Origin of the sequence: Methylophilus rhizosphaerae (genome assembly GCF_900100975.1) — a bacterium.
Classification (GTDB): domain Bacteria; phylum Pseudomonadota; class Gammaproteobacteria; order Burkholderiales; family Methylophilaceae; genus Methylophilus; species Methylophilus rhizosphaerae.
The window spans coordinates 461,144-655,748 of record NZ_FNFX01000002.1 but is presented as its reverse complement, the minus strand read 5'-3'; the positions used below and the strand labels follow the sequence as shown (position 1 = coordinate 655,748).

171 protein-coding genes, 1 rRNA gene and 1 riboswitch (1 of these 173 only partly in view) are annotated in these 194,605 nt (G+C 52.5%); of the genes, 101 read left to right on the top strand and 71 right to left on the bottom strand.

What is annotated here, in order from left to right; translation table 11 throughout:
• Positions 1–233: 233 nt before the first annotated feature.
• The 4 genes from rrf (at position 234) to BLP53_RS06720 (ending at position 3,591) form a co-directional block, all read left to right on the top strand.
• Positions 234–347, top strand: a 5S ribosomal RNA gene (rrf, locus tag BLP53_RS06735).
• Positions 348–474: 127 nt separating this feature from the next.
• On the top strand, positions 475–1,254 hold the full coding sequence (ispD, locus tag BLP53_RS06730) for a 2-C-methyl-D-erythritol 4-phosphate cytidylyltransferase (protein ID WP_342670204.1): 780 nt from the start codon (positions 475–477) through the stop codon (positions 1,252–1,254).
• Positions 1,255–1,274: 20 nt separating this feature from the next.
• A complete protein-coding gene (gene ispF / locus BLP53_RS06725) occupies positions 1,275–1,760 on the top strand; it encodes a 2-C-methyl-D-erythritol 2,4-cyclodiphosphate synthase (protein ID WP_091471368.1) in 486 nt (161 codons plus the stop codon).
• Positions 1,761–1,767: 7 nt separating this feature from the next.
• Positions 1,768–3,591 carry an ABC transporter ATP-binding protein gene (locus tag BLP53_RS06720; protein ID WP_176755234.1) on the top strand — a complete coding sequence of 608 codons (1,824 nt, stop codon included), beginning with the start codon at positions 1,768–1,770 and terminating at the stop codon, positions 3,589–3,591.
• A 71-nt stretch (positions 3,592–3,662) separates the two neighbouring features.
• Here the strand turns inward: BLP53_RS06720 and BLP53_RS06715 are convergent, their stop codons facing one another.
• Complete coding sequence (locus BLP53_RS06715) at positions 3,663–4,730, bottom strand: alpha/beta hydrolase (RefSeq protein ID WP_245652680.1); 1,068 nt, start codon at positions 4,728–4,730, stop codon at positions 3,663–3,665.
• Positions 4,731–4,996: 266 nt separating this feature from the next.
• Between BLP53_RS06715 and BLP53_RS06710 the strand changes: the two genes are divergently transcribed.
• The 3 genes from BLP53_RS06710 to BLP53_RS06700 all read left to right on the top strand — a co-directional run bounded on the left by BLP53_RS06710 (position 4,997) and on the right by BLP53_RS06700 (position 7,254).
• Positions 4,997–5,992 carry an EpsD family peptidyl-prolyl cis-trans isomerase gene (locus BLP53_RS06710; protein WP_091471366.1) on the top strand — a complete coding sequence of 332 codons (996 nt, stop codon included), beginning with the start codon at positions 4,997–4,999 and terminating at the stop codon, positions 5,990–5,992.
• Between the two features lie 175 nt (positions 5,993–6,167).
• Positions 6,168–6,239, top strand: a complete 72-nt coding sequence (gene pqqA, locus BLP53_RS13870) for a pyrroloquinoline quinone precursor peptide PqqA (RefSeq protein ID WP_081624291.1) — start codon at positions 6,168–6,170, stop codon at positions 6,237–6,239.
• Between the two features lie 97 nt (positions 6,240–6,336).
• Entirely contained in the window at positions 6,337–7,254 is a 918-nt protein-coding gene (locus BLP53_RS06700) for a sulfite exporter TauE/SafE family protein (RefSeq protein ID WP_245652678.1), read from the top strand.
• Between the two features lie 65 nt (positions 7,255–7,319).
• Here the strand turns inward: BLP53_RS06700 and pqqA (BLP53_RS06695) are convergent, their stop codons facing one another.
• Positions 7,320–7,391 (bottom strand): pyrroloquinoline quinone precursor peptide PqqA, encoded by a 72-nt coding sequence (gene pqqA / locus BLP53_RS06695; RefSeq protein ID WP_081624291.1) that lies wholly within the window; start codon positions 7,389–7,391, stop codon positions 7,320–7,322.
• Between the two features lie 300 nt (positions 7,392–7,691).
• On the opposite strand from pqqA (BLP53_RS06695), the gene BLP53_RS06690 reads away from it, so the two are divergent.
• From BLP53_RS06690 to BLP53_RS06675, 4 genes are all read left to right on the top strand, one after another.
• Complete coding sequence (locus tag BLP53_RS06690) at positions 7,692–9,320, top strand: SulP family inorganic anion transporter (protein WP_091471364.1); 1,629 nt, start codon at positions 7,692–7,694, stop codon at positions 9,318–9,320.
• Between the two features lie 92 nt (positions 9,321–9,412).
• The gene (locus BLP53_RS06685; protein ID WP_091471363.1) at positions 9,413–11,044 is read left to right on the top strand and encodes an alpha-D-glucose phosphate-specific phosphoglucomutase; all 1,632 of its coding nucleotides are present in this window, start codon (positions 9,413–9,415) and stop codon (positions 11,042–11,044) included.
• Positions 11,045–11,069: 25 nt separating this feature from the next.
• Positions 11,070–12,623, top strand: a complete 1,554-nt coding sequence (locus BLP53_RS06680) for a M48 family metalloprotease (RefSeq protein WP_091471421.1) — start codon at positions 11,070–11,072, stop codon at positions 12,621–12,623.
• Positions 12,624–12,687: 64 nt separating this feature from the next.
• Positions 12,688–13,035, top strand: a complete 348-nt coding sequence (locus BLP53_RS06675; RefSeq protein WP_245652676.1) for a putative quinol monooxygenase — start codon at positions 12,688–12,690, stop codon at positions 13,033–13,035.
• On the opposite strand, the gene BLP53_RS06670 is transcribed toward BLP53_RS06675, so the two are convergent.
• Genes BLP53_RS06670 through iscX form a run of 3 tightly spaced genes read right to left on the bottom strand, consistent with a single transcriptional unit; the run spans position 13,032 to position 15,180 of the window.
• A complete protein-coding gene (locus BLP53_RS06670; protein WP_091471361.1) occupies positions 13,032–13,571 on the bottom strand; it encodes a retropepsin-like aspartic protease family protein in 540 nt (179 codons plus the stop codon). The genes BLP53_RS06675 and BLP53_RS06670 overlap by 4 nt on opposite strands.
• 10 nt (positions 13,572–13,581) lie before the next feature.
• Complete coding sequence (locus BLP53_RS06665) at positions 13,582–14,985, bottom strand: phosphomannomutase/phosphoglucomutase (RefSeq protein WP_091471360.1); 1,404 nt, start codon at positions 14,983–14,985, stop codon at positions 13,582–13,584.
• Positions 14,986–15,180 carry a Fe-S cluster assembly protein IscX gene (gene iscX / locus BLP53_RS06660; RefSeq protein ID WP_091471420.1) on the bottom strand — a complete coding sequence of 65 codons (195 nt, stop codon included), beginning with the start codon at positions 15,178–15,180 and terminating at the stop codon, positions 14,986–14,988. It abuts the gene before it with no gap.
• Between the two features lie 149 nt (positions 15,181–15,329).
• Here iscX and BLP53_RS06655 point away from each other — a divergent pair, with 149 nt between their 5' ends.
• The 4 genes from BLP53_RS06655 to BLP53_RS06640 all read left to right on the top strand — a co-directional run bounded on the left by BLP53_RS06655 (position 15,330) and on the right by BLP53_RS06640 (position 19,839).
• Positions 15,330–17,354: an AsmA family protein gene (locus BLP53_RS06655; protein WP_245652674.1), complete on the top strand. Its 2,025-nt coding sequence runs from the start codon at positions 15,330–15,332 to the stop codon at positions 17,352–17,354.
• 356 nt (positions 17,355–17,710) lie between these two features.
• Positions 17,711–18,958 (top strand): serine hydroxymethyltransferase, encoded by a 1,248-nt coding sequence (glyA, locus tag BLP53_RS06650; protein WP_091471358.1) that lies wholly within the window; start codon positions 17,711–17,713, stop codon positions 18,956–18,958.
• 21 nt (positions 18,959–18,979) lie between these two features.
• Complete coding sequence (nrdR, locus tag BLP53_RS06645; protein WP_091471357.1) at positions 18,980–19,444, top strand: transcriptional regulator NrdR; 465 nt, start codon at positions 18,980–18,982, stop codon at positions 19,442–19,444.
• Positions 19,445–19,461: 17 nt separating this feature from the next.
• The gene (locus tag BLP53_RS06640; protein ID WP_091471356.1) at positions 19,462–19,839 is read left to right on the top strand and encodes a hypothetical protein; all 378 of its coding nucleotides are present in this window, start codon (positions 19,462–19,464) and stop codon (positions 19,837–19,839) included.
• 18 nt (positions 19,840–19,857) lie between these two features.
• Here the strand turns inward: BLP53_RS06640 and BLP53_RS06635 are convergent, their stop codons facing one another.
• Together BLP53_RS06635 and BLP53_RS06630 are read right to left on the bottom strand one after the other, a co-directional pair.
• Positions 19,858–20,997 (bottom strand): phosphoserine transaminase, encoded by a 1,140-nt coding sequence (locus BLP53_RS06635; RefSeq protein ID WP_245652672.1) that lies wholly within the window; start codon positions 20,995–20,997, stop codon positions 19,858–19,860.
• Positions 20,997–22,631: an ATP-grasp domain-containing protein gene (locus tag BLP53_RS06630; RefSeq protein WP_091471354.1), complete on the bottom strand. Its 1,635-nt coding sequence runs from the start codon at positions 22,629–22,631 to the stop codon at positions 20,997–20,999. Before BLP53_RS06630 ends, BLP53_RS06635 begins: the two co-directional genes overlap by 1 nt.
• A 209-nt stretch (positions 22,632–22,840) precedes the next feature.
• Between BLP53_RS06630 and ribD the strand changes: the two genes are divergently transcribed.
• The 4 genes from ribD (at position 22,841) to BLP53_RS06610 (ending at position 26,728) form a co-directional block, all read left to right on the top strand.
• Positions 22,841–23,929, top strand: a complete 1,089-nt coding sequence (gene ribD / locus BLP53_RS06625) for a bifunctional diaminohydroxyphosphoribosylaminopyrimidine deaminase/5-amino-6-(5-phosphoribosylamino)uracil reductase RibD (RefSeq protein WP_091471419.1) — start codon at positions 22,841–22,843, stop codon at positions 23,927–23,929.
• Positions 23,930–23,934: 5 nt separating this feature from the next.
• Complete coding sequence (locus BLP53_RS06620; protein WP_091471353.1) at positions 23,935–24,735, top strand: TatD family hydrolase; 801 nt, start codon at positions 23,935–23,937, stop codon at positions 24,733–24,735.
• A gap of 269 nt (positions 24,736–25,004) precedes the next feature.
• Positions 25,005–26,090, top strand: coding sequence for an S-methyl-5-thioribose-1-phosphate isomerase (gene mtnA, locus BLP53_RS06615; protein WP_091471352.1), 1,086 nt, complete (start codon positions 25,005–25,007; stop codon positions 26,088–26,090).
• On the top strand, positions 26,087–26,728 hold the full coding sequence (locus BLP53_RS06610) for a class II aldolase/adducin family protein (protein WP_091471351.1): 642 nt from the start codon (positions 26,087–26,089) through the stop codon (positions 26,726–26,728). Before mtnA ends, BLP53_RS06610 begins: the two co-directional genes overlap by 4 nt.
• A 36-nt stretch (positions 26,729–26,764) precedes the next feature.
• Here BLP53_RS06610 and BLP53_RS06605 read toward each other — a convergent pair whose 3' ends face one another.
• From BLP53_RS06605 to aat, 4 genes are all read right to left on the bottom strand, one after another.
• Entirely contained in the window at positions 26,765–27,271 is a 507-nt protein-coding gene (locus tag BLP53_RS06605; RefSeq protein ID WP_091471350.1) for a hypothetical protein, read from the bottom strand.
• A 76-nt stretch (positions 27,272–27,347) separates the two neighbouring features.
• On the bottom strand, positions 27,348–27,911 hold the full coding sequence (locus BLP53_RS06600) for a GNAT family N-acetyltransferase (protein ID WP_091471349.1): 564 nt from the start codon (positions 27,909–27,911) through the stop codon (positions 27,348–27,350).
• On the bottom strand, positions 27,912–28,643 hold the full coding sequence (locus BLP53_RS06595; RefSeq protein WP_091471348.1) for an arginyltransferase: 732 nt from the start codon (positions 28,641–28,643) through the stop codon (positions 27,912–27,914).
• Positions 28,630–29,328, bottom strand: coding sequence for a leucyl/phenylalanyl-tRNA--protein transferase (aat, locus tag BLP53_RS06590; protein ID WP_091471347.1), 699 nt, complete (start codon positions 29,326–29,328; stop codon positions 28,630–28,632). Before aat ends, BLP53_RS06595 begins: the two co-directional genes overlap by 14 nt.
• A gap of 222 nt (positions 29,329–29,550) precedes the next feature.
• On the opposite strand from aat, the gene BLP53_RS06585 reads away from it, so the two are divergent.
• Positions 29,551–31,743, top strand: a complete 2,193-nt coding sequence (locus tag BLP53_RS06585) for a YgiQ family radical SAM protein (protein WP_091471346.1) — start codon at positions 29,551–29,553, stop codon at positions 31,741–31,743.
• Between the two features lie 105 nt (positions 31,744–31,848).
• Complete coding sequence (locus BLP53_RS06580) at positions 31,849–32,697, top strand: TraB/GumN family protein (protein WP_091471345.1); 849 nt, start codon at positions 31,849–31,851, stop codon at positions 32,695–32,697.
• On the opposite strand, the gene BLP53_RS06575 is transcribed toward BLP53_RS06580, so the two are convergent.
• The 5 genes from BLP53_RS06575 to BLP53_RS06555 form a co-directional block, all read right to left on the bottom strand.
• Positions 32,698–33,204, bottom strand: a complete 507-nt coding sequence (locus BLP53_RS06575; RefSeq protein ID WP_091471344.1) for a hypothetical protein — start codon at positions 33,202–33,204, stop codon at positions 32,698–32,700. It lies immediately after the preceding gene.
• A 21-nt stretch (positions 33,205–33,225) separates the two neighbouring features.
• Positions 33,226–33,606, bottom strand: coding sequence for a response regulator (locus BLP53_RS06570; protein ID WP_091471418.1), 381 nt, complete (start codon positions 33,604–33,606; stop codon positions 33,226–33,228).
• 98 nt (positions 33,607–33,704) lie between these two features.
• The gene (locus BLP53_RS06565) at positions 33,705–34,337 is read right to left on the bottom strand and encodes a response regulator (RefSeq protein WP_091471343.1); all 633 of its coding nucleotides are present in this window, start codon (positions 34,335–34,337) and stop codon (positions 33,705–33,707) included.
• A gap of 15 nt (positions 34,338–34,352) precedes the next feature.
• Positions 34,353–34,847 (bottom strand): phage holin family protein, encoded by a 495-nt coding sequence (locus tag BLP53_RS06560; protein WP_091471342.1) that lies wholly within the window; start codon positions 34,845–34,847, stop codon positions 34,353–34,355.
• A gap of 8 nt (positions 34,848–34,855) precedes the next feature.
• Positions 34,856–35,272 (bottom strand): ElaB/YgaM/YqjD family protein, encoded by a 417-nt coding sequence (locus BLP53_RS06555; RefSeq protein WP_091471341.1) that lies wholly within the window; start codon positions 35,270–35,272, stop codon positions 34,856–34,858.
• Positions 35,273–35,558: 286 nt separating this feature from the next.
• On the opposite strand from BLP53_RS06555, the gene BLP53_RS06550 reads away from it, so the two are divergent.
• From BLP53_RS06550 to BLP53_RS06540, 3 genes are all read left to right on the top strand, one after another.
• The gene (locus BLP53_RS06550; RefSeq protein WP_091471340.1) at positions 35,559–36,998 is read left to right on the top strand and encodes a sensor histidine kinase; all 1,440 of its coding nucleotides are present in this window, start codon (positions 35,559–35,561) and stop codon (positions 36,996–36,998) included.
• A 137-nt stretch (positions 36,999–37,135) separates the two neighbouring features.
• Positions 37,136–37,648, top strand: a complete 513-nt coding sequence (locus tag BLP53_RS06545; RefSeq protein ID WP_245652671.1) for a BON domain-containing protein — start codon at positions 37,136–37,138, stop codon at positions 37,646–37,648.
• 148 nt (positions 37,649–37,796) lie between these two features.
• Positions 37,797–38,210, top strand: a complete 414-nt coding sequence (locus BLP53_RS06540; protein ID WP_091471338.1) for a BON domain-containing protein — start codon at positions 37,797–37,799, stop codon at positions 38,208–38,210.
• Between the two features lie 223 nt (positions 38,211–38,433).
• Here the strand turns inward: BLP53_RS06540 and sugE are convergent, their stop codons facing one another.
• Together sugE and BLP53_RS06530 are read right to left on the bottom strand one after the other, a co-directional pair.
• Positions 38,434–38,751: a quaternary ammonium compound efflux SMR transporter SugE gene (gene sugE, locus BLP53_RS06535; RefSeq protein ID WP_091471337.1), complete on the bottom strand. Its 318-nt coding sequence runs from the start codon at positions 38,749–38,751 to the stop codon at positions 38,434–38,436.
• 45 nt (positions 38,752–38,796) lie between these two features.
• Positions 38,797–39,510 carry a pseudouridine synthase gene (locus BLP53_RS06530; RefSeq protein ID WP_091471336.1) on the bottom strand — a complete coding sequence of 238 codons (714 nt, stop codon included), beginning with the start codon at positions 39,508–39,510 and terminating at the stop codon, positions 38,797–38,799.
• 255 nt (positions 39,511–39,765) lie between these two features.
• On the opposite strand from BLP53_RS06530, the gene BLP53_RS06520 reads away from it, so the two are divergent.
• Positions 39,766–40,557 (top strand): TrmH family RNA methyltransferase, encoded by a 792-nt coding sequence (locus BLP53_RS06520; RefSeq protein WP_091471334.1) that lies wholly within the window; start codon positions 39,766–39,768, stop codon positions 40,555–40,557.
• Between the two features lie 17 nt (positions 40,558–40,574).
• On the opposite strand, the gene hslO is transcribed toward BLP53_RS06520, so the two are convergent.
• From hslO to BLP53_RS06505, 3 genes are read right to left on the bottom strand one after another with little or no spacing between them, the layout of a single operon-like run.
• The gene (gene hslO / locus BLP53_RS06515) at positions 40,575–41,447 is read right to left on the bottom strand and encodes an Hsp33 family molecular chaperone HslO (RefSeq protein ID WP_091471333.1); all 873 of its coding nucleotides are present in this window, start codon (positions 41,445–41,447) and stop codon (positions 40,575–40,577) included.
• A gap of 9 nt (positions 41,448–41,456) precedes the next feature.
• On the bottom strand, positions 41,457–42,353 hold the full coding sequence (gene gluQRS, locus BLP53_RS06510; protein ID WP_091471332.1) for a tRNA glutamyl-Q(34) synthetase GluQRS: 897 nt from the start codon (positions 42,351–42,353) through the stop codon (positions 41,457–41,459).
• 12 nt (positions 42,354–42,365) lie between these two features.
• Entirely contained in the window at positions 42,366–42,674 is a 309-nt protein-coding gene (locus BLP53_RS06505; RefSeq protein ID WP_091471331.1) for a DUF3301 domain-containing protein, read from the bottom strand.
• Positions 42,675–42,764: 90 nt separating this feature from the next.
• On the opposite strand from BLP53_RS06505, the gene BLP53_RS06500 reads away from it, so the two are divergent.
• The 3 genes from BLP53_RS06500 (at position 42,765) to BLP53_RS06490 (ending at position 46,220) form a co-directional block, all read left to right on the top strand.
• Positions 42,765–43,439 (top strand): hypothetical protein, encoded by a 675-nt coding sequence (locus BLP53_RS06500; RefSeq protein WP_176755223.1) that lies wholly within the window; start codon positions 42,765–42,767, stop codon positions 43,437–43,439.
• Positions 43,440–43,628: 189 nt separating this feature from the next.
• Positions 43,629–44,819: an ammonium transporter gene (locus tag BLP53_RS06495; protein ID WP_091471329.1), complete on the top strand. Its 1,191-nt coding sequence runs from the start codon at positions 43,629–43,631 to the stop codon at positions 44,817–44,819.
• A 117-nt stretch (positions 44,820–44,936) separates the two neighbouring features.
• Positions 44,937–46,220: an alginate export family protein gene (locus BLP53_RS06490; RefSeq protein ID WP_143001352.1), complete on the top strand. Its 1,284-nt coding sequence runs from the start codon at positions 44,937–44,939 to the stop codon at positions 46,218–46,220.
• Between the two features lie 66 nt (positions 46,221–46,286).
• Here BLP53_RS06490 and BLP53_RS06485 read toward each other — a convergent pair whose 3' ends face one another.
• Entirely contained in the window at positions 46,287–46,928 is a 642-nt protein-coding gene (locus BLP53_RS06485) for a DUF1109 domain-containing protein (RefSeq protein WP_091471327.1), read from the bottom strand.
• Positions 46,925–47,467 (bottom strand): sigma-70 family RNA polymerase sigma factor, encoded by a 543-nt coding sequence (locus BLP53_RS06480; protein ID WP_218119026.1) that lies wholly within the window; start codon positions 47,465–47,467, stop codon positions 46,925–46,927. Before BLP53_RS06480 ends, BLP53_RS06485 begins: the two co-directional genes overlap by 4 nt.
• 174 nt (positions 47,468–47,641) lie before the next feature.
• Here BLP53_RS06480 and BLP53_RS06475 point away from each other — a divergent pair, with 174 nt between their 5' ends.
• From BLP53_RS06475 to msrA, 5 genes are read left to right on the top strand one after another with little or no spacing between them, the layout of a single operon-like run.
• A complete protein-coding gene (locus BLP53_RS06475; protein ID WP_091471326.1) occupies positions 47,642–47,854 on the top strand; it encodes a hypothetical protein in 213 nt (70 codons plus the stop codon).
• 12 nt (positions 47,855–47,866) lie between these two features.
• Positions 47,867–48,649 carry a multinuclear nonheme iron-dependent oxidase gene (locus BLP53_RS06470; RefSeq protein WP_091471325.1) on the top strand — a complete coding sequence of 261 codons (783 nt, stop codon included), beginning with the start codon at positions 47,867–47,869 and terminating at the stop codon, positions 48,647–48,649.
• On the top strand, positions 48,622–48,906 hold the full coding sequence (locus BLP53_RS06465; protein WP_091471324.1) for an HvfC/BufC family peptide modification chaperone: 285 nt from the start codon (positions 48,622–48,624) through the stop codon (positions 48,904–48,906). The genes BLP53_RS06470 and BLP53_RS06465 overlap by 28 nt, the downstream gene beginning before the upstream one ends.
• A complete protein-coding gene (locus BLP53_RS06460) occupies positions 48,857–49,318 on the top strand; it encodes a DoxX family protein (RefSeq protein ID WP_091471323.1) in 462 nt (153 codons plus the stop codon). The genes BLP53_RS06465 and BLP53_RS06460 overlap by 50 nt, the downstream gene beginning before the upstream one ends.
• Before the next feature lie 2 nt (positions 49,319–49,320).
• Positions 49,321–50,589, top strand: coding sequence for a peptide-methionine (S)-S-oxide reductase MsrA (msrA, locus tag BLP53_RS06455; RefSeq protein ID WP_218119025.1), 1,269 nt, complete (start codon positions 49,321–49,323; stop codon positions 50,587–50,589).
• 84 nt (positions 50,590–50,673) lie between these two features.
• On the opposite strand, the gene BLP53_RS06450 is transcribed toward msrA, so the two are convergent.
• A complete protein-coding gene (locus BLP53_RS06450; protein ID WP_091471321.1) occupies positions 50,674–51,780 on the bottom strand; it encodes an NADH:flavin oxidoreductase/NADH oxidase in 1,107 nt (368 codons plus the stop codon).
• Between the two features lie 27 nt (positions 51,781–51,807).
• Positions 51,808–52,998, bottom strand: coding sequence for an MFS transporter (locus BLP53_RS06445; RefSeq protein ID WP_091471320.1), 1,191 nt, complete (start codon positions 52,996–52,998; stop codon positions 51,808–51,810).
• Positions 52,999–53,082: 84 nt separating this feature from the next.
• On the opposite strand from BLP53_RS06445, the gene BLP53_RS06440 reads away from it, so the two are divergent.
• On the top strand, positions 53,083–53,397 hold the full coding sequence (locus BLP53_RS06440; RefSeq protein WP_091471319.1) for an ArsR/SmtB family transcription factor: 315 nt from the start codon (positions 53,083–53,085) through the stop codon (positions 53,395–53,397).
• Between the two features lie 104 nt (positions 53,398–53,501).
• Complete coding sequence (locus tag BLP53_RS06435; RefSeq protein WP_091471318.1) at positions 53,502–54,368, top strand: DMT family transporter; 867 nt, start codon at positions 53,502–53,504, stop codon at positions 54,366–54,368.
• 80 nt (positions 54,369–54,448) lie between these two features.
• Here BLP53_RS06435 and BLP53_RS06430 read toward each other — a convergent pair whose 3' ends face one another.
• Positions 54,449–54,856, bottom strand: coding sequence for a hypothetical protein (locus BLP53_RS06430; protein ID WP_091471317.1), 408 nt, complete (start codon positions 54,854–54,856; stop codon positions 54,449–54,451).
• Entirely contained in the window at positions 54,853–55,596 is a 744-nt protein-coding gene (locus BLP53_RS06425; RefSeq protein WP_091471316.1) for an SDR family oxidoreductase, read from the bottom strand. The genes BLP53_RS06430 and BLP53_RS06425 overlap by 4 nt, the downstream gene beginning before the upstream one ends.
• A gap of 61 nt (positions 55,597–55,657) precedes the next feature.
• On the opposite strand from BLP53_RS06425, the gene BLP53_RS06420 reads away from it, so the two are divergent.
• Positions 55,658–56,677, top strand: a complete 1,020-nt coding sequence (locus BLP53_RS06420; RefSeq protein WP_218119024.1) for a GlxA family transcriptional regulator — start codon at positions 55,658–55,660, stop codon at positions 56,675–56,677.
• Positions 56,678–56,732: 55 nt separating this feature from the next.
• Here BLP53_RS06420 and BLP53_RS06415 read toward each other — a convergent pair whose 3' ends face one another.
• From BLP53_RS06415 to BLP53_RS06330, 18 genes are all read right to left on the bottom strand, one after another.
• Positions 56,733–60,902, bottom strand: coding sequence for a bifunctional nitrate reductase/sulfite reductase flavoprotein subunit alpha (locus BLP53_RS06415; RefSeq protein ID WP_091471315.1), 4,170 nt, complete (start codon positions 60,900–60,902; stop codon positions 56,733–56,735).
• Between the two features lie 21 nt (positions 60,903–60,923).
• Positions 60,924–61,319 carry a nitrite reductase small subunit NirD gene (gene nirD, locus BLP53_RS06410; protein ID WP_091471314.1) on the bottom strand — a complete coding sequence of 132 codons (396 nt, stop codon included), beginning with the start codon at positions 61,317–61,319 and terminating at the stop codon, positions 60,924–60,926.
• Between the two features lie 15 nt (positions 61,320–61,334).
• The gene (gene nirB / locus BLP53_RS06405; RefSeq protein WP_091471313.1) at positions 61,335–63,914 is read right to left on the bottom strand and encodes a nitrite reductase large subunit NirB; all 2,580 of its coding nucleotides are present in this window, start codon (positions 63,912–63,914) and stop codon (positions 61,335–61,337) included.
• Between the two features lie 432 nt (positions 63,915–64,346).
• Entirely contained in the window at positions 64,347–67,055 is a 2,709-nt protein-coding gene (locus BLP53_RS06400) for a nitrate reductase (protein WP_176755233.1), read from the bottom strand.
• 67 nt (positions 67,056–67,122) lie between these two features.
• Complete coding sequence (gene nirD, locus BLP53_RS06395) at positions 67,123–67,434, bottom strand: nitrite reductase small subunit NirD (protein WP_091471311.1); 312 nt, start codon at positions 67,432–67,434, stop codon at positions 67,123–67,125.
• A 28-nt stretch (positions 67,435–67,462) separates the two neighbouring features.
• Entirely contained in the window at positions 67,463–69,151 is a 1,689-nt protein-coding gene (locus tag BLP53_RS06390; protein WP_091471310.1) for a bifunctional protein-serine/threonine kinase/phosphatase, read from the bottom strand.
• Between the two features lie 23 nt (positions 69,152–69,174).
• Positions 69,175–70,386, bottom strand: a complete 1,212-nt coding sequence (locus BLP53_RS06385) for a nitrate/nitrite transporter (protein WP_091471309.1) — start codon at positions 70,384–70,386, stop codon at positions 69,175–69,177.
• Positions 70,387–70,457: 71 nt separating this feature from the next.
• Positions 70,458–72,884: a nitrite reductase large subunit NirB gene (gene nirB / locus BLP53_RS06380; RefSeq protein ID WP_091471308.1), complete on the bottom strand. Its 2,427-nt coding sequence runs from the start codon at positions 72,882–72,884 to the stop codon at positions 70,458–70,460.
• A 58-nt stretch (positions 72,885–72,942) separates the two neighbouring features.
• Entirely contained in the window at positions 72,943–73,722 is a 780-nt protein-coding gene (gene cobA, locus BLP53_RS06375) for a uroporphyrinogen-III C-methyltransferase (protein ID WP_091471307.1), read from the bottom strand.
• Between the two features lie 14 nt (positions 73,723–73,736).
• Complete coding sequence (locus BLP53_RS06370; RefSeq protein WP_091471306.1) at positions 73,737–74,993, bottom strand: major outer membrane protein; 1,257 nt, start codon at positions 74,991–74,993, stop codon at positions 73,737–73,739.
• A gap of 361 nt (positions 74,994–75,354) precedes the next feature.
• Complete coding sequence (locus BLP53_RS06365) at positions 75,355–76,641, bottom strand: nitrate regulatory protein (RefSeq protein WP_245652670.1); 1,287 nt, start codon at positions 76,639–76,641, stop codon at positions 75,355–75,357.
• Between the two features lie 101 nt (positions 76,642–76,742).
• Entirely contained in the window at positions 76,743–78,578 is a 1,836-nt protein-coding gene (locus tag BLP53_RS06360) for a bifunctional protein-serine/threonine kinase/phosphatase (protein WP_091471305.1), read from the bottom strand.
• Positions 78,579–78,639: 61 nt separating this feature from the next.
• Entirely contained in the window at positions 78,640–79,449 is an 810-nt protein-coding gene (locus BLP53_RS06355; protein ID WP_091471304.1) for a formate/nitrite transporter family protein, read from the bottom strand.
• A gap of 477 nt (positions 79,450–79,926) precedes the next feature.
• Positions 79,927–81,354, bottom strand: coding sequence for an efflux transporter outer membrane subunit (locus BLP53_RS06350; RefSeq protein ID WP_176755232.1), 1,428 nt, complete (start codon positions 81,352–81,354; stop codon positions 79,927–79,929).
• A gap of 55 nt (positions 81,355–81,409) precedes the next feature.
• Entirely contained in the window at positions 81,410–84,559 is a 3,150-nt protein-coding gene (locus BLP53_RS06345) for an efflux RND transporter permease subunit (protein WP_091471302.1), read from the bottom strand.
• Between the two features lie 18 nt (positions 84,560–84,577).
• Entirely contained in the window at positions 84,578–85,759 is a 1,182-nt protein-coding gene (locus tag BLP53_RS06340; RefSeq protein ID WP_091471301.1) for an efflux RND transporter periplasmic adaptor subunit, read from the bottom strand.
• 163 nt (positions 85,760–85,922) lie between these two features.
• A complete protein-coding gene (locus tag BLP53_RS06335) occupies positions 85,923–87,620 on the bottom strand; it encodes a cation:proton antiporter (protein ID WP_091471300.1) in 1,698 nt (565 codons plus the stop codon).
• 183 nt (positions 87,621–87,803) lie between these two features.
• Positions 87,804–88,415 (bottom strand): TetR family transcriptional regulator, encoded by a 612-nt coding sequence (locus tag BLP53_RS06330; RefSeq protein ID WP_091471299.1) that lies wholly within the window; start codon positions 88,413–88,415, stop codon positions 87,804–87,806.
• Positions 88,416–88,542: 127 nt separating this feature from the next.
• On the opposite strand from BLP53_RS06330, the gene BLP53_RS06325 reads away from it, so the two are divergent.
• The 11 genes from BLP53_RS06325 (at position 88,543) to BLP53_RS06270 (ending at position 103,111) form a co-directional block, all read left to right on the top strand.
• Positions 88,543–89,706, top strand: coding sequence for an efflux RND transporter periplasmic adaptor subunit (locus BLP53_RS06325; RefSeq protein WP_091471298.1), 1,164 nt, complete (start codon positions 88,543–88,545; stop codon positions 89,704–89,706).
• A 24-nt stretch (positions 89,707–89,730) separates the two neighbouring features.
• The gene (locus BLP53_RS06320; RefSeq protein ID WP_091471297.1) at positions 89,731–92,841 is read left to right on the top strand and encodes a multidrug efflux RND transporter permease subunit; all 3,111 of its coding nucleotides are present in this window, start codon (positions 89,731–89,733) and stop codon (positions 92,839–92,841) included.
• Complete coding sequence (locus tag BLP53_RS06315; RefSeq protein ID WP_091471296.1) at positions 92,831–94,213, top strand: efflux transporter outer membrane subunit; 1,383 nt, start codon at positions 92,831–92,833, stop codon at positions 94,211–94,213. Before BLP53_RS06320 ends, BLP53_RS06315 begins: the two co-directional genes overlap by 11 nt.
• A 166-nt stretch (positions 94,214–94,379) precedes the next feature.
• Entirely contained in the window at positions 94,380–94,877 is a 498-nt protein-coding gene (locus tag BLP53_RS06310) for a sigma-70 family RNA polymerase sigma factor (RefSeq protein WP_245652668.1), read from the top strand.
• On the top strand, positions 94,874–95,842 hold the full coding sequence (locus tag BLP53_RS06305) for a FecR domain-containing protein (protein ID WP_091471294.1): 969 nt from the start codon (positions 94,874–94,876) through the stop codon (positions 95,840–95,842). Before BLP53_RS06310 ends, BLP53_RS06305 begins: the two co-directional genes overlap by 4 nt.
• Positions 95,843–95,940: 98 nt before the next feature.
• The gene (locus tag BLP53_RS06300; RefSeq protein ID WP_091471293.1) at positions 95,941–98,379 is read left to right on the top strand and encodes a TonB-dependent receptor; all 2,439 of its coding nucleotides are present in this window, start codon (positions 95,941–95,943) and stop codon (positions 98,377–98,379) included.
• A gap of 39 nt (positions 98,380–98,418) precedes the next feature.
• Positions 98,419–99,558, top strand: coding sequence for a PepSY-associated TM helix domain-containing protein (locus tag BLP53_RS06295; protein WP_091471292.1), 1,140 nt, complete (start codon positions 98,419–98,421; stop codon positions 99,556–99,558).
• A gap of 527 nt (positions 99,559–100,085) precedes the next feature.
• Entirely contained in the window at positions 100,086–101,687 is a 1,602-nt protein-coding gene (locus tag BLP53_RS06285) for a PepSY-associated TM helix domain-containing protein (RefSeq protein WP_091471290.1), read from the top strand.
• Positions 101,684–101,974 carry a DUF3649 domain-containing protein gene (locus tag BLP53_RS06280; RefSeq protein ID WP_091471289.1) on the top strand — a complete coding sequence of 97 codons (291 nt, stop codon included), beginning with the start codon at positions 101,684–101,686 and terminating at the stop codon, positions 101,972–101,974. The genes BLP53_RS06285 and BLP53_RS06280 overlap by 4 nt, the downstream gene beginning before the upstream one ends.
• On the top strand, positions 101,971–102,774 hold the full coding sequence (locus BLP53_RS06275; protein ID WP_091471288.1) for a DUF3325 domain-containing protein: 804 nt from the start codon (positions 101,971–101,973) through the stop codon (positions 102,772–102,774). The genes BLP53_RS06280 and BLP53_RS06275 overlap by 4 nt, the downstream gene beginning before the upstream one ends.
• 1 nt (position 102,775) lies before the next feature.
• The gene (locus BLP53_RS06270) at positions 102,776–103,111 is read left to right on the top strand and encodes a hypothetical protein (protein ID WP_091471287.1); all 336 of its coding nucleotides are present in this window, start codon (positions 102,776–102,778) and stop codon (positions 103,109–103,111) included.
• 24 nt (positions 103,112–103,135) lie between these two features.
• On the opposite strand, the gene BLP53_RS06265 is transcribed toward BLP53_RS06270, so the two are convergent.
• On the bottom strand, positions 103,136–104,047 hold the full coding sequence (locus BLP53_RS06265) for a LysR family transcriptional regulator (RefSeq protein ID WP_091471286.1): 912 nt from the start codon (positions 104,045–104,047) through the stop codon (positions 103,136–103,138).
• 107 nt (positions 104,048–104,154) lie between these two features.
• On the opposite strand from BLP53_RS06265, the gene metE reads away from it, so the two are divergent.
• The 30 genes from metE to BLP53_RS06110 all read left to right on the top strand — a co-directional run bounded on the left by metE (position 104,155) and on the right by BLP53_RS06110 (position 143,198).
• The gene (metE, locus tag BLP53_RS06260; protein ID WP_091471285.1) at positions 104,155–106,458 is read left to right on the top strand and encodes a 5-methyltetrahydropteroyltriglutamate--homocysteine S-methyltransferase; all 2,304 of its coding nucleotides are present in this window, start codon (positions 104,155–104,157) and stop codon (positions 106,456–106,458) included.
• A 115-nt stretch (positions 106,459–106,573) separates the two neighbouring features.
• Positions 106,574–107,821, top strand: coding sequence for a serine hydroxymethyltransferase (gene glyA / locus BLP53_RS06255; protein ID WP_091471284.1), 1,248 nt, complete (start codon positions 106,574–106,576; stop codon positions 107,819–107,821).
• A gap of 49 nt (positions 107,822–107,870) precedes the next feature.
• Complete coding sequence (locus tag BLP53_RS06250) at positions 107,871–109,256, top strand: DUF6513 domain-containing protein (protein ID WP_091471283.1); 1,386 nt, start codon at positions 107,871–107,873, stop codon at positions 109,254–109,256.
• Positions 109,257–109,289: 33 nt separating this feature from the next.
• Positions 109,290–109,955, top strand: coding sequence for an epoxyqueuosine reductase QueH (locus BLP53_RS06245; protein ID WP_091471282.1), 666 nt, complete (start codon positions 109,290–109,292; stop codon positions 109,953–109,955).
• A gap of 188 nt (positions 109,956–110,143) precedes the next feature.
• Positions 110,144–110,656, top strand: a complete 513-nt coding sequence (locus BLP53_RS06240; RefSeq protein WP_218119023.1) for an RNA polymerase sigma factor — start codon at positions 110,144–110,146, stop codon at positions 110,654–110,656.
• Positions 110,638–111,492 (top strand): FecR family protein, encoded by an 855-nt coding sequence (locus BLP53_RS06235; RefSeq protein ID WP_245652667.1) that lies wholly within the window; start codon positions 110,638–110,640, stop codon positions 111,490–111,492. Before BLP53_RS06240 ends, BLP53_RS06235 begins: the two co-directional genes overlap by 19 nt.
• Positions 111,493–111,535: 43 nt before the next feature.
• Positions 111,536–112,036 carry a sigma-70 family RNA polymerase sigma factor gene (locus BLP53_RS06230; RefSeq protein ID WP_091471280.1) on the top strand — a complete coding sequence of 167 codons (501 nt, stop codon included), beginning with the start codon at positions 111,536–111,538 and terminating at the stop codon, positions 112,034–112,036.
• Positions 112,033–113,001 carry a FecR domain-containing protein gene (locus tag BLP53_RS06225; protein WP_245652666.1) on the top strand — a complete coding sequence of 323 codons (969 nt, stop codon included), beginning with the start codon at positions 112,033–112,035 and terminating at the stop codon, positions 112,999–113,001. The genes BLP53_RS06230 and BLP53_RS06225 overlap by 4 nt, the downstream gene beginning before the upstream one ends.
• A gap of 103 nt (positions 113,002–113,104) precedes the next feature.
• The gene (locus BLP53_RS06220) at positions 113,105–115,477 is read left to right on the top strand and encodes a TonB-dependent receptor (RefSeq protein ID WP_245652665.1); all 2,373 of its coding nucleotides are present in this window, start codon (positions 113,105–113,107) and stop codon (positions 115,475–115,477) included.
• 146 nt (positions 115,478–115,623) lie between these two features.
• A complete protein-coding gene (locus BLP53_RS06215; RefSeq protein WP_245652664.1) occupies positions 115,624–116,124 on the top strand; it encodes a sigma-70 family RNA polymerase sigma factor in 501 nt (166 codons plus the stop codon).
• Between the two features lie 4 nt (positions 116,125–116,128).
• Positions 116,129–117,109, top strand: coding sequence for a FecR domain-containing protein (locus tag BLP53_RS06210; protein WP_091471278.1), 981 nt, complete (start codon positions 116,129–116,131; stop codon positions 117,107–117,109).
• Positions 117,110–117,184: 75 nt separating this feature from the next.
• Entirely contained in the window at positions 117,185–119,614 is a 2,430-nt protein-coding gene (locus BLP53_RS06205; RefSeq protein WP_091471277.1) for a TonB-dependent siderophore receptor, read from the top strand.
• Positions 119,615–119,865: 251 nt separating this feature from the next.
• The gene (locus BLP53_RS06195; RefSeq protein WP_245652662.1) at positions 119,866–122,193 is read left to right on the top strand and encodes a TonB-dependent siderophore receptor; all 2,328 of its coding nucleotides are present in this window, start codon (positions 119,866–119,868) and stop codon (positions 122,191–122,193) included.
• 191 nt (positions 122,194–122,384) lie between these two features.
• Positions 122,385–122,912: a sigma-70 family RNA polymerase sigma factor gene (locus tag BLP53_RS06190; RefSeq protein WP_091471410.1), complete on the top strand. Its 528-nt coding sequence runs from the start codon at positions 122,385–122,387 to the stop codon at positions 122,910–122,912.
• Positions 122,891–123,856, top strand: a complete 966-nt coding sequence (locus tag BLP53_RS06185; protein WP_091471275.1) for a FecR domain-containing protein — start codon at positions 122,891–122,893, stop codon at positions 123,854–123,856. Before BLP53_RS06190 ends, BLP53_RS06185 begins: the two co-directional genes overlap by 22 nt.
• A 111-nt stretch (positions 123,857–123,967) precedes the next feature.
• On the top strand, positions 123,968–126,418 hold the full coding sequence (locus tag BLP53_RS06180; protein WP_091471274.1) for a TonB-dependent siderophore receptor: 2,451 nt from the start codon (positions 123,968–123,970) through the stop codon (positions 126,416–126,418).
• 9 nt (positions 126,419–126,427) lie between these two features.
• Positions 126,428–127,711, top strand: a complete 1,284-nt coding sequence (locus BLP53_RS06175) for a PepSY-associated TM helix domain-containing protein (RefSeq protein WP_091471273.1) — start codon at positions 126,428–126,430, stop codon at positions 127,709–127,711.
• A gap of 183 nt (positions 127,712–127,894) precedes the next feature.
• Positions 127,895–128,118, top strand: a riboswitch (cobalamin riboswitch).
• Between the two features lie 181 nt (positions 128,119–128,299).
• The gene (nrdA, locus tag BLP53_RS06170; protein WP_091471409.1) at positions 128,300–130,579 is read left to right on the top strand and encodes a class 1a ribonucleoside-diphosphate reductase subunit alpha; all 2,280 of its coding nucleotides are present in this window, start codon (positions 128,300–128,302) and stop codon (positions 130,577–130,579) included.
• A 214-nt stretch (positions 130,580–130,793) separates the two neighbouring features.
• Positions 130,794–131,927, top strand: coding sequence for a class Ia ribonucleoside-diphosphate reductase subunit beta (gene nrdB / locus BLP53_RS06165; RefSeq protein WP_091471272.1), 1,134 nt, complete (start codon positions 130,794–130,796; stop codon positions 131,925–131,927).
• A gap of 83 nt (positions 131,928–132,010) precedes the next feature.
• Entirely contained in the window at positions 132,011–132,418 is a 408-nt protein-coding gene (gene yfaE, locus BLP53_RS06160; protein ID WP_091471271.1) for a class I ribonucleotide reductase maintenance protein YfaE, read from the top strand.
• A gap of 697 nt (positions 132,419–133,115) precedes the next feature.
• Entirely contained in the window at positions 133,116–133,397 is a 282-nt protein-coding gene (gene hxsA2, locus BLP53_RS13550; RefSeq protein ID WP_143001351.1) for a His-Xaa-Ser repeat protein HxsA2, read from the top strand.
• Positions 133,398–133,403: 6 nt separating this feature from the next.
• Positions 133,404–133,706 (top strand): His-Xaa-Ser system protein HxsD, encoded by a 303-nt coding sequence (gene hxsD, locus BLP53_RS06150; protein WP_091471270.1) that lies wholly within the window; start codon positions 133,404–133,406, stop codon positions 133,704–133,706.
• Entirely contained in the window at positions 133,699–135,156 is a 1,458-nt protein-coding gene (gene hxsB, locus BLP53_RS06145; protein ID WP_091471269.1) for a His-Xaa-Ser system radical SAM maturase HxsB, read from the top strand. Before hxsD ends, hxsB begins: the two co-directional genes overlap by 8 nt.
• Entirely contained in the window at positions 135,153–136,310 is a 1,158-nt protein-coding gene (hxsC, locus tag BLP53_RS06140) for a His-Xaa-Ser system radical SAM maturase HxsC (RefSeq protein ID WP_091471268.1), read from the top strand. The genes hxsB and hxsC overlap by 4 nt, the downstream gene beginning before the upstream one ends.
• The gene (locus tag BLP53_RS06135; RefSeq protein ID WP_091471267.1) at positions 136,307–136,873 is read left to right on the top strand and encodes a hypothetical protein; all 567 of its coding nucleotides are present in this window, start codon (positions 136,307–136,309) and stop codon (positions 136,871–136,873) included. Before hxsC ends, BLP53_RS06135 begins: the two co-directional genes overlap by 4 nt.
• A gap of 113 nt (positions 136,874–136,986) precedes the next feature.
• Complete coding sequence (rlmF, locus tag BLP53_RS06130) at positions 136,987–137,892, top strand: 23S rRNA (adenine(1618)-N(6))-methyltransferase RlmF (protein ID WP_091471266.1); 906 nt, start codon at positions 136,987–136,989, stop codon at positions 137,890–137,892.
• Positions 137,893–137,983: 91 nt separating this feature from the next.
• The gene (locus BLP53_RS06125) at positions 137,984–140,182 is read left to right on the top strand and encodes an OsmC domain/YcaO domain-containing protein (RefSeq protein ID WP_091471265.1); all 2,199 of its coding nucleotides are present in this window, start codon (positions 137,984–137,986) and stop codon (positions 140,180–140,182) included.
• 237 nt (positions 140,183–140,419) lie between these two features.
• Positions 140,420–141,994 carry a DEAD/DEAH box helicase gene (locus BLP53_RS06120; protein ID WP_091471264.1) on the top strand — a complete coding sequence of 525 codons (1,575 nt, stop codon included), beginning with the start codon at positions 140,420–140,422 and terminating at the stop codon, positions 141,992–141,994.
• Complete coding sequence (locus BLP53_RS06115) at positions 141,994–142,440, top strand: YaiI/YqxD family protein (protein WP_091471263.1); 447 nt, start codon at positions 141,994–141,996, stop codon at positions 142,438–142,440. Before BLP53_RS06120 ends, BLP53_RS06115 begins: the two co-directional genes overlap by 1 nt.
• A gap of 188 nt (positions 142,441–142,628) precedes the next feature.
• Positions 142,629–143,198, top strand: a complete 570-nt coding sequence (locus BLP53_RS06110) for a hemerythrin domain-containing protein (protein ID WP_091471262.1) — start codon at positions 142,629–142,631, stop codon at positions 143,196–143,198.
• 72 nt (positions 143,199–143,270) lie between these two features.
• On the opposite strand, the gene nadD is transcribed toward BLP53_RS06110, so the two are convergent.
• The 10 genes from nadD to BLP53_RS06060 all read right to left on the bottom strand — a co-directional run bounded on the left by nadD (position 143,271) and on the right by BLP53_RS06060 (position 155,930).
• Positions 143,271–143,921, bottom strand: a complete 651-nt coding sequence (nadD, locus tag BLP53_RS06105) for a nicotinate-nucleotide adenylyltransferase (RefSeq protein WP_091471261.1) — start codon at positions 143,919–143,921, stop codon at positions 143,271–143,273.
• A 205-nt stretch (positions 143,922–144,126) separates the two neighbouring features.
• The gene (locus tag BLP53_RS06100; RefSeq protein WP_091471260.1) at positions 144,127–145,383 is read right to left on the bottom strand and encodes a glutamate-5-semialdehyde dehydrogenase; all 1,257 of its coding nucleotides are present in this window, start codon (positions 145,381–145,383) and stop codon (positions 144,127–144,129) included.
• A gap of 39 nt (positions 145,384–145,422) precedes the next feature.
• Complete coding sequence (gene holA / locus BLP53_RS06095) at positions 145,423–146,466, bottom strand: DNA polymerase III subunit delta (protein WP_091471259.1); 1,044 nt, start codon at positions 146,464–146,466, stop codon at positions 145,423–145,425.
• Between the two features lie 2 nt (positions 146,467–146,468).
• Positions 146,469–146,981: an LPS-assembly lipoprotein LptE gene (locus BLP53_RS06090; RefSeq protein WP_245652661.1), complete on the bottom strand. Its 513-nt coding sequence runs from the start codon at positions 146,979–146,981 to the stop codon at positions 146,469–146,471.
• A gap of 18 nt (positions 146,982–146,999) precedes the next feature.
• Positions 147,000–149,615, bottom strand: coding sequence for a leucine--tRNA ligase (gene leuS, locus BLP53_RS06085; RefSeq protein ID WP_091471257.1), 2,616 nt, complete (start codon positions 149,613–149,615; stop codon positions 147,000–147,002).
• A 144-nt stretch (positions 149,616–149,759) separates the two neighbouring features.
• Positions 149,760–150,413, bottom strand: a complete 654-nt coding sequence (gene adk, locus BLP53_RS06080) for an adenylate kinase (protein WP_091471256.1) — start codon at positions 150,411–150,413, stop codon at positions 149,760–149,762.
• Positions 150,414–150,479: 66 nt separating this feature from the next.
• Complete coding sequence (rsmA, locus tag BLP53_RS06075; RefSeq protein WP_091471255.1) at positions 150,480–151,265, bottom strand: 16S rRNA (adenine(1518)-N(6)/adenine(1519)-N(6))-dimethyltransferase RsmA; 786 nt, start codon at positions 151,263–151,265, stop codon at positions 150,480–150,482.
• A 4-nt stretch (positions 151,266–151,269) separates the two neighbouring features.
• The gene (gene pdxA / locus BLP53_RS06070; protein ID WP_091471254.1) at positions 151,270–152,271 is read right to left on the bottom strand and encodes a 4-hydroxythreonine-4-phosphate dehydrogenase PdxA; all 1,002 of its coding nucleotides are present in this window, start codon (positions 152,269–152,271) and stop codon (positions 151,270–151,272) included.
• A gap of 3 nt (positions 152,272–152,274) precedes the next feature.
• Complete coding sequence (locus BLP53_RS06065; RefSeq protein WP_425412898.1) at positions 152,275–153,594, bottom strand: peptidylprolyl isomerase; 1,320 nt, start codon at positions 153,592–153,594, stop codon at positions 152,275–152,277.
• Entirely contained in the window at positions 153,591–155,930 is a 2,340-nt protein-coding gene (locus tag BLP53_RS06060) for an LPS-assembly protein LptD (protein ID WP_245652659.1), read from the bottom strand. The genes BLP53_RS06065 and BLP53_RS06060 overlap by 4 nt, the downstream gene beginning before the upstream one ends.
• A 247-nt stretch (positions 155,931–156,177) precedes the next feature.
• On the opposite strand from BLP53_RS06060, the gene BLP53_RS06055 reads away from it, so the two are divergent.
• From BLP53_RS06055 to BLP53_RS06045, 3 genes are read left to right on the top strand one after another with little or no spacing between them, the layout of a single operon-like run.
• Positions 156,178–157,149 carry an aminoglycoside phosphotransferase family protein gene (locus BLP53_RS06055; RefSeq protein ID WP_091471251.1) on the top strand — a complete coding sequence of 324 codons (972 nt, stop codon included), beginning with the start codon at positions 156,178–156,180 and terminating at the stop codon, positions 157,147–157,149.
• Between the two features lie 2 nt (positions 157,150–157,151).
• On the top strand, positions 157,152–157,850 hold the full coding sequence (gene murU / locus BLP53_RS06050) for an N-acetylmuramate alpha-1-phosphate uridylyltransferase MurU (RefSeq protein WP_091471250.1): 699 nt from the start codon (positions 157,152–157,154) through the stop codon (positions 157,848–157,850).
• Entirely contained in the window at positions 157,834–158,262 is a 429-nt protein-coding gene (locus BLP53_RS06045; protein WP_091471249.1) for a phosphate-starvation-inducible protein PsiE, read from the top strand. The genes murU and BLP53_RS06045 overlap by 17 nt, the downstream gene beginning before the upstream one ends.
• 18 nt (positions 158,263–158,280) lie before the next feature.
• Here BLP53_RS06045 and BLP53_RS06040 read toward each other — a convergent pair whose 3' ends face one another.
• Positions 158,281–159,315, bottom strand: a complete 1,035-nt coding sequence (locus tag BLP53_RS06040) for a GGDEF domain-containing protein (protein ID WP_091471248.1) — start codon at positions 159,313–159,315, stop codon at positions 158,281–158,283.
• Between the two features lie 167 nt (positions 159,316–159,482).
• Here BLP53_RS06040 and BLP53_RS06035 point away from each other — a divergent pair, with 167 nt between their 5' ends.
• The 6 genes from BLP53_RS06035 (at position 159,483) to BLP53_RS06010 (ending at position 165,100) form a co-directional block, all read left to right on the top strand.
• Complete coding sequence (locus BLP53_RS06035) at positions 159,483–159,758, top strand: DUF3820 family protein (protein ID WP_091471408.1); 276 nt, start codon at positions 159,483–159,485, stop codon at positions 159,756–159,758.
• Positions 159,751–160,524, top strand: coding sequence for a DUF2927 domain-containing protein (locus tag BLP53_RS06030; RefSeq protein ID WP_091471247.1), 774 nt, complete (start codon positions 159,751–159,753; stop codon positions 160,522–160,524). The genes BLP53_RS06035 and BLP53_RS06030 overlap by 8 nt, the downstream gene beginning before the upstream one ends.
• Positions 160,525–160,612: 88 nt before the next feature.
• Positions 160,613–161,926: an aminopeptidase P N-terminal domain-containing protein gene (locus BLP53_RS06025; protein ID WP_091471246.1), complete on the top strand. Its 1,314-nt coding sequence runs from the start codon at positions 160,613–160,615 to the stop codon at positions 161,924–161,926.
• A gap of 30 nt (positions 161,927–161,956) precedes the next feature.
• Positions 161,957–163,135 (top strand): FAD-dependent monooxygenase, encoded by a 1,179-nt coding sequence (locus BLP53_RS06020; protein WP_091471245.1) that lies wholly within the window; start codon positions 161,957–161,959, stop codon positions 163,133–163,135.
• Entirely contained in the window at positions 163,125–164,333 is a 1,209-nt protein-coding gene (locus BLP53_RS06015; RefSeq protein WP_091471244.1) for an FAD-dependent monooxygenase, read from the top strand. Before BLP53_RS06020 ends, BLP53_RS06015 begins: the two co-directional genes overlap by 11 nt.
• Positions 164,334–164,365: 32 nt before the next feature.
• Positions 164,366–165,100: a DsbC family protein gene (locus BLP53_RS06010; RefSeq protein ID WP_091471243.1), complete on the top strand. Its 735-nt coding sequence runs from the start codon at positions 164,366–164,368 to the stop codon at positions 165,098–165,100.
• A gap of 69 nt (positions 165,101–165,169) precedes the next feature.
• On the opposite strand, the gene BLP53_RS06005 is transcribed toward BLP53_RS06010, so the two are convergent.
• The gene (locus BLP53_RS06005; RefSeq protein ID WP_091471242.1) at positions 165,170–166,393 is read right to left on the bottom strand and encodes a type II secretion system F family protein; all 1,224 of its coding nucleotides are present in this window, start codon (positions 166,391–166,393) and stop codon (positions 165,170–165,172) included.
• Between the two features lie 26 nt (positions 166,394–166,419).
• Complete coding sequence (gene pilB, locus BLP53_RS06000) at positions 166,420–168,141, bottom strand: type IV-A pilus assembly ATPase PilB (RefSeq protein ID WP_176755222.1); 1,722 nt, start codon at positions 168,139–168,141, stop codon at positions 166,420–166,422.
• Positions 168,142–168,477: 336 nt separating this feature from the next.
• On the opposite strand from pilB, the gene BLP53_RS05995 reads away from it, so the two are divergent.
• On the top strand, positions 168,478–168,684 hold the full coding sequence (locus BLP53_RS05995; protein WP_091471241.1) for a cold-shock protein: 207 nt from the start codon (positions 168,478–168,480) through the stop codon (positions 168,682–168,684).
• Positions 168,685–168,787: 103 nt separating this feature from the next.
• On the opposite strand, the gene icd is transcribed toward BLP53_RS05995, so the two are convergent.
• A complete protein-coding gene (gene icd / locus BLP53_RS05990) occupies positions 168,788–170,023 on the bottom strand; it encodes an NADP-dependent isocitrate dehydrogenase (protein WP_425412897.1) in 1,236 nt (411 codons plus the stop codon).
• Between the two features lie 10 nt (positions 170,024–170,033).
• On the opposite strand from icd, the gene BLP53_RS05985 reads away from it, so the two are divergent.
• Positions 170,034–170,582, top strand: coding sequence for a pseudouridine synthase (locus BLP53_RS05985; protein ID WP_091471239.1), 549 nt, complete (start codon positions 170,034–170,036; stop codon positions 170,580–170,582).
• Between the two features lie 12 nt (positions 170,583–170,594).
• On the top strand, positions 170,595–171,308 hold the full coding sequence (locus BLP53_RS05980) for a type 1 glutamine amidotransferase (RefSeq protein WP_091471238.1): 714 nt from the start codon (positions 170,595–170,597) through the stop codon (positions 171,306–171,308).
• A gap of 3 nt (positions 171,309–171,311) precedes the next feature.
• Here BLP53_RS05980 and BLP53_RS05975 read toward each other — a convergent pair whose 3' ends face one another.
• Positions 171,312–172,202: a lysophospholipid acyltransferase family protein gene (locus BLP53_RS05975; protein WP_091471237.1), complete on the bottom strand. Its 891-nt coding sequence runs from the start codon at positions 172,200–172,202 to the stop codon at positions 171,312–171,314.
• A gap of 107 nt (positions 172,203–172,309) precedes the next feature.
• On the opposite strand from BLP53_RS05975, the gene BLP53_RS05970 reads away from it, so the two are divergent.
• From BLP53_RS05970 to BLP53_RS05925, 10 genes are all read left to right on the top strand, one after another.
• A complete protein-coding gene (locus BLP53_RS05970; RefSeq protein WP_091471406.1) occupies positions 172,310–173,089 on the top strand; it encodes a lipopolysaccharide kinase InaA family protein in 780 nt (259 codons plus the stop codon).
• Positions 173,090–173,112: 23 nt separating this feature from the next.
• The gene (locus tag BLP53_RS05965) at positions 173,113–174,570 is read left to right on the top strand and encodes a lipopolysaccharide kinase InaA family protein (protein ID WP_091471405.1); all 1,458 of its coding nucleotides are present in this window, start codon (positions 173,113–173,115) and stop codon (positions 174,568–174,570) included.
• A gap of 21 nt (positions 174,571–174,591) precedes the next feature.
• Positions 174,592–176,310 carry a carbamoyltransferase family protein gene (locus BLP53_RS05960; RefSeq protein WP_091471236.1) on the top strand — a complete coding sequence of 573 codons (1,719 nt, stop codon included), beginning with the start codon at positions 174,592–174,594 and terminating at the stop codon, positions 176,308–176,310.
• A 224-nt stretch (positions 176,311–176,534) separates the two neighbouring features.
• On the top strand, positions 176,535–178,349 hold the full coding sequence (edd, locus tag BLP53_RS05955) for a phosphogluconate dehydratase (RefSeq protein ID WP_091471235.1): 1,815 nt from the start codon (positions 176,535–176,537) through the stop codon (positions 178,347–178,349).
• A gap of 176 nt (positions 178,350–178,525) precedes the next feature.
• The gene (gene eda / locus BLP53_RS05950) at positions 178,526–179,155 is read left to right on the top strand and encodes a bifunctional 4-hydroxy-2-oxoglutarate aldolase/2-dehydro-3-deoxy-phosphogluconate aldolase (protein WP_091471234.1); all 630 of its coding nucleotides are present in this window, start codon (positions 178,526–178,528) and stop codon (positions 179,153–179,155) included.
• A 72-nt stretch (positions 179,156–179,227) separates the two neighbouring features.
• A complete protein-coding gene (locus BLP53_RS05945; RefSeq protein ID WP_091471233.1) occupies positions 179,228–179,896 on the top strand; it encodes an HAD family hydrolase in 669 nt (222 codons plus the stop codon).
• Positions 179,897–179,910: 14 nt separating this feature from the next.
• Entirely contained in the window at positions 179,911–180,594 is a 684-nt protein-coding gene (locus BLP53_RS05940) for a protein kinase family protein (RefSeq protein ID WP_245652658.1), read from the top strand.
• 9 nt (positions 180,595–180,603) lie between these two features.
• Positions 180,604–181,431 (top strand): lipopolysaccharide core heptose(I) kinase RfaP, encoded by an 828-nt coding sequence (rfaP, locus tag BLP53_RS05935; protein ID WP_245652657.1) that lies wholly within the window; start codon positions 180,604–180,606, stop codon positions 181,429–181,431.
• Positions 181,432–181,478: 47 nt separating this feature from the next.
• On the top strand, positions 181,479–182,669 hold the full coding sequence (locus BLP53_RS05930) for an O-antigen ligase family protein (RefSeq protein ID WP_091471231.1): 1,191 nt from the start codon (positions 181,479–181,481) through the stop codon (positions 182,667–182,669).
• The gene (locus tag BLP53_RS05925) at positions 182,669–183,625 is read left to right on the top strand and encodes a glycosyltransferase family 2 protein (protein WP_091471230.1); all 957 of its coding nucleotides are present in this window, start codon (positions 182,669–182,671) and stop codon (positions 183,623–183,625) included. Before BLP53_RS05930 ends, BLP53_RS05925 begins: the two co-directional genes overlap by 1 nt.
• A 53-nt stretch (positions 183,626–183,678) precedes the next feature.
• On the opposite strand, the gene BLP53_RS05920 is transcribed toward BLP53_RS05925, so the two are convergent.
• The 9 genes from BLP53_RS05920 to hrcA all read right to left on the bottom strand — a co-directional run bounded on the left by BLP53_RS05920 (position 183,679) and on the right by hrcA (position 191,790).
• The gene (locus BLP53_RS05920) at positions 183,679–184,308 is read right to left on the bottom strand and encodes a CatB-related O-acetyltransferase (RefSeq protein ID WP_091471229.1); all 630 of its coding nucleotides are present in this window, start codon (positions 184,306–184,308) and stop codon (positions 183,679–183,681) included.
• Between the two features lie 51 nt (positions 184,309–184,359).
• Positions 184,360–185,382: a lipopolysaccharide heptosyltransferase II gene (waaF, locus tag BLP53_RS05915; RefSeq protein WP_091471228.1), complete on the bottom strand. Its 1,023-nt coding sequence runs from the start codon at positions 185,380–185,382 to the stop codon at positions 184,360–184,362.
• Positions 185,379–186,836 carry a D-glycero-beta-D-manno-heptose-7-phosphate kinase gene (rfaE1, locus tag BLP53_RS05910; protein WP_176755221.1) on the bottom strand — a complete coding sequence of 486 codons (1,458 nt, stop codon included), beginning with the start codon at positions 186,834–186,836 and terminating at the stop codon, positions 185,379–185,381. The genes waaF and rfaE1 overlap by 4 nt, the downstream gene beginning before the upstream one ends.
• A gap of 14 nt (positions 186,837–186,850) precedes the next feature.
• The gene (gene gmhA / locus BLP53_RS05905) at positions 186,851–187,411 is read right to left on the bottom strand and encodes a D-sedoheptulose 7-phosphate isomerase (RefSeq protein WP_091471226.1); all 561 of its coding nucleotides are present in this window, start codon (positions 187,409–187,411) and stop codon (positions 186,851–186,853) included.
• Positions 187,412–187,480: 69 nt separating this feature from the next.
• Positions 187,481–188,470, bottom strand: coding sequence for an ADP-glyceromanno-heptose 6-epimerase (gene rfaD / locus BLP53_RS05900; RefSeq protein ID WP_091471225.1), 990 nt, complete (start codon positions 188,468–188,470; stop codon positions 187,481–187,483).
• A gap of 121 nt (positions 188,471–188,591) precedes the next feature.
• Positions 188,592–189,656 carry a ferrochelatase gene (hemH, locus tag BLP53_RS05895; RefSeq protein ID WP_091471224.1) on the bottom strand — a complete coding sequence of 355 codons (1,065 nt, stop codon included), beginning with the start codon at positions 189,654–189,656 and terminating at the stop codon, positions 188,592–188,594.
• Between the two features lie 136 nt (positions 189,657–189,792).
• Positions 189,793–190,290, bottom strand: coding sequence for an FxDxF family PEP-CTERM protein (locus BLP53_RS05890; protein WP_091471223.1), 498 nt, complete (start codon positions 190,288–190,290; stop codon positions 189,793–189,795).
• A gap of 127 nt (positions 190,291–190,417) precedes the next feature.
• The gene (locus BLP53_RS05885; protein ID WP_091471222.1) at positions 190,418–190,639 is read right to left on the bottom strand and encodes a glycine zipper 2TM domain-containing protein; all 222 of its coding nucleotides are present in this window, start codon (positions 190,637–190,639) and stop codon (positions 190,418–190,420) included.
• A gap of 134 nt (positions 190,640–190,773) precedes the next feature.
• The gene (hrcA, locus tag BLP53_RS05880) at positions 190,774–191,790 is read right to left on the bottom strand and encodes a heat-inducible transcriptional repressor HrcA (protein ID WP_091471221.1); all 1,017 of its coding nucleotides are present in this window, start codon (positions 191,788–191,790) and stop codon (positions 190,774–190,776) included.
• Between the two features lie 101 nt (positions 191,791–191,891).
• Here hrcA and BLP53_RS05875 point away from each other — a divergent pair, with 101 nt between their 5' ends.
• Positions 191,892–192,761, top strand: a complete 870-nt coding sequence (locus BLP53_RS05875) for an NAD(+) kinase (RefSeq protein ID WP_091471220.1) — start codon at positions 191,892–191,894, stop codon at positions 192,759–192,761.
• Between the two features lie 22 nt (positions 192,762–192,783).
• A complete protein-coding gene (gene recN / locus BLP53_RS05870) occupies positions 192,784–194,445 on the top strand; it encodes a DNA repair protein RecN (protein ID WP_091471219.1) in 1,662 nt (553 codons plus the stop codon).
• A 61-nt stretch (positions 194,446–194,506) separates the two neighbouring features.
• Here recN and BLP53_RS05865 read toward each other — a convergent pair whose 3' ends face one another.
• On the bottom strand, positions 194,507–194,605 hold the final stretch of the coding sequence (locus tag BLP53_RS05865) for a DNA-deoxyinosine glycosylase (protein WP_245652656.1). 462 nt of this gene lie beyond the right edge of the window; 99 of the gene's 561 nt are visible here — the last part of the coding sequence; its start codon lies off the right edge, out of view — the gene reads right to left on this strand; it ends in the stop codon at positions 194,507–194,509.

Sequence of the window (194,605 nt, the reverse complement as noted above, 5' to 3'; positions counted from 1 at the left end):
CTGGAGTTTCAGTGAAGACTAACCTTTAGGTTATGTCGGAGCTAAAATCTATAAGGTGTAGTTCAAAGCAATATGATTTGGCAATCATCAAGATAAACGAAACACAAGTTGTTTCATACCCTGCCCATTGAAAGCTGAAAAGCTAAACTTCCTTTACTTCTTCCAATTTGTTAAAGCAGGCTGAGGCCAAAGTAATACCAGGCTCAGCACCATGCATAACATTACCAGTTATGTTTGGGGACAATAGCGGTTTGGAACCACCCCTTCCCATCTCGAACAGGGCCGTGAAACGAACTTGCGCCAATGATAGTGTACTCTTCGTATGCGAAAGTAGGTCATCCCCAAGCTCCTTACAGAAAACCCCTCAGCATTATTGTGTTGAGGGGTTTTGCTTTTAAAACACAAAACAGCAAAACCATGGAATAAGCAGCTTAAGCAGTAGGCTTGAGTACATTGCTTTATCGCTTAGACATCATGACGCAAGCTTCGCCATATTCTGAACTAAGGTGTCAGAAGAAAATGCGTAGAGGCAGCATGTTAGAATGTAGCTCTATGCCTAGATATCATGTCTTAATTCCTTGTGCTGGTCATGGTGCACGTATGCAGTCTGGCACGCCCAAGCAATATTTAATGTTAAATGGGAAGCCAGTTTTGCGTCATGCGATCGATCTTTTCGAAGCCATGCGGGAAATTACCAGCATTGTGGTCGTTGTGGCAGAAAAGGATGCCTATTGGGGGGCTGATTTACTGGCCGACTGTTATAAATCACGTATTGCTCACTGCGGTGGCGACACAAGGGCAGCCAGTGTTCTGAATGGATTGAGGGCCATGGTTGAGTTCGTGGCCGCAGATGACTGGATTCTGGTGCATGATGCCGCCAGGCCAGGTATTGATCGTCAAATGGTCGAACGATTAATAAATGCCGTTTCTGATCAGGAAAGTGGCGCACTGTTAGCGCTACCATTAGCTGATACACTTAAACGCGCGGATGACCATACAGCGGTAACCGAAACGATTCCACGCGACAAATTGTGGCAGGCACAGACGCCGCAAATGTTTCGCTATGCTGCACTGCAACAAGCATTATCAACCTATTTGCAACGTCATCCAACTGATGAGGCCCAAGCCATGGAGTGGATGGGGCATCAGCCCAAATTGGTATTGGGCGATTTAAAAAACATGAAAATAACTTATCCGCATGATTTAACCGTGGTTGCTGCCTTGATACAGGCAGCACAAAATCAAAATAGCTAACCTTGAAGAGATACAACCATATGACACCTTTCAGAATCGGTCATGGCTTTGATGTGCACGCACTGGTCAGTGGGCGGGACTGTATTATTGGAGGCGTACATATTCCTCACCCGGTTGGTTTGGACGGGCATTCGGATGCTGATGTGCTATTGCATGCGATTTGTGATGCCTTGCTTGGTGCCGCGGCATTGGGTGACATTGGCAAGCATTTCCCTCCTAGTGATATGCGCTATAAAGGCATAGATTCGCGAGAGTTGCTTCGCCATGTAGTCGAACTATTAAAGAGCGAAAATTTCCAGGTCGGCAACATTGATGCCACGGTAATTTGTGAAGCACCACGCCTTGGCCCACATATCCTGCGTATACGGGAAAATATTGCCAGTGACTGCCAGGTCAATATCAACCTTATCAACGTTAAAGCAACCACGACTGAAAGACTGGGTTTCACCGGCCGTGGTGAAGGCATTGCTGCAGAAGCCATAGTACTGATTTATACACAAGTTTAATATGCGATTGTTTTCCAGATTTGAGGGATTGGTTTCTCCTTTTCCTCGCGAGATTATTCAAACCCTGCCTACCCGTTTCTGGCCATTTATGTGGGCGTGCTCATATGGCATGCGCAAGTATATTTTGTGCATGACCATACTCACCGCCTGTATTGGTGCCTTTGAGGCATTATTGTTTGCCCTCATGGGTAAGGTGGTCGATAAACTCACGGCGATTGTACCGCAGCAACTGTGGGCGACGCATCAACAGACACTTGCCTGGGTCATTGTCATCCTGGTGGGGAGTACGGTGATTATTCTGCTGCAAACCCTGATGAAACATCAAACCCTGGCAGGTAACTTCCCCATGCGCATGCGCTGGCAATTCCATCAGCATATGCTAAATCAAAGCATGTCGTTTTATCAGGATGAGTTTGCCGGGCGCGTTTCGGCCAAAGTGATGCAAACCGCCCTGGCGGTCCGGGATGTATGGTTCATTCTGGCGGATATTATGGTGTACGTGCTGATCTATTTCACCACCATCGTCACGGTAGTCGGTAATTTCCACCCATGGATGGTATTGCCATTTCTTGGCTGGTTGGCCTTATATGGCTGTGCACTGTTTTACTTTATTCCACGGCTGGCAAAGGTCTCGCAACAGCAGGCGGATGCACGGGCATTGATGTCCGGGCGTATCACTGATGCCTATACCAATATCTCCACGGTGAAACTATTCTCACACGCAGGCAGGGAGGCTGGCTATGCCCAATCTGCCATGCAGGAGTTTCTGGATACAGTGCATGGCCAAATGCGCATGGTGAGTTGGGTAGAAAGCATTAACCACTTTCTCAACATGTGCCTGATCATTGCCAGTGGCGGGATGGTGTTATGGCTATGGTCGCAAAGCCTTGTGGCGGCCGGTGCCGTCGCCGCTGTCATGGCAATGAGCTTGCGGTTGAATGGTATTTCGCATTGGGTGATGTGGGAGCTGACATCCCTGTATGAACAGATCGGCACGGTACAAGACGGTATTAATACCTTGTCTGTGATGAATAATGTTGTCGATAAACCAGAAGCGGCTGCCTTATTTGTCCCTAAAGGCGAGGTCAGGTTTGACCAGGTGGATTTTGCCTATGCACAGCAAGTGCCATTACTCCAGAACTTCAACCTCGATATCAAGCCAGGTGAGCGTGTAGGGCTAGTGGGTCGTTCCGGTGCAGGTAAATCCACCATTGTTAATTTGCTGATGCGTTTTTACGATATCCAGTCCGGCCATATACGGATTGATGGGCAATCTATCGATGAAGTCAGGCAGAATTCCTTGCGTCAGCAAATCGGCATGGTGACGCAAGACACTTCGCTACTACACCGTTCCGTGCGCGAGAATATCCTGTATGGCCGCCCGGATGCGACAGACGCAGATATGGTGGCTGCTGCCAAACGGGCAGAAGCGCATGAGTTTATCCTGACCTTGCGAGACGCCAAGGGACGTACTGGCTATGATGCCCACGTCGGTGAACGTGGTGTCAAACTCTCCGGTGGCCAGCGCCAGCGGATCGCTATCGCACGCGTGATGCTCAAGAACGCACCTATCCTGGTGCTGGATGAAGCCACCAGTGCGCTGGACTCCGAAGTTGAACAAGCCATTCAGCACCATTTGTCACAATTGATGGAAGGCAAAACGGTAATTGCCATTGCGCACCGGCTTTCCACTATTGCCGCCATGGACAGGCTGGTGGTGCTTGACCACGGCCAGATCGTGGAAACGGGTACTCACCATGAGTTGCTCGCATTGAATGGCATCTATGCCAGGTTGTGGGCACATCAGAGCGGCGGCTTCCTCGGGGAGTGATGTCCTGCGATATTTTAGGCGCCTGTGTGCCGATTGCACATAATCTCTTATTAAAAAAACTAATGCCAGGTTTAGGCAAAAGCTTGGCGCAATTCCCCAATCGCAAATACTTGTGCTTCCCTGGCTTTGGCAACAACATCGGCCATGCCGAAGAACTCATGCGTCACTCCCCTATAATGACGATAGGCCACAGGTACGCCATCACTTTCCAGCCGTTCGGCAAAATCCTTCCCTTCTTCATGCAAGGGATCAATGTCGGCTGTGATTACCGTCGCCGGTGGCAACTCTTTCAGGGAGGCGGCTTTGTTTGGTAACGCATAAGCACTGTAAGTATCCATGGGTTCGCTATAGTGTTTAAAGAACCAGTGCATCATGGCGGCATTCAATGGTTTCGCATGGGCATTTTCGAGATAGGATGCATTGAAAACATTGTTGTCGACCACCGGGTAAATCAGTAGCTGGTGTACCGGCAAGGTCATGTCTTTATCGCGTGACATCAGCGAAACGACGGCAGCAAGGTTGCCACCGGCACTTTCCCCGGCGACAGCAATCCGTTTGCGATCACCCTTGAGTTCGTGCGCATGTTTCAACAACCATTGATAGGCCACAAAGGCTTCATTGGGTTGCGTGGGAAAACGATGCTCGGGCGCCTGGTGGTAATCCAGCGAAACCACCACTGTTTGAGCGCCTTGCGCCAGCGCAATAATCGAGGCTTCATACGTTTTGGTATCCGCAATCACGAATCCGCCACCATGAAAATAAAGGGTGACGGGAAAAGGTCCTTCACCTGCAGGCGTATACACATGGGCCGGCATGCTGCCGATGGGGCCGCCAGGGATGCTGATCATTCTGCAGGAGACATGTGCAGTCGCAGGCGCCAGGCCTTGTGCCTGTAATACCTTTTTGACGGCATCTGCGGGTGTTGGCTGCCGGCGAGCCTCTTCCGGCGATAAGCTTTCAATAGGCTTCCCGCCCAGCGCAGTCAATGCATCCAGTACCAATTGCATGTCCGGGTCTGCATAAGGCGGTTCGCCGCCCAGTATTTTTGTGGCTGCTTCTACCGTAGCAGGATCTTCAATTGCAGGGAGGGTGCCTGCGGTTTGATTGAGTAAAGAATCACTATGATGTGTGGTTGCCATTCGTATTCCTTTCTTGTGAAATCAGAGAGAAAGTACAAACCTTCACCTTAGCCTTGGGCCAGTGAGGTTGATATCAGGCACTGCACCAATCTACTGTAGGAGGTGCTATATGTAAGATACGTTATACCACGCGATGTTCCGTTACGCTGTGCATGACTTGAGGGAGGAGGAAACAGTTAACCATCGTTTGCATTTGTGAACAGGAACGTGCGGCATTTTACGCTGGTCTCATCTGTATCCGTGTATGCAAAGAATGAGCGACGACGATGAAAAAAATTGCCTTAATTGCACCTCTCTTGATGCTGCTCATCGCGGGATGTAGCAAGCATGGCGAGGCTGGCAAGAGTGGTTCGCAAGTGGTGGCCCGGGTCAATGGCAGCGAATTGACTGTCCACCAGCTGAACTTTGCGCTTTCCAAAATGGGTAAGCTGGATCAGTCGCAACTGAAAGCTGCTTCCGAGAAAGTCCTGCAGCAAATGGTGGAGATGGAACTGCTCAAACAAAAAGCAGTTGAGGCAAAACTGGACCGTGACCCCCGCATATTGCAAATGCTGGAAGATGCCAGGCAGCAGGTATTGGCACAGGCATATATACAGAAGATCGCGTCCAGGCCCATAGCACCGTCTGGTGATGAGATCCGGAAGTTTTACGATACCCATCCCGAGTTGTTCAGCGAGCGTCAGGTCTACGGGATCCAGGAGTTTGTGGTGAAAGATGGCAATGCACATGCGAGCGAGATCGAAGCGGGCATCCATGCTGCCAGAACTGCAGAGGATGTAAGCAAGTGGTTGAAAGATAATCACTATGTCTTTAACGCCAATGCCAGCAGGAAAGCGGCAGAACAGTTACCACTTGATTTGCTTAAACAACTGAATACGCTCAAAGTGGGTGACACCGTGGTGGTCAGAAGCCCTGATGCATTGGTATTGCTGTTTCTTGCCAAAATAGACCGGGAGCCGATTGACCTGGAACAAGCGCAACCCGCTATTCAGCGGTATCTGGTCAATGCCAGTCAACAGGCACTGGTTAAGAATGAAGTCGCTGCGTTACGTAAACAGGCCAATGTTGAATTTTTGGGAGATTTCTCAACTATGGCATCCAATATGGCAGTGGATAGCGGGGAAGAGTCTGCTTCTGGGGCGACACCGGTTGCGGCAAACCCGCAAGCTACCGTTCCCCAGGTTGCTGTCACGCCGGAAGCAGAACCTGCTCCACCCGCCCATAATCCAGCCATTGAAAAAGGATTGGCTGGCCTGCAATAAAAGTGGGTATCGTGGAGCGCCTGATTCTGGTGCTCATTTGATGAGGAGCGTTTCATGAAATTCCCTAAACCATGTTCATGATGGGCAATAGCAGGATTCCCAAGTACCAGGCCGATAATAGCTTTACACGAGCCAGACAGGGGTCGGCCCGGGAAATCAAACAAGGAGAGCCATCATGTGGACCAAACCAGCTGCAACTGAAATGCGTTTCGGTTTTGAAGTGACCATGTACGTCATGAACAAATAAGTGCATTGTGACGACAGAAACCCGGCCATTGCCGGGTTTTTTCTTATTGCCAGTGTGATTACCGGGATCGCCTGAAGGCACCCGCCCGGCTTCAAGCGTGGATTCGCCTTGTATTGCCAGATGGATACAGTGGCGAAGTGGTAGTGAAGAAAAAATAGCCAGCCGGTATACTGTTGGCCTTTCACTGGATGAGTACCGCATGGACTGGATACAACTGTTTTTGGAGCAATATGCACTGTTCTGCCTGATCGGTGTGGTGGTGGGCGTGCTGTCCGGCTTGCTGGGCATTGGCGGTGGCATCGTGTTGGTGCCCATGTTGCATGCGATATTAATGGCGAAAGGATTCTCAGGCGATATGGCGTTTCATGTGGCCTTGGCGACCTCAATGGCATGTATCGTATTCACTTCGTTGTCCAGCATACGGGCGCATCATAAAAACCGGAATATTGTCTGGCCTTATGTGTGGGCCATGGTGCCTATGGCATTTTTAGGTTCTTTGCTGGCCACCCTGGTGGCCATTCACCTGGATGCGTTTTACCTCACGCTATTTTTTGCCACGTTTATCCTGTTCGCGGCGATCCAGTTACTCCTGGACCGCAAGCCGGCCCCGCACAAAGTACCGGGCAAGGTAGAAATCAGCCTGGTGTCATTGTTGATTGGCGGCGTGTCTGCTCTGGTGTCCATAGGCGGCGGCACACTGACCGTGCCTTATCTCGCCATGCGCAATGTGTCGGTCAAGCAGGCAATAGGGACGTCGGCAGTACTGGGTTTCCCCATCGCGCTGGCGAGCACGGTGAGTTATTTGCAGGATGCCATGCGGCAGCCTGTACATGCGCCGGATACATTTGGCCTGCTCTACCTGCCAGCCATTCTGCTGGTGACCCCGCTCAGCGTGTTATTCGCACCAGCAGGTGTGGCATTGACCAAACGCTTGCCGGTTAAGGTCTTAAAGCGTGTTTTTGCCGTGTTTTTGATGGGCGTGGGTATCAAGTTGCTGTGGTCGCAGCTTGCTTGAACCTATGGCGCGCAGGCAATAAAAAACCGCCGGATTCCGGCGGTTTTTTGTTTGGTCCTGGCTGGTTATTTGTTCATGACGTACATCGTCACTTCAAAGCCAAAACGCATTTCAGTCGCTGCTGGTTTAGTCCACATGGTCATCTCCTTGGTTGATCGTTTAAGGGTATCGTGATTATTGTACTTGTATGAGTATCACTATACGCTGTCGTTTCAATTTCACCCTGCGGCGTTTGCGTAAAAGAGACTCATGATTTTATGTGGTCTGCTTGCGGTGTGCTTTCATAGACCGCTGGCATGTGTTCGTGTCAGAATCAGAACAAGCACAAGCCCAAGAGAATAGGCTCGCCCCTGTTTCTGCATTGGGCGGGTGAATCAGGGCTGGTTGATTGCCATGATCTGTCATCAATTTCATCGTATACCATATTCGAAATACACATGATTGCCTTACTTGAAGCAAAGCGCGCAGGCCTGTTTTCCAGACCGCACTGGATGAATAATGTATTGGCTGGTGTGATCGTGGGGGTGGTCGCCTTACCTCTGGCAATGGCTTTTGCCATCGCCTCTGGTGCCAAGCCGGAACAGGGACTGTATACCGCGATTGTGGCTGGCGGACTGACCTCTATGCTGGGTGGGAGCCGCTTGCAAATCGCAGGGCCGACCGGCGCCTTTATCGTGATTCTGGCCGGGATTACTGCCAAATACGGTATCGAAGGTTTGCAGGTCGCAACGCTGATGGCAGGCGGCATACTCATGCTGATGGGACTGACGCGCATGGGTGGCGTCATCAAATATATTCCCGATCCTGTCATTGTCGGCTTTACCAGCGGAATAGGTGTCATCATTTGGGTTGGCCAGTGGAAGGATTTCTTCGGATTGCATCCTGCAAGCGGGGGTGAGCAATTCCACCAGAAACTCTGGCATTTGCTGCAGGCCTTCCCGGGCATGCATCTTGAAACGGCCGCGCTTGCTGTGTTCACGCTTGCGGTGTTGCTCACTTCACCACGTGTTTTCAAGCGGATTCCTGCGCCGTTGGTCGCCATGGTCGCAGCGACAGTCATCCAGTGGTTGTTTGCATTTGAAGGGGTAGCGACCATAGGTAGTGCTTTCGGGGGGATTCCGCAAAGCCTGCCGCAATTCTCGCTGCCTTCGGTGACCTTTTCCGAGGTACTGCACTTGATGGGTCCTGCATTTACCATTGCATTGCTGGGGGCGATTGAATCGCTGCTTTCGGCGGTGGTTGCGGATGGCATGGCTGGCACCAGGCACGACTCGAATCAGGAACTGGTCGGCCAGGGCGTCGCCAATATCTTTTCCCCGCTCTTTGGCGGATTCGCTGCGACAGGCGCTATCGCCCGTACCGCTACCAATATCCGCAATGGTGCAACGAGTCCGCTGGCAGGCATTGTGCATGCGCTGACGCTGGTGATCATCGTGCTGGTGCTCGCGCCACTGGCTGCGCTCATTCCGCTGTGTGCCTTATCCGCCATTCTGTTTGTGGTGGCATGGAATATGAGCGAACTGCACCGCTTTCACCATATGGTAAAGACTGCGCCGCGTGCAGATGTGACTGTACTACTAATCACTTTTACATTGACGGTATTGGGGGACCTGGTGATTGCCGTCAATATTGGTGTGGTCATCGCTTCATTACTGTTCATGAAGCGCATGTCTGAGGCGGTCATCGTTGAGCAGCAGGCACATGAGGTGCTTGCCAGGGAAGTGCCAGGAAGGCCGCTGAACTTGCCTGCAGGCACGGTGGTGTTTGCGATAGATGGCCCGTTCTTTTTTGGTGCGGCAGAGCGACTGGAAAGTGTGCTGGAATCAGTGCACGGGCATGCCAGAACCCTGGTGTTGCGTGTTGGCAGAGTGCCCTTTATCGATGCGACCGGGATGCAAGCTTTGGGGGACCTGCTGGATAACTGCAAACGTCACAAGACACGGCTGGTCATTTGCGAGGTACGTCCCAATGTACTGGCAAAACTTGCAATGGCCGGACTCGTCGAGCAGATTGGCCAGCAAAATATCCTGGCGCAATTGCATGATCTAAGTGCTGGCGAGCCTTAGGCACATTTTTGGCGTGCCGCTGGTGCTGGCATAAAACGGTCATCAATTTGTAATACAATAAACTCAGTCACTGTTCTGAGTTATAGAGTCCCATGCATATTCAAGTCATTGCTACCCAACCGTTCACCGATCAAAAGCCAGGCACCTCAGGGTTGCGCAAGAAGGTCAGGGTTTTCCAGCAGCTACATTATCTGCAGAACTTTGTACAAAGCATTTTTAATACGCTGGAGATTCCCGAAAATGCCACACTGACGCTGGGTGGGGATGGCCGTTTCTATAATAAGGAAGCCATACAGATCATCATTAAAATGGCAGCGGCCAATGGTTTCGCCAGCGTATTGGTTGGCCAGCACGGGATACTGTCCACGCCTGCGGCGTCGAATGTGATCCGTAAATATCACACCTTTGGCGGCATTATCCTGTCTGCCAGCCATAATCCTGGCGGGCCAGAAGATGACTTTGGCATTAAGTACAATATCTCCAACGGTGGTCCGGCACCAGAGAAAATCACCGATCGTATTTTTGCGACAAGCAAAACCATCACCGAATACCGGATTGCCGAGATCCCTGAAGTTAATTTGTCCAAGCTGGGCACAACCGTGCATGATGGCTTTAGCGTCACTGTCATTGATCCGGTGCGTGATTATGCCGACCTCATGCAAAGCATGTTCGATTTTTCAGCCATCAAGCGCTGGCTGGCAACCGGGCACCGCCTGAAATTCGATGCCATGCATGCGGTGACCGGGCCGTATGCCAGGGAAATTTTTGTCCATCGCCTCGGTGCACCGGCGGATAGCCTGATGAATTGTGACGTGTCAGAAAATTTTGGCGGCGGCCACCCGGACCCTAACCTGACCTATGCGGCAGAGTTGGTCAAGATTGCTTACGGTGCGCAGGCACCTGATTTTTCAGCAGCTTCCGACGGTGATGGCGATCGCAATATGATCCTGGGCCAGCACTTTTTTGTCACGCCTTCTGACAGCCTGGCGCTAATTGCCGCCAATGCCAGACTGATTCCCGCTTATGCTCAAGGCCTGTCCGGCGTGGCGCGTTCCATGCCGACCAGTGGCGCCGTAGACCGGGTCGCCGCCAGGCTGGGGATTGCCTGTTATGAAACGCCTACCGGGTGGAAGTTTTTCGGCAACCTGATGGATGCTGGCCGTGTCGCCCTGTGTGGCGAGGAGAGCTTTGGCACCGGCAGTGACCATGTACGTGAGAAAGACGGATTATGGGCTGTGCTGTGCTGGCTCAATTTGCTGGCCGCTACGGGTGAAAGTGTAGAGTCGCTGGTGCGCAAACACTGGCAAAGCTATGGCCGCAATGTCTATTCCCGCCATGATTATGAAAATGTACCTGCTGCACAGGCCAATGCCGTGATTGCACATGTCAAGGCACAGGCCAGCCAGTTGCCGGGGCAGGTGTTTGGCGCCTATACCGTCAAAACAGTGGATGACTTCAGTTATACCGACCCTGTTGATGGATCTGTCAGTACTGGCCAGGGCTTGCGTATCCTGTTTGCCTGCGGCTCCCGCGTGGTGATCCGCCTGTCGGGCACGGGGACTGAGGGAGCGACCATCCGCGTCTACCTGGAAGCCTTTACCGAAGATGCTGCACAGCAGCAGCTGGATGCGCAGGATGCGCTGGCAGAATTGATTGCAGTCTCGCACCAGATATCGCTGTTGCCGCAATTGACCGGCCGGCAACAGCCGACGGTCATTACTTAAAGATAATGGCGGGAGTGGCTGCATGATGATAAAGAGAAGAATGCTTGGCCCGGTATTATTGTCTGCAGGCTTGCTGGCCTGTGGCGTGAATCCGGTGACCAAACAGCATGAGTTCCAGTTTGTCTCGCAAGACAAGGAAATCCAGCTGGGGCAGCAGAATTACAGCCCTGCGCGCCAGTCCCAAGGCGGCGACTATACGCTGGATGCGGAGCTGACCCGTTATGTGCAGCAAGTCGGCCAGAAACTGGCCGCAGTGTCTGACCGGCCGGATTTGCCGTACGAATTTGTGGTGCTGAATGATTCGGTTCCCAATGCATGGGCCATGCCAGGTGGCAAAATCGCCTTCAACCGTGGTTTGCTTTACGAATTGCACAGCGAAGCGGAGCTGGCAGCCGTACTTGGGCATGAGATTGTGCACGCGGCTGCGCGCCATGGCGCCAAAAGCATGGAACGCGGTGTATTTTTACAAGGCGCGATGCTGGCAGTGGGCCTGGCCACGCGTGACTCAAACTATGCCAATATGGTGGTGGGCGGTGCCCAGCTGGGCGGCCAGCTGATTTCCAGCAAATATGGTCGCGATGCCGAGTCTGAGGCGGATCACTATGGTATGAAATACATGAAACTGGCTGGCTATGATCCGGCTGCGGCCGTGACGCTGCAGGAAACCTTTGTGCGTCTGAGTGCGGGCAATCGGCAGGATTTCATGTCCGGCCTGTTTGCCAGCCATCCTCCTTCGCAGGAACGTGTCGATCTGAACAAGCAAACCTTGCAGGCGTTGGGCGCTGGCGGCGAAATGGGCAAAGAAGTTTATGCCCAGCAAGTCGCCAGGCTGATGTCTACACGGGAAGCGTATAAAGCCTATGATGAAGGCAAAGCCGCGTTGCAGAAAGGGGATGCTGATAAAGCCAGGAACCTGGCCAACAAGGCGCTCAGCATCGAACCGCGCGAAGCCCGTTTCCAGGAGCTGTTAGGGGATATTGCCCTGAGCAAGAAGAACACGACTGAAGCGCTGGCGTTTTATGACAAGGCGATCCAGATGCAGCCGGGTTATTTCAAACCCTATGTGCAAAGCGGCATCGCCTTATTTAATGAGGGTAAAAAAGCGCAGGCAGAACCTTTCCTGAAAAAAGCCAATGCCTTGCTGCCAACGGCACCTGGCTATGCGCTGCTCGGGCAGATTGCGGAAGGGCGTGGTGAAACTGCATTGGCATTGCAGCATTACCAGTTAGCGGCCAGTTCTGATTCCGAGATCGGCAAGGAAGCTGCCGGCCGAGCCATGCGCATAGACCTGCCGCGTAATCCTGCGCGCTACCTGCCTGCCGGCCCGCTGGCGGATAACACCGGCATGGTTTACGCCGCGGTGCAAAACAGCAGCAGTGTCCCGGTCGGGCGCGTGCAAGTCCGTATGTTGCAATACGACAGCCATGGCCGCCTGGTCAACCAGACCCGTTCCATGCTGATTACCGGAGGTATCGCGCCCGGCAAGCGCGGCTCGGTGGCGACTGGCTTCCGTATCCAGGACCAGGCTGCCTTGCAGTTCTTCCGTGTGGTGGTCGAAGGTGCCGAACTGGCGAATTGATCTTTCTCGTTGCATTCCCTTAAGAAAACATCACATTATGACCATGCAGGATAGCTGTTGCTCAGTGTCACCGTACTTTGAAATCCATCCCGGCAAAGCCGCCGCTTTCCGCCTCATCTGTGAAAAGTATGTGCAATGGTCGTCGCGCGAGCCCGGTTGTTTGTATTACGGCTTTAGTTTCGACGGCGATCTTGCGCATTGCCGTGAGGGCTTTCGCGATGCGGCTGCGCTATTGTCACATATCGAAAACCTGCGCCCCATCTTGCACGAGATGGGTGAGGTTTCTGAGCTGGTGCGCATGGAAGTGCATGGCCCGGCGGTCGAACTGGCCCGATTGCGGGATGTGCTTGCAGGCATGCATCCGCAGTACTTTGTTCTGGAGTATGGTTTCAGGAAAGATATCGCCGTTTAAGGGATGGGGCCGGAAGATAACGTTGTACTGCTCTCGCCATCTCGTATCGTCATCACGCCGCGATACAGCCTAACATCCATGCGCCCCAGAAAACTCATGCCCAATAATGCATCTCCTTCCAGGCCGGGGGAGATCGTCGCCGCGACGTCATGTGCAACAATGCCACCCAGCTGGACTGTTTTCAGGCGCACCAGGTAAGACACCGCCGTGCCATTGGCTGTACGCGTACTGATCGCGTCCTGGCTGATGAGTCCCAAACGGTCAGCGACGTGTTGTGAGATCGCGACCCCGGTGGCACCGGTATCAATCAGTACCCGCACGCGTTCGCCGTTAATCAGGGCCTCGGCGCTGTAGTGGCCATCCGGGCCACGCTTGAGGCTGACGACCTGTTGCTGGTCGAGTTGCTCCAGCGTATTGGGGTGCTGTATACGGTCAACCAAAAACCAGACCAGTGCGGCAAGGGCTAGCCAGGCGAGCAAATACAGCAGGTTGCGCCTGTGTGAAAGAACCTGTTGAGTGGCATGTCGCATGCTCATTCAATGGTGGCTAAAAAGGGATTTTCAAGCCTGGGGCGGCATTGCGTAACATTTGCCTGAATGATTGTTGGATGCGGATAAGTGCAGTTTCATCGTCTGCTTCAAAGCGTAAGGTCAGTACCGGCTGGGTATTCGATGCACGGATCAGGCCAAAGCCGTCGGCGTATTCGACCCGCAGGCCGTCGATGGTAATGATGTCGATGGCATCCGGGAACTGTGCAGATTGCTGCAATACTGCAATCAGCGAGTGTGGTTCGCCTTCTGCCATGGTGATTTGCAGCTCAGGAGTATTGATGCTGTCAGGCAATGCTTCCAGCACGGCACTGACATCAGGGTGACGGCTGACGATCTCCAGTAAACGGGCTGCACTGTATAGGCCGTCATCAAAGCCAAACCAGCGTGCCTTGCCTGCCTTGCTGTCATTGAAGAACAGGTGGCCGGAGAGCTCACCACCGATAGCGGCGCCAGTTTCCCTGATTTTGGCTTTCATCAGCGAGTGGCCGGTTTTCCAGATCACCGGCTGTCCGCCATGGTCACGTATCCAGGAGAATAAATGACGGGTTGACTTCACATCAAACACTACCTTGCTACCAGGCTGATGTGCCAGTACGTCTTCGGTAAATAACATGAGCTGCCGGTCACTGCGGATAACCTTTCCCTGCTTGGTGACTACGCCCAGGCGATCACCATCGCCGTCAAAGGCCAGCCCGATTTCTGCATCGCTGGTATGTAGCCTGGCCATGACATCCTGCAGGTTCTTTTCTTCCACCGGGTCAGGGTGGTGATTGGGGAAATGCCCGTCAACCTCGCAAAACAGGGGCTCCACCTCGCAACCCAGCGCTTTGAACAACGCTAGCGCATAAGCACCTGCCACCCCATTCCCGCAATCAATCACTACCCGCATAGGGCGCGCGAGCCGGATGTCGGCAACGATGGCTTCCAGGTAAGCGGGGAAAATATCGTAGGCAGTCACCTTGCCCGGCGCGGGTGACTGCTGGAACTGTTGCGCCATGATGCGTTGCCTGAGTGCCTGGATGGCTGCGCTGCTCAGTGTTTCCCCGCCAATCACCATTTTCAACCCGTTATATTGCGGCGGATTATGGCTGCCGGTCAGCATCACGCCACTGCTGGTTTGCCCCAGGGTGTGTGCCGCGAAATAGAGCATGGGTGTTGTGACCATGCCCAGCGAGATCACGTGAGTGCCGGTGTGTGTAATCCCTTCGGTCAGTGCTGTAGCCAGGGCAGGGCTGGATAAACGGCCATCGTACCCTACACATACCGTATGTTCGCCACACGCTTGTGCCTGCGTGCCCAGTGCCAGCCCAATCTGGCGCACAATATCTGCTGTCAGCGTATCATCGACAATACCGCGGATATCGTAAGCCTTGAAAATGGATGCTGGCAATGCAGCCATTTATTCGGCTTCTTCTATCCAGGCCAGCTGGATAGCCTCGAGGATTTTTTCACCACAGTGGGCTGGATCATCATTGAAACCTTCCAGCTCCATGACCCATTGCATCAGGTCGGTAAAACGGATGGTTTTAGGGTCGATATCGGGAAATTTATCATACAACTCCTCAGCAATACGCTGGCTATCGGTCCATTTCATGGCATGCACTCCCTTGTGATCATTGATGGCGTTCATTATAACTGACAGCGGGCGGTGGGTTTGACGGAATCCGCTGACACGCGTGTCAGACGCACGGGACTGGTCAGGCCGCCGGATGATTGGCATCATGTCGGGTTATGGAGCATCGAGTGCATACAATAACACCCTCTGTAAAAATCACCAGGTGGATTGCCGGTATATTCTTGACGCTGGTGTTGGTCATTGCGGGTTGTGAAATCGCCGGTTGGCCATTTCTGCGTCAACCCTTACAGCAACTGATGCAGGACAAATTACACCGGTCCGTGCAGATTGAGCGACCATTTCGCTTGCAGCTGGTAGGGAGTGGCCCGCGCCTGCAAGTGGGAGGACTGAAGCTCTCGGCCCCGGCAGGGTTTGATGCGCCTTATTTTGTGGATGCGCAAGGACTGGACCTGTCGCTACGCTACCGCCACCTCTGGTCGCTGAAAGAAGGCGATCCTTACCGTATCCGGGCCATTCGTGCCGATCAGCTCAATGCCTACCTTAGCCGGCATGCAGATAAACACGCCAGCTGGGATTTTGAACTGGAGGATAGCGGCCCGGCGCGCCCGTTCCCGGTGATTGAACAATTGGCGGTTAACCAGGGCGAGGCCAAAGTAGATGATGCAGTGACCAATGCGCAATTGAGCGTGAAGTTTTTTACCGAAGAGGGTGAACACCTGAAGGCACCCGAATCCAGCGTGAAAGTGAATGGCAAATTCCGGCATCTTCCCTTGCAAGGCGAACTTGTGACCCAAGGGTTTCTGCCCGTGGCAACCCAGGGCAAAGATTCGCCACCCATTAACTCCCATGGCTGGCTGAAGTACGGGGCGGTGAATGCGCAGTTTCGCGGAGCCGTGTATGACCTGTTCGGCGCGCAACGCGTCAAAGGCAAGGTCGATGTCAGTGGCCCTTCACTGGCGGATGTCGGCGACTTGCTGGACATGACCTTTCCGCGTACTTCCTCGTTCAATATCAGTGCTGAAATTAACAGGGATGCAGACCGCTGGCAAGTGAACATACCTGCTGCGCGCATAGGGCGCAGTCATTTATCGGGGCAGTTTGCCTATGACCTGGCGCCCGAAATCCCCCTGCTCAGCGGCAAGTTGCAAGGATCGCTGCTGATGCTGGCTGATCTGGCGCCTGCGTTCGGGGCAGCGCAGGATAATACGGCGGGTAACGCACATCCTGGCAAGCTGTTTCCGGATGAGCCGCTGGACTTTACTACCTATGGCCGCATGAACGCAGATATTGATGTGCACCTGGATGCTGTTGATTTGGGCAACGCATTCAGGCAACGGATTGCACCGTTGAAGTTGCGTTTGACGCTGATGAAGCATAAATTAAGCTTGGCAGAGCTTGAAGCCAGTACGGCGCAGGGCACTGTATCTGGTGCGCTGACCATTGATGCCCATGATGCGGGGAATACGGATTTATCGCCGCCGCCGGCACCAGACTGGGGGATTCAACTGGCAGTGCGTGATATTCGCCTGGAACAGTGGCTGAAAGTGACACCCGCCACAGGCAAGAAAAAGGGCCAGGAGAAGCCCGCGACGCCGGCATCGCCTGCGTATATCTCGGGCAAATTGAGTGGTAAGGCCAAGCTGCAAGGACGCGGGCGCTCCACCTCCGCCTTGCTGAAATCGCTGGATGGGCAGGTTGCATTGATGGTGCGCCAGGGTGAAATTTCCCATCTGGTGGTCGAAGCTGCGGGGCTGGATATTGCGCAAGCCATTGGTGTACTGGTGAAGGGCGATCAGCCATTGCCCATGCAATGTGCTGTCATGGGTTGGCAGGCGAAACAGGGCGTGTTGACTCCCGAGGCTGCCTTGATTGATACGCCAGTGACCCTGGTGAATGTCAGCGGGGATGTGAATCTGGGGCAGGAGCAGCTAAATCTCAAATTACAGGCCAGTCCGAAGAACTTCTCACCATTGACCATACGTTCCCCGATTCTGGTCACCGGGCCATTTGTCGATCCCAAAGTATCAGTCAGTCCTGGTCCGATTGCCGCACGTGTTGCCGGCGGGGTGTTGCTGGCATTGCTGAATCCTTTTGCTGCAATCCTGCCCTTCCTGGATCCTGGTGACGCCGCTGCCGTGAGCGATGAAGGATGCCAGCATACCTTGCAGCAATTGAAAGCACGCCAGCATTAAATACCTGATGTGATTGGGGGCGTAAAAAAAGACCCGGCCGAAGCCGGGTTGAGGGAGCGATTTGGAGATATACGCTTACGGTGAATATTAAGCATAAGCTGTGCCATGTTAAATAGTCATTTAAAATCAATAGGATATTTATTTTCACCCATCAAATATGTGTAGCCAGCCCAGCAATTGCTGGATAAGGTGCACAACTCTGGTGCGCGGCATACAATGCCGGCATTCCTTCTCCGCCATCGTTGCCATTACAAAAAAACGGGACGCCTGTAGCTGACGGTCGCGAAAGATGCAAGCCATGGGCGCCTCATGGTAAAATCGCGCTTTATTGTTATAGATACGGAAACTTGATCGTCATGTTTAGCTTTTCAAGAAATTTAAGCGTTGCAGACCCGGCACTGGCCAAAATGATTTCCTCCGAAGTGGAGCGCCAGCATCAGCACATTGAGCTGATTGCCTCCGAAAACTACACCAGTCCGGCGGTGATGGAAGCGCAGGGCTCGCAACTGACGAACAAGTATGCAGAAGGTTATCCGGGCAAGCGTTTCTACGGTGGCTGTGAGTTTGTTGACCAGGTTGAGCAGTTGGCGATTGACCGCCTGAAAGCCTTGTACGGTGCTGAATATGCCAACGTGCAACCCCACTCCGGTTCACAGGCCAACCAGGCGGTGTATTTCTCCATCCTGAAACCGGGCGATACCGTCATGGGCATGAACCTGGGCCACGGCGGTCACTTGACCCATGGTTCGCCAGCCAACTTGTCCGGCAAGTTGTTCAATATCGTGCCTTACGGTTTGAACGATAAAGAAGAAATCGACTATGACGAGATGGAGCGCATTGCCATCGAGTGCAAACCAAAACTGCTGATTGGTGGCGCGTCTGCTTATGCCTTGCGTTTTGACTGGGCCCGTATGGCCGAAATCGCTAAAAAGGTGGGTGCTTATTTTATGGTCGATATGGCGCATTACTCCGGCCTGATTGCCGCGGGCGTCTATCCTAACCCGGTACCACACGCTGATTTTGTGACTTCGACAACACACAAAACACTGCGTGGCCCCCGTGGTGGCATCATTATGGCCAAGGCAGAATTTGAAAAATCATTGAACTCCAATGTGTTCCCAAGCCTGCAGGGGGGGCCGCTGATGCACGTGATTGCCGGTAAAGCCACCGCTTTCCTGGAAGCGGCGCAGCCAGAGTTTAAGGCTTATCAGGAGCAGGTATTGAAGAACGCCAGCGTCATGGCGAAAACATTGGCAGCACGTGGCTTGCGTATTATCTCTGGCCGTACCGAGTCCCATGTGTTCCTGGTTGATCTGCGTCCTAAAGGCTTAACTGGTAAAGCGGCAGATGCCTACCTGGGCCAGGCGCACATCACCGTGAACAAAAATGCAATTCCTAACGATCCGGAAAGCCCATTCGTGACCTCCGGTATCCGTATCGGCTCGCCAGCGATTACTACGCGTGGTTTCAAGGAAGCAGAAGCCGAGCAAGTGGCTAACCTGATTGCTGATGTACTGGACAACCCGGAAAATGCAGAAGTGATTGCAGCCGTCAAAGCCAAAGTACATGCACTGACCGACAAGTTTCCTGTCTACGGTCAATAACCACACCGCGCACTTTTAACCATGAAATGTCCGTTTTGCGGCGCTGACGATACGCAGGTGGTGGATTCCCGCCTCAATGAGGAAGGGAACTCCATCCGTCGCCGTCGCCGCTGCCAGGTGTGTGACAAACGCTTCACGACCTATGAAATGGCAGAGTTGCATCTGCCACAGGTTGTGAAGCAGAACGGTACGCGCGAAGAATTCAAGCGTGAGAAATTGCGCGTGTCATTTACACGTGCGCTGCACAAGCGTCCGGTGCCGACTGAATATGTCGACAAGGCCATGGACAGAATTATCCAGAAAGTCCTCAGCCTGGGTGTGCGTGAAGTCCCTGCGCGCCTGCTGGGGGAAACAGTAATGCAGGAACTGAAACAGATGGACCAGGTGGCGTATATCCGCTTTGCTTCTGTGTACCGGAGCTTTTCGGATGTGGATGATTTCCATAATGCCATTCGTGACCTGGATGTGACCGGTAACGACAATTAATCCGAAAGGCGGGGCGTATGAAACTGATCAACCTCTCTGCGATTGCGCTGGCCGTATTTACGGTCATCCTGACCATCGTGTTTTTCAGCTGGTGGGCATTTAAGGACGAAGTCGTATTCGGCAGCGAGAAATTTGACCAGACGCGCTGGATGGAACTGGCCAACAGTGTGCAGAAAGACTGCCGTCGTGGTGATATGGCCTATGACCTGAAAAGCCATATCCTGATCCGTGGGGCGAAAAAGGAAGCGGTCATGGCATTGCTTGGCCGCCCTAGCCTGGAAGATGACAGCGCCCTGGAGTACGATCTTGGCAAATGCATGCATGTATATCATGCGCTGCGTATTTATTTTGACCAGGATGGGCGTTTAACCCATAGCCAGATTTCCTCCCACTAGCCTTGTCATTTTTGAAGGTTAGGCGTATGCCTGTGATAACACAGGTTTGCTGGTCGCCGGGATGCGGTAGCGCTTATGGAACTGGCGCATAAAGTCAGCCAGATGTTCTGTTGCCGCGAACTCCAGGCCATTGTATATCGAGGCGCGTATGCCGCCTATGCTGCGATGGCCATTCAAGCCGGAGAAGCCAGCCTGGCGGGCTGCCTGCAAGAAGGCCTGTTCAATGCCTGCATCCGGTAAATTAAACACCACATTCATCTTGGAGCGATCTGCGGTTGCCGCCCTGCCACGGTAAAAGTCGGCGTGGTCATCCAGCAATTGGTACAGGCAGTCGGCCTTGGCCTGGTTACGTTGGGCCATATTGTGCAAGCCGCCGATTTCATCACGCAACCAGCGTGTCACCAGTAATACACTATAAATCGCAAAGACCGGGGGCGTGTTGTAAATAGAGTGTGCATCCGCCTGGGCGTGGTAATTGATAAAACCTGGCAAATCATCTGGTAAGGTATTCATAAAGTCATCGCGCAGAATCACCACGGTCACACCTGCCGGCCCGATATTTTTCTGGGCATGCGCATAAATCATGGCGTAGCGGTTGAACTCAGCGGGTGCAGACAGTAAGTCTGACGACATGTCACAGATGCGTGGCACCGTTTCGAGCCCTGGCACGCGATGAAATTGCAAACCTTCTACCGTTTCATTCGACACATAATGAAAATAGGCGGCATCCTTCGAAAGTGCCAGCTCGGCATCGCTGGGCAAGCGACTGAACTGGTCAGCCTTGCCGCTCCATGCTTGTTGCAGCCTGCCGGACTTTTCCGCCTCGTGGATCGCCTTGCCGCTCCAGTAGCCGCTATGAATGTAATCGGCAGACTCTCCATTGCGCAGCAGGTTCATTGGCAACATGGAAAATTGCTGGGTGGCCCCGCCTTGCATCATGAGTACGCGGGTAGAAGATGGCAATCCCATCAGTTGGCGGATATTGTTTTCGAGTTCATGCACTACCTGCGCAAACCATTCCGAGCGGTGGCTGATACCCAGGATCGATAAACCGGTTTCCGGCACACACAGCATGGCCGTATGCAGTTGTTGCAATACACTTTCTGGCAGGGCACCCGGGCCACCGGAAAAATTCAGTTGATTGGCGCTTGGTTTCATCAGGCACTCTCCAGTAAAGGTTGCGGCTGTAATGCGTATAAATATTGCTCAAAAGCCTGTTGCAGCCGGGCGATCTGTCCGGCTTTAAAGGGGAACAGGTCGGCAGCATCCATGGCATGTACTGCCATGATGTGGTCAATTTCAAATACCAGTAATTTGCCATCAGGCGTTTCGGCACAGTCTATGCAGAAGTAATCGAGTTGCAAGCGCTGATAGATCGCCGCCAGTGCTGGCTGATGCCGCGTGGCAAAGTGGGAAAAGTGCTGCATAAACAAGCCTTCTTCGGCGCGTTTTTCAGCAGAATCATACATACCGGCATTCACGTAATGCACCATCCAGTGGCTGGAAATGGCCATATGGCAGATAAACGGCTGTCCGCGCAACATGGCAATTCTGTATTTACGGAACAGGCCATCCTGGCTGCTGTAGTCGACAAAGCGTGAAACAAAAAAGCCCAGGCTTGCAACCGACCTTACATAGTCTGCCAGTGCTGTTGCCGAGCTTATTTTTGCCAGGTCATTCCCCGCTTGCGAGCCAACAGGGCGAATGATCAATGGAAAGCCCGGCAGTGCCGCCGGGCCTGCCGGATCGCGTTGCTGCATGCTTAAGCGCGTCACGACCTGGCTGCGAGGCAGCCGGTGTGTACGTGGCATATCCAGCCCGGGGATGCCTTGCAGCAGCTCACTCAACTGGTCACGGTTAACATTGGGTAAAAGACGTGGCTGGTTAATTACTGGCTGGGCATGATGGCGCAGGCTGGCTTCTACTGCCAGTAACAGATCGTGGTTCGCCTGGCTGTCTGACAAGGCGACCATGACTGCGTCATGCGCTGGCATGGGAGATGGCAATGGTTGCTCAATCGTTGCATAGTAATAAATTAGCTCTACCGGGCTGTTTTCCAGCAGGCAATCAATTGGCGTATTTTCAGAAAGGTCGCCTGCTGTCATGATGACGAGCAGACGGCTACGTGGCGGCTGGCAGCTGGCCGGTCGGCGGAATAAACGTTGGAGTGACAGCGCCTGCTCCTGAATCGCCAGGCCCATGTCGCGCATTTTCAGGCACAGGAAGCCTGTGGCCAGATTCATCCACAGAATGGCATTTTCCTGGTCCTGGTTGGCTTGTGCCAGCAGCGCCTGGGTATGCCCATGCAAATCAGCCCCATTCAGGCTCATGCGCAGAAACGGGGCCAGCCCCTGAAAGGTGTGGCTGGCGTCAGTGAGGTTCAGGCTGGCCAGCAACTGCTGCAGATAGCTATATTCCTCTGCTGCACGGGCAGGGGACTGCTGGAGCACGTCGGTGTTTAGTACGATGATACAACCAAGCGGGTTGCTGCCATTGCCTGCTGTGAGACGCTCCGTCAGCCCTGATACATTGAGGCCACGTGCAAAAAATATCCCCAGTACCGATTGACTGAGGGTATCTAGCAGGCTGGCCGGCAAAGTCGTCAGCGCTTGTTCGAGTTCCAGCTGGTATTCAGGATTATTTTCTAATGATATTGCTGTCTGTCCGTCCTTCGAGCTGGCATATTCTGACAAATAGTCATGCAGGGCATCAGTAGTTGGCGGCGTCGTGCGTGTATGTAATGGCTGTGCATACAGCGCCAGCCAGAGGGTGGGATCAGTAATAGAAATCATGCCTCAGTGTAGCGCTCCCGCGCGTGCGCGATAGCTTTAAAAAAACGGGAAATACCAGTGTATTTTGCAATTAGCAGGAAAGGGTTGGCGCTTGTTTGAGGCATGAAAGCGGATGACATGCCGGTTGATGCCATGGTTTACGCCAATTCAGAGGGTAACAAGGCATTACAAAAAACCGTTCAGACGTGTTTTTTTGTATCATGGTATCTATGCAATCGACGACACAAGATATTGAATGGATGACGCGCGCACTCCGGCTGGCTGAGCGTGGCTTGTATACAACTTCACCGAATCCCCGGGTTGGCTGCGTCATTGTGAAAGACGGTCAATGCATAGGTGAAGGGGCGCATCTCAAGGCCGGTGAACCGCATGCAGAAGTGCATGCCTTGCGTGTAGCTGGTGAGCAGACGCGTGATGCGACGGCCTATGTCACGCTGGAACCATGCAGCCATTTTGGCCGCACCCCCCCTTGTGCAGATGCGCTGGTGCAGGCCGGTGTCAGCCGCGTGGTGGTGGCAATGCAGGATCCTAATCCATTGGTGGCAGGGCAGGGGATCGCCCGCTTGAAAGCCCAGGGGATCATGGTGACTGTTGGCGTGTGCGAAGCACAGGCCGGTGCGCTGAATCCCGGATTTATCATGCGCATGACGCAGCAGCGCCCATACGTGCGACTGAAGGTCGCCGCCAGCCTGGACGGGCGCACGGCATTGGCGAATGGCACTAGCCAATGGATTACATCTGCCGATGCCAGGAAAGATGTACATCACTGGCGTGCACAGAGTTGCGCCATTATGACCGGCATTGGCAGCGTGTTGCAGGATGATTCTTCACTCACCGTGCGCGATGTGGCCACGACCAGGCAGCCTTTGCGGGTGATTGTTGACAGCCATTTGCGCATCCCTGTGGATGCCAGAGTTTTACAGCATGGACATGCGCTGGTGGCTTATGCCCATGCGGACGCCGCCAAGCTGGATGCCTTGCAAGCGCAGGGTGTACGCCTGCTGCATGCGCCCAATGCGCAAGGCCAGGTGGATATCCTCCAGGTGATACAGGCCCTGGCGGCTTTGCCCTGCAATGAGGTGCTTATCGAAGCCGGGGCCACACTCAATGGCGCTGCATTGCAAAGCGGGCTGGTGGACGAATTGTTGCTATATTACGCACCCAAATTGATGGGGCATGCCGCGCGTGGCATGTTCGCGTTGCCTGAACTTTCGCATATGTCTGAAGTCCGTGATTTAAATATCACCGATGTTCGTCACTTTGGTCCGGATCTGCGTATCCGGGCCAGGTTACGTTAATATTCATGCTGATCGATACTCATTGCCACCTGGATGCTGCTGAATTCGATGCTGACCGCGAAGCGGTATGGCAGGCAGCCATGCAGTCCGGCGTACGGGCTATTGTGATTCCGGGTGTGACCTCCGCCACATTCCAGCCCATCATGGACTGGTGCGCACAGCACCCGCAAGCGGGGTTCGCCCTGGGATGGCATCCTTTATTCGTCGATCAGGCGCCAGAGGATGCCTTGCAGCAGTTACAACAGACCATAGAAGCCGTATTGCAAGGTCCGCAGGCACATCAATTATTGGCCATAGGTGAAATCGGGCTGGACTTTTATATCACACGCGATAACGAAGCGCACCAGATCGCCATGTTTGAGGGCCAGTTACAGCTCGCCAGGCAATTTGCGTTGCCGGTGATTCTGCATGTGCGCAGTGCCATTGATACCGTACTGAAATATTTGCGCAAGCACGGCATTCAGCAGGGAATCGCCCATGCATTTAATGGCAGTCGCCAGCAGGCAGATGCCATGGCGGCACAAGGATTGAAGATGGGGTTCGGCGGGGCCATGACCTGGCCACGCGCATTACGCATCCGCCAGTTAGCGGCGGAATTACCTATTGAGCATCTGGTATTGGAGACGGATGCACCCGATATACCGCCTGTCTGGATCGGACACCAGGGCCGCAATAGCCCGGACCAATTAAAAAGAATAGCAGGGGAAATAGCGTCAATCCGGCGCATTGAAATTTCGCAACTCATTGAAATGACAGGTAAAAATTCTGTGCAAGTTTTGCCAAAATTAGCGCATTTATGCACATGACTTAAAGTGACACTTTAAGAATGTGTCGAAAGTGTTTCAATTATAGTGGTGTGATTTAAGTTATTGATTTTAAACAATAAAAAAATAGATTAAAAAATGAACTTTCAGAAAAAACCCTTATAAATTGGTGAGTTACGCTTTTAAGACACAGCAATCCACAAAGTTATCCACAGATTTTGTGGATTGAAATTTTGCTGCTTTCTTCCTGGAAAAATGCAAGCGTTTTTACAAGTTTTACACTGCTTAATGGTAAATAGTTTTCTTGACTTATGCGTATTAATGAACAACATTTCCGTACAATCTGGCAGCAGGGAGACCGTGTTTGCCTGATAGATCAAACACAGCTGCCTTTTGAGCTCGTGACCGTAGAGGTCACTTCGCTGGTACAAATGTGCCATGCCATCCGTAGTATGAAAGTGCGTGGCGCGCCGCTGATCGGGGTGGCCGCTGCCTATGGCATGGCCCTGGCATTACAGGAGAATGCCAGTGACGGATCCCTGCAAGGCGCCATGCAGCAACTGGTGGCAACCCGGCCGACTGCCGTTAACCTGGCCTGGGCCGTGCAACACATGCGACAACAGTTATTGGCACTGCCCATTGCAAAACGGGTGGAGACTGCCTGGCAGATGGCAAACATGCTAGCCGATGAAGATGTCAGCCAGAACCTGGCGATTGGGCAACAGGGCAAGGTATTGATTGCAGGCAAGGCTGCGGCAAACCCGCAACAAACAGTACATATCCTGACGCACTGTAACGCCGGCTGGCTGGCGACTGTGGATGGTGGCACGGCGCTCGCCTCGGTGTATGCTGCGCATGATGCCGGCCTGGATATTCATGTCTGGGTGGATGAAACCCGCCCGCGTAACCAGGGGGCAAGCCTCACGGCATGGGAGCTGGCACAACATGGCGTACCACATACCGTGATTACCGATAACGCGGGTGGCCATTTGATGCAGCAGGGACAAATCGATATGGTGATCGTTGGTGCGGATCGAGTGACCCGCAACGGCGACGTCTGCAACAAGATAGGCACTTACCTGAAAGCACTGGCTGCGTATGACAACCGGATCCCTTTTTATGCGGCAGTACCCACGCCCACCATTGACTGGCAACTGGTGCACGGGGCCGCGATTGAAATTGAGATGCGTGATGCCGATGAAGTGGCCTATATGCAAGGGCAGGGCAGTGATGGCAAACTGCAGAAAGTGCGTGTCATTCCGCACGAAAGCCGGGCATTGAACCCGGCGTTTGATGTCACGCCTGCCAGGCTGGTGACGGGGATTATTACCGAGCGTGGTATTTTTCCTCCCGAACAGTTACAGCAGGCATACACAGCCTTTGAGCCAAAATCATGACAATACCGGCACCCCCAGAACAGCTTTTGCAAGTGGCCCGGCAACTTTCCAGCCTCGGCCTGAATAAAGGGGCTTCCGGTAACGCCAGCATCCGGCTTGAGGATGGTTTCCTGGTGACACCATCGGGGGTGCCTGCCGAGCAGTTATCAGCCAGCAGCATGGTGTATATGCAATGGGAGGGCATCGCCGAACCTGGTAAAAAGCCTTCCAGTGAATGGCGTTTTCACCGGGATATCCTGCAAGCGCGCCCTGAGATTCACGCGGTCGTGCATTGCCACAGCATGTTTGCCACGACCATCGCCTGTATGGCACGGGATGTGCCGCCGTTTCATTACATGATGGCGGTGGTGGGGGGCGACAATATCCGTTGTGCACCTTATGCACTGTTCGGCACGCAAGCATTGTCGGATGCAGCAGTGGCGGCCTTGCAGGATCGCAAAGCCTGCTTGCTGGCGCACCATGGCATGATTGCGCTGGGGCAAGACTTGCCGCAGGCACTGGCGATTGCGGTGGAAGTGGAAAACCTGTGTGAACAATACTGGCGCTTGCTGCAACTGGGGGAGCCTGCATTGCTCAGTAGCGAGCAAATGCAGGCAGTGCATGCGCAATTCGCCGGTTACGGCCAGTGGCGCAAATAACGGTTGCACGGCGGCGCAGCTGTTTTTAGAAGATAGTTATAGTTTAGGGAAAAGCGCTAGTGTCGTTAATCGCAATAATTGACCAGGGTCACAAATAAACACATTTTCTTGTGCGTGCTGGCCTGCTGCCAGAATCGCTGCGGGCGGGGCATGGCATTTCAATAATACCCCGCCGGACTCTACCGCATTCAGGCCTTTGGCGTATGAGGTCGCGACTGCTTCGGAAGTGGTCCAGCAAAACCCTATTTTAATCTGGTCGAATAAAAACCAGCTCTCACCACGGTATAAGGTCAGTCCTTGCCCGTCATAGGCCGGCAAGGCTTTTCTCAGGACCCGCAGGATTGACGCATCATCCTTGATTCTGGCGCGCAGATCGCCTCCATAGGCCATCCACAGGGACTGGATCTTTTCCTTCTGGAAGATGGCTGCATCATTGATATCAGCCAGGTAGGCGAAGGCCTCCCGCCACAGTCCGGCATCTGCAGCATTCACATAGGCACCGTGGCAAAACTGCCGTGCCAGCGATTGTGGGGTGATTTTCATGTAATGAGTGTACCCCTGCAATGTGGGGTTGAGCCAGCCCGTATGGTTGGCTGGCCTTCAGCGGGCGTGAGGTACATCAACCTTCGACCGGATGTTCTGGCGTATCCAGGGTCAATTGGTAAAAACCGAGATCCAGCCAGCGGCCAAATTTGTATGCGGCTTGCCGGATGGTGCCAGCATGTTTGAACCCCAGTTTTTCATGTAATGACACGCTGCCGGTATTGTCGGTATCAATGCCACCCACCAGCACGTGTACCTGGTTCTGCCTGGCAATGGCAATCAATCGCTGCATCAGGTACAGGCCCAGGCTTTTGCCCCGGTGATTCTTGTGCACATACACCGAATGTTCCACCGTGTATTGGTAGGCGGGCCAGGCACGAAAAGTCCCGTAGCTTGCAAAACCCAGTAAAGTGCCATTGGCATCTACTGCACCAATCAGTGGAAAGCCATGCTCTTCCTTGGCCTGGAACCATGGCCGCATGGATTCAAATGTGCGCGGTTTGTAATCGTAGAGTGCTGTCGAGTTGATGATGGCGTCATTCAAAATATCCAGGATCTGCCTGGCATGGTGCTCATAACTGCAATTCACAAAAGTGCAGTCAAGCCGGGCAGGGTCTTTTTCAGGTGGATAGTGCGGCATTTAACTACGCACCCACTCGCCATCAATCAGTTTCTCCTGCGGCTGGAACTGCTGTTTGTAGGTCATTTTTTCACTGTCGGCAATCCAGTAACCCAGGTACAAATAAGGCAGGCCCAGCTGTTTTGCCCATTCAATTTGCCACAGGATGCCGTAAGTCCCATAACTGGCTTTGTCAGTGGTCTCGTAAAAGGTATAGACCGCTGACAGGCCATCTGCCACCAGGTCAATCACACTCACCATTTTGAGGGTGTTGCGGCTATCCCTGAATTCGACCATGATGCTTTCGACATTGGACTGGCACAGGAACTGCTGGTATTGCGACACTTCATCATCAAACTCGTCCAGTGGCTCAGGGCCATTGCTGTGGCGCTGTTGCTGGTAGGCATGGTAAAGCGCAAACTGTTCTTCGCGGTAACCAGTGTCGAGAATCGTGACTTGCAGGTCAGCATGTTTTTTCCAGGCGCGTTGCTGGCTGCGGCTAGGTTGAAAATCATTGACTGGCAGCCGTACCGAAATACAGGCATGGCACTGTTCACAATGCGGCCGGTAGGCAAACTTGCCGCTGCGGCGGAAACCTTGCTGGATCAACCCGCTGTAAATACTGGCATCGACCAGGTTTTGTGGTGTGGCAATCAGGCTTTGTGCCAGCTTTTTCGGCAGGTAGCCGCAGGGGTAAGCGGTGGTCACATAAAACTGCAGTTTCTGCAGTGGGGCATCGTTAGGCAGCGTCATGGGGTAGCAGGTCGTTCAATTGCGCAATAAAACGGTCTCTGGGGATTTCACAGGCGCCAAAACTTTCCAGCAAAGGGGTGCGCATCTGGCAATCTATCATACCGACTTGTTGCGTGTTTAGCCATTGCACCATATGCGCAAAAGCCACTTTGGACGCATTGCTAACATGGTGGAACATGCTTTCGCCATAAAACATACGCCCTATCCTGATACCGTAACAACCGCCAACCAGGATATTGCCCTGCCAGGCTTCCACACTGTGGGCATAGCCTGAATGATGCAATTGGCTATAGGCTTTGATCATCTCGGGGGAAATCCATGTACCGTCCTGGCCGGGGCGCGCAGTGGCTGCGCAGGCCGCGATGACTTGTTCGAATGCCGTATTGATGCGAATTTCAAAGAGGTGCTGCTGCATGACTTTACGCAGGGAGCGGCTGATATGGACTTGCGCCGGGAAAAGCACCATGCGCGGATCCGGACTCCACCAGAGAATGGGCTCTCCCGGGCTGAACCATGGAAAAATACCACGCTCATAAGCGGCCAGTAATCGCTGCGCACTTAAATCACCTCCAATCGCAATTAAGCCGTTAGGGTCAGTCAATGCCTGCTGTAATGGCGGAAAGGGGGTCTGCCTGTCCAGGATAAGCACTGGCCCGCCGGGCAGCGGGTAATAACTGTCTTGCATAGCGGTTAATCAAAAGAGGGTGGTGAATGCGTGGGCTTCATTCTACCGCTTTGCGGGCAGATATGGCATCTGTGCCGTATCGGGTACAACCTTCAATAGGCTGCTTGCCTTCCCTCTCGCTAACAGGTGGCGTGCAACTCACTGGATAGTTTGAAAAAATTATTTCAAATCAATTGATTAACGCGTAAAATGCGCAACTCTCAAGCATAGCCGGTCACTCGCGTGGAAACCTATACCTCCCTTACTGCCAAACCTGTCAGCAGCTATCGTCCCTATTGGGCGAAACGCTTTGGCATTGCGCCCGTGCTGCCGATGAGCCGCGCCGAAATGGATGCGCTGGGCTGGGATAGTTGCGACATTATCCTGGTGAGTGGTGATGCCTATATTGACCACCCCAGTTTCGGCGTGGCGCTGATTGGCCGCCTGCTGGAAGCACAAGGTTTCCGTGTCGGTATTATTGCCCAGCCGGACTGGCAATCGGCCGAACCATTCAAGGTACTGGGAAAACCCAATCTGTATTTTGGCGTGACCGCCGGCAATATGGATAGCATGGTCAACCGCTATACGGCTGACCGCAAAATCCGCTCTGATGATGCCTATACGCCAAACGCGGCATCCGACAAACGCCCGGACCGCGCCGTGCTGGTGTATTCGCAACGTTGCAAGGAAGCCTATCCTTCAGTACCCCTAGTCATTGGCAGTATAGAAGCCAGTTTGCGCCGGATTGCGCATTATGATTACTGGTCAGACAAGGTCCGGCGCTCTATCCTGATTGATTCCAAAGCGGATTTGCTGGTGTATGGCAATGCCGAGCGCGCCATTATTGAGATTTCACATCGCCTGGGGCGCGGAGAGGATATCAGCGAGATTCAGGATATCCGCGGCACCGCGTTTATCCGCAAGCAGGTGCCTGAAGAGTTTATAGAAGTGCCATCTACCCGCCTGGATAGGCCGGGTGTGGTGGATAAACACGAAGACCCTTACGCCATGAAAATGGGCAAAGGCGACGCCAGTTGTGCAACGGATGAGCAATCTGCTGAGACTGCTGCAGCAACAACCATTAGCCTGCCGTTACCGTTGAAAGCAGCCAAAGTGCCGCGTGACCGCCAGGTGATCCGCATGCCCTCTTACGAAGAGGTAGTCAGTGATCCTGTCATGTATGCCCATGCATCCCGCGTGCTGCACCTGGAAGCCAACCCGGGCAACGCGCGTGCGCTGGTGCAGAAACATGGCCACCGCGAAGTCTGGCTGAACCCGCCGCCGATTCCGCTGACGACCAAAGAGATGGATTATGTGTACGATTTGCCTTACGCACGCAAACCGCATCCTGTGTATGGCGGCGCCAATATCCCGGCCTGGGAGATGATCCGCTTTTCGGTCAATATCATGCGCGGCTGCTTTGGCGGTTGTACTTTCTGTTCCATTACCGAGCATGAAGGGCGCATTATCCAGAGCCGTTCCGAAGAGTCGATTCTGCGTGAAATTGAAGAAATCCGCGACAAGGTGGAAGGGTTTACCGGTGTGATTTCCGACCTGGGCGGGCCAACGGCCAATATGTACCGCCTGTCCTGCAAGTCGGAACAGATTGAAAAGAATTGCCGCAAGCTTTCCTGTGTCTATCCGGGCGTATGTGAAAACCTCAATACCGACCATTCGGCATTGATCCAGTTGTATCGCAAGGCACGTAACCTGCGTGGCGTGAAGAAAATCCTGATTGGCTCGGGCTTGCGCTATGACCTGGCGGTGAAATCGCCGGAATACGTGAAAGAGCTGGTGCAGCATCATGTCGGAGGTTACCTGAAAATCGCGCCCGAGCACTCGGAAGAAAATGTACTGAGCAAGATGATGAAGCCGGGCATGGGCGCTTATGATGAATTCAAGCGCATGTTCGAGAAGTTCAGTGCCGATGCCGGTAAAAAGCAATACCTGATTCCGTACTTTATTGCCGCGCATCCGGGCTCCACCGATGAAGATGTGCTGAACCTGGCGCTGTGGCTCAAACGTAACGACTTCCGACTGGACCAGGTACAGACGTTTACACCGACACCGATGGCAATGGCAACCGCCATGTATCACAGTGGCAAAAACCCGTTGCGTAAGGTGACGCATGATTCAGAAATTGTGCCGGTGCCGAAAGCGGGCAATATCCGGAAATTGCACAAAGCATTTATCCGTTACCATGATCCGCAAAACTGGCCGCTGCTACGCGAAGCGCTGAAGAAAATGGGTCGGGCCGATTTGATCGGGAATGGTAAAAAGCACCTGGTGCCCGCCTATCAGCCTGCGGTGTTGCCACAAATTGTGCAATCAGACGGCAGCCGTTTCAAGGCCAAGCCATTGCCCAAGGGATTCAACCAGACCAAAAGTTTTGCCAGCCCGAAAAAGGGCCACAGTAGCGGTAGTCGCAAACACTGATGATCGCCGGCGCTTGGCCCGCCGGTATTTCATCAACCGTTTTGTGCGCCCGGCATTGCCGTATCACTGGCCTGTATTCACAAAAAGATAATGACGGAGAACCAAATGCGATTTGTGTGGCTGTTGGCGGCGGCCTTGTGGCTATGCTGCCTGCCGTCGCAGGCAGCGGGTAATGGCCTGTTCTGGCAACTGGAATCGCCCACCGGCAACGTGAGTTACCTGTTTGGCACCATGCATACCGATGACCAGCGGGTGACGGATTTCCCGCCGCCTGTATTGCAGGCATTAAACAGCGTGGAGACCTTTATGCTGGAAGTGGCAGAGCCACCCCGGCCTGAATGGTTGCGGTTGCCGCAGGGGGATTTAAAAACTTATTTATCGGCGACGGAACTGGATCAGCTGGCCATTCTGGCAGAACGGCATGTGATGCCGCTGGAGGCTGTCTTGCGCATGAAGCCATGGCTGCTGGCAGTGCTGTTTGATTTGCCCAGGCCACAAACCCCGTTTGCCCAGGACTTTCTGTTGCAAGCCGCTGCCGAAACGCAAGGCAAAAAGATTATTGGCCTGGAAAATCCGCAGGCCCATTTTGGCGTGATGGATAGCCTGACCATGGAAGAGCAACTGACCATGCTGCGCGCTGTCCTGCAACGTAGCCAGGCGCAGAAAGAGCAGGATTTTGAACGTTTGCTGCATGCCTACCTGGCAGGGGATGTTGAACAGATTGCCCGCATGGATGAAAGCATGACCGGCGATATGTTACCGCCAGCATTGTGGCAACGGATACGTGTGAAGCTGCTCGATGAGCGCAACGTGCTGATGGCCAGGCAGGGAATCGCCCAGGCACGGCAAGCGCGGGTGTTTATTGCGGTCGGGGCTGCACACCTGGCGGGCGAGCACGGATTAATCCACGCGTTCAGGCAGGCAGGATTTAAGCTGACGCCTGTGCCGAAATAATCAGGCCACTGTCTGATTGCCAACTGGCTGCTGGTTTCCTGTGTGGGCCAGTTCGTCCGCGATGCGGGTGATGTACGCGACAAAATCGGCATCTTCGCCGACCAGCAGGCGAGGAAACTGCTGGCGGAAATCTTCGCGCAGGCACCATTGGCGCATGTAATCTTCCCATGACATCCAGCGGCGCAAGCGCTTGCCGCGCATGTCAGCGTCATAAGCCAGCAAATAGGCGCGTTCAAACAATGAAATCAGGATTTCGAACAGCACCAGTTTGCGCTCTTCCTGTTCGGCAGACAAAGGCAAGGTGCCGGTGTGCGAGCGTAATTGCAAATCCGGGTTGGCCATGACCAGTTTGAGGAAGTCGGTATAGTTGTCTGCCAGCAACTGGTACACTTCTTCGTCCTCGTTTTCACGCTCCTTGCGTTGCTCCAGGATGAAGGTAAGGATGGCCAGCGGCAAACCGACGACGGTCACGATATAGCTGAGCAGTTCCCAGGTCTGGATGTCCATGAGGGTGCGTGCCGCGTGGATTTAATTGAGGGTGTTGGCGTGTTGCTGGATGACTTCCATGCACTCATCAAACTGCAATGACTTATCAAAGAAATATTCCACGCCCAGCGTACGGGCCAGGTTGCGGTAATAACTGTTGCCATGGTTGGTCAGCATGATGATGTCCGGCGTTTTGAACGGGTAACCTTGCTGTTGCGTGTGCCGTACCACATCGAACCCTGTACCTGCCGCCAGTTCTATATCCAGGACGACCATATCGTACTGGCGGGAATTGAGGCAGTCTATTGCCTCTTCGCTGGTGGTTGCGATGTCTTTAATGGCTAACTGGTCACAGTCATGCAGCATCTCGGCGATGACATCGCGTATCAGCGCGGAGTCTTCAACAAGCAGCAGTCTGTACATGGCCATTTCCAATCGCATGACGACCGGATGTCGAGGAGGATTTCAGGCACTGTCGCATGGATGTTGCGTCGTATGCAGGCAAGCAGGGCTGATGGTGGCTAATTGAGCAAGCCATATTTGATCGCATAGTAAGTCAGGTCAGCATTGGACTTCATTGCCATTTTTTCCAGAATACGGCTACGGTAAGTGCTGACAGTTTTGATGCTGATAAATAATTCGTCTGCGATGGCGGTCGGGGTTTGCCCGGCTGCCAGTTTCACGAATACCTGGAACTCCCGGTCGGACAGCGTTTCGTGCAACTGCTTTTCCGATGGGTGGCTGAGTTCATTGGTCATCAGCTCGGCCAGTTCGGCTGAAATATAGCGTTTGCCAGCCGCTACGGTACGAATCGCCTGGATGATTTCATCCGAGTCCGCATTTTTGGATAAATACCCCTTGCAACCGTTACGCATCAGATTCAATGCATACTGGTCTTCCGCATACCCGCTGAGAACCAGCACGGGTAAATCGGGGGCCACATGTTTTAATTCGTGCAGCGTGTCTACGCCGTTTTTATCCGGCATGGAGATGTCCAGCACCATGGCATCGTAATTGTTTGCCCGTACCAGTTGTATGGCCTCCGCCCCTGACGAGGCTTCCCCGACCACTTGTAAATCGGATTCAAGCTCAATCAGGTTACGCAGGCCATCGCGTACAATGCTGTGATCATCCACCAGAAGAATTCTTTTCATTATAGGTTGCTCGTGCTATCGGGTTGCAGAAGAGGTTGTATCAGTATCCGGTGCTGAAGCGGGCGTGTTCTCTGGCGCTTCGCCACTTGGCGTCAGTTCGGTCCTGAACAGGCGCCAGTCCTGGCTGATCATGGCCAGGGAGTTGTCAAATAATGGTTTCTTTTTCCATAGTTTGCGCACGGCCAGAAAGGCCAGTACACCCACCAGCACCGGAACCAGCATGACGAGGCCCAAAATCAGTGAGCGATGAGGGTGTTGCCACAACAGTGAAAATAACCACATCAGGCCCAGCAGCCCGGTAAAAATAAACATGGAAAACACCACCAGTATGCCAACGACGCTGGTGGCCATGCGCTCGGTTTCCTCCAGAAAATCCTGCTTCAAGTAGTAGGCACGGCTTTCGGCATAATCTGCCGCATGCTCACGCAGGTGCAGCAAATTATCTGTCAATGTCGTCACTTTCCGATTGAAAAATAATATCGCTGCAAATTTCAAGAGGTTAACCCACATAGTTTTCCTTAAAGGTCACGGCGTTTGGCGCCCAGCAAATATCCTACCAGTAAACCAACGCCGGCGGCTACCAGCACAGTACCCAGCGGGTGTTCCTGTACGGTGTCGGCGGTCCTGTCCTTCAGGGTATGGTAGGTTTCGTTGAATTCCTGCTGCACCTGGTCTTTCACGCGGCCGGCACCGGCAGAAATTTTAGAGGCGATGGAGGCCGCATCTTCGCTGGTCAGGCGGTCAATGTTTGATTTCAGGGTACGGATCAACTCTTTTGCCTTGTCCTGGGTATTCTCAGTGGTGTCCTGCACCGCTTCCAGCAAGTCATTGGCGGTCGATTTTACCTGAGAGGCAATTTCCTCGATTGCATGATCAGATTGCTTGGCCAAACGGTCGGTGGTTTGCTCAACATTATCTTTGGAAAAATTAAACATTATCTACTCCTTTTTTGAGTGGGCGTTACATATAAGCTAAAGAAACATACTAGCTTTTCATGATAGTGCCAATCATACGCACCGGGGCTTTTGGACCCTATAGGCTAGGCACCGATATCCAGGTCAGAATCGTCTGACAAATGGCTTGATGACAGGCTAAATGCCAAGTATGCGTTGCTGATCGCAGGTAACATCGTTATGATGCAGCTGATACATCGGCTAACATAACATAATAGTCATGCCATTGCGATGTAGGGAATGTTTACATCAAAACAATTTGACTGCCATGCAAAAAATCAGAACTTACCTTATTGCCTTACTGGACCGGCTGGAAAAGGTCACGGATACCTTTGGCGGGAATACGGTGACTTTGCTGACGGTCAGTTTATTGCTGGCAGCAGCCATGCTGATATTGAATGACCGTTTAATCGTCACCACCAGTGAAAAAACGGATGCACTGGCAACGCTCGATCACTTGCTGACCGAGACATGGCAAACGCGTGCCCATCTGGCGATCGCGGAGGGTACGCAGAAAAGCTATCTGCTGACACGATCAAAGGATTATTTCAAACCTTATGATGAAGCCACTGACCAAATCGGCCGGCACTTGAAAAAAATTAATACCTTGCTCGATAACCCTGCCTTGAACAAGCATCCTGAAATGCAAGCCATCATGACAGAGTTATCCAGCAGCATCGCCAAAAAATCTGCTGAAATGAGCGTGACCATGGACCTGGCCAGAAAACGCCAGTTCGATAAAGCGCTGGCAGTGGTCGGGCTGGATTCCGGCATCAAGGAAAGCCGCAATATTGCAACGCTTTCCAAAAAATTTGAAGAGCAGGTGCTGATCTACCGTTTCGAATTGTCAGAGAACCGCAATAATACAGGGCGCATGATGCGCTGGGTGGTGATGGCGGGTCCGCTGATCTTTGTGTCACTGGTGGTGCTGGTGATTCGACGACTGTTGCGTGAGCTGGCAGAAAAAGAGAACCTCTATGTGCGGCTGTCAGACGAGAATCTCGAATATGAGCGCAATATACAGAGCCTGACGACCCGGCTGCAGGGACAGGCTTTGCAGGCGCAGACCAATATTGAACGCGAGCGCTATAAACTGGCCAGGGAGTTGCATGATGAACTGGGCTCCCTGCTGACGGCCATCAAAATGGATATTTCATGGGCGGCCAAACGTTTGAAGGATGAAATGCCGCAGGTAACGGAAAAACTTAAGAAAACCAACCAGTACCTGGACCGCAGTATTAATTTCAAACGTGAGATCGTGCAAAGCCTGCACCCGTCCATGATCAAGAGTTTTGGCCTGATTGCCTCATTGCAAAACCTGATAGATGAAGCGGCTATCCGCAATCAATGGGACCTGGATGTCATTATGCCTGAGCAGGAAATGCACATTAATGAAACCCTGGGGTTGATTATCTACCGCCTGGTGCAGGAAAGCCTGAATAATTGCAGTAAATATGCCGAGGCCACCCGTGTCGCCGTGCATCTCATGCATGATGAGCAGTATATCAAACTGGAAATTGTCGATAATGGCGTCGGCTTTGACCCTGAAAGTATGAGCAGTAAATCGACAGGTATTGGCGGTATGTGTAACCGTGTGGAATCCATCGGCGGCCATTATGAAATTTCAAGCTTTCCTCACCAGGGAGCCAGCACCCGGGTATTGCTGCCTTACTTCAAAGAAGAAACTACTTCTTTCCCTTCGGCCTGAATGTAATCCCGTTGTAGTCATATTCTGACAATGGATTCAGCCCCCGCCGACTGACCTGCGCCCCTCTACCGCTTAACATGGCATCACTGACATCGCAATGATGTGTGATGAATGCGTAACAGGAGGCGCACATGTTAATGTCTAAATTCCAACAAGCGATCGTCTTCGGCGGCCTGCTGACTGCCGCGATCACCTTAAATGCATTTGCGTTTGATTTGAAAGAAGTCAAAAACGGTGATCAGCCTTATCTGGACGGTTTCAATGCGCTGGATAAAGACCAGAGCCAGACTTTAAGCTGGGCCGAGGCACAAGCGGATAGCGGTTTGAAGCACCAGGATTTTAATGCTTTTGATGCCAATAAAGATGGCAGTTTGAGCTACCAGGAATATGCTGAACTGAAAACCAGCGCTGGCCAGGAAATATTCAAGGCAGCCATGTCTGACAGCTGGATTACGACAAAAGTAAAAGCACGCCTGCTGGAAGAGGAAGCACTGAAGTCACTCAAAATCAGTGTGGAAACCCATCAGGGCGATGTATTGATTAGCGGGTTTGTTTCGGATGTCACGCTTAAAAGCAGGGCTGAACAACTGGTGGCCAGTGTCGAAGGCGTGAAGTCCGTGAAGAATGCCATCGTGGTGAAAGAAGGTTAACCTGAAAACACCCCTTTGCAAGCCATATCCTCTCCCAACGTAGTGGCTTGCGCTTTTTTTTACGGCGGGCTATCCAAACATGTGTTGACGATTCATCCTCGGGAAGACATGGATAGCTCGCCACCTTAAGTAACAGAAAGGACACATCATGAAAAAAACAAATGTATATCTGAAAAGTGGTGTATTAGTCGCAATATTAATGTGTGCCAGCACCAGCGGACTGGCTGCCGATTTACCCAGAAGTGAGCCGATGTACAATTTCCTGCCTGGTGATGTTGTGGTACAGAACGTCAAAACCAGCCTGCAGAATCACGGCATTGATGCTTCTTCCCTGCAAGTGGATGCAGATGCCAAGGGCGTGGTGAAGTTATCCGGGCCGGTTGGTTCCAAGCAGGATGCTGAAACGGCCACCAATATTGCCAAAGAGGCTGAAGGGGTTTATGCGGTGCTGGGCCAATGGCGGTACGAGTCTGCAGCTATCCCGGTTTCGGAAGCCGATACCTTGATTGAAAATGAACCCTCTGCCGATGGCAGTACTGCAGATGGAGCTGGCACGCAATGAACAGATCGGGAGGGGCGACTCTCCCGTGGTGACCTGCAGCAGCAAGATACCAAACAGGAATTAATCCTGTTTGAACATCATATGTCGACCGCATTCGTCCTTAACCTGGTTGACTTGCCGGACGAATAATTGTCGCACGCTGCGTGGCGTACCGGGCGGATGGAACATGCAGGTATGAAAAAAGGTGGCTCTGGCCACCTTTTTTCACGATGACAGGGCGTTTTCAGCCAGAGGCCAGCTTTAAACCGATGATGCCGGCAATAATCAATAACAGGCTGATAATCCGCAACGGGGAGACGGGCTCATTAAACAGCAGAATGCCTAGAATCACCGTACCTACTGCACCTATGCCTACCCAGACTGCATAAGCGGTTCCCACTGGCAGGGCTTTCATGCATAAGCCGAGCAACCAGACGCTGATAACCATGGCCACAATGGTCCAGAAAGAGGGCCAGAAACGCGAAAATCCCTCCGTGTACTTCAAGCCAATCGCCCAGGCGGTTTCGAATAAACCGGCAATTACAAGTACCAGCCAAGTCATATAACTCCTTTGTTTAATATATCTATTATATCTATGGTTAAGCCATCAAGAGTTTAAGGCTGCCAGGTCCTGTCCGGAAAGCCAGCGCCATTCGCCTGGCAACAGGTCTTCCGGTAAAACGAGCTGGCCAATCCTGATACGCTTTAAGTGTTCTACCCGGTTACCAATGGCGGCAACCATGCGTTTGACCTGGTGATATTTGCCTTCTGCCAGTGTCATATGAATCATGTTTTCCGAGATACGCACAATCTCCAGGGCCGCAATGGTCTGGTCTTCATCCACCAGTTGCACGCCTGACAACAGGGTTTGCAATTGTTCATCACTGACCGGATGTTTGCAGTCAACGGCATAGACTTTCGGCACATGATGCTTGGGTGAGCTGATCTTGTGGATAAACTGGCCATCGTCCGATAACAGGATCAGGCCGGTGGTATCTTCGTCCAGCCGCCCTATGCACTGAATGCCGCGTTCCACCAGCGGGGCAGGCAGCAAGGTATAAATCGTCGGATGAAACTGGGTTTTATGTGTGCACTCGTAATGTGCCGGTTTGTGCATCATGAGATAGCTATGTTCACGATATTGCCAAGCCTCTCCCTGCACGGTGAAATCCAGGTTATCCAGCTCAAAAGTCGCGTCGGGATCATCACACAGAGCACCATTGACGGTGACCTCTTCATTCACAATCAGGATGCGGCACATCTTGCGTGTACCAAAGCCTTGCCGGTGGAGGATGCGTTCTAAATCCAGTTTTTTTGCCATGGCGGGATTATACGTGAATGGGGCTCATAGTGGCTGGTTGGAGGGGGTGTAGTGGCATTCTCAGATTTTTTGCATTGGCGGGTTATGTTGTGTTTTGTTTCGCTTTTTCAGTGAGTTATTTTTCTTTTCTTGCCCATAAGAAAGAAGGCAAAGAACAGGACACCCCAGCTTCCGCTTATTTTATTGAGCAACGCAAGGGCGCCGGCAGGCCGTGATGGTGGGTACCCTCTTTATCAATTCACGTATAATCCCCGCATGGCATTCAAACACATTACCTCCCGCGATAACCCTGTCTACAAACACTTGCGCAAACTTGCGGATAATGCCCGTGAACGTAAAAAAGAAAAAGTCACCCTGCTTGAGGGCGTGCACCTGATTGAAGCTTATGTGCAAACACAAGGCGAACCCCAGTTACTGATTATTCCAGAGGGGAAAAGCAGTCTTGAAGCGACCGATTTGCTGCAGCAACTGGCCGATGTGGATACCATGATGCTGCCGACTTTGATGTTTGCCGATCTGGCACCGGTGGCCAGCAGTAGCGGGATTATGGCCCTGGTTCCTGTGCCGGAATTGCCATTACCGCAAGCTGTGGATTTTGCCCTATTGATTGAAGATATCCAGGACCCTGGCAACCTGGGCAGCATGCTGCGCACGGCGGCGGCGGCCGGCGTGCAAGTGGCTTACCTGACTAAAGGCTGCACTGATGCCTGGTCGCCCAAGGCTTTACGTGGCGGGCAGGGGGCGCAATTGATTTTGCCGGTGGTTGAGAATGTCGAGGCGGAAGCACTGGTGAAAAACTTTCCCGGCAAGACCCTGGCGCTGGCCATGCAGGGCGAAAGCTTGTATGAGCAGCCTTTGTCTGAGCCAGTGTTGTTTGTGGTCGGTAATGAGGGCGCCGGTATTTCACCGGCCTTGCAGTCTGCCGTAAAGGCTTGCGTCACGATTCCGATGGCACATCAGGGCGTACTGGCGCTGGAGTCGCTCAATGCGGCGGCAGCCACGGCGATTGCCCTGTTTGAATGCCAGCGCCAACGCCTGTCAGCGTAACCCTGGTGTGTGACTTCCTAGTGTGTGATTTTGTGGTCATCGTCGTCGCTGAACAAGGCTAAAGCCTCTTCTTCATCGACCACATAGTGCTTGTTGCAGAAGTCGCACTGAATTTGCACGCTGCCTTGTTCTTCCAGGATACTGCGCACTTCGGCCAGGCCCAGTAGTTGCAGCATATTGGTGACACTTTCCTGCGAGCAGCTACAGAACGCCCGGATATTGCGCCCGTCAAACAAACGCACATCTTCTTCAGCAAACAGGCGTTGCAGCAGGGTTTGCGTGTCCAGGTCCAGCAGTTCGCGGTTGGTCACGGTGCCGGCCAGATGCTGGACGCGGTTCCAGCAGTCCAGGTCTTGTTCCTGTTGTTGCGGCAGCTTTTGCAGCAGTAAGCCGGCGGCGTGATCACCTTCGGCGGTGAGCCACAGGCGCGTTTCAATCTGCTGCGAGCGCAGCATGTAGTTTTCCAGCATGCTGGCGATATTATCGCCTTCCAGGGGCACGATGCCCTGGTAAGGTTCGCCTTCTTCCGGCATCAGGGTAATCACTAGCTGGCCCTGTTCCAGCCAGTCGGTCAAATGGCCGCCTTGCAATTCTTCCTGCACCTTGGCGGTAGCACGGATATCCAGCGCAGAAGTGCATTCCACCACCAGCAGTTGCAGTGCGCCCCTGCTTTGCAATTGCAGGATCAGCTTGCCCTGCATTTTCAGGGTGGAGGTGAGCAGCACGCTGGCGGCGGCAAATTCACCGATCACCTGTTTCAGGGCAGGTGCTAACGGTTGGTGTTCCAGTGCGGTAAACAGGCTTTGATCCAGGTGTACGCAGTTGCCGCGTACTGCCGAGTGCTCAAAAATAAAGGGATGCAGTTGGTCCGGGGAAATCGTTTGGGTCATGCGGCTATTTTACCATTGATGACTGGCTTTACCGTGCGCAATAGTGTTCTTTGGCAATTGCCAGTGAGTGTATGCCCATTGCCAGATAGCATGCAATGAACGGGTGTGGATATTGTCCGGTAGCGGCTGCTGCAAAAAGCGTAGCGCCTCAATCAGCACTGTTTCCACATTATCGGCGGGTAACGCTTTGGCGAGATTCTGCTTGCTCAGTTTTTGCCCTGCGGTATTCATTACCAGTGGAATATGCGCATAGACTGGTGTGGCGTAGCCGAGTAATTGCTGCAAATAGATCTGGCGCGTTGTGGAGTGAAGTAAATCTGCGCCGCGCACCACATGCGTGACGCCCTGCAAGGCATCATCGACAACGACGGCTAACTGGTAACTGAATAAACCATCGGCACGCTTGATCACGAAATCGCCGATATCGGTGGCCATCGTGTGTTGCTGCCGGCCCTGAACCTTATCCTGGAAGCAGATGTCCTTATCAGACGTTTGCAAGCGCCAGGCTGCAGGTATGCCAGCTTTCGCCGGATGTTGCCGGCAAGTGCCCGGATAAATCGCACCCTCTATGCCTTGCCGGGTACTGGAGTCGGCAATCTCCTTGCGCGAGCAGGTGCACGGGTAAGCCAGATTTTTATCCCGCAGAAAGTCCAGCGCCTGCTGGTAAAGATCACTGCGCCGGCTTTGGTAAATCATTTCACCATCCCAGACAAAACCGTAACGATGCAAGGCTGCAATGATCTCATCGCTGGCACCGGCAACACGGCGTGTGGTATCCACATCTTCCATGCGCAATAGCCATTGCCCACCTTGGCTTCTGGCATCGCAATAACTCGCCACGGCGGCGACCAGTGAGCCGAAATGCAAGGGGCCGGTGGGGGAAGGCGCAAAGCGTCCAATGACCATGCGAGGGAGTGCCTATTGTGTGACGTAAGGCGGGATATGCCAGGCGACCAGTTGTTTGCCGCGCAATTGCAGATGGCAGGCCATGCGTTCACTGCCGTGGCTGGAGACATCAAAAGTATAGGTACGCTGTAATTGCATGCGCCCATTGCCATCCCTGGCAAATCCGATATGTGAACAGGCCACTGTTTCATCCAGGAATTGCAGGTGACAGCGCTCTGACAATTGGCGGCCGATGTTCAAGGCGATTTCGCGCTTGGCGATCGAGTCCATCCAGAACCAGGCACCGGTGATGACGATTGCTAGTAATGACCACTCAGCCATATGAGGCCTCCTGCAAGCCGGAGCCACTTTTCGGTGTATGATTGAAGTTCAAAATCAATATCCTTGTTAATTCAGTAAATGCAGTGTGCTATGAGTTCATCACGCGAAACAGACGCTATTCAGGCCTATTATAATTTATTGCACGGCAAAGGCGCGGATGACGCGATTATGGCTCAGCGCGACGCGGTACTGGCCGAATTGTGCCCGATGCTGGCGGATCAGGAATGTAGCAGTGCGGTGTACCGCAAGGCGGTGGACGATTGCCTCGAAGGTAAGCCCGCACAGGCGTGGCCGGAAATGCTGACCATTATCCGCGAGTTTTACCCGTTCTGGCGCGGCGATGTCAAAGCGGTGATGCAATATGCCGATACGGTGGGGTTTGAGTTACATGCCATCGGCTGGCAGCCGGCGGTGATTGATTTGCAATCGGTGTGGCCTACCCTGCAATCCGAGAAGTTCGCCACTTCTGAATTATGGGCGCTTAATGGGTATGTCAAGGCGCTGAAAGCCATGGATCATAAACTGGACATGGATATTGAAGTGCGCACGCGTATGGCCAAGCTGATGCTATTACGCATGCGCGATGCACCCCTGTCGGAAAAAAACGCCTATCGCATTACTGCCGATGCGACCTTGCCATTGTTCAATCTCAGGCATACACGCCATTTATTCCTCAATGCCGTGCGCGAGTTTTATTATTTCTGGGCCGCCCATCCTGAGGCAGAAGCCATGCTCAAGCAACTGCAGCCAGTGGAAATCATGTGAGGTGCATTTGCACCATAAGTGTGCAATGCACGGGCGTTTGCGCCTTGCTGGTGCATGTACTGAGCATCCTGGAAATAAACTCCTTTAAAATCAGCCGGATAAATATGGTCTGATAATTGCTTTTCCATTCCGCACTTTTAAAAAGGCGTATTTTCAGCGCCTGATGATTGATTCTGTTCGGAGAGCGAAATGGAAGCGTTAATGTCCGCGAATGATGTTTTGTTTGTGTTATTGGGCGCCATCATGGTACTGGCCATGCATGCCGGGTTTGCCTTCCTGGAAGTGGGTACCGTGCGCCAGAAAAACCAGGTCAATGCGCTGGTTAAAATCATGGTGGATTTTGCTGTCTCTACCATCGCCTATTTCTTTATTGGCTATGGGATTGCCTACGGGGTACATTTTTTCAGTGGGGCAGCGTTATTGGCCGCGCACCACGGCTATGACCTGGTCAAATTCTTTTTCCTGCTGACTTTTGCTGCAGCGATTCCGGCCATTATCTCCGGGGGTATTGCCGAGCGTGCCAGGTTCAATCCGCAAATGGCGGCAACGTTCCTGATCGTCGGCTTTATCTACCCATTTTTTGAAGGCATGGCCTGGAACAACCATTTTGGCTTCCAGGATTGGCTAAATGCCAGCTTTGGCGCCAGATTCCATGATTTTGCCGGCTCCACCGTAGTGCATGCGATGGGCGGCTGGATAGCGCTGGCGGCAGTGTTATTGCTAGGCGCCCGCAATGGTCGCTATACCAAGGATGGCCGTTTGCATGCATATCCACCATCCAATATTCCTTTTCTGGCGCTGGGTGCATGGATACTGACCGTAGGCTGGTTCGGTTTTAATGTGATGTCCGCACAGGCAATCCAGCACATCTCCGGCCTGGTCGCAGTCAATTCACTGATGGCGCTGGTTGGCGGTACACTGGCCGCCCTGTTCTTGGGCAAAAATGACCCTGGCTTTGTCCACAATGGCCCATTGGCCGGCTTGGTGGCGGTGTGTGCCGGTTCTGATGTCATGCATCCGCTGGGTGCGCTGGTGACCGGTGCGGTAGCCGGTGCATTATTCGTGTGGGCATTTACGCTCACGCAAAATCGTTTGAAGATCGACGATGTGCTGGGTGTATGGCCGCTACACGGTTTATGTGGCGCCTGGGGCGGGATTGCCGCCGGTATTTTTGGCTGTACCAGCCTGGGGGGCATGGGGGGTGTCAGCTTCCTGAGCCAATTGGTGGGCACGCTCACAGCCGTCAGCATTGCGCTGGTAGGTGGGGGCCTCGTGTATGGCTTGCTGAAGAAACTGGTGGGTATCCGGCTGGATGCCGAGTCAGAGTTTGACGGTGCGGATTTAAGTATCCATAAAATCCCCGCTGTATCGGCAGATTAGCGCTCTGCGCTTGAGAGGGATACCGGTTGAGCGGCAAGGTTGCTTTTCTGAAATTTTACTTTTCTGATGGATAGAGAATGCGTAATATTCAGCCTCGTTTAATTACCTGGATTACGCATGTTCCGCGCTCGCCATCTCCCTGTTTTATATAGCCTTCTGGCTTCCTTGCATGCTTGTGGCGTGCTGGCGGCTGCGCCTGTCCAGGCGCAGTCAGTCTACGATGCGATCGTGCAGGGCAAGTCAGTCTCGCAATTCCGGCTGAGGTATGAATATGTGGATCAGGAGAACAAGGCGGACGATGCAAATGCGTTTACCTTGCAGACGCTGCTTGGCTGGCAGACGGCCAGTTATTTTGATACCAGTATCACGGCACAACTGATCAATATCAGTCATTTGAACCAGGATTTTTATGACAACAACCTGGGCAAAAACCACCCGAGCCAGTTGCCGACGGTGCCTGACCCTGAAATCACTGACATCAACCAGTTGTACATCGATTATGCCGGGATTCCCAAAACCAATGTCCGTCTGGGGCGGCAGATCATCCGGCTGGATAACACACGTTTTGTCGGTGATATTGTGTTCAGGCAATCTTCCCAGGTATTCGATGGCCTGACGGTCACCAACCACGCTTTAAGCAATTCGGAAATCCTGTTCGGTCACTACGAGCACCTGCGTCAATCCACCGGCAAATACCGCAATACCAACTTTGATATTGCCCATTTCTCGTATAAATATCTGCCCAAGGCTTCGGTGACGGCCTATGGCTACTTTATCGATCAGGCAGATACCGGCCAGAATACCGGTGTGGCTGATAATGCCCATAAGGATATCGGCCTGCGTTTTGATGGTGCCATCGACATTAACCCTGACTGGCGCTGGCTGCATACCGTTGAATATGCCAGGCAAACGGCTTACCAGGGCGGTTCGCGGGAAATTGATGCTTCCTACAGCAAGATTGGCCTGGGCCTGGGGTATCAGCAGTGGTTTGCCCGTGTGGACCAGGAAGTGCTGGGCAGTCATGACGGTTTGTATGCTTTCCAGACACCAATGGCAACCTTGCATCCGTTCCAGGGCTGGGCAGACATGTTTTCGGTTACTCCCAGACAGGGGATGGTTGACCGGTTTGTGACTTTTGGCAGCACGGTAGACCAATGGATCATACTGTCAGAGTGGCATCACCTGTCTGCGGATACGCATTTCCAGACGCCGACAGGGACTGGGGAGGATTATGGCCATGAGCTGGACCTGTCACTGGCTTATCAATTTACGCCACAATTCCAGGCAAAGCTGGAATATGCGCAATTCAGGGAAGATGACATCCTGGGGGCGACATCTGCCGCGAGCACACGCAAACCGGATGTGACCAAAAGCTGGGTGACGCTGTTATACCAGTTCTAGTCAGGCGTGTACCTGTCTGGCAGCAGTAGTGCATAAAACTGCTTGTTTGAATATCTGGAGAGCGGGTTACCAGCGTAAGCTGCGATGCCCCAGGTAGGCCATGACCGCACTGGGGACCAGCATGCCAAGTACGTACCACACCGCCAGGAACGGGGCTGCCATTTCCGGGCAATGCAGGGCATATACACTTGCGCCCACACCGCCGGCCAGCCAGCCAGCTATCGCACCGGTCAACACCGGTTTTGTCGGTGCCAGGTTTTGTAATGCCATGAAGGTAGCTGCCCCTACTGGCAGCGCCAGAAAAGCAATGTTCATGATACAGACCCGCCAGGTATTCCCCCATAGCAGTTCAGCATGCAGGGCAGGGTCTGAAGTAAGCCAGGTCACAATGGCCCATATCCACAGCACCGCTATTGGAATCACCAGCACCCCATAGCCCATTTTAAGAGGCTTTCCGGGGCGTGCCAACGTCATGATAAAGAGCAGCCCCAAGGCTGCATTCGCCAGTGGTACCCCCATTTTCATCCAGAAAGCAAACGTACCGCTGACTTCTTTCAGGTCAGGTCTCAAGCCATAGATGGCGAGCAGTAATATGAGGGAAATTGCAGCCCCTATCGCCAGTGCCCTGCCCAGCAGTTTCTCAGCGGCATATGGCGGCACGGGCTCAACGTTGGTTGAGAGCATCTTGATCAATTCATCGGTTTTCATGCTTGTTCCTTCCACATTTTTGCCAGTGCCTTCATACCGCGATGTACGCCAACTTTGATCGCAGACACTGACATGCCCGTCATCGCTGCCGCTTCTGCCACCGATAAGCCATCCAGCTTGGTATGTTGTATCGACAGACGCTGGTTTTCAGGTAATGTCTCCAGCATTTTTCCCAGATCCTTTTTTGAATCACTGACTGCATCCTCCGAAGCTTCAAGCCATTCTGTTTCTTCATCCAGAGGATCATTCAATGCTTCATGTTGCGAGCGGCGGCGTAAAAAGTCGATCATCTTGTAGCGTGCAATCGCATACAGCCACGGCGTCAATAGCTCGTCCCTGCGATACGTATGGCGTTTGGCATGAATGGCCAGCAAAGTCTCTTGCAATAAGTCCTCCACCTCATCGGGGATTGCATTAAGGCGGCGTCTTAAATATGCCCTCAATGGCATGCTAGCCCGCTGCAAGAAGAGGTGGTAGGAATCAGCATGACCATCCAGGGCCATCGACATTAACTTGCGCAACTCTTCTTCCATCATCATTTATATAGTTCGCCTGGAGAGATATAAAAGTTACAGATACCTGCAAAAAAATATTTATAAATTTTTTATTGCCCAGTGTAACCATCTGCTCACCGGTTACGTACTAGCAATAGCACATTGTGAATATTGATCGTCTTTCTCACAATGCTTTTCAATCTTAACAGGAGTTTTAAAATGAATATTAAACAGTTAGCAGCACTTGCCACGACCATTATCGCTACCTCTGCATTTGCGGGTACACCACCGGAAAAGAAATGCAGCGCTGGCACATGCAGCAAAAAGGAAGTGTCTGCTGAGAAAAAAGATGCCTCCTGTTCCAAAAAAGATGCCAGTGAGCAAAAAGAATCATCTTGTTCCAAAAAAGAAGCTTCCTGCTCTAAAAAATAGGGATATTTCACCATGGCTGGACTGGGTTACCGTAAGGAAATGGCTGATTGGGATATGTCTGTTGTGCAGGCAGATTTCTTCGAGGTTGCGCCTGAGAACTGGATTCGACGCGACAGGACACCTCTTTATCAGCTAATGGAATCAGGTCGCCCAGTCAGGCTGCATGGTGTGTCACTCAGCCTTGGCGGGCAAGGTGCGATACAACATGATTTTCTCAAGGCTGTGCGTGCACTGATGGATGACCTGGATACGACTTATTATTCCGATCATCTGGCTGCCAGTGGGGACGCGCACCAGCTTTATGATTTGTTCCCGATACCATTTACTGACCAGGAAGTGGTTCGCCTTAGTGACCGTATCAAAGAGGTGCAGGATGTATTAGGCCTCAGGATCGCAGTGGAAAATACCACTTATTACACCAATGTTGGTGAAATGAGTGAGGTGGAATTTCTGATGAAAGTGGTGGAAAAAGCGGACTGCAATATCTTGCTGGATATCAATAATATTGCGGTTAACCACAAAAACCACCAGTTAACAGAAGTACAACATTTTTTAAGCCAGGTGGACATGCAGCGCGTGACTTATATGCATGTTGCCGGGCACGAATTTGATGAACGGTTCGGGCTTTATATTGATACGCATAGCGAGCATGTAGAGACTGAAACCAGGGAAGTAGCCTTGGCACTACATCGTCAGCACGGCACCCCAATTTTGCTGGAGTGGGACAACGACATTCCTTCACTTGCAACATTGAATCAGGAATTATCATGCCTGACGGCTTTTACCAATACATAAGAGGGGCGACCGAGGTCGTTCCTGCCGGATATACAGAAGCGGGCATGCGGGCTTATCGGTACCTGGTGTTTCTCGGTGCCAGCCAAATGATAGAAGTCCATTATCCTGAACTTCGCCAGCAGCTGGGCGAAGCAGCATGGAAAGAATTAATCCAGGCGTTTGTGCGCCAATCGGCCTGGACCTCACATTATTACGGAGACCTTAAAGATGAATTCCTGGCATTCCTTGCACGTCAAACTGATGCAGAAAACACGTGATCTTGGCCTGTTGGCACTCAGGATATGGGCCGGGCAGGAATTTATTCTGGCCGGATATACCAAACTCAGTGGGGGTGTGCATGCACCGGAGTGGTTCAGTGGCCTGCAGTTTCCTTTTCCACTGCATTTTCTTGGCGCTGACCTGAATTGGGTCATGGCAGGCGCGGGTGAGATCACTTTCGGGCTGGCATTGCTGCTGGGCTTTTATAGCCGCCTGGCAGCGATAGGGTTGCTGTTTATCACTTTTGTAGCGGTATATACCGTTCATTTTGACCTGGGCTGGTCTGGCTGGAATCAGATTGAAACCGATGCCGGGCTGGGTTTTAAAGTGCCGCTGATGCTGGCACTGATGTTGTTTACGATACTGACCCAGGGCAGCGGGCGGTATAGTATTGGGATTAAGGAGGCATGACTATGTGGATCAAGAGAATTCAGGTGCTCGCCAGTTGTTTGCTGCTGATTTTTTCAGCGGTAGCGAACGCAGGCAGCACACCGGTAACCGATACCATTGTATTGGGCATGGGTTGCTTCTGGGGCGCGGAAAAGCGCATAGGGGAAGTGCCGGGCGTGATTAAAACCGAAGTCGGCTATGCGGGAGGCAGCAATCAAGCGCCCACCTACGAAACAGTTTCCAAGGAAGGGCATTCCAATAAACCGGCGACACATGCCGAAGTCGTGAAAGTGACCTTTGAGAACAATGCAGCCACGCTGGAAAAAGTGCTGGCTGCGTTCTGGCAGAATCATGACCCCACGCAAGGCAATCGGCAGGGCAACGATATCGGCTCGAATTACCGCAGTGCCATTTTCTATAGCTCCGAGGCCCAGCAACAGGCCGCCCTGCAAACCAGGGAAGTTTACCAGCAGGCCTTGAGCAAGGCCGGGTTGGGTAAAATCACAACTGAGATTGCACCGCTCAAGGCATTCTACCTGGCTGAAAACTACCATCAGCAATACCTGAAGAAAAACCCTAACGGGTATTGTGGATTGGGAGGCACTGGTGTGGCATTCCCCGGTAACAGTACACCAGTCAGCCCTGTGGCAATCGCACCGCTGGATGGTAAAAAACTGGCGAAACAGCAACTGGTGGTATTTGAGTCTGAGGTGTGCAACTTCTGCAAAGCCTTTGAGAAAGACATCATGAGCCAGTGGAAATCTGAGGTGAATATTACCAAAACCTATTCGACACAAGCACCGGCAGGCTGGGCGCTCAAAGAGGATTTATGGGCCACGCCAACGATAGTGCTGTTTGAAAATGGCAAAGAAGAAGCGCGCTATACCGGTTATGACGGTAATAAACAGCGCTTCTGGCGCTGGCTAGGCGTGCAGATGCTGAGCCCGGAGCAAAGGAAAATCGCGTTCGAGAAAGGGACGGAAACACCATTCAGCGGATCGCTGCTGGATAATCATGCCTCCGGCTATTATGTAGACCCGGTTTCGGGTGAGCGCCTGTTCAGGAGCGATAAGAAATTCAATAGCAAGACCGGCTGGCCCAGCTTTTTTGACCCTCTGCCAGGTGCTTTGGTGATGAAAGATGACAGTAGCCATGGCATGCACCGCACCGAAGTACTGAGTGCCAGTTCCGGTATTCATCTGGGGCATGTCTTTGATGACGGCCCGCCACCGACGGGCAAACGTTATTGCATCAACAGTGCGGTATTGAAGTTTTTGCCGGATAAGAAATAGTGAATTCCAGGCATTGATATCGTTATAGCAATAAAACCTGCCAACAGGCAGGTTTTATTGTATGTGATGATGTGAAAAGACCTGCTATTCCTGGGTTGGGCTTCTATATCTTGAGAGCCAGTGCGCATATGGCGCAGGTAACACCCAGGCCGGATTTTCCTGATGCAATGCCTTGGCCGCGAAATAGGGCCAGTGCGGGTTTTCCAGATGGGCACGGCCTATCATTGCCAGGTCCAGATGCTCCTGGCGGATAGCATTATCTGCCAGGGATGGCGCACCAAAACCCCATGCAGATGAAACCGGAATGCCAGCTTCATTGCGCACACGCTGCGCAACTGGACCGAGGAAAGCGGGGCCCCAGGGAATATTGGTTTCCGGAATTGTAAAGCCAACGCTGACGCTTAGCATATCCAGTCCACGCTGTTTCCATGCTTTTACCAGTTGAATAGAGTCATTCAAGGTTTCTTCGTCTTTGCCATCGTATTCAATCACACCGAATCTCGCTGTGAGCGGCAGGTTTTCCGGCCAGACAGCCCGCACCGCTTCCAGTGTTTCAATGGTAAAGCGCGAGCGGTTTTCAAAACTGCCACCATATTGATCTGTACGATGGTTTGAATGCGCGGAGGTAAAGCTTTGCCCGAGGTAACCATGCGCAAAGTGGATTTCCAGCCACTCAAAACCGGCATCCAGTGCACGTTTGGCCGCAGCCACAAAATCAGCTTTCACGCGGTTGATGTCGGCTACTGTCATCTCTTTTGGCACACGTGGCAGATCGCCACCAAACGCAATCGCCGATGGCGCAATGGTTGGCCAGGCACGTGGATCGTTTTCAGGAATATGGTCATCGCCTTCCCAGGGGCGGTTGGCACTGGCTTTGCGGCCCGCATGGGCAATCTGGATACCAGGCACTGCACCTGCCGCTTTGATGGCTGCAGCAATTTCACGCAGTTTTTCGGCTTGTGCATCATTCCAGATGCCCAGGCACCCTGGTGTGATACGGCCTTCTGGCGCCACCCCAGTGGCTTCCACAATCACCAGGCCGCTGCCGCCACGGGCGAGGGAGGTGTAATGCGCCAGATGCCAGTCATTCACCAGGCCGTCTTCGGCCATGTACTGGCACATCGGTGGAATCGCGATGCGGTTCCTGAGAGTGACATCTTTTAATCGGTAGCTAGAAAATAAGTCAGCCATGATGGTCCTTTGATAATGAAAGCGTGTTTACGCAGGTGTTGAATGGGGGCGGTTTGAAACCAGTCGCATTTCGACCACCGCCAATATGAGTCCGACAAATACGATGCAGGCGGCAATCCAGCCGATCGAGATCAACCCCAGGCCATGAGAAATCACCAGGCCACCCACCCAGGCGCCCGCAGCATTCCCCACATTGAATGCGCCGATGTTCATGGCGGAGGCGAGGGTAGGCGCGCCGCTGGCTTTCTCCAGGATTTTTATCTGTAGCGAAGGCACCATGGCAAAACCTGCCACGCCGAGCAAGCCGACCAGGCTGATGACAGCAATCTGGTTATGCGAAAACAGCGAGAAAGAGGCCAGGATGGCGATGATAAAAATCAACGCACCTATCAATGTTTTATCGAGATTGATATCTGCGAGTTTTGCTCCAATGATGTTGCCGATCACCATGCCTACCCCAAATAACAAAAAGACTGGCGAGACGGCAGTGGATGAGAAATGGGCCACATCGGTCAAAATTGGCGCGACATAGGTCAGGATCGCGAACAAGCCGGTATCCGCAATGATGGTCAGCAGTAACCCGGCAATCACCTGCGGTTGCAACAAGGCATTGATCTCGGCTTTAACCGCTACTTTTTCTGCATGATGGTCACCAGGCACCAGAAAATACAGCGCTGCCAATGCCACCGGGCCTATCATGGTCACCGCCCAAAAAGTTGAGCGCCAGCCCAGCATCTGGCCCAGCCATGTGCCAGCCGGTACACCAACCACATTGGCAACAGTGAGGCCGGTAAACATCAAAGCAATCGCCAATGCGCGTTTGTCTTTAGGCACCAGACTGGTCGCCACCACTGCACCTATGCCAAAGAAAGTACCATGCGCAAACGACGTGATTACCCTGGCAATCATCAGTGTGGTGTAATCCGGCGCGATGGCGCAGATCAGGTTTCCCAGAGTAAATATGCCCATCAGCCAGAGCAGGGAATTCTTGCGCGAAAATTTGGCCATCAGGATAGACATGACAGGCGCACCGACCGCCACACCCAAGGCATAGCCACTGATTAATAGCCCAGCCATTGGAATGCTGACCTGTAAATCTCTGCTGACTTCAGGCAACAAGCCCATAATCACAAATTCTGTGGTGCCTATACCGAAGGCACCTGCCATCAGCGCATACAAGGCGAGCGGAATGCCTTGTGCTGAAACTTGTTTTTTCATTACAACGCTACTCTTAATTAAATTCTATAGTTCGAATATAATCGAACTATAGAATAATATCAAGCGTTGTGATAAATTTTAGTCATGCGGCAAATCAAGCATCCGAGTATTGATCAAGTAGAACTGACAGACATCATGTATGCACTGTCTGACCCGACCCGCCTGGAGATTGTGGGGCGCCTGGCCAATGCCGGGCGCAAGATGACCTGCGGTGAGCTCGACCTGAATCGCCCCAAGTCCAGCATGTCGCATCACTTTAAAATTCTAAGGGCGGCTGGCATCGTTGAAACATTAATTGAAGGCACCGAGCATATGAATGCGCTCAGGGTGGAAGAGATTGAACAGAAATTCCCTGGTGTATTGCAATCGGTGCTTCGCGCACTCAACCCGACGCAATAAGCCTTTGGCGCCTCTGCCTTCTAAATGCCTAAAATCTGGCATGAATATAAGCCACCTTGATGAGAAATCTGCTATTTGGATAAAACACTGTATCGAGAAAAGTAATGGGCAATATTAAAACCTATTTGATGGCAACCCTGGCCGCAGTCTTCTGGGGTGCCAATTTCAACCTGGCGAGACCGGTACTCGCGGAAATGAGTCCCTATATCGCCGGGGCCAGCCGTTATCTATTAGCGGCTGCCATCATGGTATTGGTTGCGCAGTTTAGAAAAGAAGCCGTCTCATTGCGTCATTGGCAGGCCTATCTGACCTTGGGCGTGGTCGGCGTTTTTGGTTTTAACCTATTTTTCTTTCTTGGGATGGAAACGTCGTCTGCTATCAATGGCGCATTGATCATGGCATTGAATCCGTTATTAACGGCAGTACTCGGCTATGTGATTCTTGGCGACATGCCAACCAATCGGCAATTGATCGCATTTCCGGTGGGAATAGCTGGTGTTGTCATCGTGGTATTGGGTGCGGGCGCCCAACTCAAAGTCTCTACCGGCGATATATACATTTTGATCGCGACACTTAATTGGGCACTGTATAACGTACTGGTCAAAAAGATGATGCCTAAACACGTCAGTGGTATCACGAATACGGCAGGGATCATGACCGCGGGTGCCCTTGCCTTGACCATTGCCGCTGCATGGCATGGAGATCATTTCGTGTTGCCGACGATTAGTGGCGGCGCGGCCTTGCTGATGATGTCATTAGGTGGCGGTGTATTGGCCTATCTTTTCTGGAATGCGAGCATTTCACACCTGGGACCCTCAAAAGCTGCAATATTTATGAATCTGGTGCCGGTCACTACTATGGTAATCGCGGCATTTGAGCATATGCCGCCTACACATGCACAATTGTTTGGCGCATTGCTGGTGATTAGTGCAGTCACCTTTAGCTCGGTTTCATTATCAAAGCGAAGCTAGCCTGATATACAAACCACGACACATGCAGAGTGTCGGTGATAGAGCAGGGATTTCCCGGTGCTTCAGGCATGGGTTGTCGGCTATTTTGTGGCAAAAGTAAGCAGTGCTGCGATGCCAATAAGTGCCGGCAGCGAGACCGCAGCAAAATCACGGAGTAGCGCAGAAGCGCCACAAATACCTACTGCCACTTCCCACAGGTGAAAAACAGCATGTGCGACCAGCCATAACGTTGCGACACCCCACAAAGTCAATTGTAGGTGCGGATGAAACCAGCCTGCGATAAAAGCAATGCCCAGAAACAACTGGATGATGCCAATGTCTCGGATGAAATGCTGATTATAAAATCCTGTGGTAATCACGCCTGGTACCATTTCATACCAGGTTTTGGGATCAATAATCATGAACAGGCCGTTCAAGCTCAGGAAGATGCTATTAAAAACAATGCCTGTGAGCACGCTTATTCTCAACAGCTTTCTTAATATATTCATGCGCTAGCTAACCAGTCTTGTAATGTCTGTTTGCCAAAGTGTGCTGATCCTTGTGGCGTGAGTGACTGATCGTTGAGCATCATGCCAAAGTAAGCAGCCTGCTCATCCCGAATCATTTTCCGGTTGTCCTGATTGGCCGCCAGAGCGGCGGCGACTGCATCATGCAAGGAAATTTTTTGTGGGCCAGCAATGTCAACAATGCCGTTAACCGGTTGTTGCAATGTGATTGTCGCCAGTATGGAAGCAACATCTTCTGCTGACATTGGTTGAAACAGGGCCGAACTCAAACGCACAGTTTCACCCTCTGTGGCTGAATAGGCAATGCTGGTCAAGAATTCAAAAAACTGGGTGGCACGTACAATGGTGTAGGGGATCCCTGAAGCCTTGATAATGTTTTCCTGCACCAGTTTTGCGCGGAAATAACCGCTATCCTGCAGTTTTTCGGTGCCAACCACAGACAGCGCAACATGATGTTTAACTCTGGCCGCTTTTTCGGCAACCGCAATATTATTGCCTGCCGTTTCAAAAAAATACATGACAGCTGAGTCTTCAAAAGAAGGCGAGTTGGCAACATCAACCACAATATCAGCGCCTGTGAGCACTTCTGCCAAGCCTTTGCCGGTCAGCGTATCAACACCAGTATTGGGTGAGGCCGGGATGACTTCATGGCCTGCCCTCTGTAAATTTCCAACCAGTTTTTTGCCAATTAAGCCAGTACCACCGATCACCACGATTTTCATATTGTTCACCTCAGTTAACTAAATGCGGAATGTTGACTTGCCATTGTAGTGATGAAAGAATATGGCCGATATGACATATATCCCTAAATATCTGCCAACCTCTCGAAAATACCAGAAGCTTGTCGTATTCGTCGCCTTTCCCCAAATGGGCCTGCTCGATATGACCGGGGCACAAACCGTATTCTGGGCGGCTTCAAGATACCTGGAAGAGCGTGGCTTGCCGCCTTATGACAGACACACGATTAGCCTGGATGGTGGCTTGGTGAACACAGCGGAAGGCGTGGCGCTGGATACCCGTGTGTTGTCGGATTTTGATAATGCTGACATTGATACCATCATCGTGCCCGGCTCTCCGTATATCATAGACGTGTTAGGCAGCTCATCAGCATTAGCACTATGGTTAAGCCGCCAGCATGCAAAAGTGCGGCGTATGGCTTCGGTCTGTAGCGGCGCATTTCTTTTGGCGCAGGCAGGCTTGTTAGAGGGTAAGCGCGCGGCTACACACTGGGCGATGCTGGATTTACTGCGCGAACGCTATCCCTCTATAGAAATTGATGGGGATGCCATTTTCGTTCATCAGGATTCTATCTGGACCTCTGCAGGCGTGACTGCCGGCATTGATCTCGCCCTGGCCCTGGTTGAAGAGGATTGCGGGCGGGAGATCGCAATGAAAGTGGCACGCGAGCTGGTCGTATATATGAAACGTTCGGGAGGACAATCCCAATTTAGCGAGTTGTTGCAATCACAGTCTGCCGATATCTCGTTTGATCAACTCAATGAGTGGATTTGCAGCCATCTTCAACAGCGGGAGATGACCATTGATACACTGGCTGCCAAAGCATGCATGAGTCCAAGAAATTTTGCACGGGTCTATAAACAGAAGACAGGCAGGACCCCGGCAAAAGCCATAGAGATATTTCGTTTGGAAGCCGCGCGAAGGTTACTGGAAGACTCACCGCATAGCATCCAGGAGATTGCAGCACGATGCGGCTTTGGCGATGAAGAGCGCATGCGTATTACCTTTCACCGTCATCTGGCCGTGTCCCCGTCTGAATACAGAAAACGGTTCTCTACTCATTAGTGGGTACAGTTTACTGGGAGAGTCCTTCAAAGTGCTGTATTGAAATTAGCGGGCGCTAATAGACATCCCGCACATATCGTTTTTCCTGCGACATTTTTGCGACATAGTCAGCCGCCGCCTCGACAGACAGATTGCCGTGCATCTGTACAATGCTTTTCAAGGCAGCATCCACATCTTTGGCCATATGGCTGGCATCACCACATACACAAAAATGCGCGCCTTGTTCCAGCCATTGCCATAGCATTGCACCTTGTTCCAGCATGCGGTGTTGCACATAGATTTTTTCTGCCTGGTCGCGTGAGAAAGCGGTATCTAGGCGAGTGAGCACACCGGCTTTTTGTAGTGATGCCAGTTCTTCACGGTAATAAAAATCGGTCGCGGCGTGCTGCTCGCCAAAGAATAGCCAGTTTTGACCTCGGGCACCTGTGGCCTGCCTTTCCTGCAGAAAGGCTATAAACGGTGCAATACCAGTCCCGGGCCCGACCATAATCAGCGGTGCATCCGGGTTTTTTGGCGGGCGGAAATGGGCGGAACGTTGCAGGAAGATAGGCACGCTGACATCAACTGCGCGGTCAGCCATAAAGGTCGAGCATACGCCGCCACGTGTGTTACCTTTACCGTAGCGCACGGCAGACACGGTCAGGTGTACCTGGTCAGGATGCTTCCTGGGACTGGACGAAATGGAGTAAAGGCGTGGTTGCAGGCGTTTTAACACAGCCAGCCATTCGCCAGCCTCGACTTTGATCGGGTAGGCCAGTAATAGATCAATGACCTGTTTGCCCCATAGCCAGTCTTTAAGAATTTTGTCGTCGGCCATCAAGGTTGCCAGTGCGGCGCTTTGACTGCGCTGCTGCACAAAGTTGAGCATGTCAGGCGTGATGCGGGCAATTTCATAGTGGTGGGAGAGGGCATCCACTAAAGTCACTTCACCGTGATCCTTGACGGTCACCATGGTGGATGGCGATAGTTTGAGCGCGCTGAGTATGTCGCCGACCAACTCCGGGCAGTTGGTAGGCCAGACGCCGAGCGCATCTCCCGCTTCATAGCTGAATCCGCTATTGGCCAGGTCAAAACCAAACTGGCGTATCTCTTTCTTCGCACCTTCGGCATTGAGGCACTGGTTAATGATGAGCCGGGCCTTCAATGGCTGCTGGCGGGTATAGCCTGGCGGCGTTGCCGTCACAGTTTCTGCCTGGTTTTCATCGGCATCGCCTGCCAGCGCCATGACAGGTTGCATCACGCTGACGGCGCTATTCGCCAGGGCGGAAACTACCTTGCCCAGCCATTCGTTAGCAGGCTGTTCAAAGTCGGGCTCGCAATCCACACGTGGCACCAGGCGCTGCGCACCCAGCGCTTCCAACTGTGCATCAAGTTTGCGGCCAAAGCCACAGAACTGATCATAGTTAGAGTCACCGAATGCCAGCACGGCAAATTTTGTATTGCTTAATCCAGGCGCATTGTCTGCCTGTATCGCCTGCCAGAAATTGCTGCCATTGTCCGGCGGATCGCCATCACCAAAAGTACTGGCAAGCAGTAATACATTGGCGGTGGTGGCGAGGTCGGCTACTTTGAAGCTATCCATCTGAGCGACAGTCACGCTGTGACCGCTGGCCTTGATGCGCTCTGCACACTTTTCAGCAAAACCTTCGGCATTGCCGGTTTGCGAGGCCCAGAGAATGGTCACGGGTGTAGCCGCAGGGGATTGGCCTGCCGCGAAATCTGGCAATCCTGCGGGCAAGCTGCCACCGCCAGGCAACCAGGTGCGCGCAAACAGACCTGCCAGAATGCCGTTGACCAGCAAATGTTTGGCGGGCGCCAGTGGCACACCTTCCGGCAACATAGGCACGCCCCCTGACTTGCGGGACTCCTCGGTACGCAAGCCAGTAATAAAACCCTGTAAATAGAGTTGCTCCTGCGCATCCAGGACAATTTCCGGCTGGTGATCCAGGCCTAGCAGGCTGGCCAGCGCATCGATATCTTTCATGTCGAGTTCCTTGCTATTTTTAACGGGGTCATCTGTGCCGGCGGCAAGTATGGCGGCAGCCTTTTCCTCGCCAGGCAGCCTGTGTGGGGTCGTGGCGACGCGTGCCATGGCCACGGCACAGAACTTGAATTCGGGTTGTTGCGAGAGCGGGTCTATGGCATCGCTGGTGACGGCATTAATGGTCAGGTCATCGCCGAACACGTCATTCCAGTGGAAAGGGGCAAAGCAGTTACCGGCGCGGACGCGATCGGTCACGACGGCCGGTAATACTGCCCGGCCACGCCGCGAACGGATCTCGACCTGGTCTTTGTCGCGTATGCCTAGCGCGGCAGCATCTTCAGGATGCAGTTCGACAAATGGCCCGGGGTTGAGCTTGTTCAGCGTGGCAATCTTGCCGGTTTTGGTCATGGTGTGCCATTGATGTTGCAGGCGGCCGGTATTGAGTACAAACGGGTAGTCCGGGTCAGGCAGTTCGGCCGGATCCATGTGCGGCCGGGCAAAAAACACACCTTTGCCACTGGCAGTGGCAAAGGCAATGCGCGGCTGACTGCCATCTTCGCGGATGACCAGTTTCTGGCTGATGCCATTGTTCAGGTAGCGGATCGGGTGGCGGTCTTCTGCGCTGTCTGGCGGGCATGGCCATTGCAGGGGTTGCTGGCGCAGTTTTTCATGGCTCGCACCGCGGATGTCATAGCCGGTTTTCAGGTTGGTCGCCTGGGTGATCTCGGCAAATACTTCGGCGGCAGACTGGTAACTGAATCCCTCACCAAAACCCATCTCACAGGCCACGCGCGCAATAATCTGCCAGTCTGCCATGGCTTCACCCGGCGGGTTCACGGCATGCTGCATCAGCGTCATATTGCGTTCTGAATTAATCATCACGCCTTCTGCCTCGGCCCATAAGGCACCTGGCAGCAAGATATCCGCATAGCGATTGGTTTCGGTATCCAGGAAAGCATCCTGGGCGATCACCAGCTCGGCTTTTTCCAGGCCTGCAATCACGTTTTTGCGGTTGGCCATGCTGGCAACGGGGTTGGTGCAAATGATCCAGCAGGCCTTGATGTCGCCTGCCATCATTTGCTCGAACATGGCGACGGTGCCGCCACCCAGACGGGTATGCAGCGTACCTTCCGGCAACTTCCAGAGTTGTTCGATAAACTGGCGGTCCTGTTCGACCAGCACTGAACGCTGGCCTGGCAGCCCCGGGCCCATGTAGCCCATTTCGCGGCCACCCATGGCATTGGGTTGACCGGTCAGCGAAAAGGGGCCGCTGCCTGGGCGGCAGATGGTGCCTGTCGCCAGGTGCAGGTTACAAATGGCATTGGTGTTCCAGGTGCCATGGGTGCTTTGATTAAGCCCCATGGTCCAGCAACTCATCCAGTTCTTGCTGGTGCCTATCCATTCGGCAGCCTGGTGCAATGCGCTTTCATCCAGGCCAGTGATCTCTGCGACGTTGGCTGGCGTATAGTCTTCCAGGAAGTCCGGCATGACTTCCCAGCCTTCGGTAAATTCGGCAATAAACGCGGCATCGGTATGGCCGTTTTTCACCAGCAAGTGCAACAGGCCATTGAGTAAAGCGAGATCGGTACCGGGTTTGATCTGCATGAACAGGTGTGCTTTGTCAGCCGTGGCATTGCGGCGCGGGTCGACCACAATCAGCCTGGCACCGGCTTTGACCCTGTCCATCATGCGCAGGAACAGGATAGGGTGGCAATCGGCCATATTGGCGCCAATGACAAAGAACAGGTCAGCCTGGTCAAAATCCTGGTACGAACCTGGCGGCCCATCTGCGCCCAGCGATAATTTATAACCACTGCCGGCACTGGCCATGCACAGGCGAGAGTTGGATTCGATATTGTTACTGCCGAGATAGCCCTTTACCAGTTTGTTGGCGAGGTATTGGGACTCAATCGACATCTGGCCGGACACATACAGCGCAATGGCATCCGGGCCATGCTCATCCAGGATGGCGCGCAAACGGCGGGCGGTTTCCCTGATGGCAGCTTCCATGCCGGTACGCACCGACTCCTGTCCGCGCGTGGGACGTACATAAGCATGTTCCAGCCGGCCGGATTCGGCGATGGCCTGGATGCAGGTATTGCCCTTGGTGCACAGGCGGCCAAAGTTGGTTGGATGCTGCTTGTCGCCATAGACCTTGATGATGCGCTTGTCTTCAATTTCCATGACAATGCCGCAACCGACACCGCAGTAGGGGCAGACCGATTTCACCTGCGTCGCCATTGTGACTGGCCTCTATGCTGGCTAGACCTGTACCCAGACTGCGCCATCACGCAGTTCCACCGGGTAGGTGTTCAGGCAAATACCGGCATCTTCCACGCAACGACCGGTATGCAACTGGTAGTGATGCTTGTAGATAGGCGAGGCAACCACACATTCACCAGCCAGGTCGCCAACAATGCCGCGTGACAGCACATTGGCATCGCTATGCGGATCGTGATTGTCGATGGCGTATAACTGATTGTCCTGCAGGCGGAAAATCGCAATCTGGTGACCTTCGATCAAGGCGCATACGCCCATATTGGGCCAGATATCTTCCAGTGCGCACACCGGGTGCCACGCACCCAGGCAGTTGGAGACCAGGTGGCCAGTGATCAGGATGGCATCATCAGATACTGCTGTGTGTTGTAATTGATTCATGAGTCACTCCGTTGATTATTCTGTAGGGGCGAAGATAGGAATCACCTTCGCGGCCTGTTTTTTCTGCGCCTGCTTTTCTTCTACCGTAGCCGGGCGCATCTGTTCGCGCTCCTCGACGAAGACAATATTGCTGTCGCCAGCCACGCTGTTGATAAAACTGCGGAAGCGCTTGCGTACTTCCGGGTCGTTAACAGCGGTCTTCCATTCATCCTGGTAGTTATCCACCACATGCTGCATCTGTGCTTCCAGTTCGGCGCCCAGGCCGAGTGAGTCATTGATGACGACTTCCCGGAGGTAGTCCAGGCCACCTTCCAGGTTGTCGCGCCAGGTACTGGTGCGTTGCAGGCGGTCGGCGGTGCGGATATAGAACATCAGGAAGCGATCTATCATGCGGATCGCTTCTTCTTTACTGAGGTCGCTGGCGATGAGTTCGGCGTGACGCGGCTTCATGCCGCCGTTGCCGCATACATACAGGTTCCAGCCGTTTTCGGTGGCGATCAGGCCTACGTCCTTGCCTTGGGCTTCTGCGCATTCACGCGTACAACCCGAGACGCCGAACTTGATTTTGTGCGGCGCGCGCAGGCCCTTGTAACGGTTCTCCAGCTGTACGGCCAGGCCCACACTATCGTCCACGCCATAGCGGCACCAGGTGGAGCCGACGCAGCTTTTCACCGTGCGCAGAGATTTGCCATAGGCGTGGCCGGATTCAAAGCCGGCGGCGATCAGCTCTTCCCAGATATTAGGCAATTGCTCGACGCGGGCACCGAACATATCGACGCGGGCACCCCCGGTGACTTTGGTATACAGCTTGTATTTCTTGGCAATCTGGCCGATAGCAATCAGGCCGTCAGGCGTGACTTCACCGCCCGGCATGCGTGGCACCACGGAGTAGCTGCCGTCTTTCTGGATATTGCCCAGGAAGTAATCATTGGAATCCTGCAGTGAAGCCAGGTCTTTCTTGAGGATAAAGTCGTTCCAGCAGGAAGCGAGGATGCTGGCGGCCGTCGGTTTGCAGATATCGCAACCCAGGCCTTTGCCATGCTTGTGCAACAGCTCGCCAAAAGTCTTGATCTGTTCCACGCGTACCAGGTGGTACAGCTCCTGGCGTGAGTAAGGGAAGTGCTCGCACAGGTGGTTGTTGACGGTCATGCCCAGCTTGACCATCTGCGCTTTCATCACCTGCGTCACCAAAGGCACGCAGCCACCACAGGCCGTACCGGCTTTGGTGCAGGACTTGATCTCGCCTATGCTGCAAGCGCCGGCAGCCACGGCTTCACCAATGGCGCCCTTGCTGACGTTGTTGCAGGAACACAGCACTGCTGTATCTGGTAAAGCGTCCACGCCCAGGCCAGGTTTTTCCTTGCCATCGCTGGCTGGCAGGATCAGGAATTCAGGATTTTCCGGCAAAGGCATGGCGTTGACGGTCATCTGTTGCAGCGTGCCGTATTCATCGGCATTGCCGATCAGCACGGCGCCCAGCAGTTTCTTGCCATCTTCGCTGACAACAATCTTTTTGTAGATATTGCGCACTTCATCCAGGAACTGGTAGCTGCGGCAGCCATGGGTCTTGCCGTGTGCATCACCGACGCTGGCCACATCCACCCCCATCAGTTTGAGCTTGGTGCTCATATCTGCGCCCTGGAAGGTGGTGCCGGTTTCGCCAGACATGTGTGCACAAGCGGTGCGGGCCATGTCGTAGCCTGGCGCGACCAGGCCAAACATCTCGTCATTCCAGCTGGCACATTCGCCGATGGCGTAGATGTTGTGGTCGCTGGAGCGGGAAAAATCATCAATCGCGATACCGCCACGCGCACCTATGGCCAGCCCGGATTCACGTGCCAGCTCATCACGTGGCCGTATACCGGCGGAAAACACGATCATGTCGGTTTCCAGCCAGGTTTCATCAAAGAACACCATACGATGGCGGGCCGTGGCGCCATCCACAATCGCCGTGGTATTGCGGCTGGTGTGTACATGCACGCCCAGCTTCTCGATCTTGCTGCGCAGCACTTTGCCACCAGCTTCATCCACTTGCACCGCCATCAGGCGTGGGGCGAACTCTACCACGTGGGTTTCCAGCCCCATGTCTTTAAGTGCCTTGGCGCATTCCAGGCCCAGTAGGCCACCGCCGACCACCACGCCGCTTTTGGCGGTTTTGCCTGCGGCCGTCATGGCTTCCAGGTCTTCGATGGTGCGGTACACAAAGCAGTTTTCGCGGTCACGGCCGGCGACCGATGGCACGAACGGTACAGAACCGGTTGCCAGTACCAGCTTGTCGTAGGGCAGGATGGTATTGTCAGTCAGGGTGACAGTATGCTGGTGGCGATCGATATGGCTGACGCGGGCATTCAGGCGTAATTCCAGGCCAGGGCGGTCATAAAAACCAGGTTCGACCAATGACAGATCTTCAGCGCTGCTGCCGGAGAAAAAACTGGACAGGTGCACACGGTCATAAGCCGGACGTGGTTCTTCACCCAACACCGTAACTTGCAGGTTTGCCGCCTGCAGGTCCGGATGGCGCTTCACCAGTTCCTGCATGAAATAATGTCCCACCATGCCGTTACCGACTATGACTATGCGGGTGTGTTGATTCATCGTGTATTTCCCCATCTGATGCAGGCATATGGATATATGCGTTGCGGTTTAACTCAATATTTACCAGGCTTAAAATGAAAAAAGGCGTCCATAGCTTATGCCGCGAATGCCTGATGCAATGCTGCGTATAAGCTATGGACGCCGTTGTCCAGTCAGGGATTTCCGACGGTGGAAGCTCCCTTTATTGCCTGATAAGCAATTGGCATGCCAGGAAGCGCTGCGCTGCCGCAGCAAGCGACGCACGTGGGTTAAGTGATTGATATAGCGTGGTTTGTGGCGGCCAGGATGGAGGGACTACTCATGGCACAGGCAGCCAGCCAGGCGGATGGAGATAGTAGAGTGCACGGTAATGAGGCGTATCAGGGCGATTGCACCATCATTGATTTTTCTCAATATCGCATGATTTTTCCTGGTGGCAGATACGCCTCTCTATCAGGCATGCACCTTGCCATGCAATTTAACCAGGCGTTTCAGCTCGGGCACACACGAGCCACAACTGGTGCCGCACTTGAGTTTGTTCTGCAAGGTCGGCAAATCAGCGCCCATTTCCAGGGTGTCCATGATCTCGTTTTCCGACACATCCAGGCAGTTGCAGATGATCTTGCCGCGGCTGTGCTGTCCAGCCGGTGGCGCACTGAGTGGAGCCAGTGCCCAGCGGCGCAGTTCGTCTGTCAGCGTGCCCTGGTTCATCACTTCACGCAACCAGTCAGCAGCCATTGTCTCGCCAATCAGCCGCACGCCGGTGACTTGGTGCTGCTGTACCAGGATATGCTTGCTGATACCGCGTCTGGCATCGTTGTAAGTCAGCATGGGTGCATCTTCAGCCATATCCAGCAAGGCATCCAGTTGCGCGATGAGGGCAGGGTCAGGTGTTGCGTGATGGGAGGCACGCAACATGACTATCCCGGCATCTCGGCCATACAAGCCGCAACTGGCATAATCAAACGACTTCAGCAATTTGCGCACCTGGCCGATCAGTCGGGCATCCTCACAATTGCGCATGGCCACCATCTGCCACGGCAGCGCCAGTTTTTCAATATTGACCGCCGCATGTTTCAGTTCAGGCTGCCTGGATATTTTGTCAACCGCCGCCGGCATCAGCGCATTGACGCCCAGCCCGTGCATAAACTGGCTGCTCCAGTGCATGGGCATAAAGATCTGCGCCGGCTGTACTTCGTCCGAAACCTGCACGCGCACGACCAGGCTGCCACGCCTGTTGCTGACTTTGACAATGTCGCCATGCTTGAGCGCACGGCGTTGCATGTCATTGGCATGCATCCAGATCACGGGTTGTTCTTCATGGTTAAACAGTTGCGGCACGATGCCGGTACGGCTCATGCCATGCCACTGGTCGCGCAGGCGACCAGTCAGTAAATGGAAAGGGTGGCGTGCATCGGTTTTATCCGCCGTGGCTTTATACACCGTGTTATAAAACTGCGCCTTTCCATCAGGCTGCTGGAATACGCCATCGGTATACAAGCGTGCCTTGCCTTGTGTGGCGCCGGATTTGAATGGCCACTGCTGCGGGCCTTGTGTTTCCAGGATGTGGTAGCTCAGGCCGGTAATGTCGAGGTCACGGCCACGGGTGCTTTCACGGTGCTCGTTAAAAATGGTTTCGGTATCCGAGTAGTCAAACAGCGTGCTGGATTTGCCCAGTTTTTGCGCCAGCCGCTGGGCAAAGTCGACCGCAGCCTCCCAGTCGTGACGTGCTTCGCCAGGCTTGGGGGCGGCAGGGCGCACCCGTGTAATACGGCGCTCGGAGTTGGTGACCGTGCCTTCTTTTTCGCCCCAGGTGGTGGCAGGTAAAAACACATCGGCATACTGGTTGCTGTCGGTATTGTTAAAGGCATCTTGCAATACGACCAGCTCGGCATTTTGCAGCGAGGCCAGCACGTTATTCAAATCCGGCATGGAGTGCGCCGGGTTGGTGCAGGCAATCCAGATGGCTTTGATTTCACCGCTTTTCACGGCGTCGAACATTTCTACGGCGGTTTTGCCCGGCGTGGCTGGCACTTCGGGCACGCCCCACAACCGGGCGACTTCAGCGCGGTGTTCGGCATTGGCCAGGTCACGGTGGCCTGAGAGCAGGTTGGCCATGCCCCCCACTTCACGGCCACCCATGGCATTAGGTTGACCGGTGAGGGAGAACGGGCCTGTGCCCGGCTTGCCAATCTGGCCGGTCGCCAGGTGCAGGTTGATCAGCGCGGCATTCTTTTCGGTGCCGTGGATGGACTGGTTCAGGCCCATGCAATACATGGACAGCGTAGGGCCTGCACCAAACCATTTGGCGGCCTGGATAATATCGGTTTCGCTGATACCGCAGATATCGGCCACCATTTTCGGTGTGTATTCGCGCACGGTTTCCTTGAGCGCTTCAAAGCCCTCGGTATGATTGCGGATGTATTGCATATCCAGCAGGCCTTCCCACAGCATGACATGTAGCAGCCCATTGAACAGCGCCACGTCAGTGCCGGGTAAAATTGCCAGGTGCAAGTCTGCCAGTTGTGCGGTGTCGGTGCGGCGCGGGTCTACCACGACAATCTTCATGTCCGGGTTTTTCGCCTTGGCGTCTTCAATGCGGCGGAACACAATCGGGTGCGCAAAGGCCGTGTTGGAGCCAGCGATAAACAGGCATCGGGTATGGTCGATATCCTCGTAGCAGGCCGGTGGCGCGTCGGCGCCCAGCGTGACTTTGTAGCCGGCGACCGCCGAACTCATGCACAGGCGCGAGTTGGTATCGACATTGTTGGTGCCTATCAGGCCTTTGGCCAGTTTGTTGAATACATAATAGTCTTCGGTCAGTAACTGGCCGGAGATATAAAACGCCACCGCATCCGGGCCGTGGGTTTGGATGATGCGGGCAAATTTGTCGACCACATGGTCAAGTGCGTTATCCCAGCTCACACGTTCGCGTGGCAAGTCGCGCGACCAGCGTATTTCCGGATACAAGGCACGTGCATCCAGTCTGGCGGTCAGGTGCAGCGTAGAGCCCTTGGTACATAAACGGCCAAAGTTGGCCGGATGGTCAGGATCGCCTTTCACGCCGACAATCTGCTTGCCTTCGGTGGTGATAATGACGCCACAGCCGACCCCGCAATAGCAGCAGGTGCTGCGCGTTTCACGCCGTTGCGGGTAAAACATGACTGGCTCCGCGGTCAGCGTGTTATTGGATGCCTCAAGTAATGGCTGTTGCGTCATATATTTGAAACTATTTATCCAGTTGCAGATAGACGTCGCCGTTTTCCACCTTCACTGCATAGCAGGCGGTGTGGCCGATATCGGGCTCTTCTGCCTTGCCATCGACCAGGCTGATTTTCCAGCTATGCAACGGGCAGGCGACCTTGTCGCCATAGACGATGCCTTGCGATAACGGGCCACCTTTGTGCGGGCAGCTGTTGTGGAGGGCAAAGACGCGATCATCTCCGGTGCGGAAAACACCAATATCCACTTCACCATGACGCACAACGCGTGCGCCCAGCGCCGGAATATCATTAACAGGACAGATTCTGGTCCAACTCATGGGGGCCTCTTTTCATTTCAATGCGGTCTCAGGAGACCAGTAACAAATAAATCAGTAACAGGTTGGTGCACAGCAGGATGATTGCCAGCCATTGCCACTTCACCAGCCGGGCGCGGGCAATCAGCGGTGTACGCGGGATCACGATGGGTTTGAGCTCACCATGCTCCAGTGCCAGCAGCATTTCTTCGGCCGTTTCAAAGCGGTCAGCCGGTTTTCTGGCAATGGCTTTGAGGATGATGTTTTCCAGCCAGCCGGGGATTTCCGGCCGGTAGCGGCTGGGCCGGATCGGTTCGCCAAAGCGTGGAGACTGGAAAGGCTCGATTTCACCGTAGGGATACTTGCGGGTGAGCAAGTGATATAGCGTGACACCTGCCGCATAAATATCTGCCTGGCGATCAGCTACCTTGCCATCAAACAGCTCTGGTGCCATAAAGCTGGGGGTGCCGGGATTTTCCATTTGTTCTGGCATGGGCAAGGTTGCGTTGAGCGCCACGCCCAGGTCCAGGATGCGCAGGCGGTTATCACTGCCGATATGGATATTGGCTGGTTTGATGTCGCGGTGCACGATATTCAGCCGGTGCAGCATGCTGAGGCCACGCAACAGATCCTGGCCGATATTGGCCACACCGTTGCAGGTGAAATAATGCCCGGCATCCAGGCGTTGCTGCAGGGTGGCGCCTTCGTGCCAGGTCATCACATAATACAGTGCGCTGCGCTGTTCCCTGGTCAGCGGCAACACTTGCGGTACGCATTGCGACACCACGCGCTTGGCCAGCCACTCTTCGTTCAGCAAGGCTTCGCAGCTATCTTTGTCATCAGCGCGTGCCGGTTGCAGGGTTTTCAGCACAAACAATTGCCCGGTGCTATTCCTGACCTGGTACAGGATATTCAGTCGGGCGTCATGAATAATGCGGGTGACCGTAAATCCGTCAATCTGGCTGCCCACAGTGAGTTTGGCCGGTAACGGCAAGCTGTGCGCATCCGCCAGCATATCGGTCAGGTGATCCTCGCCGATATGCTCAATGCTGATCACCACAGCAGAGGCATTATCCTGGCTGCCTTTTTCCAGCGCCTGTGCTGTCAGGTATTCGGCAATCATTTGCGGTGAGTGGTAGAGCATCAGTGCCTTGTGGATTCCGGCATTGCCCAGCGCCGCCCAGACGCCATCACTGACGATGGCATACACATCATCCCTTTGCAGCAAGCCTTCGGCATAGTCCACATTGAGCTGGTCATCCAGGCCCACCGCCCGCTTGAGTACATGGCGCATGTCCGGCCTGTCCCACACATGGTCTGTGGTGAGTTGCTCCAGGCATTGCTCGCGCAGGCGGTAAATACGGGTATCGCCTACATGCGCCAGTACATAACGCTGGCCGCGCAGCACCAGCATGGATAAGGTTGTCGCCATGCCAGCCATGCGGCTATGCTTGCGCGCCTGTGACAGCACCCACAAGTTGGCCGCCTGCACGACTTTGTCCAGTGCATGCTGTATGGTCCAGGTGTCAGGCGTGGCGTAATAGTCCGCCGAAATGGTTCTTGCGGTCATTTCCGCCGCTTCGGCGCCGCCAGCGCCACCACTGACGCCATCGGCCACCAGCATCAGTGCGCCCTTGATAGCCAGTTGCGAGGCGGCCGGCGTCACCACGGCCACGTAATCCTCATTGCGTGGACGGGGGCCGGTGACGCTGCTTTCTCCGACTGTAAATAGCAGGCTCATCTGATCAATATTCCTGATAGGGCTTATACCTTGGCTGCCGTCACCGTAGCTGCACCCCAGGTGGTCCGCCAGCGGTTTTTTACACAGCTCAGGCCGATCAGCGCCAGTATCGCCAGCCCGGCAAAAATGGTCAGGCCGAGCTGGTAACTACCGGTGATCTGCCTGGAATAACCCAGGCTGGAGGCCAGGTAAAAACCGCCTATGCCGCCTGCCATACCGACCAGGCCGGTCATGACACCGATCTCCTTGTGGAAGCGCTGGGGCACCAGCTGGAATACCGCGCCATTGCCCATGCCGAGTGCCACCATCGCCAGTACCACGACTAGCAGGCCTGCCATCTGGGCGCTAATGTCGAAACTCAGGATAAACAGGAAACTGGCCGCCAGCACATACATGACGCTCAGGGTACGGATACCGCCGAGCCGGTCGGCGAGCAGGCCGCCCAGTGGCCGCACCAGTGAACCGGCAAACACGCAGGCGGCAGTGAAATAGCCCGCGTGTATCGCATCCAGGGCGTACTGGTCATGGAAGTAAATCGTCAGTGAAGAGGCCATGCCGACGAAGCCGCCAAAGGTCACGCTGTAGAAGAACATAAACCACCAGGCATCTTTGTCTTTTAACACCGCCAGGTATTGTGACAGTGACTTGGCAGCAGGTGCATCGGGTGCATCCTTGGCAAACACGGTATACACCACCAGTGCGAGTAGCAGCGGAATCAGTGCCAGGCCGAATACATTGTTCCAGCCAAAAGCCACGGCCAGGCCTGGTGCAAACAGCGCAGCCAGGGCCGTGCCGGAATTCCCCGCACCGGCAATGCCCAGCGCAGTGCCCTGGTGCTCAGGCGGATACCAGCGTGAGGCCAGTGGCAAGGCCACGGCAAAAGCGGCCCCGGCAAAGCCGAGGAACACGCCCAGCAGCAAGGTCTGCTGATAGCTGTGTATGCCATGCAGCCAGGCTGTGAGCAAGGCGGCAATCACAATCACCTGGCCGATCAGGCCGGCTTTTTTCGGCTTCAGCTGGTCGACGAGTACGCCCATCACGATACGTAACAAGGCACCGGTCAGCACCGGTGTGGCCACCATCAGGCCTTTCTGTGCCGGATCCAGTTGCAGGTCACTGGCAATTTGCACGGCCAAAGGCCCCAGCATGACCCACACCATAAAACTCAAATCAAAGTAAAAGAATGCAGAAAACAGGGTCGGTTTGTGTCCGGCCTGCCAAAAACTTTTTTTCATTGTTATCTCCGTTGAGGCGGCCTAAGGAGGCTGCCTGCTATTTGCAAAAAGGTCAGGTTTCTTTAAAAAAGCTAGACGGTAATGGTGTCGTATTCCTGGTGCTCGTCGCGTTTCTGCACGCGCTCCGCCCACGGATCCGCCGCGCCTTGCAAGGCATACAGCAGGCGTTCATAAGCGGTTTTGCGTCCTTCGGCATCTTCCACCACGCGTTTTTTCACATAATCGAGGCCAACACGCTCAATCCAGTGCACGGTGCGGTCCAGGTAGCGTGCTTCTTCGCGGTAAATCTGGATAAAGGCACCGGAGTACTCCAGCACTTCTTCCGAGGTTTTGACCTTGCACAGGAATTGCGCCACTTCGGTTTTGATACCGCCGTTACCACCGACATAGATTTCCCAGCCGGAATCCACCCCGATCACGCCGACATCCTTGATGCCGGATTCGGCGCAGTTGCGTGGGCAGCCGGAGACCGCGAATTTGACTTTGTGCGGGGCCCACATATGGTCAAAGGCTTTTTCGATATCAATACCGAGCTGGGTCGAGTTTTGCGTACCGAAGCGGCAGAATTCCGAGCCGACGCAGGTTTTCACGGTACGGATGGATTTGCCGTAGGCGTAGCCGGACGGCATATCCAGGTCTGCCCACATATTGGTCAGGTCTTCTTTCTTGACGCCCAGCAGGTCGATACGCTGTCCGCCGGTGACTTTCACCATAGGCACCTGGTATTTGTCGGCGACATCGGCAATCTTGCGTAACTGATCAGGCGAAGTCACGCCGCCGTACATGCGAGGCACCACGGAGTAGGTGCCGTCTTTCTGGATATTGGCATGTACGCGTTCGTTGATGAAACGGGATTGCGGATCATCCCTGGCTTCATGCGGCCAGGTGGAAATCAGGTAGTAGTTGAGTGCCGGCCTGCAAGTGGCGCAGCCATTCGGTGTGCGCCAGCCCATGCCCTGCATGGCGGCCGGAATGCTCAGGTACTTATGCTGGCGGATTTCTTCGCGCACCTGCTCGTGGCTTAATTCGGTACAGCCGCACACGGCTTTGCTGGAGGAAGGCGGGGCGTAGCCGCCACCGAGGGTGGAGGCGAGAATCTGCTCCACCAGGCCGGTACAGCTGCCGCAACTGGAGCCGGCTTTGGTCTGCTTTTTCACATCATCAATGGTAAACAGGCCTTTTTCCTGGATGGCTTTGACAATGGTGCCTTTGCACACACCGTTACAGCCGCAGACCTCCATTTCGTCAGTCATGGCCGAGACTTTGTCCTGGCCCTGGTGGCCGGTATTGCCCAGGCTGTCCTGACCGAACATCAGGTGGTCGCGGATTTCATGTATTGCTTTCCTGTCGCGCAGCATCTGGAAATACCAGGCGCCATCGGTGGTGTCGCCATACAGCACGGCACCGATGATGGTATCGTCCTTGATCACGAGTTTTTTGTAGACGCCGCCGACTGCATCGTGCAGCAGGATTTCCTCGGTGTCATCGCTGCCCATAAAGTCGCCGGCAGAAAACAGGTCTATGCCGGTGACTTTCAGTTTGGTGGAGGTCACCGAGCCTTTGTATAAGCCGATGCCGAAATTGGCCAGGTGCGTGGCGCATACTTTGGCCATATCAAACAACGGCGCCACCAGGCCATAGGCAATGCCACGGTGGCTGACGCATTCACCTACGGCATAGATGCGCGGGTCATAGGTCTGCATGGTGTCATTGACGACAATGCCACGGTTGCAATGAATGCCGGCAGATTCGGCCAGGGCATAGTTGGGGCGGATGCCGACCGCCATCACCACCAGGTCGGCCGGAATTTCCTGGCCATCCTTGAAACGCACTGCTGTCACACGACCAGCTTTACCTACCAGTTGTTCGGTATCTTTTTGCAGCAGGAATTTAAGGCCGCGTGCCTCCAGTGACTGTTGCAGCATCCTGCCGGAAGTCCGGTCAAGCTGGCGTTCCAGCAGCCAGCTATTCTTGTGCACCACGGTGACATCCATGCCCTGGACTTTCAGGCCGTTGGCAGCTTCCAGACCCAGCAAGCCGCCACCGATCACCACAGCATGCTTGTAGATTTTGGCCGCGGCGATCATGTCATTGGTATCCTGGATGTCGCGGTAACCGAGGACGCCTTGCAGTTCGGCACCCGGAATCGGCAATATAAATGGCCTGGAACCGGTGGCCAGCAACAGGCGGTCGTATTCCACGGTAATGCCGTTTTCAGCCGTGACGGTACGTGCCTTGCGGTCTATCCGGTTGATGCGTGCGCTGGTATGCAGCGTGATATTATTTTCGGCATACCACTCGCGCGAGTTCAGGATAATGTCATCTATGGTTTGCTCATTGGCGAGTACCGGCGATAGCATAATGCGGTTGTAGTTGGGATAGGGTTCATCACCAAAGACGGTAATGTCATACATATCGGGTGCGATTTTCAGCAGTTCTTCGACTGCGCGCATGCCGGCCATGCCATTGCCCACCACGACTAGTTTCGGTTTTAACATCTCACTCACTCCTGAAAAGTGTATTCATACGTCCTCCGTTGCGCGCGGAGAGCGTGCTTTAATTGGCGTTGACAGCTTTTAACTGTTCAAACTGGCCCAGCATCTGCAAGGTGTCTGCGCTATTGGCCAGCCCGACCACTTCACCCACCACGATCATGGCCGGGCTTTGCATCTGGTGCTGGTGGCCCAGCATGGGCAGTGTTTGCAATGAACCGGTCACTGCCCGCTGATGGTCACGCGTGGCGTTTTCGACGATCATGCAGGGCATCTCTTTTGCCATGCCGGCGGTAATCAGTTCGCGGCTGATCGTGGCCAGATGCTGCATGCCCATGTAAATCACCAGCGTGGTATTGCTCTCAACCAGCGCGCGCCAGGGCAGTGACTCGCCATTCTGGGTATGGGCGGTGACCAGGGTGACGCCATGCGTGTAGCCGCGGTGGGTGGCGGGTACCTCCAGGCTGCTGCATGCCGCCAGGCCGCTGGTGATACCGGGAATGATGTCGTAAGGGATGCTGGCGCTACGCAGGGCCAGCATTTCCTCACCTCCCCGGCCAAACACAAACGGGTCACCGCCTTTCAGGCGCACCACGTTTTGCCCCTGTTCGGCGAGTGCGACCAGCATGCGGTTGATAAAATGCTGCGGCGTTGACTGGCAGCCCCCGCGTTTCCCCACCGGTACAATGCGGGCCCGCGGGCAATGGGCCAGCACGGCCTGGTTGACCAGGTCGTCTACCAGTACCACTTCAGCCTGTTGCAGTGCCTTGATGGCTTTCAGCGTAATCAGGTCCGGGTCACCGGGACCCGCGCCTATCAATGTGACTTTGCCTGTTGTATGCATGGTGGTTTCCCCGGTTAAAAGCTGTAGGAAGCGGTGAGCCAGATTTTCTCGGCATCGCGTTTGCGGCCAGCGGCGCGTATATCGCCTTCTTTAAAGTTGCCGTATTCAATCGAACCAGTAAATTGCTTGCTGAAAGGGTAGTACACACCGATATCAAGCTCCTTGCCGTACTGATTGCCGGTACCGCCGCCAGCCTTGTTGAAATGGCGGTCAGCATTCATCAGGTGATATTCGGCCTTGATGGATGCACCCAGCAATTGGCCACCGGCCATGAGAATGGTGTCGTCCAGGCCCTCGGCTGGTGTGGTTGAGAACAGGTCGGTCCAACCGTTAAAAATGTGATTGGTACCCAGCGGCGTCTGGAAAGCAACGCCATTCGAATTGCCTGACAGTTTTTCCTGGTTGAGCGTGGCATACCAGCCGTGGTAATCCAGGCCGCCGCCCAGCCAGTAGTAGTCGTTGTCGATATTGCGGTTACCGTTTTTATAGTTGTCCTGCTGCGCGTATTCGGCAGTAAACAGGACTTTCCAGTCGTCACTGATTTTTTCGGCACCATTCAGGCGTGCGCCAAATGTCTTGCTGGAAGTAGTTTCCAGTGCGCGGCCATCCCAGCCTAGCCAGTAGCCATAACCGGAGAGGCTGGTGCCAGCGGTCAACGCATATTTTGCATGCAGGATATCAATATCGGCATCCTGGATTTTGGTATTGATCTGTTTCACCTGGTCAAAATGTGCCGCAGTGATTGTCGTATCCGCCAGGCTGGTATTGACGTAGGAAAGGCCGTTCATTACCTGCCAGTTCTGGCGGAAACGCACATCGCCGACAAAGCGCCAGTTATCCAGGATGAGGGCCTGCCGCCCAAGCTTGACCTGGTGGGAGGCGTTCTTGAACTGGATATACAGTTGCTGGAAATCGTAATCTTCCGGGTCGGCGATGGTCGGGTACTGCGTGCGGCTGGCAATCGGCGCGCCTTTTTTCGCATCGTTGTAATCGTCATTCAACGGGCTGACGCCATAGACCTGCGCGTTAATGCTGAAGCCATGCAGCGCTTTGGTTTCATAGCCAAGCACGCTGCGTAAGGTAAATGCTTCCGCCGTTTGATTAAAGCCCGCCTGGTCGGCGTATTCATAGCGGAGCCTGAAGTTGCCGCTGAACTTGCCGCCGGTGAGGGCGTCTTTAAGGTCGGCGGCTTCGGTGGCCGGTTCTGCCATGCCGGTGGAACAGGCGGACAGCAGTGCCATTGTCAGTAAAGGACGTTTAAAAACCATCATGCTTCTTCCCTGAGATGAAAAATAAAGCGCTTTCAGTGTTGATCCGCGTGCGGGGCGGAAAACAAAAAAGGCGTCCTGATGGCATTGTGTTCAATGCCATCAGGACGCCTTTGTCCTTGGGGTCAATCAGTGGATCAATCAATTCACGCCGGAAGATGTTTCCAGGTCATTATCGCCGTTGACAATGCCTATACATTTTCCCGAGTGCTTAAGCGTGTTATAGCAAGCGGTGTGCCAAGTCCGGGAATGCGCGGGAAGTCGCGGATAATGCAGGGGTAAATCCGTACAGAGGCAGGAGACACGCCCGTCTGACACTGGTTGGCCGCACTTTTTCAGTGCGCATGCACCATCCAACCGGGCATCAGGACGGCTGTTTTTGTTGTGCCAGGATGTTTTCTGCCACATCAATGATTTTGCGGTTTTGTGCCATGGCGGTGTTGCGCAGCGTCTTGTACGCTTCCATTTCATCAATGCCCAGCTGATTCATGAGCAGCCCTTTGGCGCGCTCAATCTGCTTGCGCTCGGTCAGCGCTTTTTTAGTATCGGACAGCTCGCTTTCCATTTCGGCAATCTGCCGCGACTGCTGCTGCAACAGGGTAATCATGGAGGCCATCGGGTAGGCTTGCGCAGTGTCATGCGCATGGAAACTCAAGGCGCTTTCGACCGGGATCGCCAGGTTAAAGAAGGTGCTATCCAGCGCGGCGGATGAGGGTTTGGCGGTAATCGCCTGCAAATAGGCCTGCGTATGCTCCAGGCCGTGCCTGGCCTTGTCAGCCAGCACTTCCAGCATGTTGCGCATCTTCTGGATCAGCTGGCATTGAATATGCCAGAGGCTGGTTTGCTGCTGGCTGCACAATTCAAACCAGATATCGGCATCACTCTGTTTCAGTACCTGCTGGTCTTTGGCCGCAGCGAGCCTATCCCGGTATTGCTGATGTTGCCGGTAGCTGTCCGACGCTTGCAAGGCGCTCCAGGAGGTGCGGATGTCTTCGCCACCAAACTGGCAGAATAAAGTGAAGTGCCGCTCTTGCTGGGCAGCCAGCTCCAGCAACTTTTGCTGGTGTGCCAGTTGCAGGCTGCCGGAACCAAAGAGATATGAGCCAACTGCACGCTCCTGGCCGGCAAACTCCTTACCCTGCACCAGGTTATACAACGTTAACAGGCAGGTAGAGAGCTGGCTGTTGACCGGACTGTCGGTGATCTCAAAGATCAGCGCAATCAGGCTGCCAACCAGGCGGCTGAAGGATTCTATACAGGCGGAAAATGAAATTTTCTGCAAGGTGATCTGGTGGCGCAGGGATTTCAATTGGTCAAACCCCAGCAGGCTCCAGGAAATCAGTGTGAGTTGTCTGGCATCTGCCAGCGCATTGTGTGCCAGGTGTTGTTGCAAGGCCTGCCTGAAGCGTGTTTCCAGTGCAAGGTTCTGCTTGATGATTTCTGCGCGTTCCAGGGAAAAACGCTGGCCGGCGGAAGCCAGGTACAGGCAACTGGCGCCACGTTCTGTCTGGATCTGGTGCACCATCTGGGCAATGTTTTCGACAAATTCAATGCATGTGCCCAGCCTTTTCAGTTCTTCGATATGCCTGATTTTGGCCAGGATAATGGTGTGTTCGGGAGAGATTTCAGTCGTCATTTCGGTAGTCATCATTGACAGTAAAGCAAAAAATGTGCGCACTCGTTGCTGTGCAGGCAAAACGTGGTTTAAAAAAGGGAATGGAACAACTCAACAATCATTATTTTTTAACCGTTTCACATACCTGGGTTTATCGGGTTTGGCTCCCCTGGGCCTGATTCCATTTTGTTTGAGTCCGGCCTGGCAGTGGATGTCGTTTCAGTGGTTTTAGTACCGGGGGCAGCAGGCTGGTGAGCGAGTAATCCCGCCAGGATCAGGCAGGCCAGCGCCAGGATGGTACTGAGCCCGCGCCAGAATAAAACCGGGTTGCGTTGCAGCAGAGGCATCTGTGCCTGCTGCGCCAGCAAGGGATTGGGAACGCGCAGATCATGAATGAATTCTGACGGGCTGCCATAGCGTTTTTCTGCCTGCGGGTGGACGGCCCTGGCAATGGCGGCATCTACCCAGGCGGGAAATGCCGGTTGTGCGTAGCGGATTTCACGGTAATAAAGGCGGGCCAGGTCTTGCGTATGCCTGATCTTGGCGACTTCGGTACCATAAGGCAGTTTGCCGGTCAGCAGCTGGTAGGTGATGGCCCCCAGTGCATACAGGTCAGAACGGCTGGTGACCGGCTGCCCTGTCCAGTATTCCGGTGCCGAGTAAGCCGCGGTGACCAGTGCACCTTGCCGGCTGGAGGCGCCATACAGCTCATTGAGGCCGGCCACGCTGACAGAGCCAAAGTCTACCAGGGTCACGCGCAGGTCACTGTCCACCATGATATTCTGCGGACGTAAATCCTGGTAACACATTTCAAGCCGGTGAAAGGCTTCCAGCGCATTGGCAAGCTGTTCGATGATCAGGCGCACCGTTTCCAGCGAGGGTTGCGGATGATCCAGCATCCATTGGTGCAGCGTGGATCCCTCCACATAATGCATGCAGCCGTACAGGTAATGACGCGGGTTAAGAGGATTGTAAGGGCGGGCGATGTGCTGGTGCTGTACCCGCCGGCCTATCCACTCCTCCAGCAGAAAATGAGACAGTGCCTCCTGGTCAGCGCGTATCTCGGTGCCGGGGATTTTAATCACTACCCGCGCATCGCTTGTCATATCACGCGCCAGCCAGAGCTGGCTGCGCTGGCTATGGTGCAACAGCCGCAGGATCATGAAATCGTCCAGTGTCATGCCCGTTTGCAGTTCTGGCGGAAAAGGCAGTGTGCGCATTTCACCATAGAACGTATCCATTTCATGTTCCGGTAATGCGGTGACGCGCAAGGCCAGGGCCGTGAGGTTGTCCGGGCTGCCACGTTGCTGTGCCAGGGCCACCCATTGTTCGCAGGCACTGTCCAGGGTCGTAGCGGAAGCCAGTGTGGCCAGATAGTCTGCTTCCTGCAAAAACTCATACACGCCATCAGACAGCAACAGGTATTCATCACCCGCTTGCACCGGTTCACACAGGTAATCCAGGTCAGGATTCGGGCTCATGCCCAGCGCGCGTGCCAGGTAGCTCTGCTCTTCAGACACCCAGAAGCGGTGATCCTCGGTCAGGGCTTGCAATACCCCCTGGCGCAGGCGGTAAATACGCGTATCCCCCAGGTGAAAGAGATGCACAGTGCGTGATTTAATCACCAGGGCACTGAATGTGCACACATAGCCCTGGTTTTTGTCAAAGCGGTAAACACTGCGGAAAGTCTGCGCATTGAGCAGGGAGTTCACCGCCATCAATACCTGCTGCGCCGCGTGTTTGACGGACCATTCCTGCGGCGTGCTGTAATAATCTGCGATAAAGCGTTCAACCGCCGTCACGCTCGCTTGTGCACTGACGGTACTGCTGCTGATACCATCGGCAATGGCAGCCGTGACCCCTTTGCCGGCCAGCAGGGCAGCGGCGGGGATATGGAAGCCATAAGCATCCTGGTTCACCGCTTTCTGGCCTGCCTTGCTACAAGCACCCGTTTCAACTTTCAGTATAGACATAGTGCATCACCCATCTTCAAATGGCCGCCCACCATCCACCAGCGTGGGGCAGGCGTGCGGATTACAGTATGCGTTTGGGCTGAGTGCGTACATGGGTGGTGTACAGGGTCAGTCCGGTAAAAGCCAGGCCACCCACCATGTTGCCGAGGGCGGTAGGGATTTCATTCCACAGGAAATAGTCTGCGATGGAGAAATTCCCACCCATGATGAGTGCGAACGGGAACAGGAACATGTTAACGACAGAGTGTTCGAATCCCATGAAGAAGAACACCAGCACCGGCATCCACATGGCAATCACTTTACCGCTGACATTGGTGGAAATCATGGCACCGACCACTCCCATGGACACCATCCAGTTGCACAACATGCCACGGACAAAAATAGTGATCCAGCCATCAAGGCCATATTTGGCGTAACCCAGGGTCCGTGCTTCGCCTATGCCGGCCACTTTGGTGGCAATCGCGCCACCTTCGGTGTTGTAACCGTAGGTGAAAATAAACGACATCATGGCGGCGACGGTCAGCGCGCCGAGGAAGTTACCGAGAAACACCAGCCCCCAGTTGCGCAGTACCTGCTGCAAAGTCACGCCGGGACGCTTATCCAGCCAGGCGAGCGGGGCCAGTACGAATACGCCGGTGAGCAGGTCGAACCCCATCAGGTACAGCATGCAGAAGCCGACCGGGAAGAGGAGTGAGCCTAGCAGGTGGGACTCGGTCGCCACGGCAATATTCACGGCAAAGACGGCAGACAGTGCCAGGATGGCCCCCGCCATATAGGCACGGATCACCGTATCGCGGGTAGACATGTAGATTTTCGATTCACCGGCATCCACCATTTTGGTGGCGAACTCGGCAGGCGCCAGATAAGACATATTTCACCTCTCACTTTCAAAGTTTGTAAACATGGAAATACCCAAAACAAAAAGGCGTCCTGAGGGTATTGGCTGGCAATACCCTCAGGACGCCTTTGTCCTTGAGTCAGTTTTTTTTACACAGGCATGTGTTGAGGCACCATGATCGCCGTTGATCAGGACGCACATCCCGCCTGGGTTAAGCCGGTCTTAGCAATCGCCATGCCAGGGATGAAAAATGCTTCAAAGGTGTTGAATAATAAAGGGAAATTTTTTGCAAATGGGCAGCTCAGGTTGCCCTGCCTGATATCCCCTGCACTTTCCCAGTGCGGATGCACCACCATGTCGGGCATTGGCGTGTCGTGCAGGAAAGCGGCCGGGCAGGCTGGGATAGCGGGGCAGGGATATCTGCAGGTGTCCCTGAGCAGGCCCCCTGTTCAGGCGTATGCTGCGTTATTGCGGGCCAGGCGTACGAGTAGCCTGGATGCCCGCAGGTACTTAATGCCAGCCACCACCCATGGTTTTATACAATGTCAGCTGGCTGGCGGCATCATTGAGTTGCAAGGTTACCAGGGACTGCTGGGCGGTATACAGGGTGCGTTGCGCATCCAGCACCACCAGGTAGCTGTCGATACCGTTCTTGAAGCGGGCATCCGCCAGTTTGAATGCTTCGGCGGCGGCATCGGTGAGCGAGGTTTGTGCTTCTATCTGCGCCTGTAGCCCCTCACGCTGCACCAGTACATCCGCCACTTCCCTGAAGGCGGTCTGTACGGTTTTTTCGTACTGGGCCAGCAGGATCTGCTGGTTTTTCTCACCGACAGTGAGGTTGGCGCGGTTGCGTCCGGCATTGAAAATCGGCACGCTGATCTGGGGTACAAAGGTCCAGATGCTGGAGCCGCTGTGGAACAAACCATTAAGTTCAGTGCTGGCAGTGCCGACTGTGGTGGTCAGGCTGATGGTGGGGAAGAAGGCTGCGCGCAGTGCGCCGATATTGGCATTGGCGCCTTGCAGCAAATGCTCTGCCGCCCGTACATCCGGGCGTTGCTGCAAGGTTTCTGAGCTGACACCGCGTGGTAACGGGGTGGTGAGGGCGACATTGGCCAGTTTGCCATCGGGCAGCAGGGCGGCAGGCACTGCGCTACCAGCCAGCAGGTTGAGCGCATTCACATCCTGCTGTATCTGGAGATTATAGGTGGCCACAGCGACGCGGGCCGTATCCACACTAGTCTGCAGTTGCTTCAAGGTCAGCGCATTGGCCACGCCGAGATCAAACATTTTCTGGTTGATGTCGTAAGTGGCCTGCTGGCTGTGCAGGGTTTGCTGCGCAATGTCCAGCCGCATTTTGTCGGCAGCCAGCGTCAGCCAGGCAGTCGCCACTTCGGCAATCAGGCTGATTTGCGTGCTCTTGCGATTCTCTTCATCGGCATAAAAAGTCTGCAATGCCTGTTCATTCAGGTTGCGGATACGCCCGAACAAATCCAGTTCGTAGGCGCTGAAGCCAACACTGGCACGGTACACGTGTGAGATTTTCCCGCTGCTGTTACTGCTGCCTGCCGTGCCGGTTGCCGCACCCGCAGTATTGCCGGCAACGTTGTTGGCGGCGCTGGCCATGCCTTTGGAGGCAGTTTCAGACAGGGAAGCGGCAATGGTGGGAAACAGGTCCGCCCGCTGTACCTGGTACAGCGCCCTGGATTTTTCTATGGTCAGGGAAGCAACTTTCAGGTCGCGGTTGTTATTGAGTGACAGGTCTATCACCTGCTGCAGGCGCTGATCGGTAATAAAGGAGCGCCAGGCCAGTTCAGTCAATGCTTTCTGGTCAGCCTCTGCCTGGCCGAAGGTGGCAGGCACAGGTGCGGCCGGCCGCTGGTAGAAGGGCGCCAGGTCTATGCAGGATGTCAGCACCAGGGAAGTGGCTATCAGCGCCATGTAACGGAAGGCGGGTACCAGGGGTAGCGGGATTTGCTGCGGGGTCATAAGCGCTTTATTCATGGTTGCTCCCGGCGGCTACGACTGTTTCCGGCTGGTAGGGAAATAAGGTACGGATCAGCACATAAAACAGTGGGACAAAGAAGATGCCCAGGAAGGTCGCGGTGAGCATGCCACCCAGGACCCCGGTACCGATGGCCTGGCGGCTGGCGGCACCCGCCCCTTCACTGAATGCCAGCGGCAGTACGCCAAATACAAAGGCGAGCGAAGTCATCAGGATAGGGCGCAGGCGTAACTGTACCGCCTCCAGCGTCGCCTCAAGTAACGGTTTGCCTCGCTCCTGCAGGTATTTGGCGAATTCGACAATCAGGATGGCATTTTTGGCCGACAGGCCTATGGTGGTGAGCAGGCCGACCTGGAAATACACGTCTGCTGTCAGTCCGCGCAGGCTGGTCGCCATGACGGCACCCAGGATACCCAATGGCACCACCATGATCACCGAGAACGGTACTGCCCAGCTTTCATACAGCGCTGCCAGGCACAGGAAGACAAAAATCACAGAGATGGCATATAACAAGGGGGCCTGTGAACCTGACAGCCTTTCCTGGTAGGATTGCGCGCTCCATTCATAACCGATCCCGCTAGGTAATTGCCTGATGATGCTTTCCGCGATACGCATGGCTTCACCGGTACTGATGCCTTTGGCGGCTTCACCGATAATTTCTACCGAGGAAATGCCGTTATAACGTTCCAGCAAGGGTGAGCCGGCCACCCAGCGGGTGCTGGAAAAAGCAGAGAAGGGAACCATCTCGTCGCTGGTGTTGCGCACATACCAGCGCGCGATATCTTCTGGCTGCATGCGGTAGGGCGCGTCGCCTTGCAGGTAGACTTTTTTCACGCGCCCTTTATTAATGAAGTCATTGACATAGGTACCACCCATGGCGATGGACAGCGTGGAGTTGATATTGGCAGTGGTCAAATTGTAGATACCGGTTTTCTGGTCATCAATATCCAGCCTGAACATGGGTGTGTCATCCAGCCCGCTGGGGCGCACACGGTTCAGTTTCGGGTTTTGTGCCGCCAGTTGTATAAACTTGTTCCTGGCATCCATCAGGGCCTGGTGGCCCAGCCTGCCCACATCTTTCAGTTCCAGCGTAAAGCCGGCGCCCTGGCCCAGGCCGCGTACCGGTGCCGGCTGGTTGACAAACAGTTTGGCATCACGGATTTTTGATAAGGCTTTGGTGGCACGGTCTGCCAGTGAAGCGGCATCCTCTCCCTCTCCCCGTAATGACCAGTCTTTCAGCCGAATAAAGGCGCGGCCGGTATTCTGGCTGCCACCGCCACCCTGGCCGAGGCCGGCAATGGTTAAATATTGATCGATCACCGCATTCTGGCTATCCAGGTATTGTTCAATCTGCTTCAATACCTGTTGCATGCGATTATCGGTGGCGCCGACCGGCAATTGAATCTGTGCCATCAGGGTACCCTGGTCTTCCGTTGGCAGGAAAGAGCTGGGCAGGCGCATAAACAACACTGCCAGCAAGGCAAGAATCCCGGCATACACCGCCATGGTCAGTGTTTTCCGGTGCAGGATACCTGCTACGGTGGCGTGATAGCGTGCAGCCAGGGTATCAAATGCAGGATTAAACCAGCGGAAAAACCAGCCAAACAGGCCACCTGTAGGGGCATGGGCAGGGGTGGCCGGTTTCAGCAGCGTTGCGCACAGGGCCGGGGTGAGTGTCAGCGCAATCAATACGGACAGCAGCATGGCAGACACGATGGTGATGGAGAACTGGCGGTAAATCACGCCGGTGGCACCGCCGAAAAACGCCATCGGGATAAACACCGCTGACAATACCAGCGAAATCCCGACCAGGGCACTGGTGATTTCGCTCATGGATTTGCGCGTGGCCTCTTTCGGGCTGAGGCCTTCCTCATGCATGATGCGTTCCACGTTTTCAACCACGACAATGGCATCATCCACCAGCAGGCCAATCGCCAGTACCAGGCCGAACATGGTCAGGGTGTTGATGGAGAAACCAAACGCGGCCAGTACGCCAAAGGTGCCCAGCAGAACCACCGGCACGGCAATGGTCGGGATCAGGGTCGCCCGCAGGTTTTGCAGGAACACATACATGATGATTACCACCAGCAGGATGGCTTCCACCAGCGACTTCACCACTTCCTTGATGGAAATACGCACGAACGGGGTGGTGTCATAAGGAATTTGCACGCTGAGTTTTAACTCGGGCGGGAAGTAAGGGGCCAGTTCAACCAGTTTGTCCTTGACTGCCTGGGCAGTAGCCAGGGCGTTGGCCCCTGATGCCAGTTTGACGCCAAAAGCAGCCGAAGTCTTGCCATTGAGTTTAGCGACTGGCGTATAGCTTTCTGCACCCAGTTCCACTCTGGCAACATCTGACAGGCGCACGACATAGCCATCCTGGCCAGATTTCACAATAATCTGCTGGAATTGCTCCACGGTCTGCAACTTGCTGCGTGCGGTGATAGGTGCGTTCAATTCCTGGCCTTTCACGGCCGGTAACGCTCCCAGCTGCCCGGATGAGACCTCGGTGTTTTGTGCCTGTATCGCCGCCGAAATGTCGGAAGGGATCAGGTTGTACTTTTGCAGCCTGGCCGGGTCCAGCCAGATTCGCATGGCATAGCCAGACCCCAGCGTTGTCACATCGCCTACACCATCCAGCCGGCTGATCTGGTCCAGCAGTGTGCTGGAAATATAGTCGCCGATATCAATGGCGCGTACGCTGGGACTGTCTGATACCAGTGAAACGAACATCAGGAAGTCGATGCCGGTTTTGGTGACTGTGACACCTTGGCTTTGCACGATTTGCGGCAGGCGCGGCATGGCTTGCTGCAATTTGTTCTGCACCTGCATCTGCGCCACATCGGGGTCAGTGCCGGCATCAAAGGTCAGGCTGATGTTGGCGGTACCCGACGAAGTACTGCTGGCCGACATATAGGTCAGGTTGTCTATGCCCTTCATGTATTGCTCAATCACCTGCGTGACCGAGTTTTCAATGGTATCGGCAGCGGCACCGGTATAGGTGGCATTAATCGAGACACGGGGCGGCGCAATATCCGGGTATTGCTCCAGCGGCAGCCACTGGATCGCGCCTATGCCTGCCAGCATGATGACAATGGCAATCACCCAGGCAAAGATGGGGCGTTGAATAAAAAAGGCAGCCATGAGTGACGTCTCGCTGGATTAATGGGGCGGATTGGATGAGGAAGGTGCGATGACCGGCGAGGCAAACGGCACCGCCTTGACGGTGGCGCCAACAGAAATGTTTTGCACGCCATCCATAATCACGCGGTCACCGGCTTGCAGGCCCTTGCTTACCCGCCAGTAGTCACCCTGGGAGCCGGTGGTTTCAATGGTCCGCTGCTGCACTTTCTGGGTGGTATCGACCAGCAGTACGGTAGGTTCCCCGCTGGTACTGCGGGTCACTGCACGTTGCGGTACCAGGATGGCAGCCTTGTCTTCGGCCATATCAATCAGTGCATGCACATACATGCCGGGTAGCAATACAGCTTCGGGGTTCGGGACGATGGCACGCAAGGTCACTGCCCCGGAGGTCGGGTTGACGCTGACGCCACTGAATTTGAGTTTACCGGCATGTGCGTAAGGGGAGCCGTCTTCCAGTACCACACGTACCGGAATTTCTTTTTGCGCGTTGCTGCTCAGTTTACCAGCCGCGATGTCATGCTTGAGTTGCAGCAGGTCGCTGCTGGACTGGATCACATCGACATAGATCGGATCCAGTTGCTGCACCGTGGTCAAGGCGGTTTCCTGGTTGGCAGTCACCAGTGCACCCGGTGTGACCGTGGATGTTGAGACAAAGCCGGTAATCGGCGATACCACCCGGGTGAAATCCAGGTTGATCCTGGCGGTGGAGACGGCCGCTTTTGCCGCAGCGATATCGGCTTCGGCCTGCTGCAGTGCGGCTTGTGCATCGTCATTATCCTGCTTGCTGATGGCATTGATCTTGACCAGTTCCTTATAGCGGTCTGCTTTCAGTTTCAGCGTGGTCAGGGTGGCCTCGGTTTTTTGCAGGGTGGCGGCAGCACTTTGGTAACTGGCCTGGTAGGGCGCCGGTTCAATCTGGTACAGCAGGTCACCGGCCTTGACCAGCGCCCCTTCGGTAAATGCGCGCTGCCGGATGATGCCGCTGACTTGCGGACGCACTTCCGAAATCATGAAGGCGTTAGTGCGGCCAGGCAGGTCAGCGACGATAGGCTGGCTAACCTGCTGCAGGGTTACTACGCCGACCTCGGGAATTTTCTGGTTGTGCTGCGGGGCTTCACCGGAAGAGCAGGCGGCCAGGCTGGCACTGACCAGCCACAGGCCCCAGGCACGAGGTGAAAATAAAGGCAGGATGAGGTTCATAAAGAATCGTTTTCAATGCGTTATCTGGTCTCTGACAAGATTCTACGGTGTTTTATGACATAGAAATGTAACGATACGTATCTACCGCGTCAATCGTCGCCATCCAGTGATGGATTGTAATAGCAGCGGTCGGGTTTGTGGCCCGGCCAGCCCTTGGGAGGGGTTAAAGAATATGCCGTTCAAAGCGTTGCAGCACATGGGCAGACATGCCTTTGGCCAGCTCCTCCTCACCAAAAAATACGGTGTCTCCCACTTCTTTCTGCAGGCGCTGGTATTCGTCTTCGTGATGGGTGCGGATCACCACTTCAATGTCAGGTTTCAGCTGTTTGGCAATCTCGACAATTTTGCGGATATTCATGGAGTCCGGGGTGGCAATAATCAGCATGGCGGCGTTGGCAATGTGTGCCTGTACCAGCACCATAGGATCGGCCGCATTACCGGACACGGCAGGCTGGCCTTGCTTGCGCAGTTTTTCCACCAGTTCGCGGTTCTGTTCGGCCACCACAAATGGAATATTGGAGCCTTCCAGCGACATGGCAATGCGGCGGCCGACCCGGCCATACCCGACCAGCACCACCTGGCCTTCCAGGAATTTTCTTTCGGTCGTCATGGGGAGTTCACCATACGGATCCATACGTTGTGCCAGTTGCCGTGCCACATCCGACTTGTCTATCAACCACCTGGCAAACGGTTTGATCGAGGCGAATACCAAGGGGTTAAGTGCAATTGAAATCAGTGCGCCAGCTAGTACCAGGCTCATCGCGTCTTGTGATAACAGGTCCAGCGAGACACCCAGGCCCGCCAGGATAAACGAGAATTCGCCAATCTGCGCCAGGCTGGCGGCGACAGTCAGGGCGGTATTCAGGGGGTAACGCAGCCCCAGTACAATGGCGACGGCCGCCAGTGATTTACCCAGGATAATAATGCCGACGACGGCCAGCACCTGGTACGGTTGCCTCAGCAATACGGCCGGGTCAAACAACATGCCCACCGCGACAAAAAACAAAACCGCAAACGCGTCACGGAAAGGCAGCGAATCTTCGGCCGCTCTATGGCTGTATTCCGACTCGCGCATAATCATGCCGGCAAAGAAGGCGCCCAAGGCAAATGAAACATGGAATAGTGATGAGGCAAGAAAAGCCACGCCAATGGCCACGGCAATCACGGTCAGGGTGAACAGCTCACGCGAACCGGTGCCGGCGACATACCATAACAGCCACGGCAATAGCCGTTTGCCCACCACCAGCATCACGGCGACAAAGCCGGTGATTTCCAGCATGGTCATGCCTATGGTTTCCCAGATCGCGCTGGCATTTGCAGCTTCGCCCTGACCGCCAAGTGCGCCTGCCAGTGCCGGCATTAATACCAGCACCAATACCGTGACCATGTCTTCCACCACCAGCCAGCCGACCGCTATTTTACCGTTCATGCTTTCCAGGATACGGCGCGATTCCAGCGCTTTCAGCAGCACCACCGTACTGGCGCAGGAAAGCGACAGGCCGAACACCAGCCCTTGCCCCATGCTCCAGCCCCAGCTATGGGCCACCAGCATGCCGAGCAGTGTTGCCAGCGTCATTTGCGCCAGCGCACCCGGCAGAGCAATCCGTTTGACCGACAGCAGGTCCTGCACCGAGAAGTGTAGGCCGACGCCAAACATCAGCAGCATGACGCCGATTTCAGATAATTGAGAGGCGATTTCGATATCGGCAACAAACCCCGGGGTGGCCGGGCCGATTAAAATCCCGGCAAATAAATAGCCGATCAGGGCTGGCAATTTGAGCTTTTCGGCGATCAGGCCAAAAATCAGTGCCAGCCCGAAAGCGACTGCGATGGTGGTAATCAGGGAAAGGTTATGGTCCATAAATAGTATGTTTTCTTAAGTTATTGTTATTAGGTTTCGTGTGGTGTGGATGATAGAAAACCTGGGTGGTTTGTCACACAGACCCTGTTCAGGCAAAAAAGTTGAACAATTTTTTATCATCAATGTATCCGGCCTTTATCTTGCAGGAAGGCAGGCATATTCGTCAATGACAGCACGCGGGGATCAGGGCCGGGAGAGCGGCATGGACAGGCGTTGCAGCCCGTATTCACACAATTGCTCGGCACGCTGCCAGCGTTGTGCCTCACTCAGGCTGCCAAAGTAGATGATGCTGAACACACCTTCAATAATCGACTGGCAATACAGGCTGATTAAATCAAAATCCACTTCTGCCGACAGTTCTTTTTGCGCAATGGCCTGCCTGAGCAGGCTGTCTATCTGTGCAATACGTTTTTTCTCCCAGGTAAAGCGCAAGTGCAACAACTCCGGTGAATCATCAATGCCGGTATACAAAAAGAACAGTACACGCTGGATGGAACTGGGTTCGATATAACTGCGGATTTCCTGCAGGCAGTATTCTTTGAGATTCAGCAAGGCGCTGAGTGCCGGCTGTTGCTGGAACGGCGACGCAGCCTGGATCACGCGCTCTGCCATGGCGGTGGCGACTTCCTGCTTGCCCTTGTAGTGGCCATAGACTGCGCCGCGTGACAACTGGGCGGCTTCTGCAATCTCGGCCATGGTGGTAATGGTAAAACCGTTGCGGTAAAACACGTGTTCAGCCGCATCCAGAATCTGGTCGCGGGTTTTCTGCGCATCTTCTTTGGTTTTCCTGGCCATGATTTCTAGGTCTGCTGCTCCTTAAATAAGGGGTATATGATACCAAAAATTAATCAATCAGTCATGATTGATTAATTGTAAAAGGGCAGATAGAATGCTGGTGTTCCTATAGCAAGAAGGCATGTTCATGTCCCGTTTCCCTGTCAGCACGGCCTCTGTGGTCGTACTTCTGTTATTGCAACTTTCCGCTTGTAGTAAACCGCAGGAAGCTAGCCAGGCAGCGGCTACTGCGCCTGAGGTCGAAGTGGTGACCGTGCAGACTGCCGATATTCCCGCCGAAGTGGAGTTGCCAGGCCGGGTAGAGGCCTACCGCATCGCCGAAGTGCGTGCACGCGTCTCTGGTATTGTGTCCAAACGGTTGTATCAGGAAGGGCAGGCAGTAAAAGCAGGGACGCCATTGTTTGCCCTTAACCCGGAGCAGTTGCAAGCCAGCAAGCTGGAAGCGGATGCAGAGCTGGCCAGGACCGAAGCCAACCTGGCCAATGCCAATGACAAACTGCAGCGTTACCAGGCGCTGGTCGGCGACCAGTCCGTGAGCCAGCGGGACTATCGCGCGGCACAGGCTGAAGCCCAGCTGGCCAGGGCTGAAGTGGCCGCGGCACAAGCCAAGCTGAACCGCGCCAAACTTGATGTGGCTTATGCCAATGTGACTTCACCGATTGATGGCGTGGCACGCCGTGCGCTGGTCACTGAAGGTGCGCTGGTTGGTAAAGACGAAGCCACGCACATGACCACAGTGGAGCAAATCAACCCGGTGTATGTGAATTTTGCCCAGTCTTCTTCTGAGGTGTTTGCGTTGCGCAAGGCCTTGCGTGACGGACAGTTGAAAGGTAGCAATGGCCAATTGCAGATTGCCCTGATCTTGCCGGATGGTTCAACTTATCCAAGCACAGGCAAGCTTTCATTCTCTGATGTCTCGGTCAACCAAGCGACGGACTCCGTCATCATGCGCGCCATTTTTGACAACCCGCAGCAAGAGTTGATGCCGGGCGCCTATGTGCGCTTGAAAATCCGCCAGGCCACCAATCCGAATGCGATTCTCATCCCCAGGGATGCCTTGATCCGTGACCAGTTTTCCACGCGGGTATGGGTGGTGAATACCAAACATGAGCTGGAATCCCGTGAAGTGCAAACTGGGAGGGTGGTGGATAAGCAATGGGTGGTTGAACAAGGCTTGCAGCCGGGTGAACAGGTAGTGGTGACTAACGCCGCCACGCAGGCTGCGAGCGCCAAGGTGACGCCCAGGCAGGTGAGTGCCAAAGACAGGATAACAAAGGCCGTTGCCCCCTGAACAGTGGTATGACGAGAGTTGAACATGAGCCGATTTTTTATTGATCGCCCGATTTTTGCCTGGGTGATTGCCATCCTGATTGTGCTGGCAGGTTTAATCGCCATCAAACAATTACCGATTGCGCAGTACCCCGATATTGCGCCGCCAGTCGTCAATATTGCCGCGACTTATCCCGGTGCGTCTGCCAAGGTGGTGGAAGAAACCGTGACTTCGATTATCGAGCGCGAAATGAATGGGATGCCTGGCCTGATGTATGTGTCTGCTACCAGTAACCTGGGCATGGCGTCTATCAGCGTGACGTTTCGCCAGGGCACCAACCCCGACCTGGCGGCGGTCGATGTGCAAAACCGCCTAAAGAGCGTAGAAGTGCGTTTGCCGGAAATCGTGCGCCGTAGCGGCATTATGGTGGAAAAATCGGCAGACAGTTTCCAGCTGATTGTGTCGCTGACCTCGGAAGACAACCGTTACAGCGAAATTGACCTCGGCGAGCTGTCATCCGCCACGGTGATGCCTACGCTCAAGCGCGTGCAGGGCGTAGGCAAAGTGCAGTCATTCAGCCCGGAATATGCCATGCGCATCTGGCCGGATCCGCAGAAGATGGCCGGTCTGAATGTCAGCGTCACGGAAATCTCCAATGCCTTGCGTAGCTACAATACCCGTTTAACCCTGGGCCAAGTGGGCGCCAGCGGTGTGCCCGAGGGGTCGCCACTGAGCGTATCACTGGAAGCGGAAGCCACGCTCAAAACCGTGGAAGATTTTGCCAATGTGCCACTCCGCACCCAGGCCGATGGTTCGGCTTTGCTGGTGAAGGATGTGGCACGGGTAGAGCTGGGCAGTAGTGACTATACCTATAGCTCTAAAGTGAACGGCAAGAATGCGGCGGGTATGGCGATCAAGCTTGCACCGGGCTCCAATGCGGTAGAAACCATCAAGCGTGTGAAAGACGCGATGGAACAGATGCAGCCATATTTCCCGCCTAACGTCATGTACCAGCTGTCTTATGATTCTTCGGCGTTTGTGTCGATTTCTATTAAAAAAGTGATTCAAACGCTGGTGGAAGCGGTGTTGCTGGTATTTGTGGTCATGTACCTGTTTATGCAGAACCTGCGGGCCACGCTGATCCCGACCATTGTGGTGCCGATTGCCTTGATGGGTACGTTTGCCGTCATGTACTGGCTGGGCTATTCGATTAATGTACTGACCATGTTTGGCGTGGTGCTGGCCATTGGTATCCTGGTGGATGATGCCATCGTGGTAGTTGAGAATGTCGAGCGCCTGATTGTCGAAGAAGGCCTATCCGCCTATGACGCGACCATTAAAGCCATGTCGCAGATCAGTGGCGCCGTGGTGGGCATCACCGCCGTGCTGGTATCGGTATTTATCCCCATGGCATTTTTCAGTGGCGCGGTGGGCAATATCTACCGCCAGTTTTCACTGGCATTGTCCGTCTCGATCAGCTTTTCGGCGTTCCTGGCACTGTCGTTGACACCCGCGCTGTGCTCGACGCTATTGCGGCATGAGGCCAGCCCGAAAGCACGCTTTTTTGTCTGGTTTAACCGCAGCTTCAAGTGCATGACCGAGCGCTATACCCGCCTGACCGGTGGGTTGCTCAACAAGCCATTGCGCTGGCTGGTGGTGTTTGGCCTGATTGTCACCCTGGTGGGCTGGCTATTCATGCGTTTGCCAGGCGCATTCTTGCCAGAAGAGGACCAGGGTAACTTTATGGTCATGGTGTCTTTGCCACAAGGCGCAACGCTGGCAGAAACGGCAGAAGTGCTGGGCGATATGAGCCGCTATATCCGGCAACATGAGCCGGTCGAGATTATCTTTGAAGTCAGCGGTTTCAGCTTTTACGGCACCAGCACCAATAGCGGCATGTTGTTTATTACGCTCAAGGACTGGGCGGCGCGGCCCAAGGCAGAACAACAGGTGCAGGCGATTGTGAACCGGGTGAATCAGCACTTTTATGGCCGCCCCAATTTGAGTATTTTCGCCATGAATGCGCCGCCGTTGCCTGAGCTGGGCAGTGTGGGTGGTTTTGACATGAAACTGGTAGACCGCGCCAGCGTGGGCATAGAAACCCTGATGAAGGCGCGTGACCAGTTAATTTCTGAATCGGCCAAACACCCTGAATTGGCCAATGTCTTGTTTGCTGGGCTGTATGACACGCCGGTGGTCAATATGCAGCTTAACCGCAGCAAGGCCAATACCCTGGGTATCTCCCTGGATGAAATCAACGATACCCTGGCGACCTTGCTTGGCTCGAATTACCTGGGTGATTTTGTCTACGGCAACCAGGTGCGCCGGGTGCTGGTACAGGCGGATGGCAAACAACGCCAGACGCTGGAAGATATCAAGAAAATCCGCCTCAAAGCCGCCGATGGCAGCCTGGTGCCCCTGTCTTCCATCATGACGCTGGAATGGGCCATGGGCACGCCGCAACGCACCCGTTTTAACGGCTTCCCGTCATTTAATATCAATGGCGGGGCAGGGGCTGGTTATAGTAGTGGCGAAGCCATGCAAAAGATCGAACAACTGGTGCAAGGCCTGGGTAAAGGCATAGGCTTCGAGTGGGCCGGCCAGTCCCTGGAAGAGAAACAATCCGGTAGCCAGGCCGCCATGCTGTTCGGCTTATCTATCCTGGTGGTGTTCCTGGTACTGGCTGCGTTATATGAAAGCTGGGCGATTCCGTTTGCGGTAATGCTGGTAGTGCCATTGGGCGTGCTGGGTGCATTGCTGGGCGTCACCTTGCGTGGATTGCCGAACGATATCTATTTCAAGGTCGGCCTGATTGCGACGATTGGTTTATCCGCCAAAAACGCCATCCTGATTGTCGAATTCGCGCGCGAGCACGTGCTGCAAGGTATGCCTTTGCTTGAGGCCAGCTTGCTGGCGGCCAAAGAGCGCTTGCGCCCGATTGTGATGACTTCACTGGCATTTGGCGTAGGCGTGATTCCGCTGGCATTTTCAACCGGTGCAGCCTCCGGCGCACAAGTGGCCATCGGCACCAGTGTGCTGGGCGGCATTATCGCCGCGACCTTGCTGGCGATCTTTTTTGTCCCGTTGTTTTTTATTGTGGTGGGGCGATGGATGCAGAAGCCAGCCGCACAGCAAAAGGTGTCCCATGAAGTTTAGCCGTCTTCCCGTCATTGTTGCACTGGCATTGGCCGTCAGTAGCTGTTCGCTGATACCTGAGTATTTCAGGCCAGCGGCACCGGTGCCTGATGCTTATCCGGGGCAGCCAGTCAACGAACAGGTGACTGAGGCGCCCCCACTGACCTGGCAAAGCTATTTCCCCGATGCGGACTTACAGAAACTGATAGAGGTCGGTTTAGCGCATAACCGCGACCTCAAAACGGCAGTGTTGCGCATGGACGAAGCCAGGGCGACTTACGGTGTGCAGAAAGCAGACCGCCTGCCGACCATACAAGGTAACCTGGCTTATGACCGCAGCCGTACCGTGTTCAGCTCCAGCCAGGCCTTCGAAGCCGAGTTATACCGGGTGGGCGTAGGCATTTCAGATTATGAAATTGATGTGTTTGGCCGTGTCAAAAGCCTGACCCAGGCAGCGCTGGAGCAATACCTGGCCGTGACTGAAAACCGGCAAGCCGTGCAGGCCACGCTGGTGACCGAAATCGCGACCCAGTACGTCAATGTACTTGCTCTCCACGCCCAGCTCAAAGTCACCCGGCAAACACTGGCTGACAGGCAGCAAGCCTTGCAACGCACACAGCGCCGTTTTGATGCAGGGCTGGACCAGGTGCTGGACGTGAAAGCCGCCCAGATTCAGGTCGAGCAAGTGCAGGCGCAGCAAGCGCAATGGCAGCGCCAACTAGCGACCACGCAAAATGCCTTGTATTTACTGTTGGGTGAATCCGCACAGCGCACCCCGTTAACCATCAAACCATTGGAGGATTTAAAGCTGGCGGACGTGACGCCTGGCCTACCTTCCAGTTTGCTGACCCGACGCGCAGATATCCGTGCGGCAGAACATCAACTCAAAGCCGCCAATGCCAATATCGGTGCTGCCAGGGCGGCGTTTTACCCGCGCCTGCAACTCACGACCAATGTCGGGCTGGTGAACTCGGAATTCTCCAAACTGTTTTCTGACACCGGTAGTAACTATTGGGCCTTCAGTCCGCAACTGGTGATCCCGATTTTCAACTATGGCCGTAACAAAGCCAATCTGAGCCTGGCCGAAACCCGCCAGCGGATTGAAGTAGTCAATTATGAAAAGACCATACAGGTTGCCTTTAGGGAAGTGATGGATGTGCTGGGTACGCGCACGGTGATTGCTGAAGAAACTGCCTCCAGGGCGCGGTTGCGTGAACTGGAAAGCAGCCGCCTGCAACTGGTGCAGCGCAAGCTGGACCAGGGCCTGGTCACTTACCTGGAATTACTCGATGCGCAGCGCAGCGTGCTGGACGCGCAGTCGCAACTGGTGCAGATCCGCCAGCAGGGTTTGCAGAACCAGGTCGGGTTATACAAGGCGCTGGGCGGGCAGTAAGTATGTTCAATAGGCTATGCGACTTAAATGGTGTAATTAATGGTGTATTTTGCTATTAATGAAATTTAATTATCAGACACTTTGATTCACGCAAGATAAGTGTTGCCTTGGATAGGCAGTGTTAGGTATCATCGATAATGATTCTTATTAACTAATTGTTATGTCAATGCCTGATCCCGGTGTGCAACAGCAGTTGCATCACTTGTACAGCCACCATCATGGCTGGTTAAAAGCCTGGTTACGAAAAAAACTGTCTTGCCAGCATACTGCAGCTGACCTGGCACAAGACACGTTTGTGCGGCTGATTGTTTCCGATAAAACGCCTTTGCCGGGACAGTCGCGTGCGTATTTGACCCAGATCGCCAAAGGCCTGGTGATTGATCTTTACCGTCGCCAGCGCCTGGAGCAGGCCTATCATGAATGGCTGCTGCAATTACCGCCAATAGATATCCCGTCGCCCGAGCAGCAGGCAATTGCCTTGCAAAGCCTGATTCAGCTCGACAAAGTGTTCGATCAATTGCCTGCCAGGGTACGCGAGACTTTTATTCTTTCGCGTTTTGATCAACGCACTTACAGCGAAATTGCTGCCCAGCTTGGCATCTCTGTTGCGGCCGTACGCAAGTATATGCTGAAGGCCACCCAGGCCTGTATGGAACAGTTATGAGCCAGCAGCGCGCCCTCCATACCGCTGTCGATGATGCCCAGTTGCGGCAGGAAGCCCTGGAGTGGCAGGTGCTATTGTGGTCGGGGGAAGTGACAGACGATCAGCAACATGCATTTGAGGCGTGGCTGGCACGCAGTGAGCTGCACCAGCAGGCATGGTCTGAAATAGAAGCCATGCAGCAAAAACTGCAATTGGTGCCCCAGGCGACCATCGGTCTGGTCAGGCATAAAATCTCTTCTGCCAAACGTCGCCGTTTCATGCAAATGCTGGGGCTTGCTGCCGTGACAGGCAGTGCTGTCCCCATTGTGCGCCAAAGTGAGGGCTGGCAGGCGCTGGCTGCGGATTACCGCACCCATACCGGGCAACAGGAAAAAATTGTATTGGCCGATGGCAGCCAATTGATCATGAACACCTCCACTTCGGTTGATATTGCCTATAGCGAACATGAGCGCAGGCTGGTTTTGCATGAAGGGGAGATTTATATCAGCACGGCGCCTGACCACAGCCAGGCCAGGCCATTACTGGTACAAACCCGGCACGGTACCGCAACCGCACTGGGTACAAAATTCAATGTCCGCCTGAAACACCACGAAACCAGGGTGTCTGTTCATGAAGGCGCCGTCAGGCTGCGCTCGGACAATGGCCTGCATGACCTCACCATTGCAAGCGGAATGCAGGCAGGATTGTTGAACGGTGCCTTGTCTAAAGTAAGTGCCAATGGCAATGAAACTGCCTGGCTGGATGGCAAGCTGGTGGCAGAGCAATTGCGCCTGGGTGATTTCCTGGATGAGCTGAGCCGCTACCGCACGGGGGTGATCCGCTATGACCAGACGGTTGCCAATATGCTGGTATCAGGCGTTTTCCCGTTATCGGATACCGATAGGGTGCTGCAGTCTTTGTTGCAGGCGCTGCCTTTGCGTATTGATTACTTTTCAAAATACTGGGTCACTGTACATGCTGCTTAATAAATGTGAGGTTAAGTAAAAAAAGACATTAAGCGTAGCACTTTTACTTTTTCATTCGGGAGAGGAGTGAAAACTACTTTTTCAATGAGGAAATAAACATGTCACACCCTGTTCATGCCCAGGCAATCTTGCCGGCATTCCGTATCAATCAACTCGCCGGCCTGTTATTGCTTTCCGGGATGATCTCCATGGCCTACATGCCACGTGCCTATGCAGAAGCTGTGCAGGAAAGCCATGCTGCTTTACCGGCATTCAATATTGCCGCCGGCTCTATGGACCAGGTACTCAATGCGTATGCGCGGCAGACGGGCATTTTGCTGGTAATTGATGCCAGCCTGACCCAGGGCAAGCAAAGCCGTGGATTACGTGGGCAGTATGATGTCCTGCCGGGTTTGAATGCCATTTTGACCGGTAGTGGTTTGCAGGCGGTGGTGCAGGACAACGGTAGCTACAAATTACAGAAAGCCTTGCAGCCACTTCCCGCCACAGCAGGCGCGGTAGATACATTGCCGGAAGTCGCGGTATCCAGTGCCAGAGTGGCAGAGGATCACTCGATATATGCAGGTGCCCAGGTGGCCCGTGCTGGCCGTGCCGGTATGCTGGGACAGCGTGACTTTCTCGATGTGCCGTTCAATGTGACCAACTATACGGCGGAGACCATTGCCAATCAGCAGGCCCGCAGTATTGTTGATGTCTTGCAAAATGATCCGTCAGTCAGGCAAACCAGTGCCCGCACCAATATCAATGAAGACTTTTCCATCCGCGGTTTTACCGTCGCCAGCCAGGATATTGCCCTGAATGGCATGTATGGCCTGGCGCCGTATTACCGCGTACCGGTAGAAATGGCCGAGCGTGTGGAAGTGCTCAAGGGGCCTAGCGCATTGCTGAATGGCATGCCGCCGAGTGGTAATGTTGGCGGTAGCATTAATATTGTGCCCAAGCGTGCCGGTGACGAGGCATTAAGCCGCTTTGGTGTTTCATATATGCGTGATTCCGTCTATGGCGGCACGGCAGATTTGGGTCGCCGGTTTGGTGAAAACAACGAGTTTGGTGTCCGCCTCAATGGCATGTACCGCAAAGGTGATACCGCGATTGACCAGCAGAAGCTGGAAGAATTTATGGGCAGCCTGGCGCTGGATTATCGCGGTGAGCGCTTACGAGTAACGGCTGATTTTATTAACCAGCAAGAGACAATTAATAAAGTGGTCCGTCAATTTCAAGCGGATACTGGTCTAACCAAAATGCCGGGGGCACCTGATAACCAGCTCAATTACCCTGGCTATGGTCATTCACAAATGAAAGACCGCTCCATGGTGTTGCGTGGCGAATATGATGTCACCGATGCCATGATGGTCTACGCCGGGGTTGGTCGCCGTACCAGTCTGATGGATGCTGTGGCAGGTAACCCGATCCTGAAGAGTACCAGCGGTAATTATAACTCCACTCCTATTTGGCAGCTTTTTGAAGTGAAGTCAGAGTCGTTTGAAGCCGGGAGCCGAATCAAGTTTGATACTGGCCCGATTGGGCATCAGGTGAGTGTTGGCGCAACCAAGGTTATCCAGAATACAGATCTTTCAATGGTCGCTTTATTACCTGGGGTGCTTGTTAACAGTAATATTTTTTCTCCCGTGTATATAGGCATACCAAGCACCTCAGGTTTTGCGGATAACAAGACCAAGTATACTGCAATGACATTAACCAGCTTTGCATTGGCAGATACCTTGTCATTTTTAGATGAGAAAGTACAGGTCACGTTAGGAGCGAGGCAGCAAAGAGTAGAACAGCAAGCTTATCTTTTTTCTACCAATTCCCCGTATGATAAAAGTGCACTTACCCCGGTCGGGGGCGTGGTGTTCAAGCCGCAAGAAAATGTGTCTTTGTATGCCAACTATATAGAAGGTTTAAGTCAGGGGCAGCAAGCACCTGTCGGCGCAAGCAATGCGGGACAGATATTCTCGCCTTATAAAACCAAGCAAAGAGAAGCGGGGATCAAAGTCGATTGGGGCAAGCTTGCCACCAGTGTGAGTGTCTTTGAGATTGAAAAGCCCAGTGCGATAACCAGTGGTGGTACGTATAGTGTCAGTGGCGAGCAACGTAATCGTGGCGTAGAGTTTAACGTGTTTGGTGAAGTCGCTGACGGCATCCGTATACTGGGTGGTGGTGCTTACACGCAAGGTGAGTTGGTTAAAAATGCGAGTCGTGCTTTAAATGGCAATACGGCAGTAGGTGTACCCGACTGGCAAATCAGCCTGGGTGGCGAATGGGATCCGGTGCCTGTTCCCGGCCTGACATTAACTTCCAGGGTAATTTATACCAGCAAGCAATATGTCGATCAGGCCAATAACCTGTCTATTCCAAGTATCACCCGCTTTGACATTGGGGCGCGTTACAAAACGGTGTTGAATGCGACCCCGGTGACGCTACGTGCTAATATCGAGAACCTGTTTAACCGCGACTACTGGAATACCTCGAATGAAGGCTATATCTACCTTGGTATGCCGCGCACCTTGCTGTTGTCAGCCACGGCTGATTTCTAAACAGGCAATCATAGACAATCATCAGGAATTGCAGGCAGTATGACTATTCGCAGTTGGTATCTTGTACACAAATGGACCAGCCTGATTTGCACAGCATTCTTACTGATGCTGTGCATCACAGGGCTACCACTTATTTTCCATGAAGAAATCGAGCACCTGACCGGTGTGGTGGAAGCCCCGCCTATGCCGGAAGGGACACCGAATGCCAGTCTGGATGCGGTGGCTGAAGCTGCAAAGAGGCAACGGCCGCAGGATGTGATCCGCTTTATGTTTTGGGAGCAGGATGAGCACCCGGACGTGACGCTGGTTTCCATGGCTAAAACCGTGGATGCACCGCCTGATGATTCCAATATCGTGCTGATCGATACGCGTACGGCCAAAGTACTGGATGCGCCACCACCAGACCGCGGTTTTATGTATGTCATGTTGAAGCTGCATGTCGATATGTTTGCCGGCCTGCCCGGCATGCTATTCCTTGGCTTGATGGGCCTGCTGTTTACCGTGGCTATTATTTCGGGCATTGTGCTGTATCACCCGTTTATGCGGCGGCTGGATTTCGGGGCGATCCGTCGTGAAAAACAGGCCCGGCTGAAATGGTTGGATATCCATAACCTGCTGGGAGTAGCAACCCTGGTCTGGGCATTGGTTGTGGGCATTACTGGCACCATCAACACCTTGAGCCAGATTGTGATTATGGTGTGGCAAAGCGACCAGATGGCCGAAATGATTGCGCCCTATAAAGGCCTGCCGCCACCTGCCAAACTGGGCTCCCTGCAAGCCTCGATTGAAGCTGCCAAAAAAGCCGTTCCGGATATGCATGTCAGCTTTGTGGCTTTTCCAGGCAGCATGTTCTCCAGTCCGCATCATTACACCGTGTTTATGAAAGGCAATACGCCGGTGACTTCACGCCTGCTGCGCCCGGCCTTGGTTGATGCACAGACTGCACAGCTGACCGATACACGGGAAATGCCATGGTATGTGAAAACGCTACTGCTGTCGCAGCCCTTGCACTTTGGTGATTATGGCGGCTTGCCGTTGAAAGTACTTTGGACATTATTGGATCTGGTCACGATTGTTGTGCTCGGTAGTGGATTGTATCTCTGGATCAAGCGCCGCCAGCATACGGAACAACGTATTGCAGAGCTAGAGCAAAAACATGCACAGGCTGCTGCTGGTTAAAAGGGGTAAAAAGTGAACAAGCGATTTAGTGAAATCTGGCTGTGGCCGGCGGTGCTGGCTGTGTTAACGGCCTTTGGTTTATTGTCTGCCCTGCTAGGGACTGGCATTTGGCATTGGCTATCATGGGTTGCAATCTCAATCCCGCTGATTGTGATCGGGTATTACTGGTTGCAAGACAAGAGCAGAAGATGATGGCAGCCTGATTATAGGTGCCCCGGCAACGAAAAGACGCGTGAATAATGCGTCTTTTTTGTTATGGCGAGCGCAGTTGGGGTGCCGGTCGGCGAGTGAATGTTAAAACTTGGGAGGGGATTTTGTTGATAGACAAAATCCAGACAAATAAGGAAAACAGGGCAAATTCAAATTTTTTTGTGTTTACGGGTGTCCTTTTTTCATTCTCGCGTGTCATTACTTATAAGAGGATTAAATTAACCACGCGTCACAAACCATGAGTGACAGGCGTCAGTGAAATTCCAGGCGGATAGTGTTGCTATCCGCCTTTTGATTGAAACGAGCAAGGATTTGTTGTGAAAGATGGTTTCCGCCAGAGCATGGCCTGGCTACATACCTGGGTAGGGTTGCTGGTCGGCTGGGTGTTGTTTTTTATATTTGTCACCGGCTCGACCGGTTACATGAATGCCGAAATTACCCGCTGGATGCAACCTGAGTTGCCTTTAGCCAAACCGGTGGTGGAAGCGCCTGCTGCCCAGGTGCTCGACCTGGCGTTTGACCGCCTGCAGCAAGTAGCACCCCATGCCAAAATGTGGAGAATTACCTTGCCCCACCGTAGCGTGACCGGGCGTATGGATGAGGAGGCTGCGATCGGCTGGGAGGAAATGCCGAGGCCAGGCCAGGAGCGCGGACGTAATGGTAGCGAGAATTTTGACCCTGTGACCGGTGCGCACGAGCAACCGGTAGAAGGCAGGGAGACCGGCGGTGGCTGGGAGCTTTACGAGATGCATTATGCGTTGCATTACATAGATTACGAGATCGCATTTCGTATCGTTGGCGTATGCACCATGTTCATGTTCCTGGCAATCATCAGTGGCATCATCACGCACAAAAAAATCTTCAAGGACTTTTTCACGTTTCGTCCTGGCAAAGGCCAACGCAGCTGGCTGGATGCGCACAATGTGATCAGCGTCATGGCGCTGCCATTTTTTATCATGATTACTTACAGCGGGCTGGTGTTCTATACCTTCCAGTACATGCCTACGGTAAAAGATGTCATGTACGGGTCGTCGGAAAAGCAGTTGCGCCAGTTGTACGATGAGCTGTTCAAGCGCGACCCGGTTGACAAGGTGTTTGCGCCAGTGAAACGCCCGCAGGCCGCCGTGGACAAGATGATCGCTACTACCCAGGCTGCCTGGGGGCCGGAGATGCCGGTAGCCACAGTCATACTGCGCCATCCGGTGGATGAAGGTCCATATGTGGATGTCATGGCTGGATATTCCTCCACGCTTAACCGTGGTTTTCCGCCCAGGTTGCGTTTTGATGCGATGACCGGTGCGCCGGTGGCATTCGATAATGAGACCAATCCCACCATGCTCACACGCAATGTGGTACTGGCTTTACATGAGGGGAATTTTGCCGGCTGGGGGCTGCGCTGGTTATATTTTCTGTCCGGTGTGCTGGGCTGCGCAATGATAGGCACCGGGCTGGTGTTGTGGACAGTCAAGCGCCGTCACCAATATGTCGGCAAACATGGCGGTATGCCCGGATTTGGCCACCGCCTGGTCGAAGGGCTCAATGTTGGTACTATTGTCGGCCTGCCAGTGGCAGTTGCCGTGTATTTCTGGGCTAACCGGCTGCTGCCGGTAGAGATGGCAGATCGGGCAGACTGGGAAATTCATTGCCTGTTTGCTGCCTGGGGCTGGATGTTTATCTACGCCGGCCTGCGGCCACTCAAACGGGCCTGGCTGGAGAGCCTGCTCATTGCCGTGGCAGCATTCGGGCTGATTCCCGTACTCAACTTCTTCACGACAGACAAACATTTAGGCGTTTCGCTGACACATGGCGACTGGGTACTGGCAGGTTTCGACCTCACCATGCTGGGGTTTGCGGCTGCTTTTGCCTATATTGCGTACAAGCTTCACAAGCGCTGGTTGAAACAGGAGGCACAGGCATGAGCAGGATGACACGCTATCGGCTGATGGTCGCTTCCCGCATCCTGGCCGCGGTGATTGGCGGCTATGCCCTGACGGCTGCCATTTCAGTATTGCTGGCCTTGCTGCTGCCGGTATCCCGCTCAGAGGCCACGCAAGCTTCTACCATGCTGAGTTTTATCATCTACGCAGTCGTCGTGATCTGGGTATTTTCTACACGCACGGCCACTCGTGCCTGGGTAGGCTTACTGGTGACGGCGCTGCCACTGGGGTTGATCTGCTGGTGGTTGATCGCCGGAGGTAAAGTATGACGACCTATTATATGCTGGTGCTTTTGTGCGCCCTGGCCGGCTTTGCCGCGCTGGCGATCAGTATGGAAAAATACAGCCGGGCATTGACCGGGCGCATGCTGGGGGCCACCCGGCGCCGGTATATTTACTGGCTGGGATGGGGCTTCCTGATCGTAGCCTTGGGTGTAGGCGTCGCAGGCTGGCACTGGAATATTGGCCCGGTACTGCTGCTGGGTTCGCTCACTGCTGCCGGGACGTTGCTGGTGTTTATCATGCCGTGGTGGCCGCTGCAGCCTAAACATGCTGCGCGCAAAGAGAAACCTGTATCGCCATTTCCTGATATGAGGCTTGCCAAACCTGTGCGCGGTCTGCTGGTATTGTCATTGATTGCGCTGCCCATCTGGGTGGGTTTCAATGCCTGGAAAATGTCAGAGCAGGCAGTGCTGCGAGAGGATGCCATACATGGCCAGATCGGCCCCTGGACCTTTGTCCTCGCCGAAGAAAACCAGGATGGTCCTGAGTTTGTCGCGGGCCATACGCCGATCAAGCAATTCCACCTGCGGTTCTGCGAAGCTTGTGACAGCGAGATTCGTGCCGCCTACCTCAAAATCCGCAAGCCACGTTCATTGCGCGCAGCAGGATTGGCCTTCCAGGGGGCAAGATGGACGCGGGAAGTGGCTATCTATATTCCGCCGGCTGCCAGGCTGGCAGACCAGATATGGCTGACAGTCGAAAGCAAGTCAGGCGAGGTGTACCAGCAGGCGTTTGATATTCAGCGCCTGTCGCCAGCCACGGCGCGTTTCATCCAGGAGCAGCCATAATATGCGATCTCTTATTCTCAGGCATTATCGGCTTTTCCTCTTGCCAATGCTGCTGGCCAGCCAGCCATTGCTGGCCCACGAAGTTCATATCCCGATTGGCAAATGCTGGGCCGAAGCCAAACAGATTATTTGTGAAGGGGGAGAATCAGATGGTCATCCACTGCTGGATGCGCTGGTGGAGGTCATCAGCTACGATGAAAAAACCTTATTCTCCGGCAAGCTGGATGACAAATCCCGTATCCGTTTCCAGCGGCCTGATGGCAAGTTCTATATTCTGATTGATGCGGGACCGGGCCAGGTGATTGAGCTCGACTGGACAGATATCAGGGGTATTTGAACCTAGGCCTGGGGATAAGTTAAATCACTCAATGACGGATGGAGTATAGGGGTAGGACTTGGTCTTTGCCAATGCGATAAACGCCTTGATATAATCCGTCTCCCTATCCGTTTCACGGATTCCCAGGTAAATCTGCTTGGCAATGCCTTGTTCGCCAAGCTTGACCGGCACCACATCAAAGCGGTTTTGATACTCCGATACCAGCCAGCGCGGTAAGGCGGCCACGCCGCGGCCGCTGGCCACCATCTGCAGCATGATATCGGTGGTCTCTATCGGTTTGTGGATGTGCGGGCTGATGCCTGCCGGTTGCAGGAACTGGTTGTAAATATCCAGCCGGTCTATATCGACCGGGTAGGTAATCAGCGTTTCGTTACCGAGTTGCGCCGGGGCGATGTATTCAGCGTGTGCCAGTGCATGCCGGCTGTTTACCACCAATACCTGTTCGTAATCGAATACCGGCTGGAATACCAGGCCAGGTTTATAGAGCGGATCAGGCGTGACCAGCATGTCAATCTCATAGCCGAACAATGCGCCTATGCCGCCAAACTGGAATTTCTGTTTGACGTCCACATCCACATCCGGCCAATCCGCCAGGTAGGGCGAGACGACTTTCAGTAACCATTGGTAGCAGGGGTGGCACTCCATCCCAATCCGCAAGGTGCCACGCTCCCCCTGGGCAAACTGGCGCAAGCGTTCTTCAGCCAGCGATAACTGCGGTAACAGCCGGTTGGCGACTGCCAGCAGGTATTGCCCGGCCTGGGTCAGGCGCAAGCTCCTGCCCTCACGCAGCCAGATATCGGTGCCTAATTGTTGCTCCAGTTTTTTAATCGAATGGCTGAGTGCCGATTGCGTCAGAAATAGCTTTTCGGCAGCCGCCGTTAATGAGCCCTGTTGTTCGACCTCGCGAATAATCGCCAAATGCATGCGTTCAATCATGTTTTATGTATGAATAAAATTAATTGATTGTTGAAATAATACCATTTTACTTCATGAGTTGCCTTTCCTAGAATGCGGATTCTTAAACGATTACCGATGAGGCAAGCATGGTCACCACACACAACCTGGGATTTCCGCGCATAGGCGCAAAACGCGAATTGAAATTTGCTCTGGAAGCTTACTGGAAAGGGCAGTCTTCATTGCCAGCCTTGAAGCAGGTCGGCAAGGAATTGCGTCAGGGCAACTGGTCATTGCAATCCAGGCTGGATTTGGTACCAGTCGGCGACTTCGCTTTTTATGACCAGGTGCTGGATATGAGTTTTACCCTGGGCAACCTGCCGGCACGTGTGCAAGGTTTTCACGGTGACCAACTGGATAACTACTTCCGCGTCGCACGCGGCCGTTCTGCCGAGTCTGCCGAAGAGCATGCCCATTGCTGTGGTGGTGTGGCAGCGGGGGAGATGACCAAGTGGTTTGATACTAACTATCACTATATCGTGCCGGAATTCACCGCTGAAACACAGTTCAAGCTGGATGCGTCACGTTTGCTGGAGCAACTGGCAGAAGCCAAAGCGCAGAACGTGAAAGCCAAGCCGGTGATTGTCGGGCCAGTGACTTACCTGGCGATTGGCAAGGCCAAAGATGATTCCAACCGCTTGGCCTTGCTGCCGCAGTTACTGCAAGTGTATACCGAGTTGCTGGAAACCCTGGCGACCCAGGGCGTGGAATGGGTGCAGATTGATGAGCCTCTCCTGGTGACTGAACTGGATGCCGACTGGCAGCATGCGTTTAACCTGGCCTATCACCAGTTGAAGAGTAGCCGCGTCAAATTGCTGGTGGCCACTTATTTTGGCCAGCTGGCGGATAACCAGTACCTGGCGGCGAACCTGCCAGTGGCCGGTTTGCATGTGGATGCGATCAATGGCCGCCATGAGGTGTTGCCACTGATAGGCATGCTGCCTGCCCATAAAGTGCTTTCCATCGGTGTGATTAATGGCCGCAATATCTGGAAAACGGATTTGAACGCAACGCTGGACTGGCTGGAGCCGATTGCGGAACGCCTGGGTGACCGCCTGTGGATTGCGCCATCCTGCTCCTTGTTGCACGTGCCGGTTGACCTGGATAGCGAGCAGAAACTGGCCGGAAAACTGGACAGCGAGATTAAGTCCTGGCTCGCTTACGCCAAACAGAAACTGGAGGAATTACGCATTCTGGCCGTGGCCCTGAATCAAGGCCGTGCCGCAGTCAAAGATGCGCTGGCAAGCAATCATACTGCGGTTGAAACGCGCCGCCACTCGCAACGCGTGCACAATCCTGCCGTGAAAGCGGCCCTGGAAAAACTGACACCAGCCCTGGGCCAGCGCCAGAATGGCTATACACAGCGTGCTGTCAAGCAGGCCGCCTTGCTCAAGTTGCCTAAATATCCGACCACGACCATAGGCTCATTTCCGCAAACCGCTGAAATCCGCCATGCCCGCAGCCAGTTCAAGGCCGGTGAGCTGGACCAGGCCGGTTACCAGGTCGCGATGAAAGCTGAGATCGAGCGCAGCGTGCGTGAGCAGGAAAAGCTGGAACTGGATGTGCTGGTGCACGGTGAAGCCGAGCGTAACGACATGGTGGAATACTTTGGCGAGCAATTGAATGGCTATGCGTTCAGCCAGTTTGGCTGGGTACAGTCTTACGGTTCGCGCTGTGTGAAACCACCTATTTTATTCGGTGATATCAGCCGCCCCAAAGCCATGACCGTAGACTGGATCAAATATGCACAATCGCTGACCAGCAAGCCGATGAAAGGCATGCTGACCGGCCCGGTGACAATCCTGAACTGGTCGTTTGTGCGCGATGACCAGCCACGTTCGGTGTCTTGCTACCAGCTGGCACTGGCGATTCGCCAAGAAGTGCTGGACCTGGAAAAAGCCGGGATCAACGTGATCCAGATTGATGAAGCGGCACTGCGTGAAGGCCTGCCGCTACGCAAGTCACAGTGGAATGAGTACCTGCGCTGGGCGGTGGAATCGTTCCGCATCACCGCCAATGGCGTGGCGGATGAAACGCAGATTCATACCCATATGTGCTATTCCGAGTTTAATGACATCATCAGTGCGATTGCCGATATGGATGCCGACGTGATTACCATCGAGACTTCACGTTCTGATATGGAATTGCTGGATGCGTTCGACAATTTCAACTATCCGAACGAGATCGGCCCCGGCGTGTATGACATCCACTCGCCCAACATCCCGACCCAGGAACATATCGTGCAGCTCATGCAAAAAGCGGCCGAGCGTATCCCGGCGGAACGGTTGTGGGTAAACCCGGATTGCGGCCTCAAAACACGCCAGTGGGCAGAAGTGTTGCCAGCGTTGGGCAATATGGTGGCCGCGGCCAAGGTATTGCGTGCCAACGCTTGATCAGATGGATAAAAAGGCAGAGCCATGATGGCAGCCTGCCTTTTCCCATCACCAGACTGACTGCATTCGAACCGCCGGTTTGTGTGGCGGTTTAACCTATTTGAAAGGTGATTAAATGTTTGAACGTTCCCGTTACCAGGTAGCCCGGATTGACCCGGAAATTCATGCCGCGATTACGCAGGAAAACCAGCGCCAGGAAGATCATATCGAATTGATCGCTTCTGAAAACTATACTTCTCCTGCCGTGATGGCAGTACAGGGCTCGCAACTCACGAACAAATATGCCGAAGGCTATCCTGGCAAGCGTTATTACGGCGGCTGTGAATATGTAGATGTGGTGGAGCAGATTGCAATTGACCGCGTCAAACAATTATTCGGTGCCGAAGCTGCCAATGTGCAACCTAATTCAGGGTCACAAGCCAACCAGGCGGTGTTTTTCTCGGTACTGAAACCGGGTGACACCATCATGGGCATGAACCTGGCTGAAGGTGGTCATTTGACGCATGGCATGGCGCTGAATATGAGCGGCAAATGGTTCAATGTAGTGAGCTATGGCCTGAACGCACAGGAAGATATTGATTACGAGGCCATTGAGCGACTGGCATCAGAACATAAACCCAAACTGATCATTGCCGGCGCATCCGCCTTTGCCTTGCGGATTGATTTTGAACGCATCGCCAAAGTGGCAAAAGCGATTGGCGCCTATTTTATGGTGGATATGGCGCATTACGCCGGGTTGATCGCCGCTGGGGTTTACCCTAATCCGGTGCCGCATGCGGATTTTGTGACCACTACCACGCACAAGAGTTTGCGCGGGCCGCGTGGCGGCGTCATCCTGATGAAAGCCGCCCATGAGAAAGCGGTTAATTCAGCCGTATTCCCCGGTTTGCAAGGCGGGCCGTTGATGCATGTGATTGCCGGTAAGGCGGTGGCATTCAAGGAAGCGCTGGCGCCTGAATTCACAACCTACCAGCAACAGGTTATCAGGAATGCAGCGGTGCTGGCTGAAACCCTGATGGCGCGCGGCTTGCGTATCGTCTCTGGCCGGACTGAAAGTCATTTGATGCTGGTAGATTTGCGTAGCAAGCACATCACGGGTAAAGAAGCAGAAAAAGCCCTTGGTGAAGCGCATATCACGGTCAACAAAAATGCCATTCCCAATGACCCGGAAAAACCATTTGTGACTTCTGGTATCCGCCTGGGCTCCCCGGCGATGACAACCAGGGGCTTCCGGGAAGAAGAGGCTCGAAAAGTCGGCAACCTGATTGCGGATGTACTCGAAAACCCTGATGACGCAGCCAATATTGCCAGTGTGCGGGCGCAGGTGGCCGCGCTGGTGCAACGCTTCCCGGTTTACCGCTAGACAAAGGCCGGGTGTCATTGCCTGATACCCGGTTGGCCATATTGTCGCCATGACGGAACATATCCTGTTTCTGACCGGAAAGTTGGCCGAAAAACAGCTCCGGCAGATCCTGGCGGAAATGGAGCCGGAATTTACCTATACGGTGCTGGAGTTGGGCATCAAGGTGGCGGCACTCATGAATGCCGATATGATCGCCAGGCGCCTGAAAAATACGCATGGCGCCACGCGCATTATTATTCCCGGGCGCTGTCCCGGTGACTTGGTGGCACTGTCTGGAAAAATTGGCGTGCCAGTAGAAAGAGGGCCGGAAGAAGTGAAGGATTTACCTTTATACCTGGGTGGAAAGATCAAGGCCTATGACCTGGGCGGGTACCAGACCCGGATATTCGCTGAAATTGTAGAAGCGCCTTTCCTCAGTGTGGAGGCGATCCTGCAACGCGCCGAGTATTACCGCCGCAATGGTGCCGATGTCATTGATATCGGCTGCCAGCCGAGTGTACCTTTTCCTCATCTGGCAGACGCCATCATGGCGTTAAAGCAGGCTGGGTTTACTGTCAGCCTGGATTCACTGGAAGCGGATGACTTGGTAAACGGAGGAAAAGCCGGGGCGGATTATTTACTGAGCCTGAACAGCAAAAGCCTGTGGATTGCCGATGAGGTGGCTTCCACGCCCATTATTATTCCTGATGAACATGGCAATCTGGACTCGGTGGAGGAATCAGTCCGTATCCTGCGCGAGAAAAACAAGCCCTTTGTCGTCGACCCGATTCTGGATCCTATCCATTTCGGTTTCAGCGAATCGATTGCGCGTTATCATGAATTCAGCCGTCGCCACCCGGACCTGGAAATGATGATGGGTGTCGGTAACCTGACCGAACTGACCCATGCGGATACCTCGGGCATTAATGCACTGCTGCTGGGGATCTGCTCTGAACTCAATATCAACCATATCCTCGCCACCGAAGTCAGCAAACACGCCTGCCGGGCGATTAAAGAAGCCGACCGCGCACGCCGCATCATGTTTGCCGCCAAGCAGCATAACGGCTTGCCCAAGCATATTTCACCCGATCTGATGACCGTACATGATATCGACCCTTTCCCCTATACCGTACAGGAAATTGCGGCTATCGCTGCTGAGATTAAAGACCCGAGTTTCCGTATCCAGATCAGCCAGGAAGGCATTCATGTGTTTAACCGGGAGGGGATGCAGAGCGCGCAGGATCCGTTTGAACTTTATCCCTACCTCCATGTGGAAACAGATGGCGGCCATGCATTCTATCTTGGCGTGGAACTGGCACGGGCTGAAATTGCCTGGCAATTAGGCAAGCGGTATGCACAAGACCAGCGCCTGAACTGGGAGTGTGCAGTGGCCTCGGCAGAAACCAGGGTGGATTTGCACGACTTTAAACCGGCCGGTACTACCCTGAAGAAATAAAACACGCATTCATATCAATAAATGGATTGAGAGATGACCACTGACCGACAACCCCTTGCACTGCCAAAGGGGCAACACAAGGTTTTATTGCACTCCTGTTGCGCGCCGTGCTCGGGCGAAGTGATGGAAGCCATGCAGGCATCGGGTATTGATTTCACCATTTTTTTCTATAACCCGAATATTCATCCGCGCAAGGAATATGAGTTACGGAAAAACGAAAATATCCGTTTCGCCGAGAAATTCGGTATCCCGTTTGTGGATGCCGATTACGACAAGGATCACTGGTTTGCCAGGGCCAAAGGCATGGAAAACGAACCGGAGCGCGGTATCCGTTGCAGCATGTGTTTTGACATGCGTTTTGAACGTACTGCCTTGTATGCCCATGAGCATGATTTTCCTGTGATCACCAGTTCGCTGGGCATTTCACGCTGGAAAAACATGCAGCAAATCAACGACTGCGGCCAGCGTGCGGCAGAAAAATATCCTGATCTGCTGTATTGGGATTACAACTGGCGCAAAGCTGGCGGTTCTGCCCGCATGATTGAAATCAGCAAACGCGAACAGTTTTACCAGCAGGAGTATTGCGGTTGCGCTTATTCACTGCGCGATACCAATCAGCATCGCGAGCAGAATGGCAGGGCGCCAATACGCCTGGGCGTGATGTACTACGGGCAAGAAGCTGCAGACCAGAAGCGCTAGGAGTAAACGCAAGCCCTCCTTCTGCGACCAGGCAGGGGAGACGAGGCTGCCAGTGCTTACGGAATTTTAATCAGGTAAAAATCGTTAATATCGGGGTTAAAGCTATAGTTGATAATGATTTTCATTTGCAAAAATAGGCCAGGCCAGTTAGGATACCGCATCATCTGTTTTAACTTGCGCTGCCAACCGTGTTATTCAGCTCCGAAAACTCCTCACTTGTGGTGACTCTGGTGTATCACTATGACCATCTGGTCAATTATGTGCGCCACCATTTTGGTGACCGGCATTTTGCGCAGGATGTAGTGCACGATGTATGCTTGGAACTGATAGAGCGTCCGCCGCAGCAGGCGGTGCATACGCCGCTGGCATTTTTGCACCGCTTGCTTAAACACCGTGCCATAGACAGGTGCCGCAGCCAGCAGGTCCTGCAACGTCATCTTGGTGAAATGCAGGCAACCGCTGCAACTTTTAGTACGCATGATGGTGCACATATCCTGCATTTCAAGCAAAAACTGGTGGCGCTGATCAGCGTGATTGAGCAATTGCCGCCCCGGCAACGCCAGGTATTTTTACTGCATCGCCTGCACCAGATGACGCAGCAGGAAATTGCAGATGAATTGGCGATTTCACGCAATATGGTGACACAGCATTTTGCCAGGGCAATGGCAACGATTCAGCGCTCATGGGATATACACCTGTGATTCATCAAGATATTCCCCTCCCGATGTCTGCAAAGCCGGAAGACCATTTGTCGCCGTATGCCGACGCCTTGCGCGCGCATTTCCCAGCCAAGGAAGACATCCTGCGTGAAGCCAAGCAACAAACACAGCAACGACGCCAGTTCAAGAAAGCGGCGGTAACTGTCGCCAGTTGCCTGTTGCTGGCGATTGGCTGGCTGGACCCGGTTATTTCCACCGACCGGTTACATACCGCGATTGGACAACAGGCGACCGTTCAACTGAAAGATGGCAGCGAAGTCATTCTGAATACCAATACTGTTTTGGTGGCCGAACAGCATCTGCGCTCCAGGCAATTGCACCTGCAGCAGGGTGAGGCCTTGTTCAAGGTCAAACATGAATGGCGGCCATTCACGGTATATGCAAACCAGGCCGAAATCAGGGATATCGGTACGGTATTTAATGTCCGGCATAGCCCGCAAGGGGCCATCATCACTGTCGTTGAGGGTAGCGTGGAAGTGCGCACTACCCAAGAAGCGCGCCTGTTGACCAGAGATATGTCGGTCAACACCCAGGCCGGTGCAATTACCGATTATCGCTGCACCTCAACCAATTCGGCGATCGCCTGGCAACATGGCCGGTTGATGTTTGACGCAAAACCGCTGACCGAAGTAGTGGCCGAACTGCAGCGCTATCATGCCGGGCCGATCAGGATCGCCGACAAACGCATCGCGCAATATCAGCTGTCAGGCGAATATGACATCAACGGTATTGATGCGCTGATTGATGTGTTGCCCGAGATTTTGCCGGTGCGGGTAGACCGTCATGAAGACCAGTCGGTTGTGATCAGGTCCCGGTGATCATGCGCTGTCTGTGCTGCATCCGTTTTCGAAAGCGTGTGCCATGGCTTTGCTGAATGTGCGCTGGCAACAGTTGCACGAGGTCTATCGCCAGCATCATGACTGGCTGCAAGGCTGGTTGCGTAAAAAAACCGGCAACACCTGGGATGCGGCAGATATCGCGCACGATACCTTTGTGCGCGTGATGCACAAAGACAAACTGGCACAGCTGGGATCAGAGCCCAGGGCTTTGCTGGTACATATAGCCAAAGGGCTGGTGATTGATCACTGGCGGCATCAGCAAGTGGAGCGCGCCTATCAGGAAACGCTGGTACTTTTGCCAGCAGACGCGTGGCCATCGGCTGAAGAGCAACATCTGATTCTTGAGGCATTACGGCAAATTGATCGCTTGCTGCAAAATATGCCGGCACAGACCAGAGCGATTTTCTTGCTGGCACAACTGGAAGGACTGACCTACCAGCAAATTGCGGAGCAGCTCGGTATTTCACTGATTACCGTTAAGCGACATATGCGCAAGGCATATCTCGAGTGCTTGAGCCTATGATGCTGCAGAATTCGGGCCAAAAGCTGGATCAGCAGGTGTTGGCACAAGCCGTGGATTGGTTGTTAAGGTTGCAATCTGAGGCACCGACTTCAAGTACGCTCGAGGCTTTTGCGCAATGGCAAGCAAGCCACCCTCAGCATGCCGAAGCCTGGTCACGACTGGCACAAATACAGCAAACGTTTGGACAGGTACAGCGCAAGGACTTGGCCAAACAGGTACTCGCACGCATAGATCATGCATCACGCCGGAATGCGCTCAAAAAGCTGGGAACGCTAGGGATAGTATTGCCAGGCGCTTGGCTGGCTTACCGTGCATTGCCGTTACAGCGTTGGCGTGCCGAATACCAGACTGCCGTTGGCGAACAAAAACATCTGCAGTTGAATGATGGTACGCGTCTGGTATTGAATACCGATTCAGCCGTGGATATCCAATACCACGAACAACGCCAGATCCTATTGCACCATGGGGAAGTCTGGCTGGAAACCGGCCACCAGGATAACCGCACCTTGGTCGTTGTGACGCCACATGGCCAGCTGGTGCCGTTAGGGACACGTTTTAATGTCAAATTAAGTTCAGCGCGCACCACTTTGGCGGTGGAGGAGGGTGCTGTGCGTATTGAATTGGCCAATGGTCAGGGTACGGTGGTACAAGCGGGGCATCAGCGCGCATTCAGTAGCAATGCGATAGAACAGGTGAGTGCTGCTGATCAAAGTGCGGGTTACTGGCAGCAGGGCATGTTACTTGCGCAGGATATGCCTTTGAATGATCTGCTCAAGGAACTGGCGCGCTACCGGCATGGTGTGATCCGTTGCCACCCTGATCTCAAGCGAATGACTGTTTCTGGCGCGTTTCCCTTAAAAGATACCGATGCCGCACTCGATTTGCTGCAAAAAACCTTGCCAGTACGGGTCATTGCCCCCAGTCCTTACTGGATAATGATTGAGCCTGCCAATGCAGCAGGGTAAAAAATGTTGTTTTCCCTGATACTTTTTTAGTCCTCGCCCGGTGTACATGATGAAGGCCACTACACGGCCATTTCATCATTACCTTCAGGGAGCAAGCAGGACAATGTCATCTTTACAATTTCAATTCACGCCTTTGCAACATGCTTTGCGTGCTGCACTCTTTGGCTGCAGCCTGATGCTGGCGGCCAGCCCTTCGCTGGCACTGGCTGAGGGCGCCAGGGTTACTTCAGAAAAGCAGCGCTATCAGCTGGCACCCGGCCCGCTTGGTCATGTGTTGGCTGAGTTTGCTGCACTGACCGGCACGCGCTTGTCTTTTGATCCTGCCCTGGTTGCCAATGCCAAAAGTGAAGGCCTGCAAGGTTATTACACCGTCAATGAAGGTTTTGATACTTTGCTTAAAGGCAGCGAATTTGCGCTGGAAGATAAAGGCGGGCAGCAATATTCACTGAAAAAAATTGCCAAGGTCGGTAGCCGCGCAACACCTGCGGTACAAGAGGTGATTGATACCTTGAGTGATGTGACGGTAAAAGGGGAAAAGATCGAACGTAAATTGAGTGAGACCTTCTCCAGCGTAGCTGTGGCAACCGATCAGGATATCCGTACGCATGCAGATCAATCGCTCACTGAAATTCTGGCGCGTACGCCAGGTGTGTATACACAGTCTCGCAATGAGACCTGGGGTATCCGCGGTGTGCCTGTCACCGGTTTTGATGACCAGGGGCCGTTGTCACTCAATAATGCTGTTTCAGTCTTTGTTGATGGTGCTTTGCAAACCAGTAGCATGGTGACGCTGAGTCCGCTTTCAACTTGGGATATGAAGCAGGTTGAAGTCTACCGCGGTGCACAATCCACCGTACAGGGCCGTAATGCATTGGCCGGTGCGGTCATTATGCAGACCAATGATCCCGAGTTTAAAAACGCCATGACATTACAGGGTAATCTTGGCAACTATTACCAACAAGGAGGGGCATTAGCTGCAAATGCGGTGTTGGTGCCGGATGTACTGGCTGGCCGGTTTGCATTAAATGTGCAGAATGAAGACGGTTATATCAAAAATAGCTTCCTTGATAACAACGCAGATCCCCGCCGGTCTATCAATGCCCGTGGCAAATTACTGTTATTGGCTGGTGAAAAAACAGAGGCCTTGCTGACGTTATCACATACTGATTACAGCTCTGGCAGCAATGGCGTGACGCAAATTAACAACCAGCCACAGTACTACCGGTTGATCCAGAATACGGATGCCAAAGATAGCATTCAGCAGAATGAAGCAACCTTGAAGCTGACTTATCAAGTCAGCCAGCCGTGGGTGCTTACCAGCATTACTTCAGGGACAGATGCCAACTATCAAAGCCTGCTTGATTTTGACCAGCGCACCAATGCAAGCCAGGAAGCGGATCGACATCATCAAACCAGGCTGTTTAGCCAGGAGTTCAGGGCAACCTACCAGGGGGAAGCGATCAAAGCACATGCCGGTATTTATTATGGCTATTCCAGGGTTAAGTTTAACGATAGTTTACGTATTGTGGGATTAGGGGATGTGTTGCAGTCTATCGGCAGAAGCCAGATACGCAACAATGCCATTTTTGGTGAAATCAACTGGGATATGGATGAGCATTGGCAAGCGATTGCCGGCTTACGCTACGACCATGAGAAAAATATAGCCAAGGTAGACTACCCGTTAGATATATTGGCATTTTCCCCGGTGACGCAAGCAGATGAACAAAAAAGCTTTGGTGCATTGTTGCCTAAGGCTGGCATCAACTATATCTGGTCACCAACGCAGCGTGGTGGATTTGTTGTGCAGCGCGGATATCGTGGCGGTGGCGTCAATATGCGTGTTCCTTCAGATCACCGGCCTTATGATGCGGAATTCACGACGACTTATGAGTTCTCATATCGCGGTAGCTGGCCTGAGTATGGCCTTAAAACGTTTGCTAACCTGTACTACACCGACTGGAAAGACCAGCAGGTTCGCCAATACGATGCAGTAACGGATAGCCTGTATGTGTCAAATGCTGCCAGAAGTCGCATGCGCGGCCTGGAAGTATCTGCTGAATATGCCATTAACAGTGAGTGGCAGGCGATCGCTGGTGCTGCTTACAACCATACTGAATACCTGGATTTTATCAACAGTGACGGACTCAATATGCGTGGCAAGCAATTTACCATGGCCCCGAGAACAAAAGTCAATCTGGGTTTGAATTATCATTTGGGTAACCAGTGGTTATTCAATGTGGATACCGTTTATCAAAGTAGCAGTCCTTCTGTCTACCTGCTGACAGAAACGCGACGCAACGATAGTGTGGTGCTGGTGAATGCCAATGCTTCATATCGTTTGAATCCACGCACGACGGTCAATGCGTTTGTACGTAATCTGTTTGATCGCGAGTATGTCACTAACAATAGCACTGGTGATGTGCTGGATGTGGGTGCGCCTCGTTTGTTCGGCGTTGCGCTCAAGCTGGAGATTTAACCAGCCATTAATAGCCGGTGATCACATGATCACCGGGTGTGGCAGTCGCTTTTGAAACGCCGCCTGTTTCTTGTGCTCACCCGGCATGATATATATAATGAGAATGGTTATCATTATATTTGGATATCATGTCCATTCAAGAACCAATGAGTCAGCAAAGTATTGCTGTACTTTATAGTAACCACTATGGCTGGTTGTTAGGTTGGTTAAGTCGCAAGCTGAATTGTCCGCATTTGGCCACTGATCTGACACAAGATACTTTTCTGCGCATCGTTGGCAGGAAATCCCTGCCTGATTATCGTGAGCCCAAAGCGTATTTGACCACTATTGCAAGAGGCTTGCTGATAGATCATTGGCGCAAGCAGGAAGTGGAACGTGCATGGCTGGAAACCCTGGCGTTCATGCCTCAGTCCTTGGTGCCTTCTGCTGAAGAACATATGCTGGTGCTGGAAGCCCTTTACCAGGTCGATATGCTACTGAATCAATTGAAACCCAAAGTGCGTGAAGCTTTTTTGCTTTCTCAACTGGATGGGCTTACCTATGCCCAGATTGCAGAAAAGCTGGGGGTAGGTGAGCGCATGGTTAAAAAATACATGGCCCAGGCCATGCTGGTCTGCTTGTCAGCAGATAGTGAATATTTGCCGTAAAAACATGACACCTGAACAGCGAATCTTTAATCAGGCGGCTGAATGGTTTGCCATATTGCAAGACGATAATATGAGCAAAGCAGATTACCAGTCATGGCAGACCTGGCTGGCAGAAGACCCTGCGCATGCGCTCGTTTGGCAACGTGTCGAGACTTTAAGCCAGCCATTCCAGACGCTGGCCGGAACGGTACCGGCAAATCTGGCGCGCGAGACATTAGGGCAAATACATAATGCAGGCCGTCGCCGTGCATTGCGATTGCTCGGTATAGGCGGGACGGCCATTGCCGCCAGCTGGCTATTGCGCGGGCTTCCGTGGCAAGCCTGGCGGTATGAGTATGCCATTGCGCATGCAGCTTATCGCACGGGTGTGGGCGAGCGTCAGCAGTTCAAGTTAACAGACGGCACGGTATTGATGCTAAATACGGCAAGCGCGGTAGATGTTGATTATGGTCAGGATTTCCGGCGCATTGTGCTGCACCAGGGAGAGATTCATGTCGAATCTGCCCACGACATTCAGGCCAGGCCGCTGGTCGTTGATACGTCTGTGGCACGAATCACTGCATTGGGAACACGCTTTACGGTGCGCAGTGATCGGAAATCCGGGCATGTTGCGGTATTTGACGGTGCGGTCAGCGTATTGCCGGAGAAGTCAGCCGCTATGCGAGTCGATGCCGGCCAGCAAGTACGCTTTACTAAATGTAAAGTGATTGCCGATGGCGTGGCTGATCTGGCCCGTGAGGCCTGGTCAGCAGGCAAGATTGTGGCTGACAATATTGCGCTGCAAGACTTTATTCATGAGCTGGGTCGCTATACTGCGGTCTCGATACAAGTCAGCCCGGCAGTTGCGCATCTGCGCCTGGTTGGTGTGTATTCCATTGCCAATCCGGTGAGTGATGTTCCGGTGATACTGGCCGCGCTGGAACATGCATTGCCGGTGCGTATCCAGCAAGCTTCACCAACACAATTGACAATTATCTCTCAATAAACAGTTCCCTTTTTTGCAAGTAGTCCGGCATATCAGGTGTAAGTATCTGAAAGATCTAATCTGGAGCCTGATGTTATGCAAGAACCTTCTTTGTTTTCCAGTCGAATGTTCGCCACGACGGTACGCGTTGCCGTTGCAGCAGCACTCATGACGAATGCCAGCCTGGGCGTGCCTACCGCTTATGCGCAAACGGCCGAGGCCAGCTATAGCTTTGATATTGCTGCTGGCCCGTTATCGACCGCATTGACACAAATCGCCCTGAAAACCGGGGTGAACCTGACGGCGGATGCCGCACTGACCAATGGTAAAAAAGCCCCTGCACTGAAAGGACAGATGACCCTTCACCAGGTCCTGGACCAATTACTTCTCGGCAGCGGGTTAGAGGTTGTACAAATGGGAAAAGGCTATCAGTTAAGAGCGGTCTCTGCCAAATCTCCTGCAGCCAGGGGTGACGATGTTTTGCCTGAAGTGAGCGTCAACGCCAAAATGGAAAAAGAACACGCTTATGGGCCGGTGAGCGGATATGTCGCCAAACGTACGGCAACCGCAACCAAAACCGATACGCCGATTGTGGAGACACCACAATCCATTTCCGTTATCACTGCCGATCAGATAACAGACCAGAGGGCCATGTCGATTCAGGAGGCTTTGCGATACAGTGCCGGCGTCGCTGCCGATCAATATGGCATGGATTCCCGCTCTGATGGATATGCCATTCGTGGTATGGATGCAGTGCAATATCTGGACGGTTTACGCCAGATCAATACCTATTATTCAGAAACTATCCGGCCTGACCCTTACATGATGGAACGGGTTGAGGTGTTACGCGGACCTGCATCCACTTTATATGGGCAAGGCGGTGTCGGCGGTATCCTGAACCTGGTCAGTAAACGGCCATTAACGGAAGCGCGCCGTGAAATCGGGGTGTCACTGGGCAATTACGATTTCAAACAGATTCAGGCGGATTTTACCGGCCCGGTGGCGGATAGTGATACGCTATTTTACCGGTTGGTCATGGTAGGCAAGGATACAGATACCCAGGTGGATCATGCTTTCCAGAAGCGTACATTGTTTGCGCCATCTTTGACCTGGAAGCCCAGTGACAAAACCAGCCTGACGTTGATAGCACGCTACCAGCTGGATGATACCTTGCCTACGCCACAGTTCTTACCCGTGTATGGCGTGCTCAAACCGAATCCGAACGGCAAGATTCCCTACCACAATTACCTGGGCGAACCAGGCTTTGACCAGTACACCAGCGAGTCTACCCATCTGGGCTGGATCCTTGACCATCAGTTTAATGATACCTGGTCGGTGCACCAGAACATGCGCTGGACCAAGAGCCGCAACAATTACAGCTCCCTGTATTTGAATTCGTTTACATTTGATCCATCTGTGAACCCATTCCCCACCGCAGACCAGCGCACCTTGCCGCGCTACTATGACGTTTCCAAAACCCAGTCATACACGATGAATGTGGATACCAATGCCAGGGCACAATTTGATCTTGGCAATACCTTTCACACCGTGCTGGTCGGGCTGGATTATGCGCACTTCCGTAAAACCGGGATGGCTGGATATGATGATGGTACGGCTAACATGATTGATATTTACAACCCTGTTTACGGCAATATTGATTCTGTCGCGCCATTGACGCCATTGGCCGAGGCACGCATGATACAAACCGGTTTGTATGTGCAGGACCAGGTCAAGTTTGACCGGCACTGGGTGTTAACCGCCGGCTTGCGTCGTGACAAGGCCGAAAACAAAAGCGAAGGGACGGTGCCGCAGGAAAGCTATAAAACCACCCAGCGCTATGGCCTGAACTATGTGTTTGATAATGGTTGGGCACCGTATGTCAGTTATGCGGAATCGTTCCTGCCGTTGACGAATTTGTCGGTCAGTGGCGGTTACCTGAAACCGCAGGAAGGCAAGCAATGGGAAGTTGGCCTTAAGTATATGCCAGAAAATTCACCGACGCGTTTCACCATTGCGGCGTATGACCTCGAAGACCAGAACCGGCCGATTTATGTCATGGGTGACCGCTATACGCAGAAAGGCAAAATCATATCGCGTGGCCTGGAAGTAGAAGGTGCGACCAAGTTCGGTGATCGGTGGGAGGTCCTCGGCTCTTACAGCTTCACGCAGGCAAAATATGGCGTGACAGATAATCCTGCTGAAAAAGGGCAGCAGGTAGAAGCTATTCCCAAGCATCTTGCCTCAGCCTGGCTGACAAAACGTTTTTCGATTGGCGATGTTAACGGATTCAAGGCTGGTTTAGGTGTGCGTTATGTCGGTGAATCCTGGAACTCTACCCATATTATCAAGACGCCGGATGTGACACTGTTTGATGCGATGATCAGCCTGGATGCCGGTAACTGGCGTTATGCGCTGAATGCCAGCAACCTGGCAGACAAAGAATATGTTTCCACATGTATTACGCGTGGCGACTGCTGGATCGGCTCCCGTCGCTCTGCCATCGCTACCGCGACTTATACCTGGTAATTTTAAGCTGTCTTAAGTAGTTAATGACGTTAGTCAAAAAAAGCCCGTCAAATATATTGACGGGCTTTTTGTTAGCGCTCGCGTGGATGTATTGCATGCATTCAAGCAAAATGACGTGGCAGTAAAACGAAAGGGTCAGTATGGAGGGTGTGTTAACCAATACATAAAAAATTATTACAGGGACCTCAACAATTTTTTCGGCCCAAACGACATACCAGTGTAAGCAAATAATTCTCTGACTGGAAAGTATCATGCCTCTCTCTTGTAAGCCCACTTTAATAGCCTTGCTGCTGGCTAACTTCGTTTCCGCTGCGCAAGCGGTTGAACTCAATATTCCGGCCCAACCATTAGATAAAGCATTGAATGCCTTGGCGCATCAATCTGGCGAACGTATTATTTTCTCTACTAGCGTTACCAGTCAAAAAGTCTCAACCCCATTGCAGGGTGATTACACGACACGCCAGGCACTGGAGAAGTTATTGGCAGGTAGCGGGTTAGCCGTGAAAGAAACCACTGATGGTGGTTATACCGTGGTGCCCGTGCCATCTAAACCGGAAGGCAAAGCTGAGCCGCAAGCATTGCCGGAAGTCAGTATTTCTACCAATCGTATGGCCGAAACGGCTTATGGCCCGGTAAAAGGTTATGTTGCCAAGCGTAGTGCCAGTGGCAGCAAAACCGATACGCCAGTCGTGGAAGTTCCGCAATCGATTTCGGTAGTGACACGGGATGAAATGAATGCACGTAATGTGCAAACATTGACTGATGCGGTTGCCTATACCCCAGGCGTGCGTGTGGGTGCATTTGGTTTTGATCCGCGTTTTGATTCGTTCAGTATCCGCGGCTTTGATATGACCTACACCGGCATGTACAGGGACGGCCTGCGCCAGCTCAGCAGTAATTTTTCACTCTACAAGGAGGAACCTTATTCGGCAGAGCGTATTGATATCCTGAAAGGGCCAAGTTCAGTGCTGTATGGGCAATCCGAACCCAGTGGCCTGGTGAATATTGTGAGCAAGCGCCCACAGTTTGAAGCGAAGCATCAGGCAGATGTGCAGATCGGTAACTATGATCGCCAGCAGGTGCGCTTTGATACCACCGGCGCACTGGATAATGACAATACGCTTGCTTATCGACTGACTGGCCTGTACCGGGACAGTGACAGCCCGATCAAAGGTGCGCATGATGACAGAACGTATATTGCACCGGCATTGACCTGGCAGCCGAATGATAAAACCACATTAACGATCCTGACGCATTATCAGAAAGATACCACTGTTGGTAACTCTTCCTACTTTAATGATGCTGATGGACATGTGGATAAGCATTTGCTGAGCGGTGATCCGGCATTCCAGAATTTCACCCAGGAGCAATACCAGATTGGCTATCTGTTTGAGCATTTACTGAACGAACACTGGACATTGCGCCAGAATGTGCGTACCGGGCGAGTGGATATGAATGCTCGCTATACACAAATTGATGCGATAGATACAGTCAATAATGTCGCCAATCGTAGTACCGGTCAACTGGTGGAGCGCCTGCATACTTACGCGATTGATAACCAGGCCCAATGGCAGGGCAACACGGGTGATTTGAGCCATACCGTGTTATTCGGGCTGGACTGGACCCGGTCGATCAATAACGGCAAGATGGGGTTCGGCGCGGCCCCCGACCTGGATTTGGCCACACTTAATTACGGCGCGCAGCCTATCAGCGCGCCAGTACTGGATGACCCCTACCAATACCGCATGAACCAGGTTGGCGTATATGCGCAGGACCAGATCAAATGGCAGCAATGGATATTGACTGTAGGCGGGCGCCATGACTGGGCCGATACTTCACAGGAAACAACAGCCGAAAGTGATGATCGCAGCTTCAAGAAATTCAGTGGCCGGGTAGGGCTGGGTTATCAACTGGCAAATGGCCTGACACCTTATGTCAGCTATGCCACCTCTTTTGTCCCGCTGCTAGGCCGGAATGCTACCGGTGGTTTCTTTAAACCCAGCACAGGCCGGCAGATTGAGGCTGGTATTAAATATCAGCCAGAGGATCTAAACCTGATGCTAACCGCATCCGTGTTCCAGATTACCCAGCAAAATGTGGTGTTAAACACCGGGCCAGCCAGCCAGATGCAGGCGGGTGAAGTGCGCTCGCGCGGTTTTGAAGTCGAGGCTAAAACCAGCCTGGATTCTGGTGTGAACCTGACCGCAGCCTATACTTTCCTGATGCCGAAATTTACCGGACGGCAGGATGAGAACTACGACAATTTGCAATCAGGCCAGCCTAAAAATAACCTGTCATTGTGGGCCGATTACACCCTGCCTTCAGGAATGTTGCAAGGCCTGGGGCTGGGGGCAGGTGTGCGTCATATCGGTGGCAGTTATGGCGATGACGCCAATACTTATACCAATAGCAAAGTCACCCTGTTTGATATGGCGGCGCATTACCAGCTTGACCCGCACTGGCGATTTGCCTTGAATGCCAATAACCTGGCTGATAACCGGTATAGCATTTGCACCCAAGGATATTGCTATGTTGCCCAACCGCGCACAGTGATCGGGACACTAAGTTATACCTGGTAGTACCGCATGTGGGAGTCTGGTGTTCGCGTTAGTTCTTGTCGTTTCCCTGAATTACGCAGCACCGGACCTTAACTCTTAACGCGGATTGATTAGCTTGCTGTGGGATACCTCTTTTTATTCAACAGTGTAGATATAAAAATGGCTGGTGCATGATAAAATGAGAACAATTATCATTTGCAAGTATGGCAAAAATGTCAGCAAACGAATTTGTCGTCCAGCAGGCTATTGAACGCCTTTATATACATCACCATCATTGGCTGCAAAACTGGTTGCAGCGCAGACTTGGCCATACCGCCGATGCGGCCGATATCGCCCAGGATACCTTTATGCGGATTCTCAATGCGCCAGAGCATGTGGCTGAGAAAACGCCAGACTGGCAGTTACAGGAACCACGCGCTTACCTGACCATCGTCGCCAAACGGTTAGTCGCTAATCTTTATCGGCGCCGTGCACTGGAGCAGGCCTATCTGGATTCACTGGCACTGATGCCTGCATCAGCCATTCCATCTACTGAACAGAAGCTGATTATTCTGGAAACCTTGCAACAAATAGATCACATGCTGGATGGTTTGCCAGCCAAAGTGCGTTCTGCCTTTTTGCTGGCGCAGTTCGAGGGCATGACCTACGCCGACATTGCCGCTCAACTCAACGTCAGCGAGCGTAGCGTCAAGCGCTATATGGTGCAAGCCATGGCGCAATGCATTATGTTGATGTCATGAGTGTGAGCGATAAAACAGCCCTGCAGGCAGCCGAGTGGTTTTTCCGCTTGCAGGAATCAGACACAACGCATGCGGATCACGCAGCCTGTCGCGCCTGGCGGGAAGCGGATGCGACACATGAAATAGCCTGGCAGCGAGCCGTTGAAGTCAGCCAGAAAATGAGTCGCTTGCCAGGCAACCTGGCATATTCGACATTGCAAAACAGCCATCAAACCGGACGCCGCCGTGCAATCAAGGCACTGGCAATATTACTGACGACGGGCACTGCAGGATGGCAAACCTGGCAAAGTGAGCCAGCGCGGATGTTGCGTGCAGAATACCGTACGCATACCGGCGAGCAGCAGAGGGTCCAACTGGCGGATGGGACCGAAATGCACCTGAATACCTCGACTGGGCTGAATACCAGATTTGATCAGATGCAACGCCTGATTGTGCTGGAAGCGGGCGAAATCATGGTCCAGACCGGTCATCATGATCCGTTGAAAAGACCGTTGGTGATTGCAACCCGCTACGGTGAATTACGTCCATTAGGCACCCGCTTCACTGTCCGGCAGCGTGCGGACGATGTTCATCTTGTCGTACTTGACGGTGCGGTTGAAGTCATCAACAGCCGCGGTCAGCGGCGTGTGATCAACGCGGGCTGGCAGACATATTTTGACCAGCAGGCAATAGCGACACCGGTCGTTGCTGATTCTCATATGGATAGCTGGACGCGTGGTATTTTACATGTGCGCGAAATGCGCCTGGCCGAGTTTGCCACCGAGATGGCAAGATATCGCAACGGAATTGTACGCTGCGCGCCTGGCGTGGCAGATTTAAAAATATCTGGGGCTTTCCAGTTGAAAAATACTGATGAGGTATTTGCCAGTTTGCCAACTATCCTGCCGGTAAAAGTGAGCTACCTCACGCGCTACTGGATCACGCTGGATGCGCTTGAGGCTTAACCTGGCTTTTATAAAAAAATCATTCTTTTTTGTCCCTTTTAGAAAGTTGGCGTGTGAAGTGAGTAGGGAGATGCATATCTCATGCTCACAGGCTTATAAAAAGGGAAACTCATGCAGCAACACACTCATCGTTATCATCTACGCAAAGCAATACAGGCCGCATTTCTATTAATGGCACTTGGCAGTACGTCAATGGTACTCATGCCGACAGCATTGGCTGAAGATTATGCCAAGCCTGCTACAACTAGTTACCAAATTAAATCGGGGCCTTTGGAGCAGGCTTTAAGCGAATTTGCCAGGCTGTCTGGCATTAGTATTACATTACCGCCTGCCTTGGTTGATGGCAAGACAAGTAGCTCGTTAAGTGGAAATTACACAATACAGCAAGGCTTTGAGACTTTACTAACAGAGACTGGTTTGCAGGCAATTGAGACCAGTAAAGGGGTGTTCTCCTTACAGAAAAGTCTTCCGGTTACTAAAGGGCAGGCTGATATGCAAACCATGAAAGAAGTTCAAGTGGTAGGCAATAGCGATCAAGGTGCAGAGATAGCCACTGGGCCGGTTAAAGGCTATGTTGCCAAACGCAGTGCAACTGCGACTAAAACAGATACACCTATCATTGAGACACCGCAGTCGATTTCGGTGGTTACTGCAGATCAGATGCGAAATTTAAATGCTCAATCACTGCAAGACGCGCTGGGATATACCTCTGGATTGGCATCAGGTACTGTCGCTATGAATCCAGCTATTGCTGATTCTTTTTACTTGCGGGGATTTCAGGCAGACTCCGAATTTGGGAGCTATTATCGTGATGGTATGCGGTTTATGAGCAACATCTATAACGGCAAGCAGGAGCCTTATGGTCTTGAGCGGATAGAAGTCCTGAAGGGCCCCTCTTCTGTGCTGTATGGTGCGGCGGCCCCGGGTGGCATTATTAATACGGTGTCCAAGCGGCCCCAGGCGACGCCTATGCGGGAGGTCAATGCAGAGGTCGGCAGTTTTGACCGTAAGCAATTGTCTGCTGATTTCACCGGTAGCCTGAATGATGACGAGACATTGTTATATCGCCTGACTTCATTGGTACGCAAAAGCGATACTTATATCGATCACAGCCAGGATGACAGGATTTATATTGCCCCGGCATTGACTTGGCGTCCCACAGATCACACTTCATTGACATTGCTTGCCAGCTATCAGCGTATGCGGAACAGTGACCCGGGCACCTTGCCGGTAGCGGGTACTTTGCAAGCTAATCCCAATGGCAAGATTTCGCGTGGTCGTTATCTGGGTGAGCCGGATCATGACACCTACGACAACACTACTACAACAATTGGCTACTTGTTTGAGCATGCCTTCTCTGACCAGTTAAGGGTGCGTCATGGCGTACGCTCTTATCACTCTGAGCTGAATTTCGAGTATTTCCTGATGGGAGGGTGGGCAGATACTGCCCAGCGTCGTTTGAATCGACAGGCGCGTCTTTTTGAAGACGATACCTCTATCTTCACGACAGATACCAATCTGGAATACAAACTACAAACGGGGTTTGTGCAACACACGCTACTGGGTGGGGTGGATTACACCAAGTCTAAACATGCCAGTGACCGCGAGCGAGGCAACCTGGCCACCATTGATGTCTATAACCCGGTTTATGGGGCGGCATTTAATACCTTACCCTGGAGGCAATTTCGTACCAATCAGGATCGCACAGGTTTTTATCTGCAGGATCAGATGAAAATTGCTGACAAATGGGTAGTGCTGTTAGGAGGGCGGCAGGATGAGGTACGCCTGGAATCACTGAGCCTGCATTCGCCGGCAGATAATACCAATGAAAAAGAGCGCGCGTTTACTGCGCGTGCCGGGCTGGTATACCTGGCAGAAAATGGTTTGGCTCCGTATTTTAGTTACAGCGAATCGTTCGAACCTACCAGTGGGCGGGATCGTCAAGATGCACGTTTCAAGCCGACTGAAGGTAAGCAGTATGAGATCGGTGTGCGCTACCAGCCTCCTGAGAGCAATATTATGCTGACGGCTGCTGTTTACGAGCTGACCAGGAAAAATGTCCTCACACCTGACCCTACAGACAGTACCTTTTCGATCCAGACTGGCGAGGCACGCTCACATGGCCTGGAACTGGAAGCCAAAACCAGGATTGGCGAGAATTTTAACCTGATCGCTGCCTATAACTATACCGATGCGCGTATCACGAAAAGCAATATTGCCGCAGAAGTCGATAGTCGTTTATCCGGCATTCCCTACCATGCAGCATCGGCTTGGCTGGATTACAAACTGGATGGCTGGGGATTATCCGGTTTACTGGTTGGCGGTGGGGTGCGGTATGTGGCAGAAAAGCCTGGCAATGCAGCCAACAGTATTCTGGCCGTACCAGATTACACTTTGTTTGATGCTCGAGTCAGTTATGACCTAGGGTCATGGCGCTATACCATGAACGCCTTTAATCTAGCAGACCGGGAATATATTCCCTCTGTGTGCCTGACAGGCGTCACTGGCTGCAATTATGCGGCTGGTCGTACCATCAACGTGTCAGCATCTTACCGCTGGTAAAGACAGTCAATGCGTCGTCGGCTGGTGCTCATTCACCGATGGGCTGGGCTGGGTACCGCAGTTTTTCTTGCGGTGGCAGGTCTTACAGGATCCATATTAGCATTTCACGAAGAAGTGGAGGCATTGCTTAATCCTGCATGGTTTGTTGCTTTGCCGCCAGCAGGGGATGCCACTCAGCCTTTCATTGATCCATTCTTGCTTAGAGATAAAGTGGAAAGCCTTTATCCTCAAGCTCAGGTACAGCATGTGAGTTTCCCTAGTGCAGGAAAGTCGCAAATGTTTTATCTGAGTCCAAGGTATGATTTTAAGAAAGATCAGCCGAGCCTTCTAGGCGTCAATCAGGTTTTCTTGAACCCGTACACAGGCGCACTTCTTGGTGCGCGTGAGTGGGGAGTGCTGGTCAGCAAAGGTCAGTTTCATCGCGAAAATATAGTACCTTTTATATTACGGCTGCATATGGCATTTGCATTACCACATCCGTATGGGCAGGTATTGATGGGTACCGTCGCCTTGATCTGGACAGTAGACTGTTTTGTCGGGCTAGCATTGACGCTCCCTGTGCGGCGGCCGTGGTTATGGCAATGGCGTATTGCTTGGCTAATCAAATTTACAGCTTCCATTCATCGCTTAAACTTCGATATACATCGCAGTTTGGGGTTGTGGTGTTGGATTGTTTTGTTGCTATTTGCTTGGTCAAGTGTCATGTTGAACCTTGGTGAGCAAGTATATAAGCCGGTGATGTCTCCCATTCTGACATTTGATGAACGTCTAAGAAGCGCACCACGATTGCATCCACTGACCAACCCGATTGAACAACCGAGATTGACGTGGCAAGTGGCATATCGGCAAGCAAAGCATGCATTACACGTTGCCTCGGTGCGTCATGGTTTCTCCATACAGGCAGAAGATAGTTTCTGGTATCGCCCTGCGATGGGAGCTTACCTATATCGCACTCGCACTACGCTTGATCAAAGTGACCATGGTGCAGCTACCAATATCTGGATTGATGGTATGACTGGCAACATCTTGCGGGAGGATTATCCTGGACATGGCCTGTCAGGTGACATTATCAGCAAATGGCTAAGAGTGCTGCATACCGGGGCGGTTTTTGGCCTAGCGTATCGAGTGATTATTGTTATTTTAGGAGTTGTCGTGGCAATACTCAGCATCACCGGGATCGTGCTGTGGTGGAAAAAACGGCAAGTACGCCGTTTTGTTCAATTGCGACGAAAATCTCATGATCAAGATTCTATAGAGTCAACCGAGTCAACCGAGTCAATCAGTCACGGTTAAGTTCGATGAGTCCAATAGTCAGCGGGTTCCTTAAAAGATACGCTTATATGCCATTTCATCAATATTCAAATGCAGTGATTTTCTCGAAAAATATTCCTCAATAAAAACAATCAGTTGTTGTCTGTCAATCAAAATAAATCAATATATTGTGTTTTTGCTTGTTGAAAGTGCCTATATATTGATTTATAGTCCTGTCCATACGGTATGCAGTGGACATTCATCTGCTGCATTTAAAAGGGAATCTGGTGCGTGAGACCGCGTACAGGCATCATCAAGCCAGAGCTGCCCCCGCAACTGTAATCAGCGAGTTGTTTGCTGCTATTCAAGCCACTGAAGAGATTCGGGAAGGTACAAGCAAATAATGATGACCTGAGAGCCAGGAGACCGACCGTGATTTTTCTTGTTAACGTTTGAGGCGGGGTGTCCTCGGCAGATACAGTTGAGACTGAAGTTATCTTCAGACTGATTGTAGTTCTGACCTTTGTGCGTGTGCCTGTTCATATCCATGATGCATATTTAGTGCATCACCATGTGAATGTGCTGTATCAAAGTGCCGTAACCTTCGCTTCCAGAATTTGGGAGCCAACCATGTCACAATACGAATCCATGCAGGCCACGAAACGCGATGGCCGCAAGGAACCCATTAATCTCGACAAGATTCACCGCGTGATTGATTGGGCCGCCCAGGGCCTGAATAATGTGTCGGTGTCACAGGTGGAGTTGCGCTCTCATATCCAGTTTTATGATGGCATCCGCACTGATGATATCCACGAAACCATCATCAAGTCCGCGGCTGACCTGATTTCTGAAGAAACGCCGGATTACCAGTACCTGGCGGCACGCCTGTCCATTTTTCACCTGCGCAAGATTGCTTATGGCCAGTTTGAACCACCGCATTTGTTTGACCATGTGACCAGCCTGACCGGGCTTGGCAAGTATGACCCGCACCTGCTGCGCGATTACAGCCGCGAAGAGTTCGATGCGCTGAATAGCTATATCGACCACTGGCGCGATATGAACTTCTCTTATGCCGCAGTCAAGCAGTTGGAGGGCAAGTACCTGGTGCAAAACCGGGTTACCAAGAGAATCTACGAGAGCCCGCAGTTCCTGTATATCCTGGTGGCCATGAGCTTGTTTGCCAACTACGAAGGCCAGGCGCGTCTCGACCTGATCAAGCGCTTTTATGACGCCGTCTCTACCTTCAAGATCTCACTGCCTACGCCTATCATGTCCGGTGTGCGTACGCCAACACGCCAGTTCAGTTCCTGTGTGCTGATTGAGTGTGACGATAGCCTGGACAGTATCAACGCGACTTCCAGCGCCATTGTGAAATATGTTTCTCAACGTGCCGGTATCGGCGTCAACGCTGGCCGTATCCGCGCGCTGGGCAGTGAAATCCGTGGTGGCGAAGCACAGCATACCGGTTGCCTGCCATTCTACAAACTGTTCCAGTCAGCCGTGAAGTCCTGTTCGCAGGGCGGCGTGCGTGGTGGTGCCGCGACCTTGTTCTACCCGATCTGGCACCTGGAAGTTGAATCCCTGCTGGTACTCAAAAACAACCGCGGTGTGGAAGAAAACCGTGTGCGCCACCTGGATTACGGCGTGCAGATCAACCGCCTGATGTACCAGCGCCTGATCAAGGGCCAGAACATCACCCTGTTCTCGCCGCATGATGTGCCTGGTTTGTACGATGCCTTCTTTGCCGACCAGGACGAGTTCGAGCGCCTGTATTCGCAATACGAAGCCGATGACAGCCTCCGCAAACGTACCTTGCCCGCGGTGGACCTGTTCTCGCTCATGATGCAGGAGCGTGCCGGTACAGGCCGTATCTATATCCAGAACGTAGACCACTGCAATACGCACAGCCCGTTTGACCCGGCTGTTGCGCCGGTACGCCAGTCCAACCTGTGTATGGAAATCGCGCTGCCGACCAGGCCATTGAATGACATCAATGACACCGAAGGCGAAATTGCGTTGTGTACGTTGTCTGCTTTCAACCTAGGCGCGCTGGAATCACTGGATGAACTGGAAGGCCTGGCGGACCTGGTGGTGCGTGCACTGGATGCCTTGCTTGAATACCAGGATTACCCGGTCAGGGCTGCACTGAACGCGACCAACAAGCGCCGCTCCTTGGGTGTGGGTGTCATCAACTACGCTTATTACCTGGCCAAAAATGGCACCAACTACACCAGCGACGCGGCATTGGGCCTGACCCACCGCACATTCGAGGCGATCCAGTATTACCTGCTTAAAGCCTCCGTACAGTTGTCACGCGAATTTGGTCCATGCGGTGCTTTTAATGAAACCACCTACGCCAAAGGTATCTTGCCCATTGATACCTACAAAAAAGACCTGGACAGCGTGACCAATGAACCGCTGCACCTGGACTGGGAAAGCCTGCGCAAAGAAATCCAGAAAGATGGCCTGCGTAACTCAACCCTGACCGCGCTGATGCCCTCCGAGACTTCCAGCCAGATTGCCAATGCGACCAATGGTATTGAACCACCGCGCGGCCTGGTCTCTGTGAAGCAATCCAAAGACGGTATCTTGCGCCAGGTGGTGCCGGAGATTGACCGCCTGCGTGACCAGTACCAGTTGCTATGGAAAATGCCGAACAACGATGGCTACCTGAAGCTGGTAGGCATTATGCAGAAGTTTGTCGACCAGTCGATTTCTGCCAACACCAACTACGACCCGACTCGCTTTGAAGGTGGCCGCGTGCCGATGAAGCAGTTGCTGAAAGACCTGCTGCAAGTCTACAAGCTGGGCATTAAAACGCTGTACTACCATAACACCCGCGATGGTGCGACGGAAGGTGGGATGGAAGCCGAGGACGATGGATGCGCCAGCGGAGCCTGCAAAATTTAAATAAGCGCTGACTCAGTGGCTGCGTGGGTAAATTGTGGCGTTGCGCGGTGCTCGAAATCCTCATGTACTACTTGTACATTGCGGTTTCTGTGCTCCTGGCGACTTGCACTTTATCCCGCTCGCTCACCGTCCAACGCTTATTGCAGAGGGGTAATGAGTACATTTTAAAAACAGTTTGAGAATGAACACTTAAACATCAGGAACACTACCAGTCATGGCCTACAGTATCTTCACCAAAATCGACAACGACCAGATGAAAGAACCGATGTTCTTCGGTCAGCCCGTTAACGTGGCGCGGTATGACCAGCAGAAATACCCGGTATTCGAGAAGCTGATCGAGAAGCAACTCTCATTCTTCTGGCGTCCGGAAGAAGTGGATGTGTCGCAGGACCGTGCTGACTACCAGGGCCTGCCCGAGCATGAAAAGCATATTTTCATCAGCAACCTCAAATACCAGACCTTGCTCGACTCCATCCAGGGCCGTAGCCCTAACGTAGCGTTGCTGCCGTTGGTGTCATTGCCTGAACTGGAAACCTGGATTGAGACCTGGGCGTTTTCCGAGACCATCCACTCGCGTTCGTACACCCATATCATCCGCAATATCGTCAATGATCCTTCCATCATTTTTGACGACATCGTGCGCAATGACAACATCACCGCACGTGCCACGGATATTGCCCATTATTACGATGAACTGATCCAGCAGACCATGCTGTATTCGCAGTTGGGCGAAGGCAATCATGTCATCAATGGCGAGGCCAAAGTGGTCAACCGCCGCGAACTGAAAAAGCTGCTGTATCGCTGCCTAATGAATGTGAATATCCTTGAAGCAATCCGCTTCTATGTCAGCTTTGCCTGTTCATTTGCCTTTGCCGAGCGCAAGGTGATGGAAGGCAACGCCAAGATCATCCGCCTGATTGCGCGTGACGAAGCCTTGCACCTTACAGGCACCCAGCACATTTTGAATATTATGCGCTCCGGTCAGGATGATGCAGAATTCGCCGAGATTGCCGCCGAGTTGCAGAATGAGTGTTTCGAGATGTTTAAAACTGCTGCCGAGCAGGAAAAACAATGGGCAGAATACCTGTTCAAAGATGGCTCCATGATTGGTCTCAACAAAGATATTCTCAGCCAGTATGTGGAATACATCACCAACAGCCGCATGGCCTCGGTCGGTTTGCCACCGGCATTCCCCAACGCCAAAAACAACCCGATTCCATGGATCAACACCTGGCTGGCGTCAGACACCGTACAAGTCGCGCCGCAAGAGGTGGAATTAAGCTCCTACCTGATTGGTCAGATTGATTCGGAAGTTTCGGCAGATGATTTGAATGACTTTGAGTTGTAATCAGTGGCTATGCGGGCAAATTACACTCTATCCTGCTCGCTTACTTATTCATCGCTTCTTTGTTTTGAATTGCCATTTTTAAAGTGAATACTGTACAAAGCCAGCACCTACGCTTTAATCTTATCCCGCAGGAAACACTGCTCGAAGGCCTCGAGCGCACCGGGCATGAGATAGAGTATCAATGCAGGAGCGGCTTTTGCGGTGCCTGCCGCGTGCGCATGCTGGCGGGCGAGGTGCAATATCTTGAGCAACCACTCGCCTTCATCGCCGCCGATGAAATATTGCCATGCTGCTGCATACCAACATCAGATATCCGTATTGAATGTGAGTTAAGGCCAGAGCTGCTTGATACCAGTGCGCAAGACGATATGTTCCAGGCGCAGCAATCGCTGTTCGATATCTTGCCGCCAGAGCCAGGCAAAAAGAAAAAAGCACCACGCAAGAAAAGAATCAAATCCACGGTGCTGGCAAACAACCTCTCATTGTTTTAACCATAAAAAAAGCGCCTGGAATCCAAGCGCTTTTTGAGTTTACACTGCCAGCTGGTTCTTAACGCCAGCCTATCCTACCTTGTTAAGGCCGCACCCACTGCATTTTCAGATGCGGTGCCCGCACACTTAAATCCGCCACCGGTATACAACTCAAGATCTCACAGCGCCAATACATTTGTCGGATTTTCTGATCAGCTTCCGCGCGGGATTTCCCGTAGATCTGCAAGTTCTCAACCAGCACACCATTTGCGCTGCGAATGGTGTATAAATACTTTCCCGAAATATCTATCATTGGCACGCCACCCTAAATCTCTATCGGTGTAAAACACCGTAATTTTTCTAATAATTGCTACCATAACAGAGATTTTTGTGCATGTATATACAAAGAAGGTGCTGTTTTGCTATCTAATTCAATACTTTAATAGGGGTTTTGCATAAATTAACTTCGATTTCTCAGCTAACTAGCATTTGTATTTATGCCTAAACATTTATTTTTATTTGATAGAAATAAATGATGCTGAGTTATTTCTAACTTATTGATTTATTAGAAACAACTTTTAAAGAAACAAGCTAAGTTTTTTGGCATACGATTTTTTACATTGTTTTAACCTTATTTGAAATGATGGTTTATGGACGCCTATATAAATTCCATGATAATTTTCTTGAAAAATACCAATATTAATAGGGGAGCTAAATCATGAAAAGAAAATATCTTTTACCTTTAGCGGTGTTAGCAAGCGCATTAACAACAAATCAATCAAATGCTAAATCTATTGAGAGTGTTTCAATAGATGATCAGTCCAAGTCTAACTTGCTCGAAGTTGAAAGTGGGCAAGTAAATAAATTCGACTTTAGTGACAAAACTGCACTGAAGTTCATTTTAAAACCTAATAGTGACGGTGTTTTTTATGCTGATCACTACTCACATTCCTCACATAGCTCACACTCCTCACATCGTTCACACTCATCAGGTTATTAAGTGAGTATGAACACCACGACGCTCACATTTGATGAGCGTGTTTATTCTGTTGAAACAATACAGAAAGCGGCATATCGATTTATCAATAAACTTTCGGTTGATTTTGAGTTAAATGATAAATCGATACTTTGCCGTATCACCTTTGATGGGGATCACTCAGAACTACACCTCAAAAAAATAGAGGCAGATTTTAAGAAGGAAATTCTTGATCAGCACTTACGCCAATTGATTTCCAAAGAAACTGAGACTGTAAGAAATTTAATACTGAGTGCCACTTTCTTGAATACGGATTTGCAAGAAATTGAGTAAGTTTAAAGGGCTTGAAAGCTATTCTGCAGAAGACTCATCTTATGAGTTGTTACCCTTTAAGTTTGATAGATTCGATGACGAAAGTTATATCATCACTAATCTTGTTGGCGAATATCTGCTCATTGATCGGGATGATTTAGATGGATTGGTTCATCGGAAGCTAAATGTTACGAACCGCTTATATTCTCAATTAAGGTCAAAGCACTTCATCAGATTACCTAAAGAAAAGTCACCAGTTGAATTGTTGGCTTTGAAACTGAGAACAAAATTATCCAGGCTTTCTCAATTTACTAATCTACATATCTTTGTTGTTACACTTCGCTGCGATCATAGTTGTCCATATTGCCAAGTTTCCAGGCAGTCAGAAGATAAATCTTCATTTGATATGACTAAGGAAATGGCTGACAAATCTCTTGATTTTGTATTCAAGTCTCCATCTCCAGCGATAAAGATTGAATTTCAAGGCGGCGAGCCATTACTGAATTTTGAACTTATCAAATATATTGTTGAATCTGCTGAGATTAGAAATCAGATTGTAAATAGAGATCTTGCTTTTGTAATTGCCACAACCCTTTCGTTAATAACTGATGAAATTCTAGACTTTTGCAAGTTACATAAAATTCAGCTTTCAACTTCACTAGATGGTCCTGAGGTTCTACATAATTCAAATAGACCAAGACCAAACAAAGATAGCTACCAAAGATTCATTGCCGGATTAGAGCGAGCTAGAAACCGGCTTGGCTATGATCAAGTTTCCGCTTTGATGACAACAACAGAGTCGAGCCTAGATAAAGTTAGAGACATTATCGACGAATACTTAAAGCTAGGATTTAAGGGTATTTTTTTAAGGCCACTGTCACCGTACGGTTTTGCGATAAAAACAAAAAAATTTATGGCTTACAACACCGAGCGATGGTTACAGTTTTATAAAGCTGGCCTTGATTACATCATTGAACTGAATCGAAATGGAGTTGAGTTCTCAGAGTATTATTCCAGTTTAATTTTGAAGAAAATTCTTACTGCCCAAGAGTCTGGATATGTTGATTTAATGAACCCTGCTGGTATTGGAATTGCAGCAATTGTTTTTAATTATGACGGAAAAGTTTACGCTTCTGATGAAAGCAGAATGCTTGCTGAAATGGGGGATAAGACTTTTGAATTAGGTAATATTTTGTCTGACTCCTACGAAGATATAATTCTCTCAGACAAATTACTTGATGCAATTGAAGAGTCTTTTACGCTGAGTGCTCCAATGTGTTCTGAATGTGCATTTGAGCCATACTGTGGTTCCGAGCCAGTTTATCACCATGCAATACATAAGGATTTTTTGGGGCGGAAGCCTGAGTCAGAGTTTTGCAAAAAGAACATGAGTATTTTTAAACACTTAATTACCCTCATGGAAAATGATTCTGATACAAAAAAACTATTCCTTGGATGGGCTAACAGATGATCAAACTCGGGGGGAAGGTAATCCAGGTTCATCAACTTACTTCTGAAAAAGCAAAATTATTTGCGCTAAGCTCAAATCCAAACTTACCCCTAGTTTTAAGAAGCGATAAAGCATTCATTACCAGGACCAAGAATGCACCAAAGGGATTTTCGCATTACATTACGTTTGAGTCTCTAGCTGATGATATTGAGTTCTCTCAGGGCGAAAATTTCACTGTTTTGCCAGATGAGTTTAGTTATTTAAACGATGAAGATATTGTTCGTATCACACCAAATAAAGAACACATACGAGTTCTATACCGTAAAAGGGCGACTAACAATACGATAATGATTACAGAGCAATGTAATCATTATTGTTTAATGTGTTCACAACCTCCTAAAAATCACGATGATTCCTACTTATTAAGTGAAGCTTTCGATCTCATCAAGTTAATACCCAAAAACACCAAAGAAATCGGTTTTTCTGGAGGGGAGCCCACGCTATTTGGAGAGAAGTTTTTAGAGTTATTAGAGTTTACTAAAAGCCATCTACCACAAACTGGCATTCATATTCTTTCTAATGGCCGATCTTTCAAAAACATAGATTTTGCTAAAAGATATGCCGACATCAATCACTTTGACATGATGGTAGGTATCCCAATTTATTCATCATACCCTTCAACACATGATTATATAGTTCAAAGTTCCGGTGCATTAGACGAGACGTTGGCTGGTGTTTTAAATCTTAAAAGATTGAATCAAAAAGTTGAAATCAGAGTGGTTATTCACAAGCAATCAATAGAAGGTTTGTTAGAGCTATGTGAGTTTATTGGGCGCAATTTATTGTTTGTTGATCATGTTGCGCTGATGGGATTAGAAATGATGGGTTTTACTCGTGCAAACCTTGATAGCTTATGGATAGATCCTTTTGAGTACAAGGATATCCTGAGTGATGCTGTAAATATTCTGGTTAGCTATGGGTTAACAACGTCTGTTTATAATCATCAACTTTGTACTATTAATCAAGATATTCTGCCTTTTTATAGAAAATCCATTTCCGACTGGAAGAATGAATTTGCGCCTGAGTGTGAGGGATGTAAAAGAGCAAGCGAGTGTGGTGGATTCTTTTCGTCTAGTTTGTTGCATCGCTACAGCGATCACATAAGACCTTTATGAGGCGCTTTCGTAGGCAGTCTCATAAGTCGTTATTTTCAAAAACTAAAAACTTTCTGGAAGTTGTTAAATATATCGTTGAAATACTTGCAATACTTATTGCGGGTGCTTGGGCCTATTCCAAATATTTAAAAATAGAAAAACCTTTGGAAATCAGAACCGCGTCAACGGGTTTTCTTAATTGGAGTAGATTACCGGCGAAAGATATATGTTTAGCAAGCTTAGGCGTAACGATAAAAAACATAGGTACTCTTCCATTTGTAGTGAATAAAGTTGTAATTGAGTCATGGTCTATTGATGATGCGTCTCTAACGAGCGCACAAAATTACTTCTCGCCAGTCAGTGATAAAAATAAAAAGCTCCTTGTAAGGAAGGAATTTGTTGGAGCAGACTCCACTAGTTTAGTTGGAACGTATGGTGTGAATGAAGAGAATGCTACCGACTTTAGTTTTACTGTTAAATATGAGCCAAAAAGTGCTGTGTATTTTCTTGCAACTGTAACTGGACCATATGTAAATATCAAAGAAGGGCGTTGGGGGTTTGCTTGTGATGTTGAGGCTAATTAAGAAATGGTTGCGTATAATTCGTTGTCTTAATTACTCTCAGTTAATCCAGACTTTTAATGGTGTTTATCAGTAAGTGATTGATTGCCATTTAGGTCACATTTGTTTTTACCTTCATGAAGTCTGAGTCATCATCAACCCTACATCCAAGTAATCTGCATCGCACCGGCTATGATTTCTCTGTGCTGGTGCAAGCATACCCAACACTATCTCAATACGTCCGAACAAATGCTTATGGCGATGACTCGATAGATTTTGCCAACCCGCAGGCAGTGAAGGCTTTGAATCAGGCTTTGCTCAAGCAGTATTACGGCGTGGCGGTGTGGGATATTCCAAAGAATTACTTATGTCCGCCTATCCCTGGGCGGGCGGATTATGTGCATTACTTGGCAGATTTATTGGCAGAAAGTGGCACTAATCAACTAGTGCGTATGCTGGATATTGGTACTGGTGCGAATCTGGTTTATCCGCTGATTGCTTCGCACGCTTATGGATGGCAATGTGTGGGCGTGGATATTGATGCAAAGGCTTTGCGTAATGCGCAGCAGATTATTGAGACGAATGGTTTGCAGCAGCAGATTAGTTTGCGTCAGCAGGCTAACCCAGAGTCTATCTTTAAAGGCGTGATTTTGCCGGGCGAGCAATTCACCGTCACGTTATGTAACCCGCCTTTTCATGCATCCGCCGCTGAAGCGCAGGCGGGTACACAGCGCAAATGGCGGGGATTGGGTAAGCGGCCGCCGCAAGCGCTGAATTTTGGCGGGCAGTCTAATGAATTATTCTGTGAGGGTGGTGAGGCGGCGTTTTTAACCACCATGATTAGCGAGAGTAGGCAGTTTGCCAAACAGTGCGTGTGGTTTACCACATTGGTTTCCAAAGCGACTAATTTACCGTTGGTGTATCGCGAGTTAAAGAAAGTGCAGGCGAGGACGGTGAAAACAGTGGAGATGGCACAAGGCCAGAAGCAAAGCCGCTTTGTGGCGTGGAGTTTTCAGTCTGGGTTATTTAAAAAGCACATTTAATCAGCCACTTGCCATTTATGTTTAGGCGGCATGCCTGTGTTGAGGGATAATAACGCCCTCAGCGTTTTTGCCGCATTCTGGAATTTTCCCCATGGAAGTGAAAGTCAATTTTCTCGATAAGCTCCGCCTTGAAGCCAAGTTTGATGACTTCACGGTGATTGCCGACCAGCCTATCCGCTATAAAGGCGATGGCTCGGCGCCTGGGCCGTTCGATTATTTCCTGGCTTCATCGGCCTTGTGTGCGGCTTATTTTGTGAAGCTGTATTGCAGCACGCGCAATATCCCGACTGACAATATCCGTCTGTCTCACAACAATATTGTTGACCCGGAAAACCGCTACAAGCAGATTTTCAAGATTCAGATTGAGTTACCAACCGATATTTCTGACAAAGACCGTATTGGCATTTTGCGTTCGATTGACCGCTGTACCGTGAAAAAAGTGGTGCAGGCGGGGCCGGATTTCATCATTGAAGAAGTGACAAACCTGGATGCCGATGCGCAGGCTTTGCTAACTGTAGATACGACAGCTGAATCACAGACTTATATCACTGGCAAAGACTTACCGCTGGAGCAAACCATCGCCAATATGACCAGCGTACTGGCGGGGCTGGGCATCAAGATCGAGATCGCTTCGTGGCGCAATATTGTGCCTCATGTGTGGTCGCTGCATATCCGCGATGCGCATTCGCCGATGTGCTTCACTAACGGAAAAGGGGCTACCAAGGAAAGCGCGTTGGCCTCGGCACTGGGCGAGTATATTGAGCGGCTGAGTAACAACCATTTTTATGCCGGTTCGTACTGGGGTGAAGAGATTGCCAATGCCGAATTTGTGCATTACCCGAACGAACGCTGGTTCAAGCCTGGTCGCAAGGATGCGTTACCGAAAGAGATTCTGGATGAATACACGCTGGAGATTTACAACCCGGATGGCGAGTTGCGTGGTTACCACCTCATTGATACCAATTCCGGCAATGTAGAGCGCGGTATCTGTTCGCTGCCGTTTGTGCGGCAGTCGGATGGCGAAACTGTCTACTTCCCCACTAACCTGGTGGAAAACCTGTTTGTCAGCAATGGCATGAGTGCCGGCAATACGCTGGTGGAAGCGCAGGTGCAATGCTTGTCTGAGATTTTTGAGCGTGCAGTCAAACGAGAAATTATCGAAGGTGAAATCGCCTTGCCAGATGTGCCGCAGGCCGTACTGGCAAAATATCCTGGTGTGGTGGCCGGTATCAAAGGGCTGGAGGAACAGGGTTTCCCTGTGCTGGTGAAAGATGCCTCACTGGGCGGCCAATACCCGGTGATGTGTGTCACGCTGATGAACCCGCGTACCGGCGGTGTGTTTGCCTCGTTTGGCGCACACCCGACACTGGAAGTCGCGCTGGAGCGCAGCCTGACCGAACTGTTGCAAGGCCGCAGTTTTGAAGGCCTCAATGATTTGCCGCAACCAACTTTCGCCAGTGAAGCGGTAACCGAGCCGAATAACTTTGTTGAACACTTTATTGATTCCAGCGGCATCGTATCGTGGCGGTTTTTCAGCGCCAAAGCGGATTATGAATTTGTGGAGTGGGATTTCTCCGGTGAAGGTGAGCATGCAAATGCCGAAGAAGCGGCAACCATGTTTGGCATGCTGGCTGAAATGGGCAAAGAAGCCTATGTGGCGGTGTATGACCAATTGGGCGCAACCGCGTGCCGCATCCTGGTGCCGGGATATTCTGAAGTGTATCCAGTAGAAGACCTGGTATGGGATAACACCAACAAGGCATTGCTGTTCCGCAAAGATATCTTGAACCTGCATACGCTGGACGATACCAGCCTGGAAGCATTATTGGAACGTCTTGAGAACAACGAGCTGGATGACTACGGTGATATCGCTACCCTGATCGGTATTGAGTTTGACGAGAACACCGACTGGGGGCAACTGACCGTGATGGAGCTGAAACTGCTGATTCATCTGGCATTGCAACAGTTTGAAGAAGCGCACGACCTGGTAGGTGCTTTCCTGCAATACAACGACAACACGCTGGAGCGCGGCTTGTTTTACCAGGCCTTGAATGTGGTGCTGGAAGTGCTGCTGGATGATGCACTGGAGCTGGCCGATTACGAGGTCAACTTCCGCAAGATGTTTGGCAATGCGCGCATGGACGCCGTGATCGGTTCAGTAGAGGGCAGCATACGCTTCCATGGCCTGACACCCACCAGTATGAAACTGGAAGGCCTGGACAGGCATCACCGCCTGATCGACAGCTACCGAAAGCTGCATGCGGCGCGGGCTGGAACACTGGCATCGTAAACTATTTTAGTTTGAAAAATCCTAAATCTATTCAATAGATTAGGTGTTTGGCAATTAGCGCGTATAATGCCAGCACCCTGCGTACGACCAATCAACGTAGCGGCTTTGTCACACACATAAAAGTAGTATTCCCGTTTGTCCAGATTGGTGTTGCCACGTGCAACAGACCAACGCCTGTTAATTTGCTGTATGGCTATATTTTTCATGAGCCATGCACTTTCTATAAGTTGAATAACCTTGTCACAAGAAAATACCCCCGCAAACATCACGTTTGCTGATTTGAATTTATGCGCGCCTGTGCAGCGCGCGATTGCCGATGCCGGCTACACTTCACCGACGCCTATCCAGGCGCAGGCAATTCCCTACGTATTACGCGGTGGCGATTTAATGGCGGGTGCGCAAACCGGTACTGGTAAAACCGCTGGCTTCACTTTGCCGATTCTGCACCGATTATCTGAAAACCCTTTAAATACGCCTGCCGGCAAACCGCGCTGCCTGATTCTTTCGCCCACGCGCGAACTGGCGGCGCAGATTAGTGAGTCAGTCACCACTTACGGCAAATACCTGCCATTGAAAAGCATGGTGGTATTTGGTGGCGTGAACATTAATCCGCAAATCACCCGACTGAAAAAACCAGTGGATATCTTGGTGGCAACACCTGGCCGTTTGCTGGATTTATCCAACCAGAAAGCACTGGATTTATCTGCTATTGAAATCCTGGTGCTGGATGAAGCCGACCGTATGCTGGATATGGGCTTTATCCATGACATCAAAAAAGTATTGGCCTTGCTGCCTAAAAAACGCCAGAACCTGCTGTTTTCGGCGACGTTCTCTGATGAGATTAAGCGATTGGCGGATAACCTGCTTAACACCCCTGACCTGGTGGAAGTTGCACGTCGCAATACGTCGAATGCGCTGATCGAACAAAGTGTGCATATGGTGCCGCAGGCGCATAAACGCGACATGATCAGTTACCTGATCAGGCAGAACGACTGGAAGCAGGTACTGATTTTCACGCGCACCAAACATGGCGCCAACCGCCTGGCGGAAAAGCTGGTGAAAGACGGCATTCCGGCGATGGCGATTCATGGCAACAAGAGCCAGAATGCACGTACAGCGGCCTTGGCACAATTTAAAGCTGGCACTATTCCGGTGCTGGTGGCGACGGATATCGCCGCACGCGGGCTGGATATCGACCAGTTGCCGCAAGTGGTGAATTTTGAATTACCTAACGTGCCCGAAGATTATGTGCACCGCATAGGCCGTACTGGCCGTGCCGGTGCCAGCGGTGCGGCGATTTCGCTGGTGGATAGGGAAGAACTCAAGTTGTTGAAAGACATTGAGAAGCTGATTAAACGTGAGATCCCCAAACTGCCGGTAGAAGGATTTGTGGCACCGGAAAAAAACAGCGAAGAGCCAGATAGGCCACCACGTGGGCAGAATGGGCACGGCCAGGCGCAGGCGCGCCAGAAACAGCCGGCCAAGCCAGCGCAAAACCGGGCACAAGCGAACACGGCTCAGGCAAAATCACACCAACCACAGGCCCGCCAGCCGCAACAAGCTCAACGTGCTGCACAAGGCCAGCCCAACCAGAATCATTCGGGTAGTCATCCCAGCCAGCCAGGGCAGAACCAGCAGCATCAGCGCAATGGCAATCAGGCGGCGGGTCGCCCTGGCCAGTCGCCCCGGCATAGTGACAATCATGCGCGTGGCAGTAATCAGCAGCCAGCGAGCAGGCCTTCTCACAAAGCCGGTGCCAGCAAACCGCAAGGCGCATTATTTACCGCCAGGCCAACGCCGAAAGCGCACTAATGCAGATCTGGGTGGATGCCGATGCGTGTCCGGTCGTGATTAAGGAAATCCTGTTCCGGGCTGCAGAGCGCACTCATATCCTTGCCACGTTTGTCGCCAATAAATTGCTATATGTGCCGCCATCGCCTTATTTGAAGGCGATGCAAGTGGCCAAAGGGTTTGATGTGGCAGATAACGTCATTGTCGCTGCGCTGGCAGCGGGTGATCTGGTGATTACTGCCGATATTCCGCTGGCGGCACAAGTGATCGAAAAGGGTGGCCACGCCCTGAATCCACGCGGGGAATTTTACTCGGTAGAGAATATCCGCGAACGACTGGCGATGCGTGACTTTATGGAGTCACTGCGTGCCAGCGGGGTGGAAACGCAAGGCCCCAGCGCCCTGCAATCCTCAGACCGTCACGCGTTTGCCAAACAGCTGGACCAGTTTTTGGTGCGGCTCCGATAGCTGACAAGTCATCACTTATATTCAAGTCTCTCTCGCGTTGTATGGGAGTGCGATTTTTCCTACAGTAAATTCAGACCGGCAGGCATGGTGCCGTCAGACGTAAATCCGCATGATGGAACCTGATTCAGGCAAGGCAATTTGTTTTTGAAATTGCTGAATGTTCAGAGTAATGGAATGAGGAGAAACCCATGCGAACAGCATCCAATTTGCAATCAAGCAGGCATACGGCAGCACCGGTGGTCAAACACGATGTCATCGTACTGCTAAAGAATGATCATGCTGCAGTGAAGAAAATGTTTACCCAGTTTGGCAAGCTGGCTAAAAAAGAAGATATCCAGGGCAAGGTACAGATTGCCAATAAAATCTGTGCCGAGTTGCTCTCGCACACCCTGGCGGAAGAGGAGATTTTTTATCCTGGCGCACGTGAGGCCACGCATGATGAAGATATGCTGAATGAGGCGGTGGTTGAACATGAGAGTGCCAAGACATTGATTGCGCAGATCCAGAGTATGGACCCACAGGATCCCATGTATGACGCCAAGGTCACTGTGCTGGGTGAGTATATCAATCACCATATCCAGGAAGAGGAAACGGAGATGTTTCCTGAAGTCAGGGAAGCCAGGACACTGGACCTGCGTGAACTGGCAGTTGAGTTCAGCGCGCGCAAACAGGCGTTAATGGGCCAGCTCTGTGATAAAAATGGCGAGATTAACCCACGGCAATTGAGAAGCTTGATGGGGATGCCATCCAGTCATTAGGGGGTAAGTGTGTGGCAAGGCTCACGGGCTTGGTGTCCCCTGGGCCTTTGTCTTTGGCCGGGGCTGAATAGTCTAACCAGCCTGGGTTTGGTACAGGTGATTCTGCCGGATGTATTGCAATACCTGTTGCGGGATGTCGGCCCCTGCATCGTGACTGTCCTGCTGCAGTTGCTCACGGATATGCGTAGACGAAATCGCCGGGGGGGCCACTGGCAGGTAGCTGATTAAACCATGCGCTTGAGTGGCAAATGCATGTGGTGCGTCGGTGATATCCACCAGTTTGGCCCTATGTTGTGCGTGCAAAGACAATCCTGGTTCACGGTCTGCGCGGTGTACCACCAGCAGATGGCAATAATCCGGTAACTCCAGCCAGCGATACCAGGTGGGCAGTTGCTGGTAACTGTCCTGGCCCATGATTAAACAGAGTGACTGATCCGGCAATTGGTGCCGTAACAGGCGCAGCGTTTCTATTGTATAAGATGGGCCCGGGCGATCCAGCTCGCAGGTATCCAGCACGAATTGCTGATGGCCACGGATGGCGAGTTGTACCATATTGGCACGATGCGTTGCCGTGACGGCCGGCGTGGTTTTGTGGGGTGGCAGGGCTGCGGGAATAAAGCGGATCTGGGCGCAGTGCATGGTATCCAGCACGGTTTGCGCCAGCACCAGATGGCCATTGTGGATGGGATTAAAGGTGCCGCCGAATATGCCTATGATTTCCATCGTCGTCTTAGTGATTCTTTCGGCGCATCGCGTCAGTTAAGAAGTTGCATTTCCCGAGAGCCAGCACCGAGTGCACGGCACGCATAAACCTCAGTGTATATGTCAGTACATGAGGATTCCGAAAACCAGGTTTCAGTGCACGTTAATCTTCCGGGGATGCCGAAGCTAAAAAACGCGCAACGCTGTGAAGCACCTGGTGCAGGCGTTAGGCTCTAACGTGGCCATCGCCCAAGACGATATATTTCAATGATGTCAGCCCATCCAGGCCTACCGGGCCACGTGCATGCAGTTTGTCGGTAGAAATACCGATCTCTGCACCAAAGCCGTATTCAAAGCCATCGGCAAAGCGGGTAGAAGCGTTGACCATGACGCTGCTGGAATCTACTTCGCGCAGGAACTGGCGTGCCTTGGTGTAGTTTTCAGTCACAATCGCTTCAGTGTGCTGGCTGGAATACTTGTTGATATGTTCAATCGCTTCATCCACGCCACTGACCACCTTGCAAGAGATGATCGCATCCAGGTATTCGGTATAGTAGTCTTCTTCAGTGGCGGCTTTGGCTTGTGGCACGATCGCGCGTGTTTCTTCGCAGCCGCGGATTTCCACGCCTTTGCTGATCAGCATCTCGACCAGTTTAGGCAGGGCTATTTTGGCAATGCTGCGCGCGACCAGCAAGGATTCTGCCGTATTACAGGTACCCAGGCGCTGAGTTTTGGCATTTTCGAGAATACGCAAAGCTTTGACCAGGTCGGCGTCATCATCGACATAGACATGGCAGTTGCCGTCCAGGTGCTTGATCACTGGAATACGTGCGTCGTTGCTGATGCGCTCGATCAGGCCTTTGCCGCCGCGTGGCACAATGACATCGACATACTGTTTCATGGTGATGAGTTCACCTACCGCGGCACGGTCTGTAGTCTCAACTACCAGCACCGCCGCCTGTGGCAGGCCTGCCTGTTGCAAACCCTGGTGCACGAGTTTTGCCAACGCCTGGTTGCAGTGGATGGCCTCGGAGCCACCACGCAGAATGCAGGCGTTACCGGATTTGATGCATAAGCCGGCCGCATCCACCGTCACATTAGGACGGGCTTCGTAAATAATGCCGATTACGCCCAGTGGTACACGCATCTGGCCGATCTGGATGCCGGAAGGACGGTATTTGAAGTTGCTCATTTCGCCGATAGGGTCTGGCAGGCTGGCGATCTGCTCCAGGCCTTCCGCCATAGTGGCAACAGATTTTTCGCTCAGCGTCAGGCGGTCCAGCATGGCGGCTTCCATGCCGCTGGCTTTGGCCGCATCCAGGTCTTGCCGGTTGGCGGCGAGCAGGGCTTTTTCATGCTGGCGGATCAGGACGGCAATATTGCGCAAGGCCTGGTTCTTGGTATTGGTATCGGCTTTTGCCATCAAACGGGAAGCGGCACGTGCCTGCTCGCCCAGTTGTTTCATGTAGTGTTGAATATCCATAGCTTCTTATTCTATCCTAAACCCGATTCAGCCCAAATCTTAACGCGCCCTTGCACCCGCTGTTCTGGCAGATTTACTGGCGGCCATACGGGCAATGCCCGTGCACAGCCGTGACAGTTCCAGCCAGGCATCACCATCGCCTACACCCTTGGCCATGCGGTCTATGTCTGACAGTTTCTGCAGTGCTGCTTCGATATGTTTTTGCGGTAAAAATTCCACGGCACGTTTTACCAGTTGCTGGCGGTCACCAAATAGCCTGGCTTGCGTCAGCGCACTTTGTATGGGCTGGCCGTTTTGCATGGCCAGACGGACCTGTAACAGTGGGCGGAATAACCACACCAGCGGATTCATGACGGCCACTGCGGTTTCGCCTTCCTCGCGCAAGCCTTCGATGATGCGCAGGGTGCGGGTGGGGTCGCCTTGCAGCATGGCGGCACCCAGTTGTGAAACATCGAAGCGTGCGACGTTCAACACACATTGGCGGATGGCTTCTTCAGACAACGGGCCAGGAGGATATAGCAAGCCCAGTTTCTGGATTTCCTGATGGGCAGCCAGTAGATTGCCTTCCACCTGCTCGGCAATAAACCGGCGCGCGGCTTCGTCTGCCGTCTGTTGCTGCAAGCCCAGCCGCTGGCCTATCCATGCCGGCAATTGCGGCAGTGGCACCTGGTTGAGGATCAGTAATACACCGTGCTGTGACAAGGCTTCAAACCATGCGCTGTTAGTCATGTCACGGTCGGGTGCGGGCAGGGAAATGATAATAGTTGTATCGGCGGCCGGCAGCTCGGCCAGTTGCTGCAAGGCTTTGGCGCCTTCCACCCCCGGTTTGCCGGTCGGGAGACTGATTTCAAGGATGCGTTGCTCGGCAAACAGGGAGAAACTTTGCAGGAACTGGCTGATTTGTCCCCAGTTGAAATAGCGTTCTACGGTAAAGCTGGCACGCTCCTGCGCGCCATGCTGGCGCGCAGCTGCCCGTATCTGGTCTATGGCTTCCGTGATGGAAAGTGGTTCATCCCCCGCCAGTACAAACAGGTGTTGCCCGGGTGGCAGGTGCTGTGCCAGTTGCGCCGCCTGAATACGCATGGTTACTGGGCTTTTTTGAGTGCGGACACACGGCGCAGGATGCCATTCATGACTTCTGTGTGCATGGTTTCTATTAATGACTGTTGCTCTCCCTGTTTAGCAAGCAGGTTGGCGTCATTATAGGTATAGTCGCGACGGCTTTCCATGACCAGCGGTAAGGTCCAGGTTGCCTCGCCGGCAGCTCTGGTACGGTATTGCACGCGGTAGAACACCTCATATTCCCGCACCACACCGGTTCCGCTCAGGGACAGGATGCGCTGTTCGTTTTCCTCTTTCATCAGATCCAGTTGCAGTTCGGCATCCTCTGCGCTGGTCACAATCTTGATGCCTTGCTCTGTCAACATTTTACTCAATGGTTTGTTGATCACGGTATTGCCCGTAATGTGAACTGTTTTAAAGACAATCGGCGCAGGTTGGCGCAGGTGAAAGCCACAACCATACAGCATGACTGACAACGTCAGCACGCTGAGCAGGTAACCCAGATTTTTCATCCAGCCAGTGTTGAGTCTCTGCAACAATATGTGCTCCTTGCGTTAGGCAACCACAATATTAATCAGTTTGTTCGGGACTACAATGATTTTTTTGACGCTGCCTTCGTTGAGGAATTTCTGCACAAAGTCCTGGTTGACGGCTGTCGCCTCTATTTGCTCTTTGGCCATACTTTTGGGAATGCTGATACTGCCACGCAGTTTGCCATTCACCTGTACCACGTATTCTACTTCATCCTGCACCAGTGCCGAGTTGGCAGGTTCCGGCCATTTGGCAGACAGGATATCTGCGCCCAGTTTCAGGTTCTGCCACATGCTATGGGCAATATGCGGTGCAATCGGCGACAGGATGCGCAACAGAATACTGTAGCCTTCAAAGGCGACGGCCTGCCAGTCTTTCTCCGCTTCTTTCTGCAGTTTTTCCAGTGTGTTCAGTATTTTCATGCAGGCTGAAGCCACGGTATTGAATTGCAACCTGGTCAGGTCATTGTTGGCCTGTTTCAGTACGGTATGAATTTCACGCCTGTGGTTGGCCAGTTCGCCAGTCAATTTATTTGGCATTTCAACCGGGCTGTTCTCTGACAGGCTGACACCATAATTCCATACGCGTTTGAGGAAGCGGTGCGAACCCTCCACACCGCTATCTGACCACTCCAGGGTTTGTTCCGGCGGGGCGGCAAACATCATGAAGAAACGTGCCGTATCGGCGCCGTATTGCTCTATCAGTGATTGCGGATCGACGCCATTGCGCTTGGATTTGGACATGGTGCCTATGCCCTGGTAATCAATCGCTGAGCCATTGCTGGCCAGTTTGGCGCCCGTGATCTTGCCGTTGTCGTCCTGAACCAGTTCAACTTCTTCCGGGGCAAAGTATTCAATACCACCTTTGGCCGTGCGGCGCGAGAATATATGGTTCAACACCATGCCTTGGGTCAGCAGGTTGGCAAACGGTTCGTCGTAGTTCACCAGGCCGAGGTCGCGCATGACCTTGCTCCAGAAGCGCGAGTAAAGCAGGTGCAGGATGGCATGTTCAATGCCGCCAATATATTGGTCTACCGGCATCCAGTGATTGGTTTGGGTATCGACCATCGCATCATCGCTGAAACCGGATGCATAACGTGCGTAGTACCAGCTGGAATCGACAAAGGTATCCATGGTGTCGGTTTCGCGCTTGGCCGGTTTGCCGCAACTTGGGCACGTGCAATTCAGAAAGTCCAGGCGCTTATTCAGTGGATTGCCTGCGCCATCCGGTACACAGTCTTCCGGTAACTTGACCGGTAACTGGTCATCAGGCACCGGCACGCTGCCGCAACTCTCGCAGTGAATAATCGGGATAGGGCAGCCCCAGTAGCGCTGACGGGAAATACCCCAGTCGCGCAGGCGCCAGTTGGTCTGCTTGCCGCCCAGGCTCTTTTCTGCCAGGTCGGCTGCGACAGCATCTACGGCTTGGGTGTAGCCAAGATCATTGTATTTGCCGGAGTGGATGCATACACCTTTGGTTTTGTCGCCATACCATTCTTGCCAGCCGTCCAGGTCAAACGTTTGATCAACCACGCTGATGACCTGTTTGATCGGCAGTTGGTATTTCTTGGCAAAGCCAAAGTCGCGCTCGTCATGGGCAGGCACGGCCATCACCGCGCCTTCGCCATAGGTCATCAGTACATAGTTGCCAATCCAGACCGGGATTTGTTCGCCGGTAACCGGGTGCGCAACCGTGAGGCCAGTATCCATGCCTTCTTTTTCCATGGTGGCCATATCGGCTTCCATGACAGAACCTTGCTTGCATTTGTCGATAAAGGCTTGCAGGGCAGGATTGCTTTGCGCAGCATGGGTGGCCAGCGGATGTTCGGCGGCCACGGCACAGAACGTGACACCCATGATGGTGTCAGCACGTGTGGTGAATACCCACAGCTTGCCATCGTCAATCAGTTGGCCTTCGCCGTTTTGGATAGTATGAGTAAAAGCGAAACGCACGCCCACGCTTTTGCCTATCCAGTTGGCCTGCATGGTTTTCACGCGCTCGGGCCAGCCTGGCAGTTTGTCCAGGTCGTCCAGCAGTTGCTGGGCATAGCCGGTGATATTCAGGTAATAACCAGGAATTTCACGCTTCTCGACAACTGCGCCGGTGCGCCAGCCACGGCCATCGATTACCTGCTCATTGGCCAGCACGGTCTGGTCGACCGGATCCCAGTTGACCACCTGGGTTTTTTTATAGGCGATTCCTTTTTCCAGCATGCGCAGGAACAGCCACTGGTTCCATTTGTAATAGTCGGGCTGGCACGTGGCCAGTTCACGCTGCCAGTCAATGGCAAAGCCCAGCGACTGCAATTGCTTGCGCATATAGGCAATATTGTCATAGGTCCATTGCGCAGGAGGCACTTTGTTCTGGATGGCAGCATTCTCGGCGGGCAGGCCGAATGCATCCCAACCCATAGGTTGCAGGACATTAAAACCTTTCATATGGTGGTAGCGGCTTAACACGTCACCAATGGTGTAATTGCGCACGTGCCCCATATGCAATTTCCCGCTGGGATACGGAAACATGGACAAGCAGTAGTATTTGGGTTTTGGGCTTTCCGGATTGGCCTGGAAACTTTGTTTGGCCGCCCAGAATTGTTGTGCCTGTTGTTCGACTTCTTTGAATGGATACTGCTGTTGCATGTTTGAATTTATGCGAGAAATAAAATAAAGATTATACCTTGAAGCAGGTTAAAAGCGCAGGCGGATGAATGGGCGGGATTAAATAAAAAAGCCACACCGCTGGTGTGGCTTGCGCTGAAACTTTTCCTGGAAATGGTGCAGCGGTTACTTCAATGCCGCAAAAATTTCTTCTTTAATGGCATTCAATTCACCCAGGCCATTCACTTTGACATATTGTGGTGCGCCACTGACGCCGGATGTTGCCCAGTTGGAGTAATAACCGATCAATTGCTCGGTCTGGTTATGGTAAACCTCCAGGCGTTTGAGTACGACTTCTTCCTTGTCATCATCACGTTGTACCAGCTCTTCACCCGTCACGTCGTCTTTACCGGACACTTGGGGTGGATTGAATTTGACATGGTAAGTACGACCGGAAGCCGGGTGGCTGCGGCGACCGCTCATGCGCTCCACAATGGCGGCATCCGGCACATCAATTTCAACCACGTAATCAATGGCAACACCGGCATTTTTCATGGCTTCGGCTTGTGGAATGGTGCGGGGAAAACCGTCAAACAGGAAGCCGTTGGCGCAATCTGCATCTTTGATGCGCTCCTTGACCAGGCCGATAATCACTTCATCTGGTACCAGGCCACCTGCATCCATGAATTTCTTGGCTTCCAGGCCCAGCTGGGTGCCGGCTTTGACGGCTGCGCGCAACATATCGCCAGTAGAAATTTGCGGAATGTTGAATTTTTCCTTGATGAAAGTGGCTTGGGTACCTTTACCGGCACCTGGGGCGCCCAGCAGAATCAAACGCATAACATGCTCCAGAAGTGGGATTTTGAGAAAACGTGCATTATATCAGGTGATGCCTGGTCTCTGCTGTCAGTTTTGGCGGGGTTGAGCGGTGGCGAGGTAGTTGCTGATGGCAACAAATTCAGCCACCGCCAGATTCTCTGCGCGCAATTGCGAATCGATATTTAATGCAGAAAATCCTGCATCATCGAGTAACCCTTTGAGCGTATTGCGCAAGGTTTTGCGGCGCTGGCCAAATGCAGCGGTGACGACTTTGGCGAACAATGCTTCGTCGATGGCTGGATATGGCAGGGTGGCGTAAGGTACGCAACGCACAAAGGCAGATTCCACTTTGGGTGCCGGGTCAAACGCTTCCGGCGGTACGGTCACCAGGTATTCCATTTGCAAACGGTATTGCAGCATGACGGATAAGCGACCATATTCCGGGCTGGACGGTGTCGCCACCATGCGTTCGACCACTTCCTTTTGCAGCATAAAGTGCATGTCAACGATTTGCGCCGTGTTTTCCAGCAGCTTGAATAGAATTGGGCTGGAAATGTTATAGGGCAGATTGCCGACCACCCTGATGCGTTCACCTATCCCGGTGAAATCAAACTTCAGGACATCGGAATTGTGAATGGTAAGTTTTCCTGCCGGGTAAAAGTCCTGCATCCACTGGATAATGTCACGGTCAATTTCGACCACATGCAGGTGATTCAGCTGTGTGATCAAGGGCTGTGTCATGGCGCCCAGGCCTGGGCCGATTTCCACCATGAAATCATCAGCTTGTGGATGAATGGCTGTAATCAGGCTATTGATGATGCCCTGGTCGGTCAGGAAATTCTGTCCAAACCGTTTTTTTGCTTGGTGTTTCATATCGTTACGACGTTATTCGTTTGTTGGCCATATCAATGGCTAATGTGATGGCACTCAGCATACTGCCGGCATCAGCCTGGCCTGTACCGGCAATATCCAGTGCAGTCCCGTGATCCACTGAGGTGCGGATGATGGGCAAGCCTAAAGTGACATTCACCCCTTCGCCGAAGCTGGCGTGTTTAAGGACAGTTAACCCCTGGTCATGATACATGGCAAGAAAGGCATCGGCTTTTGCCAGGTTTTTTTGCGAGAACATGGTGTCGGCAGGCAACGCGCCTATCAAACGCATGCCTTCTGCACGTAACTCATCCAGCACGGGATTGATGGTATTTATCTCTTCGTCACCCAGGTAGCCGTTTTCACCGGCATGCGGATTAAGGCCTGCTACGTAGATGACCGGGTTGGCAATACCGAATTTGTGTACCAGGTCGTGATGCAGAATACGGATCGTCGTTGCCAGTGATTGCCGGGTAATGGCTGCGCTGACTTGTGTGAGTGGCAAATGGGTGGTGGCCAGCGCGACACGCATGCCATCACCAACCAGCATCATGACGACTTGTGCTGTACGGGTAGTGTCGGCCAGGTATTCGGTGTGCCCGGTAAAGGCAATGCCGGCATCATTGATGATGCCTTTGTGTACCGGTGCCGTTACCATGGCGTCAAATTCGCCACTGACGCAACCTTCACGCGCACGGTCCAGCATGGCGAGCACATAACGGCTGTTAGCAGGATCAAGCTTGCCCGCGTTGACAGGTGCATGGGCGGGTACAGGAAGCACACATAGACTGCCATCGCCTGGGTGGGCTTTTGATACGACGGAACTGGCATCATCAGTGCGCAAAGTCAACGGCAGGTTGAGTTGCGCTGCCCGGGTTTGCAATGCAGCCGGGTCAGCCAGTACTACCAGCGATGCGGGCAGGGCGGTGTATGCCAGTTTGATACAGATATCCAGGCCTATGCCAGCTGGCTCTCCTGAGGTAATGGCAATGCGGGGTAAGCGGGCCATCCCTTAGAATTTGTCTTCCAGGCGCAATTCGACAAAGGCTTTGTCACGCAGCTCCTGTATCCAGTCGTTGTACGCTTCTTCTGCCTTGCGGGCACGGATTTCCTGGCGGGCCTTGAGGCGTTTGGATTCCTTGGACATATCCTGCTTGCGACGTTCCAGCACCTGGATAATGTGCCAGCCGAACTGGCTGCGGATCGGTGCGCTGACTTCATCTATGGCCAGTTCGCCCATGGTTTTTTCAAAGATGGGCACCGTGTCGCCGGGGTTGATCCAGCCCAGGTCACCGCCATTGGAGGCACTGCCATCATCGGAGTACTGGCGAGCCATATCCTGGAAAGGCGTGCCGTGGTCTATGCGATCCTTGATGGATTCAATTTTCTGCTGGGCTTCCTTGTCGGACAGCACTTCGGTGGGCTTCAGCAGGATGTGCCGTACATGGGTCTGCTCGACGATCAGGCTACTGCTACCGGAACGGCGTTCGTTCAATTTGAAGATATGAATGCCGCTGCCACTACGGATCGGGCGCGATACACCGCCTACATCCAGCGTTTTGATAAGTTCTACAAATTCGGTGGGCATTTGCTGACCGCTGCGCCAGCCGAGTCCGCCGCCTTCAAGTGCATTGGGCGCATCAGAAAAGTTGGCAGAAGCCTTCTCAAAACTCATGCCTTCTGACAAGGCTTTGATGACTTGTTCGGTACGTGTGCGGGCTTTCTGGATATCTTCCGGGGCGCTTTCTTCCGGCAGGCGGATCAGGATCTGGGAAATATTGAATTCGTCCAGATCGCCCTGGCTTTCCTGTGAGGTCAGGTAGTTGTCAATTTCCGCTTCGGAAATATTGATCTTATTATCGACATCACGTTCCCTCAGGCGATTGAGGATAATGTCATTGCGGATATCTTCGCGGAATTTATAGAAAGGCGTGCCATCTTCTTCAAGGGCTTTTTTGAAGGCAGGTAAGGTTAAGTGATTCTGCTCTGCAATCCGGTCTATGGTTTTATCCAGTTGTGCATCATCCACTTTAATGCCGGTCTGGGCTGCCAGCTGTAGTTGCAGGTTGTCCACAATCAGGCGCTCCAGGATTTGCTTCTGCAATACATCTTCTGGCGGTAATTCCACACCTTTTTTCGACATTTGTGCTTTGACTGTCTCTATCCGATCCAGCAGTTCCCGCTCGGTGATGACTGACTGGTCCACCACGGCAATAATCCTGTCCATTTTTTCGATGGAGGATTTTTCTGCAGCGTTGGCCCCACAAGCAGCGCTCATGACAAGGGCGGCATAGAAAAGTGAGTAAAAGAATGAGGATAAGCGGTTCATCATTGCGCGTTCTGGTCTCTGTAAATTCCGGGAATGTCATACGTGCGCATGTAAGTAGGGATATTGCGCTTGATGACGTTTAATGGATTGGCCCCGATGGAGGTCAGTCCACCGAGTTCGAGTTGGAAAAACATGGCATAGTTCGCATTGGCAGTGGCTGTTTGTACGCGTTGCATGACGGCCCTGCCTTGCCAGCAACCTGCATCGTATTCCAGCCCGGCCAGCATTTGTACGGCATCGTTGTCGCGAATAGAGTAATTCAGGCGGCCAATGGCATACCATCTGGAGCCAAGAGGCCATTGCGCCGTGGTATCGATCTGTTCAAGCACATTCGCCGTATAGCGGTAACCGAAACTGAAGGATTTTCCTGGTTCCGGATTATAACGTAACAAATAGTTATTACGCTGCATATTGCCCCTGTCCGGATCGTACTCCCAGAAAGTATCCAGGTTCAGGCGGCTGGATAGCCGTGCGGTAAAGGCGGCCAGAATATCGGAAGACTTGCGGTCGCTGGGCGTCGTCCCAGGCAAATATACTTGCGGATCATCAAAGTAAAAGCGCTCGCCGATGGTAGCGCTGAGGCGCTCAATACCCGTATCTGTATCAATCAGGCGGCTGGTAAGTGCCAGTGTTACCTGGTTGGCGTTGTTGACACGGTCAACACCACTGAATTGGTTTTCGTAAAAAATCGAGTCCTGGTTCAAGGTATTGAGCGAGGTATCAAACACCGGAATCTTGCTCTGGTCCCGGTATGGGATATAAACATAGTACGCCCGTGGTTCCAGGGTGTGGGTATAGTTTGTATCGAACAAACTGGTTTCACGGTCAAAATACAGGCCGGAATCCAGGCTGACGATAGGCAAGGTCCGATTGATCTGGTTGTATTCCTCAGAATAACCCAGTGGTACATTGTTGTTCAGGCTGTACTGGGTGGTCTGGATACCGACCTTGGGGGTGATATAACCGAAGGAATTTTTCATCGGATAAGACACGGAGGGGTAAAAACTCAAACGGCTACCACCCGGGACGGTGCCCATTTCTTTCATTGGGTCAAAATAAACGTATTGGGCGCCGGTCTGCGTTGTAAAGCCGTTCCACTCGTTCTTATAGGAGAGGGTAAGTTGTGGCAGGCGCTGGTAGACATACGACACATCATCCAGGGTTTGATAGCGTGATACTGTCCCGTTGAATCCTAAATGCTCGTCCTGGTAATTGACAAAAGCCGTTTGTTGCAGGTTAACCCGGGAGGTCACCTGGATCCTGGTAGCCAGTTCGGAGAAATATTTATCATCCGAAACTTTTTCCAGGTTATAGCCGCCGGACCAGTACTCGCTGAACTGTTGCCGGTGGGCAAATTTGGCATAAAACCGTGTCTGGTCGGTCATGCTGTCATTATCCAGATATTCCAAGTTAGCAGTGCCTGAATAATGCTCATCCAGATAGCGGAACTCGCCTTGTAATTGCGTCCCGCGTTTACTCAGGAAACGTGTTGCGACCGTGGCATCCATATCTGGACGGATATTAATATAATACGGCACCAGCAGCTCGAAGCCGCTACGGGAAGTGGAGCCCCATAACGGTGCCAGCAAGCCGCTCTTGCGCTGGTTATTGTAAGAAAAACTCATCCATGGTGTATACAGGATAGGCACACCTTTAAATTCCACGTAGGCATTGGTCGCTTCCGCTGTCCGTGTGTAATCATTCAGCTCCATGCTGCCGGTTTTGATATACCAGTCATCGACATCAGCGGCACATGAGGTATAGCTGGCGCTTTTCAGGCGTTTGACGTTTTGCCCTTCAAAAAGTACCTGTTTGGCTGACACGCGAATATTATCGAGCACAGGCGCTTTGGGTTTGCTGCTATAAAGCTGATTGTCTTCAAGGTATCTTTTCGGGTCACTGACCAGGATGGCCTCATCACTCAGCAAACCGCTGCTATCCTGGTTGCTCGGGGGAGGGGGTGCGCTTTTGAATTCAATGGTCACATCACGCATTTCGCCAATGTTCTCGCTCATGCGCATACGCAACATGGGGCCACGTATGGTGGCTTGCCCGGTGGAAATCACCGCATTGCCTTCCACCTGCAATTCGTCATTCTGCACGTCATAACGGATATCATCACCGGTGACCTGCTGGCCATCCTTGCGCATGACCGCGTTGCCCATTGCGCGTAACTGGCGGTCCATGCGCAGCTGCATGGTGTCGCCTTCAATTTCGATGGCGCCCGGCAGGGTTGCTTTTTCAGCCATCATGACCGGCAATTCAGGCGTTTCATCCGCTGCGCGTGCAGGGGCCGCAGCAAGGGCGCCGGTGGTGACCAGCGCCCAGATAAGGCGCATGCCGCGTTCCTGGAAAGTGGATGAGTGAACTTGCAAATTAGTCAAAAAATGATGGTTTCAGTACGCCTGCGCCTGGGCAGAGTTGTTATATGCATGCATTTCGTGCCACGCGGCCGGATGCTCCGTTTCAATTGCGCTATATTATTCATGAAAATGCTTAAAAAGTCATTTTTCACTTAGAATGTGAACCGCATTTTAACAGCTTGCACGCAAGCCTGATTCGCTTATTTATTATCCGGGAACATTTGTGGATAGAACACAACAATTGCAACAATGGCTGACGCAAGTCGTAGGCCAACCATTCACACTGACCACGGCGTCTGCCGATGCCAGTTTCAGGCGCTATTTCCGCGTCCATCTGCCGCAAACGACCCTGATCGCGATGGATGCACCACCCCCACAGGAAGATTGCCGGCCTTTCGTGAAGATTGCGGAAATATTACTGGCTGCCGGCCTGAATGTGCCCCAAATCATCGCGCAGGACCTGGCACAGGGATTTCTGCTGCTAAGTGACCTGGGTAATGATACCTACCTGTCCAAGTTGACTGTGGAAAATGCCAAAGCCTTGTATGGGGATGCTTGCCAGGCGCTGATCAAGATGCAGCTGGCCACCGATACACAAGCGTTACCGCCTTATGATGCGGCATTATTGAGGCGCGAGTTGCAGCTGTTCCCGGAATGGTACGTGTCCAGGCACCTGGGTAAAACCTTGACGCCTGAACAACAGGCGGTGCTGGATAAAACCTTTGCCGTGCTGATTGATAATATTCTGCAGCAACCACAAGTCACCGTGCACAGGGACTATCATTCACGTAACTTGATGGTGACTGCAGACAATAACCCCGGTGTGCTGGATTTCCAGGATGCGGTGATTGGCGCCATTACCTATGACCTGGTTTCGCTGTTTAAAGATGCCTATATCCGCTGGAACGAAGAAAATCTGATGGACTGGGTGGTACGCTACTGGCAGGCTGCCAGAAAGGCGGGCTTGCCGGTGAATACCGATTTTGGCGAATTCTACAAGGATTTCGAATGGATGGGCGTGCAGCGCCACATCAAGGTGCTGGGTATTTTTGCCCGTTTATACCATCGCGATGGCAAGAATGGCTATCTCAAGGATATGCCACTGGTCATGCAATACTTGCAGTCTGCATGCGAGCGTTATGTGGAGTTACGCCCGTTCCTGAGATTACTGCAAATGCTGGAAAAGGCAGATTAATCATGCGGGCCATGATATTGGCAGCCGGGCGTGGCGAACGCATGCGCCCATTGACCGACCATACGCCAAAACCGTTGCTGGAAGTGGGTGGCAAGCCGCTGATCGTATGGCATATCGAGCGGCTGGCCAGTGCAGGAATTACAGAATTGGTAGTTAATCATGCGTACCTGGGGCAGCAAATTGAACAGGCACTCGGAAATGGCAGCCAATGGGGCGTGCGCATTCAGTACAGTCCTGAGCAAGCCGCACTGGAAACCGCCGGTGGCATTGCCAATGCTTTGCCTTTGCTGGGTGAGCAGGCATTTCTGGTGATCAACGGGGATGTGTTTACCGATATCGACTATGTAGCACTTGATTTACCCGCCGGCAAGCTGGCGCATCTGGTCATGGTAGATAATCCGCCGCAACATCCGGATGGGGATTTTGCCTTGTGTGATGGACTGGTTCGGCAGGCAGGGCAGTATACCCTTACTTTTTCCGGTGTGGGCGTTTACCACCCCGATTTATTCCGCAGTGTCCGGCGCGGGGAAGCCGCCAAACTGGCCCCTTTACTGAGGGCTGCCATGCAGCAGTCCCTGGTTACGGGGCAGCATCATGCCGGCATGTGGCATGATATCGGTACGCCAGCGCGGTTGCAGCAGCTCGATGAATGGCTGCGCAATCAATCATCATCAGGGGGGAACGATGAAGCCACCGTATGAACATAAAACCGATCAATTTGCCCACCACGCCTTGATGTGGATAGAGCGCCTGGGCCTGGCGCTGGTCACCATCGCCACGTTTTTCTCGCTGGCACATGAATTAACCCGCATGTGGCATGCCGGCATGGTGGGTCTGGGCGATTTGCTGCAATTATTCTTGTACCTGGAAGTCTTCTCCATGATTAACAGCTACTTCGGCTCTGGCAAATTGCCCATGCGCTACCCGATTTATATCGCCATGGTGGCACTGGCACGTTACCTGCTGCTGGATATGAAGGAGATGTCAGAAACACACATGCTGGCGATCTCCGTTGCCATCCTGATACTGGCTGTTTCCGTACTGGTGATGCGGTTCGGACATTCCCGTTATCCTTACGCGGATATTCCCGAGCAAAAACGCGATCTGCTGTAGGTTTATGGCTGTGCCTGCCTAAGCCGCTGCCAGTTCCTCTGACAGGGTGGTGACCCGGTTGCGTCCCTTGGCTTTTGACAGGTAAAGTGCCTGGTCAGCACGGTTCAGGAAGCTGTCTGTCGTTTCCCCGGGCTGGTACGCGGTAACGCCCAGCGAGAGCGTGATATTTGAAATCAGCCTATGGGTGATATTGTTTTTAATACTGATGTTGGCGATATGCTGGCGTATGGTTTCAGCGACTTCCCGGGCAGTTTCCAGGGAGGTATGTGGCAATAACAGCACAAACTCTTCACCACCGTAGCGTACTGCGGTATAAAGATCACCCGCCACGGTTTTCATGATTTTAGCTACTGTCTGGATGACTTTATCGCCAAACAAATGGCCATAGCTGTCGTTCACGCGTTTGAAAAAATCAATGTCACCGATAATCAGGCAGGTATGTTCATGCACAGAGGCAGACTCCAGGCTCTGCTGAAGCGCCAGGTCAAAGCCCCTGCGGTTCAGCAGGCCGGTCAGTCCGTCTGACATGGCCTCCTGCTTGGCTTTGACAATTTCATTTTTCAATTGCACGACTTCCTGCAAGCTGGATTCCAGCTTGTCTTGCAAGGTATGCATGGATTGTTGCATGTGGTGCGTGTCTGATAACAGCGTATCCATACGCTGCACAATGTGAGGGGCCAGTTGGCCGATTTCCCCGGCCCAGCCTTCCAGTGACTGCCTGAAGTGACTGGTATCTTGTCCTGCCTTTTCGGTGGAAGAGGTCATCTCCGTCACCATCTCATTAAAACGCTCAACAATACTTTTGGTACTATCGGCATCCAGGTGCGCAATATGTTTGTTGAATAACTGGGCAGTGCTTTTTTCGTTGAGTTTTTTTTCTTTCTCGATCAGGGTGTTGACTTCATCAATCAGGTGCGCGTGCTCGCCGGAGGAGTATTCATACCAGACCGCATAGCTGACCGGATGAAACGCAGCATCCTGCATCGACATATGGCGGATCGCCTGCCGCAGGAACTCTGCACTCTTTTCTTTACTGATTTCGTATTGCATCATGTCTCTTTCGCGAGGTTAAATACCAGCGCAGATTATTTTTTTTATGGAGATTGCTTATTGATTTAATGCCATTAACGGACGTTTCCCTGGCTTATTTAGAGTGAATGAGAATAATGATTAAAAATATTTTTCGCGCGTATTTCTTGTGAATGGCTGAAAATGTGCTTATGGATAAAAACGATTTAATACAACTGGTGACACTCAAAATGCCCTATGGCAAATATAAAGACCGGGTGATTGCCGACCTGCCCGGGCATTACCTCAACTGGTTTGCACGGGAAGGGTTTCCCAGGGGGGAACTGGGGCGCTTGTTGCAACTGATGCAGGAGATAGACCATAACGGCCTGAAGGGCTTGCTGCAACTGATGCAGGAGATAGACCATAACGGCCTGAAGGGCTTGCTGCTGCCCCTGCGCCAGAATGCCGGGATATCGCATGATTAACCGCCTCTGGCTGGGAATATGCTGTCTGATTACGGCCATCAGCGCTTACGCAGAAGAGCCGTGGCAATCACCCGGTTATCTGCAACAGGCTTTTTTCGAGATCGCCTTGCATCATGAATACGCTGTCGGTGAACAGCCAGTGCGCAAATGGCTGCAACCGGTGAAAGTTTGGCTGGAGCATCATTCCGACCAGGCGGAGCGGCAGACCCTGCTGACCCGCTATCATTTGCAGCACTTGTCCCGGATCACCGGGCACCCCATCAGTTTCGCCAGGTCCCGTGAAGAGGCGAATTTTATTGTGGTATTTTCGCACCTGCAGCTTTGGCACAATGATATTGCACTGGTTAGCGGTAATTTAACGATTAAGCCGCCTCCAGATGCCGCGTGCATGTTTGGCATAGACCTGGATGGCAAAAAAGCCATTAAAAAAGCCTGGGTGGTGATTCCGGTGGACTTTGCCCAGGAACATCGCCAGTTATTGTCCTGCATTGTGGAGGAAACCACGCAGGCCATGGGCTTGCCGAATGATTCAGACCAGGTATATCCCTCGGTATTTAATGACCATACGCCGGAGTCCCTGCTCACGGGGCTGGATGCCTTGCTGCTGAAAATGCTGTATCAGCCGGCGATCAAACCAGGGATGAGTGCGGCGCAGGTGCGTCCGATATTGGCAAATGTCCTGCAAAAATGGCAAGCAGATGGCACGATAGAGAATGCAGAAAGAAATGTCAGGCAATCCGAATTGTATGAAATGATGGGGTTCTGAGGCCTGTCCAGCGGGTGAAGCATTCCAGCATTTGCCAGGCAAATAGGCTACAATAGCTCATCATCTCAGATTCACTTTGAATTTTTCCATGCAAGAGTTTCCCCGGCAAGAATTTTCCAGTCGTCGCCAGCAATTGATGCACCGCATGCAGGCTGGCGTAGCGATCATTCCGACTGCACCGGAAGTGGCACGCAACCGCGACAGCCATTATCCCTACCGTTTTGATAGCTATTTCTACTACCTGACCGGTTTTCGCGAGCCTGAATCTGTCGTGGTACTGGTCGCCGGACCAGAGAACAAAAGCCTCCTGTTTTGCCGCGACAAGGATATTGAGCGGGAAATCTGGGATGGTTTCCGTTATGGCCCCGAAGCAGCCAAAGAAGTGTTTGGCTTTGATGAAACATATTCGATTAGCCAGCTGGACGAGTTATTGCCGAAAATCCTGGCTAATCAACCATCACTGTTTTTCAGCCTCGGTGCAGATGCCGGCTGGGATAGCAAAGTCAGCGGCTGGTTAAATACCGTGCGGGCGCAGACCCGTAGTGGCATACAGGCACCGACCACGCTGGTTGATGTGCGTCAACACCTGGATGCCATGCGCCTGGTTAAATCTCCCTGGGAAATAGACGTGATGCGCCGTTCGGCTGCGATTGCGGCCAGTGCGCATAACCGCGCCATGCAAGCGGTGCAGCCAGGCAAATGGGAATACGAAATCGAAGCCGAGTTCCTGCATGAGTTTTATCGCAGCGGGGCGCAGGCACCGGCTTATACCAGTATCGTCGCAGGCGGTGCCAACGCCTGTACCCTGCATTACAACGCCAACAATGCCGTATTAAGGGACGGTGATATGTTGCTGATTGATGCCGGTTGCGAATTGGATGGGTATGCCTCCGATATCACGCGGACTTTCCCCGTGAATGGCCGCTTCAGCGGATCGCAAAAGGATTTATACGAGCTAGTGTTAGCTGCCCAGGCCGCGGCTATTGCCAGCGTCAACCCGCAGCAGCATTGGAATGCCCCGCATGAGGCGGCGCTGGAGGTGCTGGTGGATGGCTTTATCCATTACGGTTTGTGCCAGGGCAGCCGTGACGCCGTGCTGGAAAGCGGCAGTTACCGCCAGTTTTACATGCACCGTACCGGCCACTGGCTGGGGCTGGATGTGCATGATGCCGGTGAATATAAAACACCGGCAGGGGAGTGGGTCATGTTACAGCCGGGCCATGTGCTGACAGTTGAACCTGGCTGCTATGTGCGGCCGGCTGACAAGGTACCTGAACATTTCTGGAATATCGGCATCCGTATTGAAGATGATGTGCTGGTGACAGGGAATGGCCATGAAGTGATCACGGCTGCTGCGGTCAAATCGGTCAGTGATATTGAAACGCTGATGCGCCGTACCTGATGCCAGGCCCAACACGGTGAAACAAGGGATATGGCAGTGAAACAGGCGATTGATCATCCGGTAGTGATTGGCGGCGGCCCGGTCGGCCTGGTGCTGGCATTATCCCTGGAACAATCCGGAATTCCGGTGACTGTCCTCGAAGCGCAGCAGGCGGGCGCGATGTATGGTGATGGCCGTGCATTGGCGCTGTCTTATGGTACCCGCCAGGTGCTGGAATCTCTGAGTGTCTGGCCACGGCTGGCGCCTGCAGTGACCGCGATTGAGACCATCCATGTTTCGCAGCAAAAAGGATTTGGCCGCACCTTGCTCAAAGCGACAGAGCATGACCTGCCAGCATTGGGCTATGTGGTGTCTTATGGCGCCTTGATGAAGGCACTGGATGCCCAACTGGCCCAAACCCCGCAAGGCCTTGAGATCCGCTACCAGGTCCCCGTGCAGCAATTAAATGTAAACGCTAAAGAGGCTGAAATCACTTGCCAGGCCTCTGGCGAACACGATGACGTTTTAACTGCGCCGCTGGCGATTGTTGCCGATGGTGGCCGTAGCCTGGAGGCGATTCCCGGCCTGGTACGGGAAACCAAACATTACGGGCACGATGCATTGGTCGGATTAGTGCAGACAGAACAGCCGCACCGCAATATTGCCTACGAACGGTTTACCCCGCACGGCCCTATGGCGCTGTTACCGAATGGTTCGCAATTCTCCCTGGTCTGGACCGGCAAGCAAGCCTATATCGATGAGATAGCTGCGCTGGATGAGGCAGCCTTCCTGCAAGCCTTGCATCAGGCTTTTGGTGACCGTGTCGGCAAGTTCCTGCATATTGGCAAACGCGCCAGATTTCCGCTGAAACTGAGCAAGCTGAGCCAGACATTTCCTGCGCACTGTGTGGTGATTGGCAATGCAGCGCAGACCATGCACCCGGTGGCCGGCCAGGGGTTTAATGTCGGCATCCGTGATGCCGTGGCGCTGGCAAACAATATTGCCGCGACACCGGCTGCGGAATGGGGCGCAGCACACCGCTTAGCCAAATATCACCAGTTGCGTGCGCGCGACACCGGCCGTGGCTTGATGTTTACCGACTTCCTGGTCAACGTATTCTCAAATGATTTGATGGGCATGGGCCTGTTACGCGGCGCCGGTTTGGGTGCGCTGGGGATGTTGCCCACAGTACGCCGCTATCTTGTGAATAAAATGAGTTATGGCAGCTGATAAACCCCTGATCCATACCGATGCGGTGATTGTTGGTGCCGGGCTGGTCGGCCTGACCGCTGCCATTGCCTTGTCCCGGCTGGGTAAAAAGGTGGTATTGACCGATACCAAGCCGCCTCCTTTGCTGCCAGATGGCTGGGCAGAGGATGTCACGCATTGGGATGCACGTATTTATGCCCTGACCAATGAAAGCATGCGCTGGTTAAGTGACATCGGCGTCTGGCGGCACGTGCCTGACAGCCGGGTGACCCCGATTGCGGCCATGCATTTATGGGCGCCAACCAATAGGCATATTGCCCCCAGCCTGCGTTTACAGGCAGAGGATGCACATCTGGCACAGATGGGTTGTATCGTCGAAAGTCAGGCGTTGATGCAGGCGTGCTGGCAAGTGCTGGCCGATGAAAACGTGACCGTGATCACCGAGGCGCCTGCGCAGGCCATGCAACAATCCGGGCGTGTAGTACGCTTAACCTTGCCCGCACACGAAATCGAAGCGCAGTTGCTGATCGGGGCAGATGGTGCGCATTCATGGGTGCGTGCGCAATGTGGTATCGCGTCGAATACCGTAGATTTTGAGCAAACTGCCCTGGTGACGAATTACCTTGTTGATTGCCCGCATGGCAATATTGCCCGGCAATGGTTTGGCGTGCATGAAACGCTGGCCTTGCTACCCATGCCGCAACAACAGGTTTCCCTGGTATGGGCGTTGCCGCATGACGAAGCGAAGGTTGCACAAGCATTATCGCCAGAGGCCCTGGCCAGCCAGGTAAGGCAGCGGTGTGGCAGTGTTTCTGGCATGTTGCGCCCCAGCGGCCCGGTCATGGCATTTCCGCTGGTGCAGAAAACCGCCCACGCCATGACCTTACCTAATGTGTTGTTGCTGGGAGATGCGGCGCACCAGGTGCACCCCATGGCGGGGCAAGGCGTGAACCTGGGTTTCCAGGATGTGCAGGTACTGTGCCGCGAGTTGCGGCAATTACCGGCGTTAAAACCAATAGGCGATGCGGGATTCCTGCGCCATGTCATGCGCATGCGGCAGCCGGATATCTTGAAGATGCACACACTTACACGCGGCCTGGATGCACTGTTTGCACGACCTGAGGCAGTATGGACACACGCGGCCTTGCTGGGCTTACGCGGGGTGGAAAACAGTGCTATGCTTAAACGATTTTTAATTCGCACAGCTACCCAGGAATGAGGAATTGTGCAGGTTTGGAGAAAGCGGGACACATGAAAAAAAGTAACTGGAAGTCTGTGATTGGCTGGTTGGGCCTGTTTTTGATATTGGGCTCCCTCAGCAGCGTTGCAGATGAAGCTTCGGTTAAAAAATCCATCGAAGCGGCTTATCCCAAGATTAAAGTGGACAGTGTCACCAAAACACCTTACGCAGGCTTGTATGAAGTGTTTATGGGTGGCCAGATTATTTATACCGATGACAAATTCAGTTTTCTGATTGCGGAAGGCCGGCTGGTAGATCCGAAAACCAAAAAGGATATCACCGGTGAGCGGCTCGATGAACTGACCAAGATTGATTTCAACAGCTTGCCACTTGATCAGGCAATCAAGGTCGTCAAGGGTAACGGCAGCCGCAAGCTGGTCGTGTTTTCCGATGTGGATTGCCCGTTCTGCAAGCGTCTTGAGCAAAAAGAGCTGACCAATATTAACGATGTGACAATTTACACCTTCCTGTATCCGATTGAGCAATTACACCCGGATGCGGCCAATAAGTCGCGCAGTATCTGGTGTGCCAGTAACCGTACCAAAGCCTGGCAGGACTGGATTTTAAATAGCAAGCTGCCGACAACCACGGCCAAATGTGAAGTGCCGCTGGAGAGGGTAGGCGAGCTGGCACAAAAGCTGGGTGTGAACAGTACGCCTACCATGTTCTTTGAAAATGGTAGACGCATGTTGGGTGCGCAACCGCATGACGAGATTGAAAAATCATTGCAGGCTGCTAAAAAATAGCGTTTGAGCGTTATCCATAAAATCAAGGCCGGCATTGCCGGCCTTTTGCATATTTGAGCAGCTTCATGGCTAACCGCCACCGCTGACCACCTTGCCCATTTTAAAGATAGGCATATACATGGCGATGACCAGGCCGCCAATCAGGACGCCCAATACGACCATAATGACAGGTTCCATCAGGCTGGAAATGGCGGCCACTGCATCATCGACTTCCCCTTCGTAAAAGTCGGCCACTTTGGTCAGCATGGCATCCAGCGAGCCCGACTCTTCACCAATCGCGGTCATCTGGATCACCATATTGGGGAAAACGCTGGTGTTTTGCATGGCCACCGTCAGGCTGGTACCGGTACTGATTTCAGTCTGTATTTTCTTGGATGCATCAAAGTAGACTTTGTTACCGGAGGCACCGGCAACGGAATCCAGCGCTTCTACCAGTGGGACGCCGGCCGCAAACATGGTGGAAAGGGTGCGGGCAAAACGGGCGATGGTCGCTTTACGGATCAACTCGCCAAAAATGGGCAGGCGCAGCATCAGCCGGTCCATGGTGGCCTGGAGTTTTTCCGAACGCTTCCAGGTATACAGGAAAAACCATAAGCCAAAGCCTAGTGTGCCAAAAATCGCCCACCACCATTTCACAAAGAGGTCGGACAGGTTAATCACGATCATGGTGGGGCCAGGCAGATCTGCACCAAAGCTGCTGAATAGTTCTTTGAACGCAGGCACTACAAAAATCATGATCACGGCAGTGATGACAAAGGCCACGACAATAATGGAGGCAGGGTAGACCAGTGCAGATTTGATTTTTCCTTTGATGGCGAGGATTTTTTCCTTATAGGTCGCCAGCCTGTCAAGCAGGGCATCCAGGATACCTGCCTGCTCACCGGCCGCGACCAGGTTACAGAACAGGTTGTCAAAATGCAGCGGGTATTTGCGGAAGGCTGCGCTTAAACTGCTGCCGGTTTCCACATCGGTTTTAATGTCGGTAAGCAGTTTGGCAACGGCCGGATTATGGTGTCCTTTGCCCACGATATCAAAAGCCTGTAACAAGGGAACGCCCGCCTTCATCATGGTGGCAAGCTGGCGGGTGAACAGGGTGACGTCTTTTTCCGTCACTTTGCCCCGGATCTTCAGCGAACTTTGTCTTTTGACCCTGGTGACCGTGATGCCCTGACGTCGCAAGGTGGCGTTGACAACGGCTTCACCATTGGCACGCATTTCCCCTTTGATCAGTTTGCCTTTACGGTCTTTGCCTTCCCAGACAAAGACAGATTGCTTGATATTTCCAGTCGCCATAATGTTGTGTGTACTTTATTTTGTGGTTATTCGTTGGTGACCGCTTCAATTTCTTCGATAGAGGTTAACCCCTGTTTGACCTTGAGCAACCCTGAGTCACGCAAGTCTTTCACCCCTTCTTTTTTTGCCTGGGCGGCAATATCCATGGCATTGCCATTGGACATGATAATCCGCGCCATTTCCTCGCTGACAGGCATGACCTGGTAAATCCCGAACCGGCCTTTATAGCCATTATTACAGTGTTCACAGCCGCCTTCCCTGGCGCCGAACAATTGCCATGGGTCTGCCAGGTCCGCTTCGGTAAAGCCCACCCGCAACAAGGCTTCTGGCGGGACATTTAAAGGAACTTTGCAATGGGTACACAAGCGCCTGGCCAGGCGTTGTGCGGTAATCAGGGTGACTGCAGAGGCAATGTTAAAGGGCGCCACGCCCATATTGACCAGGCGTGACAGCGTGGTGGGTGCATCGTTGGTATGCAGGGTGGATAACACCATATGGCCGGTTGATGCGGCTTTAATCGCCATGTCGGCCGTTTCCAGGTCGCGAATCTCGCCGATCATGATGATGTCGGGATCCTGACGTAAAAAAGATTTCAGCGCAGCAGCAAAGGTCAGGCCCTGTTTTTCATTGACGTTGACCTGGTTGATGCCGGCCAGTGGGATTTCCGCCGGATCTTCAGCTGTTGAAATATTGACGCCCGGATTGTTGAGCAGATTCAGGCAGGTATACAGTGACACGGTTTTGCCTGAACCGGTAGGGCCAGTAACCAGCACCAGGCCGTAAGGCCGGTGGATGGCCTTGAGCAGCGCTTCCTGTTGCTCCGGCTCGTAACCCAGTGCCTCGATACCCAGCGTGGCACTGGTGGGATCCAGGATACGCATCACAATTTTTTCCCCATGAATCAAGGGCAAGGTGCTGACACGGAAATCAATGGTGCGCGTTTTGGATAGCAGCAATTTCATGCGGCCATCTTGCGGGATCCTTTTTTCCGCAATATCCAGATTGGAGATCACTTTGATACGGGAGGCCAGCTTGTCTTTAATGGCCAGTGGCGGCTGTGCCATATCCCTGAGTACGCCGTCGATGCGGAAGCGGATGCGGTAGAATTTCTCGTAAGGTTCAAAATGCAGGTCGGATGCGCCCATATTGATGGCATCCATCAGGATTTTCTGCAGGAACTTGACGACGGGTGCGTCATCCACTTCCTGCAATGTTTCGACTGTCTGCTCTTCAGTTGTTTCTTCCAGTCCCAGATCGAAATCATCATTACCTGCATTCAGGGAGGACATGCTGGTGTCTTTGGCAGCGACAATTTTATCGATCCACTTGCCGAGCTTGTCATCCTCCACCACCAGCGGGACTAAAGTTGCCCCCATCTGGAACTGGATGGTATCCAGTGAATGGAGATTGGTCGGGTCGGAAATCGCAATGTAGGCAATATTGCTTTTTTGCTGCAATAACAATACACGGTGTGACTGCATCAGCTTGATATCTATCGTCTTTTCCGGTAATGCATCCTGGTCCAGCGCATCCAGGTCAAAGAACGGGAAGCCGAAGGCGTCGGAGGCAGCTTGTGCGATATGTTTGGACGAAACTTTTTTCTGGGCCAGCGTCGCGGCCAGGAAACTGATTTTCTGGCTGTGCGCTTTTTCCTGCAATACGCTGGCTTCATCTTCCGTGATGAGGGTGGATTGCACCAACGTGCGCGCCATGCCACCAAGTTTATTTGTGCTTTCCAGCGTTGCCATAAGGTAATCTTGCCGTTGAATGGATCTGGTTAATCGGTTGATACAACAATACTTTTTACTTCAGTATACTGCAACTGCGATAGATTCAAATCCCGGAAAAGACCGGCTCTCTTGCAGCATTTATACAACTTTTAACCAGATTTGCCAGCTTTCGCTAAAAGATGCAAAAATGCGCTTGACATTTAAATAATGCTCACTTATAAAAGCCAGTAAGGCGTTTGCGTTCAGGTTTTTTGTAGCCGTCTTTAAGTAAGGCAAAGCTTGTTTATTGCGACTTGACTTGAGACAAACTTTTGGGGCGCCTCCCTGTTTATAAGTAAAAAGTAAGGAAGTAACATGGCAACAGGTACCGTAAAGTGGTTTAACGATTCTAAGGGCTTTGGATTCATTACTCCTGATGACGGTGGTGACGATTTGTTCGCTCACTTCTCCGCAATCGTTGAGTCCGGTTATAAGAGCCTCAAAGAAGGCCAGCGCGTGAGCTTTGATGTGACAGAAGGTCCTAAAGGCAAGCAAGCATCCAATATTCAAAAAGCAAGCTAAATCAAAGTAGGGGTTTCAGTTTATTGGTTAAACGGCTCACTCAGGTGAGCCGTTTTGTATTTGTGCATCCCTTGTGTTGTGATGCACGGGGAAGCAGCACATCTTACATATGCTTGATGATTTCGTCGCCGAACTCTGCGGTGCCCACTTGCGTAGCTCCTTCCATCTGGCTGCTGAAGTCACCGGTGACGCGCTTGCTGGCAATCGCCTTGGCAACACCATTCAGCACCAGATCTGCGGCTTCTGTCCAGCCCATATGGCGCAGCATCATTTCAGCGGACAGAATCAGTGAGCTCGGGTTAGCCAGGTTTTTACCGGCAATTTTGGGTGCCGTGCCGTGCGTCGCTTCAAACATAGCGACGGTATCGCTGAGGTTGGCACCAGGGGCAATACCGATGCCACCGACTTGCGCAGCCAGTGCATCACTCATGTAATCGCCGTTCAGGTTCAGTGCGGCAACTACATCGTAATCTTCCGGGTGTAACAGGATTTCCTGCAGGAAGGCATCGGCAATACAGTCTTTAATGACAATGCCATTCGGTAATTTGCACCATGGGCCGCCATCAATCAGTTCGGCACCAAATTCTTCTTTGGCCAATTGATAACCCCAGTCACGGAAGCCACCTTCGGTGAACTTCATGATATTGCCTTTATGGGTAATCGTCACAGATTTGCGGTTGTTATCAATCGCATACTGGATGGCTTTGCGGATCAGGCGCTTGCTTCCATCAATGGAAACCGGTTTGATGCCGATGGAAGAAGCTTCAGGAAAGCGGATTTTCTTGCGCACACCCATATCACTCAGGAAGTTGATGACTTTTTTGACTTCCTCTGTACCGGCAGCCCATTCGATACCGGCATAAATATCTTCCGTATTTTCGCGGAAGATCACCATATCGGTTTTTTCCGGATGCTTGACCGGGCTGGGCACGCCGGTGAAGTACTGGATAGGGCGCAGGCAAACGTATAAATCCAGTTCCTGGCGCAAAGTGACGTTCAGTGAGCGGATACCACCACCTACGGGTGTGGTCAACGGGCCCTTGATGGAAATCACATAGTCTTTCAACGTAGCCATGGTTTCATCAGACAACCAGGTATCCTTGTCGTATACCATGGTGGATTTTTCGCCAGCGTAGACTTCCATCCAGGAGATTTTTCGTTTGCCGCCATACGCTTTTTCTACCGCAGTATCGACTACCTTTACCATGGGTGGCGTAATGTCGATGCCAATACCATCGCCTTCAATAAAGGGGATAATAGGCTGATCGGGAACATTTAAGGTATTATCGGTATTAACGGTGATTTTGCTGCCAATCGCTGGCACCTTGATTTTTGACATAGCACTTTCCATGTTGTTACTGTTTAACAAACCTTTTAACGTCGTCTGCCAGTTCACTCCTCACGAGAAACACGCGACGCTCAAAGACTATATTCCGGTTCCCAACGTGTATGCTGCCGGGCGGCTGGATACCGATTCTGAGGGATTGCTTATTTTAACCGATGACGGTGCTTTGCAACATCGTTTGAGCCATCCCAAACACAAAGAAGTCAAAACCTACTGGGCCCAGGTAGAAGGTGCACCTGCCGCAGCAGATTTGTTGCCCTTGCAGCAGGGGGTGGATTTGGGCGACTTTGTTGCACAGCCGGCACAGGTGAAAATCATCGCTGAACCTGCCCATTTATGGCACAGGGATCCGCCTATCCGTGAACGCAAACATATCCCGACTACCTGGCTGGAACTGAAAATCAGCGAAGGCAAGAACCGCCAGGTGCGCCGCATGACGGCTAAAGTGGGGTTCCCGACCCTACGGCTGATCCGTTATGCGATCGGGCCTTATAATCTGGACGGAATCTTGCTTGGAGAATATCAGACAGTTGAAGAAAAAGTACGGAAGTGAAAAGGTAGCATAATGAAACCGGTAGTCATATTCAGACATGCCTGCTGCGAAGGCGCGGGTTATTTAGGCACTTTCTTAGCGCAACAGGCCATTCCGTGGTGCGAAGTACGCATTGATAAAGGTGAGCCAGTACCGCTCTCTGTCGATGCTTACAGTGGCATTGTGCTCATGGGGGGGCCCATGAGCGTTAATGACGATTTGCCGTGGATTCCGCCTTTGCTGGGTTTAATTCGCGAAGCGGTAGCAGAGGATGTTCCTTTGTTGGGGCATTGTTTAGGCGGCCAGCTGATCAGCAAGGCACTCGGTGGAACGGTCAGCAAAAATCCGGTCAAGGAGATTGGCTGGGGAGATGTGTCTATACTGGATAACGAAGTAGCCAGGCACTGGTTTGGCGACCTGCAGGAATTTAACAGCTTTCACTGGCATGGTGAAACGTTCACTGTCCCGGAAGGCGCGACTCATATATTGGCTAGTCCGCATTGCACGAACCAGGCATACGCTTTTGGCAAGCACATCGGGTTTCAGTGCCATATTGAAATGATGCCGGAAATGGTTCAAATCTGGACTCAGCAATGGCAAGCGGATATTGCCAGTTCAGCCGCCAGTCCTGCCGTGCAGTCTGCCGAACTGATGTTGGCGCGAGTGGAGGAAGGTTGCCAGGCATTACATACCGTAGCCGATACTGTCTATAACCGCTGGATTCAGGGGTTGGTCCGCGATTCATGACTTTTAAAGGGATTTATCAGGGCCTTCTGTTTGCGCGGCTGAGGATTTCTTCTCCAGTTTGTGCATGGCATAACGGCGTTGCTTGAAACGATTGTATTGCCACAAGTACTGCTCCGGGCATTGGGCAACCTGGCGCTCGATCGCCTGATTAAGCAGGGTGGGCGTACTAATATCATCCACGCGGCTCAGGTGGATATTAAAACCTTTGCCATCGGCCAGGCGCTCCCCAAATGCCATCACCACTATCGCACCGGACTTGCTCGCCAGCTTGCTGGCAAGCCCCATGGTGTAGGCCGGTTTGCTGAAGAAATCCGCCCACTCACCTTCACCGCTTCGCGGAATCTGGTCTGGCAGGATGCCCACCGCCTGGCCGGCTTTCAGGGCCTGCAATAATTTCCTCACACCACTTGCATTAGCGGCTGCCATGGCTACCTTGCCTTTTTGCCGGCCGCTGACAACCAAATCACTGAGCGCCTGTATTTTGGGAGGGCGGTATAGCACGGTAATCGGGTATTGTGCGCCGTAAAAAATTGAAGTGATTTCAAAACAGCCAAGATGAGGTGTCAGGAAAATCAGGCCTTGTCCCTGTTGATGGGCTTCTAGCACGGCTTCCCAGCCATGCACCTCATGAATAAGGGGTAATAAGTCTTCAGAGGACTTTCCCCAGATAAAAAATGTTTCCAGCAATGCTTTGCCTGCTTCTATCCGGCTGCGCTTCATTAGTTGCCGGGCTTGGGCATGATTTTCAGTGAGGGCGCTTTGCAGAATATTTTCAAGCGCAATCCGGTTGCTTTTATGGTCAATGCAGTAAGCGCCATATCCCAGGATCGAGCCTAAGCGGTGTACCCATTTGAGTGGCAGGCAGGCCAGCGTTTTGCAGAAAAAACCTAACATGGGGTAATCTTGTAATCGTTCTGTTAAAATTCCAGCGTGAGCGCGTCATCTTAACAAACTCGCCGCGTAAAACTCTAGCAATATCCACCTGCAGATTGCCATTTATTTTGAAACAGACTTCCTATCATTACCTGGACCCATTAGTAGCCCCTGCATTGGCAGCGCATGACCTGGCCCAGTTCGAGGCTTTGTGGAACCGGGAAATTGCCTGGTTTGAAGAACCTAACCAGCGGCGGGGCGGCTGGAGCGGTGTCGGCCGCCTGGTATTGCAGGCAGAAAGTGCTGAACCATTGGTGCTGTTTGTGAAAAAACAGCAAAATCACGGTCGTCTTACCTGGCGGCATCCTTGGCGCGGTGAGCCTACTTTCCGGCGGGAGTTTAACCGCTTGCGTCAACTGGCTGCTACTGGTATCCATGCACCACGGGTAGTGGCTTATGCCGAAGCCATACAATCTGGCCAGCAATGTGCGGTGCTGGTTACTGAGAACCTGCATGATTTTGTCGACCTGGAAACCCTGTTGCCGTCATTGCAGCAATGGCCGCGTACGGAAAAAACCGGCACTTTGCGTCAACTGGCACAGCAGGTACGCCGGTTTCATGACCTGGGATTAGTGCACAGGGCACTTTATCCCAAGCACCTGTTTGTGCGCGGTAAAGCGGAGCAGGCTGAAATTGCATTGATCGACCTTGAAAAAGCACGTAGCAGCTTATGTGCCTCTTCCCGCATGCTGTTTGATTTATCCGCCTTGCAAAGGCATACACCATTGTTGACGCGTAGCCAGCGGCTATTATTTTTCAAGCACTACCTTGGCTTAAACAGTACAGGAAAATTATCCTGGTTTGAGCGCTGGTGTTTAACGCGTATCATGCGTCGCAGCCGGCGTTGACTTCCCCACTGGTTTTTACTTTCATGCAAGGACAGATCAGGTCATTAACAGAATGTGAAGTCGTGGATAGCACGACTGGGTACGTGTGGCTGGAACATGGGGAGCCACTGACAGATTTACAAGCGCATCGCGTGATTCCGCAGCGGCGCTGGGTGTTGAGTGCGCACTGGCAGGGACAGGCCGTGTTTGCCAAAATATTCCTCGGTCAGCAGGCAGAAAAATACGCAACCAGGGATGCACGGGGGGCACGCTGGCTGCAACAAGGCGCACTGACAACCCCGGCTTTATTATGGCAAGGTGTTACGCAGGATGGACGTGCACAGGTACTGATTTATGCTGCCGTAACCAATGCACAAAATGCGGAAGAGCTTTATCAGTCTGCCGATGTTGCGGCGCGGCTGGTACTGGTGGAGCGGTTGGTCATTGCCCTAGCCCAGCAACACCAGGCGGGTCTGGTGCAAACCGATCTGCATCTCAAGAACTTCTTAATGGCGGATGAGGCAGTATGGACGATTGATGGCGACGGTATCCGCAAAAAAACACTGTCGACGCAGGCTGCCTACCAGCAACTGGCCACCTTGATCAGCAAGCTGAGTGTACTGGACCAGCAGGCGTGGATAGACCGTTTGCTCACGGTCTATCAGCAACAGCGGCAATGGCATGATGATATGCGTCCGGCACAGGTGCTGGCTTGGGCGATGCGTGACAACGCTAACGCTGTCCGTGAATATGTCGAACGTAAAATATTCCGTAATTGTACCGATGTGGTGTGGCAGCAAACGCCGCTTTTTGTGTTGGCGCGCCATGCTGCGGCCATGTTGCCTGCATTGACGCCAGAGGCGCTGGAAAGCGCCATGCAGGCAGGCAATATACTGAAAGACGGCAACAGCAGCACCGTTGTGCAAACCCCGCTGGCGCAGCAGGAGGTGGTGATCAAGCGCTATAACATCAAGCATATTGCACATGCGCTCAGTCGTGCCTGGCGCCCTAGCCGCGCTGCCGCTTCCTGGTCGAATGCGCATAGGCTGCAATATTACGGGTTTTTAACGCCGCAGCCGCTGGCAATGCTGGAACAGCGCAGGTATGGCTTGCGTGGCAAAGCCTATTTTATCTCTGCTTACAGTGGCTTGCCTGATGCAGTGGCTTTTTTCAGGACGGTCAATAATGAGGTGCTGCGTCAGGAAGCACTGAGGCAATTGGCGCTCACTTGCTACCAGTTTTATTTATTGCATATTGTCCATGGCGACTTGAAAGCCACCAATTTACAGGTGGATCCGCGAGGAAAAATCATAGTGATGGACCTGGACAGCATGCGGCAGTATCGTTGCGCCAAACGCGCCTTGCGCGCCCATGTCGCGGACATCCGCCGCCTGCTGCAAAATTGGAAAGACGACACTTCACTGTATAATGCGCTGGTGAACAGTTTTCAGGCCGTGTATGCCGATGCAACACCACTGAAACTGGCAGGCATTTCCATTTAATCACTTAACGAGTCTCACTGAATGATTGTACTAGGGTTATCCGGCGCGCTGGGGCATGATGCTTCCGCTGCGATTCTGGTCGACGGCAAAATCGTTGCCGCTGCTGAAGAAGAGCGTTTTATCCGCGACAAGCACGCCAAAAATCACTGGCCATACGAAGCCACTAAATTCTGCCTGAAACAGGCTAGTATTACGCCGGATCAGGTGGATATTGTGGCGTTCCCCTATGCTGAGATTCCGCTGACATCCGCCGCCCGCTGGCATTATGCCAAGCGTTACTGGTATGCACCAGACCGTGCACTGGATGCGATTTTTAACGGTAACCGCCGTTTCCGCCGCAATCGTGACAAGTCTCTCAAGTTGATGCGTGACCTGGGGTTGAGCAAGGCAAAATTTGTACCGGTGGAGCATCACCTGGCCCATGCCTCCAGTGCCTATCATCTCAGTGGCTTCAAGGAAAAAACCGCCATTGTCGGCATTGATGGCAAAGGCGAGTACGCCACGACTTTCTTTGGCTATGGCGAAAACGGCAAGATTCACAAAATCAAGGAATTCTACGATCCGGATTCGCTAGGTGGATTATATGGTGCCATCACCGAATACCTGGGTTTCGAAATGCTGGATGGCGAATTCAAGGTCATGGGCATGGCGCCGTATGGTGACCCGGAAAAATATGATTTGAGCCGTCTGGCCAAGTTTGAAAATGGCGAACTGGTCGTCAATACCGACTATGTCAATGTCGTGGGTTTGCGCCGCTACAAGGAAAATGGCAAGGGTTTTTACTTTACGCCCAAACTGATCGAGTGGCTGGGACCCAAGCGCGAAGGGGATGAAATTGATGATCCCTACATCCATTATGCGGCCAGCGTACAGCAACTGCTGGAAGACCTCGCCTTGCAGATGATTGAATATTACCTGGGCGACATTATCCGCGAAACCGGAAAAATCGTGATGGCGGGTGGTGTGGCGCTGAACGTGAAACTAAACCAGCGCATTATTGCCTTGCCGCATGTGAAAGAACTGTTTGTGCAACCGGCGGCAGGGGACAATGGCACCAGCCTGGGGGCGGCCACCTATGCGGCACATCTGGCGGGCGAGACCATCCATAAAATGGAACATGCCTACCTGGGGCCGTCATTCACCAATGAAGAATGTATCGCCGCGTGTGAAGCACATCCGGCCAAACCCAAATTTACCCGTGTGGAAAATGGTCCGCAAAAAGCGGCTGAATTACTGGCAGCAGGTAACCCACTGGCCTGGTTCCAGGGGCGCATGGAGTTTGGCCCGCGTGCACTGGGTTGCCGCAGTATTCTGGGAGACCCCAGTTTCCCTGGTGTGGCAGACCGCATCAACGCGCAGATCAAATACCGCGAGCGCTGGCGGCCATTCTGCCCCAGCATGCTGGACCGTGTGGCCAAGGATATCCTGCAAACAGATCACCCGGCGCCTTACATGACATTTACCTTTGATGTGAATCCGGCCTGGAAAGCGCGTATTCCTGAAGTCGTGCATGAAGATGGCACGGCACGGGCGCAAGTGGTCACCAGGGCCACCAATCCGCGTTACTATGCGCTGATTGAACATCTGGAAGCATTGCGAGGCAATGGTGTGGTATTAAACACTTCGCTAAACCGCCGCGGTGAGCCCATGATCTGCAGTCCGGCCGATGCGCTGAACATGTTTTATGGCTGCGACCTGGAATACCTGATGCTGGAAGATGTGCTGGTCACCAAAAGTTAAATCCTGAAAAGAGTCCTGCCATTTTAAGTGATTGGAATCATTCAATAAATTGCGTTTTTCAGCGGTTTGGTTTGACGGATTCCGGTAGTTTAGCGATAATCACAAGCAGTAGCGGGTTTGGACTCTTACATTTTATGTCCCTAAGCTGTGGCGTATTTCCCAGCCAGGCAGTTGATCAGGGCGATTCCATCACGTAGTCAAAAAACACAGTTGAGCGATAGTCAATGAAACAATCCCACATTGAAGTTACAGAACGTATCATCGAGCGCAGCAGGCCGACGCGTAAGGCCTATCTGCAGCGTATTGATGAATATCTCAATCGCCCCAAAGGGCCTGACCGTCTCGGCTGTGCCAACGTGGCGCACGCATTTGCGGCCATGCCACAAAATGATAAATTCAAGATTTACGCTGAAAAGCCCTCCCATATCGGGATTGTCACCGCTTACAACGAAATGTTGTCGGCACATCAGCCTTACGTGAACTATCCGGACATTATTCGTGATGAAGCGCGCAAACATGGCGCGACCGTGCAGGTTGCCGGCGGCGTGCCTGCCATGTGTGATGGCATTACGCAGGGTGAGCCTGGCATGGAGCTGAGCCTGTTCAGCCGCGATACCATCGCCATGAGTACCGCTGTGGCCTTGTCTCACGACGTATTTGATGCGGCACTGTTACTGGGCGTCTGTGACAAAATCGTGCCTGGCCTGTTGATCGGGGCGCTGCATTTTGGCCATTTGCCTTGTGTATTCGTGCCGGCTGGCCCCATGAGTACCGGTATTGATAATACCTCCAAATCCAAAGTGCGGGAAAAGTACGCCCAAGGTTTGTGTGACCGTGATGAATTGCTCGCAAGCGAGTCTGCGGCTTACCACGGCGCGGGTACCTGTACGTTCTACGGTACCGCCAATAGTAACCAGATGTTGCTCGAAGCCATGGGTTTGCATGTGCCAGGCGCGGCGTTTGTCCATCCGCACGATGGCATGCGCGAAGACCTGACGCGTGAAGCGGTGCGTATGGTGTTGCAGAATACCCAGAAAAATAATTTCGTGCCGATTGGCCGCCTGGTCGACGAACATGTGATTGTGAACGCCATGGTGGCCTTGCTGGCGACCGGTGGCTCTACCAACCACCTGATCCACTGGGTGGCAGTAGCGCGTGCGGCGGGCATTGTGATCGACTGGACCGATTTCCACTACCTGGCGAAGTCCACGCCTTTGCTGGCCAGCGTTTACCCGAATGGCAAGGCGGACGTTAACGAGTTCCAGCAGGCCGGTGGCCCTGGTTTCGTGATTCGCGAGCTGATTGAAGGCGGTTACATGTATCCGGATGTTTACACCATCAGTGGCGGCGGTATGCGCGATTATGGCAAGAAGCCTGAAAAAGAAGGTGACAAGCTGGTATGGAAAGATTACCCGGCAGAAAGCGGTGATGAAACCATTGTCCGTACCGCATCACACCCGTTCAATGAGTCCGGTGGTTTGCGTTTGCTCAAAGGTAACCTGGGCCGTAGCGTGATTAAAATTTCTGCCGTGCCTGAAGACAGGCACATCATCGAGGCACCTGCCATCATATTCGATGGCCAGGAAGAGTTGCTGGCAGCATTTGACCGTGGCGAGCTGGAAAAAGACTTTATTGCTGTGGTGCGTTTCCAGGGGCCGAAAGCCAATGGTATGCCAGAGTTGCATAAACTGACCCCACCGATGGCGGTGTTGCAGAACAAGGGTTTCCGCGTTGCCATTGTCACCGATGGTCGCATGAGTGGCGCTTCCGGCAAGATTCCGGCAGCGATTCACCTGAGTCCGGAAGCGAGTGCCGGGGGTCCGATTGCCAAAATCCGTAATGGCGACATTATTCGCCTGAATGGTACGGTGGGGCAGTTGAATGTACTGGTTGATGAAGACACCTGGGCAGAGCGTGAAGCGGAAGAGTTGAGTGATGGCAAGCGTCATTACAATTCCCATGGCCTGGGTCGCGAGTTATTTGGTGGGATGCGCAGGAATGTGTTGTCGGCCGAAGAAGGTGCGGTCACCTGGTTGTAAATTTTGCAAATCAAGCGCTAACTTTGTTGTACTCGCTTGCCGTACTGATTGTACTGTCTGTGCTCGTACGTCGCGTTATCGCTTGATTATCAAAATTTGTGCATATCCTGTAAACATAATTCTTCAAGTGCCCTCACTTGGAGCCTTTGAAATTTTATAGAAACTGACAGAAAACTATGAGTACATTAGACTTAGCAAACCATGGCCCGGTGATTCCGGTGATTGTCATCAACAAGGTGGAAGACGCCGTCCCAATGGCGGAGGCCTTGCTGGAAGGCGGCGTAAAGGTGCTGGAAGTGACGTTACGTTCACCAGTCGCCCTGCAGGCCATGGAGCAAATTGCCAAACACGTGCCTGATGCGATTCTGGGTTCCGGTACCGTGCGTAACCTGAAAGATGCCAAGGCATCCAAAGACGTGGGTTGCCAGTTTGCGGTGAGCCCTGGTTATACCAGTGAGTTGGGTAGATATGCCCGTGAGATCGGTTTGCCATTGTTGCCAGGCGTCTCTACCGGTTCTGAAATCATGACGGCGAATGCTGATGACTATTATTTCCTGAAGTTGTTCCCGGCCGTGGCTGTGGGTGGCATCAATTTATTGAAAGGCTTTGCCGGCCCGTTCGCTGATGTTAAATTCTGCCCGACCGGTGGTGTGAGCGTTGAAAGTGCACCGCAGTTCCTGGCGCTGCCTAACGTGGTTGTCTGTGGCGGTACCTGGCTGACGCCAGCAGATGCCGTGGCACGCAAAGACTGGGCGCATATCACCAAGCTGGCGAAAGAAGCATCAGCTATCGTTGCAGCCAAGTAATCAATCAAGCTAATTCAAATCCGCTATAATCAAGGCTTGTAGCAATACAGGCCTTTTTTATTGCCGCTATTTATGCCTAAACAAATCGATCTTGCAAAATATAAAACCATCGTACTGGATTGCGATGGCGTTGTCCTCAATAGCAACCAGACCAAAGTGGATGCTTATTACAATACCGCCAAACGTACGGGCGGTACGGATGCGCAGGCACAGGCATTTGTGGATTACCATATAAAGCTGGGCAGCATCCCGCGCAATGACAAAATTCGCTATTACATTACCGAAATCCTCAAGCAACCTTTCACGGATGCATTGTTCCAGAAATTAATGGATACCTTTACCGTGATCCTGGATGAAACCCTGATGCAATGTGAAGTTGCGCCTGCGTTAAATGCCCTGAAGCAGAAAACGGCACAAGCCAAATGGATGCTGATGTCAGGCGGAGACCAGGAAGAGCTCCGCAAGATTTTCCCGCGTCGTGGCCTGGATCATTTGTTTGAACTGGGCATTTACGGTGGCCCCACCAAAAAGAATGAGCACCTGGCGCGCATGATTGCAGATGGCACGATTCAGTTTCCTGCCCTGTTTATCGGCGACAGCCGCTTTGATCATCAGGCCTCCACAGGTGCAGGGCTGGATTTCGTGTTCCTGAGCGACTGGACAGACATGCCTGGCTGGCAAAGCTATTGTGCAGAGCACGACGTTACGGTCGCGGCGCATATGCATGCCCTCGTGGGCTAAGACGCGGATTGCTAGTGACAAAACTGACCAGTACATTGCTCACCGACGACAGGCTGCAGGCATTGTGCCAGCAGGGAGAGGTGATTGAGCGTGACGAGCGCGGTATCAAGGTGGTGCGCTTGGACAACGGTGATTTCCTCAAGATTTTCCGCGCACGGCGCTGGCTGAGTGGCGCACGTTTATATTCACATGCACGGCGGTTTTGCCGCAATGCACAGCGTTTGCAAACATTGGATATTCCGACCGTGACAGTCAAATCGCTGCATCATTTATCGGCTTCCGGGCATACGGCAGTGATTTACCAGCCCCTGACTGGCCAGACATTGCGCCAATTGATGCAAGCCGAGCTGCCCCGGTTAACCGCGTTGGCAGGTGCGCTTGGAAAGTTCCTGGCGGAACTGCATGACAAAGGCATCCACTTTCACTCTTTGCATAGCGGCAATGTGCTGCTGACACCTGATAACAGATTCGGGCTGATTGATATATCAGATATGACGATTTATCCGTGGCCTCTGATGTGTCATACCCGTTTGCGGAGTTTTCAGCGCCTGGGCAAATATCGTGAGGAAATGAAGGTCCTTGATGCTGCTTTCTGGCAAGCTTTGATTCAGGGCTATCAAAAAACTTCTGGGCATGCCCGTCGTTGCACTTTGCTTATCATGGCGAAGATTGATTACCTGCAACAGCCACCTGTATGAGTGAGATGAATGATGGCAGATAATCACTCCAACCCGGCTGAAGTACATCTTGAACCCGGTTATCATCCAGGTATTAACAAGTTCGATGAGTTCATGGCATTGGAGGGAGAAATCTTCCGCGCCGTCAAAGACCGCCAGACACACAAGGTCATGCTGGATGGTGAGCCGGTTTTTATCAAAAAGCACTATGGTGTCGGCTGGACTGAAATACTCAAAAGCCTGCTCAGTTTAAAGTGGCCGGTGCTGGGCGCACGTAATGAATGGCAGGCAATACACAAACTGAACGCCATTGGCATTGCCACCACACCCTTACTGGCTTATGGCATGCGTGGCTGCCATCCTGCACATAAACAATCCTTCGTGGTCACCCGTGATCTTGGCGATATTGTGACGCTGGAAACCCTATGTGCAGATTGGGAACAACAGCCACCGCCACTGGCAATCAAGCGGGAATTAATCCGCAAAGTGGCCGAGCTGGCGAGCAACTTTCATATGCATGGCATGTGGCATAGAGACTTTTACCTGTGCCATTTTGCGCTGAAGCGGGAAGCGATGGCTACAAATGATCTCCGCCTGTATCTCATGGATTTGCATCGCGTGGAAATGCATGACGACCTCCCGGCAGGCAAGCGCCTGAAAGACCTGGCAGGGTTATATTTTTCAGCCATGCATATCGGGTTGACCAAACGGGATGTGCTCAGGTTCCTGAAATCCTATTACCAGCAGTCCTTGCGCCAGATACTGAAAAACCGGCGGTTTTTGCAGTCGGTAGAGCAGCGGGCCATGCAACTGGATGCCAAATTTCTGCGTAAACGGGAAGCCGGCGTGGCGATGTAGGCTGAGCTTGCTTTAATATATCGAATACGTTTGAATAAGTAAAAAGCATGCTCAATAAAATAAAGCCTTCTTTACTATTTGTACATTTTTACGTCATTGTTTTGTCTGTTTTTTTTCAGGCACTTACGCTTGGTGAGATGTATCGAACTTTTGCTTACATTAATTTGGCATTGGTTTTTATCGGTTTAGGACTTTATCCTCAAAAAACTCTTTCTCGGAAAACAAGTGTTTTCGCAAGTGTATTTCTGTTGATATTTATTGTCTGGGAAGGGCTGGTTTCTTCGTATTTTTCATTTACAGATAAATCATTGCGGCATTTGTGTTTAGCAATGGCTTTAGTGATGGGGGTGGTCCTGCTTTCTGCATATCATGAAAAATTGAAACCAAAATTAATGAGTACGCTGATTGGTTTGGTGTATTTGTATACACTATGCCAGTTGATTGCTGTTTACTTTATGGGCCGGCCTTATGGCACGACTAAAAACCCGCATTATTTGGCGATTTATAGTGCTATTTTTCTGGTAGTTAGTATCTATCTGATTGTTAAAAATAATGCCATCATTCATCGTTGGCTGCTTGGGTTTTCAGCACTTGTTTTAGGTACGCTTTTACTTTATACCTCGTCCAGGCCGGTTTGGATTGCGTTATTGGTTGCTATTTTCTTGTTAGCAGTTAGTTTGCGTGGTCGGGCTGCCTGGAGCATTCTTATCGGAACCATTCTCTTATTTGCTGGTTTGGTAATCACCAATGCTGGCAATTTCAAGTTGCGTTGGGAAGATTTAATTATGCATGCAAATACTGAAGAGCGGGTGACCATTTGGCAAGATGCATGGCAAATGCAAAAGAGTACTAGTCAACCTATTCAGTGGGTTTTCGGGCATGGCATCGAAAGTTTTGAAAGAAACTTTGCGGACTATTCTCGTTATCATAAAAACGAGCATATTGATTTCAATAGTCCCCATAATATAGTGCTTGAACTGTTATACCAGTTTGGTATTGCAGGACTGATATTAATATTGTCGGCCATCGTGTTGTTATATCGCAAAATTATTTCTGCTTATTTGAAATGCCGCAATGATGGCGAGTATGCATGGGTCTATTTAATGATGCTGTTGGTGCTGACAATAGATTTCTTTGGCACTAGTATTATTTTGCCTTTTTTTGTCAGCATTAATATCAATCTTTTAGCGCTGATTGCAGGTATGACTATATATTTGAGCAATATTGAGAAGCACTGATGCAGCCATCTATTACTGTTGTTATTCCCAATTTCAATGGTGCTGGGCTATTACAAAGAAACTTGCCTTCTGTATTAGCTGCCATGAAGAATTACTCAGGCATCTCCAGCTTAATCGTGGTCGATGATGGTTCCAGTGATGAGAGCCTGCAAGTCCTGAACAGTGAGTTCCCGCAGGCAAAGGTCGTTGTACATACGCAAAACAGAGGGTTTGCTGAAGCGATTCACAGTGGAGTCAATGCTGCTGGAACAGAATTGTTATTTCTATTGAATTCGGATGTGGAAGTTGCGCCAGATATTTTTACGCCATTAGTCGCTTATTTTGAAGATGAGAATACCTTTTCTGTAAATCCTCTTATCTATGATGAAAAGGGCGAAGTTAAACGGCATTCATGGAATTTACGTCAATTCAAAGGTGGGACACTTAAGTTAATGAATTGGCAACTGGAAGTAGCCTTACAACGCCGGAATGCTGGGGAAAATCTGCCAGCCGCTTATGCACATGGCGGATCATTCATGGTAAGAAAATCCATGTTTCTGGCATTGGACGGTTTTCATCCCATATTCAAGCCGTTTTACAGCGAGGACTATGATCTAGGCTTGCGTGCATGGAGGCGAGGCTGGGCAAGTTACTTTGAGCCTAGTGTGCATATCGTGCATCAAAGTAAGGGCTCTATCCGTTCTCACGTTAAATTTAAATATGTGAAATCTATACGCCGACGTAATCGGTATATTTTAGAGTGGGCACATTTAGCGCCGGCAGACTTGCTGATAAAAGCCATTCCTGCATCTATTTTGCAATTATTGGGAGAGTTGCTGATGCTGGACTATACCAATTTGCGAGGTTTTGGTTTTGCGGTGATGAAGTTGCGACAAGTGCTTGTCTTCAGGCGCGAACTACGTGAAACATCTTTATTTACGTTGCGCGAGGTTCTGGCAAAGCTAGATAAGCGTTAGACACAATAGTGATAGGCTTATATTGTTTTCTGGGGCTGAAAAAACTGCTCCAGTTAAGGTGTTGAGTGCCTTGTGCGTTCACTCACATATTTCAGAAACTCTTCAATACGGTTTGAGCATAAAAGCTCGGTAACAGCTCGAACTTCCTCTTCTGTCCATGACCACCATTCGCTGGCTAGTAGTGCCGAGCGCGTTTCCTCATCAAAGCGCCAACCGATTGGTTTTGCCGGATTACCTGCAACTATTTGATAGGGTTCTACCGATTTGGTTACAACACTACGCGCCGCAACAACCGCGCCATTGCCGATAGTCACTCCGGATAAAATAGTACAGCCATAAGCTAACCAGACATCATTGCCAATAATCACGTCACCACGTGTTCCTCCATATTCCTTAATATGTGCAGCTTCTTCAACAAAGTCGGGAAATGGAAAGCAAGATATCCAGTCTGTGCGATGGTGTCCTCCCAGAAAAATATGTACATCTTTAGCAATCGAAGTGTAAGCACCGATACTCAGGGTTGTTCCTTCTTGCCAGTCATGTACTTTGGGTGTGCCATAAGTCCCTATTCCTACTGAATAGTGAGGGTAACGGATCCGAAACTTATGCTGTGCCTTATGAAGTTTGACTGGTTTAGGTTGACGCCTGAAGAGATTTGCAAATTTTTCGAGTTGTTTCCACATTTGCTTTTTCCTTTATTCAAGACAATGATATCCGTAAGTAACAGCCAGGAATCAATGGTTTTTTGAAAGCCGGATTGAGAGGTGTTTTGTAATTTGCTGAGGTGGAATTTGCTTCAAACAATTCAGATGCCCCAGCGGACACGTACGTTCAAAACATGGGCTGCATGAGAGTCCCAAATACTCAACGACCGCTTGCAGATGCATGGGGGGCGTGTGGTTGGGGTCGGATGAACCATAAATGGCAATCAGTTTTTTATCCAGGGCGGCTGCCACGTGCATAAGACCAGAGTCGTTACTGATCACAGTGTGACAGAGTGACATCAAATCAATGGCATCACCCAGCTTGGTTTTTCCGGCCAGGTCTACGCATTTTTGCCGGGTGAGTTGCTGGATGTTGTTGGTTACGGACTGGTCTTTTTCCGAGCCAAACAGCCAGACTTGCCAGCCTTGGTTCAAGGCATTGTTGGCGACTTCCGCATAGTATTCCGCAGGCCAGCGCTTGGCTTCACCATACTCCGCGCCGGGGCACAAGCCAAGTATGGGCGCATTGGATGCTGCAATATTGTGTTGCTGCACCAGTGAAATGGCGCGATGGGTGTCGGCCTGCAAGGATGACAAAGGTAGTTGTGCTGGCAGAGGTGCATTTTTTGCACGCCCAAGTGCGACAAAGCGGTCAACAGTTTTCTTGAGGATGGTTTTATCCAGTGGTCGCATGTCGTTGACCAGGCCATAGCGCATCTCGCCTTTAAAGCCGGTACGGACCGGGATCCTCGCTGCCCACGGCAGAATGGCTGATTTGAGGCTATTGGTCAGCAGAATCGCCTGTGTAAACCCTTGCCCGGATAATTGCTTGCCAAGCTTGAAGCGCTCTCGGAGTGCCAGGTCACCGTGCTTGAAGGGCAGGGCAATCGCTTGTGATACTTCCGGCATTCTTTCCAGCAGTGGTAAGGTCCAGGCTGGCGCTGCCACTGTAATCTGGCAATCTGGCTGGTCGATCTTGAGTTGCTTGAACAGGCTTTGCGCCAGCACCATGTCGCCGACCCAGGAAGGGCCCATCACCAGGATCTTGTTCATGCGTGCATTTTTTTGATCAGGTTGGTCGTGCTGCGACCTTCTACCAGGTCAATCAGGGCAATTTCGCCTCCCCAGGACAACACTTCCTGTCCGCCGACTACCTGGTCGGCGGTGTAATCGCTGCCTTTGGCAATGACATTTGGCTGGATGGCATTAATCAGGTTCAATGGTGTGTCTTCATCAAAGAGAATCACGGCATCGACAGATTCGAGTGCCGCCAGCACGCGCGCGCGGTCATTTTCATTCACTACCGGCCGGCTCGGGCCTTTGAGCGCAGACACTGAGCGGTCAGTATTCAAACCAAGTACCAGCTTGTCACCGCGCCTTTTGGCGTCTTCGAGATAGGTGACATGACCTGCATGTAACAGGTCAAAGCAGCCGTTGGTAAACACGATTCTTTGTCCCTGTTGCTTCCAGGTGGAGACTTTCTGCAGCAAGTCCGGCAGTTCGCAGATTTTATGTGCCTGCTCGCTGCCTTGCGCCGTGGCAAGCGCATCCACCAGATCGGCTTTGGTAATAGGCACGGTCCCCACTTTGCCGACCACTACACCAGCAGCAACATTGGCAAGAGACAGGCTTTCCAGTGGTGAAAGACCATGCATCAAACCCGCTGCCAGTGTGGCGATGACGGTATCGCCGGCACCGGATACATCAAATACCTGTTTCGCAGTGGCGCTTAAATGCGCAGTATGGTCGGAGATTAGGGTAATGCCTTCTTCACCGCGGGTGACGGCCAGAAAGTCCAGAGCAAGGCTGGATTTCAACGCACTGGCCTTATCAATCAGCGCGGCATCATTCACGTGCGTATCACAAGCTTCAGCGGTTTCTTTCTTGTTGGGTGTCAGCGCGGTGGCGCCACGGTATTTATGGTAATTGCGCCCTTTGGGGTCGACCAGCACCGGGATGTTGTTGTCACGGCAATAATGGATCACTGCCTGGCAGATATCTTCTGTCAGCAAGCCTTTGGCATAGTCTGACAGAATAACGAGAGCGGGAGATTGTTTAAGTGCGGCTTGAATGGCTTGATCCACGGCCAGGGATTCGCTGATGGAAAGTTCGGTAGTGATTTCCTGGTCCAGGCGCAGCATTTGCTGATGTCCGCCCAGAATACGGGTTTTGGCAATGGTCGGGCGAACAGCGGTCCTGATCATGGCTTGCGTATCAATGCCGTGTGCCTGCATGGCTGTCAGCAATAATGCGCCTTCATTATCGTCACCTACCAGGCCTATCATGCGTGTATGGATATCCAGTAACGCCAGGTTGGCCGCGACATTGGCAGCACCACCCGCGCGTTGTTGCTCGGATTTAATCAGCACAACCGGCACCGGGCCTTCGGGCGAGATGCGATTTACCTCACCAATCAAATAGCGGTCAAGCATGACATCACCAATGACCAGTACGTGCTGGCTGTTCTCACCGAAATGCTGAACCAGTTTTGCCAAAGCGTTATTCATAAGCATGCCAGCCATCAGGATTCCAGGATCTCACACAGGCTGTGGCCAATAAAAATATGTGCTTCCTGGATACGGGCAGTCACATTGGAGGGAACCACGATATTGTATTGGCACAGCGCATTCAGTTTGCCGCCCGTGCCGCCGGTCATGCCAATCGTCCTCGCGCCGATTTCATTGGCAGCTTCAATGGCGCGTACCACATTGGCGCTGTTGCCGCTGGTGGTGAGGCCGATCAAGATATCTTCCGGACGGCACAAGGCTTCTACCTGGCGGGCAAAAATATAGTCATAACCATAATCATTGCCGACCGAGGTCAGGATGGAAGTATCAGTCGTCAGCGCAATGGAGGGAAGCCCCTTGCGTTCTTTTTTAAAGCGGCCGACGATTTCCGCGGCGATATGCTGGCTATCGGCGGCACTGCCACCATTACCGCATAACAGAATCTTGCCACCGCGCTGGAGGCAGTCCCGCATGGCCTGGCCCACTTCACTAATCAGCGGGAATGTTTCCTTCAAGGCCTGGAACATAGCCATATGGGCTGCATGCTCGCCTTCCAGATATTCAACGTAGCTCATGTGATGACCTTAAAATCTGTGGTTGAGAGATATCAGGTGCGGGCCACCTGACCAAAATGCAAGCCTTACCTAGCAGTAAGGATCCTCCTGCATTAAATAATTCTGCACGTAATCCTTCACGCCTTCTTCCAGGCTGGTGAATGGTTTTTTATAGCCGGCATCGCGCAGTTTATGCATTTCGGCCTGGGTGAAATACTGGTATTTTCCTTGCAGGTCCTGTGGCATATCAATGTAAGTGATGTTGGGTTCGCGCGCCATGCTAGTCATGACATTGCTTGCCAGGTCCTTAAAGCTGCGTGCCTGGCCGGTGCCGATATTGTAAATAGCGCTGGCAACCGGTTTGTGTTTCAGTGCCGCTTCCAGGAAAAAGCCCATGACATCCGCCACATCTTTGACATAGACAAAATCGCGCAACTGCATGCCATCTTCAACACCTGCTTTCGTGCCTTTGAACAGGCGCATGGTACCGGTTTCGCTGAACTGGTTGAAGGTATGAAAGGCAACGCTGGCCATGCGCTCCTTGTGGTATTCATTAGGGCCGTAGACATTGAAGAATTTAAAGCCTGCCCAGGCTGGAGGTGCAGCTTGCTTGTCTTTGACTTGCTGCAACACCCACTGGTCAAAAAAGTGTTTGGAGTAACCGTAGCCATTCAAGGGGCGCAGCTTTTCAATGCTGGCATCATCGTAACCATGTTCACCACCCCCATAAGTCGCCGCAGAGCTGGCATAAAAGAAGGGCACTTCATATTCGGCGCACCAGGACCACAGGTCTTGCGAATAATGCATGTTATCCGCGACCAGCTTGTTGAAATCACGTTCGGTGGTGGCACTGATCGCGCCCATGTGAATGACGGCAGTGATACCCTCATTATCTTCCAGGAAGTCAAACAGCTGATCTTTATCCAGGTATTCCGCATAATGTCGGTGTACCAGATTCTGCCACTGGTTTTCATGGGTGATGCGGTCAACAATGACCAGGTCTTGTCTGCCCAGCTTGGTATTTAAGTGCCAGGCCATGATAGACCCTATCATGCCTGCGCCACCGGTAATGACTATCATAAGTGCCTGTGTCAGGTGTCGCTATTGCATCAAGCAATCGAGGCACCTGCCTTGGTTCAAGGTGTGGTTGAAATAGCGGGCATTATAACCTCTTATGACAAGGCTCCCAATGCTTTCCATGCTATGCGCTGCCATGCATGGCATCCTGATTCACTGCAGATTTGTCCCAGCCTTGTAAATTTTCCATGGCAATCGTCACCATTGCCTCTATCCAGCCAGATTCGGCATTGAGTGCAGGGATATAGTGATAGTCCCCACCGCCTGCTGACTGGAATAAATGTTTACCTTCCATGGCAATTTCTTCCAGCGTTTCCAGGCAGTCGCTGCTAAAACCGGGGCAGACGACATCCAGACGCTTGAGTTTTTGTTTGCCTAAGCTGTCCAGCATATTGGCGAGGTAGGGTTGCAGCCATTCCTGGCGGCCAAAACGGGATTGAAAGGCTATTTCATACTGATCGCCGGATAATGCCAGTGCACTAGCCAGCAGTTTGCCTGTTGCCAGGCATTGCTCATAATAAGGGTCACCTTTTTGCGCGTGAAATTTGGGTACGCCGTGGAAACTCATGACCAGTTTTTCTGGCTGGCCGTGTTGTTGCCAATAGGTTTGGATATGGCTGGCCAATGCCTGGATATAACGCGGATGGTTGTGGTAGTCCTTGATGGTGCGAATGGCAGGGACATTACGCATGGTTAGCAATACGCGCCAGACGGCATCAAACACAGCGGCGGTACTGCTGGCAGCATATTGCGGATACAGGGGAAATACCAGGATGCGGCCACAGCCTTGTGCCTTGAGTGATTCAATGGCGCTTTTCATGCTGGGGTTACCATAGGTCATGCCCAGTTCCACTGCGAATGGCGTGGTCAGCTGTTGGGCTAATTGTGTTTCGAACAAGGCTTTCTGCTGCCGTGCGTAAACCATCAGGGGAGAACCGTTTTTAGTCCAGATGCTGGCGTATTTTTCCGCAGATTTTCTCGGGCGTATCCACAAAATAATGCCCTGCAGAATCCAGCACCAGATAAAACGCGGAATTTCCACTACCCTCCTGTCCATCAGGAACTGATTCAGGTAGGGGCGGAGGGCTTTTGCCGTTGGTGCGTCCGGGGTACCGAGGTTTGCCAGTAAAACCCCCACTTTGGTGGAGGCGGCATGTGGGGGGTGGGGTTCTGGATTATAGTAGGCCATGCGGGCATTTTAAGCGATCTGGGCACCCGTGGCTAAAATATGACGAGCGGGCAGCATAAAAAATCCTCGCAGTGAGCGAGGATGGATAATGTCATTCTAAAGAATAGTGGAAGAAAATTGAAATTGATCGAGGCTTTTAAGTATCGTCACGCATTTTCCTGCGCGCGATTAGGCCGATGATGCCCAAGCCGGAGAGCATCAGGGCATAAGTCTCGGGCTCGGGTACTGCAGCCACAAAATTGGTAATAGTCCCGTTATAACCGGCGGTGCCACCTTGGCTGGTGCCGACGACATGCAGGTAAAAATTACCATATTGCGTGGTTTCCAATGCACCAAATGCAATATGGGCACTTGAGTTAAAGACCGAGCCGGTGGCGACCAGGTTTTTATCTCCGTCCACCAGGCTGAACGTATCAAAAGAAAACGCATCGCTGCCGGTGCCTGAGACACTCGCTACAATATTTTGCAGGCCTTCGGTGCTGAAAGAAATGTAGTCATCAAACGCAGTGCTGCCAGAAAACGAATTGCTGAACTGGTAGCCATCCCCTGAAAGCGTGGCGTCGTACGTGTCAGCGTAGGCGCTGTTAAGGACGGTGCATAATCCTAGCGCCATTAATAATAAAGGTTTTTTCATGCTTCACTCCTTGGTTGTGGAAAAATCAAACTAAACACTTAACATGGTCGGAACAGTCCGCTGTAAACGTTTATGCGGAATCCATCAATGCTGGGATGAACCCCGGTCATGCAACGGAGTGGAGCAATTATTTCTTGTTCACCTGATTGCCCACGATGCCGCCGACAGCGGCTCCACCCACGGTGCCCAGTGCACTGCCACCGGTGAGGATCGCACCGCCAATGGCTCCGATACCGGCGCCGGCAGCCGTACTTTTGCCGCGTGTGCTCATGGAGCCACAGCCGGAAGCGCTCAATGCGAGAATGAGTAAAGCGAGAAAAATCAGGGATTTGCGTTTGGTATTATTCAATTAGGCGCTCCATGAAAGTAAACAACTATGGAACGGATTATGCAAAATCCAGGTCAGGCAGGGACAGTGGGTGGAAGCTGATTCTGCTGTCAGATAATTCAGACGTTTCGGGAACGCGTTTCCCGGCGCAAGGATTATTGATTCGAGAGGGCGTTGGACAGGAGTTTGGCGGTGACATCGACAATCGGGATGATGCGTTCGTAGGCCATGCGTGTAGGACCAATGACCCCTAACGTGCCCACCACCTGACCATCCGCCTCATAGGGCGCAGTAATCAGGCTGCATTCATCCAACGGCAGATAGCCGCTTTCACCGCCAATGAAAATCTGCACACCGTCAGCACGCTGGCTGTGGTCCAGTAATTGCATGAGCGCCGTGCGGCGTTCGAAAATTTCAAACAGTTTACGCAGGCTGCTCACATTGGTGGAGAGCTCATCGACTTGCAGCAGGTTACGTTCCCCCGAAATCACTACCGCCTCTTTCTCCGAAGGTTCCGGCTGGCTGGCAGCATCCAGCGCGGCCGACATCAGGCGGTTGATATCTGCCTGCACCTGTTGTAATTCCTGCTTCAGCCTATGCTGCAATTCGTCCAGGGTAAGCCCCTGGCAATGGCTGTTCACATAATTGCTGGCAGCGGTCAGCTCACTGGCGCTGAAGTTTTTTTCTGTCAGCAGGATGCGGTTCTGCACCTGACCATCTGCCGTCACCAGGATCACCAGGATTTTTTTCTCGCTCAGGTGCAGGAACTCCATGTGCTTGAGTGCATTGCGGCTGCGTTTGGGTGTCATCACCAGGCCGGCAAACTGGGTCAGCTGCGATAGCATGTCGGCAGCGCTGTTGATGAGGGCCTGTGGATTGGGGGAGGACAGGCCGGTTTTGAGCTGTGCGACGGCACGCGTGTCCAGTGGTTGCACTGTCATGAGGGAGTCGACAAACAGGCGATAACCTTTTTTGGTCGGGATCCTGCCGGCGGACGTATGCGGGCTGGCGATAAATCCCAATTGTTCCAGGTCGCTCATGACATTGCGGATGGTGGCAGGACTGACATCCAGGCCGGAATGTTGCAGCAATGTACGTGAGCCTATGGGTTGACCTTCGCTGATGTAATGCTCCACTAGCGTTTTAAGTAAAATTTGCGCGCGTTTATCCACTGTTTACCACCTTGTTAGCGTTATATATTCTGCCCGATTTATGGCCGGGGTAACAGCCCCCTGTGCTTTTCAGGGGCGGCCTTCTATGCTTTAATGCGCGCATGCTTCCACACTTTCGGTCGGTTGCCATTGTTGGCAAATATATGGATGAGTCGGCGCTGCATCACATGCGCGAAGACTTGACGCGTTTGACGCGTCACCTGCGGTCTCATGGCCTGCATGTCTGTGTGGAAGAACGCACCGCGAATTTTGTGGATGAAGAAGGTATCCAGCTGTCCACGCTGGAGCATATTGGCCGGAAATCTGATCTGGTGATCGTCATGGGCGGTGATGGTACCATGCTCAGTGTCGGGCGTGCCTTGCGCGATACACCTGCGCCGCTGGTGGGCATTAACCGGGGACGGCTGGGGTTTCTGACCGACTTGCAAACCGACAATATGCTGGGTGAGATCGACAAGATCTTGCAAGGCGAATACCAGCTTGAATCTCGCATGTTGCTGCAATCGGAAGTAACGCGTGCCGGCAAATATATACACCAGACCGTGGCGCTTAATGATGTCGTGATTAAAAGTGCTTTCCGCCTGATTGAGCTGGAAGTACATGTGGATGGTTTGTTTGTCTCGCAACAGCGCTCTGACGGCCTGATTCTAACCACGCCCACCGGGACGACCGCCTATGGCTTGTCTGCCGGCGGGCCGATCATGCATCCTGACCTGGCAGCGATCTCGATTGTCCCTATCAGTCCGCATACCTTGAGTTACCGGCCAATTACCGTGCCGGCGAAAAGTGTGATCGAAGTCATTGTCGTGCATGCGGCGGATGCGCAAATCAGTTTTGATGGCCAGGGGCAATATCCGCTGATGGCGGGTGACCATATCCGTATTGCGCGTGCCGAACAGGAAATCCGGCTGGTGCACCCAAAAGATTACTGTTATTTTGATATGTTGCGCAACAAATTAAACTGGGGTTGATGGGTTGTCCTGATCACTATCTATGCTGCAAGCACTTTCCATTCGAGATTTCGTTATTGTTGATACGCTGGAACTTGAGTTCTCGGCAGGCTATACCGCATTGACGGGTGAAACCGGTGCTGGTAAGTCCATCCTGATTGATGCCTTGTCACTCAGCCTGGGCGCGCGCAACGAAGGCGATGTGACCCGTAAGGGGCATGAAAAAGCAGAGATTTCCACTACTTTTGATATTGCTCACAACCAGGCAGCCCGTGATTGGCTGCAAGCCCAGGAAATGGAGGTGGATGAGGTGCTGGTGCTGCGGCGCGTGATCTATGCTGATGGCCGCAGCCGGGCGTTTATCAATGGGGCTTCAGCCACGGTGGGACAGTTACGCGAGATAGGCGAAACACTGATTGATATCTATAGTCAGAATGCACATCATTCCCTGCTTAAACTGACTACCCAGCGCGATATCCTGGATGCGTATGCCCAGGCAACGCCATTGGCGAAACAGGTCAGTGCGCTCTATAAAGACTGGTCACAGCTACACCAGCAACAATTGACATATGAAAAAAATGCCAGCCAGTTTGCCGATGAACTGGCAGAGCTGCGGGATAGCACGCGTGAACTCAGGCAACTCGAATTTGCAGCAGAAGAATGGCAGGTGTTGCAGCAGGAACACGTACGCTTGAGTAATGGTGCCAGCCTGCTCAACGGTATGGAAGCGTGCCTCAATATGATGAGCGAGAGCGATGAAGTGAATGCCATGGATTTGTTGTCGCAAGTGCAAAGCAAGCTGGCGGAATTGCAAGCCATGGATGCCGGGTTGCAATCCATCGCGGAAACACTGGATTCCGCAGTGATTCAACTGGAGGAATCCAGCCGGGCATTGAACCGTTATTTGCAGCGAAGCGAGCTTGACCCGGAACGCCTGGCCGAAGTTGAAGCGCGCATACAGGCGATTCATGGCGTCGCCCGCAAATACCGGGTCAAGCCGGAAGAATTGCCTGATCTGCTGGATCAGCAACTGGCGCGCATGCACGTGCTGGAAGGTTTTGCGGATGATGGTGCTTTAGCCAAACAGGTGCAAGCAGCATGGCAGGCTTATCAACAGGCGGCCAAACAATTGTCCGCACAGCGTCAGCAGGCCGCAAAAACGCTGTCACAAACCATCACAGCCCAAATGCAGGCATTGTCATTGAAAGGCGGGCAGTTTGCCATTGCCCTGACGCCGGGCGAAGCAGCTGCCCATGGGCTGGAACAGGTGGAGTTTCTGGTGGCTGGGCATGCCGGTGTTGAGCCACGGTCATTAAATAAAGTTGCTTCGGGTGGCGAGCTGTCACGTATCAGCCTGGCCTTGCAAGTCACGACCGCATCGCTGGGCAGTGTACCTTGCATGATTTTTGATGAGGTCGATGTCGGTATTGGTGGCGGTGTCGCCGAAGTGGTTGGCCACCTGTTGAACCAGCTTGGCCAGCAACGGCAGGTGCTGGTGATTACCCACCTGGCGCAGGTCGCCTCGCAGGCACAACAGCATTTACAGGTCAGCAAGTCCGAACACAATGGCACGACTTTAAGCCGCATTCGTGGCTTGAGTGCGGATGAGCGGGTGGAGGAGGTGGCGCGTATGCTGGGTGGTTTGCAGATTACCGAAGTCACGCGTAATCATGCCAGGGAAATGCTGAAACTTGCGATTCATTAGTTAGTTAGTATCAAACAACAGGCTAATCTCTCTGGCCTTCTGCCGTTGCTTGGCTGGCTATTTAAGCTGCATCATTCATGCTGTTGAGCAGCGCTGACCATCTTTCCAGTTTTTTTGCATAAGGCATGGCGGCATGTGCCGGACTAGTGGAAGGTAAGGC

Bases quoted from the DNA above. Each gene is read 5' to 3' on its own strand.
- ispD (WP_342670204.1), top strand. From the start codon at position 475: ATGACGCAAGCTTCGCCATATTCTGAACTAAGGTGTCAGAAGAAAATG.
- ispF (WP_091471368.1), top strand. From the start codon at position 1,275: ATGACACCTTTCAGAATCGGTCATGGCTTTGATGTGCACGCACTGGTC.
- BLP53_RS06715 (WP_245652680.1), bottom strand. From the start codon at position 4,730: ATGGCAACCACACATCATAGTGATTCTTTACTCAATCAAACCGCAGGC.
- BLP53_RS06710 (WP_091471366.1), top strand. From the start codon at position 4,997: ATGAAAAAAATTGCCTTAATTGCACCTCTCTTGATGCTGCTCATCGCG.
- BLP53_RS06690 (WP_091471364.1), top strand. From the start codon at position 7,692: ATGATTGCCTTACTTGAAGCAAAGCGCGCAGGCCTGTTTTCCAGACCG.
- BLP53_RS06685 (WP_091471363.1), top strand. From the start codon at position 9,413: ATGCATATTCAAGTCATTGCTACCCAACCGTTCACCGATCAAAAGCCA.
- BLP53_RS06680 (WP_091471421.1), top strand. From the start codon at position 11,070: ATGATAAAGAGAAGAATGCTTGGCCCGGTATTATTGTCTGCAGGCTTG.
- BLP53_RS06670 (WP_091471361.1), bottom strand. From the start codon at position 13,571: ATGAGCATGCGACATGCCACTCAACAGGTTCTTTCACACAGGCGCAAC.
- BLP53_RS06665 (WP_091471360.1), bottom strand. From the start codon at position 14,985: ATGGCTGCATTGCCAGCATCCATTTTCAAGGCTTACGATATCCGCGGT.
- iscX (WP_091471420.1), bottom strand. From the start codon at position 15,180: ATGAAATGGACCGATAGCCAGCGTATTGCTGAGGAGTTGTATGATAAA.
- glyA (WP_091471358.1), top strand. From the start codon at position 17,711: ATGTTTAGCTTTTCAAGAAATTTAAGCGTTGCAGACCCGGCACTGGCC.
- nrdR (WP_091471357.1), top strand. From the start codon at position 18,980: ATGAAATGTCCGTTTTGCGGCGCTGACGATACGCAGGTGGTGGATTCC.
- BLP53_RS06640 (WP_091471356.1), top strand. From the start codon at position 19,462: ATGAAACTGATCAACCTCTCTGCGATTGCGCTGGCCGTATTTACGGTC.
- BLP53_RS06635 (WP_245652672.1), bottom strand. From the start codon at position 20,997: ATGAAACCAAGCGCCAATCAACTGAATTTTTCCGGTGGCCCGGGTGCC.
- BLP53_RS06630 (WP_091471354.1), bottom strand. From the start codon at position 22,631: ATGATTTCTATTACTGATCCCACCCTCTGGCTGGCGCTGTATGCACAG.
- ribD (WP_091471419.1), top strand. From the start codon at position 22,841: ATGCAATCGACGACACAAGATATTGAATGGATGACGCGCGCACTCCGG.
- BLP53_RS06620 (WP_091471353.1), top strand. From the start codon at position 23,935: ATGCTGATCGATACTCATTGCCACCTGGATGCTGCTGAATTCGATGCT.
- mtnA (WP_091471352.1), top strand. From the start codon at position 25,005: ATGCGTATTAATGAACAACATTTCCGTACAATCTGGCAGCAGGGAGAC.
- BLP53_RS06610 (WP_091471351.1), top strand. From the start codon at position 26,087: ATGACAATACCGGCACCCCCAGAACAGCTTTTGCAAGTGGCCCGGCAA.
- BLP53_RS06605 (WP_091471350.1), bottom strand. From the start codon at position 27,271: ATGAAAATCACCCCACAATCGCTGGCACGGCAGTTTTGCCACGGTGCC.
- BLP53_RS06600 (WP_091471349.1), bottom strand. From the start codon at position 27,911: ATGCCGCACTATCCACCTGAAAAAGACCCTGCCCGGCTTGACTGCACT.
- BLP53_RS06595 (WP_091471348.1), bottom strand. From the start codon at position 28,643: ATGACGCTGCCTAACGATGCCCCACTGCAGAAACTGCAGTTTTATGTG.
- aat (WP_091471347.1), bottom strand. From the start codon at position 29,328: ATGCAAGACAGTTATTACCCGCTGCCCGGCGGGCCAGTGCTTATCCTG.
- BLP53_RS06580 (WP_091471345.1), top strand. From the start codon at position 31,849: ATGCGATTTGTGTGGCTGTTGGCGGCGGCCTTGTGGCTATGCTGCCTG.
- BLP53_RS06575 (WP_091471344.1), bottom strand. From the start codon at position 33,204: ATGGACATCCAGACCTGGGAACTGCTCAGCTATATCGTGACCGTCGTC.
- BLP53_RS06570 (WP_091471418.1), bottom strand. From the start codon at position 33,606: ATGTACAGACTGCTGCTTGTTGAAGACTCCGCGCTGATACGCGATGTC.
- BLP53_RS06565 (WP_091471343.1), bottom strand. From the start codon at position 34,337: ATGAAAAGAATTCTTCTGGTGGATGATCACAGCATTGTACGCGATGGC.
- BLP53_RS06560 (WP_091471342.1), bottom strand. From the start codon at position 34,847: ATGTGGGTTAACCTCTTGAAATTTGCAGCGATATTATTTTTCAATCGG.
- BLP53_RS06555 (WP_091471341.1), bottom strand. From the start codon at position 35,272: ATGTTTAATTTTTCCAAAGATAATGTTGAGCAAACCACCGACCGTTTG.
- BLP53_RS06550 (WP_091471340.1), top strand. From the start codon at position 35,559: ATGCAAAAAATCAGAACTTACCTTATTGCCTTACTGGACCGGCTGGAA.
- BLP53_RS06545 (WP_245652671.1), top strand. From the start codon at position 37,136: ATGTCTAAATTCCAACAAGCGATCGTCTTCGGCGGCCTGCTGACTGCC.
- BLP53_RS06540 (WP_091471338.1), top strand. From the start codon at position 37,797: ATGAAAAAAACAAATGTATATCTGAAAAGTGGTGTATTAGTCGCAATA.
- sugE (WP_091471337.1), bottom strand. From the start codon at position 38,751: ATGACTTGGCTGGTACTTGTAATTGCCGGTTTATTCGAAACCGCCTGG.
- BLP53_RS06530 (WP_091471336.1), bottom strand. From the start codon at position 39,510: ATGGCAAAAAAACTGGATTTAGAACGCATCCTCCACCGGCAAGGCTTT.
- BLP53_RS06520 (WP_091471334.1), top strand. From the start codon at position 39,766: ATGGCATTCAAACACATTACCTCCCGCGATAACCCTGTCTACAAACAC.
- hslO (WP_091471333.1), bottom strand. From the start codon at position 41,447: ATGACCCAAACGATTTCCCCGGACCAACTGCATCCCTTTATTTTTGAG.
- gluQRS (WP_091471332.1), bottom strand. From the start codon at position 42,353: ATGGTCATTGGACGCTTTGCGCCTTCCCCCACCGGCCCCTTGCATTTC.
- BLP53_RS06505 (WP_091471331.1), bottom strand. From the start codon at position 42,674: ATGGCTGAGTGGTCATTACTAGCAATCGTCATCACCGGTGCCTGGTTC.
- BLP53_RS06500 (WP_176755223.1), top strand. From the start codon at position 42,765: ATGAGTTCATCACGCGAAACAGACGCTATTCAGGCCTATTATAATTTA.
- BLP53_RS06495 (WP_091471329.1), top strand. From the start codon at position 43,629: ATGGAAGCGTTAATGTCCGCGAATGATGTTTTGTTTGTGTTATTGGGC.
- BLP53_RS06490 (WP_143001352.1), top strand. From the start codon at position 44,937: ATGTTCCGCGCTCGCCATCTCCCTGTTTTATATAGCCTTCTGGCTTCC.
- BLP53_RS06485 (WP_091471327.1), bottom strand. From the start codon at position 46,928: ATGAAAACCGATGAATTGATCAAGATGCTCTCAACCAACGTTGAGCCC.
- BLP53_RS06480 (WP_218119026.1), bottom strand. From the start codon at position 47,467: ATGATGATGGAAGAAGAGTTGCGCAAGTTAATGTCGATGGCCCTGGAT.
- BLP53_RS06475 (WP_091471326.1), top strand. From the start codon at position 47,642: ATGAATATTAAACAGTTAGCAGCACTTGCCACGACCATTATCGCTACC.
- BLP53_RS06470 (WP_091471325.1), top strand. From the start codon at position 47,867: ATGGCTGGACTGGGTTACCGTAAGGAAATGGCTGATTGGGATATGTCT.
- BLP53_RS06465 (WP_091471324.1), top strand. From the start codon at position 48,622: ATGCCTGACGGCTTTTACCAATACATAAGAGGGGCGACCGAGGTCGTT.
- BLP53_RS06460 (WP_091471323.1), top strand. From the start codon at position 48,857: ATGAATTCCTGGCATTCCTTGCACGTCAAACTGATGCAGAAAACACGT.
- msrA (WP_218119025.1), top strand. From the start codon at position 49,321: ATGTGGATCAAGAGAATTCAGGTGCTCGCCAGTTGTTTGCTGCTGATT.
- BLP53_RS06450 (WP_091471321.1), bottom strand. From the start codon at position 51,780: ATGGCTGACTTATTTTCTAGCTACCGATTAAAAGATGTCACTCTCAGG.
- BLP53_RS06445 (WP_091471320.1), bottom strand. From the start codon at position 52,998: ATGAAAAAACAAGTTTCAGCACAAGGCATTCCGCTCGCCTTGTATGCG.
- BLP53_RS06440 (WP_091471319.1), top strand. From the start codon at position 53,083: ATGCGGCAAATCAAGCATCCGAGTATTGATCAAGTAGAACTGACAGAC.
- BLP53_RS06435 (WP_091471318.1), top strand. From the start codon at position 53,502: ATGGGCAATATTAAAACCTATTTGATGGCAACCCTGGCCGCAGTCTTC.
- BLP53_RS06430 (WP_091471317.1), bottom strand. From the start codon at position 54,856: ATGAATATATTAAGAAAGCTGTTGAGAATAAGCGTGCTCACAGGCATT.
- BLP53_RS06425 (WP_091471316.1), bottom strand. From the start codon at position 55,596: ATGAAAATCGTGGTGATCGGTGGTACTGGCTTAATTGGCAAAAAACTG.
- BLP53_RS06420 (WP_218119024.1), top strand. From the start codon at position 55,658: ATGGCCGATATGACATATATCCCTAAATATCTGCCAACCTCTCGAAAA.
- BLP53_RS06415 (WP_091471315.1), bottom strand. From the start codon at position 60,902: ATGGCGACGCAGGTGAAATCGGTCTGCCCCTACTGCGGTGTCGGTTGC.
- nirD (WP_091471314.1), bottom strand. From the start codon at position 61,319: ATGAATCAATTACAACACACAGCAGTATCTGATGATGCCATCCTGATC.
- nirB (WP_091471313.1), bottom strand. From the start codon at position 63,914: ATGAATCAACACACCCGCATAGTCATAGTCGGTAACGGCATGGTGGGA.
- BLP53_RS06400 (WP_176755233.1), bottom strand. From the start codon at position 67,055: ATGTTTTACCCGCAACGGCGTGAAACGCGCAGCACCTGCTGCTATTGC.
- nirD (WP_091471311.1), bottom strand. From the start codon at position 67,434: ATGAGTTGGACCAGAATCTGTCCTGTTAATGATATTCCGGCGCTGGGC.
- BLP53_RS06390 (WP_091471310.1), bottom strand. From the start codon at position 69,151: ATGAGCCTGCTATTTACAGTCGGAGAAAGCAGCGTCACCGGCCCCCGT.
- BLP53_RS06385 (WP_091471309.1), bottom strand. From the start codon at position 70,386: ATGAAAAAAAGTTTTTGGCAGGCCGGACACAAACCGACCCTGTTTTCT.
- nirB (WP_091471308.1), bottom strand. From the start codon at position 72,884: ATGTTAAAACCGAAACTAGTCGTGGTGGGCAATGGCATGGCCGGCATG.
- cobA (WP_091471307.1), bottom strand. From the start codon at position 73,722: ATGCATACAACAGGCAAAGTCACATTGATAGGCGCGGGTCCCGGTGAC.
- BLP53_RS06370 (WP_091471306.1), bottom strand. From the start codon at position 74,993: ATGATGGTTTTTAAACGTCCTTTACTGACAATGGCACTGCTGTCCGCC.
- BLP53_RS06365 (WP_245652670.1), bottom strand. From the start codon at position 76,641: ATGATGACTACCGAAATGACGACTGAAATCTCTCCCGAACACACCATT.
- BLP53_RS06360 (WP_091471305.1), bottom strand. From the start codon at position 78,578: ATGTCTATACTGAAAGTTGAAACGGGTGCTTGTAGCAAGGCAGGCCAG.
- BLP53_RS06355 (WP_091471304.1), bottom strand. From the start codon at position 79,449: ATGTCTTATCTGGCGCCTGCCGAGTTCGCCACCAAAATGGTGGATGCC.
- BLP53_RS06350 (WP_176755232.1), bottom strand. From the start codon at position 81,354: ATGGCGCTGATAGCCACTTCCCTGGTGCTGACATCCTGCATAGACCTG.
- BLP53_RS06345 (WP_091471302.1), bottom strand. From the start codon at position 84,559: ATGGCTGCCTTTTTTATTCAACGCCCCATCTTTGCCTGGGTGATTGCC.
- BLP53_RS06340 (WP_091471301.1), bottom strand. From the start codon at position 85,759: ATGAACCTCATCCTGCCTTTATTTTCACCTCGTGCCTGGGGCCTGTGG.
- BLP53_RS06335 (WP_091471300.1), bottom strand. From the start codon at position 87,620: ATGGACCATAACCTTTCCCTGATTACCACCATCGCAGTCGCTTTCGGG.
- BLP53_RS06330 (WP_091471299.1), bottom strand. From the start codon at position 88,415: ATGGCCAGGAAAACCAAAGAAGATGCGCAGAAAACCCGCGACCAGATT.
- BLP53_RS06325 (WP_091471298.1), top strand. From the start codon at position 88,543: ATGTCCCGTTTCCCTGTCAGCACGGCCTCTGTGGTCGTACTTCTGTTA.
- BLP53_RS06320 (WP_091471297.1), top strand. From the start codon at position 89,731: ATGAGCCGATTTTTTATTGATCGCCCGATTTTTGCCTGGGTGATTGCC.
- BLP53_RS06315 (WP_091471296.1), top strand. From the start codon at position 92,831: ATGAAGTTTAGCCGTCTTCCCGTCATTGTTGCACTGGCATTGGCCGTC.
- BLP53_RS06310 (WP_245652668.1), top strand. From the start codon at position 94,380: ATGCCTGATCCCGGTGTGCAACAGCAGTTGCATCACTTGTACAGCCAC.
- BLP53_RS06305 (WP_091471294.1), top strand. From the start codon at position 94,874: ATGAGCCAGCAGCGCGCCCTCCATACCGCTGTCGATGATGCCCAGTTG.
- BLP53_RS06300 (WP_091471293.1), top strand. From the start codon at position 95,941: ATGTCACACCCTGTTCATGCCCAGGCAATCTTGCCGGCATTCCGTATC.
- BLP53_RS06295 (WP_091471292.1), top strand. From the start codon at position 98,419: ATGACTATTCGCAGTTGGTATCTTGTACACAAATGGACCAGCCTGATT.
- BLP53_RS06280 (WP_091471289.1), top strand. From the start codon at position 101,684: ATGAGCAGGATGACACGCTATCGGCTGATGGTCGCTTCCCGCATCCTG.
- BLP53_RS06275 (WP_091471288.1), top strand. From the start codon at position 101,971: ATGACGACCTATTATATGCTGGTGCTTTTGTGCGCCCTGGCCGGCTTT.
- BLP53_RS06270 (WP_091471287.1), top strand. From the start codon at position 102,776: ATGCGATCTCTTATTCTCAGGCATTATCGGCTTTTCCTCTTGCCAATG.
- BLP53_RS06265 (WP_091471286.1), bottom strand. From the start codon at position 104,047: ATGATTGAACGCATGCATTTGGCGATTATTCGCGAGGTCGAACAACAG.
- metE (WP_091471285.1), top strand. From the start codon at position 104,155: ATGGTCACCACACACAACCTGGGATTTCCGCGCATAGGCGCAAAACGC.
- glyA (WP_091471284.1), top strand. From the start codon at position 106,574: ATGTTTGAACGTTCCCGTTACCAGGTAGCCCGGATTGACCCGGAAATT.
- BLP53_RS06250 (WP_091471283.1), top strand. From the start codon at position 107,871: ATGACGGAACATATCCTGTTTCTGACCGGAAAGTTGGCCGAAAAACAG.
- BLP53_RS06245 (WP_091471282.1), top strand. From the start codon at position 109,290: ATGACCACTGACCGACAACCCCTTGCACTGCCAAAGGGGCAACACAAG.
- BLP53_RS06235 (WP_245652667.1), top strand. From the start codon at position 110,638: ATGGGATATACACCTGTGATTCATCAAGATATTCCCCTCCCGATGTCT.
- BLP53_RS06230 (WP_091471280.1), top strand. From the start codon at position 111,536: ATGGCTTTGCTGAATGTGCGCTGGCAACAGTTGCACGAGGTCTATCGC.
- BLP53_RS06225 (WP_245652666.1), top strand. From the start codon at position 112,033: ATGATGCTGCAGAATTCGGGCCAAAAGCTGGATCAGCAGGTGTTGGCA.
- BLP53_RS06220 (WP_245652665.1), top strand. From the start codon at position 113,105: ATGTCATCTTTACAATTTCAATTCACGCCTTTGCAACATGCTTTGCGT.
- BLP53_RS06215 (WP_245652664.1), top strand. From the start codon at position 115,624: ATGAGTCAGCAAAGTATTGCTGTACTTTATAGTAACCACTATGGCTGG.
- BLP53_RS06210 (WP_091471278.1), top strand. From the start codon at position 116,129: ATGACACCTGAACAGCGAATCTTTAATCAGGCGGCTGAATGGTTTGCC.
- BLP53_RS06205 (WP_091471277.1), top strand. From the start codon at position 117,185: ATGCAAGAACCTTCTTTGTTTTCCAGTCGAATGTTCGCCACGACGGTA.
- BLP53_RS06195 (WP_245652662.1), top strand. From the start codon at position 119,866: ATGCCTCTCTCTTGTAAGCCCACTTTAATAGCCTTGCTGCTGGCTAAC.
- BLP53_RS06190 (WP_091471410.1), top strand. From the start codon at position 122,385: ATGTCAGCAAACGAATTTGTCGTCCAGCAGGCTATTGAACGCCTTTAT.
- BLP53_RS06185 (WP_091471275.1), top strand. From the start codon at position 122,891: ATGCATTATGTTGATGTCATGAGTGTGAGCGATAAAACAGCCCTGCAG.
- BLP53_RS06180 (WP_091471274.1), top strand. From the start codon at position 123,968: ATGCAGCAACACACTCATCGTTATCATCTACGCAAAGCAATACAGGCC.
- BLP53_RS06175 (WP_091471273.1), top strand. From the start codon at position 126,428: ATGCGTCGTCGGCTGGTGCTCATTCACCGATGGGCTGGGCTGGGTACC.
- nrdA (WP_091471409.1), top strand. From the start codon at position 128,300: ATGTCACAATACGAATCCATGCAGGCCACGAAACGCGATGGCCGCAAG.
- nrdB (WP_091471272.1), top strand. From the start codon at position 130,794: ATGGCCTACAGTATCTTCACCAAAATCGACAACGACCAGATGAAAGAA.
- hxsA2 (WP_143001351.1), top strand. From the start codon at position 133,116: ATGAAAAGAAAATATCTTTTACCTTTAGCGGTGTTAGCAAGCGCATTA.
- hxsD (WP_091471270.1), top strand. From the start codon at position 133,404: ATGAACACCACGACGCTCACATTTGATGAGCGTGTTTATTCTGTTGAA.
- hxsC (WP_091471268.1), top strand. From the start codon at position 135,153: ATGATCAAACTCGGGGGGAAGGTAATCCAGGTTCATCAACTTACTTCT.
- BLP53_RS06135 (WP_091471267.1), top strand. From the start codon at position 136,307: ATGAGGCGCTTTCGTAGGCAGTCTCATAAGTCGTTATTTTCAAAAACT.
- rlmF (WP_091471266.1), top strand. From the start codon at position 136,987: ATGAAGTCTGAGTCATCATCAACCCTACATCCAAGTAATCTGCATCGC.
- BLP53_RS06125 (WP_091471265.1), top strand. From the start codon at position 137,984: ATGGAAGTGAAAGTCAATTTTCTCGATAAGCTCCGCCTTGAAGCCAAG.
- BLP53_RS06115 (WP_091471263.1), top strand. From the start codon at position 141,994: ATGCAGATCTGGGTGGATGCCGATGCGTGTCCGGTCGTGATTAAGGAA.
- BLP53_RS06110 (WP_091471262.1), top strand. From the start codon at position 142,629: ATGCGAACAGCATCCAATTTGCAATCAAGCAGGCATACGGCAGCACCG.
- nadD (WP_091471261.1), bottom strand. From the start codon at position 143,921: ATGGAAATCATAGGCATATTCGGCGGCACCTTTAATCCCATCCACAAT.
- BLP53_RS06100 (WP_091471260.1), bottom strand. From the start codon at position 145,383: ATGGATATTCAACACTACATGAAACAACTGGGCGAGCAGGCACGTGCC.
- holA (WP_091471259.1), bottom strand. From the start codon at position 146,466: ATGCGTATTCAGGCGGCGCAACTGGCACAGCACCTGCCACCCGGGCAA.
- leuS (WP_091471257.1), bottom strand. From the start codon at position 149,615: ATGCAACAGCAGTATCCATTCAAAGAAGTCGAACAACAGGCACAACAA.
- adk (WP_091471256.1), bottom strand. From the start codon at position 150,413: ATGCGTTTGATTCTGCTGGGCGCCCCAGGTGCCGGTAAAGGTACCCAA.
- rsmA (WP_091471255.1), bottom strand. From the start codon at position 151,265: ATGAAACACCAAGCAAAAAAACGGTTTGGACAGAATTTCCTGACCGAC.
- pdxA (WP_091471254.1), bottom strand. From the start codon at position 152,271: ATGGCCCGCTTACCCCGCATTGCCATTACCTCAGGAGAGCCAGCTGGC.
- BLP53_RS06065 (WP_425412898.1), bottom strand. From the start codon at position 153,594: ATGATGAACCGCTTATCCTCATTCTTTTACTCACTTTTCTATGCCGCC.
- BLP53_RS06060 (WP_245652659.1), bottom strand. From the start codon at position 155,930: ATGCGCCTTATCTGGGCGCTGGTCACCACCGGCGCCCTTGCTGCGGCC.
- murU (WP_091471250.1), top strand. From the start codon at position 157,152: ATGCGGGCCATGATATTGGCAGCCGGGCGTGGCGAACGCATGCGCCCA.
- BLP53_RS06045 (WP_091471249.1), top strand. From the start codon at position 157,834: ATGAAGCCACCGTATGAACATAAAACCGATCAATTTGCCCACCACGCC.
- BLP53_RS06040 (WP_091471248.1), bottom strand. From the start codon at position 159,315: ATGATGCAATACGAAATCAGTAAAGAAAAGAGTGCAGAGTTCCTGCGG.
- BLP53_RS06035 (WP_091471408.1), top strand. From the start codon at position 159,483: ATGGATAAAAACGATTTAATACAACTGGTGACACTCAAAATGCCCTAT.
- BLP53_RS06030 (WP_091471247.1), top strand. From the start codon at position 159,751: ATGATTAACCGCCTCTGGCTGGGAATATGCTGTCTGATTACGGCCATC.
- BLP53_RS06025 (WP_091471246.1), top strand. From the start codon at position 160,613: ATGCAAGAGTTTCCCCGGCAAGAATTTTCCAGTCGTCGCCAGCAATTG.
- BLP53_RS06020 (WP_091471245.1), top strand. From the start codon at position 161,957: ATGGCAGTGAAACAGGCGATTGATCATCCGGTAGTGATTGGCGGCGGC.
- BLP53_RS06015 (WP_091471244.1), top strand. From the start codon at position 163,125: ATGGCAGCTGATAAACCCCTGATCCATACCGATGCGGTGATTGTTGGT.
- BLP53_RS06010 (WP_091471243.1), top strand. From the start codon at position 164,366: ATGAAAAAAAGTAACTGGAAGTCTGTGATTGGCTGGTTGGGCCTGTTT.
- BLP53_RS06005 (WP_091471242.1), bottom strand. From the start codon at position 166,393: ATGGCGACTGGAAATATCAAGCAATCTGTCTTTGTCTGGGAAGGCAAA.
- pilB (WP_176755222.1), bottom strand. From the start codon at position 168,141: ATGGCAACGCTGGAAAGCACAAATAAACTTGGTGGCATGGCGCGCACG.
- BLP53_RS05995 (WP_091471241.1), top strand. From the start codon at position 168,478: ATGGCAACAGGTACCGTAAAGTGGTTTAACGATTCTAAGGGCTTTGGA.
- icd (WP_425412897.1), bottom strand. From the start codon at position 170,023: ATGTCAAAAATCAAGGTGCCAGCGATTGGCAGCAAAATCACCGTTAAT.
- BLP53_RS05985 (WP_091471239.1), top strand. From the start codon at position 170,034: ATGTTGTTACTGTTTAACAAACCTTTTAACGTCGTCTGCCAGTTCACT.
- BLP53_RS05980 (WP_091471238.1), top strand. From the start codon at position 170,595: ATGAAACCGGTAGTCATATTCAGACATGCCTGCTGCGAAGGCGCGGGT.
- BLP53_RS05975 (WP_091471237.1), bottom strand. From the start codon at position 172,202: ATGTTAGGTTTTTTCTGCAAAACGCTGGCCTGCCTGCCACTCAAATGG.
- BLP53_RS05965 (WP_091471405.1), top strand. From the start codon at position 173,113: ATGCAAGGACAGATCAGGTCATTAACAGAATGTGAAGTCGTGGATAGC.
- BLP53_RS05960 (WP_091471236.1), top strand. From the start codon at position 174,592: ATGATTGTACTAGGGTTATCCGGCGCGCTGGGGCATGATGCTTCCGCT.
- edd (WP_091471235.1), top strand. From the start codon at position 176,535: ATGAAACAATCCCACATTGAAGTTACAGAACGTATCATCGAGCGCAGC.
- eda (WP_091471234.1), top strand. From the start codon at position 178,526: ATGAGTACATTAGACTTAGCAAACCATGGCCCGGTGATTCCGGTGATT.
- BLP53_RS05945 (WP_091471233.1), top strand. From the start codon at position 179,228: ATGCCTAAACAAATCGATCTTGCAAAATATAAAACCATCGTACTGGAT.
- rfaP (WP_245652657.1), top strand. From the start codon at position 180,604: ATGATGGCAGATAATCACTCCAACCCGGCTGAAGTACATCTTGAACCC.
- BLP53_RS05930 (WP_091471231.1), top strand. From the start codon at position 181,479: ATGCTCAATAAAATAAAGCCTTCTTTACTATTTGTACATTTTTACGTC.
- BLP53_RS05925 (WP_091471230.1), top strand. From the start codon at position 182,669: ATGCAGCCATCTATTACTGTTGTTATTCCCAATTTCAATGGTGCTGGG.
- BLP53_RS05920 (WP_091471229.1), bottom strand. From the start codon at position 184,308: ATGTGGAAACAACTCGAAAAATTTGCAAATCTCTTCAGGCGTCAACCT.
- waaF (WP_091471228.1), bottom strand. From the start codon at position 185,382: ATGAACAAGATCCTGGTGATGGGCCCTTCCTGGGTCGGCGACATGGTG.
- rfaE1 (WP_176755221.1), bottom strand. From the start codon at position 186,836: ATGAATAACGCTTTGGCAAAACTGGTTCAGCATTTCGGTGAGAACAGC.
- gmhA (WP_091471226.1), bottom strand. From the start codon at position 187,411: ATGAGCTACGTTGAATATCTGGAAGGCGAGCATGCAGCCCATATGGCT.
- rfaD (WP_091471225.1), bottom strand. From the start codon at position 188,470: ATGATAGTCATTACCGGTGGCGCAGGCATGATAGGGTCTATCATGGCC.
- hemH (WP_091471224.1), bottom strand. From the start codon at position 189,656: ATGGCCTACTATAATCCAGAACCCCACCCCCCACATGCCGCCTCCACC.
- BLP53_RS05890 (WP_091471223.1), bottom strand. From the start codon at position 190,290: ATGAAAAAACCTTTATTATTAATGGCGCTAGGATTATGCACCGTCCTT.
- BLP53_RS05875 (WP_091471220.1), top strand. From the start codon at position 191,892: ATGCTTCCACACTTTCGGTCGGTTGCCATTGTTGGCAAATATATGGAT.
- recN (WP_091471219.1), top strand. From the start codon at position 192,784: ATGCTGCAAGCACTTTCCATTCGAGATTTCGTTATTGTTGATACGCTG.